Consider the following 230,686-nt stretch of genomic DNA (forward strand, 5'->3'; position numbering starts at 1 on the left):
AACCTCGCCCTCCGGATGCGGTCACTGGGTATTACGGTCGACGAAGTGGCGCGGCACCTGCGCGCGATAGGGGCGGACGGCGACGGTCCGGTATCGGCGGATGAGTGAGGTCCGGCCGCCCGGGGGATGGCGTTGTGGAGTACGGACGGCGGGTTGTGGACCCGTCGCCGGGAGGGCGGCCTTTGCGGGCCGCCCTTGCCGTTGCAGGAGGATACATGCCGGATGCTCGTTACCGGGACTTGATGCCTGGGTGGGCGCCGGAATACTTGCCGCCAGAGGTCCTGTTCTGGAGATTGTGTCGGTCTGGCCTTTGTCTGGCGCTTGTCGCGGGGATGGCTCCCGGAGCGTGTCCATTGCGGGATGCCTGCCGCGATGGGGCGGTATCGGGATTTTCGTATGGATATTCGTTGCCGGTGTGGGGCTTTTGCCGGGATTTCGGGTTGTTATCCGGCGGTTTTTGCCGGACAGGCCGCCGGAGTTTTCCGGAATAGCCGTTTGTAGGCGGTGTGGCCGCGATTTTGTCAAATAAAATCCTATCTTTGTTGACCGGAGCGCTCCGCTGCGGAGACGGCCCGGAAATCAGGAAAAATTCTGTAATCAACCAAAACAAATCGAATATGGCAACCGTAGAGACCATTTACATGGGCGGGCTTCGCACCGAAGCGACCCATGTCCAGTCGGGCACGAAGATCGTGACCGACGCACCGACCGACAACCACGGCAAAGGCGAATCGTTCTCGCCGACCGACCTGGTGTCCGCCGCGCTCGGCAGCTGCATGATGACGCTGATGGGTATCGCGGCCGATACGCACGGCATTAACGTGGACGGTACGCGCCTGAGCATAACCAAGGTGATGGCGGCCGATCCGCGCCGCATCGGCGAGATCGTTATCGACGTGCATTTCCCGTCGGCGTACGAACCCAAACAGCGCAAACTGCTCGAAAACGCCGCCGCGACCTGTCCGGTCGCCAAGACGCTGCATCCGGACTGCAAGCAGACGATCCGTTATTTTTACGCGGAATAGTGCCGGTTCGGAAGCCGGCCGGTCGGCGGCGGGCGGCGAAGTAGTGCCGTCCGTGCCGGAGGGCTGTTTCGGACAGTGCTCCTTATCTGTGGAATATGGACCGGCAGAAAGCGTCCGTGATAGCGTTTTTCGCCTGGAGGGAAGCGGGGGAGGGGGTGCGGGCTTAGGTTCGCGGTCGGCCGGTAATGTGTGAATAGGTAATATACTGTGAAATGGAGGCGGCTTGTTTTTGTACGGCAATGCCGCAGCAATGAGAATCTAACCTGAATGAAACCGATTATGATGATGAGAAAAATGGGTCTCGCGGCAATGGCGCTGCTGTTGCTGGGAGGTAATGCCCCGGCCCAAACGGGCGGGGTGCGGCAAGGCGCGGCGCAAAAAGATGCCGCGCAGCAATACGGGCCCCTGCGGCCCGGTGTTCCCCAACGGGTGGACATGCAGTGGTGGCAGGACAGCCATTACGGGCTCTTCCTGCACATGGGCCTCTACACGGTCGCCGGAGGCGAGTGGAAAGGCAAGGGGGGCTTCGGGGAATTTATCCAGTTGAACAACAAGATTCCCGTTGCCGAGATGCGCGAAGAGGCGAAACGGTTCAATCCCGTGCAGTTCGATGCGAACGAGTGGGTGGCGGCGGCCCGGCGCGCCGGGATGAAATACATCGTGATGGGGTCGAAGCACCACGAAGGTTTCGCGATGTTCGATTCGCCGTGCAACGATTTCAACGTCGTAAAGGCGACTCCCTTCGGGCGGGATATCATCGGCGAACTGGCGGCGGCCTGCCAGCGGCAGGGGATGCCTTTCGGCGTATACTACTCGCTCGGGCGCGACTGGGACGATCCCGACTGCCCGTCGAACTGGCCCCGCGAGGGCGGACGCAGCAACGACTGGGACTATCCGAACGAACGCGCCAAGGAGTTCTCGCGTTATTTCGAGCGCAAGGCGATGCCGCAGGTGCTGGAGCTGCTGCGGCAGTATCCCAACATCAGCATCCTGTGGTTCGATACGCCGGGTTACTGCTCGCCGGAACAGTCGCAGCGGATGATCGACACGATTCAGAAATACCGTCCCGGCTGCCTGATCAACGACCGTGTCGGCAACGGGCTCGGCGACTTTATCACCCCGGAGCAGACCGTCAGCGGCGGGCTCGATCCCGATCCGTGGGAATCGTGCATCACCATCGGCAGTTCGTGGGGGTACACCAAGCGCGACACCGTCTTCAAATCGCCGGAAATCGTCGCGCGGCTGCTGACCGATATCGTCTCGAAGGGCGGTAACCTGCTGCTGAATATCGGGCCGACGCCGTGGGGAACTTTCCCGGAGAAGGCGGTGGCGAACCTCGATGCGGTGGGCCGCTGGCTCGGCACCAACGGCGAGGCGGTGTACGGCACCCGTCCGTGGCGGGTTTACGGCGAGAGTTTCGTGCGCGAGAAGATCGGCGGCAAGACCGGTGCCGAGAATCCCGACGAGGTGAAGGACGAGACGGCCAAGGGCACCGAACCGGACATCCGTTTTACGAAAAAGGATAACGTACTCTATGTCTTTGCCCGGAGCTGGAAAGCGCCTGCGGTGCGCGTGCAGGATCTGCTGCTGACCCCGCATGAATCGGTGAAGCGGGTGTCGCTGCTCGGCTACAAGGGAAAAATCGACTGGAAGATGGACGGCAACGGCATAGAAATGAGCCTGCCGGGCAAGTTCCGCCCAGAGGTGCCGGTCTATGTCTACAAACTCGAATTATAGCGGGCCGGGACGTATTGTCCGCGACCCGATGCCGGGGATATGCTGTTCCGGGTATGCCGTGAATATCGGGCGAACCGATGGCGCCCTGTGTGTTGAAAACTACGACTGTGAAACCGATAAAACTGATTTGAAATGAGAAAAAATTACGCCAAAGGGGTACTCGCCGGGCTGTTCGGCCTGCTGGCCGCCGCCTGCGGGCCCCGGGGCGCGGTGGAGTACGTCCCGCAGGTCGGGAACGTGAACTATCCCGAAGCGGCCGTCTGGTTCGCCCGGGGGGGCTTTCCGCAAAGCTGGCAGGGACAGCTCGACACGATGCTCGGTCAGCTGGAGCTCGACCTCTATGTCCTCTCTCCGCGCGGGGCCAACCTCGCCGATACGGCCGCGATGAATCCCATTTACCGTGAGATATGCCGGCAGGCTGCCGCGAAGGGCGTCCGCATCGGGATGCATGTCCCGGCCGGAACCAATCCGCTGCCCGAAGGGGTGCAGCGCCAGCAGGTAATCTTCGACGGCACGGGGCGCCTCGATGCCGATGGCAAGGGGAAAATTCGGGTAGACGGCTGGGGAATCCGTAACGGGAAACCCGTCGGTGCGAAAGTTTACAAGGTCTATTCCTACCTGAGCCGTGGCGAGGGGCATTACGAGGCGGGGTCGCTCCGTGACATTACGGACCGCGCGAGCGTGCGCACACCCGATCCCGCACACCCGGAGTTGACGGAGGTGACCGTCGACGGCAATTCGTTTATCGGCGGGAGGCCGGTGCTCGCGATGGTGGCCTATGAGTACGAGTATCCCGATATGTTCGCCGGCATGCCCGCCTATTTCGGCGCGATACTCGACCGTTTCGGCGATGTCGGGCTGACCTCCGCGGCACTTGACGAATTCACCTACCTGCGTACCGTGCCGCCCTGGCAGATCGGTGAGCGTCAGTACCGCGGCCGGTACTACTCGCCCGCGATGGATTCGGCTTTCCGGGCGAAATACCGTACCGATATGGCCGGGACGATGCTCGCGATGCGCATGGTGCCCGAACGGCAGGAGCAGCAGCGCATGCAGGCCGTCAACCGCTACATGGACCTGATGCGTGAGGGGGTCGTGCGGGCGCAGGCCTCCTTCTACGACCAGGCGAAAGCGAAGTTGGGCAAGGACGCGTGGATCGGCTGGCACGACACCTACCACAACCAGCTCGGCGGCGACGAACTGTGGACCACCGGCGCGACGTGGTGGAGCACCCGGCGCGACTATCCGATGACCGACGAGTGGACGCCGCTGCCCACGCAGATCGGCATGCTGTACGCCTATCCGTCCAAGGTGCTCTACAACATGTTTTACGATCCGAACGATTATATCCTCTATGAAAAGGTGCTGACCGACCTGCGCTACGGCATCCGCACCGGCTACCACGCCATCGACGACGCACCGGTGCAGTACGGCGTGGATTTCAAGGCCCCGGACCAGATTCCGCAGGTGAACCGGCTCGTCGAGGCGGCGCGGCTGCTGAACCGTTTCGATCCCGGCAAACCCGACGCGAACGTGCTGGTGGTGTTCGGGACCGAAGCGCTCTGCAACTGGTTCCCCGACACTGCGCAGCGTACCGCTTACGACGTGCGCAAACTGGCGATCGAGGAGAAGGCTGTGGAGCTGCAGCAGGCGGGGTACCTCACCGCGCTCGTGCCGACCGACCTGATTACCGACGGGCGGTTGACCCTCTCGAGGAGCAACCGTCCAGTGCTGGACGGCCACGAGTTCGACGCGATGATCTTCCTTTATCCCGAGTATTCGCGTCCCGGGACGATGGAGCTGATGGAGCGCTATATGGCCGGCGGGGGTAAGCTGATGATCGAGGGTGAAATGAACTACGACTTCGACGGCAATTACGTGAAAGACCGTTTCGGGGCGTGGAAGAAAAAGGCCGTTGCGACGGAGTTCAGCGTCGAGGATATGCCGAAGCTCGGCGTGCTTAAGAACGTGCTCGAAGGGGCCTCGCGCAACAACGACGGCTCGATCGTGCTGACCGACTATCCTTCGTTGTGCAGCGGCGAGCCTGTGGCCTTCTCGGTGGAGGTGGGGCGCGACGTCTTCAGCGGCGAGTATACCGGTATGCTGGCCTTCCTGCCCGAGCGCGGCGAGGTGGTGAAACTGGCCTCGACCGGACTCAGGAGCCTGCGCAAGAACGGCAAGGAGCTGCTCGTGTTCGACGCTCCGGTGAAACTCTATGGCGAGGAGGGCGACGGAGGGTTCCGCCTGACGGTCGTCGATCCCGATGGTGCCAAGCCCGTGCCTGCGGTCAACCGGCTGTTCTGAATGCGGTCTGCCCAGGAATAAGCCGAGGCCGGGACCGGAATTAAACGAGAAGGGGTTGCGCATGCGCAACCCCTTCTCGTCCTTATTCGGTGTGTCCTTGCGTTGCTGTGTTTACAGGGCGGCGATCTGGGCGTCCATCCACGCTAAGCGGTTCGCGTAGTTGGTTTGCAGCGCGGCCACCGCATCGTTCCACGAAAGCTTCTCGTCGTGGTTGACGTCCGAGCGGGCGATTTCGTATTCCCACATACCCCAGTTCTGCCACGCCGCTTTCTGGATGTAGGCGGCTTCGCTGTCGATGAAGGCGGGAATCTGCTCCAGAGAGGGCCTGATCGCCTGCCAGCGCTCCCGGACGCGCTGCCGGAAGGCCGGGTCGCGGAAGAGCCGGGGGAACCACGAGTGGTTGTTCGCGCTTTCGTCCTTCAGCAGGAAACTGCGGCTGTCGATGAAGGTGGTCAGGTCGAAATCCCACACCGGGCCCGCTTTCAGCTTGCCGAGCCGGTCCTTGTTCATGTAGCAGCTGCCCGGCAGCCGCGTGTCCTGGTTGTGCGTGAGTTCCTGCACGATCCACCAGTCGATGAACGAATCGGTGTCGAGCAGTTCGGCGTATTCGCCTGCGGCGGGGAAATCCGGGGCGTAGAGCAGTGCCTCGACCGCGTTGAAGTAGTCTTTCATGTAGTTGAACTGCGCGGAGTTGAGTCCTTCTTCGTCGGGTTCCTTGAAGTTGACGGGCAGGTCGGCGAAGGCCGAACGGAACTTGTTCACTTCGTCGAAATAACGGTCCAGCTCGAGCAGGTAACCGCCCGTGATCGCATCGCCCGAGGTTGCTGCCGGATCCATTTCCGCGAGGGCCACCCGGTTTTTGTCTATCTTGATCTGCTCGGTGAGCAGGTAGTTGCCCAGGAACCGCCCGTTGAGGATTACGTCCACATAGCGGCTGTCGGGCGTCCAGTCCAGTGCCGTCGCATGCTTCGCGATCTCGAACGCGACGCGGTTGCGCAGCAGGGTTTTGTCGCTCGCATTGGCCAGCAGTGCCCACCGTTTATGTTTGTTCATGCCCATAACCGGTTGTTTCTCGGCGAGCTTGATCGCATAGGGCTTTTTGTCTTTCGCCCAGCTGTTGTTGCCGCGCCCCTTGATTTCGATCTGTCCGGAAAACTCGTCGCAGTTGTTCTCCTGCCGGTCGATGCGCATCGTACCCTGGATCCATGTCTCCTTCGAGGAGACGGGCGCGGCACCTTCGGTGGAGAGCACCAGCAGCGGCAGCCCCGAATAGGAGTGGTTGCGCACCGTGACCTTGAACTCCCGGAATTGGCCCGCGGGGGTGTAAATCCGGTAGGCGATCGCTTTGGTGAAGTCGTTGACCGTAACGCCGCTTTTTTGCTCGGTGCTGCCGACGGTCACCTTCGCGCCGTTCGTCTCAAACGATGCGGCGAGCTGGGTAAGGTCGGTCCGGTAGTAGAGGATGTCGCCCGAAAGGGTGTTCCCGGAGGCGGTGAGCGCCACCTCGGAATAGATCTGGCCGTTGTGTTCCGGGGCGAACGAGAAGGAGAGGAATTTGAGCCTGGCCGGATCTGTCTCGACGACGGGTTTGTTATCGTCCTTGTCGTCGTCCTCCTGCTCCTGGTCTTTACCGGGAGTGGGTTTGGGGGCGGGTTGCTTGACGCAGGACGGAAGGCTTGCCAGCAACAGCAGGACTGTCAGGATGAGTAGTTTTGACAGGATGGTTTTCATGGTGGGAAGGTATCGGTAGTATGACAAAAATAGATTATTTTTTGTCAATAATCAAGCTGGAAATAAGTAACATGCAGGTTAGGAATCGGCTGTTGTGCGAAGTTCCGGAGGCGTAATGAGTAATCGGGGAACGGGATTCTGGAGCACCGGATACTGGAGCACGGGGCCGTCAGGGTAGCGGACGCTTCCGGGCAGGGGAGTTGCGGGGTTATGCGGGGCAGTACAGGAACAAAAGAAAAAGGTGCCCGTCCAGCGGGCACCTTTTCCAGTGCATTACAAAATTTTCGGAAAGTCCGGATTAGTTGATCTTGCTGGTGTATTCGATCAGCTCGAGCACTTTGTTCGAGTAGCCCCATTCGTTGTCGTACCAAGAAACGACTTTCACGAAACGCGGCGAGAGCTGGATACCGGCTTTGGCGTCGAAGATCGAGGTGCGGGGATCGCCCAGGAAATCCGAAGAAACTACGGCGTCTTCGGTGTAGCCGAGGATACCTTTCAGTTCGCCTTCGGAAGCAGCCTTCATGGCGGCGCAGATCTCGTCGTAAGTGGCGTCTTTGGCCAGCGTACAGGTCAGATCGACAACCGACACGTCCAGCGTGGGGACACGCAGCGACATACCGGTCAGTTTGCCGTTCAGCGACGGAATTACCTTGCCTACGGCTTTGGCAGCGCCGGTCGACGACGGGATGATGTTGCCCGAAGCGGCACGGCCGCCGCGCCAGTCTTTCATCGACGGACCGTCGACGGTCTTCTGCGTAGCGGTGGTCGAGTGAACGGTGGTCATCAGACCTTCTACCATACCGAACTTGTCGTTCAGCACTTTGGCGATCGGGGCGAGGCAGTTGGTCGTGCAGGAAGCGTTCGAAATGATAGCCTCTCCTTTGTAGGTGTCGTTGTTTACACCCATTACGAACATCGGGGTGTCGTCCTTCGAAGGAGCCGACATCACGACGCGTTTCGCACCGGCTTTGATGTGGGCTTCGGCCTTCTCTTTGGTCAGGAACAGACCGGTAGACTCTACTACGTATTCGGCGCCGACTTCGTTCCATTTCAGGTTTGCGGGGTCTTTCTCAGCAGTTACGCGGATCGACTGACCGTTGACAACCAGATTGCCGTCTTTAACTTCGATGGTACCCTTGAACTGGCCGTGCATCGTGTCGTAACGCAGCATGTAAGCCATGTATTCTACGCTAATCAGGTCGTTGATGCCGACAACTTCAACATTGTCCTTGGCCATAGCGGCACGGAACACCAAACGGCCGATGCGGCCGAAACCGTTGATACCGATTTTAATCTTTGACATAATTGTTTGTATTAAGGTTATTTGAATTGATCTCAGAGCATGTTGCAGTCACAAAAGTACATAAAAAACAAAAACCCTGCAAAAAATAATATTAAATTTTTTTATTAAAGTGCGGGCTGCGGTGCCGTACCCGTTGGCCGGGTTATAATCAGCGGGTTGTATTTTTTTTGTACGGCCGGATTTTGCTGCTGGCGGGGGCTGTTGTTGCCGCTGTGACGGCGGGGATCGAGCGGTGGCCGCGATGGGGGAAAGAGGGGAGAAAAGAGGTATCCGGCCGTGTCGGCTGCACGGTACGTCTGCCGGTATTTCCGTTGGCATGGAAAGCGGAAACCTCCGGATCCGTTGCCGCGACTGGCTTTGCGCGGTTTTTAAGAATATTTATTTTGTATTTGATAATCAGAAAGTTGCGATTGCTTCGCGGTTTTCTTATCTTTGTTTCAGGCACCGGTTGGTGCTGCTGTGAAATTGTTTAATCCCCAAACCTATCGCTTATGAGAAGAGCTTTATGGTTAGTGGGGCTGCTGCTGTTGGCGGCGGCCTGTACCCGTGAGCCCGGCATCTCTCCGGGAGACGGAAATTCCGACCCTGCCGGAGCGTCGCGCAATCCGGTGATGTCGATGGAGCGCCTGCAGGAGCTGGCGCTCGAGCTTCCCGATGATTTTTCCGACGGCCTCTCCACACGCTCCGCGCGCAGGATGATCCGCGAAGTGGTTCCGGTGACCGATTTTATCGACGGTTCGTTGCTGGAACCTTTCGCCGCGTCTGTCGCGGCATCCGGTACCAAAGCCGCGGCCACGCGTGCCGGAGGAGTTGCCCCTGCGAATGCCTCCCCTGGCTCCCTTTCTGCCGAGGCGGATGTCGCCGCGACGCTGGGGCGTATCTATGTGGTCAATTACGAGGACGACGCGGGCTTCGCGATCCTGTCGGCCGACCGGCAACTGCCCTCGGTGCTGGGATATGCCGACAGCGGCAACATCACCGACACGATGACCAATCCCGGCATCAAACTCTTCCTGGAGCGGCTGCCCGATTTCGTGGCGACTTCGCTATTGTGGGATTCGCTGACCGATCCCGATCCTCCGGTCGATCCCGATCCGGGCGGCGGAGGCACCGACCCCGGGCCGGCGCCCGATCCCTCCGATACGACCGTGGTGTACCGCTATCATCACAACCAATTCGTATGCACGACAACTGAGGGCCCTTATGTAAAAGTTGAATGGGGGCAGGGCTATCCATTTAACAACAGAGTAACAACATTATGCCCTAATAAAATGACAGGTCGTGCACCGGCAGGGTGTACGATAACGGCTATGTTACAAATCATGTCTTCCCATTGCTATCCGACCTCTTACATTGAAATTCTTGATCTGACACGTGTAGAATTAGACTGGGCCACTTACATCTCTTATAAAAGAGGGCTTGACTTCGGCAGGGATCCTGCCGCCGAAAATAGAATAGCACGATTTACACATATGCTGGGGATTAATGCAAGTATTGACTATGGCTGTAACGGAAGCGGTGCTGCCGTGAAGAATATAAAAAAAACGTTTGAAGGTTACGGATATCATACCGACGGTGTAATGAGCTATACCTGGGATCGGGTCAGGGAAGATATTGATCATGGCCTACCGGTGTTTACGGCAGCTACTCCCCTGAGCGGAGACCGTCATGCTTGGGTAATAGACGGCTATAAATACGGTTACTATCTTACCGATGTGTTTATGGATGTGTATGATGCTAACGGTAATTTAATCAGGGGATATTATCTGGGTGTCGAGCATGAATATCACACGCTGGCCCACTGCAACTGGGGTTGGGATGGAGATGGCAACGGTTATTTCCTAAACGATTGTTACTCTCCGAGTGGTCCGATTATCCGGGATGAAGAAACGGGTAGTGCTCCGGCGAGTTCTCGTCCTTATATAAAGGATTTTGAAATTATCAAAAACGTACATCCATGAAAAGATTACTGATCGCATTACCGTTTTTGGCAGCCTTTGCAACAGCGTGTTCGGATGAGCCGATCCCTTCACCGCCACCTGCATCGGAACAATTGATAACGGAATATGACGATCCGCAAGAGATGATCTTCGGTTCATGGGCCAAAGAAATTGATCCTGTGCAACCGAATCCGTTCACTGACGCGGTGTGGGTCATCTGTTCCGGAGGATGGAATCCGTTGCATCGGGGGCAAGGCTGGATTTCCAGGTCGTCTGATCCGGAACGTTTCGACTCATTGGTGAAAGCGCATGGGGATACCCATTGGAATCGGAGCGATCCGATCAGCATTCCCTGTATGTTCCGTGTAACGGTGTCACTGCATGTGGTCTGCAATCGGGATTATGATGCTGACCATCCGACCGGCACATTGCTGGACGACATACTGACTGTCAAGTATCGGTCTGCGGACCAGATACTGGTAGACGGTGAATATGTATGGACAGGAGTGACTGACCAACAACTTCAAAAAGGATATACAGGCTATGAATTCGATGCCCCGCTAACCGAATTTAACAGAAAACGGCTCAAATTGTTGTCGATGTTGTTTACTTTCTGGCTTAACAAAGCTCCGACTGAGACGGGGGATTACGTCTTCACCTGCACCTGGATCAATGAGGACGGTAAAAAGCTGACCGCCTCGACTGATCCGTTGCGGATTCAGGGGGAACGATGACGGAGGTCATGCATGGGTTGTTGACGGCTATAAAACGGAACGTAATCCGGTCGATGTGTTTATGGATGTGTACGACAGCAACGGCAACCTGCTCCGGGGGTATTATCTGGGCATTGAAAACGAGTATCATGATTTCGTGCATTGCAACTGGGGCTGGGACGGGAACGGCTATTTCCTGCACACGTGGTTGTTTCCCAAGAGTCCGGAGATACCGGACGCGGGGACGGGGCATGCGCATGTAAGCATTCGCCCGTATACGAATGATTTGAAAATTATAAAAGGAATCTGGCGATGAGTACACGAATATTCATTTTTCTGGTTTGTTGCATGGGAATGTTCGGGTGTAAGGAGTGGTATCCTGAGCCGACCTATCCGAATTTGATAAAAGAATACGATGATCCCCAGCAGATGAAATTTTACGGCTGGAAGGGGAACGCCAAAAACCCGGCAGGGCCGGTTGCCTTGGAGGATGTGATGTGGGTCGTCGGGAGCGACCATGAAGGTCTTATTTCGCAGGTGACCAATTCCAACCGTTTCGATTCGCTGGTTGTGGCGCACGGCGACGATCATTGGAATAGATGGTTGCAGGTTGGGGGCTATATGTTCCGTTTGACGACAGGTTTGCATATCGTGTGCGACCGGGATTACGACGCCGGTCATCCGGCGGGGACGTTGCTGGACGACCTGATTTCCGTTTACTACAAGGGCCTCGACGATTTTCTGGTTCATGGCGAATATATGCTGCATTTCGTTACGGAGCAGCAGAAGAGAAATAAGTGGAGTTTTTATGAATTCGAAGAAATGCTGTCGGAGTTTAACCTGAAACGGCATAAACTGATCGGATCCTCTTTCGTTTTCAGGTTGAAAAAAGCTCCCGCAGTAACCGGGGAGTATGTGTTCACCTGCACCTGGACCAACGAGGACGGCAAAAAGCTGACCGCCTCGACCGATCCGTTGCGGATTCAGGGGGAGGAGTGATTCCGGACCGTTTGCATGCGGGACAGACCGCGCAAAAGAGAACAGACCTGCTCGTGGGGCAGGCCTGTTTGTGTCTTGTCGCTATGTCCTGTGCCGTTATGCCACCGGCTTATCGGCCGGTTTCGGAGATGTGCAACCCGCTGCAGGCTTTGGCACGTTTGGCCATTGTCGAGGCGAAAACGAATTCGTTGAGCTCCCGGTTGTCGGAATTCAGGATGTCGTGCTTGTTGCCTTCCCACCACTTCTCCCCTTTGTAGATGAAGATCACGTGTTCGCCGATCTCGAGCACCGAGTTCATGTCGTGCGTGTTGATGATCGTGGTGATGTTGTACTCCTCGGTGATCTCCTTGATCAGGTTGTCAATCACCACCGAGGTCATCGGGTCGAGGCCCGAATTGGGCTCGTCGCAGAAGAGGTATTTGGGGTTCATCACGATCGCGCGTGCGATGGCTACGCGCTTGATCATACCGCCGCTCAGCTCGGCGGGGTAGAGGTCGTTCACATCCTTGAGGTTGACCCTTTGCAGGCAAAAATTCACGCGGTCGCGTTTCTCTTTCGAGCTTTGGTTGGTGAACAGGTCGAGCGGCAGGCGCACGTTCTCTTCGACCGTGGAGGAGTCGAGCAGTGCGCCGCCCTGGAAGATCATGCCGATCTGCTGGCGGATCGCCTTGCGCTCGGTGAACGAGAGGGAGGTGTAACAGACGTCGTCGTAATAGATTTGCCCGCTGTCGATCGCGTGGAGCCCGACCAGCGATTTGAGCAGCACGGTTTTGCCCGATCCGCTCTGGCCGATGATCAGGTTCGTCTTACCGGTGGCGAACGTGGCGGAGATGTCTTTCAGCACGACCCTTCCGTCGAAGGATTTTACGATATGTTCGGCTCGGATCATCTTAAGTCAGCATGATTTGGGTGAGGATCAGGTTGAAAATCAGGATCACGATGCTGCTCACCACCACGGCTTTCGTGCTGGCGCGGCCCACTTCGAGCGAGTTGCCGTTGGCGTAGTAGCCGTAGAAGCCCGAAATGGAGGTGATGATGAAGGCGAAGACCGACGACTTGACCAGTGAATAGGTGATGTAGAACGGCTTGAAGTCGTAGCGGATGCCGGTGAGGTAGGCCTCGGGGTTGACCGCACCGGTCAGCAGCGAGATCACGTAACCGCCCGCCACGCCGATGCCCATGCTCATGATCGTCAGGAACGGGAAAAAAAAGACGGTGGCGATGATCTTGGGCAGGATCAGGTAGCTGGCCGAGTTGACGCCCATGATCTCCAGCGCGTCGATCTGTTCGGTGATGCGCATCGTGCCGATTTCGGAGGCGATGTTCGACCCCACTTTGCCGGCGAGGATCAGCGCGACGACCGTCGACGAGAACTCCAGCAGCATCGACTCGCGCGTGGCATAGCCGATCAGGTATTTCGGAATGAACGGCGACTGCAGGTTCAGCGCCATCTGGATCGTGATTACGGCGCCCATGAACACCGAGATGATCGCGACGATGCCGATCGAGTTGAGCCCGAGGCTCGCCATCTCGACCAGGATCCGCTTGCGGTAGATCGAGAACTTCTCCGGACGGGAGAAGGCCTTGCTCATCAGCATGAAGTAGCGCCCGATCAGTTCAAAAAAGTTTTTCATCCGCCTGTTGCTTTCAGGGTTTCCCGGGGTCGGCCCCCGGTTGCGGTTCTATTGTGGTCCCGGACAGGCCGCAGGACGGGGCGTCCGGTTGTTCTGTTGCTTTGTCGTTCAGTCGTGTTTTTCCGCTGCCGTTTTCCGCTGCCGTTTGCGCAAAAGCACGCTCAATTTCCGTTCCCTTTTTGTGTTCGACGGGATTCTTGCGTGGGAGTACACCCTGATCCCGGCGGGATCTTTATTTTTGCTGCGGTTCCCGGCCGGAAGCATCCGCATCGGTTCCGCTTTCTGTTTCGCGGCTGACCTTGATCTCCTCGTATTCGACGTAGTCGCCCACATCGCCGCTGACACGCTTCTGGGTCATGCGCGTCTGTTCGACGGTCACCTTGCCTTCGGGCTTCGGTTTAGCGTTGCGGGAGTGTCCGCCCCCTCCCCAGGTGTAGGTGCGGAAAAACGGGTTGCCGCCCTGTTCGAACTCCTTTTGCTTGCGGATGATCCAACGGCGCAGCAGGAGCCGCCCGAGGAGCCCCGCGAGGTAAAAGCCGACGATAAGGAAAAATATAAAGCTCAGCACGCTGTCCATAGTTTATAGGTGGTGTTCCGTTAGCGGGAAGCGGGAGGCCGCTGCGGGAGGCGTACCCGGACGGGCCACCTTCCTGCGGGCGGAGGGCACTCCCGTAGTGCTCCGCACACACTCCTGCAATTCACAAAGGTAACGGTTTTATCCGAAAACACAACGTTGCACGGGAGGACTTCCGTGTGCAGGCGGAGGAAGTTTTGGTAATAATTTTGCAGTGAACCGGATTAAACCTATATTTGTAATCCGTTAAAACGCTATGGAAAACATGGAATTGACAAAGCTGACCGCTATATCCCCGATCGACGGCCGCTACCGCGACAAGTGCGAGGTGCTGGCCGATTATTTCTCCGAATATGCGCTGATCCGCTACCGTGTGCTGGTGGAAGTGGAGTATTTCATCGCGCTGTGCGAACTGCCGCTGCCCCAGCTCGCCGGCGTGGACAAGGCCGCCATGGAGAAGCTGCGCGACGTTTACCGCGACTTCAGCGAAGCCGATGCGCTCCGGGTCAAGGAGATCGAGCAGACGACCAACCACGACGTGAAGGCGGTCGAGTACCTGATCAAAGAGAAGATGGACGGATTGGGATTGCAGCCGTTCAAGGAGTTCGTGCACTTCGGGCTCACCTCGCAGGATATCAACAACACCGCGATTCCGTACAGCCTCAAGGAGGCGACCAACGACGTTTACTATCCGCTGCTCGAGGAGCTGATCGCGAAACTCGTTTCGCTGGCCAAGGAGTGGGGCGAGATTCCGCTGCTGGCCCATACGCACGGACAGCCCGCATCGCCCACGAAACTGGGCAAGGAGATATGTGTCTTCGTGGACCGGCTCAAAAAACAGCTCGCGATGCTGCGGTCGATTCCGGCCCCGGCGAAGTTCGGCGGCGCGACCGGCAACTTCAACGCACACATGGCGGCCTATCCGCAGGTGGATTGGGTGGCGTTCGCGAACCGCTTCGTGAACGGCGTGCTGCGCCTCGACCGTTCGCAGGTGACCACCCAGATCGAGCATTACGACAATATCGCCGCGATCTTCGACGGGTTCCGGCGTATCAATACGATCCTGATCGATATGTGCCGCGACATCTGGACGTACGTGTCGATGGAGTATTTCAAACAGAAGATCAAAGCCGGCGAGGTGGGTTCGTCGGCCATGCCGCACAAGGTGAACCCGATCGACTTCGAGAATGCGGAGGGCAACCTCGGTATCGCCAACGCGATCTTCAACCACCTGTCGGGCAAACTGCCCGTATCGCGTTTGCAGCGCGATTTGACCGATTCGACCGTGCTGCGTAACGTCGGCGTGCCGATGGCGCATACCGTGGTGTCGTTCAAGTCGATCCTCAAGGGGCTGAATAAGCTGATCATCAACCTCGACAAGATCAACGAAGACCTCGAAAACAACTGGGCCGTGGTAGCCGAAGGTATCCAGACGATCCTGCGCCGCGAAAGCTATCCGAACCCTTACGAGGCGCTTAAAGCGCTGACCCGGACGAACAAGGCGATCACGCACGAGGATATCCGCAAGTTCATCGATACGCTCGATGTCTCGGAGAGCGTGAAGGAGGAGCTGCGCCGCCTCTCGCCGCAGACCTATACCGGCGTGTGCAACTATTAGCCTCCGGATATGACAAAGCGGGCGGCGGGAGCGATCCTGCCGCTTTTTTGTGCCGCAAAAGTGCTTTTCGTGCGGTCTTCAGGTGTTTTGCATGCGTCTGCTGTGCGCTGTTTATGTGCTGTTTGTCATCGCCGCTCGGTACCGGGCGAATTTTATGCACGAGGGCGGCCATCTTGGAACGGAATGTGTAAGGATTACAACCGTCTGATCTTCGGGAAGGAGGCTGCGGCGGAAAAACGATAAGCCGATGGTGAAGGAGGTGACGCCCCGGGAGTGGGGCGAATTGCTCGAAGTGTGGGAGAGCGCCGTGCGCGCCACGCACGATTTTATCAGCGAAGAGGATTTGCAGTTCTATAAAAAAGCGATTCCGGAACGTTATTTGCCGGAATTATGCGTATATTGTCTACGGAATGAGGCCGGGCGCATGCTGGGCTTTTTAGGCGTATCGGCCTCGGAGATCGAGATGCTGTTCGTCCGCGACGAAGCGCGGGGACGGGGCGTGGGCCGTGAGTTGCTGGAGTATGCGACCGGGGTATTGGGCCTGACGCGGCTCTGGGTGAACAGCCATAACGGGCAGGCCGCCGGCTTTTACCGCCGGATGGGATTCCGCGAGACCGGGCGTTGCGAGCGGGATCCGGAAGGGAAACCCTATCCGCTGTTGCGGATGGAACTGCCCGGGGGGCGGTAAACGGGCCGGAGGGCGCTGAAGTCCGGTGTGCATGGTGCGGATGCCGGAAAGCTCGGGCGTTGCCCGAAGGACGGGGCGCACCGGTTCCGGTGCCGTTGATTGTGGAATGATTTGTTTGAATCAGGATAGGAAATAATTGTCAGTAAGAAAAATTGTCTAATCGATTAAAAGTAACGAAAAGATGAAAAAGTACAAATGCGAAGTGTGCGGATACATTTACGACCCCGCCGTAGGCGATCCCGATAACGGTATCGAACCGGGTACACCGTTCGAAGATCTGCCTGAAGATTGGGTGTGCCCCGTTTGCCAGGAAGGCAAGGAGGTTTTCGAAGAGGTCTAAGAGGTTCTCGTACCGTCAAAAGAACAGGAGCGTCCCTTGCGGGGCGCTCCTGTCGTATTTGGATCAGAGCTGCGGAATGCATCACCGGTCAGGAACAAGCACGAAGCAAATGCAGGCGGGGACAGACGGCCCGATGCGTCTCTCGGGGGCCGCGATGATACGTGTTTCCGGGCTGCATGACTGTGCGTGTTCTTTATAATTGCGCATATTCTCCGGTTGGGGTATGTTCCTGTATTTACTGATATGGTTATATTAACTATATGATTATTAAATGTTTATATTATTTAAGCCCGGCGAGAGGGCGATCTCGCGGCCGTTCCAGACGAAGCGCCCGGTGAGCGTGCCGGGAAGGGTCACTTCGCCCCGGAGCCCACCGTGGCCGGAGACGGTGCTGTTCCGGCCGCCGCTGTTCCGGTTGCCGGGCTGCGTACGGCGCAGTTCGACCCGGATGTCGCCCTGCGGGTGCGGCACGACGCCGGAAATCCGGTTCAGGTGCCCCGGGTGCGGCTCGATCCTGACGCTGGCGAAACCGGGGGCGTCGGGTTCGACGCCGAGGATCGTCGCGAGGAAGTCGTAATTGGGGCTGGAGCTCCATGCGTGGCAGTCCGACCGGGTCGGTTCAGGATTCTCGGCGAAGGTGCTGAGGCCCATGTCGATCATGTCGTACCATGGTTGCAGCATCGAGCTGTAACGGTCGGCCAGCCCGGTCTTTTTCAGCGCGCGGGTCAGATAGAAACGGTAGTAGAAAGTGGCCTGCGAGATGGTCGTGTCGCTGTCGATGCGGTTGAAGACCTCCTGCTGCTGTTCCGCGGGAATCGCATCGGTGAGGATGCCCATGATGTTCGCGTGCTGGCTGAAGGTGGGACTGCCGATGTAGTCGTGCAGCATGCCGCGCTGCTCGTCCCAGCACTGTTCGTAAGTGGTGGCGGCCAACTGCCTGCCGATCGAATCGTAGCGCGCGGCACCCGCCCGGTCGCCGAAGCGGGCGAGCAGTTCGGCCCCGTCGCGCATGGCCGAGGAGAGGTTCAGCGTAATGATCGACGACCCGGCTTTTTCACCTTCGGGCGGGCAGCCGGGACGTTCGGGCACCCACCAGGCGCGTACCCAGTCGACGAAACTCCAGTGCGGCATCCGGCTGCGGAGCATACCGGTTGCGGGGTCGATCTGGCCGACGTACCATTCGAGTACGGACCGTATCCCGGGCAGGAACTGCCGCACGAACGCCTCGTCGTCGCGGTGCATCCAGTAGTCGTGCACCATGTTGATCCAGTAGAGCGAGAAGGGCGGGATGTACTGCATCTGCAGGTTCGGGTAGCGGCTGGCGGTGATTCCCTCCGGCGAGCGCGAGAGGTCGAAAGCGCGGATCGCCTGCCGCATGAGGCGGTCGTCGCCCGATACGTAGAGCGAAATGAGCGCCTGGATACGCGTGTCGCCCACGTACTGCAACTGTTCGTAGTAGGGGCAGTCGAAATAGGTTTCCATCGCGCAGAGGCGTGCTGTGCGCCAGCCCACCTCCCAGATCTTGGCCAGCCCCGGGTCGTCGCACGAGAACGAACCGCGTTCGGTGAAGGGGTATCCGGTGAAGCGGCCGTAGAGGTCCTCGATGGTGAGCGGGTCGCCGGTGGTGGTGATGTCGAGCTGGATGTAGCGGTAGGTGCGGAACCACACCGGGCGGTAGAGGCGTCCCTCGGCGCCGTCCGGGCGGACGATGTCGTAATGGGTCAGTTCGATCGTACGGCCGTCGATTTCGTTGCGGTTGCCTTTTTGTTTATGGCTGTCGAAGAGCGCTTCGCCGTAGGCGAGGCGTACCGTCGCGCCCTTGCCGCCGCTGAGGATCAGTTCCGGATAGGCATTGGTCAGGAAGGTCTGGTCGAGCAGGATCGAGCAGGTGGTGCGGGCGGGAATTTGCAGCGGGTCACAGCCCGAGATGAAGTCGCTCACCCGGGCGAGTCCTTCGCTGCGGCGGATCTGCGGGATGCGCAGCGGGGTCTCCTCCATCAGCGGAATCTGGCGCGGCACGAGCGCCCGCTGGTAACCGCCGTAGATCGAATGGCCGAACGGGATGCCTTCACCCTCGGCACGCACGGCGTGCCACGAACTGTCGTCGTAACCGGGCTGTTCCCATCCCCACGGATAGCGGCTGCCGTCGATCTGTTCGAAGAATCCGACGTAGGAAACCGGGGTCGGGGCGATCGCTTCGTTGCGGAAAACCTTCCATTCGCCCGGGGTGTTGACGGCCGATTCGGCCTCGGTGTTACCCTGCACGAGCAGGCCGCTCATGAACGATACCTGCGCCTGCGGTTTCAGCTCGCCGCCGTTCCACACCTGCACCGCAAGCGTGTTGCGGCCCGCATGCAGCAGCGGTGCGATGTCCACCGTCTCGTAATACCAGCTGCGCAGGTCGCCGCGCGCCGAACCCCAGCAGGCCGGGGTGCCGTTCACGAAGAGGCGGTAGCGGTTGTCGGCCGTGATGTTGATGACGAACGTTTCGGGCCGTGCGGCCAGGTCGAAGCTGCGCCGGAAATGGTAGACGCCGAAGTCATAGGGCGACGATTCCCCGTCGCGGGCCCAGCGGGTTTCCCATGTGGCCGTCAGCAGGCCGGAGTCGGGAGCCGCGGTGCGGACGGCGGGAAACGCGGCGATCGGCCGGGTGTTGCGTATGGCGGTTTTCGGTTCCGCCGCCCCGGCGGCGGCGATGACGGTGGAAGGCGAGGCGGCTGCACGGATTTCCGGGGAAGAGGCGCTCCAGCAGAGCAACAAGCCGAGGCAGGCAAACGGGAAGGTCGGTTTCATCGGTATGGGTCTTTTTGAGGTTTAGCGGTTTTGTCCGAGTCTGGGTTCGGGTGATTCAGGTCGTTTGGGTAGGTGCGGTAATTTGGTCGATTCGGGTTCTTCACGTCATTCAGGTACTTCGGTCGGACCGGCAGGCTCGGGCTATTCGGCTGGTGTCGGCCGCACGGATGGTTGGGGCACCCGGACGGTTGGGGAAAGGGGGCGGAAACTGAAACCTTTCCGGAGTGCGGAATGTCCCGGAAAAGGGGCGCCTGGCGGGGGGGAACGCTCTACAACCGGCGGAAACTCACCGGAAAAATCGGATGGGTTCGTTTTTTTTTGCACGGCGGCGGAATTTTTTTCGCCCTTCCGCGCGACGGCCGGAAACCCTTTCAAGCCCCGTAAATCCTAATGCCGGACCCTGTAAGCAAAGATAGCAAAATCGTTCGGAATACCGCCCCGTGAAAACAGTTTTTCGCGCTAAAAAGAGGGTAAACGGCTTATAGCCAAAATTCAGGCAGGGAATTTGATATTATCCCCTGCAAATGGGTAACTACTGATAAACGTATAGAGACTCCCAATAACTTTATTCAATATTTTAATCTTTTAAAGCTATGAAAAACTTATTCCTTGTGATGGCAGCCAGCCTGTTCGGCCTGAGCGCATCCGCCCAAGTCCTGATTACCGACGCCGAATACCTTTCGCGCCGTACGGAACGCGTCGAAGCCCGCGCTGCGCGGAATTCCGCCGACCTGAAGCGCATGGACTCGATCGTGATGTCCAAAGGCTACCGTTTCGTGCCCGACCAGTTCCAGCAGATGCCCGCCGGCGTGGCACACACCATTTACAATCCCAACTTCATGCTGACGGTAAAACCGTCGTATGTGGACATCGACCTGCCGTATATCCAGAACGCCGTTGCAGGTCCCGCCATCATCACTTCGCTCAATGCGCTGATGCCGCAGGTGCAAGGCTATGCCGCCGTGCAGAACTCCGACGGCTGGACGATTACCTTCCAGACCGATGCGATGACCGAATACACGTATACTTTCACGCTGACGATCTATTCGCTCACGCAGGAAGGCGTACTGACCGTCGCTACCGACCAGTTCAATACCGTGACCTACCAGGGTACGGTCAAAGCGCTGTTCTAAAAGTAAAACCACTACGGCGATGAAAAAAGGGATTTTGTCGGTTTTGATGCTGCTCGCGGGAACCGTGGTTTTCGCCCAGCGGCCCTCTCTGCCGGTCACTTCTGCGGAGTTCGCTCCGGGAACGGTGCGCCGGCAGGCCCGGGCCGAAGAACGGGCCGAACGCAACGCACGTTTCATAGCCCGGCAGGACAGCCTGGTGCAGTCACGCAACTTCCAGTTCCTGCCCGTCAGCGTGCTCGAGGTGCCCGGCGGAGGCGAGCAGACGATCAACAACATCTACTACTACCTCGCCGTTTTCCCCGACCATATCGAGGTGCACCTGCCTACGCTGAGGGGCTACCTGAATCCTTATGTCGAGGTACTCAATTTCGATGCGCCGCGACCGAAGGATTACAAGGCTTCGAAGACCCAGTCGGGCTGGAATATTTCGTTCAATGCGGCCGACGGGGAGGGGAATGTCTACACATTCGGCATCAACCTTTTCACGGCTACGGGCGAGGCGATCATGACGATGCTGACTCCGCGGAGTACCATCAAGTACGTGGGGTCGCTGGCGGCCAATGAGCCGCTGCTGAACACGCCGCCGTCCGGGGCGAGGTAAGCGCAGGTATTGAAACAGGGAAGGCCCTCCGCATTTGCGGAGGGCCTTTTTGTCTGGGTCCTTCCCTTTTGAACTTTTCCCTTTTTTGGAAAGGTAAGGCCATTTGCGGGTCGCTCGCTTCGGAACCGGTGACCTGCTGAAGCACTCGGTCGCGGGGGAACTGAACTAGCCAGGATCGGACAAGGAGCCGAAGACGAAACCGGAGCGATAAGCCGCATGTATGAAGAGCGAGATGCGTGACGAATCGGATCCGGTTGATGTCGATAATCTCGTGGCTCAGTGAACGCATGGTTGCCTCCCGTGCGCGGAGCGTCCGGGGGGCGGGGACTACCGGGGCAGGCGGATGCCGATGCGGGCGAGCAGGCCGTCGAGGGTGGCGTTGAGTTGCGGGCTCGCGTTGGTGTAGTAGACTGTGGCGCCGAACAGCAGCGAAATGACCAGCGTGCGTACGGCGGCGTCGAGGATGAAATTGCCCAGGTAGGGGATCAGTGCCGAGAGGCCCACCATGGCCCCTGTGAGCAGCACGATCCAGCAGTCGGTGGCGGCGAACGGTTGGATGCGGAAAAATTTCCACACGAAACCGATGCGGATCAGGTTGTAGACGATCACGGTGCTCATCGTGGCGATCGCCGCACCGTTCATGCCCAGCGACGGGATCAGCGCGGCGTTCGACGCGACGGTCATGCCCACCAGCAGCACCGAGAAGGTGAAGTCGTAGCGGTAGCGCTTGCTCGTGATGAGAATCACTCCCGTGAGGCCCGCGTACATTTCGAAGATGCGTCCCAGTCCCAGGAAAAGGAATACGTAGCGTCCGGCCGAGTAAGAGGCGGGCATCAGCGAGAAGATGTTGTCCAGGTTGATCCAAATCGCGAGGAAAAAGAAGCAGCCTACGATCAGGTTCATCAGCGACACGTCGCGGTGGATGCGCTGCATGCCGGCCATATCGCGCTCTTTCCACAGGTTCGTCACCACCGGCGTGGCTACCTTCACCATCGAGCGGTAGGGGATCAGCATCGCGCTGACCATGTACATCATGATCGCATAGATACCGCCCTGCATCAGCCCTTCCATACCTGCCAGCATCGTCTGGTCGATCACGTTGGTCAGGAACACCGACGCGCCGCCGAGGTACTGCCACAGACCGTAGATGCCTGCGATCGTGACGAGCTTTTTGGTGCGCGAGGTAATTACCGGATGCAGGTGGGATTCGCGCAGGTAGAGCGTGTAGAGCAGCAGGATCAGCATCGGGACGAAGTAGATCGCGATGTAACCGACGATGAACTGTTCGAAGTTGAGCACCCCCAGCGCATAGAGCGAAATTTCGGCGGTAATCAGCAGCCGCAGCAGCACTTCGTTGACCGCCGACGAAATGATCGTGCGCGAGAGCGCCTGCAGCCACGCGCTGTAAAAGTTATAGAAAAGGGTCGCCAGCCCGAGCGGGATCAGCAGCAGGTAATATTCCGACAACAGGGGGGACTCCTTGGCGAAGTAGTGCATCACCGGCTCGCGGAAGATCAGGAAGAGCGCCGTGAAGAGCACGAAACCGACGCTGACCCCCAGTGCCGACCAGAAGAAGAGGCCGTTGTGACGTTTGTCCGCAGTGCGGAAAAACGGGAAGAACTTGACGACCGTCGAGTTGATGCCGAGGGCCGAGAACTGCGCGTACATCACCGCCAGAGAAACGAGGATGCTGGTCAGGCCGACCTGCTCCTCGCTCAGGAAGTTCGGGAACAGCAGAATCTTGTTGACATAGCCCACCACGACTCCCACATAGGAGAGGACGGTGATCGCGATGCTGTCCCGCTTGACGATGCCCATGGCGCTTCGGTTTCGGTGTTGGTGTTCGGTTTGCGTGGCGGCCCGATCCGGGGGCTCTCGGCTGCGGCTCGGGCAGCGGTGCCGGGAGCATTCGCGTTTCGCCGCTGTGCGGTCGTGCCGCCGGGAGCCCGCTGCCGGTATGCTACATTCTTTCCGGTACGCCGATGCCCAGCAGGCGCATCGATGCGGAGAGCGTGCGGGCTACCGTCGCGGCCAGCGTCAGGCGCAGCGCCTGCTTGGCCGGGTCGCTTTCGCGGATCACCGGGAAGTCGTGGTAGTAGCTGTTGTAGCTTTTGGCCAATTCGAACGCGTAGTTCGCGATGATCGACGGGGCGAAATTATCGGCGGCGGCGGTTACCGTCGCGGGGTAGTCGGTCAGCATGCCGATCAGCGCCACCTCCTCGGGAACGAGCAGCGAGCCGTCGACCTGCCCGGCGGGGGCGATGCCCTGTGCGGCGGCTTTGCGCAGCACGGACTTGATCCGCGCGTGGGTGTATTGGATAAAGGGGCCGGTGTTGCCGTTGAAGTCGATCGACTCGCGCGGGTCGAAGAGCATCGTCTTGCGCGGATCGACCTTCAAAATAAAATATTTCAGTGCGCCGAGGCCCACCATGTGGCAGATGTCGGAGATTTCCCGTTCGCTCAGGCCGTCGAGCTTGCCCAGCTCCTGCGACATTTCGCGGGCCGTGGAGACCATCTCGCCGATCAGGTCGTCGGCGTCCACCACCGTTCCTTCACGCGATTTCATCTTGCCTTCGGGTAGTTCGACCATCCCGTACGAGAGGTGCGTGATCTGGTCGGCCCACGGGTAGCCCAGCTTGCCGAGGATCAGTTTCAGCACCTGAAAATGGTAATTCTGTTCGTTACCCACGACGTAGATCATCGCGTCGAGGCGCTCCTCCTTGAAACGTGTGAAAGCGGTGCCGAGGTCCTGGGTCATGTAGACCGACGTGCCGTCGCCCCGCAGCAGCAGTTTCTGGTCGAGGCCGTCTTCGGCCAGGTCGATCCAGACCGAGTTGTCCTCCTTGCGGAAGAAGACGCCCTTGGCGAGCCCCTCTTCGACGAGCGACTTGCCCAGCAGGTAGGTCTGCGATTCGTAGTATACCTTGTCGAAGTCGACCCCCATCGCTTCGTAGGTCTTGTCGAAACCCTCGTATACCCAGCCGTTCATCGTCTCCCACAGCTTGTAGACTTCCGGGTCTTTGGCTTCCCACTTGCGCAGCATCTCCTGGGCCTGCTGCATGATCGGGGCCTCTTTTTTCGCGTCGTCCTCGCTTATGCCTTTGGCCGTTAACTCTTTGATTTGTTGTTTGTAGGCTTTGTCGAAAGCGACGTAGTATTTGCCCACGAGGTGGTCGCCCTTCATTCCCGACGAGGCCGGGGTCTCGCCGTTACCGAACAGCTGCCAGGCCAGCATCGACTTGCAGATGTGGATGCCGCGGTCGTTGACGAGGTTCGCCTTGATCACTTTGTTGCCCGCTTCGGAGAGTATCTGCGCGACCGAGTATCCGAGCAGGTTGTTGCGGATGTGGCCTAGGTGCAGCGGCTTGTTGGTGTTGGGCGACGAATATTCGACCATCACCGTTTTGCCGGTGGGGGAGCCTTTGCCGAAATCGGCGTCGGCCACCACCTCGGCGAGCCTTTCGCCCCAGAACGCGTTGCTCAACGAGAGGTTCAGGAAGCCCTTGATGACGTTATAGCCTTTGATTTCGGGAACGTTTTTCACCAGCGCTTCGCCGATCTCCGTGGCGGTTTCTTCGGGTTTTTTGCGGCTGAGTTTCAGCAGCGGGAAGACCACGAGCGTGTAGTCGCCCTCGAATTCCTTGCGGGTTTTCTGGATCTGGACGGCGGCCGGATCGGCCGGCCCGTATAGTGCGGCGATGGTGTCGGCCGCCTGCTGTTGCAGGAAATTTTCAATGTTCATGGGTGATACGGTTGCGATTTTGTCGTCAAAGATAGCTATTTTTGCGCGGAAGCGCATCGCGTCGTACGTTTTTTGCCTGCCCGTACCGGCAAAAGGAGGCGGATGAAGCAGGCGTACGGTCCGGGCGGCCCGGATAACTCCGGGAAAACTGTAAAACATCCCGGCGCTGCCGGAAGGTATGGGTGCATATCCGCATGTAACCTGAAATTTAATATCCGAACCTGTGAAAATAGCAACGATCGACCTCGGCGAGAAGCCGCTCTTTCTGGCTCCGATGGAGGATGTGACCGACCCTTCGTTCCGCTTCATGTGCAAGCGGTACGGGGCCGATATGGTCTATACCGAGTTTATCCCCAGCGACGGGTTGATCCGCGACGCGTCGAAGGCGCTCGCCAAACTCAACATCTTCGACTACGAACGGCCGGTGGGCATCCAGCTGTACGGCCACGAGATCGAACCGATGGTCGAGGCCGCGCGCATGGCCGAAGCGGCCGGACCCGACCTGATCGACATCAATTTCGGCTGTCCGGTGCGCAAGATCGCCGGGCGCGGGGCGGGCAGCGGCATGATGCGCGACGTGCCGAAGATGGTCGAGATGACGCGCCGGATCGTCGGGGCGGTGAAACTGCCCGTGACGGTCAAGACGCGGCTGGGGTGGGACGACGATTCGAAGAATATCGTCGAGATCGCCGAGCGGTTGCAGGACGTGGGCATTGCGGCGCTGACGATCCACGGCCGCACCCGGGCGCAGATGTACCGCGGCGAGGCGGACTGGACGCTGATCGGCGAGGTGAAGCGCAATCCGCGCATGACGATTCCCGTCATCGGCAACGGCGACATCGGTTCGCCGCAACAGGCCGCCGGGGCGTTCGACCGCTACGGCGTGGACGGCGTGATGATCGGGCGGGCCACCTACGGCCGTCCGTGGATCTTTACTGAAATACGTCATTACTTGACCACAGGTCGGCTTATGCCACAGCCCTCGGTGCGCGAGCGGGTCGAGCTGGCGAAACTGCACCTGGACAAGTCGCTGGAATTCAAAGGGGAAAAGGGGGGCGTGCTGGAGATGCGCCGCCACTTGTCGTGTTATTTCAAAGGACTGCCCGATTTCAAGGCGACGCGGCTGAAGCTGGTGACGCTGTTCGATCCGGACGAAATCCGCGCGACGCTCGACTATGTGGCCGAGACGTGGGGCGACTTCGACGCGTCGGAGATCGTGCCGCAACCGCTTTCGCACAACGTGTGAGTAGCGGGCGAACCCGTGCAAGGTTCCGGCGTCGTACGTCCCGGAGCGGCAGCGAAAGAGGCGACGAAGCGATAAGGCAGAAAAAACGAGGCGGCCATGATCGGCCGCCTCGCTGCTGTTCGTATGTCCCGTACTTCGGTCGCCTTATTTAGGTTTGCCGGGCCGATGGCCGCGGCGGAGCCGCTGTACGGGGCATCGTCAGGTTGTTACAGGGAGGGCTGATCGGTGATTGTACCTTCGGTCCAAGGTTTGACACTCGGATCGAGCGTAATCTGCTTAGCATCCGAAACAAGGGTCAGGTCGTAGGTGTACTTCATGCCCGGAGCCCAGGTTCCTTTGAGTTCCACATTTTCTTTGGTCACGTCGAAAGTCTGCGCGGTTTCGCCGGTGCCGAGGGTAACAGAATAAACCACCTTGAGTTTCGCGCCCGTGAGCGCCTGCGGCATCAGCATCAGTGCGCCGTTGGTGCCCGCGATCGGATCGCTGGTCGTTTTGGCGATCGCTGCAGTGCCGTTCGTCAGGTAAGCGTAGCTTGCGGTACCGGAGACACTGCTCCATGCGCCTTCGATGGCGGTGCCTTCAGAGGCGGAGGTTGCGTAAGTATAGGTACCCGCGTTCTGGATACCGCTCAGCTCGATCGTCTTGACCACTGCGGTAAAATCGGCGTTTGCACATTTGGCCGAGAAGAGGATTTGCGAGAGCGCGTGGTTGAAATTCAGCGCCACGCTGCCGTTGTTCGAAGTTGCGTCCTGGCTGGTGCGCTGCGCCACGACCAGGTCCGCCTGGGATGCTTCTGCCGCTACCGTGTAGGTAAAGCCGGGCCAGCCTGCGCCCGTGGGAGCGACATAAGTCACATCGGTGGCAGGCGCGTAAGCGAAGAAGGAGACCTTTTTGCCCTGCGGCCAGTACTGCGGGCCGGTATAAGGCCAGCTGTAAGGGCTGCTCTCGCCGGTACGCGATACTAATTGCGATGCGATGAAAGGGGTGGGTTCATCGGTCGAAGCCGTACCCGGGAACGCGGCAGAGGTGGTGTAAGCCGTCATCTGGAAAGCTGTCAGGTTGTCGGTCTTCGTTTCCGTAGCTTTGACCGATTTACCCACGAAGGTTTTCAGTTTGATCGGGGTGTTACCGTCGCCGTTGGGGGTATCCACGACTTCGCTCTTCGAACAACCTGCCATAGCTGCTATGGCAAGAAGCATCATCATTTGTTTTTTCATAAATAAAAAGGGTTTGGTTGGTTAATGAATATTGATTAACTGGTTGGTTTTCTGGTTGTAAGTTCGCCTGTCCGCGGTGCTTCGGGGGTGGTTGTGCGGCGCCGGTATCCTATGGGGCTGCCCACTGTCGTACGGCGGCCCGGCACAGCGCGGGTGCCCAGCGGGAGCGGAACGATCTCCTCGCCCCAGTCGCCGACCCCGACATCCACACCGCCTCCGCCTTCGGGCGGGGTGTACTCGATGACGATCTGGTCGGGAACCGGCGTAGGTGCGGGCGGATCGGTCGTCGGATCGGACGGTGCGGCCTGCGCCACGACCTGCGTGACGTTGGTCTGCGCTACCTGCCGCGATGCGTCCGGTAGCGTCAGTTCGAGCGTGATCGTGACCGGTTTCGGCTCTTCCTGCAGGACGGCGGTGCCGAAGCAGGTAAAGGTGGCCGTGACCACGTTGCCTTCGGTTCGGGCGCAGTCGGCCGGGATGTACGAAGCCGCGGCCACGGGTCGCTGGCTGCCGAGCATGATCGAGCAGGGAACGCCTGCGACGGCGCCGCGGACGCGCTGCACGAACTCGCCGCCGACGACCTGCTGGCACAGGCAGTATTGCGAGACGAGCGCAGCGGGCTTGACCCGCAACGCCTGCTCGCTGCCGCGCGAGGTTTCGCCGCCCACGGACAGTTCGCCGATCGACACGCCGAACAGTTTGTCCGGACGGTTCACCACCGGAATCCCGGCGGCCGTTTCGGCGCGTGCGTCGAGCAGGCCGCCGCCCGATCCCACGTTCGCCAGGGAAGGGTCGACCGTGGTTACCGTGCGCGTGTAGGCCCGGATCGTACCGAAACTCTTCTCGCCGTCGATCAGGATCGTCTCGGAGTCGTTGTTGAACATCACTACTGCGTAACGGCCCGAAGGCAGTTCGACGGTGCCCCCGTCCGGAGCGATATTGTCGACGTAGGGAGTGCCCTCGCGGTCGAGCGGGTAGAAGATCACCCGCATGCCTTCGGGTTTGGCGCCCACGCCCTCCCAGTCGAAAGAGACGCGTACCGGGATGCCCCGGTAATCGTAGGTGAGCGTCTTGCGGCAGGCGTTGCAGCACAGGGCGGCGAGGCAGGCGGCGGTGACGGCGGCGGCGCGGAGGATATGTGGCCTGCGGATATTCATAACCGTCCCCCTTTCCCGCCGAAACGCCACAGCAGTGAGATACGGGCTTTGGTCAGCCCGGTATATCGGATGCGTTTGGTCTGTTGGTAGACATAGAGGCCGTCCCGCGGTTCGTAAGTTTTGTAACTGGAGCCGATCATGCCGGCGCCGACGGCGAATTCGACCCCGAAACTGCGGCCTACCGGAAGCTGGTAGCCGTAAGTGATTCCCGCCGACCAGAAATCCCCCTGGTAGCCGGTCTTCCGGTTTTCGAGGTCGTAGAATCCCGCGCTGCCGTACAGGCCGACGTAATGGCCGTGGAAACGCCCGGGCCCGGCGAAGCGGAACCGCACCTCGGGGCCGGCGGCGAACAGCTGGTAGTAGCGGTGGGCTCTTTCGTTCGACCACCAGGCGCACAACGCTTCGAGGCCTACCGACCAACGGTGGCCCAGGCCGAGTTCGGCTTCGAGGTTGGGGGCGAGTGCCGCCCAATATAAAAGGTTGGTTTTGATTGCCCAGCGGGCGGGCGGGGAATCCTGCCGCTGGCGACGGTCGTTTTGTCCGACCGGTGAAAGGGATGCGAAGTGAGTGGGTGTGGAAGGGGACGATGCAGAAGCCGTTGAGGGGGGGCCGGCGGTTCGGGACGGAGAGGCCGGGGGGAGCCGTTTCCGGGAGCGATGCCGGAACAGGAGGGAGCGCCGGTTGCGGGGTTGTCGTCTGCGGGGTTGCGGACCCGTGTAACGGAGGCTTTTCCTCCGCTGTGTAGATGACCTCTTTTTCGGGAGCGTCCGCGATGGCGGCGGAGAAGGCGTCCGATTGGATTCCCGCGGTCAGGACGTCCGGAACGGAATCTTTCCAGTAGATGCGCACGATGGCCCTGCGCAGCGACGGGAAAAGCGTCGATTGCAGGTAGCGGTACGACTGGCTGTCGATTAGTATCCGGAACCGGTTTTTGAGCTCTTCTTCCGACAGGCCTGTGTCGAACAGATTTGCTATCTGGTCGCGGGAAGGCAGATCCGGCATATCGGATAACCGGCGAAGGAGACCGGCCCAATCCTCGCCCTGCGGATGAATATAAATTCTGTACTGGTTCAGGTGCGGATATTTCCAGACCAAGTAACCTTTGACGGCCCGGCCCCGGTCACGCGCCAGCTGTCCGTTGTGCCAGCCGTAACCTTCCATGGAAGAGTAGGAAAAAATGCCGATCGAATCGATCCGTGATGCGCAGCAGGAGGGTCCGAGCCAGTTTCGCAGCGTATGCAATGCGCTGGAGTTGTCGCGGTAGGCGCTGTCGAGCAGCGAACGGTCGAAACGGAAACTGAGTTCGACATGCTGTACGGTGTCGGATCGGTTTCCGGAAAGGGGGGCGGGAGGAGCCGCAAGGGCGGCTTGCGGGAGAACGGTGCCCGGCAGGAGGGCGCACAGGCCGGACTGCCGGACCAGAACGGCCAGCAGCAACCATACTATATGCGCAGCTCTCCTCATATGAATATAATGTGACAAAAAGTCTACCTTACGCAATCTTCTGCTCGTATTATGCCGGTAAGCAGAAAAGAACGATGTCGAGTTGGTTGGTAGTTGTAAAGTCCTGTTTTTTGGGGTATTATGCGGCATGAATCGGGTCTCCGGAATCATCTCCGGATGGCCGGCAGGGGAGTCCCGTCCCGTTTTTGTTGTAGTAAAAATAACCTATTCGGGTCAAATAACCAAGAATAAAATACTCGTATTTCCCTGATTAGAAAGATTATATTGGTTGTTTTACGCTAACATTTATGTAATAAATTGATAGTGTTTATTTTGGATGGTATATTTCTTTGAAGATTATGCGTTAAGTGTGTCAAAAATAGGTGCCCGTCGACGGATGGACGACGGGTGTGAGGGATAATAATCTGAAAATGAGTCCCTAATGGGGGGGCTGCATTGCGGATCGTACAGGCAAATGGAAAGGGAAAGGGAAAGAAAAAAGAGAAGGAGAATAGAGAATAAGGAAAGGAAGGGCGTAAGAGTAGAAGGAAAAAGGAGCATTTCCTCAAAGGCGAGGCCGGAAAAAGAAGACGTGAGACTGCTGCCACCCATCCGGTCAAAGGCCTTAGGAACCCACCACGAGACAAGCACAGCAGCTCACGCCTAGAGCATGGCCACTAACCCAGTGCCGCCACAGCACTTACCATGCCAAGGCGTGAGCCTCAGCAGAAGCGCTGTGCCTGTTACCCGTGGTGAAAAATTTCCTAAGTTTTTGACCAGGTAACGGCCCGGCACCCTAGTGCCGGTAATAACAAAGGTAATTAAAAAAACGACATGGCAAACAAAAACAATGGTTTTTGAGACCGTACGGCGTATTGGAATGCTGCCGGCCGCGGTGTGCCGGAAGCGGTGGCGGGCAGGTAAAAATGCGGAGGAGAAGGAGTGGGGGAGAAAGAGGACAGGGGCGGGATGCACGTGGACTGGAAACGGACGAAACATGAATAGGACGTGAATCGGAAATGAACAGAAGGGGCGGGGAGTGAAGGAGAAAGGAAAGGCTGAAGGGGAGAAAAGGGAAGAACCGCATTCAGAAGGATGTATTAACTAACAAATAGGGAAAACAGGAAGAAGAGGCAGGATATAAGGGTAAAAGAGCGCCGCCGGACGCGGAAGAGAAACGGGCAACGCCTGGAAAACAGCGAAGTCCGGGCAGGCGGGGACGCGTGGAGAGAAACAACTCCGGAAATGTGCCGCAGGGGGGGATTCGTATCGAAAAATAGTGTATTTTTGTCTCCGGATACCACCACCAGCAATGAGCGAAAAGAGCAGACATAGCGTGTCGGAGGAGTGGCATGAAGCGGCAGCCGCGGATGGGTGCGTTCCAGGCACTTCGGGCACTTCCGGAGTTTCGGGCGCGTCAGGCATGGCATCGCACGGGCGGGGACACGCATCCGAAATCCCGGCTTCCGGACGGGACAATGTTTCCGGCGACGCGGAAACCCCGCGGCCGAAACGGCCGTCGTGGGTCGAACGCAATGTGGCGCAAGTGCTGTCGGGTAACATTCTCACGCGTGCCGAGGTACGTCGTATGTATCCCTACGTGCTGTTTATCGCGGTGCTGATGTTCCTCTATATCGCCAACGGCTACCACATTCAGAAACTGCACCGCCGGCACGACCGGATTTCCGAACAGATCAAAGAACTGCGCTCGCGTTCGCTCACCCTCTCGTCGATCCGGATGACCGCGACGCGCCAGAGCGAGATCATCAAGGAACTCGAGGCGCGCGGAATTCCGCTCCAGGAGTCGCTCACCCCGCCCAAAATCATCGACAAATAACCCATGGCCGAGCCACGCAAACCCGATATCAAGAAGAGCATCCTGAACCGTGTGCGGATGCTTTACATCCTCTTTTTTGCGGTGGGGGTGGCCATTGCCGGCAAAATACTATATATCCAATACGGGCCCGGCGGCGAAAGCCTGCGCAGCAAGGGCGAGCGGATCTCCTACGAACGGGTGGCCATAGAGGCCGACCGCGGAGATGTCCTCGCGTGGGACGGACGGCTGCTGGCCACCTCCGTGCCGATGTACGAAGTGCGGATGGATTTCGCGGCACAGGGGCTCGCCGATTCGGTGTTCCGCAAATATGCCGATTCGCTGGCCGGGGCGCTGGCTACCTTTTTCGGCGACAAAAGCAAGAACGCTTACCTGATCCTGCTTAACCGCGCTTACAGCAACAAGAGCAAGAATCGTTTCACGCAGATCGCTCCGCGTCGTGTAAATCACCTTGAAATCAAACAAATATCCCAATTCCCGATCCTAAGGCTCGGCCAGAACCGGGGCGGGTTTATTCCCGTGCAGATCAACAAACGACTGCTGCCCAACGGGCCGATGGCCTCGCGCACGATCGGCCGCGTCAACGAGGCGGGACGAAAATGGGGCGTCGAGGGAGCGTTCGACAGCGTGCTGCGCGGGACCGACGGCAATATGCTGATGCAGCGCATTTCGGGCAGTTTCAAGATTCCTGTGCCCGACGCGCTGAGCGTGGCGCCGGTGGACGGGATCGACGTGGTGACGACGCTCGATATCGACGTGCAGGACGTGGCCGAAAACGCGCTGCGCAAACAGTTGGAGCTGGGTGATGCCGACTGGGGTACGGCCGTGCTGATGGAGGTTTCCACCGGCGAGATACGTGCGATCACGAACCTGACGCGCAAGGGGGAGGGTAAGTTTGTCGAGGATTTCAATTATGCCGTCGGCATGAACCTCGAACCGGGTTCCACGTTTAAACTGGCGTCGCTGATGACGCTGCTCGACGATGCGGGCGCGAGCCTCGAGGAGCATTACGACACGGGCGACGGGCGGATGATGATCGGCCGGGCGCGGGTGGTCGATTCGCACGCGTGCGGAGACGTGACCCTGCGCGAGGTGTTCGAACACTCGTCGAACGTGGGTTTCGCGCTGGCCGTGAACAAATATTATAAAGAGAACCCCCGGCGTTTTGTCGATCACCTTTATAAAATGGGGCTCGGTATGCCGCTCGATTTGCAGATTCCCGGCGGGGCGGACCCGGTTATTTTCCGGCCGGGCGACGCTTCGTGGAGCGGCGTGACCCTTACGATGATGTCCTACGGGTATGCGCTGCGGCTGACGCCGCTCAAAACGCTCAGCTTTTACAACGCGGTGGCCAACGACGGCAAGATGGTGCGCCCGATGTTCGTCAAGGAGCTCAAACAGTACGGCCAGACGCTGCGCACCTTCCCGCCCGAGGTGATGGTCCCTTCGATCGGTTCGCCCAAGGTGATCGCGCAGGTGCAGGAGGCGCTGCGCGGAGTGGTGAACGACGGTACCGCGCGCGGGCTCAAGAATCCCTATTATTCGGTGGCGGGCAAGACCGGAACCGCGCAGATCGCGATGGGCCGGCACGGTTATACTGACCGTTTCGGCGGCCGGCACTACCTGGCCACGCTGGTGGGGTATTTCCCGGCCGACAAGCCCCGCTACAGTTGTATTGTCGCGATCAAGACCTACAACGGGCCGGGCCGCCGCGGCACCTATTACGGCGCATCGCTGGCCGGGCCGGTGTTCCGTGCGATTGCCGACCGCGTTTACGCCCGCAACACGTCGTGGCAGACGCCGCTGTCGGAGCGGAGCGATAAGGCGGACGGAGTTCCGGCGCTCAAAAGCGGCCGGGCCGACGAGGTGCGCCGCGTGGCGCGCCGGTTCGACGTGCCCTATACACCGGAACGGGGCGTGCAGTGGCAGTGCCTTGCGAAAGCCGATTCGACCGGAATGGAACTGGCGCCCCTCTCCGGGGAGCCGTCCGGAGCCGTGCCCCAGGTGGTCGGCATGGGGATCAAAGAGGCGATCTACCTGCTCGAGCGCGAGGGGCTGCGCGTCGCGTTCAGCGGCACGGGCTGTGTCCGGAGCCAGTCCATTCCCGCGGGCGCTCCCGCGCAGCGGGGCGCGCTGGTGGTGTTGCAGCTGGGGGCCGGGCGGCCCGAGGTGCGCCCCCGGGCCGTGAAATCCGATGCGTCCGCCGGGCCTGAGCGGTAGCGCGACCAGCCTGCCTTGTATCGCTTGTTCGTCCTGGGTCTGTCCATTTTGGATGGTTTCCCTTCCTGTGTGTATGCCCTGTGTTTTGCGTCCGGGTGAAACGGGGAGGTGGCTGCACAAAAACGGGATGGATTGCGTGTGGCTAAAATACTTGGAATCGGGTCGCTCCCGAAAACTTAACATTAACTTAACGGCGGGGCGGGGCGTCGTTCCGGGAATTTTGCCCGGAAAGCTTTATCTTTGTACACCTGCCGGAAAAACGTGCGACGGAGTGCTCTCCGGGTACGGTTTTTGACGGCTTACGGATCGATGATGAAACGGTTACTGGGACATATCGCTTTGTGGGTGTGCTGCCTGTTCGGCGCGTTGAGCCTTTCGGGGGCGGAGGTGCCGCAGCGATTGCCGCATGACAGCGGTTCCCCGCGCACTGCCGCCGAGCTGGTCTGCTCGCTGGATACGCAGGGTGCGGCGATGCGCCAGTTTATCCACGACTCGCTGCGCAGCGATAACCTGCCTGCCGCACAGGGCGTGAACGGTTCGCGTGTCCTGACACCGGTATTCAGGCTCGATCCCCGCCTCGACTTCCTGACCGGAGCGATGCCCGCCATGCTGCGGAACACCCCGGCCCCCATGTTGCAATATCGTGTGCAGGAACAGTTCTGCACCCTCTTTCGTTCATCGCTCGATGCGTCGGGGTATTACATCTTTGCCCTGCGCAAAATCATCGTTTAGCCCGCATTTGAATCGGTTTCCGGCCCCGGCATGTTCGTGCCGGCCCTGCCGCCGCTCCCTTTGAACGAGGGGAGCGCAACTAATTCTTATGTCGAATTTAACGATGATTTTAAATTATGAGCAATTACCATTTGTTGACAGATGTCCTTTATCACCAGGACGGTGTCGTAGCCCGCAAGAAAAACCCCGTTTTCCCCCTCGTTGTAGTCGCAGCCGGTATCGGTCTGTCTATTTGGAGCCTGAACGCTCCTGCACTGGAAGACAGCAAGAACCTTTCCGCATCGCTGATGCTGGTGGGCGGCGTCGTGGCGCTGCTCGGACTGATCCGGCTGGTGATGGCCTTCACCGGCAAGAAACCCGTTTACGGGCCTACCGGTGAGACGCTGACCCGCAAGGAGCTCTTTTTCGAGGCGCAGGACCGACAGGCGCTGCTGGCGGCTTTCCAGGCCGGAGACATGGAAAAAATCGAGCGGATCCCGCACGGCCACAGCTCCAATGTGCTGCTGATGATTTACACTACTCCCAGCGGTTCCTGCACACTGGCTCAGGTGCAGGAGTACGTACCGCACGAATTCGTCGCCGTGACCGATGTGGCGCGGTTTTCGCAGGCTGCCGTTAAAGAACCGCAGACAGCCGCCAAAAACGTAGCCGTTTCGGCCTGAAAACTGCGGGACCGCGGGAGGCGGCTCCTTTACCGATAACTAAGCAATAATACGAATTAAAATGGCATTGGAAGCATTGAAAACCTGCCGCCTGATCAAGAGCGAAGACCTGAACCACCACGGGACGCTCTTCGCCGGCAGGTGTGCGGAGTGGTTTGTGGAGTCGGGTTTTATCGCCGTGGCGGCGAAACTTGACCCGCGAACGGTGGTTTGTCTCAAAATTCATGGAATGGAGTTCCTGCACCCGGTGACGCTCGGCAGTGTGCTTACCTTCGAGAGCCGCATCGTTGCGACGGGACGCAGCACGATTGTCGTTTACGTCAAATCGTTCGAGAGCAAGACCCCCGATCGTATCTATTCCGACGGGTTCATCACGTTCTGCCATGTGGACGAGCATACGCACGCCTGTCCGCACGGATTGTCGGCCAGTCCCGAGACGCCCGAGGAGATCGAACTGAACCTCGCCGCCAAAGAGTTGCTGGCACGCAGGAAAAAAGCGTGATGCCGAAGAATTTATCGAATATCGGTATGGAAGAGTCTGTTTAATAATCTATTGAATAAATTTATTTTATATTATTTAGAGGATATCCGATTGAGTACGATTATCGTGTTTTAAGTTTGAATTATAAAAATTTAAGGTTAGTAAAAGTATTTCTCAGCGAGGGCCGGTGCCGTGAAGGTGCCGGCCCTTTTTGTATGCAGCGAGTGGCGATTGCCAGGCGGGGCGGTTCGTGGTTCCCGGTTCGTTGGTGGTTTGTTTTCGGTTCGTTTGCGGGGCTGCGGTCCTGTCCGTTGTATAGGGTGCGTTTGTCGTGTCGGCGGAGGTTTGTGAGGGGAAGGCGACTTGTCCCGCACGCCGTCGGGCGGGGGTAAACGGTATGGCACGGAGCATCGGAAAATCGCGGCGATTTATTCGTCACGGGGCGGTGCATTTTGCGCGGAAATGGCTACTTTTGCAGTGAAGTTCCGAGGCACCCGGGCTCTTTTTTTTGTGCAGCCGGCTTTCCACCCCCGTTTGCCAGTATGCAGGGCCGGGGTTGTGCAAAGCCTGTTCCGCATGGGGATGTCCCGGACTTCCAAATCCGAATCCGAAAGATGGCACACCTTAATCCGCTGATTTCCGACCTCGCGCTGATTCTGGGCGTGGCGGGTATCATCACACTGCTGTTCAAAAAACTGAAACAGCCGGTCGTGCTGGGCTACATCGTCGCCGGATTCCTTTGCAGCGGGAATTTCCTGCTCGAAGGGGTGTCGAACGTGGATAACGTGAATATCTGGGCCGAGATCGGCATCATCTTCCTGCTCTTTTCGCTCGGGCTCGAGTTCAGCTTCAACAAATTGATGGAGGTGGGCGGCCCCGCGCTGATGACGGCGATGGTGATCATCGCCGGGATGATGTGCACCGGCTTTATGGCCGGACGCATGCTGCACTGGACCACGACCGACAGTATTTTCCTCGGCGGCATGCTGTCCATGTCCTCGACCACGATCATCATCAAGGCGTTCGACGACCTGGGCCTGCGTAACCGCAAATTTACCGGGCAGGTGTTCGGCGTACTGATCGTCGAAGACCTGTTCGCCGTGGTGCTGCTCGTGCTGTTTTCGACCCTTTACATGCAGAAGAACGTCGAAGAGGCAGATATTGCAGGACGGTTGTTCAAACTGCTCTTTTTCCTCGTTTCGTGGTTCGTTGTGGCGATTTACCTGATCCCGTCGCTGTTGCGGCGCGTACGGCGGTTGCTCAATGCCGAGACGTTGCTGGTCATTTCGCTGGGCCTGTGCCTCGGTATGGTCGTGCTGGCCAATTCGGTCGGCTTTTCGTCGGCCCTCGGCGCGTTCGTAATGGGCTCGGTACTGGCCGGGACCTCCGAAGCCAAAGCGATCGAAAAAGTGATGGCGCCGGTCAAAGACCTCTTTGGGGCGGTTTTTTTCGTGTCGGTCGGCATGCTGGTCGAACCTCCGCTGCTGTGGCAGTATATGGGACCGATCCTGTTGCTTACCCTCGTGGTGATTGCAGGGCAGATTTTTTACGGGACGATCGGTTTCCTGATTTCGGGACAGGATTTGCGCTTGTCGCTGCAATCCTCTTTTTCGCTCGCGCAGATCGGAGAGTTCGCCTTTATTATCGCGGCGCTCGGGCTTACGCTCGGTGTGACCAGTTCGTTCCTCTATCCGGTGGCGGTGGCCGTTTCGGTGATTACCACCTTCACAACGCCTTTCGTAATTAAGCAGAGCGAGCCTGCCTACCGCTGGCTCGAGGGGCATTTGCCTCGGAGGTTCAAGATGTTTCTCGCCCGGTACAGTGCGGCGTCGCAGAGCGCCGAGAACCAGAGCGCATGGCGGCAGCTGCTCAAGCGCTCGCTGCTCAGCATATCGTTTTACAGCATCCTGCTGGGAGGGTTGGTGTGGGTGGCCGTGACCTACTATATGCCGTGGGTCGAGGAGTGGGTCCCGGGATTCTGGGGGAATATCCTCTCGACCACGACGACGATCCTGGCGATGGCGCCGCTGCTGTGGGCACTGGCGCTGAGACATTTGAACCGCAAGTTGTTCGCGGCGCTGTGGAAAGATCCGCGTTTCAACCACGGCCTGCTCGTCGGGCTGATGCTGCTGAGGTTCTTCCTTTCGGCCGCATTCGTGATGGCGGTACTTGTGCATCTTTATTCGTACCGCTGGGGGACGATCATCGGTTTCCTGCTGATCCTGCTTTCGATAGCGGTCTTCTGGAAACGGATCAAACATAATTTTCTCCATTTCGAAAGGCGTTTCTACGCGAACCTACATGCGGTTGACCGCGATAAGATCACGGTGCTGGACAAGCGCACGAAGTTCCTGCACCTGGCACGGCTTACCGTTTCGGCCGACAGCCGTTTCGTCGGCAAGAGCCTGCGGACGCTCGACCTGCGCACGCGCAGGGGCATCACCATCGTGTCGATCCAGCGCGGCAGCCGTAAGATCAACATTCCCCATTCGGACGATATCCTGCTGCCGGCCGACCGGATTGCGGTGGTGGGTACGGATGCCGAACTGAAGCGTTTTGCCGCCGAAGTGGAGGTCGAACCCGCTGCACCTACTTCCGGAGTGGACGAAGTGGTGATGCGGCAGTTTTCGGTAAGTCCTTCTTCGGTGCTGGTGGGGATGACCGTCTCGCAGTTCGTCGTGATGTGCGGCGGCGAGGGGATCGTGATCGGGATCGAACGGCAGGACGGGACTTTCGTCGAGCCGCTGGGGCTGGTCCGTTTCCGTCCCTACGACCTGGTGTGGGTGGCGGGTACCCGGGAACCCCTGCGCAAACTGCTCGGCAGCGATGCGCTTCCGGTTCGGAAGGACCCGGGAAAAGGCGCCGGTCACGGACTCCTGATGCGGATCGGCGCGCGGCTGTGGCTGTGGCTTACCGGGCGGAGCCGTTAAAGGGACGCGGTCGGAAAGTGTCAATAAGATGTCAGCTAATTGCCCGGGGCCGGACGGGACGGTATTGTGCAAAAGCCTATATTTGTATATTGCAAATTTTGTATGCGGATGTTAGATAAATTGTTGCAGGGCGTCGAGGTGCGCTCGCTCGTGGGTGACGGGACCGTCGCGGTCGGCCGCCTCGAGTTCGATTCGAGGAAGGTGGTGCCGGGTACGCTCTTTTTCGCTACGCGGGGCACGCAGGCCGACGGCCATGCCTATATTCCTGCCGCGGTCGCAGCCGGGGCGGCGGCCGTGGTGTGCGAGGAGCTGCCCGCCGAACGGCCCGCCGGGGTGACTTTCGTACAGGTGCCCGATTCGACCGTTGCGCTGGGGCAGGTCGCGTCGGCTTTTTACGGGCATCCGAGCCGCCGGTTGAAGCTGGTGGGCGTGACCGGGACGAACGGCAAAACCACTACCGCGACGCTGCTCTACCGCATGTTCCGCAGGTTGGGCTATAAAGCCGGGCTGATCTCGACCGTGGTCTACTGCGTGGACGACCGCGAGATCCCTTCTACGCATACCACTCCCGACAGCATCCGGCTCAACGCGATGATGGCCGAAATGGTCGAAGCGGGCTGCGACTACTGTTTCATGGAGGTGAGCTCGCACTCGCTGGTGCAGCACCGCACGGCGGGGCTGGCCTTCGTGGGCGGAATCTTCAGCAACATCACGCACGACCACCTCGATTACCACAAGACATTCGCCGAATATATCCGGGCCAAGAAGCTCTTTTTCGACGGACTGCCCGCCGGGGCTTTCGCGCTGACAAACGCCGACGACCGCAACGGAATGGTGATGGTGCAAAATACGAAAGCGACCGTCAAGACCTACGCGCTGCAATCGTTCGCCGACTTCCGGTGCCGCATTGTCGAGACGCTGCTGGACGGTATGCTGCTGAATCTCGACGGCAGCGAGGTGTGGGTTAAATTCCTCGGCCGCTTCAACGCCTATAACCTCACGAGCGTTTATGCGACGGCTCTGCTTTTGGACGCCCGGCGGGACGAAGTGCTGCGTATCCTCAGTGACCTGACCTCGGTGGACGGACGTTTCGAGCCGATCCATTCAAAGGAGGGGGTCACCGCGATCGTCGATTACGCCCATACGCCCGATGCGTTGCAGAACGTGATCGGCACGATCAATGAAATCCGCAAGAAGGACCAGAGATTATACGTGGTCGTGGGGTGCGGCGGTAACCGCGACGCGACCAAGCGACCCGAGATGGCCAAAATCGCCGTCGACGGCAGCGATATGGCCGTACTGACTTCCGACAATCCGCGGCTGGAGGAACCGGGGGCGATTATCGAGCAGATGAAGTCCGGGTTGGAGCCCGGTGCGCGCTACCTGGCGATTACGGACCGCCGCGAGGCGATCAAAGCGGCTGTTGCGCTGGCCCGTCCGGGCGATATTATCCTCGTGGCCGGCAAAGGACACGAAACCTACCAGGACGTCGGCGGCGTGAAGCACCACTTCGACGACCGGGAGGAGGTGCGCGCGGCGTTCGGGACGGTGTTTTGAGGGCATGACCGGCCGGTATGGCGGGGGCCCGGGCCTGGTAAGCGTGTGAAAAATGACGAGGTATAACCCGCATGAATGTATATGGGGACTTTGAGACGACATATAATCCTGTGGTTGCTGCTGGTGCCGGTAGGACTTTGCGGGCAGAAAAACACACCCGTGACGGTGACGTGTGAAAACCGTTTCGTCGGCAGGGATTGTGTTTCGGGAGATAGTATTCCGGCTGTGCTGTACCGGTTCAACCGGCGGGTGGAGCGTATTCCGGTGCTGGATACTGTCGCGGGCAGGGCGATTGTACAGTTCCGGGATATTACCAAGAACGGGAAGTATCTGGAGCCTGTGGGACCGATGATCTCGATGGAACTGTCGGACGGAGCGGTCTTATGGCAGCGTGACATTGGCTATATATTCGGTCATACGTGGATCGATGAGGAGTTGATCGTAGAAACCGATTTGCAAAAGTCACGGCGGATCGATCCGGAAACGGGTACGGACCTGTGGGAAAAGAAAATCCGCCTGTATGCGCTTCCGGACGATTGGTCGGGAGCGGAACCGAAAATTGGATTGGGATATGCCCAGATTATGGGTGCAAGGGGCGAGAAGGCTCAGGGATTCAATCTGGCGGACGGTTCGACGCTTTGGAAACGCCCGCTCAATTTCCAGTCCGGATGGAGCGCTTGTGATATGGTAAGCGATTCGGTCGTGCTGGTACAAGCGGACGGCCTGCACCTGTTCAATCTCTATACGGGCCAGGGATGGGATTACGAGGCGGTGATGAGCGCGCCGTATGATAAGCGGATCGCGTTGCAGGTGCTGGGGTTTGCCAGCAGTTCTTTTGCGACGGGAGGGGCGTACATGATCAAGGAGTTGCATTCCAATGCCATCCTGTCGGATAGTGTGCTCTACTGGGCTTCGCGTGAGGAAATTGTGGCACTCGACAGTACCGACGGGCATTTGTTGTGGAAAACCCGTTTACCGGAAAAAGCCGGAAGCCGTTCGAATATTTTTGAAACGGATACGTCGATTTTCCTGATTAACCGTGGGGTAGCCGTATTCCAAAACCGGTATGTCGAGTACGGCAGACCGTTTCTGGCTGCATACGAGAAGGCTACGGGACGGATGACGATGCTGCAGGTGGTCGACCAGCGCCGGTGCCGGATCATGGATTACGCATTCCACGAAGGCAGTGTTTTGTTGGCTTTACAGGACCGGATTGCGGTGCATGACCTGCATACGGGTGAATTGCAGCGCGAAACGCAAATCGATACGGCCGTCGTCGGGAGGATCCTGCGGGAGGATAACGAACGTTACTGCCTGTACGATTCGGTGAAGGACCGTTTTGAATTCGTTTCGGGGGGATTGGACGACTGGACGCTGAGGACTGACAAAGATAACCTGTTGAGGTGGAATGTGCTTCGTGATGAAGCCCGGATCGTGCCCGTCGATTCCTGTTGGGTTCAGCGGGACCGATATGACAACCTGCTGCTGGTCGGCTTGGGTGACAAGAGCTGCCTGATCGACGATAACGGTTGCAGATATGCGGAACTGGCTCTCCCGGCGACGAGGTTGCGGGGTACGACGATGTATTCTTATACTGAGGAGGGGTTGGCCAAAGTCGATTTGAAACCTTTGCTGGATCGTCGCTATGAGCGGCCTGCCGTGCCGCAGGAGCGGGCGGCCGGAACGGCGTTGGCACTGTATGGAAGGGGGCGGGGGGCCCTGTGCGCCTCCCCAAACGATAAAATGTAGTTATTATGTTATACCACCTGATCAAGTATCTTTCATTGCATTTCGATATTCCCGGCGCGGGCATGTTCCTCTCGCTGTCGTTCCGGGCCGCGATGGGCATTATCCTCGCGTTGGTGATCGGCATGATCTTCGGCAAACGGATCATCCGCATGCTGCAGCGCCGCCAGATCGGCGAGGAGATCCGCAACCTCGGCCTCGAAGGACAGCTCCAGAAGCGCGGCACGCCGACCATGGGCGGGATTATCATCCTCGCGTCGATCCTGATCCCGATCCTGCTGTTCGGCGACCTGACCAACATCTACGTCCTGCTGATGATCGTTTCGACCGTGTGGCTCGGGCTGATCGGTTTCCTGGACGACTATATCAAGGTGTTCCGCAAGAACAAAGAGGGGCTCAACGGTCGTTTCAAGATTATCGGACAGGTGGGCCTGGGCATTATCGTGGGCCTGGTCATGTGGCTCAGCCCGCAAGTGGTCGTCAAACAGAAGCTCGACCGTCATGCGCCGAAAGCGCAGGTCGAGTACGTGAACAACAACGGCGCGCGCGCGGCCGTCTACATGGGCCCTGCGGAGAAGACCACCAAGACGACGATCCCGTTTGTCAAAGACAACGAATTCGATTATCACTGGCTGATTCCCGGCGACAGCGACGGCTGCGACCGGGCCGGGTGGCTGGTCTATGTGCTGGTGGCGATCTTCGTCATCACGGCCGTGTCGAACGGCGCGAACCTGACCGACGGGCTCGACGGGCTCGCTTCGGGCGTCTCGGCCACGATCGTCGTGATCCTCGGCATCCTGGCGTGGCTCTCCGGTAACGTGATCTATGCCGACTACCTGAATATCATGTACATTCCTTCGAGCGGCGAGCTTATCGTTTTCGCCGCGGCATTCGCGGGGGCCCTGTTCGGTTTCCTGTGGTACAACTGCTATCCGGCGCAGGTCTTTATGGGCGACACCGGGTCGCTGGCCATCGGCGGCATCATCGCGGTTTTCGCGCTGCTGATCCGCAAGGAGCTGTTGTTGCCGCTGCTCTGCGGTATCTTCCTGGTCGAGGCGCTGTCGGTGCTGATCCAGCGGGGATGGTTCAAATACACCAAACGCAAATACGGCGAAGGGCGGCGCGTCTTCCTGATGGCGCCCATCCATCACCATTACCAGAAGAAGGGCTACTTCGAATCGAAGATCGTCGTACGCTTCTGGATCGTGCAGCTGTTGTTGGCTGCCATTACGCTCGCAACGCTTAAAATCAGATAACGATGGCTCGGATTGTAGTGCTCGGAGGGGGCGAAAGCGGCTGCGGCTCGGCCGTGCTGGCTAAGGTCAAGGGGTTCGACGTGTTCCTGTCGGACCGGGGGGCGATCGCCCCGAAATACAGGGGACAACTCGAAGAGTGGCGCGTGTCGTATGAAGAGGGACGCCATACCGAAGAGTTGATTTTCGATGCCGACGAGGTGGTCAAAAGCCCCGGCATTCCGGAGAGCGCTCCGATTGTGAAGGCGCTGCGTGAGCGCGGGATTCCGGTAGTCTCGGAGATCGAATTCGCCGGGCGCTACACGGACGGTTCGCGCACGATTTGCATCACCGGCAGCAACGGCAAGACGACCACCACTACGCTCGCCTACGAAATGCTGCGGCAGGCCGACCTGAGCGTGGGCCTTGCTGGCAACATCGGGCAGAGCTTCGCGCTGGAGGTGGCCACCGAGTATTTCGACTGGTACGTGATCGAGCTGAGCAGTTTCCAACTTGACGGCATGTACGATTTCCGGGCCGACGTGGGAGTGCTGATGAACATTACGCCCGACCACCTCGACCGCTACGACCACAAGCTGCAGAATTACGTGGACAGCAAGTTTCGCATCCTTCAGAACCAGCGAGCGACCGATAAGTTCGTCTATTGCGCGGACGATCCGCTGACGCTCGAAAACCTCGGCAGGCACGATCGGAACATGGAGGTGCTGCCCTTCGGCGTGAAATGCACGGAAGGTTGTGCGGCGAGTCTCGACGGAGACACGATCCGTGTGCGGGTGGACGGCAAGGAGCTGTCGATCGGCGTGGATGAGCTGAAGATAAAAGGGGTACACAATATTTACAACGCGATGGCCGCGTCGATCGCGGCGCTTTCGGCCGGAGTACCCCCCGAGAGCATTTGTCAGACCTTGCGCACCTTCACCGGCGTCGAACACCGGCTGGAGCCGTGCGGCGAGTACGGCGGCGTGCAGTACATTAACGACTCGAAGGCGACGAACGTCGACTCGGTGTGGTATGCGCTCGACAGCATGCGCCGTCCGACGGTGTGGATCGCCGGGGGAACGGACAAGGGCAACGATTACTCGCGGCTCTTCCCGCTCGTCGAAGGCCGGGTCAAGACATTGGTCTGCATGGGTGTGGACAATGCGAAGCTGATGCGCGAGTTCGCGGGACGCATACCGGAGATCGTCGACACGCATTCGCTTGGCGAAGCGATGGAGGCTGCGGTGCGGAGCGCCGCTCCGGGGGATACGGTGTTGTTATCTCCGGCCTGTGCGAGTTTCGACCTGTTCAAAAATTACGAGCAGCGCGGCGAACAGTTCAAAGCCTGGGTGGCGAAACATGCCGTCGGGAAAAAGGGCCGGTAAGACGTTTCGGGCCGGTTGTGCGGCGAGTCCCGGAGGCGTGCGGCTTTGAAAGGCCGGTTCACGGAGGTGCGGGATCGCGTCCTGTCCGGTAACGGCCGGGGGAGATGCACGGCGGATATGCGGTGAATGTGCAGTCCCGGCACCCGGCGATCTGCCGATAGGCCGGCGAAATGTCCGGAAGAGGCCGGAGTACAAGCATTTGGCAGGGAGCCGCAGATGCCGATGGGATGCGGGGACTTACGGTCCGGTTGCGGCGAGCGGATGGGGATCGTGATTCGGAAGGGATTTACGGAAAGCTCGTGATAAGGCAGCCGTGGATTTGCAGCCGACGCACCGGTAAACGGGCGACAGATTCTGTAGAAATAAACCGGAAGAGTATCCGTGGATGGAAGGACGAAGCGTTCACGGGAAAACCCCTGAAAAATAATTTACGAGCGAGGACAGAGACTAATGGCGGAACAACAGCAACTGCAACCGGGGCAGACCGAAGAACCGGCGGAAACGGGCTTTTTCGACCGTTTGTTCAGCGGTGACAAGCCGTTGTGGATCATCGTTATCTCACTGGCCATCATTTCGCTGCTGGTGGTCTATTCCTCGACTGCGTCGATGGCCTACAAAAATGCCGGGGGCAACACCGCACATTACTTCTTCAACCAGCTCAAATTCATCGCCATCGGCTTCGTGATCATGTGGTTCGTTCACCGGATCAACTACCAGCGCTATGTGCGCTTTACCGTGGTGCTGTTCATCCTGGCACTCGGCTTCATGCTGCTTACGTTCGTGATCGGCGTGAACCTGAACAGCGCGTCGCGCTGGATACGTATCCCGATCATCGGGATGACCTTCCAGCCTTCGGATTTTATGCGTGTGACGCTGGTGGCGCTGCTCGCGCAGCAACTCGCCAAACGCCAGAAGGTGATCGACAAGATCCCGATCCTGCCCGCACTGACTCCCGGCGGCTGGCGCAAGAACCCGCGCAAGAACCGCGACATTCTTTTCGATACGACGATTCCGCTGCTGGGACCCGTGGTCGTAGCCTGCGGCGCGATCTTCTTTTCGAACTTCTCGACCGCAGCGCTCACTTTTTTCACCTGCTGGGTGATGCTCTTCATCGGCCGGGTGCGGGTGCGGGAACTCTGGCGGCTCATTGCGCTGGTGGTCGTGGTGATGGCGGCGGCCGTGACGGTGATGTACATGTTCAACATCGGCCGTTCGCATACGTGGGTCAACCGCCTCGGATTGGGCGACGCGCTCAGTAAAACGGAACAGGTGCAGGTCCAGAACGACGAGGACAACCTGCAGGAGGAGCAGGCGCAGATCGCGATCGCCTCGGGAGGTATCACCGGCAAGGGGCCGGGTAACAGCACGCAGCGGTCGAATCTGCCGCACGCCTATTCCGATTTCGCTTACGCATTCATTGTCGAAGAGTACGGTTTGGTCGGCTCGTGTCTGATCCTGTTTTTGTACCTGTGTGTCTTTTTCAGGGGAATCGTAATCTTCCAGCGGTGCGGAACGGCGCTGCCGAGCCTGCTGGTTTTGGGCCTCAGCCTGATGATCACGTTGCAGGCGCTGATCAATATGATGGTGTCGGTGGGCTATTTTCCGGTGACCGGGCAGACGTTGCCGCTGATCAGTCTCGGAGGTTCGTCTGTGGTATTTACGAGTTTGTCGTTGGGGATTATCCTCGGCGTGAGCCGCCAGATGAAAGAGCAGTCGCTCGACCGCCCCAAAGGCGAGTCCTTGCTGGAGTAGGGGTGCGGCGAAAGGGCCGGAGAACCGCAGTCGGTACCTGGATTTGGAAAACCGTTGGTTTGTGGCGGGAAAGGCCCTGAATCGGGAAGCGGGAAAAGAGAGTGTGAAAGGGCAAAATAAACAGGGATACTTACATAGGGATATTTGAAAGATAGCCGGATGAAGAAGCGATTGATAGCTTGTTGCGGATTGGATTGCGAAAGCTGCGACGCCCGCAGGGCTACCCTCACCGATGACAATGAATTGAGGGAAACGACAGCCCGGAAGTGGAGTGAAATGAACGGTGCGCCGGAGATTACCGCAGCGACTGTAAATTGCATGGGGTGTCGTACGGAGGGGGTGAAATTTGCCTATTGCAGCGAGTATTGCGAAATCCGCAAATGCGTATATGCGAAAGGATTCGAAACCTGCGGGGATTGTAAAGAGTTGGATGGTTGTCGGATAGTCGGTGCGGTTTTGCAGCATGCTCCCGGCGCAAAGGAGAATCTTTTATCCGGACTGTATGTATAAGATCCCGGTATGTGAACTGTAAACAGGTGTGGTTATGGACAAAATAAAAATCATTCTGAGCGGCGGCGGTACGGGAGGCCATATCTACCCGGCGGTCGCGGTGGCCGAAGCGTTGCAGCGCCGGCTGGGCGACGGTGTGGAACTGCTGTTCGTCGGTGCCGAGGGTAAGATGGAGATGGAGAAGATTCCCGCATTGGGTTACCGCATCGAGGGGTTGCCCGTGGCGGGGCTGCAACGGCGGCTGACGGCCCGCAACCTGTCGTTGCCGTTCAAGGTCGCCGCGTCGCTCCGAAAGGCCCGTCGCGTGATCCGCAGCTTCGGGGCCGACGTAGTGGTCGGTTTCGGCGGCTATGCGAGCGCACCGGTGCTGTGGAGCGCCCAGCGCATGGGTATTCCGACGCTGATCCAGGAGCAGAACTCCTACGCCGGGGTGACGAACAAGCTGCTCGCATCGCGGGCTAGACGCATCTGTGTGGCTTACGAGGGGATGGAGCGTTTCTTTCCGAAGGAGCGCATCGTGATGACGGGCAATCCGTTGCGCGGACGTTTTGCCGAAGGGGCGGACCCGGCAGCACGGAAGGCCGAAGCATTGGCCTATTTCGGGCTCGAAGCGGATAAGCCGGTGGTACTGGTCGTGGGCGGCAGCCTCGGTACGCGCACGCTGAACAACATGATGAAAGCCAATGTGGAACGTATTACCGCCGAAGGACGCCTGCAGGTGATCTGGCAGACCGGTAAATTCTACGAGCGCGAGATGACCGAATTTATGCAGGGCCGTTCGTCGGAAGGTATCTGGCGCGGTGCGTTCATCGACAGGATGGACCTCGCTTATGCCGCTGCCGACGTGGTGGTCGGGCGTTCCGGGGCCGGAACGGTGTCGGAACTGTGCCTGATCGGAAAGCCGGCGATTTTCGTGCCGTCGCCCAATGTGGCCGAAGACCACCAGACCAAGAATGCGCTGGCCCTCGTGGAGAAGGGTGCGGCGCTGCTGGTGCGCGACGGCGAGGCGGTTTCGGGGCTTTTCCCGGTGGTCGATGCGTTGTTGGCCGACCCGGAGCGGATGCGGCGCATGGCCGCCAATATCCGCGTGCTGGGCATCGCGGACTCTGCCGAACGGATCGTCGACGAGATCGTGGCGGTGGTGCGGAAAAATTAAATCGGGATCCAAACGTTCGTAAATTATCCGCCGGTTATTTATCGCAGGTGTGCCGACTCTGTACGGTACGGCAGGAGGATTCCGGCAGAGGATAGGGGAAAGACGGTGCGCATACACGAGAGGTAGAGGATGGCTTCTTATCCACAATGAGTTTACTCGACTGAAGAACCTGTCGTCCGATAAGGGGGCGGTGTTGCAAAATCAATAAAACATGGAGTTTCAAAACGTATATTTTCTGGGGATCGGCGGGATCGGCATGAGTGCGCTGGCGCGCTATTTCCTCCACGAAGGCAAACGGGTGGCGGGCTACGACCGCACCGAAAGCGAACTGACCGGCCTGCTCTCGGCGGAAGGGGCCGCGGTAACCTATGATGAAGCGGTGGCGGCGATTCCCGAGCCGTTCCGGGACCGGGCATCGACGCTGGTGGTCTATACTCCGGCCGTACCGCACGACCATCCGCAGTGGGAGTGGTTCCTGGCGCAGGGTTTCGAGATCGTGAAGCGGTCGCGGATGCTGGGTGTCGTTGCACAGGGCAAATATGTAATGGCGGTGGCCGGTACCCACGGCAAAACCACCACTACGACGCTGACCGCCTGGCTGAACCACGAAGCCGGCGGGGGCGGAAGCGCTTTCCTCGGCGGTATTTCGAAGAATTTCGCTTCCAACCTGGTGCTGGGGCCGGGGCCGAGGCTGGTGGTCGAGGCCGATGAGTTCGACCGTTCGTTCCTGCAACTGTGGCCCGATGCGGCGGTGGTGACGTCGGCCGATGCCGACCACCTCGATATTTACGGTACGCACGAAGCGGTCAGGGAGGCCTTCGCGCAGTTTATTTCGCAGATCAAACCGGGCGGCGCGCTGATCCTTAAGAAGGGCGTGGAACTGGCGATCCGCAACCGGGAGATAACGGTTTACCGGTATAGTTACGATTCGCCGTGCGACTTTTATGCGAGGAATATCCGTGTTGGAAGCGACGGGCGCTATACGTTCGATCTGGTCTGTCCCGACCGGGTGCTGGCGGATTGTACGCTGGGCGTGCCGGGATGGGTTAATGTCGAGAATGCCGTGGCCGCCGCCGCCCTGCTGTGGGTGGCCGGATTCGACGAAGCAAAACTGAAAGGCGCGCTGGCGTCGTTCGGGGGCGTGAAGCGCCGTTTCGATTTTTACATCAATACGCCGCAGCGCATCTATATGGATGACTATGCGCACCATCCCAACGAACTGAAAGCCGCGATCACCTCGTTCCGGGAGATGTTTCCCGGGCGGCGGCTCACCGTGGTGTTCCAGCCGCACCTCTATACCCGTACCCGCGACTTCTGCCGCGAGTTCGCCGCCGTGTTGTCCCTGGCCGACGAGGTGCTGCTGCTGCCGATCTATCCGGCCCGTGAAGAGCCGATCGAGGGGGTTTGCTCGGAGATGTTGCTGCCGCTGATTACGGCTCCCGCGCGAGTGGTTCCCAAAAATGAACTGCTGGCACTGCTGGGCGCGGAAAATCCCGATACGATTATTACCTTTGGGGCGGGCGATATCGACCGTTTTTGCGAGCCGATCGCGGAATTGTTGGGAAAGAGATAAGTGCCCTTTCGTCCGTCGGGACTGCAGGGCTGCGGACGCTTTCCGGTATTCATGGGCTGTTGTTACCGTTACGGTCGACAGACGTTCATGTCGCACCGGCATAAGTCAATAAAGCTTTGAAAAGGATCTTCTCCATAACGCTGGGCGTGTTGTCGTGGGCGGTGATCGTAGGTTACCTGATCGCCGCGTCGCGGTATTGTCATGCGCAGCAGGAACAGACCCTTTGCCGGGGTCTCCGTGTGAAGGTGCTCGACAGTGCCGAACGGGGATTCATCACTCCGGCGATGGTGAAGAACTGGTTTGCCGCCGAGCAGAAGGAGTTTCTCCGCGAGCCGGTCGGCAAAGTCAACACGCTGGAGGTCGAAGCGTTCGTCCGCCGTCGCGGGTTCGTCAAAACGGTGCGCGCCTATACGTCGATGGACGGCATGCTGAACATCGAGCTTACCCAGCGGAAACCCGTTCTAAGGGTCAACAGCGTAAACGGTTACGATTTCTACGTGACCGACGACAATTATATCCTGCCTACGCAGCGCTACTATTCGGTCTATGTACCGGTTGTCACGGGGATGATCGTGCCGCCTTTCGGCCCGGACTTTGTGGGAAGTTTGGACGATTGGTCGAAAAAGGGCGAAAAAAAAGTGTCCGAAAATTATTTGTTTTTGGCTAATCTGATTAATTTTGTGAAATTCGTGGAGAGTGATGGCTTCTGGAGCGCTTTTTGGGTGCAGATCAATGTCCGGGACGGCGGTTCGGAAGGTCGGTATGATCCTCAGATCGAGCTGGTTCCGCGTGCTGGAGACCAGATCGTCTGTTTAGGATCGCTCGACGATTACCGCTCCAAGCTCGACAAGCTGACGAGCTTCTACCGCAACGGCCTCGCTTACGAAGGATGGGAGGCGTGCCGTTATATCAACCTGGCTTACCGCGGGCAGGTCGTCTGCTCCGATTAAGGCCCGGTTCCTCCGGAAAGAGTGCCGGGGGTCGATGCGGCTTGCGGGGTGGGGAGTACGGAATATGTTTTATTATCACAAGTGCAGGAAACTGTACGCTAAATACAGGGCTGAGAAGTGGAAAACGGAGATTATGTAGTTGCAATTGATTTGGGCACCAACACGGTGGCGACGGTAGTCGGCACGCGCGGCGAGGGCGGCAAAGTCCGCATCATTGATTGCGAAATCTCCCCCGTGCAGGGCGTCGTCCGCAGCGAGATCAAGAACGTCGAACTGGTCGCCCAGAGCATCAAACGAACCATCGAGGCGATCGAGGCCCGCCAGCAGATCACGATCCGGGAAGCCTATGCGGGCATTTCGGGACAGCACATCCGCTGCGTCAAATATCCCTATTACGTTTTTGTCGGCCGCGACGGCGAGATCCGCGAGGAGGACGTCCAGAAGCTTCACGAGAGCATGGGCAATGTGCAGGCTCCCGACGGAGAGACCATCATCCAGATCATTCCGCAGAATTATATCGTCGACGACGAGGAGACGATGAACCCCGTGGGCGCGTTCGGCAACAAGCTCGAGGCGGTGTTCAACTTCGTGCTCGGCGACAACAACGCCGTCAGCCGTGTGAAACGCGCGTTGCAAAAGGTCGAAATCCGGCAGGCAGGGCTTTTCCTCAACGCCGTCGCTTCGGCCGAGGCTGTGGCCACCGAGGACGAGAAGGAGGAGGGTGTGGCCGTGGTCGATATCGGAGGCGGTACGACCGACGTGACCGTATTCTACAAGAACAGCGTCCGCCATGTGGGCATCGTGCCGATGGGCGGCAACGCGATCAACCGCGATATCCGTTCCTACGGCATTCTCGAACGCCATGTCGAGAGCCTGAAGGTGCGTTACGGCAGCGCGATGCGCGACCAGATCAAGACCGAAATGTCGATCAAGACCCCGGGACTGAACGCACGCATGCCCAAAGAAATTTCGCTGCTGAACCTCGCGGCGATCATCGAGGCGCGGATGCTCGACATCATCGACTTCGTAATGGCCGAGATCAAGGCGTCGGGCTGCCAGCAGAAGCTCGGTGCGGGCGTCGTGCTTACCGGCGGTGCCGCGCAGATGAAAGACCTCGACCTGCTGTTTAAGAATTATACCGGGATCGACGTACGCGTCGCTACGCCCGATACGGTCATCGAGCCGGGAAGCATCGAGTCCGCATCGAATCCCGCGTTGGCTACGGCAGTGGGCCTGTTGCTGAAAGGGCTTAGCTCGGGCAGACCGGTCCGGGGCAGCCGTCCCCAGACGCGTCCGGCCCGCCAGGAGGCGCAGCCGGAGCTCGGCGGCAATTCCTACGGGGCGGCTTCGACCGAGAATCCGCAGCGCCGCACGATCAACACGCTGTACCGCGAACGCAAGGCCGCGGCCGACCGCGAACAGGAGTTTATCGATGAAGAAACTCAGGAAGAACCCGTTACAGGCAAGACCAAAAAGGGGGGCGGCCTTTTCGGACGCCTCAAACAGAAGATCGACAACATGTTCGATGTGATCGAAGATAACGAAATATAGTACACAGAGAATTATGCCGCAGCAAGAGAATATGCCCGATATCATAGAATTCGACCGTCCGAGGATCTCTCCCTCGATCATCATGGTGACCGGCGTGGGCGGCGGCGGCAGCAATGCCGTCAACCACATGTTCGACCTGGGGATAGCCGATGTGTCGTTCATGGTCTGCAATACCGACCGGCAGGCGCTTTACCGCAGTCCGGTGCCGATCAAAGTCCGGCTCGGCGAGAGCCTCACGCAGGGGCTCGGCGCGGGCAACAACCCCGAAAGGGGACGCGAGGCCGCTCTCGAAAGCCTCGACGAAATCGTCGAAATCTACAAGCGCGAAGGAACCAAGATGGTCTTCATTACGGCCGGAATGGGCGGCGGTACCGGTACGGGTGCCGCACCGGTGATCGCCAAGGCTGCCAAGGAACTGGGCATTCTGACGGTCGCCATCGTGACGCTGCCGTTCAAGACCGAGGGCCCGAAGCGGATGAAACATGCTTACGAGGGTATCGACGAGTTGCGGCAGTATGTGGATTCGCTGCTGCTGATCAACAACGAGAACATTCAGGATATTTACGGCAAGCTGACCCTTTCGGAGGCGTTCGGCAAGGCCGATGATATTTTGGCCACGGCGGCCAAGAGCATTGCCGAGGTGATTACGCGTGACAATACGGTGAACGTCGACTTCGCCGATGTGCAGACCGTGATGAAGGACAGCGGCATCGCGCTGATGGGTTCGGGCCGCGCTTCGGGCGACGACCGTGCGATGAAAGTGGCCGATGCGGCGCTCGCCTCTCCGCTGCTGAACCACAACGACATTATCGGGGCACGCAATATCCTGATCAACATAACTTCCGGTGAAGAGGAAATCACCCTCGAAGAGACTTACCTGATTACCGAATATATCCAGACGCGTTCGGGCAACAATGCCGACATCATTTGGGGCGCCGGCACAGATGAGGCGCTCGGCCAGGATATCGAGGTGACGATCATCGCCACCGGGTTCGACATCGATACGCTGCCTCAGTCGTTCGACCGCATGACCTCGTCGCCGTTGCAGGCGCGTATTGACAGTTCGGTTTTGCAGGAGGATGTGCCGGCCGGAGACGAAGTTCCCGCAGAGGAGGAGACGCCTGCCGCCGAGATACCGCGCCGCCACGGCCCCTTCGCTCCGCGGCCGAGGTGGACGCCCCCGACCGAAAATTCCGCAGCACCGCAGGGAATGAATCCGTTGCAGGATCGTCCCGGTTTCAACCGTCCCGTCCAGCCGGGAGTGCAGAAGCCGGGTGCGGGCGAGTCCCAGGCAGGCGTTCCCGGACAAAATCCGTTCGGCATGCCGGGAGGGCAAAACGCCAATGCCGCCGGAGGATCGAATCCGCTGAGCCGCCCGGCCGCAGCACCGCAGGTGATCGAGGCCAAGCGCCCGGATTCGGACGTCAATATCGACGAATTGGAGAATGTCCCCGCTTTCGTGCGACGTAACATGAAGTTCGTCAAGGATAGCTCCGACGAAGGCGGACGCGCCACCCGCGTCGTGCTCAAGGACGATGCCCCTCAAAACGACAACCCCGGGGGCGGGTCACTGTTCGATTAAAAGGGCGGGAATCTGGTTCGTAAGCGGGTTGACCCGTTGATAGCCGGACGGTCGGATGCGGTGCGGGAGAAATCCTGCGGAACCGGATCGGCGTCGTGATAGCGGCATTATCCGGACGGCAGCGGAAGGCTCGGCGCATTTCACCCGGTGATACGGGGTTCCGTAAGGGAAAGGCGAAGCTGGTGTTGCCTGCGTCGCCTGCGGAAAAAAGGCTTACAGTAACCGGGACACCAGTGTTCCGGCGCTTTTTTTAGGTTTTTTAAGGTTTGATACATTCTATTCCGGCAGTCGTGTTCCATACGCTCGCTCCGCAGGATTTTCTCCTGCTGGGGGGTGTTGCCGTGCTGCTTTGCTGTTCCGCGCTGGTCTCGGCTTCCGAAACCGCCTTTTTCTCGCTCTCTCCGCATCAGGCGGAGGGACTTCGCAACCGTCCCTCACGCAGCAACAGCGCGGCACTGAGACTGTTGGACAAGTCCGATTACCTGCTCTCGACGATCCTCATCGCCAATAACCTGGTCAATATCTGCATCGTGATCCTGTCGAACGCGCTGATCAATTCGTGGATCGATTTCGGCGGTGCCACGGGACTGGAATTTGCCGTGAAAATGGTGGTCGTTACTTTCCTGCTGCTGCTCTTCGGCGAGATCATGCCTAAAATTTTCGCCACCTATAACTCTCTGCGTGTCATCGGGCTGATGGCGGTGCCGCTCAGGTTTCTCTGTGCGCTGTTCCGTCCGGTATCGTACCTGCTGATCCGTTCGGGGAGTCTGATTAACCGCCGCATGGCGCAGAAAAAGGTCAATATCTCGATGGACGAGCTTTCGAATGCGATCGAGATGACTTCGGACCAGACCGTCGAGGAGAAGAAAATCCTTTCGGGTATCGTCGAGTTCGTCAATACGGAAGTAGGGGAGATCATGCGCTCGCGGGTCGAGGTGGTCGCGCTCGACGAAACGGAGGACTTCGCACGGGTCAAGGAGGTGATCATGCAGTCGGGCTATTCGCGTATTCCGGTTTACGAGGAAAACCTGGACAATGTGCGAGGCATTCTCTATGTAAAGGATGTGTTGCCTTATATTTCCGCCGCGGACGATTTCGGCTGGACGAACCTTTGCCGCAAGCCCTATTTCGTGCCGGAACACAAGAAGATCAACAGCCTGCTCGAGGAGTTCCAGACCCAGAAAATCCACATTGCCATCGTTGTCGACGAGTACGGTTCGACGCTCGGTTTGATCTCCCTGGAGGATATCCTCGAGGAGATCGTGGGCGAGATCACCGACGAGTCGGATATCGAGCAGCAGTTTTATACGAAGGTTGCCCCCAATACCTATATTTTCGACGGCAAGACGCACCTGAACGACCTGTTGAAAGTGTTGGAACTGGATGACGGATACCTCGACAACTTCCGTGGCGATGCCGAAACGGTAGCGGGGCTGATGCTCGAAATCCGCCGCGATTTCCTGCGGCAGGGCGAGGTGCTCTACTGCCGCAAGCTGACCCTGACGGCCGAAGCGGTCGACGGGCACCGGATCGACAAGGTGCGCGTGGCGCTCGGGGAGTAAGTATCCGGAGGGTGCCGGAGCCGAATGGGAGGGATTGGAAAGGCAAAAAGCGGCAGCAGAACAAGAACAAGAACAAGAACAAGAACAAGAACAACAAAACCATAATCAAACAGCTACTAAAACGATTAATCAAACCGTAATGAAAAAACTGATTTTAATTTTGATGGTGGCGGTCTTTGCCGGGCGGATTTCGGCAGCGGATCAGCCGTCGCAATTGACAGACCAGCAAAAAGCCATGATGACCGCATTCCATGCGGCGACACCCGAGGACATCCACACCTGGGCGCATGAATTGCTCAAGGACGAGTACCGCGGCCGCCGTTCGGGAGATGTCGGTTACGACAAGGCGGTGACTTATGTGATCGACCATTTCAAGAAATGGGGCCTCAAGCCGATGGGTGACAACGGCACATACGAGAACACCTTTGCGCAGCCCTACAACGACGTGCAGAGCGTGGGACACCTGAAAGCCTTTTACCTGTTGGGCAAAGATACCGTCGTGAAAGACTACCTGCCGCGCAAGGATTATTTCCCGACCGCTCTTTCCGGCAACGGCGACGTGACCGGCGAGCTGGTTTATGTGGGTTACGGCGTGACTGCGCCCGAACTCAAATACGACGATTACAAAGGTGTCGACGTGCGCGGCAAGATCGTCTTGTGCGAAGGAGGTTACCCCTATCAGGGCAAAAACCTCGATACGCTGAAGATGTGGAGCGAGCACCAGCGTGCCGGGGCCAAGATCGCTGCGGCGGCCGAGGCGGGTGCGGCCGGAGTGCTCTTCGTGTCGAAATATGCCAATCCTTTTCCCCGCCGTGCGGAGGACGACGTGGTGGTGGCTTTCATCAGCGAGGCTACGGCCAAGGAACTGATGGCCGGTACGGGACGTACGCTCGGCCAGTGGCGTGACCGTTTCAAAGCCTTCAAAGGTAAGCCCGTTTTCACCGGACGTACCGTGAGCGTGGCGGCCGATACCAAATTCTATCCCGACAATACGACGGCCAATGTCGTCGGCGTCATCGAAGGTACCGATCCGGTACTCAAGAACGAATACATCATTCTCGGTGCGCACCTCGACCACCTGGGTATGCTGCCGGAGATGTATCCCGGTGCGCTGGACAATGTTTCGGGTTCGGTGATTATGATGGCGGCGGCCAAGGCGCTCGCTACCTCGGGCGTGCAGATGAAGCGCAGCGTGATCGTCGTGCTGTTCGCCGCAGAGGAACTCGGCGTGCTCGGAGCCGGGCACTATCTCAAAAGCATGCCTTTCCCGAAAGATAAAATCACCTGCATGGTCAACATCGATATGCTGGGAAAGGGTAACGGCCTGATGGTGAATACGGCGACCGAATGGAAAGATCTGGTACCCTATTTTCGTGACGGATCGGAGAATTGGGCGCGCCGTCCTTTCTCGACGGTGATGAACGATTGGAGCTATGCGACGCGGATGTTCACCGACGGCAATGCGTTCCAGAATGAAAAGATCCCGACTATCGAGATGCGTGCGACCGGCGGTCCGTGGCCGCAGGCTTACCACGTGCCCGAAGATACGATCGACCAGCTCGATCCCGTTATTATGGCCGATGCCGCCCGGGCGCTCTGCATCGCGGTGATCAACATTGCGAATAAATAAGTCCCGGTCGGGCTTGGTTTAAACCTAAATAAACAAGGGAACCGCATCGATCGATGCGGTTCCCTTGTTGTTGTACGGTCCGGATTGTGCCGGGTTGCCTTTCGCCCGAGGCTGACTTGCCGCCGTTTCCGGTCTTGTGATTCTTATTGTCACCGCAAGTTTGTAAGGCCGGTGAAGTCTCAGGAGGAGGCTGCCTTTGTCGTTCAGTTATTTTTGTGGCTTATTTCTTCAGCCGGATGTCCTCGTATTCCACTTCGAGGCCTTTGCCATAGGTGGTCATCGCCTTGCGGCTCATGCCCATGCTCGAGAAACCGCCGTCGTGGAACAGGTTCTGCATTGTTACCTTACGCGTCAGGTCCGAGAAAAGCGTCAGCACGTAGCCGGCACAGTCGTCGGCCGAAGCGTTGCCTAGCGGGGAAACGCGTTCTGCGTAGTCGAGCAGGTCTTCCATGCCCAATACGCCCTTGCCGGCCGTGGTCGGGGTGGGCGACTGCGAGACGGTATTGATGCGTACGCACTTTTCACGGCCGTAGATGTAGCCGAAACTGCGTGCGATCGATTCGAGCAGAGCTTTCGCGTCAGCCATGTCGTTATAGCCGTAAAGCGTACGCTGCGCTGCGATGTAGGTCAGTGCGACGATCGAGCCCCAATCGTTGATCGCATCTTTTTTGCGTGCGACCTGAATGACTTTGTGGAACGAGATGGCCGAAATGTCGAGCGTTTTGGCGAGGTAGTCGTAATCGAGGTCGTCGTAGGTGCGTCCCTTGCGGACGTTGGGCGACATGCCTATCGAGTGGAGGATGAAATCGAACTTGCCTCCGAAATGTTCCATGGTTTGGTCGATCAGGTTCTCGAGGTCTTTTACGCTGGTCGCGTCGGCCGCGATCACCGGGGCGTTGCACGCCTTTGCCAGTTCGTCGATTGTGCCCATGCGGATCGAGACGGGAGTATTGGTCAGTACGATCTCGGCGCCCTCTTCCACGGCCCGTTGTGCCACTTTCCATGCGATCGACTGTTCGTTCAGTGCCCCGAAGACGAGGCCCTTTTTCCCTTTAAGAAGATTGTATGCCATATGTTTTTCTATAAATTGGTCGGGGCAAAGGTACTAAAATATCCCGGAAAGCAAACTCCGTGCCGCTATTCGGCTTATGCTGAAATGCTTATCCTGTTTGAGCCGGTGTGCTTTTTCCTGTCGGTACGGGGACTCCGGTGCGTTTTGGCGCGTTCTTTTTTAGTGGGATATGGTCCTGTAACTCCGCCCGGAGGAAAACCTGTGGCCGGGAAGAGAGACCGGTTGCAATGAAAATTACTGCCGCTGGAACAGGTAGGTGATCGTGCCGGACTGGCTCGCGGGAGCTGACGCGTCGACATTGAAGCGCGACAGGCGTGCGGCTTCCAGTGCACGTTCCGAGAGGCATTCCTCGCCGGAAGTGGAGCTCCGCACGCTGGCCGAGGTGACCTTGCCGTTGCGGTTGACGCTGATGGAAACGACCACCTGGCCGCTTCCCTCGCACTGGTAAGCGGGGACGTGCATGTAGGTAAACGTACGCCCGGCCAGCGAAAAAGAGATCAAGACGTTACCTGTGACGCGGACATCCTCCTGTTTTTTGCCCTGGTTGTCCTTGCTCCGCTTGCCGGCGTTGTGCGCGTCGATCATCGCCTGTTCTTCGCGCAGGCCGCGTTCGTAGGCTTCGCGCGAGGCGCGCATGCGCGCCGCCACGGCGTCGGCCTCGTCGGCGATATTGTCCGGGATCGGGCTGCCGTTCGAACTGCCCTGCGAGCCGCCCGAACCGGCCCCGCTGGTGCGTTCGTTCTGGCGGGAGGCTTCGTTGCGGGCGTCTTCGTTGGAAATGGCGTTATGCGCATTGCTCAGGTCGGCCTCCATTTGCCGGCGCTCTTCGGGTGTCAGCTCCTGTTTTTGCTCGGGAGGCGGGGGAACCATGTCCAGGTAGATCGTATGTTGGTCGGGCGGAGCGCCTCCTACGACCAGTTTGGTCGTGACGAAAATGATGCCGAGCACCAGATAAGCGATGATCATCACACAGAGTCCCACCTTGTGTTCGTAGGTCCATGTGCCCAGGTCGACCGGCTGCGGATCGAACGGCAAAACGATCCGGCCCCGCCTCGGATCGCGGGGCGCGGCGGGCTGTTGCTGTCCGGAGAAAGCTGCCTGAGTGGAGGTTGGACGGGGATCTGGATTCATCGCTTTGTTACAAAAGAGAAGCAAAATTACGATTTCTTTGAAAAAAAATAATACCTTTGCACCTAAATTATTTACAAAAATCATGTCGCAGAAACAACAGACATTGAACGGCCCCCTCTCTTTTCAGGGAAAAGGGCTACATACCGGGCTTAATGTACAGATGACTTTCCTGCCTGCCGAGGCGGGTAGCGGGATCCGGTTCCGCCGGACGGATTTGGAAGGGGCTCCCGAAGTGGAGGCCCTGGCCGATTACGTGGTCGACACCTCGAGGGGGACGACCATTGAGCGCAAAGGCGTGCGCGTGAGCACGATCGAGCATGTGATGGCCGCGCTGTGGTCGTGCGGCGTGGATAATGCGGTGGTAGAGGTCGATGCGCCCGAAACGCCGATTATGGACGGTTCGGCCCGCGAATATGCCGAGGCGATCGCCTCCGTAGGGCTTCAGGAGCAGGATGCCGACCGGGTGTACTACGACATCAACGAAAAGACGGTCTTTTCGATCGAGGACAAAGGGGTCGAAATCGCGGCCTATCCCGACGACAAGTTCACGGTCAATGTCAACATAGATTTCAATTCGAAAATTTTGGGCAACCAGTATGCCCGGCTCGACAACATCGAGAATTTTTCCTCGGGAATCGCCCCGTGCCGGACGTTCGTTTTCCTGCACGAGATCGAGCAGCTGTTGCAGCACAACCTGATCAAAGGCGGCGACCTGGACAATGCGATCGTGATCGTCGAGCGCGACATCACGCCCGAAGAGCTCGAACGCCTTTCGAAGCTCTGCAACAAGGCCGATATCAAGGTTACCAAAGGATACCTCAACAACCTCAAGCTGCGCTTCCCGAACGAATGCGCGCGCCACAAACTGCTCGACGTACTGGGCGATCTGGCGCTGATCGGGGTGCGTATCCGGGGCAGCATCGTGGCCAACAAACCGGGTCACTTCGCCAATACCGAGTTCGCGAAGCTGGTGCGCAAGAACATCAAGCGTGATTCGGTGCGGCCTTCCTACCGGTACAATCCCAATACGGAACCCGAATACGATATCAACCAGATCCGGTCGATGCTGCCGCACCGCCCTCCGTTCCTGTTGGTCGACAAAGTGATGCATGTCGATTCGGAACATGTGATCGGCATCAAGAACGTGACGATGAACGAACCGTTCTTCGTGGGACACTTTCCGCAGGAGCCGGTGATGCCGGGCGTGCTGATCATCGAAGCGATGGCCCAGTGCGGGGGAATCCTGGCGCTGCACGATATTCCCGATCCGGAGAACTATTCGACCTATTTCATGAAGATTGACGGCGTGAAGTTCCGCGGCAAGGTGGTTCCGGGCGACACGCTGCAGTTCGAACTGAGGCTGGTGGAACCGATCCGGCGCGGTATCGTGCTGATGGAAGCCAAGGCGTTCGTCGGCGACCAGCTCAAAACCGAGGCGCTGATGATGGCGCAGGTGGCCCGCAATAAAGCATAATAGCACAGAGTTACGAATACATTCATATATCCTTATCCGCAAGCATGATTAGCAAATTGGCTTACGTTTCCGGCAAGGCTCAGCTCGGAGCGAACGTTACCGTAGAACCTTTCGCCTATATTGCCGACGACGTAATCGTAGGCGACGGTTGCTGGATCGGCCCCGGGGCCGTATTGATGGACGGAGCCCGGTTGGGCAGGAACTGTCAGGTGCATACTGCCGCCGTGGTGGCCGGCATCCCGCAGGACCTCAAGTTCAAAGGCGAATATACGACAGCCGAAGTAGGGGACAATACGATGATCCGCGAGAGTGTGACGATCAGCCGGGGAACGGCGGCTAAAGGAAAGACCGTGGTAGGCAGCAATGTGTTGCTGATGGCTTATGTGCATGTGGGACACGATTGTGTGGTGGGCGACCGCTGCATCCTCGCCAATCGCGTATCGCTGGGCGGTGAGGTCGAGATCGACGACTGGGCGATTCTGGGCGGCCATTGCGCCGTGCACCAATTCTCGCGTATCGGCGCGCACGTGATGGTGAGCGGAGGCTCGCTCATCAGCAAGGATATCCCCCCGTTCGTGACGGCGGCGCACAATCCGCTTTCGTTCGTGGGCATCAATTCGATCGGCCTGCGCCGGCGCGACTTTACCAACGAGCAGATCGAGCAGATCCAGGAGATGTGCCGCATCTTGTTCCAATCGGGGTACTCCTACACGAAAGGGTGCGAGTTGGTCGAGAGAGAGATGCCGCAGGGTCCTGAGCGGGATATGATGCTGAGTTTTATCCGTAATTCGAAGCGCGGCATCATCAAACCGTACAATCCGCGCAAAAAAAACGAGGATATCGGCTAAATCCTTTCCGGGGCGGCTGGTATTGCTATGGGCTGCGTTCTTAATCTCCCGTGCGTGTACAGATATTTCTGCATGGTGGGGTCCGGAGTGGTTCGTTCGCCGGATGAAGAAGATCCAAACAGGTTATAAGCTTGTAATATTTCCGCTAATATTCCCGGCGATCGGACGTTCGCCGGGAATATTTTTGTTATTTTACCGGAAAAATTTGACTCATGTCCCCTGCTGCGAAAACCTACTACCCCTATCTGGATAAATTGCGGGTCTTTTTGACCTGTCTGGTTATCTTTCATCATACAGCTATTGCGTTCGGGGCTTCCGGCGGCTGGTACTATAAATCGCCCGACCTTTGGAGCGGCTGGAGCGAGAGACTGATGTCGCTGGTCATGGGGATCGATCAGTCCTATTTTATGGCCCTCTTTTTCTTTATTTCCGCCTGGTTGATGCCCGCATCGTACGAGCGGAAAGGAGCGATGGCATTTGTCAGGGACCGGCTGGTGCGGCTGGGTGTTCCTCTGCTGGTTTTTATCCTGGTGCTGAATCCTGCGTTGGTCGGTATCATTCGGTTCTATAAGGGAGTGCCGGTGGATTGGGTGCAGGTGTTCTTGCACAACCATTACCCGGGCCCGATGTGGTTCGTGCTGACGTTACTCGTTTTCGAATTGTTGTATGTCGTGTACCGCTCCTGTCGCAAAACCGTTCCGAAGATCTCCGCTGCAACTAAGTTGCCGTCCGTCCGGACGGTCGTCGCATTTATTGTGGTGATGGGATTGGTTGCGTTTGCTATCCGGTTGGTATGTCCGGCCGGGAAGAGCTGGTTCGGGTTGCAATTCGGATATTTCCCGTTGTATGTGGGCATGTTTTGTGCCGGTATCGTTGCCTGGCGCGACGGGTGGCTCGAACGGATGCAGGTGCGCAACGCCCTGGGTTGGTTCGGGCTGGCATGGGTCGCCATTGTCGCGTTTGTGGCGTTTTATTTCGTGAACCGTTCGTCCGGAGATTCCGATTCGGGAGGTTGGAACCGGATGGCTTTTGCTTATGCCATGTGGGAGCCGATTCTGTGTGTCGGGTTTTCGTATTTTCTGCTGGCAGCATTCAAACGCTGGGGGAATGAGGCCGACCGGTTCTTCCGGGCTTTGGCCGCCGATAGTTACATGACTTATGTGTTGCATCCGTTTTTCGTCGTGGGAGCCACATTCCTGGCCCAGTGCCGGGGAATGGGGCCGTGGGTAGGAGCGGCATTCGTCTGTGTCGCTGCGATCGTTACCGGATTCGGTGCCGCCCATCTGATCCGGCGGATTCCGGCCGTGCGGCGGTGGGGGTGGTGAGTGCGGCGCGGCTAACTGGACCCGTGCGGCGGACAAGGGATGTGAGCCGGGGCCGGAACTGTACAAGGTCGGCGAATCCATGGCGGGATCGGGGCGGTTCGCCAGGGACGGTTCGTAAGGGGCGTCCGGATAGAAACTCGCCTCAGGTTCGTAGGAACCGGAAAAAGTGGAATAAAATCGGGGCGGAGTATTGTTTTTTATGGGGAAATAGCTATATTTGCACCATATTCTACGCGATGGGATGGGGGACGGTAAGTCCCCCGTTTTGTTAACTATATGAAACCGAATCGATTATGATTGACGCTGTACGGATACGCGAAATCGCCGAGGCGCAGATGGACGGTACCGACCTCTTTGTGGTCGACGTACGCGTTGCGCCGGGGAACGGGATCGAAGTGGTCGTCGACAGCGATACGCAGGTGGGCATCGACCGTTGCGTCGCGCTGAGCCGGGCGATCGAGGCGTCGCTCGACCGCGAGCAGGAGGATTTCGAACTGACGGTCACTTCGGCCGGAATCGGGCAGCCGCTGAGAATGCTGCGCCAGTACCGCAAACTGATCGGCCGCGAGGTCGAAGTGGTGCTCAAGGAGGGCGGTAAGCTGGTGGCCACCCTGACCGATGCGACCGGTGAGGCGATTACGGTGGAGTACCAGGAGAAGGCGGTTGTCGAGGGTAAAAAGCGCAAGGAGCTCGTTACCCGCCGGCGCGAGTTGCCGCTCGCCGAGGTCAAATCGACCTGCGAACATCTTAGCTTTAAGTGAAAACATACAAATTCAGAATAAGTTACAGTTATGGACAACCTCAATCTGATAAGCACTTTTGCGGAGTTCAAAGAGCTTAAGAATATCGACAAGAGCACGATGATCGGTGTGTTGGAGGACGTGTTCCGCCACTTGTTGATCAAGACCTATGAGACCGACGAGAATTTCGACGTGATCATCAACCCCGAGAAAGGCGACCTCGAAATCTGGCGGAACCGCACGATCGTCGAGGACGGCGAGGTGGAGAATCCCAACCAGCAGATTTCGCTGACCGACGCCCGCAAGATCGACCCGACCTACGAGGTGGGCGAGGAGGTTGCCGACGAGATCAAACTGGCCGACTTCGGCCGGCGTTCGGTACTGTCGCTGCGCCAGAACCTCGCTTCGCGCATCATGGAGCTGGAGAAGGCCAACCTGTACGAAAAGTACAAGGACAAGGTGGGCGAAATTATCACCGGCGAGGTTTATCAGGTGTGGAAAAAAGAGGTGTTGATCCTCGACGACGAGGACAACGAACTGGTGATGCCCAAGGCCGAGCAGATCCCGAGCGATTTCTTCCGCAAGGGAGATACGATCAAGGCGATCGTTGCCCGCGTCGAAATGCGCAACAACTCGCCGCTGATCGTGCTTTCGCGTACGGCGCCCGAATTCCTCGAAAGGCTGTTCGAAATGGAGGTTCCCGAGATTTACGACGGGCTGATTACGATCAAGAAGATCGTGCGCATTCCCGGCGAGCGCGCGAAGGTGGCCGTCGAATCGTACGACGACCGCATCGATCCGGTCGGCGCCTGCGTCGGCATGAAGGGCTCGCGTATCTATTCGATCGTCAAAGAGCTGCGTAACGAAAATATCGACGTAGTGAATTATACGTCGAATTCGCAGTTGATGATCCAGCGCGCGCTGAACCCGGCCAAGGTGTCGTCGATCCAGCTCAACGAGGAGACCAAAACGGCTGCCGTTTACCTCAAACCGAGCGAAGTGTCACTCGCCATCGGTAAGGGCGGCCTGAACATTCGCCTGGCCAGCATGCTGACCGGTTACGACCTCGATGTGTACCGCGAAGTCGAGGAAGAAGACGTGGCACTCGACGATTTCTCGGATGAGATCGATCAGTGGATCATCGACCAGCTCAAAAGCATCGGTTGCGATACGGCTAAAAGCGTGCTCGAACTTTCCGTCGAGGAGCTGGCCAAGCGTACCGACCTCGAGGTGGAGACCGTCGACGAGGTGATGCGTATCCTCAAATCCGAGTTCGAATAGAGTCGGACGGGGAGACTTTGCAGGGCGCTGCGGATGGCGTGCCGCTCTGCAGTCTGTCGCACCGGGCGGCCGGAGACGGCGGCTGTGCCCATGGGAAATAGCGGGAAAGCCCTGTTTCCCACCGGATATGGACCCCGATAGGGGGCGGTTGTGCGGTATGGTGCGTGCAGAATTGAAAAATTTGAACTATTTTTACACAAAATATAGCTATCGAAGCCCTTATCGAATCCTTTAGTTAGTGATACCCGCGGGAATGATTCCCGGTCGGGGGCCCCGATGCCGGGAGGCGCCCGAGGCTCCGCAAAGCGTAACGCCGAAAAACAATAGCATATGCCAAATGTACGAAGACTGAGACTCCATCAGGTTGCAAGAGAGTTGAAAGTAGGACAGACCACGATTGTCGAATATCTCGAGAAGAAGGGGATTAAGGTGGAAAACGCCCCCAGTACGCTGATCGAGCCGCACGTCTATGAGGTGCTCGACAAGGAGTTCGGCGCCAACAAGGCCGAGACGGTCAACATCCGCGAGAAGATCAATCAGAAGCTCGAGGCGGTATCCCTCGGCAATCGCAAGGACGGCGCTCCGGCCGAGGATGACGCCGACTTCAAGAAAGAGGTGATCATCAAGAGCGGTGTGATCAGCGTGAAGGACGAGGTGGCTGCGATGAGCACCCCGAAAATATTGGGCAAGATAGACCTGTCGGGCAAGAAACCCGCTGCAGCGCCTGCCGAAGCGAAGAAACCTGAGCTTCCTTCGGAGAAGAGCGTCCCGGCGGTTGCACCCGCCGCAGAGCAGAAACCCGCTCCGGCCCCGGCCGTCAAAAGCGAACCGGTTTCGCAGCCTGCCGCCGCGGCGCCTAAAGCCCCGGCGGCGACATCCGTTGCCCCTTCGGCCGCTGCGCCTGTGTCAACCGCCGCACCAGAGGCAACAGCCGCTGCGCCTGCCGCTAAAGCTGCGCCCAAGGCCGTTGCGCCTGCGCCCGCATCCAAACCGGCTGCAGTTGCAAAACCTGCGGCACAGCCCGTGCCCGTTGTTTCGACCCGTACGGCCGATGCTGCGGCGCAGACCCAAACGTATGACGAGCGTGTGGCTGCCGACCAGACGAACCTGTTTCGCCCCAATTCGGAGGAGAACCGCTTGTCGGGACCGAAGGTGCTCGGCAAGATCGACGTGAACCTGCTTGAGAAAAAGGGGGACTTCGGCCGCCGCGAGAAACGCAAGCGCATTACCAAGGATAAGGTCGACCTGAACCAGAAACCGGCTCCGGGCGCACCGCGTACCGACGGCCGTTCCGCAGCGGGTGGTCCCGGTTCGGGCGGAGGCTCCGGCCGCGGATCGTTCCGTGATAACAACAAGAAGAGGGGGCCGAAGGGTGCTCCGAAACCCGCTCCGGTGCACACCGAAGTGAGTGAGGAAGAGGTACAGAAGCAGATCAAGGATACACTGGCCCGCCTGACTTCCAAAGGATCCAAATTCAAGACGGCCAAGCACCGCCGCGACAAGCGCGATGCGGTATCGGCCCGTATACAGGAGGAACAGGCACGCGAAGAACGCGAAAAGAGTATCCTGAAGGTAACCGAGTTCGTTACCGTCAGCGAGCTCGCCTCGATGATGGATGTCGGCGTTACCGACGTCATTACGGCCTGCATGAACCTCGGCCTGATGGTGTCGATCAACCAGCGTCTCGATGCAGAAGCATTGGTGGTGGTGGCCGAAGAGTTCGGCTATAAGATCGAATTCGTCACCGTCGATACGCAGGAGGCTATCGACACCGAAGAGGATAAACCTGAAGACCTGGTACCGCGTCCGCCGATCGTGACCGTGATGGGCCACGTCGACCACGGTAAGACTTCGTTGTTGGACAATATCCGCAAAACCAACGTGATCGCCGGCGAAGCCGGAGGTATTACGCAGCACATCGGCGCTTACAGCGTGAATGTAAACGGCCGCCGTATCACTTTCCTCGACACTCCGGGCCATGAAGCGTTTACTGCCATGCGTGCCCGCGGTGCGCAGGTGACCGACGTGGCGATCATTATCGTCGCGGCCGATGACAGCGTGATGCCGCAGACGGTCGAGGCGATCAATCACGCCGCCGCCGCCCAGGTGCCGATGGTTTTTGCGATCAATAAAATCGACAAGCCGGGGGCCAATACCGATAAAATCCGCGAGGAGCTTTCGGCGATGAATTACCTGGTCGAGGATTGGGGCGGTAAATACCAGTCGCAGGAGATTTCGGCTAAAAAAGGTATCAACCTCGACAAATTGCTCGAGAAGGTGTTGTTGGAAGCTGAGATGCTCGACCTGAAGGCGAATCCGAACCGTATGGCTCAGGGCGTCGTGATCGAGTCAACGCTTGACAAGGGGCGCGGTTATGTGGCGACGGTATTGGTGCAGAACGGTACGCTCCGCGTGGGCGACGTGATGCTTTCGGGTACCTATTCGGGCCGTGTGAAGGCGATGTTCAACGAGCGCGGTACGCGCATCACCGAGGCGCCGCCTTCGACGCCGGTGCTGGTGCTGGGTCTCAACGGCGCCCCGCAGGCGGGCGATACGTTCAACGTGATGGACGACGAACGTTCGGCGCGCGATATCGCCAACAAGCGCGAGCAGTTGCAGCGCATGCAGGGGCTCCGCACACAGAAACACATTACGCTCGACGAGATCGGGCGCCGTATTGCAATCGGCAACTTCAAGGAGCTGAATATCATCATCAAGGGCGATGTGGACGGTTCGATCGAAGCGTTGGCCGACTCGCTGATCAAACTCTCGAAAGAGGAGGTGCAGGTCAATGTAATCCACAAGGCGGTCGGTCCGATTTCCGAATCGGACGTACTGCTGGCTGCGGCGTCGAACGCCGTGATCGTCGGCTTCCAGGTGCGTCCGTCCACTTCGGCGCGCCGCCTGGCTGAGAAGGAGGAGATCGAAATACGTCTCTATTCGATCATCTATGATGCGATTAACGATATCAAGGACGCGATCGAAGGCATGCTCGCGCCGGTGATGAAAGAGGAGATCGTCTGCTCGGTGGAGGTGCTCGAAACCTTCAAGATTACGAAGGTGGGCACTGTGGCGGGCTGTATCGTGCGCGAAGGCAAGATTACGCGCAATACCCCGATCCGCGTGATCCGCGACGGCATTGTAGTCTATACCGGCAAGCTAGGTTCGCTCAAACGTTTCAAGGACGATGTCAAGGAGGTCGGCCCGAACCTGGAGTGCGGTTTGAACATCGACAACTACAACGACATTAAGGTAGGAGATATCATCGAAGGTTACGAACAGGTCGAAGTGGCCCGCAAGTAGCGCTTGCCTGACGCGGTTTCCCGCATCCCGCCGGGTATCTGGTTTCGTTCGGTACCGGTATCAAAAATATAAGACAGAAGCTTTCCCGACAGTTGCCGGGGAAGCTTTTTTTGTTCGAATGTATAACATTTAGGCTTTTTTTTTGTTAATTTTATTCTGCGGGGCAACAGCTCTCCTTCTCTCCTCCGCGTCTCTTACTGACCATAAATTACTAACCTGAATGAAGAGATGAGGAAAAAAACAAACAAAAGTCGTCTGATGCTGGCTTTGTGGCTGGGCATCGCGTGGCCGGCACTGGCCGGAGGCCCATTTGTCATTAACGGTAAGCTGGCGGGAGTCGAAGATGGCGCGGTAGTGAGGCTGTTCCGGCCGGACGGCAGCATGGGAGCTGCCGTGGCGGCGGATACGCTGCGCAACGGTCGTTTCATGCTGTGCGGCGAAGTGGAACAACTTGAAATGCTGTCGATCGCGGTGCAGGGCGAAGGTTTTCCGTCGATGGGACTGAATGTCTGGGTGGAGCCGGATGCGGTCGTGTCGGTCAGCGGGCGCGATAAATTGCTGGTGACCTGGAAGGTGGCAAGTAAGATACCTCAGCAGGCTGAAGCGAATCGCTATATCGATGCGAGTCGCAGCGAATACGTGCAGATGCAGCAGGCGGCGGTTGAATTTAGCGCGCTGGCCGGTGAGGCGGATCGAGCCCGGCGGAGCCGGTTGCTGAAGCGGATGGATTCCCTCCAGATGCTGATCAGGAAGGCGGAGATCGAAATTTTGCAACAGGCACCGGTTTCGGAGATATGGCTGGACAAACTCCGTAATCAGGCTGTTGCCGCACGGATTATGAAAGATTATCCGTATCGTGAGGAGGTGCTGGCCCTTTATGAAAAATTGCCGCAGCAACTGCGGGAAACTTCCCGGGGACGCTCGATACGGCTCAACCTGTTTCCGCCGCCCGTAGTGCAACCCGGTGACGAGATGGCTGACGCCGACCTGCTCGACACGCTGGGCCGGGTACACCGATTAGCGGATTATAAAGGCAAATACCTGCTGCTCGATTTCTGGAGCATCGGTTGCGGCCCTTGCAGGATGGCCATGCCGGAGATGAGACGAATGGGAGAGGTCTATCGGGATGTGCTGACGGTGATCAGCATTACCCAGGACAGGGAAACCAGTTGGAAAAAGTATTCCGCAGAGCAGGGGATCGAGGGGGTGAACCTGCGGGATCCGGAGAGCCTGACCGGACTGTCGGTTTATTACGGTGTCAAGGGGATTCCCCATTATGTCCTGATTTCGCCCGAAGGAAAAGTGATTACGTCGTGGACGGGTTACGCTCCGGGTTTGATTGAGAAAAAACTCGATGAAATACTGCCCGATTCGGTGGGCAGACCTTTTGTAATCGAGGGAAACCTGCAGGGTGTTGAAGACGGCTTGGGCATCGGCTTGGGCCGGGTTGAACCGGGAGGCATCCCTCAAATCGGACAGGATACGATCCGGGGAGGAAAATTTCGCTTCAGCGGTTTGCTGAATGGGCCGACGCACATGGTGCTGATGGGCGATCCCCGGCAGGGATTTTCATTTACACGGCTCGATTTCTGGGCCGGGCCGGGGCGGACGACCGTTGCCGGTGACGACAAGATGATCCGGTCGTGGCGTGCAGAGAGCGATCTGCCCGAACAGACCGAACAGAACCGTTATGCGGATGCCTGCCGGGATGCCGTCCACCGCCAGCAACAGTGCATGATCGAAATTAGGCAGGCCGGACGGGTCCAAACCCCGCAGACCGATTCGCTTTGGGCCGAATACCAGGCATTGCAGCGATTGGTGGACAGTGTTGAAATCGCGATCCTGCAAACGCTGCCCGAAGGCGTTACTCCTTCCGCAGTCTGGATGGATAAACTCTCGACGCAGGCAAGTAACGCCCGTTATGCAAAGGATTATCCATACCGGGATGTCGTCGTGGAGTTGTATGAGGCGTTGAGCGACAGCCAGAAAGGCTCTCCGGAAGGGATCGAGATCGGACACAGGCTCTATCCGCGAAGTCTGAAACCCGGCGATATGGCGCCGGACGGCGTGTTGGCCGATCCGTCGGGTAAATCATGCCGGCTGGCCGATTTCCGTACACCGGACAAATATATGCTACTCGATTTCTGGAGAGTGGCTTGCGCTCCTTGCCACAAATCGGTGCCGGAAATGAAAGAAGTGGTCGAGGAGTACCGCGACCGGCTGACGGTGGTGGCGGTCAACCTCGACGGAATACGAGACCAATGGCTGAAAGCAGCGGCAAAGGACGGTATAACATGGACGAACCTGAACGACCCGCAAGGTTTCGAAGGGTTGCCCTTTTATTACGATGTGTTCGCGGTCCCGACTTATGTGCTGATTTCCCCCGCCGGCAAAGTGTCCGCAATTTGGAGCGGGTATGGACCGGGACTTCTCAAAAAGAACGTCGCAGAAGCGTTCGCGAAGGCCGATGCGGCGTCCGGGCTTATGTCCGCGGAGGCGGATGTTGCCGGGAACTACGACGACATAAGCCCGGTAAAACAGGCCGGAACTTATGTGATCGAGGGGCATGTCACAGGCATTGCCGCCGGAGCCGTATTTTTTCTGATGGACCTGGATTTCGAAGGGGGCTCGTCGATCGCGCGGGATACTCTGCGTGACGGAACATTCAGGTTTACCGGATCCGTCGAGGCACCTGTTAAAATAGGATTGTCATCCCAAGCTATATCTACGATGTTGGAGTGTTGGATCGGCCCGGGTGCGACCACTGCCATTACCGGAGAAGGGCCGTTTCCTGCAGCGTGGAAGATCGAAAGCGACCTGCCTGAGCAAACCGAGTCGAACCGTTACGATGAGGTCTCCCGGGAGATGTCGTTGTTGCGGCAGCAATACCACGCCGAATTCATGTCTATTTACAATAAACTTGACCTGAGTAAGGATTCGGTACCGCCGCGCCTCTTTTCCCTGCAGACAAGCCGGGATTCCGCGGCCCGGATCGCTGCCAGCCGCGAGTTGGAGTTACTGGCCGTATCGCCGGTTTCGACCGTGTGGATGGACCGATTTGTGAGTCAAGTACAACGGGTCTCTTCTTCTACGAAATCTCAGGGGCGCGATACCGTTCTGACCCTTTATGACCGGCTCGGCGACGGTTGGAAGCAGAGCGAACCGGGCCGGTATATTGCGCTGAAACTCTTTCCGCCGAAAGCGGTCGGAATCGGCGATGAATTTGCCGACGGCGAGTTGTTCGATACTACCGGGGTTGTGCGGTACCTGGCCGATTTCCGCTCCGAGGGCAAATACATGGTACTCGATTTCTGGCATTCGGCCTGCCGGGCCTGTCTGGAGGCGATCCCCGAGATGAATGAGGTGGGAGAACAGTACAAAGACAAGTTGGTTATTGTCGGCATTACGCTCGACCGCAGTCCGGAGGTATGGAAGCGCACGCTTGCCGGGCACCGGGTCTCCTGGCCCGGATTGCGTACGGCCGAAGGCAAAGTGGGATTGGCCGCAAAATACAAGGTGAACGGGACCCCGCGTTATGTGATGATTTCGCCGGAGGGACGGGTCGTAGCCTTGTGGGGCGGATATGGGCCCGGAACTTTCCGGAAAGAGGTGGAAAAAGTATTGCAGCCGGCCGATATGCGGTGAGGCGTGTGTCCCGGAATGGAATCGTGTTATCTGACCCTGACCTGAATATAAACTAACCTAAATATTAATATACACTAACAGAAACCTTTACTGTTATGAAAAAAACACTTGTCGTTTCTATATTCGGCATCGCGGCATGCCTGCTGATGGCGTTTGTTCTTTTTGCGAAGAAAAATATAACGCCGGCACCGGTGCAGCGACCGGCTTCCGCCTGGAAACTGGAAAAATCGAAGGCATGGGTCACCGGACGCATCGCGCTCGACAGCGGCTATGCCAAATCCGTTACACTTACCGCACCTACTTTATCGCTGTCCGGCATGTTCCATACGGAGTTGGCCTATCTGAATGAGGACGACGGAACATTTATGCTGGAAACGGATATTTATGGTCCGCAAAGGGAACACCTGATTTATAGCGGCAACGGCATTCCTGTTTATCTCGAACCTGGCGATACGCTTCATGTCGAATTCGCTTCCAGCGACTTTATGAAAAACAGTGACGGCAAATTCTCTTCGGTGCGGTTCAGCGGACCGAATGCGGCGGTAAATGCCGACCTGTTGGCCTTTGCTGTATATAGGGGGAATGCAAGTTATGATCCGTTTCGCGAGGGAAAGACAGCGGAGGATTTCAGGGCCGGGACTGATGCGTTGTACAGAACCTATCGGGATCAATTGCAGGCATTCACAGTTAAGCGGCAGTGCGATCCGAAATTCTTCGACCTGGCGGATCGGGAGATTACTACTGCGAAGCAGCTGTATACCTGGTATGCGATAGAGGTCAGTGGTGGTGGCCCGCTTCCTGCCAAAGAGGCCCCCGCTCTCTTCGCAGGCAGCGAATCGTCGTTGGATGACCGGAATTTTACTTTCCTGATGCCGTACCTGTATTACCTGGATCAATTGGGGCAGGTCGATATCTGGGGGGCGGATACGGTCGGCAAACCGGAGACGGAGAAGATACAGGTTCTCCGCAACAACTTCGATACGCTCCTGGCCCGTTATCCGGCCGGATTGTCGCGCGATGCGTTGTTGCTGGTTGCGCTGCAACGGCATTACAAACACAAAGAGATCCGCGATGCTCTGTCGGACGTCTATTCCGCTACGGACCGTTATCTCCAAAGCCCGGTCATGCGCGAAGCGTGGGAGGAAATTGTCGCTCCTTACCTGGCTGCCGCCGCGCCGAAACGGAATGTGTACAAACTCGAACTGCGTCCGACCGAACAGTTTATCGCCGATCTGTTCGCACCGTACCGCAACAGCGGTAAGGTGCTGTATGTAGATATCTGGGGAGTGTGGTGCGGGCCATGTCGTCAAGAGATGCCCTATTCGGTCGAACTGCATGAAAAATTGCAGGGGCGTCCTGTCGAGTTCGTCTATCTCTGTACCTCCAGCGATAAAGGGGATTTCGACCGGGAGATCGTCAAATTGGGAATTGCCGATACCGGGAAGAATATTTGGTTGAACGAAGATGAAAGTAGGATATTGCGACACTATTTTGGAGTCAGCGGAACTCCGCACTATTGGATCATCGGCGAGAACGGCGACTTCGTGTCGGAATCCGCAACCGATCCTTCCGATCCGAAAACCTACGAAACGCTGCGGAAGCTGACGGAAAAATAGCGTCGCTTTGCGCGTGACGGTTTCGCGCGTTGGCTCGATGAGAGGAATACGAGAAACGCATCCGGTTAGGATGCGTTTCTCTTCGTGTCCGGGGGTGATTACCCGGGTATGCTTTGAAGAATCGTTGTGTCCGGTCTGGCCCGACTATTCGGTTTTTGAAAAATCGCCGATGCGTGAGACCGGTGCGATGTCCATCGGTGCGAATTCGCCGCGCTGGTACTTGAAGTAGCCCGTGATGGCGATCATCGCCGCGTTGTCCGTCGTGAATTTGAACTCGGGAAGGTAGGTATTCCAACCGCGCTTGCGTCCCTCGGCGGCTACGGCGTTCCGCAGGCCTGAATTGGCCGATACGCCGCCGGCGATCGCGATCTCGTCGATGTCGTACTGTTTCGCCGCCTTGACCAGTTTGTTCAGCAACGTGTCGATGATCGTGCTCTGGAGAGAGGCGCAGAGGTCGGCCTTGTTCTGTTCGATGAAATCCGGATTGTCACGCATCTCGTCGCGCAGGAAGTAGAGGAACGAGGTTTTGAGCCCGCTGAAGCTGTAATCGAGGCCGTCGACCGACGGTTTGGCGAATTTGAAGCGTTGCGGGGCGCCCTCTTTGGCCAGCCGGTCGATCACCGGGCCGCCGGGATAGGGCAGGCCCATCACCTTCGCGCATTTGTCGAACGCTTCGCCTGCGGCGTCGTCGATCGTCGTGCCGATGATCTCCATCTCGGCGTAGTCCTTAACCAGTACGATCTGCGAATGGCCTCCCGACACGAGCAGGCAGAGGAAAGGGAAGCGCGGGTGCGGGAGTTCCCGGTCCGGCAGGTCGATGAAATGCGAGAAGATATGTCCCTGCAGGTGGTTGATCTCCATCATCGGTACGTCGAGCGACAGGGCCAGTCCCTTGGCGAACGAGACGCCGACCAGCAGCGATCCGAGCAGGCCGGGCCCGCGCGTGAAGGCGATGCCGTCGATCTCCGAGGCCGAAATCCCCGCCTCCTTAATGGCCGTATCGATCACCGGGATGATGTTCTGCTGGTGCGCACGCGAGGCCAGTTCGGGGATTACGCCGCCGTATTTGCGGTGCACCTCCTGCGAGGCGATCACGTTCGACAGGAGCGTGGTGTTGCGGATGACGGCCGCCGACGTGTCGTCGCACGACGATTCGATGCCCAGGATTGTAATATCCATGCGGGGAATTTATTTATTGGCTATTTTTTAGTAAACTTGTGCATCCGTTCGCGCGCTGCGGGCGGCATCGGGAGTGCATGGGCAAAGTTATAAAAATATTGTTATCCTTCCTATCGGCGACCCTCCTCGCGCTGATCATTTTGCCCATCGCCTGCTCGCTGTTGCTGAACCTTCCTTCGGTGCAGGATTATGCGGGCCGCAAGCTGACCGGATGGCTCAGCGGGAAATTGCAGACCGAAGTGCATGTCGACAAACTGCGGCTGCGGCTTTTCAACCGTGTGACGCTCGACGGGCTGTATATCGAAGATTACCATCAGGATACGATGCTTTATGCCCGGCGTATCGTGGTGCCGTTGCAGAGCCTCAACCCCTTTACGGGCCGTGTCGCGCTGGGGCGTGTCGAGCTCGAGCAGCCGAAGTTCTACCTGATGCAGGACAGTACGGGGCGCACGAACCTCAAACAAATCCTGCTGAAGCTCAAGCGCGAGCGCAAAAAGGAGAAAAAAACGTTCCGGCTGACGGCTGCGGGTGTTGCGATCAGCGACATGGCTTTCAAGCACCTGAAGCTCGAGCGGCGTGACCGCGATTACGGGGTGAATTTTACCGACCTCGATGTACGCCGGTTCAACCTGCGCGTACACGACGTTTCGGTTGTGAACGACAGCGTGAACCTGGCGATCGACCACATTTCGCTCGAAGAGCGCAGCGGGTTGGTGATTGATGCCCTGTCGACACGCAATTTCAAAATTTCCGGTTCCGGGATGCGTTTCGAACGGTTGGCCCTGCGAACTCCCGACTCGCGCGTGGGCATGAACCACCTCTATTTCCGGACCGGTACGTGGAAAGGCTACAACGATTTCCTGGAGAAGGTGGATATTTCGTCGGAGATCGTCGATTCGCGCGTTAGTTTCCGCACGATCGCTTTTTTCGCCCCGACGCTGCGCAACTGGCAGACCGTTTTCGAACATGTGAACGGTACCGTCGAGGGGCCCGTGGCCGCGATGTCGGGCAACCTGACGCGCGTGGATTGCCGCGATACGCGCGTGAGCGTGCGCTTCGGCATGTACGGCGTTCCGGACATTCCCCGCACGCGCTTTACATTCGACGTGGCTTCGCTCGAAACCAACGAGGCGGACGTGGCCTTTATCCTCGGCGATATTGCCGGGCGGACGCTCCAGCCTGCCGATGCGGAGCGGTTGCGCCGGATGGGCCGCATCTCGTTTACGGGACGTTTCGACGGCCTGTTCCGCGATTTTGCGGCATCGGGGCGGCTCGGCATGGATCAGGGAAATGTCAACCTGAAATTGAATTTCAAGTCGCTGCAGGCCCGTACTGCCGGATTCAGCGGCGAGGTGCGTACCGACGGGTTCGACCTGGGTAGCCTGCTGCAAGTGCCCAAGTTGGGCCGGTTCACGCTTGCGGCCGGCGTCACCGGTTCGTACGGGGGCGGCATGCTCAAACTCAAGACGAAAGCCGACCTGCCGCGCATCTATTACAACGGTTACGATTACCACGATATCGAACTCAACGGCGAATTCGACAACCGCAGTTTCCTCGGCGCGATTCAATCCAAGGACGAAAACCTGTCGTTCGATTTCGACGGGCAGCTGGCTTTCAACGATACGGTGCCCGCCTATAATTTCGCGTTGCAGCTCTATCGGGCCGACCTGCACAGGCTGAACTTCAACAAGCGCGATTCTGTGTCGGTCGTGCGCGGCAACCTGGTGGCGGTGGGCTCTGGCTCGACACTCGACAACATGAACGGGGAGGCGACCGTCAGCCACATGGTCTATGTCAACCATCTCGATACGGTCCGTACGGGCAACATCCGTTTCGTCGCGCAGAACAATGCCGAACGCAAACAGTTGGGGATGTACTCTTCGTTTGCCGACGTCGAATTCCGCGGTCGGCTCGGCTACAAAAACCTCTTTTCGTATTTTACCAATACGCTGGTCACCTACCTGCCCTCGCTCGACGAAACTTCGCGCCGCAGGCGTGCCGAGCGTCCCGAAAAACCGCAGGCCGCCACGGTGGATAACTACTACCTGGTCAAAGTCGACGTCAAAGAGGCGAACAACGTGGCCGGTATTTTCCTGCCCGGGCTCGAACTGGCCGAAGGGACGAAGCTTTCGTTCCTGTTCAATCCGCAGAGCGATATTTTCTCGCTCACCTGTACGTCCGACTACATCGAGCGCGGCAATTTCTTCGTCTCGGACCTCAATGTCAGCAGCCGGAACCAGGGCGACTCCATTTCGCTGTACCTGCGCTCGGACGATATTTTCGTCGGCGGGGTCTATATGCCGGATTTCTCGGTGCAGGGCGGTGTGAAGGAGAACCAAATCCGCTTGGCGACCCGTTTCAACAACAAAGAGAACGGTGCCTATGCACTGATCAGTACCGTATCGACTCTCCAAAGCGATCCGCTCAGCGGCATTCCGCAGCTCAGGATACATTTCTATCCTTCTACGTTCGGTACGGATAAACAGATATGGGCGCTCGGCGCAAAGGAGATACTTTACGATTCGACCCGTATGGTGGTCGACAGTTTCATGATGGTCAGCGGCAAGCAGCGGTTGGTGATCGACGGCGTCGCGTCGCACAGCATGGCCGACACGTTGCACCTGAGGATGGATAACTTCGACCTGACGCCGCTTTCGCAGATTACCGACCGGCAGGGCTACCGCATCAGCGGGTTTACCAGCGGTTCGGCCGATATGGCTGCAGCGCTGGGCCGCGGCGTGCTCTATGCGAATATCGCCTTCGACGATATCCGGGTGAACGACATTCCGATGCGCAATACGGTTTTCCGCAGCAAATGGGATTTCAATGCGCAGCGCGCGCTGTTCGAACTGGCGGACCGGCAGCAGCAGACGCCCATCGTCCAGGGCTACTACCAGCCTTCGGAGCGTTATTACCGTGCCGACGTACAGCTCGACAGCATCGACCTGGCGCTGTTGGACCCGGTGCTCAAGGGGGCGATCCGCGACAGCCGGGGAACGGCCAATGCGGCGCTCAGGCTTTCGAATCCCGAGGGGCGCATGCGGCTCGACGGGAGGATCGTCGTCCCGTCGTTCCATACGACGGTGGGCTATACGAATGTACCCTATACGCTCGACTCGTCGGTGATCGACGTCCGGTCGAACGTGATGACGATGCAGCCCACCACGGTGCGCGACCCGCAGGGACATTCGGCCGGATTCGGGATGAGTTTCGATTTTTCGAACCTGCGCAACCTCGCCTACGACGTGCGCGTCAGGCCCGAAGGAGTGCTCGTGCTCAATACGACGCTGGCCGAGAATGACCTCTTCTACGGCAAGGTCTATGCGTCGGGTTCGGCCACCATCAGCGGGAATAAAAACGGCGTGAACATGAACATCGTCGCCTCGACGGCCGGCAATTCGCAGTTTTTCCTGCCGCTGAGCGGTGCGTCGAATATCTCGGCAGCCGATTTCATCGTCTTCGAAGACCCCGCTTCGAAGCGGCGCACGGACAGCCTGCACCGCATGAGCCGGCGTAAGCAGATCCTGCTGAACCGCAAGGCCCGGCTCCGGAATACGGTCCCCTCGCGCATGAATATCAACATGCAGCTCACGTTGCGGCCCGACCTGGAGATGCAACTGGTGATCGACCCCGCTACGGGCGATGTCCTCAAGGGGCGCGGCAACGGAAGCCTGAACCTTTCGATCAATCCGTCAAACGACCTGTTCACGATTTACGGCGATTACGATATTACCGAAGGAAGCTACAAATTCACGCTGCGCAATATCGTCGCGCGCACTTTCTCTCTTGAACCGGGGAGCAGTATCCGCTGGACGGGGGATCCGCTCGACGCGACGCTCGACATTACCGCCGCATACAAACTCAAAGCGTCGCTTTCGGGGCTGATGGCACCCGGCGACGGAGCCGGGCGCAGTGCGAGCACGTCGGTGGACTGCCTGATCAAACTGACCGACAAGCTGACCGATCCGACGATCAATTTCGATATTCAGCTGCCCAATGCCACGCCCGAGACGCAGGCGCTCGTGTCCCAGTCGATCAACACGCAGGAGGCGATGGCCACGCAGTTCCTTTGGCTGTTGGCTACGAAGAGCTTTTACAGCGAATACCAGAGTTTCGGCACGAGCCTCGCCACGGCCACCGGGGTCGATTTCCTCACCAACCAGGTCAGCAGCCTGATGTCCACCGAACGTTTCAGCCTCGTGCCGAAATATACGCCCAAAGGGGAGCTTTCGTCCGACGAGGTGGGCGGTTCGGTCTACGGCGAGTTGATCAAGGACAAACTGATCCTTGAGGCCGACGTGAACTACGATACGCAGAACAACAAGGCCAGTACGCGGCAGAACAGCGTTTCGGGCGACGCGACGCTGAGCCTGATCCTCGACCGTTCGGGCAACCTGCGCGTGCAGGCCTTTACGCGGACGATCGAGGATTTCAACCCGAACCAGGGTACGCAGGAGAGCGGTATCGGGATTTTCTACCGTGAGAACTTCAACAGTTTCAAGGATCTGGTGCAGCTATTCAAGGACCGTTTCGCGAACATCGCGCGCCGCCGGGCCGAGCGCAAGGCCGCGAAACGGCAGCGCAAGGCAGCAGAGCATGCTGTGCCGGCCGTTGTGAAAACATCCGAAGGGGAGCCGGCCGGCCGGGAGGAGACGCCCGTCCGGGCCGAAGGCGAATAAAGCCATCGGGCGGGTGTCCGTACACCGGGTCGGGTCGGCCGTACCGGCAGTATAGCTGTTTATCTGCCTGTTGTCCGGGCAGGGGTGTGCCGTGATGCGGCGGGGCAGTATAAATTGCTAACAAATCGTAAACAAAAAGCGACGTTATTTGCGAAAAAACGTATTTTTGTGCGCTGAGGCCATTCGTTCCCGTAAAGCTCGGGCGTGACGGGGGCCGCAGATGCGGAAAGAACCTTGCGGAAGGCCGCAGCGGAGGTCCTGTCCCGGCACGGATGCGGAACGGTTACCGGTAAAATTATAGTTGGCCGAGAAGTTACTGCCGCCGGGAACCCGGTTCCCTGAACCGGTGCGGGACGGTTGGCGATGAGACAATAAAAACCTGAAAACGATATGAGTATGTTATTGCAAGCGACTGAGGCGGTAGCCGAAACGACTGAAAAAGCCCAAACGATGGGGCTCGGTGAACTTTTCCTGGCCGGCGGTTGGCTGATGTGGCCGCTGCTGGCGCTGGGCGGACTGACGATCTTCATCTTCTGCGAGCGCTTCTGGGCGATCAAGCAGGCTTCGGTGATGGACGTCAACTTCATGAACCGTATCCGCGACCTGATTTACGAGGGTAAGATCGCTGCCGCCGTGCAACTGTGCCGTTCGAGCAGTACGCCCATTTCGCATATGATCGAAAAGGGTATCGAGCGGATCGGCCGTCCGCTGAGCGATGTGAATACGTCGATCGAAAACGTGGCGAACCTCGAGGTGTCGAAACTCGAGCGCGGGCTGCCGTTCCTGGCGATGATCGCCGGCGGTGCGCCGATGATCGGTTTCCTCGGTACCGTGCTTGGTATGGTACAGGCCTTTATGAACATGGCTGCGGCCAGCGGGACGGTCGATATGAGTATCCTGGCCAGCGGAATGTACGTGGCGATGGTTACGACTGTCGGCGGTCTGATGGTCGGTATCCCGGCCTATTTCGGTTACAGTTACCTGGTGGCGCGCATCGAGCGGCTCGTATTCCAGATGGAGGCCAATTCGATCGCCTTTATGGATATCCTCAACCAGCCGGTTGAGCAGTAAACCTTACGATCATGGCAATTAAAAGAGGTACGAAAGTCGATCCGTCGACCAGCGCTTCATCCATGACGGACCTGATGTTCCAGCTGCTGTTGTTCATGCTGATCTCGACGACGCTGATCAATCCCAATGCGCTGAAGCTGATGCTGCCCAAAAGCTCGAACCAGCTCAAGGAGAAGCCCTATACGACGGTGTCGATCACCAAGGACCTGAACTATTACGTCGAGATGGAACCCGTTTCGCTCGATGGCCTCGAAAGAGCGTTGCAGGCCAAGATGCAGGGGGCCGAGGATCCTACCGTATCGCTGCATTGCGACAAAAGCGTGCCGGTGGATGAAGTGGTCAAGGTGATGAATATCGCCAAGAATAACAAATACAAGCTGATTCTCGCGACCAGTCCCAATTGACGTGCGATCCCGTCCCTTGTGGCCGGGTGACGGCCGTTTTGCCGGTTCTCCGGTCGTTCGGTTCCGATGACAGGAGCTTTGTGGCAGGACCGGAACAATACGCCGGGCAGGTACCGGAGGCTCCGGCCGGGATGAAGCGGAAGCTTACCGGAAGTTCCAGCGGGGCTGAGAGCATTCCGCGTTTTTGGCTGATGAGCAGAATATGATGAACATTTAAACCCCGTAACGGTGATCTACTTTTATCAACAGGAGGAGAATCGGACGACCGGACGCGTGATCGGCGGCGTGGCCACGCTGCTCTATTTCATTGTGCTGGTGTTGTTGTTTCTGTTGGTGAAGTTCCACCAGCAGGAGGTGACTGCGGCCGAAGGCGGCCTGATGATCAACTTCGGCAATGTCGATGAGGCCGCACCGGGCGCCGATATGGCGCTCAACGACGAGATTGCCGATGCGCGCCAGCAGGAGCAGCAGACCCCGAAAGTCGAAAGCGAGGAGGAGCAGATGACGCAGGACTTCGAGGAGGCTCCCGCGATTAAAAAAGAGGCGAAAAAGAAGGTAGAGAAACCCAAAGAAGAGAAGAAAGTCACTCCGCAACCCAAGCCCAATCCGCAGCCGCCGGCCGAAAAACCGCGCGAAGTGAACCGCAAAGCGCTGTTCCCGGGCCGTACGGCGGGCAGTACCGCTGCGAGCGACGGTACCGGGAAAGGGGCAGGCAATCAGGGTAACCTAGCGGGTGCGGCGAACGGCAGTTTCGACGGATCGGGTACCGGAACCGGCGGTACGGGACCCGGCAGCGGCGCCCCGGGTACGGGGGGGCAGGCGAGTTTGTCAGGCCGCACGCTGGCATCGGCATTGCCGCGTCCCGATTACGGGGCACGCGACGAAGGACGCGTGGTGGTCGAAATTCTCGTCGACCGTAACGGTCGCGTGACTTCGGCGGCATACCGTTCGTCCGGTTCGACGACCAACAACAGTACGCTGGTCGCTGCCGCGCTACGGGCTGCGCGCAACGCCCGTTTCAATGTCGACGACAATGCCCCGCTTTCACAGCGCGGCACGATCACCTACAATTTCCGGATGCAATAGACCTGCTTTTTAATGCGAGGTCTCCTTCCTGGGGCAGAACATTCCCGGTTTTCGATTGATCCCTACATTATGAAACGTCTTTCGCTGATTCTTTTGTTGCTGTTCGCCGCATGGGGCGGTTTGCGGGCGCAGCCTGCACTGACCCTGTTGCAAAAAGGGTATGACCTCGGCTCTATTCCCGAGGATGGCGGTACGGTGAGCCGGGTTTATACGTTCCGTAACAGCGGAAATGCCCCGCTCGTGGTCGTCCGGGCCGAAACGTCGTGTACCTGCACGAAAGCCGACATTTCGAAAAAACCGGTCATGCCCGGCCAGGAGGGGACGGTTACCGTCACCTACAATCCCCGCCGTCAGCACGGTGCGTTCAACAAGGCGATCAGTATCTATACGAATGTGCCCGGTGCGCGCTATGTCGTGACGCTGCGCGGTGAAGTGACCGTGCGTTGAGCTTTCCGGGTATGCGAGGTTATGCCGTACCGTTTTCTGTTGTGTCGTGGTTTCTCCCGCTTAGGTTGTGTTTGGCGGTCTGTGCCGGACGGTGCCAGTTTCTGTGTGGCTAACCGCAGGAGTGTTCGCCAGTTCACGCGGCACCCTGCCGCGTGAGGGGAATGGATCGAAAAGCGCGGAAGCTACGGTATGGTATGAAGTCCGGTAATTTTTTGCCGGCGGGGTGTGTTGTCTACGCGTGTCGTATTTTGTGTTTTGGCGGAGCATTCCGGAACTGGACGGAATCCTGAAAAATAGTTATCTTTGAGAGGCTGCCCGCAACGGAGCGGACAGCGGATATCCGATCGTTATGAATATATTGATTGCCGGTTGCACGGTGTTGCCGATGACCGCTTCGGAGGCCGATGCACACAAATATTTCACCGGGAACATCGGTATTGCCGATGGCCGGATCGCTTTTGCCGGTGCCGATCCGCAGCAGGCGGCGGCATTCCGTGCCCGTTGCGGGACATCGCTGCGCGAGATCGACGGCCGCGGCAAGGTGGCGATGCCGGGCCTCGTCAACCTGCACAACCATGTTTCAATGAGCCTGATGCGAAGCTATGCCGACGATATGCCGCTGATGCCGTGGCTCACCGAAAAGATATGGCCGTTCGAGGCGAAGCTCGACGGGGAGGATATCTACCTCGGGGCGCGGCTCGGAATCGCCGAGATGCTGCTGGGCGGCACGACCACGTTCGTCGATATGTACTGGCATTCCGACCGGGTGGCGGATGCCGTGACCGAAACCGGGATCCGGGGTGTGGTCTGTCCGACTTTCGTCGGGGCCAGTTATGATGCGTTCGAACCCGAAGCGCTGCGCATGGCCGAAAAGTACGCTTCAGGGGGACACGACCGGGTGCAGATCATGCTCGCCCCGCATGCCCCTTATACCTGTCCGCCGGAAACGCTGAAAAAGACGCTGAAGATTGCCGAACAATACGGCCTCGGCATCCAGATCCACATCAGCGAAACGCTTGACGAACAGCAGACGATCCGCGAGCAGTACGGCAAGACGCCGGTCGAGCACCTGCGTGACGTGGGCCTGTTCGAACGGCCCGTACTGGCCGCGCACTGTGTCTATGTCAACGATTCGGACATTGAGATTATGGCCCGCTACGGGGTTTCGGTCGCTCATAATCCTCAAAGCAATATGAAACTTGCGAGCGGTATTGCGCCGGTCGTGCAGATGCTTGCCGCCGGGGTGAACGTGGGAATCGGTACCGACGGTCCTTCGTCGAACAACGACCTCGATATGTGGGAGGAGATGCGAACCGCATCGTTGTTGCAAAAGGTGGCGACCGCCGATCCTTGTTCGCTGTCGGCTTACCGGACGTTGCAGATGGCTACCGTTCACGGTGCGAAGGCGATCGGCCGGGAGGGCGAACTGGGCGTAATCGTTCCGGGTGCGCTTGCCGACCTGCTGCTCGTGGATATGGAGCGACCGCACCTTTCGCCGCGCAACGACCTGATCGCGAACCTGGCCTATTGTGGTAAGGCGTCCGATGTCGATACGGTGTTTGTCGGCGGCGAAATCGTGGTCGAAGGCGGCAGGTTGCTGACCTCAGATGTGCGTGCCCTGTGCCGCGAGGCCGGGGAGCGCGTGGCCGAGATTAAACAACGAGGATAAAAATATATAAGTAAGTTATAGTCGTATTTGTCGAAGGTACATAAACGCTTTGGACCTTTGAAGAATATGCGTGTTTATTTTATTATTCGTGAGACGGAAAATTTGAAAGGCGTGTCCGTGTGAAGTGTTTGAGGTTCCCGGACCTGTTTCCTGATTTGCTGATTTGGGTGTTAGTTTTTGTCAAGTGGTTAAAAAACAATATATTTATAAAATATTTCATGCCTGATGCAGCCAAGGGGATTATTGCAGTATCGCTTGACTGATCATCGCATGATAAGGTGTTTTATTCGATATATAGTGTGAATTTAATCACAGATAAATACTACTAACCTTAACTTTTATCACGATGAAAAAAATTCTGTTTTTTATACTGGTATTTACAAGTAATTTGTGTTTTGCCCAGATTGAAGTCCAGAAAGAGGAATTACTCGAACATCAGGGGATAGTGACTGTTAGCGGGAAAAGTGCGAATGCAATTTACGATCAGCTTAAAATATGGGCTGTGACTCAATTCCCTAATGACAGTGCTGTACAGCTAGACGATAAAGAGAACGGCAAATTGATACTTAAGGGAGAGCAAAGTTTTTCATTCAAAGCGGGGATCGGGCATGTCCCCGGACGTGTCCACTTCACACTTACGATGGAGGTGAAAGACGACCGTTATCGGTATACTTATGTGATTACCGATATAACGAGCGATATGGATAATGGGGCTTCGATGCTTCCGTCCCTGAAGCGCCATCCCAATAATGGCAGGGTTAAAACTGTTATGAATACGATAAAAGATTCTTTGAATGATTTGGTACAGAAATCTTATCGTTCATTTGATACTTCCTCGGACGCAAATTGGTAAGAGTGGGGCTGAATGGTCTGAGAAAGCCGGTACAATGACCGGCTTTCATTTTTATTAGAAGCGGAGTATACGATTATTTTTTCAGGCTGTCGAAATAGTCGTTCAGCAGGTCGCGCGCGGCGATGAACGAACTCTTTTTATCCGAAAGGACCAACTCTTCATTTTCCTTGAGATGCGCTTCGACCTGCGGGTTGCGGTAAAAGTTTTCACGCAGTGCCTCGTTGATCGTTTCGTACATCCAGTATTTGGCCTGCCGGTGGCGGTTGCGCTGGTAGTAGCCGTTCTGCTTCGTGAACTTCAGGAAGTCCTCGATGCCGTTCCAGATATCGGAGAGCCCGTTGCCTTCGGTGGCCGAGCAGGTATACACCCGCGGACGCCATCCCGAATCGGGCATCGGAAAGAGGTTCAGCGCATTGAGGAAGTGGCGCTTGGCCAGCTCTGCGCGCTGCTGGTTGCCACTGTCGCACTTGTTGATCGCGATCATGTCGGCCATCTCCATAATGCCGCGTTTGATTCCCTGCAATTCGTCCCCGGCTCCTGCGATTTGGATCAGCAGGAAGAGGTCGACCATCGAATGGACGGCCGTTTCGGACTGGCCGACACCGACCGTCTCGATGAAAATCACGTCGAACCCGGCCGCTTCGCACAGGATAATGCTTTCGCGCGTTTTGCGCGCCACGCCGCCGAGCGATCCTGCCGACGGGGAGGGGCGGATGAAGACCGACGGGTTGTGCACGAGCTGCTCCATGCGGGTCTTGTCGCCGAGGATCGAGCCGCCGCTGCGTTCCGAACTGGGGTCGATAGCCAGCACTGAGAGTTTGTGGCCCAGTGATGCGACTATTTCGCCGACCGCTTCGATAAAGGTCGATTTTCCGGCGCCCGGAACCCCCGTGATGCCGATGCGTACCGAGTTGCCGCTGTACGGCAGGCAGCGTTCGATGATCTCCTGCGCCTGCGCGTAGTGTTCGGGCAGCAGGCTCTCGACCAGTGTGATCGCCTGCGCGAGGATCGTGATGTTGCCCTCGCGGATGCCTTTGATGTAGTCGTCGGTGGAGAGCGTATGACGTTTGCGGCGCTGGAAATACGGATTTACGATCGGCGGTTGCACGACGCCTTCGTTGACTTTCAGCGCGCTGTCGTCATGCTCTTTGCAGTGGATATCTTCGTAGTGTTTCATATCGGAATGGCTTTGGACGGAACGGTATCGGGACAGCCGCCTTGATTTCGGGCGTTTTTGCCGCTTTGCTGCCGTTATTCGGAGCACTGGCAGCATAGTGCCTCCGCTGCGGGCGCTTTTGTCTGCAGACGGCGCTGTCCCGGGTTATGGAATGTTACCGAATCACCGGAGTATAGCATGTATTGGACCCGGATTTGCGGTACATTTCCCAAAGCACGAAAATACCAATTTTTATTCTGAAAACTTCGCAAACCGTCGAAAAATTGTGACCTTTGCCCCATGAACCGGAAGATTCTCGCACTGGCGATTCCCAATATTATTTCGAACATTACCGTGCCGTTGGTGGGCATGGTCGATATGGCCATCGTCGGCCACCTGGGGGTCGATTCGCTGATCGGCGCGATGGCCATCGGCGTGGCCATCTTCAACTTCATCTACTGGAATTTCGCCTTCCTGCGCATGGGAACCAGCGGGCTCGTGGCGCAGGCCTACGGTGCGCGCGATTTCCGCGAAGTGGGCTCGGTGTTCGTCCGTTCGGTAAGCGTTGCGCTTGCCGTTGCGCTGTTGCTGCTCATTGCCCGTTACGGGGTGGGGCACCTCGCTTTCCGGATGATGGACGGTACTCCGGAGACGATGCGCGAGGCGGCCGAGTATTTCTATGTGCGGCTGTGGGCCGCGCCCGCTACGCTGTCGCTCTTCGCGTTCCAGGGTTGGTTTATCGGCATGCAGAATTCGCGTTTCCCGATGTACATTTCGATCATCGTCAACCTGCTGAACGTCGCGTTCGGGTTCTGGTTCGTCTACGGCCTGCACTGGGGGATCGCGGGCGTCGCATGGGGTACGGTCGTGGCGCAGTACGGCGGCCTGGCTACCGCTTCGGCGCTGTGGCTGGTCTATTACCGCCGTTTCATCGGATATGTCGACCTTCGTACGAGTTTCAATATGCGGCCGATGCTGCGGTTTTTCCGCGTCAACCGCGATATTTTCCTGCGCACGGCCTGTATCGTCGTAGTCTATACTTTCTTTACGTCCGCATCGTCGGGTATGGGCGATGTGATGCTTGCGGTCAATGCGCTGCTGATGCAGCTCTTCACGCTCTTTTCGTACATGATGGACGGCTTCGCATTTGCGGCCGAATCGCTGATCGGGCGCTATGTCGGCGCCCGGAACCCGGCGATGGTCCGGCGCGCGTTGCACAGCCTGCTGCTGTGGAGCGGGGGTGCGGCGCTTTGCTATGTCGGGATATACGCTTTTTTCTGGCGCGATCTGTTGGGGCTTTTCACCTCGTCGGAGGCGATTCTGTCGGGAGCTTCGCATTACATACTTTGGGTGATTGCCGTGCCGCTGGTCGGTTTCGCCCCATTTTTGGTAGACGGTGCGCTGATCGGCGCGACCGCTACGCGGGTAATGCGCAATTCGGTTTTCCTTTCGATGGTGGCCTTCTTCGCCACCTATTATGCGTTGCGCGTTGCGGCGGGCAACAATGCGCTGTGGCTCGCCTTCATGGTTTTCCTCGTATTGCGGGGCGTGCTCCAGTACTTCATGACCGGGCGGCTCAGGCGGTTCTGACGGGTTTCCGTGCCGAGTTCGTTAACGGCTCCCGGAACGCCTGTGGAATCAGGGCGGTCACCGGTTTCTTAGCTTTCGCGCAGCTTGCAGGAATGTTTGCCGTGAAGGTCAGTAATCGGCTTTGCGCACGACGATCTCGTCGATGAAAAACAGGGCGTCGTCGCCCGCATAGTAGTGCCAGGCGGGGCACAGCTCCATCGCTTTGACCCGGACACGTACGTAACGCACCGGACGCGGTGCGAAATCGCAATCGAACTGCTTGATGCCGAAAAACGGTTCGCGCAGGACGGTGTTGGTTTGCCGGCCTACGGTTTGGTACCGTTTGCCGTCCGTGGAAGTGTATACCTCGACGCTTTCGGGCAGGAATGCCGATTCCCAGAGGATTTGCAGGAACGATGCGTCGACGTGGTAGACCGGTTGGACGGTGTCCAGGTCGATATAGAAATCCACCTCGGGCTGGTAGTAGCCGAGCCATTGGCTTCGGTAGATCTCCGTGCCGCGAACGCCGTCGGTGAGCAGCTGTGTGCCCTGTCCCTGCGGGTTACGGTTTTCCGCGACCGGGACGCTGGCCCGGACCGGTTTGCCGAAAGCGAGGTTGTCGACCTGTTCGACCTGTGCGCTGCGGAGCACCTGGCGCAGGTAGGAGTCCGGTTCGTTGTGCCATTCGCAGACGTTCTTCACGCCGTTCAGTTTGCAGGAGGTCACGAAATCGTGCAGTTTGTCGAGCCATTCGCGTTTGACCTGCCAGTGCCCTCCCACCTCTTCGAGGTAGCCTTCCGGGCCGTAAGGATCGGTGCGGCTCAGTTCGAGCTGGGCGAATTGCACCGGCTGGCGCGTGTAGTGTACGCGGCGCAGCAGTGTCGTGTCGCCCGCCACGGCCGCTTCGGCCCGGTCGAGGATCGCGAGGTAGCCGCGCAGTTTGTCGGGAGCGAGCCAGCTGCCGGCGAAATCGGTCGTATAGTTGAAAATCCCGAACGGCTCGCCCGATGCTTCCCGGTTTTGCCGCAGGAGGTCGATATATTCGCGGATGATGGGCCCGGCGGCACCGTAATAGCCGTTGAGGAAATCGTTCATCGTCGCGTCGAAGTCCAGCTCGGGATCCCACAGCAGTTTCGCGGCCAGATAGCCGCGCAGTTGGTGGAACTCGCTGCCCATCGGGCCGGAGCACTGCTCGAAGAAAATCTTGACGCCGTTTCGGACGAAATATTGGATGTTGGACTGCATCACGCCGAAGCCCGGCGTCGGCATTTGCAACTCCTTGAAGCTGCCGCAGTAGTCCCATACGAAAATGTTGTCGGTCAGCGCGGCCCAGGCCTCCATGTCGCGTCGGAAGTCGGCGCTGCCCGGATCGTCGGCGATAGGCATGTGACGGTCGCACTCGATGCTGCAGAACATGATGTTGACGTTCGGGGCGGGTTTGGTTTTGGGAGCTTTGCGCGAGTAGAGGTAACCCAGCGTCGAGATCGTTTTGTTGGGGAAACGTGCGGCCACTTTGTTTGCGAAACGGACGACCGACCCGGCCGGGCTCTCCTCTTCGGCATCTATTTTGGCACATTCGGGACAGGTACAGTAGCCGTAGTTGTCGTTCGCGCTGACCGACCAGTATTTCGCTTCGGGGTTCGCCGCGATCCGCCGCGAGAGTTCGTCGCAGACGATTTCGAGCACCTGCGGGTTCGACAGGCAGGGTTGCGTGGCGACCCGCCGGCCTTTGACCATCGCATAGTATTCGGGGTGCTGCGCGTAGTATTTCTCGGGAGGCAGCAGCGTGTTGAACGTGTGGACGAAAAGCCCGAATTCCGAGATGCGGCAGTCGAGTTCGTGGTTGAGTTTGTGCCAGTCGAGGTAGAGCGAATCATACGGCATCGTATAGGTGTAACGCGAGGTGATCTGCGGAATCTGTTCGTCGTCGAGCGGCACGCCGATCCTCAGCTTTGCGGTGTGCGGCACCGCGACCGGTTCGGCGGTGTATTTGCGGCAGCCGAAATACTTTTCCAGCAGTGTGTAAACGCCGTAGAGCGCCCCGTGGCGCGGGCCGCCGTAAATCGCGAGCCGCTTTCCGTCGGTGCGGATCACGAATCCGTCCTCGCCGAAGCGTGCGAGCGAGTCGTCCCGGAGGCGGTTGGTGATTCCGATCAGTATCTCCCGGTCGGTCGGCGGTGCGGTGTCGGAAACGACAGGCAGTTCGGCCCCGGAAATTTCGAACAGGTATTTTTGCAGTTCCGATGCGGCTTTCGCTTCGGTGGCCGTTGCGGCGGCGGGTTTGACGATTACATAATCGTTCAGTACGATGCTTTTCGAACAGGCGCCGAGCAGCAGCGATGCCAGCACGCCGATTAGGGAGAGTTTGGTTTTCATGGCAGGGAGAGAAGCGGATTGGATGAGAAATATAATCGGCTCCTGTTCGGATAAAACCGGTCAGGAGCGGTTGTACGATAGAATGTGCACGGCAAAAATACCAGCCCTGTCGGTTTTATGCGGTTGCATACGGCGGATGCACTTTGGCCGGGCACGATATGCGGATGCAGGGGGTACAGAACCGCGGGTACAGGTGTGTGGGTACCCGTATTCTCAATAGGTCTGCGCCGCTATTGCTCAGGTGCGGTGCAGGCGCAGAGCGGAATTTTGTCGATGCGGCGTTGGTGGCGTCCTCCTTCGAAGTCGGTGTTGAGGAAGGTTTCGACGATTTTCACGGCCGTATCGTTGTCGATAAAGCGGGCCGGCAGCGAGCAGATATTCGCATCGTTGTGTTTGCGGGCCAGCTCGGCGATTTCGGGCTCCCAACAGATGGCCGCCCGGATGCCTTGGTGTTTGTTCAACGTGATCGTGATGCCGTTCGCACTGCCGCACAGCGCGATGCCCCGGGGCAGTTCGCCCTTTTCGATCGCGTTGGCCAACGGGTGGGCATAGTCCGGATAATCGACGCTTTCGGGACTGTTCGTGCCGAAATCATACACGTCGTACCCTTTCGAGCCGAGGTAGCCGACCAGGAACTCCTTGAGTTCATATCCGGCGTGGTCGCAGGCGATGCCGAGTTTGTTGTTGTCCATATCGTTGAAGGTTTATTGAGCTTTGGGTTGGTGCGATAGCTTTTGATTGGCTCCGGAAGAGCGGAGGGGAATCGTGCGGGTGGGGAATGGAACAAAAAATGTTCCGGAGTAGGGTTTCCCGTCGCGCGTTTCCGCTTATTTGTGTCGGCGGGTGAGTTCCTCTTCGATGTCGGTAAGCGAAAGCCCCTGGTTTTCGAGCAGCACGAGCAGGTGGTAGATCAGGTCGGAAGCCTCGTACACGAGCCGTTCGTTGTTGCCGTCGATCGCTTCGATTACCGTCTCGACGGCCTCTTCGCCCACCTTCTGCGCGATCTTGTTCACGCCTTTGGTGAAGAGCTTGGTCGTGTAGGAGCCTTCCGGCATCTCCCGGTGGCGGCCCTGGATCACGCTTTGCAGCTCTTTGATGAACCCTTCGGTCTCCCGGCCGTTGAAGCAGGTTTTGCTGCCGGTGTGGCAGACCGCTCCGGCGGGAATTGCACGGATCAGCAGCGTGTCGTTGTCGCAGTCTTTGGCGATGCTTTTTACCGTGAGGAAGTGGCCGCTCGTTTCGCCCTTTGTCCAAAGGCACTGGCGGGTACGGCTGTAGAAAGTCACCTTGCCGGTGGAGACGGTTTTCTCATAGGCTTCGGCGTTCATGTAGCCGAGCATCAGCACCTGCAGGGTGTTGTCGTCCTGGATGATTGCGGGAACCATGCCCTCGCAGTTTTTCGTCGTGTCTAATTCGCTGAATTTTATCATGGTCGTTTCGGTTTGATGCGGTTGTGTGTTGCGGATGCGGTTTTGGCCGGATCCCCGTGTGCGTGTGGGAGGGCCGGTACTGTCACCCAAAGGTAATTAAAATTTCGTCAGCCTGACCGGAATACGTTGCTTTGCCAGTTCGCGTTTGAGCACGGGGATCGGGATTTCGCCGTAGTGGAAAATGCTGGCGGCCAATGCGGCGTCGGCCTTGCCGAGGGTCAGTACGTCCGCGATGTGCTGTGCGGTGCCTGCGCCGCCCGAGGCGATCACCGGGATCGACAGCATTTCCGAGAGCTGTGCGTAGGTGTCGCACGGGTAGCCGTTCTTCGTCCCGTCGTGGTCCATCGAAGTGAAGAGTATCTCGCCCGCACCGCGCTCCTCGGCCTCCTTCGCCCAAGTGAAGAGCTCGCGCTCGGTGAGGTTGCGACCGCCGTGGGTTGTCACGCGCCACTGTCCGTCCACCGTTTTCGCGTCGATCGCTACGACGACGAACTGGCTGCCGTATTTCGATGCGATTTGGCCGATCAGCTCCGGGTTGCGTACGGCGGCGCTGTTGATGCTGACCTTGTCGGCCCCGGCCCCGAGCAACCGACCGGCGTCGTCGACCGTACTGATCCCTCCGCCTACGGTGAACGGGATGTTGATATTCCCTGCGATGCGGGTCACCAGTTCTGCGAAAGTCTTGCGTCCCTCGAATGTGGCGCTGATGTCGAGGTAGACCAGTTCGTCGGCTCCCTCTTCGGCATAGCGGCGCCCGAGGGCGACAGGATCGCCCACTTCGCGCAGTTCGAGGAAATTGATGCCTTTGACGGTTTCACCGTTTTTGATATCGAGGCAGGGGATGATGCGTTTGGCTAACATGTGTATTGGCTTAGGTGGTTGCGGATTGTCGCGGGTTGTTTATCGTGCTGCTGCCCGGAGTTGGTCGAACGAGATACGTCCTTCGTAGATCGCTTTGCCGACGATGACGCTGCGCAGTCCGAGGCGGTCGAGTTCCTCGATATCGCTCCATGAACCGATGCCGCCGCTGACGGTGATGTCTATCTCCGGGAAAGCGGCCTGCAATTTCGTGTAGAGGGAAGTCGAAGGACCGCTGAGCATACCGTCCTGCGCGATGTCGGTGCAGATGACCTGTGAAAGCCCGGCGGGACGGAAGTGCTCGATCAGCTCTTCGACGCCCATGGTGGCGGCCTGCTGCCAGCCGTTGATCGAGATCAGCCCGTCGCGCGTGTCGGCGCCGAGGACCATCCGCTGCGGACCGAAGTCGGCGAGCCAGCGGGAGAACATGTCGGGCTGCGTGGCTGCGATGCTGCCGCAGATCGCGCGCTTCGCGCCGCTCGAAAAGACCGCTTCGAGCGCCTCTTTGCTCTTGATGCCGCCGCCGTACTGTACTTCGAGCGGTGTGCGCAAAACGATGCGTTCCAGTACCGCCAGGTTGACCGGATGCGACGCCTTCGCACCGTCCAGGTCGACCAGGTGCAGCCGCCGGATACCGCAGTCGGCATATCGCAGCGCCACTTCGAGCGGGTCTTTGTAATAAGAGGTTTTGCGGTCGTAATCGCCCTGCGTGAGCCGGACACACTCGCCGCCGATCATATCGATGGCCGGAATTATAGTGATCATAGCTTGGTAAGATGGATTGTTGAGGTACGGAGCATGGTTCTGGTTACAGGGTCAGGAAATTTTGCAGGATTTGAGCGCCGATCGAGGCACTCTTTTCGGGGTGGAACTGCGTGCCGTAGAAATTGTCCTTGCGGATCGCGGCGCTGAACGGCACGCCGTAAGTGGTCGTGGCGATCGTGTCGGCGTTCACCTCCGGCGCAAAGGAGTGTACGTAGTAGACGTAAGCGCCCTGGTCGATGCCGGTGAAAAGTTCTGAACGGAGATTCTCGACGCTGTTCCAGCCCATGTGCGGAATTTTCAGCCGGCCTGCCGGGCGAAGTATGGTGGCATCGGCAGGGACGTCGGCCTGCCGAGCGGAACAGGAGCCTGCATCTGAGAGAGGGGCTGCGGTGCCGGTTGCGTCCGGGAGGAGGATTCCCGCTTCAGCGAACAGCGTGTCGAATTTGCGTACGCGGTTGTCGAAGATGCCGATGCAGGCGGTATCGCCCTCTTCGCTGCTTTGGCAAAGCAACTGCACGCCGATACAGATGCCCAGCACGGGTTGGGTGAGCGAGCGGATCACCTCGACGAGGCTCCTCTCACGCAGTTTTTGCATCGCGCTCGATGCTTCGCCCACTCCCGGCAGCAGGACCCGGTCGGCGCCGCGGATTTCGTCCGGCGATGCGGTAATCCTGTATTCGGCGCCGAGTCTTCCGAGCGCATTGGCTACCGAGCAGAGGTTCCCTGTGTCGTAATCGATGACTGCTATCATAAATTGTTGTCGTTTATCTTGTTGTCAGGTGCCGGGACTTACAGTACGCCTTTGCTGCTGGGCAGTTCGAACTTGAAACTGTTGCGCGATGCGGCCATGCGCAGAGCCCGGGAGAAAGCTTTGAAAATGCCTTCGATTTTGTGGTGCTCGTTTTCGCCTTCGGCCGTGATGTGCAGGTTGCACCGGGCTGCGTCGGCGAAGCTCTTGAAGAAGTGGCGGAACATCTCGGTGGGTACGTCGCCGACCCGTTCGCGGCGGAAAACGACATTCCAGGCGAAATCGATCCGGCCGCCGAAATCGATGAGCACCGTAGCGTCGCACTCGTCCATCGGCAGGCAGTAACCGTAACGCTCGATGCCGAGTTTCGAGCCGAGCGCCGCGTACATTGCCTCGCCCAGCACGATGGCCGTGTCTTCGATCGTGTGGTGTTCGTCCACCTCCAGGTCACCCCGTACCGTTACCTCGAGCGTGAAGCCGGCGTGGTGTACGATTTGGTCGAGCATGTGGTCGAAGAATTTGAGCCCTGTATCGATATGCGAAGGCCCTCCGCCGTCCAGGTCGAGCCGTACCGAAATGTCGGTTTCGCGGGTTTTGCGGCTGATCGCTGCAGTGCGTTCCCCTGCGCGCAACAGCTGCCATATCTTGTTCCAGTCGTCGGTAATCAGCGCGCAGTAATCCGTCAGTCCGGCTTCGGCGAGCATTCGGCGCCCCTCTTCGGCCGGGCGCAGCAGGATGCCGCGCGCACCGAGGTTTTTCGCCAGTTCGATGTCGGTGACCCGGTCGCCGATTACGTACGAGGCCTTCAGGTCGTATTGCGGATTGTCCAGGTACCGGCCGAACATGCCTGTGCGCGGTTTGCGCGTGGGGGCGTTGTCGGCGGGCATCGAACGGTCGATCAGCTGTTCGTCGAAACGAATGCCTTCGCCCGCAAGGGTGGCGAGCATCAGGTTGTGCGCAGGGTGAAACGTCTCTTCGGGAAAGCTCGCGGTGCCGAGTCCGTCCTGGTTCGTGGCCATTACCAGCTCGTAACCGAGCGTGGCGATGCGGCTCATCGCGGTGATCGCGCCGGGAACGAAGCGCAGCTTTTCGAGCGAATCGACCTGGTAGTCCACCGGCGGCTCGACGATCAGCGTGCCGTCGCGGTCGATAAAGAGTACCTTCTTGGGTTGTGGCATGGGGTATTTTATTGCGGGCCGGGGCCCTTCGGTTTGACTCGGTTCCGATTCCGCCGGCGGGCGGAACGGATGGTATGCCGGGATTGCGTGCCGCCCTTGTTTGCGAGGCTGTTTATTTTCCCGGGGTGTTTTTCTTTCGCGGGCGACGTTTGCCTAAGCAATGTTTCCCGGGGAAATCCTGCAATACCTATAGGGGGGATGCACGGGGTCCGACAGGCGGTTTACAGCTGGGCCATCACCTCCAGCAGCCGCGTGTTCTCCTCGGGCGTGCCGATGGTGATGCGCAGGCAGCCCTCGCACCCTTGCATGCGCGAACGGTCGCGGACGATAATCCCTGCGGCGATCAGCCGATCGTAGACCTTGCGCGGTTCGTCGACTTTTACCAGCACGAAATTCGCGTCCGACGGGTAGAGTTTGCGCACGACTTTCATCGGTTGCAGCGTTGCGGCGACCCGTCGGCGTTCGGAGAGTATCTCGGCCACCTGCGCGGCGGGCGACCCGGCGAGCCGTTCGAGGACGGTCTGCTGTGTGGGACCGTTCACGTTGTAGGGGTACTTGACATTCGACAGCGTAGCGACGATCAGCGGGTCTGCGAAGGCCAGTCCCAGCCTTAAACCCGCCATGCCCCATGCCTTCGAGAGCGTTTGCAGTACGATCAGGTTCGGAAATTCGCCGAGGCGCGAGAGAAAGCCCGGCTCTGCGGCGAAGTCGATGTACGCTTCGTCGAGCACCACGATTCCTGCGAATTCGCGGATGATCCGTTCGATGGTCGCCGTGGGGAAGCTGTTGGCTGTCGGGTTGTTCGGGGAACAGAGCCACAGCAGGCGGGTGTTGGCATCCGTTGCGGCGAGCAGCTTGTCCGCGTCGAGCGAAAAATCCTCCTCGAGCTGTACTTCGCGGACCTCCACGTCGTTGATTTCGGCGGCCACTTTGTACATGCTGTAAGTCGGGGTGATGGCTACGGCGTTGTGCATTTTCGGTTCGCAGAATACCCTGTAAACCAAATCTATCGGTTCGTCCGAGCCGTTGCCCACGAAGATGCTTTCCACCGGGACGCCCTTGATCTGCGAAAGGCGTGCCTTGAGCGCCTTCTGGCGCGGGTCGGGGTAGCGGTTGACTCCGTTGTCGTAAGGATTTTCGTTGGCGTCGAGGGCTATGCTCAACTCGGTGCCCTGGTAATCGTCGCGCGCGGTGGAGTAGGGCGCGAGGTTGCGGATATTCTCCCGTATGAGATTGCGTATGTCCATGGTTTGTCTGTTTGTGCCGCCGGGGCGGAGTTTGTTTCAGCGGCAGTCTGTCGTCCGTTCGGGGATGGCTCGTTGCCGGTTTTACACTGTTTTGTCAGGCCCCGTTTGTTAGGCCCTGCCGCCGGGCGATTGCTGCGGTGGGCGATAACCGGGTTCCGGTCGTGGCGCCGATTTCATTCCAGTTTCCGGAGCCGGAGCGTAACCGCGTTTTTGTGCGCCCCTAGTCCTTCGGCCGCGGCCATCGTTTCGATCACGCCGCCGATTCGCTGCAACCCTGCGGGGGTGATCTCCTGAAAGGTGATCTTGCGCATGAAGCTGTCGAGGTTTACGCCGCTGCACGAACGTGCCCAACCGTACGTCGGCAGCGTGTGGTTCGTCCCCGAGGCATAGTCGCCCGCACTTTCAGGCGTGTAATTTCCGATGAAAACGCTTCCTGCGGCGGTAATCCTGCGGGCCACCTCCCACGGGTTGTCCATCGAGATGATCAGGTGCTCGGTGGCGTAGGCGTTCGCAAATTCGACCATCTCTTCGGGCGTGTCCATTACGATGATGCGGCTGTGGTCCAGTGCGCGGGATGCTATCGCCTCACGGGGCAGTTCGGCGAGTTGCCGTTCGACCTCCCGGACGACCCGTTCGGCCAGTTCACGCGACGAAGCGACCAGCATCGCCTGTGAGTCGGGGCCGTGTTCCGCCTGCGAGAGCAGGTCCGATGCGACGAAAGCGGGATCGGCCGTTTCGTCGGCCATTACCAGCACTTCGGACGGACCTGCGGGCATGTCGATCGCGGTGAACTGCGAGACCTGCTGTTTCGCTTCGGTGACGTATTGGTTGCCCGGACCGAAAATTTTGTCGGCTTTCGGAATACTTTGCGTGCCGTATGCCATCGCTGCGACCGCCTGTGCTCCGCCCGCCTTGAAGATATGCGTGACGCCGCAGAGCTGTGCGGTGTAGAGGATTGCGGGCGAGAGTTTGCCCTGTTTGTCGGGCGGCGAGCAGAGTGTAATCTGCGGACATCCGGCGATGCGGGCCGGGATGGCAAGCATCAGTACGGTCGAAAAGAGCGGGGCCGATCCGCCGGGGATATAGAGCCCGACGCTGCGGATCGGAACGGCTTTCTGCACGCAGCGCACGCCCGGCATCGTCTCCAGGTCCACGCCTTCGCCCTGCTGGGCGGCGTGGAACCGTTCGATATTGTTTTTGGCCGTGGCGATAGCCGTTTTAAGTTCCTGTGGGACGAGGCGCGAAGCCTCTTCGATTTCGTCCGCGGTGACGGCCGGCGAGGGCAGTTTTACGCCGTCGATCTCGCGGGTCAGCCTCAGTAGCGCATCGTCGCCTTCGGCACGCACTGCATCGAGGATCGCTGCCACACGCGGCCCGATCGTACTGCGCTCCATCTGCGGGCGCGCGGTCAGCGCGGCCCACTCGCGCTTTTCGGGATTGACGATAATTTGCATCAGCGGATCATCTTTTCGAGGGACAACACCAGGATATCTTCGGCGCCGATCGCTTTGAGCTGTTCGATTTTGCTCCACAGCTCGCGTTCGTTGATGACAACGTGGATCGAACTCCATCCCTCCTGCGCCAGCGGCAGGATTGTCGGGCTTTTCATGCCGGGCAGGATTTCGATCGCTTCGGCGATCTTGTCGTGCGGCAGGTTCAGCAGCACGTATTTCATGCCTTTGCTGCGCTCGACCGCTTCGAAACGGAACAACAGCTGGCCGAGCAGTTGGCGCTTTTCTTCGTCGAGATTCGGCGTGGCGATCAGGACGGCTTCCGAGAAAAGCACCTTTTCCACCTCTTTCAGGCCGTTGGTCACCAGTGTGCCGCCCGAGCTGACGATATCGAAAATGGCGTCCGCCATACCCACCGACGGTGCGATTTCGACCGAACCGGCGATTTCGTGGATTTCGGCCGAAATACCCTTTTCGGTGAAGAAGCGCGAGAGAATCGCCGGGTAAGAGGTGGCTACCCGCTTGCCGTTGAAGTATTCCAGTCCGGGATAGGTTTCGGTCTTGGGGACGGCCAGCGAGATACGGCATTTGCCGAAACCGAGCTTGTGCGTCAGTGTGACATTGAAATTTTTCTCCTCGACTTCGTTGAGGCCGACGATTCCCAGGTCGGCTACGCCCATGGCGACGGCCTGCGGAATGTCGTCGTCGCGCAGGTAGAGCACCTCGATCGGGAAGTCCTCGCTTTTGGCCAGCAGCTTGCGCTTGCTGTCCTCGATGGAAATTCCTGCCTCTTTGAGCAGGGCGATGCTCTCTTCGTTGAGCCGGCCTTTGGCCTGAATGGCGATTCTGATCATATTGCTATTGACTTTTATGGTTTTTTCTTCGTTTTAGCTCTCGCTACCGTGCCGCGGATGCAGGTTGCCGTTTCCGGCTGCACTCCGCTGCGGGGGACTTTACCCCGGCACGCGGGACCTGTTAAATAAAAATGAGGCTCGCCCTGACAGGTAAGCCTCATGTGGTATCGTAATCTGTTCCGGTGGACACAAACACTCCCGCAGCCTACCTGTGAAGGCAAGGATGATGATGGGCGTGGATGTGATGGGTCGTGAACATAACCGTTTCAAAATGAATACAGGGCAAAGATAATTTAAAAATGTTAAAAAACAATGCGCCGTGTGTTATTTTTAGGGGACGGAACATCATTATTTGCATGCAGCGATAAGTTGGGGCAGAATTGATGAAACACAGGTTGTTAGTGTTATGATGAAATAAAGGGACTTTCGTAAGTATAAAATTGCCTGATTCAATATTTTATTTTAAATTTATACTATAAACGATCAAATGTGTCATTAATAATCATGGACTTATGAAAAAAATACTTTTGCTGACGGTGGTATCCGTGCTGTCTTTACACGCTTTCCCGCAAAACAGACTGGTGAAGTATCAGGGCGAGGTTTCTGTCGGATATGCTTTCGGCATCGGAAAAATAGACAGTAATAAAGCGAGTCTGCAAATCGTCAATGGGGTAAGGATCGGAAAATATTTTGCGGTCGGGCTTGGTCTGGGTTGGGATTGCAGAGGCGAATATGCGTGGGGCTTGTCTACTTTCGGCAATCTGAAAGGCTATCTGCTCGTGTCTGAAAAAATGAGTTTGTTCCTTTCAACGGACGTCGGTGGGGGTTGGGGAAAGGCCAATCGCGGTGAAATAAACGGGGTCATCGTTTCTCCCGCTCTCGGCGTCAGTTTGAAAGTATCTCCCCAAAGTGCGATTAACGTCTCGTTGGCCTACACCCACCAGGCGTTTGGCAAATACAGGTTTGGCGCTTATGGCAACTACGATGCATTAGGTATTAAAGTCGGTTTCCAATTTTAAGCGGTAAAAAATTTCCAAAGCCAGGCATTGGGATGCGTCTTTACTAAATCTATATATTTTCGAACTGAGCAGACCACTGCAACCCAACCAACGAAAAGCTACCTTATTTCGATGGATTCCGTGCGCCGGATCGAGGACAGTATAATTGGTCCGGAGCCGAGCGGGGAATATTGCGTCGATCATTATAACTATTTCGGTCCTGAAACCACGACCAAGGGCCCGTTCATTACAACTCGGTGGGGACAATTATGGCTGTTCAATCAATATCATGCAAGTGCGATATATGGACCGACCATAGCCGTGGTGCAGTTAATGGCTTATTACAATTGGCCGCTTCCCATGCAGAACTATGAATCGCAATCCATCACGGTTTTCAACTGGCCGGAAGACCGGGGATATGTTTTCGGTCCTATCCTGCAAATGTATCCGGAAGCGGTCGAACGGGTTTCACGGGCATGTCATAAAGTGGTTAATTTTTTACTTGAAAATGAGGGTGAGAGTTATGGAGTGACTGTCGAAGCGATAAAAAACACTTATGGAGAGTACGGATATATCGCCGATAAAATGGAATCTTACTCATCTTCATTGATCAGAACAGATCTGGACAAGGCGCGACCGGTACTGATGAGCGGCTACAGTTCAACCAACTGGTGGGACGGAGACATGGGGGCAAGTGGTTGGATCGTCGATGGATATAAAGATACTTATTCCTCATATCAACTCGTTAGGACGTGGTATGATGCTTAAAATGAGGTGATTGATATGGAGTATTTTCCTGTTGTGCCGACTTCTACGAAATTACTTCATATCAATTGGGGATGGGACGGCAGAGGTGACGGATATTTCTTAGATGGTTTGTTCGCTCCCATGCAGGGGGATTCATACGATTTTCCGACTTTGGGAACAACGGACGATCACCATTATCGGTATACAGTTAAGCAACTGGTGAATTACCGGCGTCAACACGACCCGAAATAAGGTGTGTGAAATTGAGACCTTGAAATAATGAGAACGGTTGTCTTGTCAAAAAAAGCAGCGGATTCCGCTGCTTTTTTTGTCCGGATTAACATCTACAGTGTTTGATTTTAAAGGTTATTCCGTTTTGATGTATCCCACGCCGGGAACGGCGCGTGCGGTTCGGTCTGGTACCAGTAGGCTACCGAGGAGATGTGGTCGTTCAGCTTGCGGTATTTGTTTTCCGCACTGCGCCACCAGCCGAGCGCCTGGATGGTCACTTTCAGATCTTTCCCGAACGTAATCGGGTCAAGCACGTGCCAGCGGTAGAGGCTCCAGCGGTTGGGAAGGCTGTCGGCCTCGTGCGCGGGAAGCGTGGTACCCGAATAGAGCCCCGAATAGCTTTGCGGGAACCCGTAGCTTCCGAGGAAGTAATCTTCCGTGCCGGTGCCGCAGATGGTCGGGAACTCCCGGTCGCCGTCGATGAAGAACTTGATCTCGCCTTCGCCGAACCAGTTGTTGTCGGTTTGCTGGGTCCAGGCCAGGAAGGTGCCTGCGTATTTGCCCCGGCCCTGTACCCCGTCGAGGATCACATACGGGTTCTGGGTGCGGGTGTCGGCCTGTCGCCACTGGGCGTGGAAATAGGCCGTGTTGCGCGGGATTTTGCCCAGTGAGTAGGTAATCTGGTAAGCCAGCAGCCGGAGTTCTTTGTCGCTTTGGTTCGTGAAGGTGATTTTCGCATGGTGCCGGAAGGGCATCGGCCAAAAGCAGTTCAGCGAATTGGCCGGGTTGACCGCCACCATCTGCGAATTGACCGGGGCGAAACGTTCGTGGCCTACGGCGAAAAAGTCGGGTGCCGGAACCTCCACCGAGGGGGCTTGCTCGCCGTCCCAGTAAAAACGAAGTACGTGGTCGCGGCTCAGCCCCTCCACCATCCAGATGTGGCGGATCGTACCGGGGCCGTCGGCATCCATCAGCGTGACCGTTTCACCCGCCTGCACGGCGATAAAAGGTCTCACTTTCCAGCCTTGGCCGAGACTATCGGCGGCGCGTGCGTTCGTGGCGCGGCTGTCGAGTGTCGAGTCGGGGTGGGCCCTGCCGCCTTGGCCCGGTTCGCCGGTCGGGTTTTCGGGCGTGATCGAGCGGGTTCGGCTGCCGTCGAGCAGCGGCAGGGTTTCCGGTCCGGGATAGACGGGTCCGGGGCCTCCGCAGCCAGTCAGGAGTGCGCCGGCCAATACGGACAGCAACAGACGTCTGCGGGAGAGTACAGATCGTTGATTCATCATGCGGGAAGTTAATCGGGTTTGGTTGTATGTGATTAGAATGAAAACTGCCAAGGAGCCGCAGCGTTTACGGCGGGAGGGTTTGCGGAGCTAATACCTGACAGTGGCCGGATCGGGGCGACGTGCCTTTATCGCGCTGTTTCGGGTGTGGTCGCGGTGTAATGCAGCAGCAGCGAACCCCGTTTCTGCGGAATTTGCAGCATCAGCCCGTCGAGCAGTTGGCGGCCGTCCATGCGCAGTGTCAGTCCGGTATTGTCGTTGTAAACGTCGTAGGCCGCAGCCGGGTCTATGCCCGAAAGCCGTACCGTAATGCGGTCGGAAACCGCTTCGGGCCGGCGGAATGCGACCACGATGCCCGAGTTGTCCGAAGGACGGTGCATCTGGTAAGCGAGCCAGATACTGTCGCTTTGCGTGTCGATGATGCCGGTGAGCGGGTAATAGTCCTCATAATAATAGGGACGGTATTTCTTGAAGTTCGCAATTGCGCGCTGGATGTCGGCTACTTTGAGTTTGCGCGTGGAGAGGTCCCAGGTGGCGACCACCGCTGCGCCGAGGCTCGAACGGGTCGAGTAGTCGTCGGTCTCCCACATTCCGGTGCCGTGCTGCGGCAGGAAAAAGTTGAGCCCGTAGGTGTGGCTCTGGTAGCCGGTCACCTCGCCGTACGGGTAGTCGGTGCGCCACAACGGCGCGCTGCGCGAAAGGGTTTCGAGGTCGATGCGCCGTCCCCCGGCCGCGCAGTTGTCGATCAACAGCCGCGGGAAGCGTGACAGCAGGTAGTCCCAGTAGGTGTACAGTCCTTCGATGTGGCGGATCTCCGTCATGCCGATCCGGTCGGGTTGCTCGTTGTCTTCCCAAAACGGCTTGGGCGGATGGTTGAAGTCCTGCCGGTAGATGTCGATCCCTTCCCGCTCGATCATGTCGCCGACGTGCGTGCAGAGCCATTCCAATGCCTCGGGATTGCCTAGATCCAGCAGTGCCGAGTTGCGCCGGGGGGTATGCAGCAACCACGGCTGGTGTTCCCGCGCGAGCCATGATCCGCGGCTGACGCGTTCGGGTTCGAACCAGAGCAGGAAACGGGCGCCGAGCCGGTGCGCTTCGTCCGAAAGCGGCCGTAGGCCGTTCGGGAAGCGTGTCGTGTCGGGCGTCCACGTGCCGACGCAGTCGCACCAGTCGTAGACCGGGGCCCCGCTGTCGGTGTACCAGCCCGCATCTAACCAGAATACCTCCGGCACGAGGTTGAACTGCTTGTGCCGCCGTGCCATCGCGATAGCCATCTCTTCGGTCAGGCAGCCGTTTTCGGTGCAGGGCTCGGGGCCGGGCAGCGCGAACCCTGAAGCGTAGGGGTATTCGGCGAATTTGCCGTCGAGCTGGCGGCTGTGGTGTGCGAGCAGGAAACGGCGGAATTTGTTTTGCCCGGTCATCAGGTTGTCGCCGTTCCAGAACATCAGGCTCACCAACGGCGTGCGGATGCGTTCGCCCGGTTTCAGGTAGAGGTGGAACCGTTCCATCCCGGTCTGCAGGGTCAGGGCGCTCCTCGTTCCCGGTGCCGTGACATTGCCCGAACGTACGGCCTGCCGGTTGGCGATGGGTGCGGAAGTGCCGCCGGTCAGCGCAGCCTGCCAACCGCCGCTCCAGCCGATGGCGGCCATGACGCCCTGCCGTCCGTTAGGAGCGATCAGGTTGAACATCGGAAAAGCCGTGCAGTCCGACGAGCGGCCTCCCTGCGGCGCTAAGCGGATCGTGCTGTCGGCGGGAAGCTCGCGTTGCGATACCATGAAATCGGCGCGTGAACCGACGCTGCCCCGCGCACTCAACAGCGAGAAGGTGCCGGGCGTGCGGTTCGTGAAAGTCAGGTCGGCCACGTCGTTCCGTTCGAGGATCGGCGTATCGGTTTGCGAGGTATTGGTAAAGTGCAGGACCCATTCGACGGCGTGGAAATCTTTGAATCCGGTTACGTCGCATTCCACTTTCAGCCCGGTGGCCGGGTCGGTGTAAATATGGCGCTCGCGTACGGTCTGCGGATCGGGGCTTGCGATCTTTTCTTTTTCATATTGCCAGCGCGTGAGGAATTCCGACGAGGGAATGCCGTTGTAGACGAACGAGAAAGGCGGTTGTTTGCCTTTGGCAAAACGTGCGGCGATCCACTCCGCGACATCGGGCGTGCCGTCGAGCCGGACGGTAGTCTGTGCGTGCGAAACGAGCGGGCAAAGCAGGAGGGCGAGTACCAGCATCCGTATCGGGAACGGCATAGTTGCTTTGTGTGTGGACAATTCGGTCCGGCAAGGCCGGATTCCGGAACAGGTTCGGTCCGGCAAGACCGGACACTGCAGGAGCAATGAAAGCGTGCGGGAGAGTTGCATGGAACGGTTCGGTTTAGGTTCGTAGAAACGGTCCGGCACTTCGTAGCGCCGGACCGTTGTAAAGATAGCGAAAATTATCCGATTCCGTATACGCAGCAGATGCCTTCGACGGTAAAGCCGTGTAGTTGTAACGTTTTTCCGGCGGCAGTGACGGTCAGTCGGTGGAATGTCTCCAGGGCCGGGAATCCTGTCCCGGAGGGATTTGTACGGGTGGTTTCCGGGTGAATTTCGGTGATGCGGATGTCATGCAGCAGGCTCAGGCCGCTTATCCGTACCCATTTATATACGGCCTCTTTTGCACACCAGACCAGTGCGGGGAAAAGAGCTTCGGGAAGGGCGCACGGTTGTAGCGCCTGTTCCTGCGGGGAGATGAAGCGCCGCGCCGCGCGGGAGAAATCCGAGTCGGCAGGCTCGATGTCCACCGCGCAAGGCTGCGCAGAGAGAATGACCGCCGCGTAGCCGTGCGAATGGCTGACGCCGATGTGGCGCAGCGGGGCGAACTCTCCCGTTTGCAGCGGGTCGCCGAACCGGGTGTGTTCGAATGGAATGTTGTCGGATCGAGCGTTTTTGTGCAGGCCGGTGTCGGGCCGTATGCAATTTTGCCGGTGCGGGAGCCCTCCCGGTATGTCCGCCGGAGTATTCTGGCCGGATGACGGGAAAACTAATACGGGGCCTCCTTCCGGATCGTGCGCCGCGTGTGCTTCGGGCAGCAGCGCGTGCAACAGCGCATGCCAGGCCAGATATTCGAGCCGGCGGCGGGGGGCGGCGAATGCGGCGGCCTCCTGCTGTTCTGCGACGGTGCAGAGCGATGCGAGCGGGGTTTCCTCTTCGTCGATCCGCCAAAGGGCCAAGATCGTGCCTCCGGGTAGCGGTAGTTTCAGGTGAACGGGCATGGATTCCGGTGAAATTGAGTCCCGGCGCATTCATTCTACGCGGGCCGTGATGAATCGTTTAACAAAGATAGGAATATTTCCGGCAAAGCAACGGCGATCCTGCCGGCGGGAGATGCCGATTAGGTTCTTTGTTCCGGAAATGAAGGTGTCGAAAGGCTTTGAGGTAGAAAAAATACGGGTAAAACGAACGTCTTCCCTTTATATGCGAATGTAATACTTTTTTTGACACGAAAAAAAACATTTGTAATAATTTTTATACCAACAATTTAACCTGTGTCATTGTTCCGCTGCCGGAGTCGTTTCGTCCTGGGACGATCGATGTATGTTTTTAATGTTCGTTTTATGCGCGTAAAATTTTTCTGACGGCATGAAATTCAACGAAAGAGACGGGTGGCGCATGGGACCGTGGGGAAGAAAACGGGCGGACGGCTTTCCGATAAGTAGCGCGATTGCGCGGGAATGAAAACATATCGGAATGAGGCTAAGACGATGGATGTTGGTAGCGGCGGTCTTTGTACCGCTGAGCTTATCGGCCGGACAGGACGCTGATCTGGCGTGCGATCACGGTAGGCAGGAAACCCCTGCGGCGGAAGATACCTGCCGGGTCGTTTTCCGGTTTTCCCCGAAGAAACTGATGTTCCAGGCTCCGTTCCGGGGAAACGAGACGGGAATCGCCCGCCTGACGGAAATGATCCGGCAGCACCGGGATTCGATAGAGGCGGACCGCGCTAAAATCAGGGTTGAGGGATATTGTCCTTCGTACGGGAGCGTGGAGGCGAACCTGGCCGCTGCAAAAAACCGGAGCAATCAGGTTAAATCCTATTTCATTACACACGAGCGGTTGCGGGAAGAGCATTTCCGCACGTTCAATTCGGCGCGGGCATGGAACGGGCAGCACGATGTGGTCGTGGTGGCCTATTGCATGACCGGAGACCGTGCGGCGGATAAGCGGACAGCCGGAGCGCCGGGCCGGGAAGGGAGTATCTCCTCTGGAATGGGTGCTGCAAGGGTTGGTGATGATGATACTGGTGGCAGTACCGCCGGTTCTGTCTCTCCGGCTGTTTCGTTACCGGACGGCCCGGAATCCGGGGGACCGCCCGATACTCCTGACGATGCTCCCGGATCGGGGAATTTGTCTCCGGGAGCGGTTGCCGCCGCGGATCGTCCGGTGCGGGAAACGGCTCCCGCGCCGTCCTTCCGGATGGCCGTCAAGACCAACCTCGCGGTGTGGGCCGCAACGGTGGCCAACCTGGGGGTCGAGTTCGGTTTCGGCAGGCATTATTCGGTCGATGTGCCGGTTATTTACTCCCCGTACACCGTGCGGCGGGTATACCGGATGAACCTGTTTGCCGTGCAACCCGAGTTCCGTTACTGGCTCGACCGTCCGTTCCGGGGCCATTTTTTCGGGTTCCACCTGCACAGCGGCGGATTCAACATCGCGGTCGATGCCCGGACCCGCTATCAGGATTGTCGGCCCTTCTGGGGTGCGGGGATCAGCTACGGTTATGTCGTGCCGCTGAACCGCTGCTGGGGCGCGGAATTCACCCTCGGCGCCGGTTTCGTCAATGTGAAATACGACCAGTTTTACAACATCCCGAACGGCGCGCGGTACGGGCACGGCCTGACCCATACCTACTGGGGCGTAACGCGTGCCGGGATTACGCTGCTGTACCGTTTCGGGTTTAAAAAGGAGGACCGATGATGAAAATATATGCCCGTCTTGCCGCTGCCGTACTGATCGCCTGTTTTTCAGCGGGTCTTTCTGCCTGTAATTCGTTCCACGAATGGCCCGAAGGCGGAGGCGACGATCCCACGCTGATCCGGACCACGCTCCGGCTGCATGTCGACTGTACTCCGTTTGCGGAGGGTGCCGGGCAGGCGGCCGAATCCTCCGGCGACTATCAATTGCGCTGGACGGTCGACCTGTTTGCCGATGGGGGAGGTTCCCAAAGCGGGAGGGTCGCCCGGGAGGTGGTGACCAGTGCCGGGACGCCCGGCGGCGAAACCACCTTCGAAGTGCCGTTCGATCTGCATGCCGGTAAATACCGGGTCTGCGTCTGGGGCGATTATGTCCGGAAGGGGGCAACCGCCGATGTATATTACAATACGGCCGATTTGAGCGCGGTAACGGTGATTTTTCCCTATACGGGCAGCACCGATGCCAGAGATGCCTTTTCGGGTTGTGCGGAGATCGACCTGACACCGTACCGTGACCGTTATTTCGCCGAAGTGGACGCCGATGTGACGTTGCAGCGCGCTTGCGGCAAATTCAGGATACGGACCAACGACCTGGCCGAACTGGCAGCCCGCCGCCGGACTTTACAGGAGAGTCCCGGGCCGCGCGTCCGGCCTGCAAATCCGGATGGGATCCGGACCGGAGGCGAATCGAAAGCCGGATCCGATGCCGCCGGGATTATCCCGCCTGTTCCGGTGACGGTTCGGGTCTCATATTCGAGCTATTTTCCGTGCGGCTATAATGTAACCACCGGATATGCGACTGGCGGGGATTTCCGGACCGATGTGGCTTTTACCGGGGCTGTTTCGGAATTGGGCGCGACCTCGGCGGTGCTGGCCTTCGACTATGTGTTCATCTGCACCGAATCCACCGTGGTCTATGCCGATATAGAGGCATATGACGCTGCCGGAGGCCTCATTTCTCGAAACACCGGGATCCGCGTTCCCCTCGAGCGTGGTAAACTCACGACCGTTGAGGGGGCATTCCTGACCCAAAGTTACGACAACGGCGATATCGGTATCGACGACCGTTTCGACGGGGAGATCGTCGTGACGCTGCCGAACTGACCCTGCGACGGGACAAATTGCATTTCAATCTTTCCGGTATTATAAAACCCCAAAACAAATTCGCTATGAAAAACTTATTACTTGTGCTCACGGGTGCGCTCCTGTTGCTGATGGGGGGCTGTACCAAAGACCCTGCGACGGGCTCCGGCCAGGGAGAAGTCACCGTTAACCTGACGGCGTCTCTTCCTACGGCGATCCAGAGCTATTCGACCAAAGCGTCCAATCAGGGCGGGATCAACAATGTGACTGACAAAACCCTGCGCTACATTCTCGAGGTGTACGATGAAAGCGGTAATTTTATCATGCGCAAGACCGTTTTCAAGGCTCCCGGCGCTTTTACCGATCCGGCTTCGTTCTCGCTGACCCTGCTGGCCCAAAAATACAAGTTCGCCTTCTGGGCCGATTTCGTGGCTTCGGAAGCCGATGCCGATCTTTATTACAGCACCCTCTCCGCGACCGATCACGGCCTGCAGGCGGTAGCGCTGAAAACCGCCCCTTATGCGATTAACGATGAGGCCCGGGACGCTTATACGGCGACCCTGGATGCGGACCTCTCCTCTTCGTCGCTGAACCGGACCGTAACGCTCAAACGGCCGTTCGGCAAAATCCGCCTGCTGGCTACCGACCTGGCTGCAGCGGCGTCGCAGGGGTACACGCCCACACAGACGAGCATTGCCTATACGGTCGAGCTGCCCACTACGTTTAATGCCCTGACGGGGGCGGCGCAGGCCTCTCCGACGGCCCTGCCTTCGGCAACGGCGGCGATCCTGGATGAGGACGTTACGGGCGGCAAAGTGATTGCGCTGGACTATGTTTTCGCCGGGGTGAAGCCGACGGTCAGCCTGACCTTCTCGGCTTCCGGTACAGGAGGGACGACCGAGCGGGCGATCGAAACGATTCCGGTCGAGGCCAATAAGCTGACGACTGTCAAAGGTGCGCTGTTTACCCGCGGAGCGAACCTGTCTGTGTCGGTCAGCGACGAATTCAACGAGCCGGGAAACGAAATGGAACTGACCGAGGTGAACTCCATCGACGAAGTGGCTACGGCCCTCAGCGGCGGCGATCAGATGCTGGTGGTGAAGGATGAGGTGCAGGAAAGCAAGTCCATCGATTTTTCGGCCGCCTCCACCCCGTATCAGGGAACGGAGACGGTGGCCGTGACGCTGAATGCGGTGGCCTCAGGGGCCGCGGTCACTTTCCAGGCTACGGCTGATGCTCCCAAAAACCTGGCGATTACGATGCCCGAAGGACATTCCGTGACGCTCAATATGCCCAATACGACCGTAACCCTCAACGGTAGGCATTACAGCTCCGTAGATGCGATTACGGCCACCAGCACGCTGATCGTGCCGCGTGACGTTACGGTTGAAAACCTGACCCTGCGCCAGGGCAACGTTAAAATCTACGGTGTCGTGGACAATGTGACCAAGGTCGGGGGCTATGCGGATAAGCTCATCCGCTGCGTGGCTTCGCAGGCCGATCTCGACCGCGCCCTGGCCGACGACAAGAGCGGGTACGATTATTTGCTGATCGAACAGCCCGTTTCGGGACTCGATGCCAAGGGAGCCACCCTCGCCGCACCTTTGGAAATTGCGGCCAATGCCGAGTTGAGCAACCTGACGATCGATGCGCCTGCCGGTAACGGCATCACCCTCGCGGCCGACAATATCAATGTCGTGCTGGACGGGGTAACGGTTCGCCAGAACGAGGCCGATGTCAATGCCGCGCGGAATTGCGCGATCCTGGCCGCCGGTTATAATAATCTGACCCTGCTGGTGAAGAATTCGGACCTGATCGTTCCGAAAGCCAACCAGAGGGGGGTCAATATCCACGGTGCGAAGGACGCTGCGAGTGTTTGCCGCGTGACGCTGGACAATACCCACATAGGCCCGCAGCCGCGAAGCGGCGATCCGGGCAACGTCGCTTACACCCCGGAGCAAAATACGGCGTTTAAGAAAATGTCCGACTCGCGCGGTATCGGCATCGGTGCCCATGCCGGCAATATCATCGTTCGACTGCAGAATAAATCGGTTGTCGAAGGCGTATTTTACGTTTTCAACGCCACGCAGCACAGCGATAAATTCGAAGTGTACGTGGACGACTCGCGCCTGGACGGACGCTGTGCGTTCAACCTGTGGAGCGACGGGGGGAGCGTTATCAACGTGACGAACGGCTCCGAGCTGATCGGGCGTAATCCGTTCCCGGGCCCGACCGAGATATTCGCGACTATCGTGGTCTGCGAGAAGGACGGCAACTGGGCCGGTGCCGCAAATCACGTGATCACGGTGAAGGATTCGAGGATTTACAGCTACAATGATCCGGAGACCGACACCAATATCCAGTATGCGGCACAGTTGCGTTCGCCCCGTAAAAATGTCCTGAATCTGCGCGGTACCACCGCGATTTACGACCAGAGTGCGACGAAACGCTTGCCTTATGCTGTCCAGGTGCAGAATTGGATCAATGAGGTGAACGTGGAACCGTCCGTTGTCATGTACGGCAACGATCAGGCGACGATCGTTTCGCCGGCCGACTGACACGGTTTCGCGTCCCGGGCTGCCTTCGGGAGCATACGGGCGTAAACTTCAACTGACGGTTACTGTAGTTTCGATAATAGTCCGATAGAATCGCTTCAATGGTTACCGTCCGTTTATGGAACAGGGACCGGATTTCCGAAGGGAATCCGGTCCCTGCTTTTTCAGATCAATCTGCGGGATTTGCTTTTTGAGGAGAATCCTGTTCAAGTCAATATTCGTTCCAGCTTTTGATCTGGATCTCGTCCGGGGCGAGGCGGCAGAAAGCCGTGATGAAGGCGCTTGCGAGCCGGGCGTTCGTGATCAGCGGGATGTTGAAGTCGATCGCGCTGCGCCGGATCGTGTAGTCGTTGTTCAGCTCGTCTTTCGAGAGGTTCTTCGGGATGTTCACCACCAGGTCGATCTTCTTCTCCTTGATGTAGTCGAGCGTGTTGGGCTGCTCGTTCTGGTCGGGCCAGTGCAGTACCGTCGCATGCACGCCGTTCAGTTCGAGGAAGGCCGCCGTACCTTTCGTCGCAAAGATGTTGTAACCTTTTTGTTGCAGGGCCTTCGCCGCCGAGAGCATGTCCATCTTCGAGCGCGAGTCGCCGGTCGAGAGCAGGATGTTCTTTTTCGGGATCGCATAGCCCACCGAGATCATGCTCTTGAGGATCGCCTCGTGGAAATCCTCGCCGATGCAGCCCACTTCGCCGGTCGAGGCCATCTCGACGCCGAGTACCGGGTCGGCCTTTTGCAGTCGCGAGAACGAGAACTGCGGCGCCTTGATGCCGACATAGTCCAATTCGAAGGCCGATTTGTGCGGGACTTCGGGATCGACTCCCAGCATCACCTTCGTCGCGATGTCGATGAAGTTTACTTTCAGCACCTTCGAGACGAACGGGAAACTGCGCGAGGCGCGCAGGTTGCACTCGATCACCTTGATCTCGTTGTCCTTGGCCATCAGCTGCATGTTGAACGGGCCGGAGATGTTGAGCATCCGCGCCACCTCGCGGCTGATCTTCTTGATGCGGCGCATCGTCTCGACATACATCTTTTGCGGCGGGAAGACCATCGTCGCGTCGCCCGAGTGGACACCCGCGAACTCGACGTGCTCCGAGATGGCGTAGATCAGCACTTCGCCGTCTTTGGCCACTGCGTCGATCTCGACCTCTTTCGCGTGTTCGATGAATTCGGTCACTACCACCGGATACTGTTTCGATACGCTGGTGGCCAGCGTCAGGAAATGTTCCAGTTCGGAGCGGTTCGAGACAACGTTCATCGCGGCGCCCGAGAGGACGTACGACGGCCGGATCAGCACCGGGAAACCCACTTCGTCGACGAATTTATAGATGTCGTCCATCGTCGTCAGCTCCCTCCAGCGCGGCTGGTCGACGCCGATCTTGTCGAGCATCGACGAAAACTTGTGGCGGTCTTCGGCGTTGTCGATGTTTTCGGCCGAGGTGCCGAGGATCGGCACATGTTCGTTGTGCAGCCGCATCGCGAGGTTGTTCGGGATCTGGCCGCCGGTCGAGACGACCACCCCTTTGGGTTCCTCGAGGTCGGTGATGTCGAGCACGCGCTCCAGGGTCAGCTCGTCGAAGTAGAGCCGGTCGCAGACGTCGTAGTCGGTCGAGACCGTTTCGGGATTGTAGTTGATCATCACCGAGCGGTAACCCTGTTCGCGGATCGTCTTCAGCGCACTGACGCTGCACCAGTCGAATTCCACGGAGCTGCCGATGCGGTAGGCTCCCGAACCCAGTACGATCACCGAGCGGTGGTCGTGTGCGAAATCTATATCGTTCGAAGTTCCGTTGTAGGTGACGTAGAGGTAGTTGGTCTGGGCCGGGTATTCGGCTCCCAGCGTGTCGATCTGCTTGACGACCGGGGTGATGCCGCGCTCCTTGCGGTGGCGGCGGACCTTCAGCATATCGGCCTCGATCTCGTCGGACTTGCTGTGGCTGACCGTACGGGCCAGCTGGAAGTCCGAGAAACCGCGCTGTTTCGCTTCGCGGATCAGTTCATCGGGCACGTCGGCGATACCGTTGTGCTTTTCGAGCTCGCCCTCGATGCAGATGATGTTTTCGAGCTTCTCGAGGAACCATTTGTCGATTCGGGTCAGCTCGTGGATGCGTTCGATCGTGTAGCCCTGTTTGAGCGCGTGGGCGATCACGAAGATGCGTTTGTCGGTGGGATGCGTGAGCGCCTCGTCGATGTCGATGCCGGCGAACGCCTTGTTCGCGACGAACCCGTGCATGCCCTGTCCGATCATGCGCAGCCCTTTCTGGATCACCTCTTCGAAGCAGCGCCCGATGGCCATCACCTCGCCGACCGATTTCATGCTGGAGCCCAACTCGCGCGAGACGCCTTTGAACTTGCCGAGATCCCAGCGCGGAATCTTGCAGACGATGTAGTCGAGAGCCGGTTCGAAGCAGGCGGTCGTACTCTTCGTGACGGCGTTTTTCAGTTCGTGCAGCCCGTAGCCGAGCCCCAGTTTCGCGGCGACGAAGGCGAGCGGGTAACCGGTGGCCTTCGACGCGAGTGCCGACGAGCGGCTCAGGCGCGCGTTCACTTCGATCACGCGGTAATCTTCCGAGTCGGGGTCGAGTGCGTACTGAACGTTGCACTCGCCGACGATCCCGATGTGGCGGATGATCTTGATCGCCAGTTTTCTCAGTTTATGGTATTCGGCGTTCGAAAGGGTCTGCGACGGGGCTACGACGATGCTCTCGCCGGTGTGGATGCCCAGCGGGTCGAAGTTTTCCATGTTGCAGACGGTGATGCAGTTGTCGTAGCGGTCCCGCACTACCTCGTATTCCACCTCTTTCCACCCTTTGAGCGATTTCTCGACCAGGATCTGCGGCGAGTAGGTGAACGCCTTGCTGGCGAGCGTATCGAGCTCCTCGTCGTTGTCGCAGAAGCCTGATCCGAGGCCGCCGAGGGTATAGGCCGCCCGGATGATGACCGGGTAGCCCAACTCGTGCGCGACGCGTTTCGCTTCGGCGACGGTCGTCACGGCTTCGCTTTTGATCGTCTTGACATCGATCTGGTCGAGCTTGTGCACGAACTTCTCGCGGTCTTCGGTGTCGATAATTGCCTGCACGGGCGTTCCCAGGACCTGCACGCCGTATTTTTCGAGCACGCCGCTCTGGTAGAGTTTGACGCCGCAGTTCAGCGCCGTTTGGCCGCCGAATGCGAGCAGGATGCCCTGCGGCCGCTCCCTGGCGATCACCTGCTCGACGAATTCGGGCGTAACGGGTAGGAAGTAGACTTTGTCGGCGATGTTCTCCGAGGTCTGGATCGTCGCGATGTTGGGGTTGATCAGCACCGTGTAGACGCCCTCTTCCTTGAGGGCCTTGAGCGCCTGCGAGCCCGAATAGTCGAACTCGCCGGCCTCGCCGATCTTCAGGGCGCCCGAACCGAGCAGGATGACTTTTTCTATTTTGTTTTGCATAATTCTTGATTTTAAGGCTTTCTCAATCTGGTAATTCCGTTCAGGTGTTGCGCCCGGTTCGCCGGGCCCGCACACGGCCCGGCGAACCGGGCTTACCGTTTTGAGCCGGCGTGATCCCGGATGTTGCGAATGAAGTCGTCGAACAGGAATTCAGTGTCTACCGGGCCGCCCGAGGCCTCCGGGTGGAACTGCACCGAGAAGAAGGGAAGGCGTTTGTGCCGGATGCCTTCGCTCGTACCGTCGTTCAGGTTGACGAAGTAAGGTTCCCAGTCGGGGCCCAGCGTGTCGGTGTTGACCGCGAAGCCGTGATTCTGCGACGTGATGACCGCTTTGTTCGTGCCGACCATCAGCGCGGGCTGGTTGTGGCTGCGGTGGCCGTACTTGAGTTTGAAAGTGGTCGCGCCGGCGGCGATCGAAAGCAGCTGGTTGCCGAGGCAGATGCCGAAGATCGGCTTACCGAGGGCCATCGCCTTTTTGATGTTCGAGATCGTGGCGGTGCATTGCTGCGGGTCGCCGGGACCGTTGGAGAGCATCACCCCGTCGTAATCGAGGGCGGTGAAATCATAGTCCCACGGCACGCGGATCACCGTGGCGCCGCGCGAAAGCAGGCAGCGGATGATGTTGTACTTGCAGCCGCAGTCGACCAGCACGATCTTCATCGGGCCGTCGCCGTAGGTTTCGACCTGCGGCGTACTCACTTCGGCGGCGAGGTTGCGCAGGTTCGGATCGTCGAATGCGGCCGGTTCCGCGCTTCCTTCGACGACGATCTTGCCCAGCATGACTCCCCGTTCGCGGATGATCTTCGTGAGTTGGCGCGTGTCGATCCCCCAGACGGCGGGAACGCCGTTTTCGCGCAGCCATTCTCCGAGGCTTTCGCCCGCATTCCAGTGGCTGTATTCGAACGAGTAGTCCGAAATGACCAACCCCTTAACATGAATACGGTCTGACTCGAAAAACTTGAGCAGACCGTATTCACTTTCTTTTTGGGGAACGCCGTAATTACCAACGAGCGGATAGGTGGAGACCAGGATTTGACCGCTGTAGGATGGATCGGTGAGACTTTCGGGATAGCCTGTCATGGCTGTGTTGAAAACGACTTCACCGGTAGTGGCCGTTTCGGCCCCGAAAGAGTAACCGGTGAAAGTTGTCCCGTCTTCCAGAATGAGACGGGCGGATTTTTTGTCAGACATTCTTTATCAGTAAGTTAAGTATTTATACCACTTGCTGAAACTGTCTTCTTCTCAGAATAGTTTCTGAAATGCAAAGGTACGCAGTGGTTTTTTGTTTTGCAAATCGCACGGGAATTTTTCTCAAAAATCGTTCCGTATCCCGAGGAACTGCGTGGATGGATCGCCGTCGTGTACGGGAGAATGCGCATACAAAATCGTGTAAAAAGTAATGGTACGGGTGTCTGATTTGCGGACAGTTTCGATGATTGCCGCACCGGGGATCTGAATGCCGGTATTCAACCTGTGGAGATTCTGGAGGTGCGGTAGTTTTCCCGGGTTTTGTTACATTTGTGTCGTATATGCTCTCCGTCCGTCAATCGGTGCGGTATGATCCGGGGCATGTTCGCATAATCGATGATAAAAATGTTGACCAAAGCCGAAATACAGACGATCCGCTCGCTCGGGGACAAAAAAGGGCGGAACGCAGCGGGATTGTTCGTCGCCGAAGGGCCCAAACTGGTGACGGAACTGGTTGCGGGTATGGGAATGGCTGCACCGCTCCGCGTGCGGCGGGTGCTGTGTACCGTAGCGGGAGCGGAGTATTTTGGCAAGGCTGTACGCGCTCTTCGGGGAGGCCATGCTGTCGGCGGCCCGGGCGATGTTTTGGGAGAAAGTTCTGGTATCGTCCGGTCGCAAAACAGTGGCATGCAGAGCCCGGGAGGTTGGCACGGCGGTCCGGAGGTGATTTCACACAAGGAGATGGAGCGGATCAGCTCCCTGAAAACGCCGTCGGATATGCTGGCGCTCGTGGAAATTCCCCGGCACGGTTTGTCGGTAAGGGGACTTTCCGGGGAGCTCTCGCTCGCATTGGACGGAGTGCAGGATCCCGGCAATATGGGGACGATCCTGCGCCTGGCCGATTGGTTCGGTATGCGTGACGTGATCTGCTCGGAGACGACGGCTGACTGCTTTAACCCGAAGGTGGTGCAGGCCACGATGGGAGCGATCGCGAGGGTGCGCGTGCATTATGTGCCGCTGGCGCGATGGCTCGGGGAGGTGCGTGCTGCGGGTATTCCGGTGTACGGAACCTTTCTGGACGGCGAACCGATTTACGATGCCGCCCTCTCTCCCGGCGGTGTGATTGTGATGGGCAGCGAAGGGCAGGGCGTTTCACCGGAGGTAGCGGAACTCGTTTCGCGGCGGCTGTTTATTCCTCCGTTTCCGGTAGGTGAACCCACGTCCGAATCGCTCAATGTCGCTACGGCCACGGCCATCGTCTGCTCGGAGTTCCGGCGCAGGGGTTAGCGTTGGGCTTTGACAGTGGAAATCTGTTTTTCCATCGTCTTCGCAAGAAGTGCGACAAGACCTGCCAAACCTTATCAGCCGTCGGCAATCCGACGCCAGAGATGTAAGTCGACGGCGAGATCGGTCGAAGATATACGCAAGAATGTCGCTGTTGCCATGGATTGGACAGATAAAATATTCATAAATTTAATCCAACCAACGGGTGATTTTTTTACATTTGTGAAATGTAGGCTATGTCCTGCGGGTTGCTTTTGCGGACATTCGGATTTGCCGTCCTTCTTGTGTTCCGTCAGGGAAAATGCAGGACGCCCCCGGCTTATGGACGGGTGATTTTCGCGAGGTCTTTCTCCTTTATTATTAATTTGTGTGCGGCCCGGCGGGCCGCCGGATTATTAACGCTGCTTGTCGATGAAAATGATATCGTGGCTTCTGTCTCTTTCGATGATTTGCCCTACGCTTTGGGGAGCGCCTGAATCATCCCCTTTGCCTGCTGATTTAACGGCCGTCCCGTTCGGTCAGGTAACGGTCCGGGACCGCCTTTGGGCGCCCTGGCGTGAACGGATGGATCGGGTTACCTTACCCCATTGTCTGGTGAAAACCGAACCGGCGGTCGAAAATCTGCGCCGCACCGCCCATTTCCTCTCCGGCGTGCCCGACCGGATGCCCGTTCGCAGCCTTTTTCTGGTTTCCGACCTCTATAAAGTGATGGAAGCCGCGGCTTATTCCTTACAGGTCACCCCCGATCCGCTTCTGGAAGCCCGGATGGATTCGATTATCGGCTGGATCGCCGGGGCTCAGCGGTCCGACGGCTATATGTACGAGGCGCATGTTTGCGGGATTCCCGATACCGCCGAGATGGGCAGCCGTCCCTACGAACGTCTCATCTCCAGCCACGAGCTTTATAACATGGGGCATCTCTACGAGGCGGCGGTAGCTTACAGCCGAGCGACAGGAAAGGATCGTCTGTTGGCTGTAGCCGAAAAACATGCGCGTCACGTCAACCGCGCTTTTTTCGAGGGAGATCCGAATTATAACGGCGGTCGGCCCATCAACCATATTTCGGGCCATCCCGAGATCGAACTCGCCTTGTGTAAATTATTCGGGCAGACCCGCGATTCGCTTTATTTGCGGATGGCGCAGCGTTTCGTCGCGATCCGCGGAACCGATCCTCCCGCCCATTTCACTGGCGATTTGAGCAAGAGCCAGGAACATATCCCCTTGCGGGAGCAGTACGAGCCGGTGGGCCATGCCGTTTGCGCCGCCTATATCTATTCGGGGATGGCCGACGTGGACGCTTTGTGCGGGACGCAGCATTACCGCGTACCGTTGGATTCGATCTGGGAGAACCTGGTTCGCACGCGCATCGCTCTGACCGGCGGCCTTGGAGCCGTCCGTGGGTTGGAGGGTTTCGGTCCGCCTTACAGCCTGCCTAACAAAAATTCTTATAACGAGACTTGTGCGTCGGTCGCCAATGTGCTGTTCAATGACCGCATGTTCCGTTCCCGGCATGATGGACGCTATTTCGACGTGCTCGAATGTGCTTTGTTCAACGGTGCTTTGGCGGGGATCAACTTGGCCGGGGATCGATTCTTTTATGTCAATCCGTTGGAGGCGGACGGATTGCAGCCTTTTAACCTCGGACAGAAAGGGCGTTCCTCCTGGTTCGGTTGCGCTTGCTGCCCGCCAAACATCGCCCGCCTGCTGATGCAGGTTCCCGGCTTGATGTATTACCATACCGGACGTGATATTTATTTGACCTTGTACGGGAGCAGTTCGACCGAAGTTCCGTTGGCAGATGGGACGGTAGCCGTGGAGCAGACCTCGGACTATCCATTCTCTGGCGAGTCTACAATCGTATTGACCCCTGCGAACCCGATGACTTTCGCCTTGCGTTTGCGTATCCCCACCTGGGCTCGCGGCGGCGAGTTTTTGCCTGGCGGCCTTTATACCTATGCCGATGCTGCGTCCGGGCGCTGGACCGTCAAGGTCAACGGTAAACCGGTTGATGTTCCCTTGGAAGAGGGCTTTGCCGTGATCGACCGCCGTTGGCGGCCCGGCGACCGGGTGGAACTGTCGTTGCCGATGCAGCCCCGTTATGTGCAGGCCCGTCCGGAAGTCAAGGCGGATGTCGATCGCGTGGCCGTGGTCTGCGGTCCGTTGGTCTATTGCGCCGAGGAGCCCGATAACGGTTTGGTGCAGCGTTATTATCTGTCCGAACTTCCGGCTTTGCGACGGAGCCTCATCGAGGAGGGTTTATTGAAAGGGCTTCCCGCCGTCGACCTCACGGCTTCCCGCCTTGACACGACGGTCCGCTTGCCTTTGCGGCTGATCCCTTATTATGCTTGGGATAACCGGGGCGATCTCTCCATGGCCGTTTGGTTGCCCCGTACCGGGGCGTTGGCTCAGGAGTCCCTGCCCCGCACCGAGAAGAACAAGGTTTGGTTAAAGGAGGTTCGTTTCACCTGTAACGACGACCAGCCCTTCCGGGATGCTATTTTCGACGGTATGACCCCCGAGCGTTCCCACCACCAGGGTTATCCCTGTTGGACTAGCCGGGGGTGTGAGGGACAGTTCCAGCAGGTCGAGTTCCTCTTTACCCGTCCCCGTTCTTTGGCCGGTCTGTCTGTCTATTGGATCAGCGATGCCCGGACGACGACTTTGTTGCCCGACAGCTGGAGCCTGGAATATCTGCTCGACGGGCGGTGGTTGCCTTTTCCTCGTTATGTGACTGACCTCTATGGCCTGGAGGTCGACCAGTTTAACGACGTGCGTCCCGCCGGGGAGTTGGTCTGCGAGGGGCTGCGGATGCAGATCGAGCCACGTTCCGGGCATAGTGTCGGTATGGCCGAAGTCCGGATTGATTTTGTACCCTGATGAATATTAATTTCTGTTAGATTGCTTTAATCCGGATATTCAATACCTTGCTGAAAGTGAAAACGGACAAAGGCTGACAGCTGAATATACGACCTGCGATGAAAGGAAGGTCTTGATAAAGCAAACGATGCGTTATGAAAAGGCGACCCAAATCAACCGCATCAAATGGCATTATTGGATAAACGGTGAATTCCATTCCGTCCAGAATATGGATATGAGGTTGTTCTTTCCTCAAGAATCGGATTCATATCTGCAGTGGGCTGGATTTGAGATCGTCCACAAGTTTGGAAGTTTTGAAGAAGAGGTGTTTAACGAAAGTTCGGAGAAACAGATATACGTTTTAGCCTTACAATAATTAAATCCCGCAACGCCCCGGAAGGGGAACTGCGGGATTGTTTTTTACCGGGAACAGGGCCCGTTCGCATGTTTATCACCTGCTTCCGGAGTGGTTTCCTGACGGAAATGGCGTTGCTGTCCGCGGCGCCCCGGGCCGGCTCTGATGTGAATTCAATGCGATTGCTGGAGTTCGACCCTATTGATGCGCCGGGGTGTTACGACCTGCTGCCGCCTGGAATCCGGCTTTGAGCGATTCGATCGTCTCTTTCACGCTGGTGATTTTCTTGGAAAGGTAAGCGTTGGCCCCTGCGAAAGCATAGCCTCGTGAGAGGTTGCCTTTGGCTGCGTTGTACAGCGCGAGGATGATGCAATAGGGGCTTTTGGTGTAGTCGCAGGTTTTGATGCAGTGGAACGGACAGCGTTTGGGACGCGTAAGGCCGGCCTTGACTTTCCTCAGGAATTCGCCGCCGATCGCCCGGCCCGGCATGCCCACGGGACTCGCGATGATCTCGATATCCTCTTTGCTCGATTCGATATAGGTTTTTTTGAACGTCTCCGAAGCATCGCATTCGGTGGTGGTGACGAAGATGCTACCCATCTGTACCCCGGCGGCGCCGAGCGACATGATGCGGTAGATATCCTCGCCGGTATAGAGTCCTCCCGCCGCAATCACCGGTATCGGGTGGGCGTGCTGTGCGGCAAAACGGTCCGCAGTGGCCACCACCTCCGGGATCAGGCGCTCGAGCGAGAAATTGTCGTCTTCGATCTGGGTATTTTTATATCCGAGGTGTCCCCCGGCTTTCGGCCCTTCGACGACGATCGCGTCGGGCAGGTAGTTGTAGTTGGTTTTCCACTTCTCGCAGATGATATGTGCGGCGCGCGCCGACGAGACGATCGGCACGAGCTTGGTCAAGCTTTTCTCCCCGAGGTACGAGGGCAGGTCGAGCGGCAGTCCTGCGCCGGAGAAGATGATGTCGGCTTTTTCCTCTATGGCTGTGCGTACCATGTCGGCGAAGTTGCTTAGCGCCACCATGATGTTGACGCCGATTACGCCGCTGGTCTTGGCTCGGGCCTTGCGGATCTCCTCGCGCAGGCCCATGATCGAGTTGGTGCGGTAGTCGTTCGAAAATTTGGGATAGATCAGTCCGATGCCGGCGCAGGAAATTACGCCTACGCCGCCTTCGTTGGCGACGGCCGAGGCGAGGCCCGAGAGCGAGATGCCCACGCCCATGCCCCCCTGGATGATCGGGAGCGTGATTTTCAGATCGCCTATTTGAATGCTTTTCATTTGGTTGTGCGGGTATTCATTTGCGGAAATATGCGGTTCATGTACAGGGAAAAAACCGTCCCCCGCCACCTCCGCAGGGTGGCAAGCGAACGTTTCCGGGCGTGTCGGCAGTTTCATGTCGAATAAATAACATACAAATATAGAGCGATAATATGGATGCGCAATCCGTTTTTTTACGATTCTACAACGCCTAAAATGAAAAAAAACCGGGACATCGTAATTACTGTCCTGGTTTTTATTTGGTTACAGATGTTTTGCGAGTTTTGCAGCCCGGTTTTTTTTACGGTTAATCGAGCTTTTTAATGCTTCCCGCCGAAGAGGTATCCAGCGAGGTGATTTTCGGATCGCCTTTGTAGCGGATACCCGCTGCGCTGGAGGCTTGGGCCGAGAGGGTCTGGACGTCGCCCACCGTAATTCTCGAGGTGGAAGAGGCTTTGAGCGTCGCTTTGTCGATAGTGTAATTCTCGCCGTGGAAACCGCTCGCGCTGCTGGTGGTTACGGTAACCTCGCCGACTTTGCCGCTGATGGTCAGTTCGGCACTGCTGCCAAGGTTGAACACGCCCTGCGCGCCGTTGTGGACGATCTCCCCGTCGGCGCTGCTGGTCAGGTCTGCACGCAGCAGGGGCGTGGTGATCGTTGCATCGATTTCGCCGCTGCTTTTGGCATCGATGACTACCCGTTCGCTGGCCGTCAGTTCGAGGTCGTCGATCTTGCCGCTGCTAGAGAGGTCTATTACGACCGAAGCCGCCGTAAACGGGGTCATCGCCTTGATCTCCGCATTGGAAGAGGCCTTCAGGCTTTTCAGGTTTTTAAGGTAGATTTTCGCTTTCAGGTCGTCCTGTTTTTTCGACAGGAAGTTACCGGTGAGTCCCAGCGTAACCACGCCATTGCCGTCGATATTGAAGATCAGCTTTTTTTCGAGTTCAGCGGGAATTTCGATACTGGCCGAAGTCTTGTCCGACTGGTAGATTTCGACATCGAAATTATTGCCGGCGGCGATGCCGGTTATGTTCTGTCCTTCGAAACGGGTCTGGCGTGTCATCTGTGTCTGTGCGGAAGCTGCGGCCGTGCTGAAAAGTGCGGCGGTGAGCAGCGGGAAGAATAATGTCTTTTTCATGAGATGCTCTGGTTTGACGTTTAATTCGGTACTTGTAGTTTTCACTTCAAATGTATGCAAAATTTCCTTTCAAAAGCTATGCCGCTGCCGGATCGTGTCACGGCGGATCCGTTTACCGGCCCACGGCGGAGGCTTTCGAGGTATTCCCGGTTGGGCTGCACTGTCCGGTTCGTTGTTCCCTGAGCATTTGCAGCGATAAATTTATTCTTCTTTGCGAATCTTTGCCGAAGAGGAGGTCGATACCTGCCGCGTTTTCGGGTCGCCTTTGTAGTAGATGGCCGAAGAGCTGCTTGCGGTGGCTTTGAGATCCTGAACGACACCTACGGTAATCCGCGACGAAGAGGAGCTGCCCAGCGTCGCGCTGCCGATGTTGTACCCGGCGCCGCGGAAAGACGCTGAACTGCTGGTGATGATGTTCGCGCTGCCCACTTCTCCGCTGATGTCGATCCGCGAACTGCTGCTCTGGCCGAAAGTGGCGCTCTTGCCGTGGTGTGTGAGCGAGGCGGATGAGCTGCTGCTCAGCGTACAGTCGAGATCTTGGGCTGCTATCTCGGCGTTCGTAAGTCGTCCGCTGCTGCTGAGGGCGAGCCGGACCCGGCCGGTGGCGTTGAGCTTCAGGTTTTCGATGCGTCCGCTGCTGCTGATGCCGAGCTCCGCCGAATTGCCGGTGAGCGGCGTCATCGGGCGGATGCGGGCACTCGACGAGGCTTTGAGGACGCGGAGGCCCGTGATGTAGATTTTGGCCTTCATTTGTGCGCCATTACTTCGGAGGCTGCGCATGATTTCGTTCAATACGTTGTTCTTTTTTTTCCATGAATAATCCAAGCCGAGGGTAACCACACCCTGGCCGTCTATCTGGAAGATCAGGAATTCCTGCAATTCGGCGGGAATCTCGACGATTGCCCGCGTCGTGTCGGACTGGTAAACCTCGACATTGAATGAACTGCCGGCTACGACACCGGTGATGTTGCGGCCTTCGAACCGGGTTTGGCGGACCATCGGGGTCTCCGCATGCAGGGCCACGCAGCCTGCAGCGAGGAGCACGCTTAACAGAAATTTTTTCATAGCGGTATTCGTAATGGTAATTTTAAGTGTTTGTACGGTAAATGTATGTAAATTTAAAATACTATGCAATACATAATAGTTGTTTTTTGAAAAAACGAACGGTTTCCTCCCGTTCCGCCGGAACAGTTTTGTAATATATTCAAGGGCATGGCGGAGCGATTTCCCGGAAGTTTATTATCTTTGTAAGATGGTATCAAAGCGAAAGTCAGATGAGTGAAGCCAAAATAAAAGTCGGTATTACCCAAGGCGACATCAATGGGATAGGTTATGAGGTGATTATCAAATCACTGCTCGATCCGAGGATGTGCGAGTTGTGCACGCCGGTGGTTTACGGTTCGGCGAAAGCCGCCGGATTTTACCGGCGCCAGGTGGAGGATGCCGAGAATTTCAACTTCAATATTATTGGGAAAGCGTCGGAGGCTAATCCCAGACGGGTTAACCTGATCGACTGCACACCGGGCGAGTTGCGCATCGAGCCGGGACAACTGACCGCCGAAGCGGGGAAGGCCTCGATCGCCGCGCTGAAGGCCGCCGCCGCCGATTTGAAGGCGGGGGCGATCGATGTGGTGGTGACCGCGCCGATCAGCAAGGAAAATGTGCATGAGGCCGGATTCGATTTTACGGGTCACACCGAATTCTTCGCCGCACAGTTCGGCGGCGAGCCGTTGATGATGATGTGCAGCGACCTGCTGAAAGTGGGATTGGTAACGATCCATATCCCGCTCGAAGAGGTGAGTCGTTCGGTGACCGAGGAGAAGATACTGGCCTCGCTGCGCGGCCTGCGCAGTAGCCTGATCCGAGACTTTTCGGTGCGCGAACCCCGGATCGCGGTGCTCGCCCTCAATCCCCATGCGGGTGATGGCGGAGTGATCGGAACCGAAGAGCGGGAGATCATCACGCCTGCGATCCGCACCGCATTTTCGGAAGGTATCCTGGCATTCGGACCATTTCCTGCCGACGGCTTTTTCGCTTCGGGAGGATATGCCAGGTACGATGCCGTGCTGGCGATGTATCACGACCAGGGGCTGGCCCCGTTCAAGGCGCTGTCGCCCGACGGCGTGAACTTTACGGCCGGGCTGCCCGTCGTCCGGACGAGCCCCGCGCACGGGGTGGGTTTCGATATCGCCGGGCAGGACAAAGCCGACGAGCAGGCGATGCGCAATGCGATCTACATGGCGATAGACGTCCTGCGCAGCCGGAAGGTGTATGAAGAGATTTCGGCCGATCCGCTGCAGAAGTTCAAGCGTGAGGGAGGTGCCGACGTGTCGGTGGCCGACCTGCCCCAGACCGAGGCGGCCGATTAGGACATTGGGCCGGATGTAACGGTAAATACCGGGCATCGGACTCAAACCGGGAGGGCCGGAAGTACGGGACGCTTGCCCCGGCATCCGGGTTACAGTATGCGAAAAATCAATAAAAGTCTGGCGGGGGTTCCATCTCGTAACGTGGAAACCCGCGAGCAAAACCGATAAAATAAAAACAGATGATTAAAGTAACTTTCCCTGACGGCGGCATTCGTGAGTACGCCGAAGGAACGACGGCTATGCAGATAGCCGAGAGCATCAGCCCCCGCCTGGCACAGGAGGTATTGGCCGCAACGGTGAACGGCAAGGTAAGCGACCTGAACATGCCGATCACGGCAGATGCTCAGATTAAACTGCACAAATGGGATGACGACGAAGGCAAGCATGCCTTCTGGCATTCGTCGTCGCACCTGTTGGCCGAGGCGCTCGAGGCGCTCTATCCGGGCATCAAGTTCGGCATCGGCCCCAGCATCGAGAACGGGTTCTATTACGACGTCGATTCTCCGGTGCCCATTACCGAGGCGGACCTGCCCAAGATCGAGAAGAAAATGGAGGAGCTCGCCCGGAGTAAGGAGACCATTACCCGCCGCGAAGTGTCGAAGGCCGAGGCACTCGACACTTACACGAAAAAGGGCGACGAATATAAAGTGGAACTGATCAGCGCCCTCGAGGACGGTACGATCAGCTTCTACACGAACGGTAATTTTACCGACCTGTGCCGCGGGCCGCACCTGCCTCACACGGGCTTCATCAAGGCGATCAAGCTGACCTCGATCGCCGGCGCCTATTGGCGCGGCGACGAGCACAACAAGATGCTGACCCGTATCTACGGCATCACCTTCCCGAAAAAGTCGATGCTCGACGAGTACCTGGCGATGCTGGAGGAGGCCAAGAAACGCGACCACCGCAAACTGGGCAAGGAGCTCGAGCTGTTTTGTTTCTCGCCGCGGGTCGGGGCCGGACTGCCGCTGTGGCTGCCCAAAGGCGCTGCGCTGCGCGACAGGCTGGAGCACTTCCTGCGCAATGTGCAGAAGCAGTACGGTTACCAGCAGGTCATCACGCCGCATATCGGGATGAAGGACCTATACGTCACTTCGGGCCACTATGCCAAGTACGGCAAGGATTCGTTCCAGCCGATCCATACGCCGGACGACAGCGAGGAGTTCCTGCTCAAGCCGATGAACTGTCCGCACCACTGCGAGATTTACCGTTGGAAGCCGCGCTCGTACAAGGACCTGCCGCTGCGTTTCGCAGAATTCGGCACGGTGTATCGTTACGAGCAGAGCGGCGAGCTGCACGGGCTGACGCGCGTGAGGGGCTTCACGCAGGACGATGCGCACATCTTCTGCCGTCCCGACCAGCTCAAGGATGAATTCATGAAGGTGATCGACATTGTGCTCTATATCTTCAAGACGCTGAGCTTCGACCAGTTCACCGCGCAGATTTCGCTGCGCGACCCGAACAACAAGGAGAAGTACATCGGTTCGGACGAAAACTGGCACAAGGCCGAGTCCGCGATCATCGAGGCGGCGGCGGAAAAAGGGCTTCCGACGGTGGTCGAACTGGGCGAAGCTGCCTTTTATGGCCCGAAACTTGATTTTATGGTCAAGGACGCCATCGGCCGCAAGTGGCAGCTCGGTACGATCCAGGTGGACTACAACCTGCCGGAGCGTTTCGACCTGACCTACAAAGGCTCGGATGACAAACAGCACCGCCCGATCATGATCCACCGTGCGCCGTTCGGCTCGATGGAGCGGTTCGTAGCCGTGCTTTTGGAGCATACCGGCGGTAAATTCCCGCTGTGGTTGTCGCCCGAACAGGTGGTCGTGCTGCCGATCAGCGAAAAATTCAACGAATATGCGCAAAATGTTTCGGATTTTCTAAATAATTGCGATATTCGCGCTCAGGTGGACGACCGTAATGAGAAGATTGGCCGTAAGATACGCGACAACGAACTCAAAAGGATCCCGTTCCTGCTGATTGTCGGAGAAAAGGAACAGCAGGAGGGGCAGGTCTCCGTACGCGTACAGGGCGAGGGCGACAAGGGTTCGATGAGCCAGCAGGAGTTCGCCGCACTGGTGACCGAAAGCGTGAAAAAAGAGGTGGAAGCCTTGAACAAATAGAAAGTTTCAGCGTGTTTAGTGTTTAATTAATCAAGGAGGACAAAGCTATAGCTATTCCAGTAAGAAAACCACAGTCAAGGCCTGGTTTCCGCGGCAGGATGCCGGAAAAAGAGGCAGCACACAAGATCAATAATTTGATTACCGCCCAGCAGGTGCGTGTCGTCGGCGACAACATTCAGGTGCCGACCGTCGTATCGCTGAAGGAGGCATTGGCGATGGCCGATGAGCAGGGGCTTGATTTGGTTGAAATTTCACCGAAGGCCGATCCCCCCGTTTGCCGGATCGTCGACTATTCGAAGTTCCTTTACCAACAGAAGAAAAAAGCCAAGGAGCTGAAAGCCAAAGCTGTGAAGGTTGTGATCAAAGAGATTCGTTTCGGCCCCAATACCGATGACCACGATTACAATTTCAAGCTGAAGCATGCCGAGAATTTCCTCAAGGACGGGGATAAGGTGAAAGCTTATGTCTTTTTCCGCGGCCGCCAGATCGTTTTCAAGGATCAGGGAGAAATCCTGCTGCTGCGTTTTGCCACCGACCTCGAAGAGTGGGGTAAGGTGGAGCAGATGCCCAAGCTGGAGGGCAAGCGGATGATCATGATCCTCGCGCCGAAACCGAAAAAATAGTTCTGTGCCGTTGTCTGCGGCGGAGCGCTTGAAAACCGTAATGTCTTCGATGTCCACCAGGAGTATCCCGGTGCAGTGAATTGTCGTAGGGATGCGGACATCCGGTGCTGCGTCGGGAATCCGGATGCTTTCGGAGCATCGGGGTAGCGACGGACCGGTATACGATAAAAGATGCCCACCTCCGAAACGAGGTGGGCGTTTGTGTATCCGGGTAACGGGGCATGTGTCCGGGCGGCCCGGATTTGGATTTTACCGGAATCTTGTTCATCTTTACGCTACGGCTTTTTGCGATTACCGGTTTGTTTACTGAGCTGCACCGGTCGTGTTTCACGGACTCAAAGTATGTAAATTTAGGAAAACGATGAATCGGAAAAGAATATGGTGCGCGGCGGCCGTGCTGGCTGTGCTTTGCGTTCCTGTCCGGGCGCAGGATTGGCAGAGCGCCTTGAAAAGCGTGGCTTCGAATGTTGCGGATAAAGCAACGGGCGGGGCGCTGACACAATTGGCACTGGTTGCTACGTGGAACTATATGCAGCCGGGGGTAAAACTCGAGAGCGACAATGCCGTGGCCGACTTGGCCGCATCTGCGACGACCGCGTCGTTACAGTCCAAATTGGCCGGTATCTATGAGAAGGCGGGGATTAAAAGCGGTTCCTGTTCGGTGACCTTCAGCAAGGACAGCACGTTTTCGCTGGTAATCGGTTCGCGCACCCTCAAAGGTACTTATGCGTTCGAATCGGCGACGCACGGCATCACGCTCACTTTTTCGGGAAGCGGTGAGCTTCGCAAATTCGGTGCGATGCACGGTTTCGCCTACCTGAACGGGACGGACCTGCAGTTGCTCTTTTCGGCCGCTAAAGCGCTTTCGCTCGTACAGCAGGTCGGGGAGAAGGCCGCTTCTCTGAACTCTTCGCTGGCGACGGTGAACAGCCTCGCATCGAAAATCGACAACCTCTATCTCGGCTTCGAGTTTGCCAAATAAAGCGGGTTATTTCGCTGTAAGATTTTATTCCGGCCGGTCCGGACCCGTTTTGCAAGGTATTTCGGGTGCGGTTCGTCGGGGAGATTTCGTCGCATATAGGGCGGTTTTAACGGAGTTGTTCGTATGAATGTTGAAGAGTTCAGGGAATATTGCCTTTCGTTCAGGGGTGTTCGTGAGAAAATGCCGTTTCCGAATGTTGCCGATCGGTATAGCCGGGATGTGCTCTGTTTTTATGTCGGGGACAAATGGTTTTGTTTCGTGAATGTCGCGGTTTTCGATTTTTGCTGTATCAAATGCGACCCCGACCGGTCGGGAGAGTTGCAGGCTCGCTACATGGGGATCCGTCCCGGTTGGCACATGAACAAAAAATATTGGATCAGCGTCTATTTCGAGCAGGATGTCCCGGACAGCCTGATCCGCGAATTGGTGAAGGCTTCGTATGACCTTGTGGCCGGCAGCCTGACGAAAAAAGAGCGAGAAGAGCTGGATTCGCTTTAGCCGGTTGCCGTTGCGTGGGAAACGGATTATCCTTTGTTGAAGTGGATCGAGCCGTGATGTATACGTGGTTTATATGGAAAAAGGCACCTTTCGCTGGAAGGATGCCTTTTTGTATTGGTGTCCGGTCCGTCGGGAGCATATTCCTGTGGGCCGGTTCGTTGTCGTTTTTCTATTTGTTTTTCTTCTCTTTCTTTTTTACCTTCTTCGTTTTCCTCTTTTTTTCTTTTTCCTCGCGTTTTTCCGTGTCGCTGAGTAGCTTATTTTCCGCTTTGGTCTGCAATTTGGCTAAACGTTCCCTGCCTTTTTTGCAACCGGTTCCGTCTGTGCAGCCTCCGCATTTTTTGCAACCCATAACTTGCAGGTGAACGTTAGAATGCGTTGATCGTCTCACGGATGCGGCAAAGGCGCGTAAGCAATCCTTCGAAGCGGTCGAGCGGCAGCATGTTCGCACCGTCGCTTTTCGCTTCGGCCGGGTTCGGATGCGTCTCGATAAAGAGTCCGTCGGTACCTACGGCCACCGATGCACGTGCGATCGTTTCGATCATCGAGGGCAGTCCCCCGGTGACTCCGCTGGTCGTGTTGGGTTGCTGCAGCGAGTGGGTGATGTCCATCACCACCGGGTACCCGAGCGCCTGCATCGTGGGGATGCTGCGCATATCGACGATCAGGTCGTGGTAACCGAAAGTCGTGCCGCGATCGGTAAGCAGGATGTTCGGGTTGCCTGCGTCGTGCACTTTGCCGGCCGCAAAAGCCATCGCTTCGGGGGCAAGGAACTGTCCTTTCTTGATGTTGACCACCTTCCCCGTCTTCGCGGCGGCTACCAACAGGTCGGTCTGGCGGCAGAGGAATGCCGGGATTTGCAGTACGTCGGCGTACTGCGCCGCTATCGCCGCCTCTTCCGGGTTGTGGATGTCGGTTACGGTCGGTACGCCGAATTCGCGGCGCACTTTGTCCAGCAGTTTCAGCGCTTTCTCGTCGCCGATGCCGCAGAACGAGTCGAGGCGCGAGCGGTTCGCTTTGCGGTACGAAGCTTTGAAGATGTAGGGGATCTTCAGTGCGTCGGTCACGGCACAGGCCTTTTCGGCCACGCGCATCATCACCTCTTCGTTTTCGACCACGCAGGGGCCGGCCATCACGAAGAACATCCCGCTGCCAAGATGCTTCAGGTTGGGAATATGGTTCAGGATCGGGTTCATCGTATTTCGGATTAAGGGTTTAAAGTCGGGTCGGGTGTATGGTTCGATTGCAGATCAGGGGATAAAACCGGACTGCGTTTGTCGTTATAGGTCGGTTCGTGGCGGGAAATTTTGTTTTAGCCGGGAATTTCCGTTTGTAAGGCTTTCGTTTTTATCGGATCGCAGGCTATTCGCCGGGCCCGGCGGTGAAGACGGACACGACCGGACTGCCGGAATGGGCGTTAGTATTTTCCTTTCCATAATGTTGTGATCCGTTGGGCCAGTTCACGCTCCTTCGGGTTGTCGGCCGGTTGGTAAAAGCGATGCCCGACGAGTCCTTCGGGCATGAACTCCTGTTCGGCGAAATTCCCTTCGAAATCGTGTGCATACTTGTAGTTGTCGCCGTATCCGAGGTTTTTCATCAGTTTGGTCGGCGCATTGCGGATGTGCAGCGGTACGGGACGGTCGGTGGTATCGTGGTTGACCATTCCGAGCGCCGCGTTGATCGCCATATAGGCCGAATTGCTTTTGGGACTCGTCGCCAGGTAGATCGTCGCTTCGGCCAGCGGAATGCGCGCCTCGGGCATGCCGATTTTGTGTACGGTGTCGAAGCAGGCGTTCGCCAGCAGCAGTCCGTTCGGATTGGCCAGCCCGATGTCTTCGGCGGCGAGGATCACCAGGCGCCGGGCGATGAACTTCGGGTCTTCGCCTCCGGCGAGCATCCGCGCGAGGTAATAGATTGCGGCGTTCGGGTCGCTGCCGCGCACCGACTTGATGAAAGCCGAGATTACGTCGTAGTGCTGTTCGCCGTTCTTGTCGTAGAGCGCGATGTTTTGTTGCAGGCAGTCGGTGACGTTCTTGTCGCTGATGATGATCTTTCCGTCGGTAGCGTTGCTGAGGATGTCGAGGATGTTGAGCAGCTTGCGCGCGTCGCCCCCGCTGAAGCGGAACAGCGCTTCTGTCTCGACTACCTCGACCCCCCGTTCGCGCAGGGTCGGGTCGGTTGTGACCGCCCGTTCGAGCAGCAGTTGCAGGTCGGCCTCCTCCATCGCTTTGAGCACATAGACCTGGCAACGCGAAAGCAGCGGCGAGATCACCTCGAACGACGGGTTTTCCGTCGTCGCGCCGATCAGCGTGACGACACCCTGTTCGACGGCGCCGAGCAGCGAATCCTGCTGCGATTTGTTGAACCGGTGGATCTCGTCGATGAACAGGAACGGCGAAGGGGTATTGAAAAACTGGCTCTTGCGCGCCTGTTCGATCACTTCGCGCACCTCTTTGACGCCCGAGGTGACGGCCGACAGGGTAAAGAGTTTGCGCTCGAGTGCCGTGGCGACGAGTTTGGCAAGCGTGGTTTTGCCTACGCCCGGCGGTCCCCAGAGGATGAACGAGGGAACGTTGCCGGTCTCGATGAACTTGCGGAATACGCCCTGCGGACCCACCAGGTGCTCCTGCCCGATGTATTCGTCCAAGGTGCGGGGGCGTAATCTTTCTGCCAACGGAATGTTGCTCTGCATAAAATTTTATTTACCTTTACAAAGATAGGAAACTTTTGGTTAATCCGCCGGTCTCCCTCTCTTGCCCGAACGATCGGGCGGGATGAAAAATTGTTTGCCGGAAGGCCGGTTTGGCCCTGTTTTTGTTCTTTCGCGAGAGAGGCCGAAGCAGGCCGTAGCAATACCACTGTGAAACGAATCGGACTACTTTCAGATACACACGGTACTTTCGATGCCCCGTTACGCAAATTCCTGGCCGAAGTCGATGAAATCTGGCACGCCGGGGATTTCGGGAACATCGAAACGGCCGATGCGATTGCCGCGTTCAAGCCCTTGCGCGGGGTTTACGGCAATATCGACGGAGGAGCCCTGCGGGTGGTCTATCCGCAGTGGCAGCAGTTCGACTGCGAGCAGGTGCCGGTGCTGATCACACATATCGGAGGCTATCCCGGACACTATCAAAGCGGGGTAGAGACACGCCTGAGGGCTCTCCGGCCGAAGATTTTCATCAGTGGACATTCACACATTTTGAAAGTGATTTACGACAAGAAACTCGACCTGTTGCACCTCAATCCGGGGGCTGCGGGGCTGAGTGGTTTCCACCAGGTTAGGACCGCCCTGCGCTTTACCGTCGACGGGGAGCGCATCGAGGAGCTCGAGGTGGGGGAATGGAAGCGAAATATGGGTTTATACTAAATAGGAGGCGGGCGGCGTTATCTTCCCGAAAGATAAAATGAGGAATAATGTCATGCAATTGAAGCAAACAAACACCCTGAGGTCCGTGTTCGAACAGGGCTATGCCGAGACGCGCCACTTCGGGGCACAGGGCCTTACGCTTGACTACCTGTTTCTGGCTATCCTGAAGCAGGAGGGAGGGCATGCTTCGTATCTGCTCCGGAAATTGCTGAAGGAGTGGGAAATCTATCAGATAAAGATCCGGATCGAAAACGACCTTAAACGGGCGCAGGCCGACGCCGTGTCGATGAATCCGGTTTTGCTGCCGTCGGTGAAGGAATCCGAAGGATCCATCCTGATCCGCCTGGCCGAAGAGACCGATGATCCGAGGCATAACTTGCTCAATACGGCCCACCTGCTGATGGCTATCGTCAAGGACCGCAGTTCGATCTGCGGGCAGGTGCTGGCGATGTACAACGTCAACAGCGAGACTCTTTCGGAGTTCGTGCGCGAGCTACCCCCCAACGAAGATTATTACGAGGACATGAAGATCCTCGACGAGATGAGTGCCGACCGGGAGGCTGAGCACTATTTTACACAATTTAAGCCCCGCCCGCAGGCGGAGACCGAAAGCGAACCGGCAATGCCAGTGCGCAAAGAGCGCAAGTCGCCGTCGTCCGACCCTTTGATTCGTTTTGGGGTGGACCTGACGCTTGCGGCCCGGGAAGGGCGTCTCGATCCGGTGATCGGCCGGGATGAAGAGATAGAGCGGCTCGTGCAGATTCTGGGCCGCCGCAAGAAGAACAATCCCGTACTGATCGGCGAACCGGGCGTAGGCAAATCTGCGATCGTCGAAGGGCTCGCCCTCAGGATCGTGGATAACGACGTGCCCGTTGCATTGCGCGATAAACGGGTTTTTGCCCTGGACGTGGCGTCGCTGGTAGCCGGAACGAAGTACCGCGGCGAATTCGAGGAGCGGATCAACACGCTGTTGGGCGAATTGCGCAAAACCAACAACGTGATCCTGTTCATCGACGAGATTCATACGATCGTCGGTGCGGGCAGCACGCAGGGCTCGCTCGACACGGCGAATATCCTGAAACCGGTACTTGCCCGGGGCGAGTTGCAGTGCATCGGAGCGACGACGCTGCGCGAATTCCGGGAGAATATCGAAACCGACGGAGCGCTCGAACGCCGTTTCCAGAAGATTATGGTCGAGCAGCCGTCGCCCGAACAGACGCTCGCTGTGCTGCACAATATCAAACGCCAGTACGAGGAGCATCACGGGGTGCGCTATACCGATGCGGCGCTGACCGCCTGCGTCGAGTTGACGCAACGCTATGTGGCCGACCGTTTCTTCCCCGACAAGGCTATCGACGTGATGGACGAGGCCGGGAGCCGCGCGCATGTGAAGAAGATCGGTGATGCTATGCCTGCCGGTGCGATACAGCTCGAGGAGCGGATCGAAAAATTGGTGCGGGATAAGAAAAAAGCGATGCAGTCGCGTGACTATGAGCATGCTTCTGTATTACGCGGCAGCGAGTTGGAACTCCGCTCGCGGTTACGCGCCATGCTTTCGGCCTGGACTACGGAGATGTCGGCTTCCGCAGTGGTGATCGACGAACAGCAGATCAGTGAAGTGGTAGCCTCGATGACCGGCATTCCGCTTGCGCGCATGTCGCAGGGCGAACAGCAGCGGCTCAAGGATCTTTACGGTTATTTTTCATCGGTCGTGGTAGGCCAGGACGAGGCCGTGCGCAAGGTGACGCGTGCGATCCAACGCAGCAGGGTCGGACTCAAGGATCCGAACCGGCCCATCGGCGTATTTATGTTCGTCGGTCCGACGGGTGTGGGTAAGACCCATATGGCCAAAGAGTTGGCGATGCATCTTTTCGACAGTGAAGAAGCGCTGGTGCGGGTCGATATGAGCGAATACAGCGAGAAGCATAATGTGAGCCGGCTGATCGGCTCCCCTCCGGGTTATGTCGGATACGGCGAAGGCGGCCAGTTGACCGAGAAGGTGCGGCGGCGTCCTTACTGTGTGGTGCTGTTCGACGAGATCGAAAAGGCGCATCCGGACGTATTCAACCTGATGCTTCAGGTTTTTGACGAGGGACAGCTCACCGACGGGTTGGGCCGCAGGGTAGATTTCCGCAATACGATTATTATCATGACCTCGAACGTGGGTTCGCGTGAGGTGCAGCAGCGCGGTGCAGCCGTCGGCTATGCAGCCGCGCGCAGCGCGGTTGCCGAGGAGTTGAACCGCGAATCGGTTTACCGGAAAAGCCTGGAACGTCAGTTCGCTCCGGAGTTTATCAACAGGATCGATGATGTGGTGGTCTTTAATTCGCTGGGAGAAGCCGATATCTGCAAGATCGTCGACCTGGAACTGGGCCGCCTGTCGAAACGGGTGCAGTCGTTGGGTTATTCGATCCGTGCGACGGAGGAGGTTAAACGCCATCTGGTGAGTATCGGTTATGAGCCGCGTTACGGCGTGCGCTCGCTCAAGAGGACGATCCTCGATTATGTCGAGGAGCCGCTGGCCGAGCTGATCGTAGAAGGCGGTGTGCAGAGCGGAGAGACGATTTGTGTGACTTGCCGCGACGGCAAGGTTGAGCTGACTGTGGAACGAGGTGTGCCCGAGAAGCAAGCATTCGTATCCTGATTCGTGTGTAGAACCTATTATTGTTTCCTATCCCATACCGGGAGTAGCTACCCGGGACATTTCTATTCAAAAAATTATAGAAAATGAAAATGAACGAAGGGCGCCGAAAGGTGCCCTTCAATCGTATCATCTGTTTGTGATAGCTGTAAGTGCCTGCAGGATACTGTCGATGCTGAGCGGGTTTGCAAGTATTGCCGAAAAATTCTTTTGTGCGGTTTGCGGTGGATAACAGGACCGTTTGTGTAACCGCTCTTTTGCTTGTATCCGGGCTCAGGAGTAGAGTTCGAGCAGTCCTTCGGGCAGGTCGAATTCGATCGATTGCCGTTCCTGGTCGATGTCGGCGATAAACTCTTCGACGGCCGGAATCAGCACTTCGCGACTGCCGATCCGGACCCGGAACAGCGGATTCTCCCCGTCGATAAACTCTTCGATCCGGTCTGCGGAACAGCCGGACCGCTGTTCGTCACTGCCGGTTTCGGAATGTTTAAGCCCGGGTTCGGACGCAGGTTTGGACTCGGGTGACGATGAGGAGGGGGGCGGATTGCTAACGGGCGTATCCGGATTTTCTCCGGTCAACCTGACGGTGTAGCCCACAAGGTCTTCCAGGTAAATTAGCCCGTCGCCCTCGTCATCCTCTTCGTCCGGTCCGGGGCTCAGGTAGAGTTCGAGCCCGATCAGTTCGGCCGCGCGCCGTTCGGTATCGATGTCCCCGAAGGCGACCACCGCTCCGCTACGGCCGCGCCGCTGGAAACGGTCGCAAAAAAGAGGAACCGCCAATTTGTCGATGACGACAAACAACGGTTCGCTCGGATTGAAATCCTGAGGGAAGGAGTCGTATAAATTCAGGGTAAGTTCGCCGTTTTGTCCGAACGTTTTGGATACCCGTGCTACGGCTTTTGCATTCTCCTCAAGCATAACGGTATGTGCTGCGGAAGCGGGCTAAGCCTCGGCTGCGGGAGCCTCCTCGGCAGGCGCGGCAGCCTCTTCGGTTGCGTCCTCGCCCTGTGCGGCCTCTTCGGCAGCAGCAGCTGCGGCAGCGGCTGCCTCTTCAGCACGTTTGGCCTCGAGGGCTTTCGCACGTTCTTCCTTGATCTTCTTCTCTTCTTCGAGGCGGGCCTTCATGGCAGCCTCTTTGTCACCGCTGATTTTGCTGGCCTTGGCCGCGATTTTGCCGGCCTTCTGCTCGATCCATTTGTCGAACTTGGCCTCGGCGGCTTCGGCGGTAAATGCGCCTTTGCTTACGCCGCCCAGCAGGTGTTTCTTGTACATGACACCCTTGTATGAAAGGATCGAACGGCAGGTGTCGGTGGGTTGAGCGCCTTTTTGCAACCACTCCAGGGCTTTCTCGAAGCTCAGGTCGATTGTAGCAGGATTCGTGTTCGGATTGTAGGTTCCGATCTTTTCGATAAATTTACCATCACGTGGCGCCCTGCTGTCTGCAACGACGATATGATAGAAGGCATAGCCCTTCTTACCATGGCGTGCAAGTCTGATTTTTACAGGCATTTCTCTAAGTTTTATTAAGTTAAAAGGCGTCGGTAACCGAACCGACGAGGTGCAAAAGTACTCTTTTTTCGGAAGATTACAAAACTTTCCCCTTGTTTTTTATCCGTTCGATCATTTCGTCGAGCAGGCGGAGCTGATCGTTTTGCAGCCGTAATTGTTCGTTTTGCAGCCGGATGTGCGTACGCAGCAAGCCGATCAGTTCCCGGTGGGCCTGTAAGAGCGAGTTGTCGTTTTCGGCCGATGCGGCTCCCTCATGGGTCCTGTTCGCCGGACGGTCGACCGTTTCGGCTTTGGCCGGCTCTTCCCGTTGGGCCGGTTCCTCTTTCCCGGGTGCGTCTGAGCCCGTTTTCTCCGACCGGGACAGGAACATCTCACCCTCTCCGGTCAGCAGCCAATAGAGGTTAATCGAAGGATAACGTGCAATTATTTTTGATATTTTATCGGAACCGAGCGCTCCGGTCATGTTGGAGATATTTCCGCGGTTCAGTTGGCACTCTCGTTCGAATTCCCTGACGGACAGCTTGAAAATGACGCAGACGGCCTTTATGCGGTTTTTTAGTTCCATGTGCTTAGGGGAATCCATATTTTTGACGTAAACATTTGGACGTGTCAAAAATAAATGTCAACTTTGTCTGCATATCTTATTGAGAAGCATCGTATTACTGCAACAAATATAATCCAATTATTATGAAAAAACGAATAGAACGCAAAGAAGAGCGCATCGAAGCTATTCGTGCGGCGGCCACCCGCTGCCGGGGTGTTTATTCGGCTGTAGCACGCGAACAGGGATGGGGGCGTGCCTACGTATGCAGCGTTATGGCAGGTCGTAACAGCAGTGAGAATGTCCTGAAAGCGCTCGAAGAGAAATTAAATCTGGATACCGGTGCAACTTCTGCCCCGCAATCGTAATCTATTATAATAAAGTTTGGCCCTTTCGGGGAAGCCGGCGGGTCAGGAGTGGATAATCGAATGAAACAACAGTTTTTGTCGGCTGTTTATTGCGAATTCCTCTTTTTTGTCTACTTTTATAATGGCTCCCCCCCTACTAACCACAGACACCAAACTATTCATACACCATGTTGCCTTTGTACCTCTATATCGTTGCGGGGTTTCTGCTTGCGGTCACTGTAGGAAGGATGCTGATTCCGAAAATTATCCTGATTTCCAAGAAGAAACGTATCCTGGACATGCCCAATGCCCGCAAAGTGCATTCGTCTCAGATTCCACGGCTGGGCGGTGTGGCGTTTTTTCCTGCCATTATGATGGCTTACTGGTTCGTGCGCGGGCTTTTCTGGCAGTTCAACACCTTCGACGCAGTGGTGCCGTTCGAGGATTTCCTCTTTTTCACTACGGGACTGATGCTGATTTGTATTGTCGGCATTACCGACGATATTTCCGGACTTTCGTACAAGTGCAAGTTCGTTTTCCAGGTGGTCGGGGCTCTGCTGCTCGTACTTCCGTATTGTTACATCGATAATCTGCAGGGCTTGTTCGGGCTGTATGCGATACCGGCATGGGCCGGGGTGCCGTTTACGCTGCTGCTGCTCGTCGCGTTGGTCAATGCCGCGAACCTGATCGACGGAGTGGACGGGCTGTGTTCCGGCTTGGGCGTACTGATCTTTTCGGTGCTGAGCCTGCTGAACCTGTTGGCCGGCAATGCCCATTTGGCCCTGTTGGGGGCGTGTGCGGTAGGTGCGACGCTCGTCTTTTTCATGTATAATGTGTTCGGCCGCAAGCTGAAAATTTTCATGGGAGACAGCGGTTCGCTGATCCTGGGTTATATCGCCGCCTTCCTGTGCCTGCAATTGGTGGTCGGCGCGCAACACGGGCATACCGTGCCGCATTTGACGCTGATTTCGCTGATGGGAGTGGTTTTCGTCCCGATGGCCGATATGACGCGGGTGTTCGCGCAGCGGATTCTCTCCGGTAAGTCCCCGTTTACTCCCGACAAACGGCATATTCACCATAAATTCCTCCAACTGGGGTATACGCATTTGCAATGTACGCTGATGATCGTGCTGATCCAGGCCGTATACATCGTCGGTAATTTCCTGCTGGCCGACCGGGTGAACATCAATGTGGCGCTGCTGATCAATATCGTGGCGATGGTCGTGCTGGTGCTTTCTTTGAATGCCCGCATCCGCCGCCGCGAGCGCCGGTGGCTGTAACGCCGTCTCTTTTATGCGGCCTGACGGAGAGCGGGGATGCTCCGGGTGTTTCTTTGTGCGGGGCGTTTCCTGGCAGGGGCTCTGCCTGCGAGCGGGATGGGCAATAAGGCCGTAGGCATGTCTGTCCATCTCCGGAATAGTATACTATTCCTGTTGTATAGCTATATTCCCGGGCGATTTCTTCTGACACTGTTGTCGGTTTACGGTCGAAAAACCGTATCTTTGGCCTCCCGGCGCAAATGCCGGGATTTTTTCGTATGCGACTTTTGCGAACTTTGCGGGGCTGGCTGCCCCAATACCGTGAGAACCTTTCGCTGGCCGTTCCCGTCATGCTTTCGCAGGTCGGGCAGGTGGTCGTGCAGCTGTTCGATAACGCGATGGTGGGGCGTCTCGGTGCACTGCCGCTTGCGGCCGTATCGTTCGGCGGGGCGGTGTTCGTGATTTTCCTCTTTTGGGGAACAGGATTGTCGATGGGGCTGACTCCGCTTGTCGGGGAGATGTACGCCCGGCGCGATTACCGGTCGTCGGCCCGGCTGCTTCAGAATGCGCTGACGCTTTACGGCGGGGTCGGTATTGTCCTGTTCGCGATCCTGTGGGTGCTGGGCGATTTTCTCGGCTCGATGGGCCAGTCGCCCGAAGTGGCAGAACTGGCACGCCCTTATTACGGCTATTTGGCGTGGTCGGTCGTTCCGTTTATGCTCTTTGCCGCATTTAAGCAGTTTCTCGAGGGAATCGGCAACACGATTACCGGAATGGTGGTCGTGCTGACGGCCAACGGGGTGAACATCTTGTTTAATTACCTGCTGATTTACGGTCATTGGGGATTCCCGGAGATGGGGGCCGCCGGGGCCGGACTGGCCACCCTCATCTCGCGTATCTGCATGCCGCTTTTTACGCTCGGTTATTTCCTCTCCGTACCTTCGCTGCGGCGTTATTTCCTGTTCTTTGCCTGGATTGCACAGGGATGGCGGACGACACGCAGGCTGCTTGCGGTCGGCTTGCCGATCTCGATGCAAATGGTGCTCGAAGTGTCGGCTTTCGCACTCACGCTGATTATGATGGGATGGATCGGGACCGTGCCGCTGGCAGCACATCAGGTGGTGCTGTCGCTGTCCAATATCGTCTATATGGTCGTGGTCGGAATTTCGGCGGCCACGACGATCATGGTGAGCCACCGCTACGGTGCGGGCGATTACCGGGGGATGCGCCGGGCCGCACTGGCTTCCTGGCACTTGGGAATCGTTGCGAATTTGCTCACGATGGCCTGTTTCGTCGCGTTCCGCCGCTTTTTGCCGGAACTCTTTACTTCGGACCGGGCGGTCATCGGGGTGGCTGCTCAACTGTTTTTGATGGCCGCGCTATACCAGATTCCCGACGGATTGCAGACGATCGCCCTCGGTGTACTACGCGGAATGCAGGATGTGCGCATCACGATGTACTACGCTTTTGTCTCGTATATCGTCATCAACCTGCCGGTAGGTTACTTCTGTGCTTTTATACTGGGGTGGGGTGCACCCGGGCTTTGGGTCGGCTTCATCGTCGGGCTCTGTATCGCGGCCTTCCTGCTGATCCGCCGCTACCGGCGGCTGTACCGGCGACTGACATTGGACTGATCTCGGGTTATCGACTGTTTCCTGATAGGATATCGACAGGAAACTAACAGGATTCCGTTGACTTTTTAACAAGATGCAGACAGATATGCGGCTGTTTTCAGATGATTCCCACCGTCGCGGGTTATAAACAGATTGATATGAGTTATGAATATATAATCGACATGTTGCCAACATGCGACTAACAAAAAATGCACAACTTGCCCGGTTGTGCATTTTTTGTCGAAATGTATTTAGACTCGCTTTGTGTCGTTTTGTCCCGAGGCGTCGCGGTGTCTTGTTGTTTCGCTCTGTCCTCTGTCCGGGAGCGGGGCAAACCCGGATGGTGTCGGATCCTTACTTGTTCAGCGATTCGATCTCCTGGCAGAGACGGCCGAAAATTTCGTCGATCGTGCCGAGACCGTTTACGGCGCGGTGTTTGCCCTGCGGCTTGTAGTGGTCGGCGACCACGGCGGTTTGCGCTTTGTAGACGTCGATCCGGTCGCGGATCACCCCTTCGTTACTGTCGTCGGCACGGCCGCTCTCCTTGCCGCGCAGCAGCAGGCGTTTGACCAGTTCCTCGTCGGGCACCTCGAGCGAAAGCATGACGCTTACCGGCGTACCGTTCTTCTCCATGATCTCGTCGAAGGCTTTGGCCTGCACGGTCGTGCGCGGGAAGCCGTCGAAGATGTTGCCTTTGGCGTCTTTGTGTTTCGCCACATAGTCGGCGATGATGTCGATCACCAGGCCGTCGGGGGCCAGCTGTCCCTTCTCGATGTAGCTCTGTACGCTGCGGCCCAGCTCGGTGCCTTTGCGAATCTGTTCGCGGATGACTTCGCCGGTGGAAATGTGGTTGAATCCGTATTTTTCGATGAGTTTCTCGGCCTGGGTTCCTTTTCCCGCACCCGGAGGGCCGAACAATACGAGGTTGAACATGGCGGTAAGTAGTTTTTAAACAATTTTATTAATGCAAAGCTAAGACTTTTTTTTGCCGAAACAAAAGAACCCGTACCTTTGTATAAATATTTAACTTTTTCCGGATTATGGCTGAAAAAAAACACACTCCGATCGCTTCGCTGGGCCAATTTGCCTTCGTAGACCGCCTCTGCGCGCCGTTCGCGCCGTTGAACCCCTCGACGGTGAAAGGCTGCGGAGACGATGCTGCGGTGATCGATGCCGGGGATAAATATATGCTCTTCACGACCGACCTGTTGTTGGAAGGGGTGCAGTTCGACCTGACCTATTTCCCGTTGCAGCACCTCGGCTACAAAGCCGTGGTTGCGGGAATTTCCGATATCCTGGCGATGAACGGAACTCCGCGGCAGGTGACGCTGGCGCTCGGCATCTCGTCGCGCTTTTCGGTCGAAACGGTGGAGCAGTTGTATGAGGGTGTCCGCTATGCGTGCAGGGATTACAAGGTCGACCTTGCGGGCGGCGACATGTCGGCATCGGTCAACGGGCTCACGATCGCCGTCTCTGCGGTCGGCGAAGTTGCGAAAGACAAGATCGTTTACCGCAGCGGTGCGCAGGTCAACGACCTGATTTGCGTAACGGGGGCGCTCGGCGGAGCCTACATGGGCTTGCACCTGCTCGAACGCGAGAAGCGTGCGCTGGACGGGCACCCGAATCCGCATCCGAAATTCGAAGGGTACGAGTATTTGCTCGGACGGCAGTTGCGTCCGTCCGCCCGGCTCGACATCATCGAAGAGCTGGCGAAGATCGACCTGGTACCGACATCGATGATCGATATCACCGACGGTTTGGCTTCGGAGGTCCTGCACCTGTGCAAAGATTCCGATAAGGGGGCGCGCATCTACTTGAACCGGTTGCCGATCGCACAGCAGACCAACAAAATGGCCGAAGAACTGCATAGCGATCCGGTCGTAGCGGCGCTCAACGGCGGTGATGATTTCGAATTGCTGTTTACGGTGCCGTTGGCGCGGCAGGAAGATATTTTTGCACTGGGGATCGACGTGATCGGTCACATTACCGCGGCAGGGAGCGGCGTCGCTTTGGTGACGCCCGACGACCAGCTGATTCCTGTGCAGGCTCCGGGGTGGGTTGTCCGCGGCGATGAGCCGGCCTCCGGTGAGGACGAAAGCCCGGCGGATGCGCAATAGAATTGGATGCTGACGGGCCGGACAGGTTCCGGTTTATCCGGTATCCGGGTACTTGGCCATTCGAATATGCCTGGGTTTTGACATTTGATTTAGATTCAGTATCTCCTCTTAGCCTGTAGGTGATATCTTCCTTTGACATACTGCGATGCAAAAGAGAACGTGAGTGTCCGGGGGCGGGAGTATTTCCCTCAGAGGTTTAGATTTGCTGCACCTGGACTTCCTTCCGGTCGATGTAGTTCGGATAGCGGAAGGCCGGAACGCCGAGCGCCATTACGGCATGGATACGGCCCTCTATCCCCAGCGTCCGGGCGAGACTCTTCGGATCCTGTTGCAGGGCCGAGAGCACGAATCCCATATATACCTGGCTGATACCGAGGCTTTCGGCCATCAGTGAGCCGTTCTGGTAGGCGAGGTTCGCGTCGGCGGCGCCGAAACGGTGCGAGGCGGGCGTATGGATAAAAATCAGTGCTGTGGCGTGGCGCAGGATCGGGTCGTTGCCGGCGAGATGGTTGCGTTTGAGCCGTTCGAAGACCGGCACATAGCGGTAAAGGCCCGGCAACAGCGGTTTCAGTACCGGTTTGAGCAGCGGGTTTTGGAGCTTGGCCCGGACCTTGTCGAAGGTGCGGATGGTAAAATCGCTTACTTCCAGTAGCTTTTTCGGATCGGTAACCACTGTGAACGATACCGACTGCGAGTTGCTCGCAGTGGGGGCCCGGTGTGCCGCTTCGAGAATCAGGCCGAGTTTTTCGGGCGGAACGGGCTTGGACGTGATCGCGCGGTTCGACCGGCGCGCTTTGCACAACAGCAGGACCTGTTCGGGTGTGGGCAGTTGTCCGTAATCGATTTTGTGTACTTTGCCGGCGGGGAAGTCTCCGTGTTCGACCGATCCGGTCGGGCAGGCCGCGACGCAGTGGCCGCAGACGATACAGGTTTCGGGATTGACGATCCGGATCTCGAATCTGTTTTTAGAAGAGGAGGCAGGAGTGTTTTCTTGGTCGTTGCCGGCGGGTGTTCCGGTCGTCCGGGATTCGGTATTCCCATCGGGTTTCTGTTGCGTGAAGATGCCGGACGGGCAGACCCGGACGCATTTGCCGCAGCGGATGCAGGTGGCGGTGTCGATCGCTAAAGTGATTTCCATGGTTGTCGTATGTTGGCCCTCTATTCCGGGCTTGGTTTTGCCGGGGAAGTTGTCCCGGTCAGGCCGTTCGTGAGTTTCGTTTCGGTCCGGTGCCCGGTCTCCTTTAGGCAAACTCGGTGTTATCCGGGTACTGTGCCGGGATATTCATGTTGGTCTTGGCTTGTTGTATGTCGTATTTTTTTGCAATTTGTTTTGGTACATCGCTCCGGAAAATTCAAATCAGTCCGAAATGCCGCAGTGCATTGGCGATACCGTCGTAGTCGACGGCGTCCGTCACGTAATCCGCGGCCTGTTTCACTTGGTCCGAGGCATTGCCCATCGCGATGCCGATTCCCGTATGGCACAGCATCGGAATGTCGTTGCCGCCGTCTCCGAACGACATCGTTTCGCTGAGCGGAATGTCGTACCGGGCCAGGATTTTGTCGATGCCGGTGCTTTTGTTGTTGCCGCGAATATTGACATCGGCGAAAGCGGGGTTCCAGCGGCTCGAACCGCAGTGCGTGAAGACCGTGCGCATCAGTTCAGTCTCTTCTTCGGGGCCGACGTAGATATTTACCTGGAGCACCTCTTCGCGGGCGACCTCGTGCAGGTCCCGCACGGGAGGCGGATCGAGCCCGACCATGCGCGCCACATCGGCCACCTTGGGGTTGACCAGGTTGATGTATACCTGTTCCGGGGTCATAAAGGCGCACGGGAAAAGCGGCCCTGCGTCCAGCCGCCGGTTCACCGCTTCGAGGTCTTCATGCGGGATCGGATTGCTGAAGATCACCTCGCCCTGCGCGTCGATGCACCAGGCTCCGTTGAGCGTAACGTAGCCGTCGAAGCGCAACTCTCCCAGGTTGTTGATCTGGTAGAAGGGACGTCCGGTCGCGATAAATACCTTGGTGCCGCGGCTGTGGAGCGTCTCGATGGCACGTGCGGCCGACGAGGGAATCCCGTGTGTTTGAAAACTGACGAGCGTGCCGTCGATGTCGAAAAAGATCGCTTTTATATTTTTGGGCTCCATAATTACAGTTCCAATCAGCCGGTTAACATGCAAAAATCGGGCTGAAAATGACGGTTATTCCGGTTGGGTCTTTTTTACCGGGATGTCGTAGCTTCGGCCTTCGACCACCGCTTCGGTCTCCGCGAAAAGTTCGCGGGCCTCTTCGACCAATCCGGATGCATCCTTGTACCGGGATGAAAAATGCCCGATCAACAGTCTTCTCGCCCCGGCGGCAAGTGCCGCTTTGGCGGCTTGCGATGCCGTGGAGTGGCCCGTTTCACGCGCCATGGTTTTGTCCTGTTCGGCGAATGTCGCTTCGTGGTAGAGCAGGTCGACGCCCGTCACGAGCCGGGCTGCCTTGGCCGAGTAGAGCGTATCGCTCAGGTAAGCATAACTGCGCCCTTCATAGGGAGTGTAGGTCAGTTGTTGGTTCGGGATCGTCGTGCCGTCGCCGAGCGGGATATCTTCACCGCGTTTGGCTGCCACGCATTGGGCGACATTCAGCCCGTAGCGTCCGATCGCCTCTTTGAGCAGGTTCAGCGGCGGGGTCTTTTCCCGGAAAAGGAATCCGGCGGCGGGAATCTTATGCCGCAGCGGGACAGACCACACTTCGAGCACCTTGTTTTCATACAGCAGTTCGTGTTCGCGCGTGCGCACCTCGTGCCACTGTACTTGGTAGGGGAGTGCCGCATCGAAATAGTGCAAATGGTTCGCCAGTATCTCGTCGAACGGACGCGGGGCGTAGACTTTCAGCGGCGTACGCCGTCCCATCAGTCCCATCGTCGAAATCAGCCCGAAAAGTCCGAAAACATGGTCTCCGTGCAGGTGCGTGATGAATACGGCGTTTAGTTTCAGCGGGTTGATCCCGGCCGAACGCAACTGTTTCTGGGTACCCTCACCGCAATCGACCAAAAAAAACTGCTCATGCACGTTCAGTGCATGAGCAGAGGGATTACGCTTCGGAGTCGGGGATGCCGAACTGCTACCCAATATGGTAACCCGAAACGTCATAGGAAGTTGACATTATTTACTCCTCGGTTTCTGCGGAAGCCTCTTCAGCTTTGGCGCTCTTTTTGGCGGCAGCTTTTTTCGGCTTTTCGGCGGCGGCCTCCATCTGGGCTTTCAGCTCGGCCAGGCCGGAGATATCACCCAGGGTGGTCTTTTCAACCGATGCGTTGAGCTTCTTGACAGAGTCTTTGGTGGCGTCGTCCGAACGTTTCTTCTCGGCGCGTTCGGCCTGTACCTCGGCGCGTTTGATCTCCTCGTTGAGGCGAGAGTGCGACAGGATGATGCGCTTGGTGGCCTTCGAGAACTCTACGACCTTGAATTCGAGCGTCTCGCCCGCTTTGGCGGTCGTGCCGTCCTCTTTGGCGAGCTGTTTGGCCGGAGCGAAGCCTTCGACGTTGTCGCCCAGTGAAACCACGGCGCCCTTGTCGTTGAGCTCGGTGATCGTTCCTGTGTGGATCGAATCCACGGCGAACTGCTGTTCGAATGCGTTCCAGGGGTTCTCTTCGAGCTGCTTGTGGCCGAGGCTCAGGCGGCGGTTGTCTTTGTCGATTTCCAGGACAACGACTTCGATGTCGGCACCGATTTGCGTGAATTCGGAAGGATGTTTCACCTTCTTGGTCCAGCTCAGGTCGGAGATGTGGATCAGGCCGTCGATACCCTCTTCGATCTCTACGAATACGCCGAAGTTGGTGAAGTTGCGCACTTTGGCGGTGTGGCGTGAGCCTACGGCGTATTTGGTCTCGATATCAGCCCAGGGGTCCGGGGTGAGTTGTTTGAGGCCGAGCGACATTTTGCGCTCGTCGCGGTCGAGGGTCAGCACAACGGCTTCCACCTCGTCGCCCACCTTCATGAACTCCTGTGCCGAACGCAGGTGCTGGCTCCAGGACATTTCCGATACATGGATCAGGCCCTCTACGCCCGGAGCGATCTCTACGAACGCGCCGTAATCGGCCATAACCACTACGCGGCCTTTCACCTTGTCGCCCACCTTCAGGTTGGCGTCCAGTGCATCCCACGGGTGAGCCGAAAGCTGTTTCAGGCCCAGTGCGATACGTTTTTTCGCATCGTCGAAGTCGAGGATTACGACGTTGAGCTTCTGGTCGAGCTGGACGATCTCTTCGGGATGGTTCACACGGCCCCAGCTCAGGTCGGTGATGTGGATCAGGCCGTCTACGCCGCCCAGGTCGATGAATACGCCGTAAGAGGTGATGTTCTTGACGGTACCTTCGAGGATCTGGCCTTTTTCGAGCTTTGACATGATCTCCTTCTTCTGTGCTTCGAGCTCGGCTTCGATCAGCGCCTTGTGCGATACGACCACGTTGCGGAACTCCTGGTTGATCTTCACGACCTTGAACTCCATGGTCTTGTCTACGTAAATATCGTAGTCGCGGATCGGTTTCACGTCGATCTGCGAGCCGGGCAGGAACGCCTCGATGCCGAATACGTCGACGATCATACCGCCCTTGGTGCGGCACTTGATGTAACCCTTGATAACCTCGTCTTTCTCCAGAGCCTCGTTGACACGATCCCACGAGCGGAGCTGACGGGCTTTTTTATGTGAGAGGACCAGCTGGCCTTTTTTGTCCTCGGCGCTCTCCACGTATACTTCCACCTTCTCGCCTACGGCCAGTTCGGGGTTGTAGCGGAATTCGCTCACGGGGATGATGCCTTCGGACTTGTAACCGATGTTTACGACCACCTCGCGTTTGTTGAGGCTGATCACGGTGCCTTCGACCACTTCGCCTACCTGTACTTTGGAAAGGGTCTGGTCGTACTTGGCCTCGATCTCTTCCTTGGGTGCGTTGTAGACGCCCAGGTCGTTTTCGTAAGCGTTCCAGTCGAACGTGTCGAGGTTTACCGGAGCCACAACGGCCTTCTGTTCCTGTTGATTGTCAGTTTTTGTTGTCATTTGTTTGTTGAAAGGTTTTGTAAATTAAAGAGTTGGACATTATTTATAGAACCTTTCGCATGGACCGCACCGAAATTCCCGCCGAGGGATTTCCGGGGGCGCTCCACCGAAGGTGGCACAAAGGTAGTGTTTTTTCTGCAAAACAAGTATGCCGGAGTGAAAATGAAGCTGATTTTTCGGGGATTCAGCGGATTTTGTTATCTTTATCTGGTTTTAATCCGGTGGCGGATGCGGCGCAGCCGCGGGTGTGCCCGATCTTCCGATTGTAAATCGTTGACCATTACCATCTAAACTACTACTATGGATACTATTGGTGTCATGCGGGTTCTTTTGCGTGTGTCGTTGATCGCGGTCGCGTCATGCGTGTTGTTTCCCGGTTGCCGGAACACGCCGCCTCCGGCCGCCTGCGGGCCGGTGCCTTCGCAAAGGCAGCAGCAGTGGCAGGCCCTCGAGCGTTATGCGTTCCTGCATTTCAATATGAATACCTTTACCGGCCGTGAGTGGGGGCTCGGGGGCGAAGATCCCGCGCAGTTCGATCCCACGGCGCTCGACTGCCGCCAGTGGATCCGGACGCTCAAGGCCGCCGGTTTCAAAGGAGCGATCCTCACGGCTAAGCACCACGACGGTTTCTGCCTGTGGCCTTCTGCTTATACCGGGCATTCGGTGAAAAACTCTCCGTACAAGGACGGACAGGGCGATATCGTCCGGGAGTTCGCCGACGCCTGCCGGGCCGAAGGGATGAAGATGGGGCTCTACCTGTCGCCGTGGGACCGGAATCGTGCGGATTACGGCAAACCCGAATATATCGAATATTACCGCAACCAGCTCCGGGAGTTGCTGACCGGTTACGGCGACGTGTTCGAAGTGTGGTTCGACGGGGCCAATGGCGGGGACGGCTGGTACGGCGGCGCCAACGAAACGCGCACGATCGACCGCAATACCTACTACGATTGGCCGGGGACGTGGCAGGTCGTCCGGGAATTGCAGCCCGGTGCGGTGATGTTTTCGGACGGCGGCCCGGACGTGCGCTGGGTCGGCAATGAAAAAGGCTTTGCCGGCGAAACGAACTGGTCGCTGCTCAAGAGGGCCGACTTTGCACCGGGGGCGGCCGACCGCGAGGCGCTCAACGCCGGGCAGGAAGACGGGACCCATTGGCTTCCGGCCGAGGTTGACGTGTCGATCCGCCCGGGGTGGTATTACCACGAGGCCGAGGATTCGTTGGTCAGGACCGTGCCGCAACTGCTCGATATCTATTATGCGTCGGTAGGGCGCAATGCCTCGATGCTGTTGAATGTTCCGCCCGATAAGACCGGCCGCATTCCTGCCGTTGATTCCCTCCGGCTGATGGAGTTCGCCCGGGCGCTGGCAGCCGAATTTTCCAAGGATCTGGCGGCAGATGCGCGGGTTTCGGCATCGAATGTGCGTGGACACAGCGGCAAGTATGGCGCGATGCGGGTGACCGACGGAGATACGGCGACTTACTGGGCTACCGATGACGATGTACGTAACGCGTCGCTGACTGTTATGTTCGACCAGCCGACTGTTTTCAACCGGCTGTTGGTACAGGAGTACATTCCGTTGGGTCAGCGGGTGCGGAAGTTCAGGGTCGAAGCGCTGACTGCCGACGGATGGCGGACGCTTGCCGAAGAGACGACCATCGGTTACAAACGCATTCTGCGCCTGCCGACCGTGACGGCCAAAGAGGTGCGGCTGACCGTCGAAGAAGCGAAGGCCTGCCCGCTGATTTCGAATCTGCAACTGTTCTGCGCGCCGGATGTTCCGGCGAGCTCCGGCGGTACCGTTGCGGCTCTTCCCGCCGCCGTTCCCTCGGCGAATGCGGTATTGTGACCCTTTCCCGGATACGTCGTCAGCCGTGCATTTGCGCGGCTGGCGACCGTTATAAGGGTAACGGCTGCGGAGGGGCACGGTCGCTTCGGCCTGGAGTCGAGTTTATTTGCGGCCCGGACGGCGGCTCCTGGGAATTTGCAAAAAAGAGATAATGACCTGTAAAACCGATAAAAAGATAAAACAAAACAGTTGTACCGGACGTTTCTTTTTACGAACCTTGCATAACGGATTACATTTAATAGTTTATGAACGATACGATTAAAATATACTGTGAGAATACTGCGAGCGAACTGCATGTAAATCCCGGGACTTCGATGGCCCAGGTGATCGCGATGCTCGCCATCAGGAATCCAAATCCCTTCCTGGCGGGATATGTGAATAACCGCCTCAAGGAGCTCTATTACAAAATTTACAGCCCCGTTTCGCTGCGGTTCGTGGACATTACCCATTTCGAAGGGATGCGGGTCTATCAGCGAACGCTCTTTTTCGTACTGCAAAAGGCGGTTTCCGACCTTTTCCCGGGACAGAAGCTGCACATCAAACACTCGGTCGCCAAAGGATTTTATTGCGAGATCGAAGGGATGGAAGATATTACCCCCGATCAGCTCCGGGCGATCGACGAACGGATGCGCGAACTGGTGGCGCAGGATATTCCGATTATCCGGCAGCGGCTGCTCTCCGCGGAGGCCGTGCAGTTGTATACGAAACTGGGCATGGAGGACAAGGTTGCGCTGTTGGAGACGCGTCCGCACCTCTACGTGACGCTCTATACGATGGCCGACCTGTCAGGCTATTTCTACGGTGCGCTGGCCCCGACGACGGGCTATGTGCCGCTTTTCGGGCTGCATAAATATTATAAAGGCATTCACCTTTCGGTACCGTGCCGCACCAACCCTTCGAGGCTGGAGAACATGGTGCCGCAGCACAAGATGTTCGACGTATTCAGCGAATATACGCGTTGGGTCGATGTGCTCGGAGTGGCGACGATCGGTGTGTTGAATACGCGGATTCTGGAAGGGGGCGGCGGCGACCTGATCAAGATTGCCGAGGCTTTCCACGAAAAGAAGCTGGCCAGCATCGCCGACCAGATCGCTGCGGCGCACGAAACCGGCGGCGGCCGGATCGTGCTGATTTCCGGCCCGTCGTCGAGCGGCAAAACCACGTTCGCCAAACGGCTCGGGATTCAGCTGCGGATACTGGGGCTGCATCCGGTACTGGTATCGTTGGACGACTATTTCGTCGACCGGGAGCATACGCCGCTGGATGAGAAAGGCGAGTACGACTACGAGGCCCTCGAGGCGATCGATATCGAGTTGTTCAACCGGCACCTCGCCCAGTTGCTCGACGGACAGGAGGTCGAAATTCCGCGTTACGATTTCATTACCGGTAAACGTGTTTTCGCCGGTAACCGCCTGCAGGTGGACGACCGTTCGGTGCTGATTATCGAAGGTATCCACGGTTTGAACCCCGGCCTGACGCCGCATATCGATAACAAGCTGAAGTTTAAGATCTACGTGTCGGCCTTTACTTCCATCTCCATGGACAACATGAACCGTATCGCAACGACCGACAACAGGCTGATCCGCCGTATCGTGCGCGATTACCGTACACGCGGCAACGATGCGACCGCGACGTTGCGCCGTTGGGAGAGCGTGCGCCGGGGCGAAGACCTGCATATTTTCCCGAACCAGGAGCAGGCCGACGTGATGTTCAACTCCTCGCTGTTTTATGAGATCGCCGTGCTGAAGAGTTTTGTCGAGCCGCTGTTGCACGAGGTCCCCGATACGATGCCCGAATACGGGGAGGCGCGCCGGTTGCTCAAGTACCTCGACCAGTTCACCCCGCTGGACGGCAGTGAAATTCCGCCCACTTCGATCCTGCGCGAATTTATCGGCGGCAGCAGTTTTACCTATTAGCGTATCCGGTGGCTTCCCGGATATTGAGTATTTGGGCGATACCGGTAGTAATGTATGATGCTGGAATGTCACAGGGATGGGCCGCCGTTTCTCTTTTAATGTTCTTGGTATCCGGAGTTTCGGAATTAAGTTCTTACTTGGGGCCGCGATATGCCGTTGGGGAGCCGGTTTCTGATGCAACGTGATGTCAGCGACAGTTTCTGATTCTGATTGAGGACGTAACGGTCTTGCTTAGTTGTTGAGGTCGCTTGAACAGGGACGGACTCCGAAAGGGCGACAGAGGATGCCGGAAGTCCGGGCGGGAGAGCGGTGCGGGGCTGTGATTCAATGTTTATAACTTCTCCTGGGCCGCTTTGTTTCACCGAGAAAGTTTTGTAGCTTTGTGTCGCTTCCTGACAGGGGAAACCTCGCCCACAGAGCGGTGGCGCAGTGATTATGCGATGAGGCGGAAAGCCCGGAGTGCATGGGGAAAGCATCCCGGAAGAGGCTCTCGTCATAGTTAGCTAAGCGGAATTGCGCAGAGGTGCGGGTAACAGAAAACAAATCACAATTGATAATATGTCACAGGATAAATTTGTTGAGCGCCATATCGGCATAGGAGAGCAGGAACTCTCGCAGATGCTCGGGGTGATCGGAGTGAAAAGTGTCGAAGAGTTGATTTCGCAGGTCGTTCCGGCGACGATCCGTCTCAAAAAACCGCTCGATCTGCCGGCTGAAGGCATGAGCGAGTATGAATTTGCAAACCACATCCGTGAGATCGGCCGCAAGAATAAAATCTACCGCAGCCTGATCGGTATGGGGTATTACGGCACGGCTTCGCCGGCTGTAATCCTGCGCAACGTGTTCGAGAACCCGTCGTGGTACACCTCTTACACTCCTTATCAGGCCGAGATTTCGCAGGGCCGTCTCGAAGCGCTGCTCAATTTCCAGACTGCGGTGATCAGCCTGACCGGCATGGAGGTGAGTAACTGCTCGCTGCTGGACGAAGCGACGGCTGCCGCGGAGGCGATGCTGATGATGTTTTCGCTCCGTTCCCGTGAGGCGGTCAAGGAGGGACGCAACGTGTTGTTCGTCGACGAGAATATTTTCCCGCAGACGCTCGACCTGCTGCTCACACGCAGCGAACCGTTCGGGATCGAAATCGTCAGCGACCGGTTCGACAATTACAACTTTACGGGCCGCGAGTTCGGCGCGATCGTGCAATATCCTGCGGCTAACGGCGAGGTGCGCGATTACGAGGACTTTACCGCCGCCGCTCACAGCCGCGGCGCATTGGTAACCGTGGCGGCAGACATCCTGAGCCTCGCGCTGCTCAAGGCGCCGGGCGAGTGGGGCGCGGATATCGTGGTCGGTTCGACGCAGCGTTTCGGGATCCCGATGGGTTTCGGCGGTCCGCAGGCCGGTTATCTGGCGACCAAAGACGCCTACAAACGTAATATGCCGGGCCGCATCATCGGCGTGTCGGTGGACCGTCTCGGCAACAAGGCGCTGCGAATGGCGCTCCAGATGCGCGAGCAGCACATCAAGCGCGAACGTGCGACGTCGAATATCTGTACGGCACAGGCGCTGCTGGCGACGATGGCCGGATTCTTTGCCGTGTATCACGGCGCCGAGGGTATCCGCCGCATTGCGCTGAATGCGCATGCACATGCCGTCGCGGTAGCTGAAGGATTGGAGAAACTGGGCTATGAATTGGCGACCAGGAGTATTTTCGATACGATCGAAGTGAAGGCTGATGCAGGCAAAATCCGTCCGCTGGCACTGGCACAGAAGATTAACTTTTTCTATGTTGACGACAATCGCATCCGCATCAGTTTCGACGAGGTGTCCGATCTCGACGAGGCGAACAAAGTGCTGTCGATCTTCGCCCAGGCAGCCGGCAGGAAATTCGCGCCGCTGAAAAAGATCGACGAGCAGAGCCATGTGACCAAGAGCCTGCAGCGTACCTCTGAATACCTGACTGAACCGGTCTTTAAGAAATACCGGAACGAGACCGACCTGATGCGTTACATCAAAAAGCTGGAACATCGTGATATTTCGCTGGCCGACAGTATGATATCATTGGGTTCGTGCACGATGAAGCTGAATCCGGCCGTGACGATGATGCCGCTGAGCCTTGCCGAGTTCGCGAATATCCATCCGTTCGTTCCGGCCGATCAGGTCGAGGGTTACATGGAGCTGATCGCTGGTTTGTCGAAAGACCTGGCGGTTATCACCGGTTTTGCAGGCACCTCGTTGCAGCCCAATTCGGGTGCATCGGGCGAGTATACCGGCCTTATGGTTATCCGTGCTTACCACCAGAGCCGGGGGCAGGGACACCGCAACATCGCGCTGATCCCGGCCTCTGCACACGGCACTAACCCGGCTTCGGCCGCGATGGCGGGCATGCGTACCGTGACGGTGGCTTGCGACGAACGGGGCAATATCGATGTGGAAGACCTCAAAGCGAAAGCCGAGGCGAACGCCAGCGAACTCGCGTGCATCATGGTGACCTATCCTTCGACGCACGGCGTGTTCGAGAGCCGGATCCGCGAGATCGTTGAAATCGTGCACGACAACGGCGGACAGGTTTATATGGACGGAGCCAACATGAATGCGCAGGTAGGGCTGACCAACCCGGGTTATATCGGTGCGGATGTCTGTCACCTGAACCTGCATAAAACCTTTGCGATTCCCCACGGTGGCGGCGGTCCGGGCGTCGGCCCGATCTGCGTAGCCGCACACTTGGTGGAGTTCCTGCCGGGCCACGCGATCGTGAAAACAGGCGGCGACAATGGGATCACGTCGGTGGCGGCAGCCCCGTTCGGCAGCGCGTCAATTCTGCCGATTACCTACGGTTATATCAAAATGCTGGGCGCGAACGGGTTGCGTCGTGTCACTGAAATGGCGATCGTCAATGCGAACTATATGGCATCAGCTTTGAAGGGTGAGTACGATGTGGTGTATACCGGCGAAACAGGCCGCGTGGGGCACGAGATGATCCTCGATCTGCGGCATTTCCGGAAAGAATACGCCGGCGTGGAGTGTGCCGACATTGCACGGAGGTTGATGGACTACGGGTTCCATGCTCCGACGCTGTCGTTCCCGGTACATGAGACGCTGATGGTGGAACCGACCGAGAGCGAACCGAAAGCCGAGCTCGACCGCTTTATGGAGGCGTTGGTACAGATCAAGCGCGAATGCGAGGAGATCCGCGACGGAAAGGCCGATGCGGAAGATAATGTTGTGAAAATGGCGCCGCACACGGCAGCCGAAGCGGCAGCCGATGTTTGGCTCCACGGCTACGGCCGCGAAAAGGCGGTCTATCCGCTGAAATGGATCCGCGAAAGCAAGTTTTTCCCTTATGTGTCGAAGATCGACGGCGGGTATGGAGACCGCAACCTGCAATGCACCTGCGGTGTATTGTATGAAGAATAGGGATTTGTGACTGTCGTACCTGCCGGAACTTTCTGCGGGAGAGGGGCGTTTGCGCGGATTATATGTATATTTATTTTAAACAAGCATAGAACAGATGAAAATCGGAGAAAAAGAGAAAACGTTTGTGGCGCTCAGCTATGAACTGACGGTCAACGGCGAGCTCGTTGAGAAAGTAACGGCCGAGAGTCCGCTGCAATTCGTATATGGTGCAGGATTCCTGTTGCCCAAATTCGAGGCGCACCTCAAAGGATTAAGCAAGGGCGATGAGTTCGCTTTCCATCTCGATACCGACGATGCCTATGGCCCGGTGATCGGCGAAGCGGTGGTAGACCTGCCCAAAGAGGTGTTCATGGTCGACGGCAAGGTTGAAGACGGCCTGCTCGAGATAGGCAACCAGCTTCCGATGAGTGACAACCAGGGTAACCGTTTGGTAGGCGTAGTCAAAGACGTGAAAGATGACGTCGTGACGATGGATTTCAATCATCCGATGGCAGGCAAGTCACTCGATTTCAAGGGGCAGGTCGTAGAAGTGCGCGAAGCAACTCCGGAAGACCTCGGCCCGATGAATGCCGGTTGCGGTTGCGGCGATGGCTGCGGCGACGGTTGTGAAGATGGCTGCGGCGATAAGGAGCACAAAGGCGGTTGCAGCTGCGGCTGCCACTAGGCCTGAGCATTAGGGGTATTCGTGAAGCGGGGGATATAGAGGTCTCCCGCTTTACTGTTTTCACGGGTAATGTTTCTGAATGTTTTGAGGCAGGAAGCCTGTCCGTTCATCAACCGGTCGGATTGATCAGTCGGTCGATAATTCAATCGGTAAATCAGGTTAACCAGATTCGGAGGCATGTTACTTATCCCTCCCGTCAGGAGGGTGAAAACAACGGAGGCGGCCTCATTGGCCGCCTCCGTCATATTGAAAATTGATTAAATTGGCTTTAATCAGTCAGTTGAGATGGATAATCATTGATTAAGCGAGGAATGCGAGCAGCACGCCGGCTGCTACGGCGCTGCCGATCACACCGGCCACGTTCGGGCCCATCGCATGCATCAGCAGGTAGTTCGTCTTGTCATACTTCAATCCCATTTCCTGCGATACGCGTGCGGCGGCAGGTACGGCCGATACGCCGGCGTTGCCGATCAGCGGGTTGATTTTCGCATCCTTGGGCAGGAACAGGTTGAAGAACTTCACGAACAGCACGCCGCAGGACGAAGCCACGAAGAACGCGCAGGCGCCCATGATGAAAATGTAGAGCGATTTGGGCGTCAGGAACGTGGTGGCCTGTGTCGATGCACCGACGGTGAAACCCAGCAGGATCGTCACGATGTCGGTCATCGAACCGCTCGCGGTGTTGGCCAGACGCTTCGTCACGCCGCACTCTTTGAGCAGGTTGCCGAAGAAGAGAGTACCCAGCAGCGGAATTGCCGACGGAACGACGAAGGTCGTCAGCAACAAACCGATGATCGGGAAGAGAATCTTCTCGGTAGTCGATACCTGGCGGGGCGGTTTCATGTGGATCAGGCGCTCCTTTTTGGTGGTGAACAGGCGCATCACGGGCGGTTGGATTACCGGGACGAGGGCCATGTAAGAGTATGCCGAGATCGAGATGGCGCCGAGCAGGTCGGGTGCCAGCTTACTGGTCAGGAAGATCGCGGTCGGGCCGTCGGCGCCGCCGATGATACCGATGGCACCGGCTTCGGCGGCGGTGAAGCCCAACGCGAGCGCCCCCATGTAAGTGGCGAAAATACCGATTTGTGCGGCGGCGCCGACCAGCATCAGCTTCGGATTCGAAATCAGTGCCGAGAAGTCGGTCATGGCGCCGATGCCGAGGAAGATCAAAGGCGGGTATATACCTTTAATAACGCCGAAATAGAGGTAATTCAGTACGGAACCGTCTTCGTAGATGCCGATTTCCATACCGGGAGAGAATGGGATGTTACCCACCAGGATACCGAATCCGATCGGGACGAGCAGCATCGGCTCAAAGTTTCTGCTGATGGCCAGGTAGAGGAAAAACAGACCTACGCCGATCATGATCAGGTGTCCTGACGTGACATTGGCAAACCCGGTGTTTGCGATGATCTGATGCAGGTTATCCCCCAAAAATGCGAGGAATCCTTTGCTTGCGGTGGTTACTTCTGCCAACATAAGCCTATCCGATCGTTAAAAGTGTGTCGCCCTCCAGCACTGAGTCGCCTTTGTTCACCTTCAGTTCGACAATGATACCGTCCCGGTCTGCGTCGATGTTGTTTTCCATCTTCATCGCTTCGAGTACCAGCAGGTGCTGGCCGGCTTTCACCTGGTCGCCTTCGCGTACTTTCAGGTCGACGATAACTCCCGGCAGCGGGCTCTTCACAGCCGTACCGGCGCTCTTCTTCGCGGCAGCCTTGGCCGTCGAAATCACCTCTGCGGTCGTGGCGGCGGAGCTCGTCGACGGAGTGGGTTTGGTGATCTTGCTGACCTTCGAAGCTTTACCTTCGATCTCCACTTCGTACTGCGTGCCGTTCACGGTTACGTCCGCGATGTTGTCCTCCACGCTGTTGATGGAAACCTCGTATTCGTTTCCGTGTATCTTGAATTTATATTCCTTCATTTTGTAGTTAAGTTTTTCTGATTAGAACTGTTACACACAGGCTTATTTGCGAAGCGGCTGCGAGAGGCCGTAAATCTTAGAGCTCCACGGCGAGTAAGCTTTGGCCACGCGGTTGATCGTCAATACGTGCGACTCAATGTCGTGCATTTCATCCTGGTACATTTTCAGCGCCATGCCGATCGCTGCGATTTCAGCTCCCACGATCGCTCCTTCATTCTTGATCTTCACGGGAGGTGCAACTGTGGCGGTACCCGAGGCTTTCTGCTTGTTGCGCTTTGCGATATGGATCATGAGTTTGCCGAGAGCCCAGAAAGCGAGGTAGAGCAGGATCAGCGCGGAGAATACCACGGCTACCGCAGTCACCGTCATGCTGATGCCGTGAGGGTCTGCCAGACGCATCTTCTCATGTTTGGGCATGGGTGGATTGGTGATGTTCGTTGCGAAAGGCGTAGTGCTGGTCAGCTTAGTGAACAGGATTTGGCCGGGAGCATCGTCTGCGGGGATGCGTCCGATCGAGATGTCGGCCTGCTGGTCGGCGAGGTTGTAGGTCACCTTGTCGATCGTGTCGCGTCCGTTCGCATCGAGGAAAGAAAGTGTAACGAGCTGGTCCGGGAGCGGCCGGTCGACCGAATCGGGGACATACCCCGGAAGCGTGGCCGGGTCGGCTGTTTCGCCGGTCAGCGTGAAGTTTGTGTGGAACGTGCCCTTGGTTTCGGAACCTTCACAGAAAAATACGGTGTAGGAACCGGGATCGAGCCACGTGCGGGCGTCGCCTTTGGGAATCCTGTACGAATAGCTTTTGCCGCCCGTTTCGAGCACGAGGTAGCAACTGGAGAGATTCACTTTCGAGTATCCCGAGTTGCACAGCTCGATCCACGAGACACGGTGGCCGTAGGCATCCTGGTAGTTGTTGCGGTTTTTGATTAACAACTCGTTGATAACTACGTCCTTGGCGCCCTGGGCGAAAGAGGCAGGAGCTGCACCCAGCAGCAAAAGCATTCCCGTCAATAAAAGTCTCTTCATCTTTACAACGGAATATTTGAGTGCTTCTTGGCAGGGTTTGACAATTTTTTGGTCGAGAGCGACTGCAGCGCGCGGATGACGCGGAAGCGCGTGTTGCGCGGTTCGATCACGTCGTCGATATAGCCGTACTGTGCAGCGACGTACGGATTTGCGAATTTATCGCGGTAGTCGGCTTCTTTTTCGGCGATGAACTCGGCTTTCTTCGAGTCGTCCTCGATGGCGGCGATCTCCTTTGACGAGAGCACCTCGATAGCGCCTTTGGGACCCATCACGGCGATTTCGCCGGTCGGCCACGCGTAGTTGATGTCGCCGCGCAGGTGCTTCGAGCTCATCACGCAGTAAGCGCCGCCGTAAGCCTTGCGCAGGATTACGGTCACCTTGGGCACGGTCGCTTCGCCGTAAGCGAACAGCAGTTTCGCACCGTGGATGATGATGCCGCCGTATTCCTGGCCTGTGCCGGGCAGGAAGCCGGGAACGTCCACGAGGGTCACGATAGGAATGTTGAACGCATCGCAAAAGCGCACGAAACGGGCCGCTTTGCGCGAGGCGTTAATGTCGAGCACGCCGGCCATGTATTTGGGTTGGTTCGCGATGATGCCGACGCTCTGGCCGTTGAAACGGGCGAAACCGGTGACGATGTTCTGCGCGAACAATTTCTGGCATTCGAAGAAGTCACGGTTGTCGACGATCGCTCGGATGACTTCCAATACGTCGTACGGCTTATTCGGGTTGTCGGGGATGATCTCGTTGAGCGTATCCTCCAGTCGGTCGATCGCGTCGTTGCAGGCCATCATCGGGGCCTCTTCGAGGTTGTTCGACGGCAGGTAGCTCAGCAGCTTGCGCAGCGTCTTGATGCCGTCTTCCTCGTTATCGACGACGAAGTGGGCCACGCCGCTTTTGGCCGCGTGCACCGAAGCGCCGCCGAGTTGCTCCTGGTTGACCTCTTCGCCCGTCACGGTCTTTACGACTTTCGGTCCGGTCACGAACATGTAGCTGGTGCCCTGGTTCATCATAATGAAGTCGGTCAGCGCGGGCGAATATACGGCGCCGCCGGCGCAGGGGCCGAAAATGGCCGAAATCTGCGGAATCACGCCCGAGGCGAGGATGTTGCGCTGGAAGATCTCGGTGTAGCCCGAAAGGCTGTTGACACCCTCCTGGATACGCGCTCCGCCCGAGTCGTTGATGCCGATCAGCGGCGCGCCGTTTTTCATTGCCATGTCCATGACCTTGCAGATTTTGGCTGCGAAGGTTTCGGAAAGCGAACCGCCGAAGACGGTGAAGTCCTGCGAGAAGACATATACCAGACGGCCGTCGATCGTGCCGTAACCGGTTACCACGCCGTCGCCGAAGTAGCTCTCCTTATCGATGCCGAAGTTCGTGCAGCGGTGTTTGACGAACATGTCGAACTCCTCGAACGAACCTTCGTCGAGAAGCATTTCGATACGCTCGCGGGCGGTCAGTTTGCCTTTTTTATGTTGTGAGTCGATTCTTTTCTGTCCCCCTCCCATTTTCGCCTGTTCGCGGAAGGAGATCAGTTCGTTGATTTTATCCTGATTACTGCTCATTGTGTTGATCGGAATATACGGTTAGTGGAGGATTATTTGCCGCACTTGCAGCCGCCGTTCTTGTCTTCGCAAAGTTCGACCAGTACGCTGCCTGTCGATTTGGGGTGCAGGAACGCGATGCTCAGCCCTTCGGCGCCGCCGCGGGGAGCTTTGTCGATCAGCTGGATGCCTTCGGCTTCGCATTCGGCCAGTGTGTTTTCAAGCCCTTCGACGGCAAACGCCACATGCTGGATCCCTTCGCCCTTCTTTTCGATGAATTTTGCGATCGGGCCGTCTTCGGCGGTCGATTCGAGCAGTTCGATCTTCGTCTGGCCGATTTTCAGAAATGCGGTGCGTACTTTCTGGGCAGGCACTTCTTCGATGTTGTAGCATTTGGTGCCGAGCAGTTTTTCCCAGAACGGAATGGCCGTGTCGAGGCTTTTGACTGCAATCCCCAGGTGTTCGATGTGTGATGGTTTCATGATACAAACGTTTTAGTAGTTATTTTATGTGTGTTGTCGTCAATTTGTTGATAATGAGCATTTAAGCTATCTTTGCTCGCATATCTTACAAAATTAAAGGTAATTCCGGACTTTTCAGCGTAATTTTTAATTTTTTATATAAAAAAAGCACGCTTTCACACCATATACGCCCGGTTTGCAGACAAAAAGGCTACCGCTGAGCGGATAATCCTGCCGGAGCCGGGAATCTGGGGTTCCGCCGGCCGTGGTGATGTACAGCGTGTCGAGGTTTTCACCGCCGAACGCACAGGAGGCCGCATTGGGGCACGGGACGAAAATCCGGTGCAGCAATTCGCCTGAATGCGGGTTCCAGCAACCTACGCCGTAACCGCCCCAGAGCGCGATCCAGAGGTTGCCGCACCTGTCGATGGTCATGCCGTCCGGAAAGCCCATCTCTTCGGGGATTTGCACCGCTATCCCTTCGTAAGCGATCGCCCCCGTGGAGTCGTCGTAGCGGTAGCGTGACACACGGCGGGTGGGCGTGTCGACGTAATACATCGTCCTGCGGTCGGCGCTCCAGACAATGCCGTTGGAAATCGTTACGCTGCCCAGTTTGACGGACGGGATAAGGGGGGCTGAGGCACGCAGGATGCCGTTCGGTACTGCCGGTTCGGGGGGATTCTGTGTAGTTGTCCCCGAGGCAGGTTCTCTGGTCTGTCCGGTGGCGTACCGTGCTGTCGGTCCGGAAGTGTTTTGTCCGGCCGGGCCGGAGAGGTCCCGTGTGCCGGCCGGTATTCCGGTCGGGTCGAGGCAGTAGAGTGTTCCGGCTCCCGGTGTCCCGGCAAAAGCCATCGTGCCGAGCCAGAGCCGTCCCGCCGGGTCGCATTTGCCGTCGTTGGTGCGGACGCTGCCGTTCCGGTCGTCGATCCGGGCGAGCACTTTGCGGGTATCGCTGTTCAGGTCGATACGTTCGACACGGTTCTGCACAGCGACGATTACCGTACTGTCCGTTTCGGGTACGACCGTAGAGACCATCCGGTCGAAGGTCCACCGGCGGGTTACCGAGGGGACGGTCATTACGGTCCGGAGCGTATCGGAGCCGGCCGGCTTTGTCCTGGACATCAACTCGCCTGTATCGCAGGAAACCTTGCCGAAGGCGGTCGGAACATATTCGTGCAGGGTTTTGCCTTCTATATCGACCCACAGCAACGATCGTCGCCCGGGGTGCCAAATGGCACCTTCGCCCGTGCTGGCAGCGGCCCGGAACAGCAATTGCGCGGTGTCTGCCGGAACGGTGGTTGCCGGAGGGCCTGCGGGGGTGTGTACGCCGGGAGTCTCCCGGTACATGGCTTCGGGCGAAGTTTTGCCGGGCCGGACGGTTGTCTCCGGTGTTTTGGCGACGGCAAAGGAAGGCGTAAGTGTGAAAACGGTCCAGCTCAGCGTAATGGCGACTGCGGCCGGGGAGGGGATAGTGCGGCGCATCGGGTGGGACAGTTGCGGTGTAGTCATGGTTCGGATTTTAGGTTTTGGGAACCGGTACGGACAAATTTAACAAAATCGTGCGGAAAATCCGGCAGAGCGTCCGGCAGAACGCTTCTTAAAACGTCCGGGAAACCGGTAAAAATGTCCGGTACGGTATTCGGCTGAAAGTGGTGAGGAACCCGGTGGAAACAACCGGAAACCGTGTTGCCGGCACCGTGCACCGGCCCCGGATTTGCAACTTTTGGCCTGTCCGGGCGTTTTATTGGTAAAACATGGTTATATTTGTTTGTTCCGCGGCGTGCGGTGTCGTGCTGCGGGCTTCGCACGAAAACGGTTTTGCACGATGAAGAGATGTTTTTGGATGTTGCTGGTGGCTCTGTTCTGCCTGCCTGCGCTTCGGGCCCAAAATCTGGTGATCGGTGCGCGCGTGGCCGACCTGAAGGTGTCGGAGTATGTCGTCGGGCAGCAACCGGACGACAACCGGCCGGTATTGGTCGAATTTTTCTTTTCGGCCAGCGAGCCCAGCCGGAAACGTATTCCGGTACTCGATGATCTGGCCCGCCGTCAAGCGGGCAAAGTGAGCGTAGTGCTGCTCTCCCGTGAAGGGGCCGACAAAATAGTACCGCTGTTCGAAGGAACGAATTATGCCTTTGCCGTGGCTTTGGACGACGAGGGCAAGACGTTCGATGCCTATGGCGTGAAGTTCGTCCCGTTCAGCGTTTTGCTCGATGCCAAAGGGCGTGTGTTGTGGTTCGGCAATTCGTCGCGGCTAACCTCGCAGGATTTGGACGGTTTATTGGCCAAATAGAAGGCAGACCGTTCGGGAGACACGATTCCGTAACGGATTCTGAAAGATCGGGATTTTTGGATTTGCAGGGGGTGAAGATAACCTTTATCTTTGCCCCGATTTAAAACAATGGAAGTTTTGTAATCCTCATCGGAGGGCCTGATAAAAGTGCCGGATAAGATGACTGGGTAAAACCAATCAGCTTGTCCGGTTTTTTATGGCCTTCGCGGAGAGGAGGAAAAATGAACATGCGTATGATGGAGAGAGATGCTATCGATTGGGGTACTGCGGATATTCGGATCCTGTTCAGAAAATTTTTCGTCCCGACATTGCTGGGAATGCTCAGCATGTCGGCAGTCACCGCCATTGACGGTATTTTCGTGGGACATGGCGTGGGAAGCGACGGGATAGCCGCAGTCAATATCTGTATTCCGTTGCTGATGATCTTTACAGGTATCGGACTGATGGCGGGCGTAGGGAGTTCGGTCGTCGCTTCGATACATCTGGCCCGGGGCAAGGTGAAGGCCGCGCGGCTGAATGTCACGCAGGCACTGCTGTTCGTAACGGTCGTGACGCTGGTTCCGTCGGTGTTCGTGATGAGCTTTCCCCGTCAAACGGCTTATCTGCTCGGAGCATCCGAACATTTGCTGCCGATGGTTAGGGACTATTTGGTGTGGTTTGTTCCTTCGCTGACCTTTCAGATGTGGATAGCCGTTTCGCTGTTCGTGATCCGGTTGGATGGCGCCCCGAAGTTCGCGATGTGGTGCAGTATCGTATCCGCACTCATCAATGTCGTGTTGGACTGGCTGTTCATCTTTCCGCTGGGCTGGGGTGTGATGGGCGCCGCTTTCGCCACCTCGGTCAGTATCGTGACCGGCGGGGTGATGGCTCTTTCCTATCTGTTGTTTTTTGCCCGCCATCTGCGATTGCACCCGGTGAAACGGAGCAGGAAGAGCCTGAGGCTCTCGCTGCGCAATATCGGCTACCAATGCCGGATCGGTTCTTCGGCTCTGCTCGGCGAAGCGACGCTGGCGACGTTGATGTTTGTCGGTAACCAGGTATTTATGCGTTACCTGGGGGACGACGGGGTTGGCGCGTTCGGGATCGGATGCTACTACATACCTTTCGTGTTTATGGTCGGCAATGCCGTTGCACAATCGGCCCAGCCTATCATCAGCTACAATTTCGGGACGGGGAACCTGAACCGGGTGGCACGCACCGGGAAAGTCGCGCTCATAACCGCGATGGGCTGTGGCGTTACGGTGATGGCGGTATTTGCGGGAGCTCCTGACCTGCTGGTCGGTTTGTTTCTTGATCCGGATACTGTTGCAGCCCGTATCGCTATCGCGGGATTTCCTTATTTCGCTACGGGATTTGTCTTTTTTATCACGAACCTGGCCTGCATCGGGTATTATCAGAGTCTCGAACAGGTAAGGCCCGCTACGGTGTTCGCTTTGCTGCGCGGTTTCGTGCTGCTTATCCCGAGTTTTATCTTGTTGCCGGTATGGTTAGGCGTAGCCGGTATCTGGCTGGCGATGCCACTTTCCGAAATGTTTACGACGGTTGTGATTCTCGGCTTTTATTTCTCCCGGCGGATTAAATTAAAACGATTGTAAATTACATGAAGGTTGTTGGACCGGAAATTATTAGTTGGGAAACCGGGATGGAACACAACCTTGGTTCGGAGTCGAAAGGAGGGTTTTGCATTTGGGAACGGGCATATTCATTCTCCGTGCAATGGAACTGAAATATACGGGCCTGAAATATAAAAAGGCTGCACTTTTCTTAGTGCAGCCTTTCGCATGAAAAGAAGTGGTGGTGGGACGGTCTATCCGACCGCTTTGAGTTTGCGGAACTTGTCCGTTTCGATTTTTCCTTTGGCATAGGCGAGCGTCACGCGGAAATTCTTGCGCGTACGCTGGCTCGGCAGTTCGAACATGCTGTCCATCATGATGCTTTCGCAGATCGAGCGCAATCCGCGCGCGCCGAGTTTGTACTCGGTCGCTTTATCGACGATATAATCCAGTACTGCGGGCTCGAAGGTGAGTTTGATACCGTCGAGCTTGAACAGTTCGACGTACTGTTTGATAATCGAGTTTTTCGGCTCGGTGAGGATACGCCGCAGTGCATCGCGGTCGAGCGGTTCGAGGTAGGTCAGCACCGGCATGCGGCCGATCAGTTCGGGAATCAGGCCGAACGACTTGAGGTCCTGCGGCAGGATGTACTGCATCAGGTTCTGCTTGTCGACCCGCTCCCGCTGCAATTGGCCGTAGCCGACCGCCTGCGTGTTGAGGCGTTGTGCGATCTTTTTTTCGATGCCGTCGAAAGCGCCGCCGCAAATAAAGAGTATATTGGCCGTGTTGACCTGGATGAATTTCTGGTCGGGGTGCTTGCGTCCCCCCTGGGGCGGTACGTTGACGACCGTTCCTTCGAGGATTTTGAGCAGCGCCTGCTGCACGCCCTCGCCCGACACGTCGCGCGTGATCGAAGGGTTGTCGCCTTTGCGGGCGATCTTGTCGATCTCGTCGATGAAGACGATGCCCCTTTCCGCCAGCGCTACGTCGTAGTCGGCTACCTGGAGCAGCCGCGAAAGGATGCTTTCGACGTCTTCGCCGACATAACCGGCCTCGGTGAGCACAGTTGCATCGACGATCGTAAACGGTACGTTCAGCAGCTTCGCGATCGTGCGGGCCAACAGCGTTTTACCCGTACCGGTCTGTCCGACCATCACGATGTTCGACTTGTCGATGTCGATATCACGGTCCGTACCCTGTGCGTGCATCAGCCGTTTGTAATGGTTGTAGACCGCCACCGACATATAGCGTTTCGCGGCGTCCTGCCCGATCACGTACTGGTCGAGGAATGCCTTGATTTCGGCCGGTTTGAGCAGTTCGTCCATCTCGATCTGCGGTGCGCTCTGTTCCTGTATCCGTTCGCTCTCGGCGAGCATGTCGTACCCGCGTTCGATGCACTGGTCGCAGATCTGCGCCCCGTTGCTGCCGGTAAACAATACCCCCACCTCGCTGCGCGGCTGTCCGCAGAACGAGCAGTGGTCTTCGTGGGGGCGGTTATGATTTTCGTCGTTTGCCATGGTGTCTGTTTGGGTTTGCTGTCCGGCGCATCGCGGAGAATAACGCCGGAAAAGCAGGGAAATGTGTTTGCTCGCTGTTATTTACCCCGTTTGACGAGCACTTCGTCGATCAGGCCGTACTCTTTCGCTTCGGGTGCTGTCATCCAGTAGTCGCGGTCGGCATCTTTCTCGATCTTTTTGATGTCGACGCCGGAGTGTGAAGCGAGGATCTCATAAAGTTCCTGTTTCGTGCGCAGAATCTGCTTGGCCGTGATCTCGATGTCGGAAGCCTGCCCCTCGACGCCGCCCAACGGCTGGTGGATCATTACGCGCGAGTGGGGGAGGGCCGAGCGTTTGCCCGCGGTGCCTGCGGTCAGCAGTACGGCTCCCATGCTGGCGGCCAGCCCGGTGCAAATCGTCGCTACGTCGGAGCTGATCAGCTGCATCGTATCGTAGATGCCCAGACCGGCGGTAACCGATCCGCCGGGGGAGTTGATATAGATCTGGATGTCTTTTTCCGGTTCGGTCGATTCGAGGAAGAGCATCTGTGCCTGGATGATGTTTGCCGCGTCGTCGTAAATGGGCACGCCCAGGAAGATGATGCGGTCCATCATCAGCCGTGAGAAAACGTCCATCGTCGCGACGTTCAACTGGCGCTCCTCGATGATTGTCGGCGAGATGTACTCGTTGCTGATCGACCGGAAGTTGTGCAGTTTCAAACTGCTGATTCCGGCGTGCCGGAGCGCGTATTTCTCAAATTCATTCTTATTCATGGTTCCTTTGTTTTAGGATGCCGTTAGTCTTTGGGTACGACAGTGCAAATCATGCTCCAAAGGGGCCGACTGCCCGGTCGGTCGTGTCCCGGAGCCAAATTAACGCAGCAGCTCGACCTCTGAAACGATCGGACGATGGTCGGACAACGTTACCGGCAATATCTGCGAACGTTGCAGTTTCCAGGCCGAAGCGGGATAGCCCCACAGGTAATCGATCTGCATGCGCGGTGCATCGGCCGGATGAGTCGGGCCTGCCGGGCACAGTTTCGCCCAGGAACCGAACGTCCCGATCTCCGGCGAGCCGGGCAGCGAGTTGAAATCCCCTCCCACGATGACCGGATAGCGCTCGGCGCTCAGTCGTTCGGCCACCGTGCGGCATTGCTGCATGCGGGTCTGCGGGGTGGTAAAATCAATGTGCGTGCAGGCGAAGACGATCGTATCTGCATCGCCGAGCTCCACTTCGGCCAGCAGCAATGCACGGGCCTCTTCATTCCCGTCCGCTTTGGGAAGCATGGTCTTTTCCGTGCGGATACAGGGCCGTGAGCTCAGGATGCCAATGCCGTAAAAACCTCCGGTAAGCGGAATTGTCTTGCCGTAAAGCGGGAACATGCCGGTGAGCTGTCCCAGCTCGGTGATGAAATCCCTGCCGTGCTGGCGCGCGGAGACATACTCGCGGCGCGTTTTGCAGTCGACCTCCTGCAGTGCGACGAAATCCGGGTTTTGTTCCCGGATCAGCGCTGCGATCTCCTCGAGCGATGCGCCGTTGCCGTACTGGATGTTGTAGGTCATCACCCGCACGGCCGCCGGTTCGCGGCTTTGTGCCGGAGCCGCGCCTAACAGCATGCCCCACAGGAGCATTCCGGATATAAACCAACCGTTTCGCATGGTTCTGTCTTTTGAGTCTTTGCCCTTGCGGAATCCGCGACGGTGCGGAATGTAAGCAACACCGCCCGAACCCCGTTCGGGAGAATACTGAAGGGCCGCAGGAGGGTTTCCTGCGGCCCTCGTTCGGTTGCCAAAGTTAGGCCTGCTGCGGTCGCGGCGTTTATACGGTTTCCGACCGGGCAGCGGCGAGAAACCCTTACTGGGCTTTCTCGGCCAGTTTGGCGAACTCTTCGGGCGTCACGGTCGTGTCGGTGACGGTAATCTGCGGTACGACCGCGTCGATTACTTTGCGTTCGAAGAGCTTTTCGTATACCTTGCGGCTCTCCTCCTTGTTTTCGAGGATGCTTTTGGCGTAGTTGGCCAGCATGTCGTCGGCCACCTGGTTCATGCCGTAATAGGCGAACTGCTGCATGGCAAGCGCTTTGGCCTCCTGGGTCGCCTCTTCGGGCGTTACCTCGAGCTTCAGTTCGTTTACATAATGCTTCTGGATCAGGTTCCATTTCATCATTTCGAGGAACTTGTCGAAATCCTTTTCGATCTCTTCCAGCGAGAACTTACCCTCGTTGATCGTGAAAAGCCAGCGTTTGAGGAAGGCGTCGGGCAGTGCGAGGTTCGCCTTGTCGAGCAGCATCCGGCGGATGTCGAGCGTAAAGAGGAAATCGGATTCGCGGCTCAGGTCGCGGCTGATCTGGGAGTCGATGTACTGTGCGAACTCATCTGCGTTCTTCACGTTGCCTTCCGGGAAGGCCATCTTGAAAAACTCGTCGTTCAGTTCCGGCTCGGTGAAGCGGCGGATTTTGGTGATCGTCAGCGTGAATTTCGGATTGATTCCCTCCAGTTCATCCTCTTTGACCTGCAGGATCGCGGCGCGCTGTGCCGGGGTGGGATAGAGTTCGTTTACGTTCACCTCCATCGTGTCGCCGACCTTCTTACCGAGGAACGGTTTGCGTGCCGCATCGCTCATGCCGATCAACCCTACATAGGCCTCTTCGATCTTCATTTCGGGCTGGTCGAGGGTGACGTTCAGCGCATCTTCCTTCTCGACCGTATCTACGTCGACCAATTTGCCGAAACGGCGCGTGAAGTTGCTGCGGTAGCCTTCGCGCATCTTGTCTTCGATGGCGATCGTGTATTTCTTTACCTTATCTTTTTTGCTCAGCGGAATGTTGATCTCGGGAGCGAGTCCGACCTCGAATGCGAATTCGTATTCGGTCGAATTCTCGAAATCGAGCGGTTGCTGTTTCTCGCTGGGGATCATGTCGCCTACCAAGGTCAGCTTCTCTTTCTCGATATAGTCGAAGCAGCCGTTCGAAGCGGCGCGGTAAGCCTCTTCGGCCACGACGCCCTTGCGGTACATCTTGTTGATGATGCTCATGGGCACCATGCCCGGGCGGAATCCCGGCACGTTGGCCTTGCGCTTGTAAGTGCGCAGCGCCTTGTCCACGGCTTCGTTGTAGTCGGCTTCGGCCACCGTCGCCTTGAGCAGGGTGGTTCCGTCTTCCAGATTCTCTCTTACGATGTTCATGCTAACAGTCTGTTATTTTAGAGTTTTTGTGCCGGAGTAAAAAACCGCCTGTGTAACGAGGCGGTTTGCCAGTGCGGATAAAGGGACTCGAACCCCCACGCCATAAAGGCACCAGATCCTAAGTCTGGCGCGGCTACCAATTACGCCATATCCGCCTTAGAGCCCAGCAAAGATAGCGCTTTTTTATCAGGGTGCAAACAATCCCCGCTAATTTTATAGCAGTGAAGCGGATAGCATTTCCGGCCCCGCAGGACCTTACGGGGCAGCTCGACGGCGGGCCTCTGTCTTTAAAACGCTATTTCTCGAAGTAATATTTTACGAGGATATCGTCGATGCGCATCACCGAGTCGCGGCTCAGGTTGATCCGTTCGAAACAGACCTTCCCGCCGGGCGACCGGTAGGTGAGCAACTGCGGCAGGTAAAGCTGCAGCGTGTCTTCGGGAATCGAATCGGTCGGCTGGTAGCCTATGGCGGAGAGCTGCCGTTCGAGGATGGTGCCGAGGGATTCGCGCAGCAGCACCCGGTTCGAGCCGTCGTACAGGAAAAGCGAATCGGCGGTGCTCTCCCAATGCGGCGTCGGCTTGTCTTCCGAATACCAGTGGCGCATTTCGTACAACCGTGAATAACCTTTCAGGTCGATCCCCTCGGTGAGGGGTTCCCACCACAGGTAAAAACTTTCCGCCTTATCGTCGTCGCGGTACGATTTATCCTGCCGGTTAGCCGGCCGGCCGCTTTGCGACCACCGTTCGATGTCGCGGGGCGTCAGTCCGGGAATGTAGGTGAACAGGGCCAGTATGACGATCGCGGTGAGCGTTACGTAAAGGTAGCGTCCTGTCCTGCGCGAAAGGAAAAGTCCCATGCAGGCGGTCATAATCAATCCGCAGGCGATCAGGTAGACGCGGTTCTCCGTTAGCCCGTAGTCGCTCCAGCGGCAGCCGACGCCGACCCAGAACATCGCCAGCGCGGGCAGCGAGATCAGGCTGAACCGATTATAGAACCAGTCGTAATAGCGTTTGTTCAGCAGGGTCTGGCCGGCTTGGGCTGCTACGGCGATCAGCGTGAAACCGAAGACGAGGTAGGCGATACCCCCGCGGGGCAGCGACCAGGTGGCGACGATTTTCGCAAAATAAAGGTAAAGCAGTACCGTATATGCCAGTACGGCGGGCGAAAGCACCCAGTTGAGCAGCGTGTCGAGCAGCTTCGAGGATTCCGGTTCGGCCGGTTCCGACTTGCGGTTGAACGTGAGGAAAACCAAAGGCCACAGTACGATAAAGAACAGGAGCGCCGCATCTGCGCAAAAATCGGACGTAATCCCTTTGAAAATGCCAAAAATGTAAACGATAGAGAAGAAGATCGCCAGCAACAGCAGATAGGCGACGCCGGTGAGAAACAGGGCCGATATCCCGTCCCACACGTAACGCAGCAGGTCTTCGGTAAATCTCCGGTTGTCTTTGTGCCAACCGCACAGCAGGCCGGCGAGCAGTCCGATAATGATCGTGACGTAATAGGCGGGATTTTCGATCCATTCGCCCATGTCGGCCCATCGGAACGGGATGACGGCCAGCCCCGACAGGTAATAGAGCGCGCGCAGCCAGCCTTTTGCGAACCATTTGTTGCAGAGAAAAGTCAGCAGCAGTACGATCGGTCCGGCCAGCAGTTGTTCGCCGCTATAGGGAAAAACGTGGTGTTGGGCCAGCACTCCGATGACGAACAGGTACGCCGCAATGGCCATTTCGACCGGAGCACGGCGCAGCGTGACGAGATTTTCGGCGAGGAAAGTCCGTATTTTCGCTTGGATTTTCATGGGGCGTAGGGTTTATGCTGTTGCAGTGCCTCGACAGGTTCAGTTATATTTAAGGATTTATCGGGACAAACCTTTGTCCCGGTGCGGTGTGCGCTATCGCTCGAATTCGAGCGCGCGGCCGTGCAGTGTGCCGCTGAGTTCTCCGTTTTCGTACGCGACGCCGCCGTTGACGATCGTATGCGTGACGCTGTGTGAAAATTCGGTTCCTTCGAACGGTGACCAGCCGCATTTCGAACGGACGTTGTCGCGCGAGACGGTCCACGGCTTGTCCGGGTCGACGATTACGATGTCGGCGAAATAACCTTCGCGCAGGAAGCCGCGCCGGTGTACGGCAAAACGGATCGCCGGGGCGTGGCACATTTTCTCCACCACTTTTTCGACCGGAAATGTTCCTTCCCGGCTCATTTCGAGCATCGCTATCAGCGAATGCTGCACCAACGGGCCGCCTGACGGGGCGCTCCAGTACGGTTGCAGCTTCTCTTCGAGCGTGTGCGGGGCATGGTCGGTCGCCACCACGTCTACTTTCCCGCTGAGGATGCCTGCCCGTAATGCGGCCCGGTCTGCGGCGCTTTTGACCGCCGGATTCCATTTGATCAGGTTGCCTTTGGCCGCGTAGTCGGCATCGGTGAACCAGAGATGGTGTACGCACACTTCGTTGGTGATCTTTTTTTCCGCGAGCGGCCGGTCGTCGAAAAGCGACAGTTCGTGCGCGGTGCTCAGGTGCAGGATGTGCAGGTCGGCCCCGTAGCGGTCGGCCAGTTCGACGGCCTTGGCGCTGGAGCGGTAGCATGCCTCGGCGCTGCGGATCGACGGGTGCAGCGCGGCGGTGGCCCGGTCGCCGTACTCTTCCCGGAAACGCTGGATGTTGGCCCGGATCGTGCCTTCGTCTTCGCAATGGGTCGCGATCAGCACCGGAGACTCTGCGAAAAGGGCCGCCAGCGCCGCGTCTTTGTCGACCAGCAGGTTGCCGGTGGAAGATCCCATAAAAACTTTTACGCCGCAGACGCGGCGGGGGGCGAGGCGGCGGATTACGCCGATGTTGTCGTTTGTGGCGCCGAGGTAGAACGAATAGTTGGCCGGGGATACTTCTGCTGCACGGGCGAATTTCTCTTCCAGGCGTTCGAGCGTAACGGCGGGCGGATTCGTATTGGGCATCTCCATGTAAGAGGTGACGCCGCCGCAGACCGCTGCCGCCGACTCGCTGCGGATGTCGGCTTTGTAGGTCATGCCCGGCTCGCGGAAATGCACCTGGTCGTCGATCACGCCCGGCAACACCAATTTACCGCTGGCGTCGATCACGCGGGTCGGGATGCCGGCGGCAGTGCCTGCTTCCGCCCTCGCTGCAGTTCCGACTTCTGTCCCAGCTCCGATTTCTGCTTGTGCGCCGGGGTAGCGGCCCGCGCCGATACGGGCGATGCGGTCGCCTTCGATGACGATATATCCGTTGAAACGGCGCCCCTCGTTGACGAGTGTGCCGTTGTCGATGACGATCCGGTTCATAGTCTCTTCGGAAAGGTTATGCGTGAGGTTTATGCGTTTGTCCGCGGGGTGATTTTGCGGAAACGCAGTCCCAGTACGCCGAAAAGTGCTTCGCGGAAGATGCCTTTGCTCATTTTGGATGCGCCGAAGGTGCGCTCGGTGAAGATGATCGGCACCTCCGTGACTTTGAACTTCAGTTTCCACGCCGTATATTTCATTTCGACCTGGAAGCCGTAGCCCTTCATCTTGATCTTATCGAGGTCGATCGAGCGCAGCAGGTTCGACGAATAGCAGACGAACCCGGCTGTCGCGTCGCGCACGGGCATTCCCGTCACGAGCCGCACGTAGGCCGATGCGTAATAGGAGAGCAGCACCCGCTTCATCGGCCAGTTCACCACATTGACGCCGGTAATGTAGCGCGAACCGATTACCAGGTCGGCTCCCTCTTGAGCGGCATTGAGCAGCCGCACCAGGTCGTCGGGATTGTGCGAGAAATCGCAGTCCATCTCGAAAATGTAGTCGTATCCGTGTTTGAGCGCCCATTGGAATCCGGTCAGGTAGGCCGTTCCCAATCCCAGTTTGCCCTGACGTTCGATCAGGTGCAGTTGCCCGGGATACTCCTGTTGTTTTTCCTTCACGACCGAAGCCGTGCCGTCCGGCGAGCCGTCGTCGATGACCAGCAGGTCGAATTTTTCGGACAGCGAAAAGACTTTGTCGATCATCGGACGGATGTTGTCCAACTCGTTATAGGTGGGAATGATTACCAGGTTCTTCATCGGGGCCAACGTTTTAAACGGTCGCAACCTTTCCTTCGCCCTTGCCGCCCGATCGGTCCCGGTGCAGCGGTAAGGGACAAACAAAGTATTGGACACAAGTCAGTGTTAAAACAAAATTAGTATTTTTGGCTGAAATATCTCCTTTTTACCCGATTATTCCGAAAAAATGCCGACAGAACTCTCGCTTGTACTCTCCCCCAAACAGGCCGCCGACCCGGTTTTGCACACAACGCTGGTGGCGCAGCGCCTGCGTATCGATCCTGCGCGGATCGCTTTGCTGCGTATCGTGCGCCGTTCGATCGACGCACGCGGCCGCAGCGTGCGGGTAAACCTCGGTTTCGAGGTTTATGTGGACGGTGAGCAGCGTCCGCCCGAAATCCGGTTCGACTATCCGGATGTGAACCACCGTACACCGGTGGTCGTGGTGGGGTCGGGCCCGGCGGGGCTTTTCGCGGCGTTGCGGCTGATCGAACTGGGCCTCAAACCGATCGTGCTGGAGCGGGGCCGCGACGTGTCGGCGCGCAAGCGCGACATCGCGCAGATCAACCGCAACGGCGCGGTCGATCCCGATTCCAATTACGCATTCGGCGAAGGCGGTGCGGGTACCTATTCCGACGGCAAACTCTTCACCCGTTCCAAAAAGCGCGGCGACTACCGCCGTGCGCTCGAGGTGTTCCGTTTCCACGGCGCCGACGAGTCGATCCTGTACGATGCGCATCCGCACATCGGTACCGACCGCCTGCCGCGGATCATCGCTGCGATGCGCCGGAGTATTGCCGATGCCGGTGGCGAGGTGTTGTTCGGTGCGAAAGTGACCGGCGTGCAGATCAAAGACGACCGTATCTGCGGCGTGTGGCTCGGCGATACGCTGGTCGAGGGAGCGGCCGTTATTCTGGCTGCGGGCCATTCTGCGCGCGATATTTACGAAATACTCGACCGCGACGGCGTGCGGCTCGAAGCCAAAGCGTTTGCGATGGGGGTGCGGGCCGAGCACCCGCAGCGACTGATCGATTCGGTCCAGTATCACATGCCCGAGCGGGGCGAATACCTGCCGGCGGCGGCCTATTCGCTCGTGGCGCAGGTGGGCGGACGCGGGGTCTATTCGTTTTGTATGTGTCCCGGCGGGTTTATCGTTCCGGCGATGACACGCTCCGGCGAGTCGGTAGTCAACGGGATGTCCCCGTCGGGTCGTAACAGCGTTTACGCCAACTCCGGCATCGTGACGGAAATCCGGCCGGAGGATTTCGCACACCTGCGCGCCGCACACGGGGAGTTGGCCGGGTTGCGTTTCCAGCAGCAGCTCGAGGAGCTGGCTTATGCCCAGGTCGGCGACCGGCAGGTGGCACCGGGCCAGCGGTTGGCCGATTTCGTGCGCGGGACGGCGTCGAAAACGCTGCCGAAGTGTTCCTATGTACCGGGTGTGGCTCCGACCGAGGTACACCGGTGGCTCCCCCCGTTTATTTCCGGGGCGCTTCGCGGAGGTTTTGCCGCGTTCGACCGTAAAATGCGTGGCTTCCTGACCAACGAGGCATTGGTGGTGGGTGTCGAATCGCGGACCTCTTCGCCCGTGAGGGTGCCGCGCGATCCCGATACGCTGATGCATCCCCGGGTGCAGGGGCTTTTCCCGTCCGGCGAGGGAGCCAGTTATGCGGGAGGCATTATCTCGGCGGCGATGGACGGCGAGCGGTGTGCCGAACGGGTGGCGGAATATGTGAAGTAAAAATGGTTGGCAGGGAAAACAGCCCGGATATATCCGGCTCGGTCGGATAAGGATTCGGCTGAGCCGTTCGCTTTTTGATGCGTTAGCCCTTACAGCCGGCGGCAATGCCAAGGAGGATGTCAGGGAGAAGGGGGGGAGTGTTGAGGCAGTAAATAATAAGTGCTAAACGGATGTCCGATTGCGCTTTCGGCAGCCGGACTCGGTAAAAAAGAACGAAGGGTGAGTGTATGGACGGTACTCCTTTCGAAAGCGGCCTGTAAAAATGGAAAGGATAGGATTATGGAACGGATAGAATCGGAACGATTGTACTTGAGACCCTTCGGGCACGGAGATGCAGAAGCGGTATGGGCTTACCGTTCGTTGGCGGAGGTTGCGCGCTACCAGTACTGGGAACCCTATACGCCGGAGGATGCCCGCAGTTTTATCGAACGGTATGCCGGGCAGGTGCCGGGCGAGAATCAGACGTGGACGGGGCTGGGGTGGTGCTGAAAGCTACCGGCGCGGTGATCGGGGATTGTGCGTTTTATCTGGACGGAGATCGGGCCGAGATAGGCTGCAATATTTCCCCGGCCTATCAACGCCGGGGGCTGGCGCGCGAGGCGTTGCAGACGCTCGTCGCTTATTGTGCCGAGGTGTATAAAGTGGCCCTGATCCGGGGAATTACGGATTCCCGCAACCTCTCTTCGATCCGGTTGCAGGAGTCTCTGGGAATGGTGCGGGACCGGACTTTCGAAAACCGGATCCAATGCAAGGGGGAAACCTGCACCGAATATCGGTTCGAGGGAGATTGCCGCGCTATTTTTTCTCCGGAACGAACAACCATTTGAGCAACTGGAACAGGATCAGCAGTGAGGCGACCACCAGCAGGAAGTGCCCGTAGCGGCTCGTGCCGTAAGGCTGTTCGAATGCGATCATCAGGATCGATCCGACGAACATGCCCAGTACGATCAGCGTATAGGCGACTCTTCGGCTGGCCTGCCGCACGGTCCGTACGAAAAGGTCGTCGTCGGCCAGGTGAATGTCGTGTTTGATCTTCCCTTCCTTGAGCTTGTAAAGGATTTCGCTCATGTCGTTGGGAAAGTTGCGGATGAAATTCATATAACCGGTCAACGTATCATAAAGTTGCGCGGCTACTTTGCGCGGCGAGTATTTGACCTTGACCACCTCTTTGGCGTAAGGCAGGATCACCGGCGTGAGCGACAGGTCCGGAGCCAGCGTGCCGGCGAACTTTTCGAGCGTGGCGAGTGCTTTGATCAGCATGAAGATGCCGGATGGGATCTGCAATTGGTATTTGACGATCACGTCGACGCATTTTTGCATCGTGCCCGCGAAATTCATCAGCTCGAGCGGAATGCCCGCATACTGCATCATCAGCTGGTGGATTTCGAATTTCATCTCCTCTTCGTGTTCGAAGAATTTTTTACCGCACAATACCAGCAGGGCGCGCGACATCAGGTCGCTGTCGCGGCGCGCGAAGCCGATCGCAAAGTCCGCGAGGAAGTTCATGTCGCGCGGCGTGAGCGCTCCGACCATGCCGAAGTCGATGAATGCGACCACGTTGCCCGGCAGGATGAAGATGTTGCCCGGGTGCGGATCGGCGTGGAAAAAGCCGTGGCGCAGGATCATCGTCAGCAGCGCGTTGGCCCCGTTCACGGCGATCTGGTGTGTGTCGAGCCCGGCATCGCGCAGGGCTTGCGGGGTGTCGGGCGTGATGCCTTCCACCTTCTCCATCACGATCAGTTTCTTGGAGCTGTATTTCGTGTAGACGGCCGGGATATGCACGGTCGGGTCGTCTTTGAACATCATTGCGAAACGCAGGATGTTCGACGCTTCGAACGTGTAGTCCAGCTCTTTGACGATCGTTTCCGAAAATTCGTCGATCAGTCCGACGATGTTGATCGCGGCCAGTTCCGGATAGCTTTTCGCGAACTTGCGCGCGATAAACTTCATCAGGTAGATATCGAGCTTGATTTTGTTCTCGATGAAGGGCCGCTGGATTTTGAGCACGACCTCTTCGCCGCTGCGCAGCCGTCCCTGGTAGACCTGACCGATCGATGCGGCGGCCAGTGGGGTGGTGTCGAATTCGGCGAACACTTCGTCGATCGGCGCGTTCATCTCTTTTTCGATCAGTCCCAGCGCAGTGTTGTTGTCGAACGGTTCGGCCCGCGATTGCAGTTTCTTGAGCTCCACGCGGAAGCGTTCCGAAACCATGTCGGGACGGTCGGCCAGAATCTGTCCGAATTTCACGAAGGTCGGCCCCAGCTCCTCGATGGTCATCCGTAGTCGCTCGGGGGTGGTGTAGACGTGTTTGTGTACCTCCCCTTTGTTTTTGCGGCGGCGCCGTTTGCCGAGGCGGGAGTGGGCGAAGAGTTCGCTGAAAGAGTGTTTGGCCAGCACCCACACGATCTGCGAGGCGCGTACCATTTTCAGGTAGGAGATATAGATATTGACGATGTGCATGGTCGTGTCGGGTTACGGGTGTTGTTTGAGTGCTGCGGTCAGCTCCCGCAGCGTTTCGTTCAGTTCTTCGATCCGGCTGGCCAGGGTGCCGTCCGGATCGGAACCGCTTCTGGATTGCGCGGCGAAAATTTCGCGCAGGAAGAGTTCGTCCTTGAGCGATTCGGCCAACGAGACGAGCCCTGCGGCGATTCTTTCGCCGTTTTCGGGGCTGCTGTCCGTTTTTTCGGAAAGGAAGGCCGACACCTTTTCGATGAACAGCTCGCGCTGTGTGAGCCCTGCCGCCAGGGCCAGCCGCAGCAGGTTCGTGTAAATGTCTTTCATTGCGCGCAATAAGGTTGTTTGTGCAAGTATAATTCTTTTTTTGCAAAAGTACGCCGCGAAGGTTGATTCTTTGCCTGGGATATGCCGTTACCGTATCTCTCCGGCCTGCTTTTCAAGCAAAAACGGGGCCAGCCGGTCGGCGATCCGAGGTAGCCGGTACAGCCCGGCGGGGATATGCCTGGTATAATGCGTCTAAACCGTTTTGCGATAATTATTTGCACGGGTAGTTCTGGAAAATCGTGACGGTTGTATGTGCCGGAGGTAAGTCGGTGAAAAGAAGTGTCGGAACAGGTGACGGACGTCCCGATTTTTTGCTTACTTTCGTTAAAACTTCTTTTATGTCAAGGATTAACCTCTTTATGTTGTATCTGGCCGGAAGCCTTTTGTTCGGTTCCGGTTCTGCATGGGCGCAGGATCCGGCTCCCCTTCCCGAGAAGGAGGTGGTGGTAGTCGATTTGTTTGCACGAAACCGTACCGTTCCCGCGGTATATGTGGAGGCGGTGCGCCAACAGGTATTGTCCGCTTTTGCCGACCGCGGCCGCCATCGCATCGTTGACGGGGAAGCCCCGGGCATGTTGGCCGGTCCTCCGGCCGGATGGGGATTCGTGGACCCGGCGACGGTAGCTTCCGTCCAGAGCGAATTTCTTCAAAACCGGATGCAGACCATGCAGGATGCGGGAGCCCGTTATGTGGTGACGGGAGCCATTGCCGACTATAAGTTCGAGCACGTCTCGCTGCCGGCCGATTCCAAAAAAACGCCCCGTCCCGGATTCCGGGCCACTTTCCAGGTGATCCTTTCCGCCTATGACCTCAAGCTGGGCGTTCCCGTTCCCGATCAGGTCTACCAGCTCCGGGGCGATGCTCCGGTAGCGGAAGACGCCGACCGGAAAGCGCTCTCGACACTGTACGGCCAGCTCGAATATTACATCGACCGGAATTTTAAATTCGAAACGGCTATCCTGCAGCTGGCGCCGGCCGATCCGCGCAAGGGCGTGCAGGAGCTCTATATCCATAGCGGAACTTATATGGGTGTCAAACCGGGCGACCTGTTCATGGTGTATGAAGAGATACCTGTCGGCGGAGTGATTACCCGGCAGAAGGTGGGCAAGTTACGTGTGAACGACGTGGGTAATCCCACTGTCGCCAAATGCAAGATTACCAAAGGCAACGACGAGATTGCCGACGCATTCCTCGCTGGCCGCGGCCTGATCTGCGTGAGCGACAGCAAAGCTCTTTTTTACTGATTGTACCGATGATTTGAGTTGTACCGATGCGCGTGCCCCGGACGCTGCAATGTGTTTTGTGGGGAAACCGTTTGTCCGTCCGGAAGTTTTTACCTGCCTTGGAGTTGATCGATCGGAGACTGTCTCTTGGATCGGGAGGTCTGGGCAGAGCCGCGTACCTTCGGTGTCATCGGAGAATATCCGTGACCTTCGTGACCGCCCGATCATAGAATTCGTTCGGACCCGGGACGTCGGTAGGTTATAATCAGATGCCGATCCCGTTCCCGTCAAAGGAGACGTATATCCATATAAAAAGGAAGGTGCTTGCAATTTCGCACCTTCCTTTTTTACTTTCCGAGAAACGTTCCGGAACCCTCCGGACGCAGTCTCTTATATTTCCAGTCCTTTCGCGCCGTTACGAAAACGGGGTCACCGATACGTAGGACTTGTTGTCACGTTTCTTGCGGAACGTCACTACGCCGTCGATCAGCGCAAAGAGCGTGTGGTCCTTGCCGATGCCGACATTGTCGCCCGGGTTGTGCACCGTACCGCGCTGGCGGACGAGGATGTTGCCCGCTTTGGCAACCTGACCGCCGAAGAGTTTTACCCCCAGTCGCTTACTTTCCGATTCGCGACCGTTCTTGGAACTACCGACTCCTTTCTTATGTGCCATTTCTCTTCGTTTTTAGTCGTTAAGCATTGATTTCGTCAATCTGGATCTGGGTCAGGTACTGGCGGTGGCCGTTCTGAACCTGGTATCCTTTTCTACGCCTTTTCTTAAACACGATCACTTTGTCGTCGCGAAGGTGTTTGAGAATCGTTGCCGTAACTGTGGCCCCTTTAACTACAGGTGAGCCTACATTAACCTGCCCGTCATTGTCTGTTAGCAGTACCCGATCCAAGCTCAAAGAGGAACCTTCATCCCCCTGAAGACGGTGAACATAGAGCTTGCGACCTTTCTCAACTTTGAATTGTTGACCTGCGATTTCTACGATTGCGTACATTAAATAAAATTATTTTTTGCACAAATTGGACTGCAAAGTTAGCAAACATTTTTCCCAAAACAAATTTCCTTCGGTTTTTATTTCCGTTTCGAGAGAACTTTCGCGGAACGATGTTTGCTCGGGATAGGGGCGTTCCTGCATGCTCTTCAGTCCCGGAAACGGCGGGAGCGGTCCGCCGAAAATTTTATTAACTCGGAATAATGTAGTACCTTTATACGAAAATCAGCATCATGTACATTTACAATACTTCGTTCATGGTCGAGGCCCCGGTGCACGACCGCTGGCTGGCATTGGTCAGGGACAAATATATCCCTTTCCTGAAAAAAGAGGGCTTCGACCGCATTACGTTGAGCCGCATCCTCTCCCCGGAGACTGCCGGGCAACTTACTTACTCGCTGCAGGTGCGCGTGGCGGAAATTCCGGACTATCAGCGCTTGGACGGGGAGTTGTTCGCCGAATACGAAACGATCGCGAGCGGCCTTTTCGACGGACAGGTGCTCCATTTCGCCACGCTGATGAAGGTGATCGAAGAGTAGTGACCGGGCTTTGGCGCAGTAGCTCCGGTTTAACCCACTTGAATAGAATTATGTATAAAAAAGCAACACTTTTTACATTACTGATCCTGTTTTGCTCGGTGCAACTTTTGGGTGCCGATTTCACCAGCCGTATCGACCTGCTCAAAGGCGAAAAATGGTGGGGCGTCTTTATCGCCGGCGGACGTCCGATGCCGTTCGACGCGCCGTTTCAAAAGATCGACCTTTCGCAGGGACGCGGCCAGAAGACACCTTTCATGGTCTCGAGCCGCGGCCGCTACGTCTGGAGCGCCGAACCGTTCAGCATCACGTATACCGGCGACAGCTTCTTGATCGAATCGTCGGCCGGGGAGGTCAAAGCCGTTTCGGCCGGCCGGACGCTGCGCGAGGCCTACCTGGTTTGCTGCCATAAGAATTTCCCGCCCGGGGGGAACGCTCCTTCCCCGGAACTGATGACCGCTCCGGTTTACGACCCGTTCCTCGAATTGGGTTTTGAGGCTACCGAAACGGCCCTTTGCGATTATGCCGATCAGATTCTGAAAGCGGGCTATCCTGCCGGGACGCTGGTCGTGCCTGCCGGATGGCAGTCGTCGATCGGTAGCAACGAACCGAGCATGCACCTTTTCGGCGATTTTGCCGGCATGGTGCGCGCATTGCATGACAAGGGGTTCCGGGTGATGCTCACCGTTACGCCGTTTGTCAGCGGCGACGGGCCGATTTTTCGCCGGTACCGGGGCGAACAGATGTTCGTTTCGCGTCCCGATTCGACGGTCGCGATGGCCGAGTGGGACGGAGGATACAGCGCTTTTTACGACCTGACCCGTCCCGAGGTGTACGAATTGATTAAAGGACGTTTGGACGCGTTGCGCAGCAATTACGGGATCGACGGGTTCCTGTTCGATTGCGGCGGTGCGATGCCCTACCTGAAATATGCGCAGGGCGGTGCGGCAGCGTATCTTTCTCGCTGGAGCGAACTGAGCGACGGGTGCGATTTTTGCCAGTATACCGTCAGCCGCGGTACCAGCGGCTTGGTTTCGTACGTGCATAACCTGCGGTTGGACCACGATTTCGATTGGGATTTCCTGCGCCGGGCCGCCTCGGACATGGTGTCGGCCAACCTGCTGGGCTATCCCTATACGGTAGTAAGCCCGCGGGTTTCGAAGCTGGCCGACCTGGACCGGGTCGATCCGAAGGTTTTCCTGCGCTACCTGCAGCTTTCATCGGTGATGCCGGTAATGAACATCGCCTTCGCCCCGTGGAACATCACCGACCCCGCCGTGGCTGCCTCGTGCAAGGCGATCGTCAACGACCGTGCGCGGCTGGGGGCTTACTACGAACAGCTGGTCAGCGAGTCGAAGCGGACGGCCGAGCCGGTGCTGCGCCATCTCGAGTACGAGTTCCCGCGCAACGGATTCACCGACTGCGACGACCAGTTCATGCTGGGGTCGCGCTTTTTGATCGCGCCGCTGCTCGACGGCAAGAACAGCCGCATGGTACGGTTTCCACGGGGTATTTGGGTCGATGCTTCCGGCAAGCGCTATCGCGGGCCTTTGGTGACGACCGTAACCGCATCGAACGACCATGTACTCTATTTCGAGTCGGAGAAAAACGGCGATACGAAAAAACAGGGCAATTAATATTGGAGTCAATACGTTATTACATACAAAACCGGAGACCATGCTGACACGCGAGCAAACCGAATTTTTCCTGGTAAAGGCATACAATGCGGCGCTTCGTGCAGGTGCGCGCATTCTTGATATTTACAACGACGGGGTGGATATCGAAGTGAACCTCAAGAGCGACCGGACACCGATCACACTGGCCGACTGCGAATCCCATACGCTGATCAAAAGCTACCTGGGGCCTACCCATATCCCGCTGCTGAGCGAAGAGGGGCGCGACCTGCTCTACGAGGAGCGGCGCAACTGGGATCTCTTCTGGATGGTCGATCCGCTCGACGGGACCAAGGAGTTCATCAAAGGTAACGGCGAGTTTACGGTCAATATCGCACTGATGTACAACAACCGCCCCGAGATAGGGGTGATCTACGTTCCCTATATACATAAAATGTACTTTGCGATCCGGGGGGTGGGTTCTTTCCGCAAGACGGAGGTGCTGCCCGATCCGGAGTCGGAAAAGAGTCTTGCCGAGATTCTCGAAGGACGCGAGCCGCTGCCGTTGGTAGAGGCGGCCAACGAGCCGATCCGCATTGCCGTGAGCCGCTCGCACAATACCGACGAGACGTTCGAGCATATCTCGCGCATCAAGCAGCGTTATCCGTCGGCTGTCGTGATCCAGCAGGGCAGCTCTTACAAGTTCTGCCTGCTGGCCGAAGCGGTCGTCGATGTTTATGTCCGTACGTCTCCTACCAGCGAATGGGATACTGCCGCAGGCGAGGTCATCCTGCTCGAATCGGGCGGCCGGGTCGAGAATATTACGGGCGGCCGGCTCGATTATAACAAAGAGACCCTCCGAAATCCCCATTTTATCTGCAAGAACCGCTTTTGGCGGGATTGATCCGGGGTTGCTGCGGTTTGCCGGAACGGATCTGCGGAAGGATAGCCGAAGAACGGACCTGTCCGCGGGAACCACCTCTGCGGGAGGGTTGCGTCGTCGTGGGACTTCCTGTTTGCTTCGCTCGCTGAACACCGGAGAATTTCACAATAAGGTAAACTGATCCGCCGCAAAGTTTCGTATCTTTGCGGCGTTATACAATTAGATATCAAACAAAAATTATGGACACAAAGAAACGAGTGGCGCTCGTCGCGCACGACAACATGAAGCGCGACTTGGCCGAATGGGTGGACTGGAACTGGGAGAAGTTGTTGCAGCACCACCTGATCTGTACCGGAACGACCGGCAAGATGGTCGCCCGGACGCTTATGGACCGGCGCGGCAACGAGCATGGCCGGTTCGACATTACGCTTCTCAAGTCGGGTCCGCTGGGCGGAGACCAGCAGCTGGGTGCCATGATTGCCGAAGGCGGCGTCGAAGCGCTGATTTTTTTCTGGGACCCGATGCAGGCACAACCGCACGATGTGGATGTGAAGGCATTGCTGCGTCTGGCTACGCTTTACAACGTGCCGACGGCGATCAACCGTTCCTCGGCAGACTTCCTGATCTCGTCGCCCCTGTTCGGCGGCGATTACGTTCCTGTTGTAAAGGATTACAAGGGCTACGTGGAACGCACGTTGAGCGGTCTCGAACAAAAGTAACGTGCCTACCGGCCTGTAAAAGAAGCGACGCCTCACAAGAGCGCGTCGTTATTTTTTGTCCCCTTCGGATCTGTGTATTTCAGACCGGGAGCTCTCGGGGAAAGGTTTTTCTTGGAGCTGTATGGCCATGTATTGTGGCCCGGTTTGAGGTACTGTTGTGTACTGTTCGATGTGGTGTCCTCCCGTATGCAGTACTGTGTTGTGCTGGGTTTTCCGGTTTGTTTTCCGGACATGCGATCGGGTGCCGGGGATATGTCGGCAGGTTATAACTGGGATGCGTTGCTCGGAACGGAAGCGGGTCGGTTACGCCGGGCTGCAGCGGCTTCGGCTCGCAGGGCCGGGTTGTTCGAGGCATCTGCCGCATCGAGGAACAGGTCGCGTTCGGGCCAATCTTTTACCTTGTCGAGCGCGGTGCGGATCATGGCGTCGATCTTGCGCGGGAAGCGCGAACCGGACCAGGAACTGGTGTTGGTGACGAAGACCCAGGTGTATCCGTTGCTTTGCCGTTTGAGCATTGCGCTCGATCCGGCGAGCGTTCCGGTGCGTGACCAGTCGTCGTGCTCGGTCGTGCGCATCCATCCGATCGGATATTTACGCTTGTCTTTTTCGGTCATGTAGGCGATAGTCGAGGCTTTCAGGATATCGGGCTTCGAGTCGTCGGGGTCGATTGCGGTGATGAACTTCATCAGTTCGGTGGGGGAGGCGACCCATCCGCCCGCACTGCCGAGCACCTGCAGGTTACATCCGCCGTAGCTGCGCGGTACCGTCCGTCCGCTGCCGTCGTAGCATTCGACCGGTTCGGCGTCCGACGGTTCGTAATAATGCACTTCGTTCGGGAAATGTTTGTCGGGCTCCGAATAACCGATGTGCATATCGAAGCATCCGATCGGAATCAGGATGCTGTCGCGGATGAACGTTTCATAGGGCATGCCGCTCACTTTTTCGATCACTTTGCCCAGTACCACGTAACCGAGGTTCGAATAGGCATTTCCTTCCCCGGGCCGGAAGCGGAGCCGTGTCGATACGGCGAAACGCACCATATCGTCGGCCGAAAGCGGCAGCGGGGTTTGCATGCTCTGTGCGACGGACGGGGTACAGAAGAGCGGGTCGCCGGCGCGGATCGAATAACCGCCTTGGTGGCGCAGCAGGTGTTCGACGGTGATTTCGCGGATGCGGGGATCTTTGATGTCGAGGAAGGCCGAATCGTTGAGGATGCCTTTTTCGCCGAATACAGGCTGGTCGAGCGAAAGTTTTTTCTCTTCCCAGAGTTTCATGATACCCGTGGCGGTAATCAGTTTAGAGAGCGAGGCGATCCGGAAAATGTTGCTTACGTTTACCGGAGTGCCTTTGGCGCTGTCTGCAATACCGAAACCTTTGCTGTATAGTAGTTTGCCGTTTTTCATAATGGCCAGCGAGGCGCCTTTGATCTCCCATTGCGCCATAAAGCGTTCGATGGTGCGTTCCATCTTTTTGGTCTCTTCCAGGTCCGACAGCGAGTCGTCGATCACATGATTGATCCCGGGAATCGCTTCGGGAATGATCGTGTTGATCGCCCGGCTGAACGGGTTTCCCTCGTTGGTGTGGTGCTTGAGGTAGTAGCCGCGGCTGATGGTCGTGATGCAGAGCGCCACGCAGAGCAGCAGGTAGATATATTTAAAGCGTTTCGGCTTCATGGGCGTCGGTTGTTTGGCTCGACCGGTCCAGTTTCTCGAGCAGCGTGCGGAAGCGCGATCCCTTCTGGGTCAGCGATCCCACCAGCCCTGCGCAAAGCAGCAGGTATCCGGCATAGGTGACGGCATTGCCGGCCGGATCGTGGTTGACCGACAGTACGGTGCCCCGTTCGTCGGGGTCGTATGAGGACTGGTAGAGGCGGAACCCGCCGGAGCGGGCGATATTGTTCATATAGATGCGTACGTTGCGCGAAGAGTTCCCTTCGTGGATCGTGACGTCGCTTTCGTAAGAGGAGGGTGTGTTGGAACCGGGATAGCGCACCAGCCGGAAGTCGCGCAACGTAACGCGGAACGGCAGTTCGTGCACCGACCCGTCTGCGGCAAAAAGCCGGTCCGAGCTCTGGCCCGTGCGGATGTGCATCATGCCTTCGTATCCCCACAGGTGGGTGATGGCCGCACCGCCGAGAATTACGGCGAACCCGTAGTGCAACAACAGTAATCCCCATTGCTTCCGGCGCCACAGGCCGTAACGGTGCGATACGAGCACGAAGTTGGCGATCAGCAGTCCATACAGGACGAAAAACCACCAGGCATGGTAGACCACGCCCCGGGCTGCTTCCGTGCCGAGCCCCGCTTCGAGGAAAGTCGCCGCTGCCATCGCTGCTGCCAGCAACAGCAGCAACACCGCGGTGGCCCGCCAGGTGGAAAGCATCTCTTTGATTTCCTGCAATAAGGACATGGACAAGGTACTGTATTGTTACAAATATAACGATTTTGTTCCGGATTGCGTTTGCCGGGAGCGGGAAGTTTCCGACAATTTGCCCACAATTCCAGTATAAAATATTAGGTTACGGCGCCGTTTCCGGGAACTACTGTCCGGGGAATGTCGGGTATGCCGGAGGATTTGCCGGTTGCCGCATTCCGCGTGCGTCCCGTCCGTTTTTCATCCGTTCGCTGGCCTGTTTTCCGGCAGCGCTGCCGGACGTTAAAAAAGTAACGGCATACGGCAGTTTGCAGAACTTTGAACATTTCAGGCATAAAAGTTTTGCCCCGTCGTAAAAAGTGATAAATTTGTAAACGTCCGGCCTCAGGGCCGCGTTTAACTTAAAACTATCACCCCTAATTTAAATCCATGAGCAACGTCAAATTCTACCTGGGAGAGGATATTCCCTTGGAACTGCACAAAGTGCGGATGGTTCAGAAACTATATCTCGTGCCGATCGAACGCCGTTTGGAGGCGATCAAGGATGCCGGCTTCAATACGTTCCGCCTCAGTACGAAAGATGTCTACCTCGACATGCTTACCGACAGCGGCACCAATGCGATGAGCGATAACCAGATCTCCGCGATGCTGCGTGCCGACGACGCCTATGCCGGTTCTCAAAGTTTTGAGCGCCTGCAGGAGGCAGTCGAGGAGGTGCTGGGCAAGAAATATCTGCTTCCGGTGCACCAGGGCCGTGCGGCCGAGAACGTGATCAGCCGCACTTTTATCAAACCGGGCAACGTGATCCCGATGAACTACCACTTTACCACCGCATTGGCGCACATTCTCGAAAACGGCGGTAAGGTGGCCGAACTGCTTCACGACGAGGCGTTGATCCTCCATTCCGAAAACCCGTTCAAAGGCAATATGGATATCGCGAAGCTCGAAGCCTGCATCCAGGAGAACGGCGTGGAGAACATTCCGTTTATCCGCATGGAGGCCTCGACGAACCTGATCGGCGGGCAGCCTTTCTCGATCAGCAACCTGATGGACGTGCGCCGCGTGGCCGACAAATACGGTATTATGCTCGTGCTCGACGCCAGTTTGCTGGGTGAAAACGCCTACCTGGTTAAGCAGCGTGAGGAGCAGTGGAAAGAGAATTCGATGGCCGACATCATCAAGATGATGACCGGTCTGGCCGATCTGGTCTATTTCTCGGCCCGCAAGCTCAGTTCGTCGCGCGGCGGCGGCATCTGCACGAACCGCAGGGATCTTTACTCCAAGATGGAGGCACTGATTCCGCTTTACGAAGGTTTCCTTACTTACGGCGGTATCTCGGTCCGCGAGATCGAGGCGATGACCGTCGGCCTGCGTGAGACGCTCGACGAAACTATGATCAGCCAGAGCCCCAATTTTATCAAATATCTGGTAGAAACGCTCGATAAACACGGCGTTCCGGTGGTCACCCCTCCGGGTGTGCTCGGTGCGCATGTCGATGCGATGAGCTTCTGTTCGCATATTCCACAGACCGAATATCCTGCGGGTGCCCTCGCGGCTGCATTGTACCTGATTTCGGGTATCCGCGGCATGGAGCGCGGAACGGTGTCGAGCGTGCGCGACGAAAACGGCGACGAAATCCTGGCCGATGTCGAGCTGCTGCGTCTGGCCGTACCGCGTCGCGTTTTCACGCTGTCGCAGATCAAGTATGTCGTCGACCGGGTGGTATGGCTCTATGAGAACCGCGAGATGATCGGCGGCCTGCGTTTCGTGTACGAACCGCCCGTGCTGCGTTTCTTTATGGGTGGACTCGAACCGACGAGCGACTGGCCCGAAAAACTGATGCTTAAGTTCCGCAAGGACTTCGGCGACAGCTTGTAGCTTTTCGCGGCTGCAGTCCGAACGTAGTGAACGTCCGGCGGTCGCACCGGTTTTTATCGAGTAAGAAAAGAGCTCCGGATTATCCGGAGCTCTTTTGCATTATTTGGGTTCTCCCGGGACTCTTCGTTGTGCGGGATATCCCTGTCGGTTTTTCCTGTCAGAGCGAACGGATGAAATTTTCCACCGAGGAGGTCGACGGGCCGATCCGGGTGAAAAGCTTTTCCTTTCCAGGCAGTTCGTGCAGTCCGGACGGTAACGGAAACTCTTTCCCCAGCGCTGTGCGGATGACTTCGCCGAATTTGGCTCCGTGGGCCGTCGAGAGCCAGAAACCTTCGATTCCGAACTCGCAGGCGGCCTTATATCCCACGGCACTGTGCGGATCGGAAAGGTAGCCGTAGCGGTCGTACAACTCCCGGATCGTTTCTAGGATCGTTTGGTCGTCGCATGAATATCCCCCGATACGAGCGGTCACGGCGCTGAAGTCGTTGCCGAATAGGTCGACGATGCGTTCGAAGTTGCTCGGATTGCCGACGTCCATTGCGTTGGCGACCGTGCGTACCGACGGCTGCGGTTCGAAACGGCCGCTCCGGAGATATTTCGGGACGGTGTCGTTCGCGTTGGCTGCGGCGATAAAACGTCTCACGGGCAACCCCATCTTTGCAGCGAGCAGTCCTGCGGCGAGGTTTCCGTAATTGCCGCTCGGAACGACGATTCCGGGACGCTTCCCGCCGGTGGCTTTCACCCATTGCGCCCAACCGTGGAAGTAGTAAAACGACTGGGGAATCCAGCGCAGGATATTGATCGAATTGGCCGAGGTCACCCGCTTCTCCCGCCGGAAATCCGCATCCGAGAAAATATCCTTGACGATCCGCTGGCAGTCGTCGAATGTTCCCTTCACTTTCAGCGGGAAAATGTTGCCTCCCAACGTAGTCATCTGGCTCTCCTGCAGGCCGCTGACCTGTCCGTCCGGATACAGGATGACCACTTTGACCCCTTCGATGCCGTAGAAGCCGTTCGCTACCGCACTGCCCGTGTCGCCGGATGTCGCGGTCAGGATGATTGTTTCCCCTGCCGTCCGGTTCAGTGCCCGCAGTGCATGTCCCATAAAACCGGCCCCGATATCTTTGAATGCGAAGGTCGGCCCGTGGAATAGTTCGAGCGTGTATTTGTCCTTTCCCACCTGTTTCAGCGGGACGGGAAACCGGCAGGCTCCCGCAGCAATAGCGTCCGTTCGGGTTTCGGGGAGTTCGTCCCCGAAAAAAAGCCTGGTCAGGTAGCGGGACAGTTCGGAGAACGAGCACTCCGAAAGTTCGCGTACCTTTTCCAGGTCGGCGTGCGGTATGACGGCCGGCATGAACAGGCCGCCGTCCGGGGCCAGGCCGCGGAAAGCGGCCTCTTGCAGCGAGAAAAGCGCAGCGTGGTTTCTGGTGCTGTAATATTGCATGTTCGTAATTGTTTTGTCGGTTTTGTACGGTTATTCCATCACTCTGGCGCCTACCGAAGGGATGTGTGAAACATACAGGTCGTTGGCGATCCGCAGGGCGGTGAAATGCTTTTTCATGGCCTTGCCGACCTGCTGTGCCTTTTCTATCGAATCGCTCAGGGCGAAGACCGACGGCCCGCTCCCGGAGATGTTCACGCACAGCGCACCCGCGGCCAGACAGGCCGATTTCAGGTCGTCGTAACCGGGGATAAATCCCTTGCGGTAGGGTTCGGCGACTACGTCGCGCATGGAGCGGCCGATCAGCGGGAGGTCTCCGGTCATGATGCCGGCCACCAGCCCCCCGACATTTCCCCATTGGGTCACGGCCTCGCGCATGGGAATTTCCTTGCGAAGGACGTCGCGGGCCGCTTTGGTACTGACGACGATATGCGGATGGATGACCGAGAAGCAGAATGAATCGGGAACCGGCAGCCTCACCATGTCCAGCGGCTGGTAACCGCGGATCAGCACGATTCCGCCCATGACGGCCGGGGCGGAGTTGTCCGCATGTGCAGTTCCGCTGATCAGTTTTTCACCTTCCATTGCGAAAGGGACCAGCTCCGGAAGGGGGAAAGGGCGTCCGTACAGTTCGTTCAGGCCGAAAACGGCTGCTGCGGAACTGGCGGCGCTGGAGCCGATCCCGCTGCCCGGGCGTATTTTTTTCTCGACGACGATTTCCAGGCAGGCCTTTTTGCCGGCGGCAGCCATAAAAGCCCGTACAGCCGGGGTGATGACGTTTTTTTCGATGTCTTCGGGGAGTTCGGCTGCGCTTGCGTTGCGGATCGTAAGACCGTCCCCTTCGGATATGGCGATGCGCAGCACGTCTCCGATGCCATCCAGGGCCATGCCCATGACATCGAACCCGCACCCGAGATTAGCGGACGAAGCCGGGGCGAAAACCCGGATCGTTTTGTTGATTGGTTTCATTGGTTCGAGAATTTAAGGATATGGTTATTCGGGCGCGAAGGGGAGAGGGGTTCCGCTGGTTTTTGAGATGGGGCGGCCGTCGGTGAAGACGCTTCCGCCGGTCCTGCTCAGAGCAGGACTGTACATACATCATATGTAATTGGAAATAACTACTCTATCGACCCCGGAACGGGGTAGTGGTAGCTGTAGCGGCGGTCAGGGTAATAGCATAGTAGGCCTTGCGGCCGCAACCACCCTGCAGAGAGAAATATGTATCGAATGCGCTACTGAACATGATAACGACAATTTTACAAGAAAAAACCTTACAATCCAAATAAAATCACGGTTTTTTATGCAAAAAAAGCTCCCTCGCGGCGGAGGGAGCTTGTGGGGGTAAATAAATGGATGACTGCTTTTGCCTGAATATCTTGTAGGTGAAAGCTTGTAAACGTAAGGCTACAACAGTATCCTGGCAGAAGAGTCCTGCAACGTATTATTTCGCGTAGCTGATCGAGCGGGTTTCGCGGATCACGGTGATTTTCACCTGTCCCGGGTAGGTCATCTCGTCCTGAATCTTTTTGGCGATATCGTGCGAAAGCAGGTCGGCGTCCTGATCCGAGATCTTCTCGCTGCCGACGATTACGCGCAGCTCGCGTCCCGCCTGGATAGCATAGGTCTTCATCACGCCGGGGTAGCTCATAGCCATGTCTTCCATCTCCTTGAGTCGTTTGATGTAGGACTCGACCACTTCGCGGCGTGCTCCCGGGCGGGCGCCCGAAATCGCATCGCACACCTGTACGATCGGTGCGATCAGGTTGTTCATCTCGACCTCGTCGTGGTGTGCGCCGATGGCGTTGACCACTTCGGGTTTCTCCTTGTATTTCTCGGCCAGCCGCATGCCGATGATTGCGTGCGGCAGTTCCGGCTCGTCGTCGGGCACTTTGCCGATGTCGTGCAGGAGACCGGCGCGGCGCGCCAGTTTCACGTTGAGGCCCAGTTCGGCCGCCATGATGCCGCACAGGTTAGCTGTCTCGCGCGAGTGTTGCAGCAGGTTTTGGCCGTAGGACGAGCGGTATTTCATCTTGCCGATCAGGCGGATCATGTCGGGGTGCAGCCCGTGTATCCCGAGGTCGATGGTCGTGCGTTTGCCTACCTCGATGATCTCCTCTTCGATCTGTTTTTCTACTTTGGTTACCACCTCTTCGATGCGGGCCGGGTGGATACGGCCGTCGGTCACCAGTTGGTGCAGCGCCAGCCGTGCGATCTCGCGCCGCACCGGATCGAAGCCCGAGAGGATGATCGCTTCGGGGGTGTCGTCGACGATAATCTCGACGCCCGTGGCTGCCTCCAGCGCGCGGATGTTGCGTCCTTCACGGCCGATGATACGGCCCTTGACTTCGTCCGAGTCGATGTTGAACACCGTTACCGAATTTTCGATCGCCGCTTCGGTGGCGACGCGCTGGATCGTCTGTACGACGATCTTCTTCGCTTCCTTGCCGGCCGTCATCTTGGCCTCTTCCATCACTTCGTTCACATAGGCGAGCGCTTCGGTTTTGGCTTCGGCCTTCATATTTTCGATCAGGATATTTTTCGCATCCTCGCTGCTCAGGCCGCTGATCTGCTCGAGCCGTACGTTCTGCTCCTTGATTTTGCGGTCGATCTCCTCTTTCTTGCGGTCGATCCCCTGCAGTTGGGTTTCGAGTTGGCCGCGCAGGGTCTCCTGCTCTTTGATCTTCTTGTTCAGCTCTTCCTGCTGTTGGTGCAGGGTGCTTTCGAGTTGCTTGGCGCGCTGTTCGCTCTGCGCTATCTTCTGGTTGCGCTCGTTGACGACACGATCGTGTTCGCTTTTGAGCTGGATGAATTTTTCTTTTGCCTGAAGGATACGTTCCTTCTTGATCATCTCACCTTCGGCTTCCGCCTCCTTCAATATCGCGCTTTTGCGGGCCATGGCCTTCGAGATAATGAAATATGACGATACGCCGGTGATGACGATGAGGGCAATCAATACGATGATAAGTATGCTCATGTCCGTTGGTCGTTAAATAAAAGTATATAAGTGGGTTAAGGTTGCAATAAAAAATACCCGCACGGGTTTTCCCTTCTTTCTGTTTGACGAAGCTCCTATCTCGTCATGTGTGGGGCTGCCGTTACTCGCAAACGTCCAACGTCCCCGCGGAGCGGGAAACCTCCCGAAGGAGGGTAAGGCCTGTTTTTGAATTACTGAGCTTGACCCCAATTTTTAAAGTGTTGAGTTTCGCAAAGCTAAAAAGGAATCCGTGCGGGCTTGTTCCTGGTCTATGTAAAGAACGTAGGTGTTACTGTTTGATGTCGTTCAGGTAACTATCAATTTCCCGGCCAATCTCGTCGAGCGCGTCTATTTGGTCGCTCATTGCCCGGTCCATTTCGAGGTTCACTTTGTTAACCGCCACCTGCATGGCTGCCATCGCGAGGTAATCCTCCGGTTCGGCCACAAAGCTGCCTTTGTAGGCAGAGATCAGTTCGTTGATCTCCCGTGCAGCCCGGCGATATTTCTCTTCGTCGTCCTGAGGCACAGTCATCGCGTACTCTTTGCCTGCTATTTTGACCGTTATGCGCCTTGTCCGGGACATCGTGCGTTTATAGTGCTTTTTTACCTGTTCATCAGGGCAATGCAGTTGTCTATCTCACGGATGAGACGGTTGACGCGCAGCCTTGCCGCTCGGTTGTCGGCTTTGGAACCCGCAAAGGCGCGTGCTGTTTCGAGCGTTTGCACCTGTTTTTCCAAAGCGAGGATTTTCTCTTCGGCATTCCGTTTCTGGAGAGCGGTGCGGTCGCGCTCGGCCACGAGTTTCTTCAGTTCGGCGCGCAGCATCCGGTTATCGGCCAATAATTTGCCGACCTTCTCCTTCAGCGAGGCTATGACTGCTTTGCTTTCCACGGGCGGATGTTCAAAGTTTAAAATTCCCCATTCAAAAGTAACAAATTATTACGAATATTCCAATGCCCCGTGCCGGAGTTCGGTCGGGTGGTTAGTCGTTTGTTCTGATTATTAGTGATTTGGCGATGCAGTTGGTGCGTAAAAAATTGTCGCCGCTTTTGGCCGCCGGGCCTCCGGGCCAGCGGCAGGATTTTTACGGTTTCGGGATACCGTAAAGGTCGTAGTCATCCGCTCGGGTGATCCTGACATCGAGGAACTGTCCAGCGGAGAGAGTCCTGTCGCCGGTATTTTCTCGGACGGATTTCCCTGTTTCGGAGGCTGAGATCAGTATTTCGGTATCGACTTCGGGCGAATCGTACTGCGTGCGGCCGATCCAGTAGTCGCCTTCGCGGCGGTCGAGGATCACCCGCTCGGTACGGCCTACCCGACGGAGGTTGTTTTCGCGCGAAATTTCGTTTTGCAGCTCCATGATCCGGTCGGCCCGCTGCTGTTTGACCTCTTCGGGTACGTCGTCCTGCAGTTTGGTCGCCGAATAGGTGCCCTCCTCCTCGCTGTACGGAAAGACGCCGAGCCGCTCGAAACGTATGTCGCGGACGAATTGCAGCAACTCTTCGAAATCCTGTTCGCTTTCTCCCGGATAACCCGTCAGCAGCGTCGTGCGCAGCGCGATGCCGGGCACCTCGCGGCGCATTTTTTCCACCAGCGCATAGGTTTCTGCTTTGTCCAACCCGCGCCGCATGCTTTTGAGCTGGCTGTCGCTGATGTGCTGGAACGGAATATCCAGGTATTTGCAGATTTTCGGCTCATCGCGCATTGCGCCGATCACGTCATCGGGGAATTGGGCCGGATAGGCATAGTGAAGCCTGAGCCATTCGATTCCGTCGATGTGGCAAAGCCTGCGCAGCAGGTCGCCGAGCCTGCGTTCACCGTAAAGGTCCAACCCGTAATAGGTCGTGTCCTGTGCGATGACGATCAGCTCTTTTACTCCGCTGTGGGCCAATCCCTCCGCTTCGGCGACGAGCTGTTCCATCGGCACCGAGACGTGTCGGCCCCGGATCAGCGGGATCGCGCAGTACCCGCACCCCCAGTTGCAGCCCTCTGATATTTTGAGATAGGCGTAATGGTGCGGTGTGGTCAGGTGGCGTTCTCCGGTCAGTTCGTCGCGGTAGCGTCCTCCGACCGCTTCGACGATGTCGGCGAGGTTGTTCACCCCGAAATAACGGTCTACTTCCGGAATTTCCTGCTCCAGTTCCTTCTTGTAGCGTTCGGCCAGGCAGCCCATTACGAACAGGTGGTCGATCTCTCCGGTGCTTTTGGCGTTCGCGAAGCCGAGGATCGTATTCACCGACTCCTCTTTGGCGTCGCCGATGAAACCGCATGTGTTGACGACGACGATTTTTGCATCGGTCGTGTTCGAGTCGAACTTGATTTCGAAATTATTGCGGCGTAACTGCGCCATCAGGTGCTCCGAGTCGACGATATTTTTCGAGCAGCCGAGCGTGACTACGTTGATGATCTTTTTTTTCATACGAGAGGATCCGAAGGAACTTTGCCTGCACATGTTTTATTGTGCGGTGTTATTGTTATTTGAAAGGTGGCGTTTTTTATTTCTTATCTTAGGTTTCGATTTTTGCCGGGCAGGCGAGTTCGTCTCATAAATCTTAGCCAAACCCCGCATGGGATAAGTAATGTCGAACCAAACTTCGGTTAATCCGGTTCTGCGGGCATCGTCTTCCCGCAGGACTATTCTGTCGCAGGGAGTGCCGTCTTCCCTGTGAATTAACTCTTGGGATTCGATGCCTTGTATTTTGAGTATTGAGTATAAAAAGGCATATTCATCGGATACATTGACTACGATGAAAGGAACTTCTGCACTACCATTACCCAGCCAGTGCATGGCCGAAAGGCAAGTGAAAAACCGTGCGTAATAGGAGTCGAGCTCTTTGGAGGATTTGGTGCCGAGTTTTTGTGCCAGATTGGCCGCCAATATCAGGATATGGGGAGATGCGGGAGCCTGTTCGAGGGTCTTTTCGCATAGGTCGAAAGCGTCCTCTGTTTTGCCTTGTTGGAGTAGTTGGTTGATTTTTATTTCGGTAACTGGCATGTGGCCGTAGCTGTCGCGGTATGCATATCCGTAATAGAGGATCATTAGGTTGTTGACATCTTCGTGAAATACCGAGTCCGATTCGTTGATGACTTTGAACTTGTCTGTGAGGTACTGGAACAGGCTGTCGTTTTGCGCAGCGATTCCCCAGACTCTCATGTCCAACGTACTGTCTTGTGCATATGGGAATTTGGCTCGTTGTTCCAGCGTATATGCCATTCGCAGGGAGTCGTCGTGGGGCATCGGTGCCGGATCGTCCAAAACTGGGTTTTGTACTGCGGGCTGATCCTTGTGCTGAATTGTTTGGGCACAACAGAGCAGTGGGGACAGCCAAACGCAAATCGAAATAATGAATTTCATGACTCAGAAATTAGTTGAAAGCTCAGGTGAAGGCTAGTTTGGGTGCGGACGCACCTATTGCTGCCGGTAGATGGCTTTGCCGCTGCGTTCAGCGTTCCATTTTCCGTCGGCCTGTCCCACCGTGAGCGTGCCGTCGCTGGCGGCGCTCCATCGGTGGCCGTCGGAAGTTTTCCGGCGGTTCAGCAGGTAGGATTCCCGGCTGCCGGGCAGGAAGAGTTCCGACTGGAGCGAATCTTTTCCGAAAACCAGGTAGGCGGCCAGCGTGGCGTTCGGATCGGTTGCCGATACCAACCGGGTGCCCGCTTCGAAAATCCGGATGCACTTTTTCTGCACTTGCGACCATTGGTAACCGGCTGAGCCGATACAGCCGTGTTCGTCGCGGTCGCTGCCGGGCATTTGTTGTGCCGCAGCTGCTGTTTCTGCGGGAGTGCCTGCGGTAGCCGGGGTATCACCCGTTGAACCGGCGGTATTCGTCGCGGCAATAGGGGTTGAATCGGTATTTTGTGCGGCATTCTTTTGTTGTTGCGGACCGCATCCCGCCAGCAGCAATCCGAGGCAGAGCGAGGTTGCTATCCAAGGAAGGCGTGTCGTTTTATGCATGTCGTGTGGCTTTTTATGTGTTTGATAATGTGCTTTTACGGCGTCTGCAATATTTATATCAGTCCCGGCGTTTGCGGTCCGGCGGAAAACCTGTTTCTCGGATTTTGCGACGGGTGCTTCTTGTACGGTTACGATGAGCCGGTGGCGGCAGTTATAATTTTTCCAACGATCTGCGCACGAGCAGGCGGTGGAACGGACGGACGAAAAAGAAGTATGCTTTTCCCAGTGCGCGGTTGTATTTGACGATCGTAGTCACCGTAATACGTTGGCTTCCGCCGTTTTTAGGCGCGCATAGCAGCGAAACGGCGAACCAAAGATGCTTGTCGTTCATCCCGATTACGATTTCCCGGTCCGATCGGCACAGTATGCGGTTTGCGACCTGTTTTTCCAGGCTGCCGGTTTCGAGCCCGAACGGCTTGACCAGTATGTTCCGGAGTTTCATCAGCGCTCCGGCCAGTGGGGAAGGGTGGGTGAAAATAGCCTGCATCAGTTCCTCCGGTGTGGTTTCATCCCGGCCGGACACCTCTTTGCTGTAAGCGTCCGTATAGTTTGCCGGCAGGTATTGTGCCAGCAGCGATTTGTCCGGTACTGCTGAATTTTCGGTAACCATCTTTTGATCTTTTCCCCTTTTGTTTGGCCGGCTTTTGTCACCTGGGTTTTGCCTGGCGGCCGTTTGCCGTCTGCATTTTGGCGAACCTGCGAGACCTGTTGTTTGTCATACCCTAATTGTTTATCCCGGGCATTATGAGTGTCGCCAGTGTTACGGAACCAGTATTGCAGTTACTGCGGATGCTACGGTTGCCGCGAGAATCAGGAGTATTGCGGGTGTTGCAGATGCGGTGTGCCTGTGCGCTTATGTGTTTGTGCGCGGTTTACCCGTATGTGGTGTGTTTGTGTTTGCGTGTTCGGGGCCTGTGGGGTCTATCCGAAAAGGCTGTCCACGAATTCTTTGCGGTCGAATACCTGCAACTGGTCGATTCCTTCTCCCACGCCGATGTAGCGTACCGGGATTTTGAATTGGTCGCTGATGCCGATCACCACGCCGCCTTTGGCCGTGCCGTCGAGCTTCGTGATCGCGAGCGAAGTCACTTGTGTCGCCTGCGTGAATTGTTTTGCCTGTTCGAAAGCATTCTGGCCCGTCGATCCGTCGAGCACCAGCATCACGTCGTGCGGTGCATCGGGAATCACTTTGGCCATGACGTTGCGGATCTTCGTCAATTCGTTCATCAGGCCGATCTTGTTGTGCAGACGCCCTGCCGTGTCGATCAGTACCACGTCGGCGTCGTTCGCGACAGCCGAACGGAGCGTGTCGAAGGCTACCGAAGCGGGATCGGAGCCCATCTCCTGGCGGATCATCGGGACGCCCGCGCGTTCAGCCCAGACGCCGAGTTGGTCGATCGCTGCGGCGCGGAATGTATCGGCCGCGCCGATGTATACTTTCTTGCCCGCTTTTTTCAGTTGTGCGGCCAACTTACCGATCGTCGTGGTCTTGCCCACGCCGTTGACGCCGACGACCATCACTACGAACGGCTGCCCGTTCCGCTTCTCGAACGACAGTGCGCCTTCTGCGTCGCGGTTCTCCTCCAGCATCGCGGTAATCTCTTCGCGCAGGATCGCGTTCAGCTCGGCGGTATTCATGTATTTGTCCGCGGCTACGCGCTGTTCGATGCGTTCGATGATCCGCACGGTCGTATCGACGCCCACGTCCGAGGAGATCAGTATCTCTTCCAGGTTATCGAGCACCTCCTCGTCGACCTTCGACTTGCCGGCCACGGCACGCGCGAGTTTCGAGAAGACGCCTTCCTTGGTCTTTTCCAGGCCCTTGTCGAGGTCGGCCTTGTTCTCTTTCTTCGAGAAAATATTGAATAGTCCCATCGTGATTTTTATACTTGTTTGAATTTACCGCCGGAAGCAGGTTGCGGGCCGCCGGGTTGGTTCCGGTCGTAGGTTTCGGTTTCCGCTGTGCACATTCCGGCAGGTCGGTTTACCTGCCCTGGCCTATTTCCAACTCGGGTTCATGTTCTCGGATTGCCCCCGGTAACGGTTTGCTGCCACAGGGCCCTCAAAAATACAAAAAGCTCCTTAAATATTAAGGAGCTTTTTGTATTAAGATGCGGTTTCGCCTATTTTTTCGCGAAGAAATCCTTAACCTGTTCGTTGGGAACGATCTCGGCCTTGAATGCGTAAGCGCCGGTCTTTTCGGATTTAACCATCTTAATACACTTGGTAAACGCTTTACCAGTGCCGGTTTTGAGTGTTGCGACTACTTTCTTTGCCATGATTCAACCTTATTTGATTTCGCGGTGAACGGTTACTCGTTTCAGGATCGGGTTGTACTTCTTGCGTTCCATCCTGTCGGGGGTGTTCTTTTTGTTCTTGGTGGTGATGTAGCGCGACATGCCCGGCATCCCGCTCTCTTTCTGTTCGATGCACTCGAGGATCACCTGCACCCTGTTACCTTTTTTTGCCATGATGTTTCGGGATTGTTAATTAATACACTTTCCGGGGTGCGGCAGCTTCCCTCAGGGCTACTGACAGACCTTTTTTGTTAATGGTTTTCATGCCGGCGGCACTGACCTTCAGCGTAATCCATCTGCCTTCCTCTTCGCTCCAGAAGCGTTTGGTTTTCAGGTTGGGATTGAAACGCCTTTTGGTCTTCTTGTTCGAGTGGGAGACGTTGTTGCCGACCTGCGCCACCTTACCCGTGATTTCACAAATTTTCATACGACAATGCGTTTTTAATGTAGTTACTCCAAAAGGAGCGACAAATTTAGCGAAAATTATCGTTAATCACAACTTTTTACCGCTGAAACTGCCTCTAACCTGCAATTTGTTTCTGCCGAAGCGCCTTCAGGTCGTCGGCCGAATCCGAGATCAGCAGCAGCTTGTCGCCTGCCGTCAGGTGGGTGTTGCCGCTGGGGACGAAGAATCTGCCTTGTCGTTTGACCATGACGACCAGCGTATTGTCAGGCAGGTCGATCTCCATGAGCCGGTCTCCGCCGGTGAGCATCGCGGGGGTGACGTCCAGTTCGAGCATCGTCGATTTGATCTCGTCGGGCAGTTCGATACCGAACTCTTTTTTCTTCTTTGTGACGACCTTGCCCAGGCCGAGCAGCAGCGCCGAATAGTTGACCGTCGTGCCCTGGATCAGCAGCGAAAGGATCGTGATGAAGAAGACGATATTGAAGATCAGGTGCGCATGGTCGATGCCCGCCAGCAGCGGATAGGTGGCGAAAATGATCGGCACGGCTCCGCGCAGCCCGACCCACGAAACGTAGATTTTGGCCTTGCCGCTCATCTTGCGGAACGGCAGCAGGCAGAGCCAGACGCTGAGGGGGCGTGTCAGCAGGATCATCGCACCGCCTACGAGTAGGCCGATCCCGGCTACCGGTAACAGCTCCTTCGGGTTGACGAGCAGTCCCAGCGCCAGGAACATAATCAGCTGGAACAACCACGCGAAGCCGTCGAAGAAGGTGACTATGCTCTTTTTGTGCAGCATCTTGCGGTTGCCGATCACCAGTCCGGCCAGGTAGACGGCTAGGTAGCCGTTTCCTTTACACAGGTCGGTGAAGGCAAAGATGAAAAAGACGCAGGCCACCAGCAGGATCGGGTACAGTGCCTCGTTATCGATATTCAGCCGGTTGATCACATGCAGCGCGAGCCGTCCGAGCAGGTAACCCGCCACCGCACCTACGGCGAATTGCTGGAGCAGCATCAGCGCCGCCTGCGAAAAGCTCATATCGCCCGACTGGATGATCTGGATCAGCAGGATCGTCAGCATGTAGGCCATCGGGTCGTTACTCCCGCTCTCGAGTTCGAGCAGCGGGCGCAGGTTCTCTTTCAGGCGCAGGCCGCGCGAGCGCAGGATCGAAAAGACCGATGCAGAATCGGTCGAGGACATCACCGAGGCCAGCAGCAGCGATTCGGTGAACGTGAGGCTCGGGACGCCGGTCAGTATGCCCGAGATGCAGTAGATCAGTCCGCCGGTGAGCAGTGCGGTGAGCATGACGCCCAGCGTGGCGAGGATGATACCGGGCACCGCGACCGGTTTGATTTCGGAATATTTGGTATCCATGCCGCCCGAAAACAGGATGATGCTGAGGGCGATCATGCCGATGAATTGTGCGGCCGACGGGCTGTTGAACTGGATCCCGAGGCCGTCGCTGCCGAAAAACATGCCTACCCCGAGGAACAGCAGTAGCATCGGGACGCCGAATTTATATCCGGCTTTTCCGGCTATAATGCTGATAAAGAGTAGTATAGAACCTACCATTAGGATGTTTCCGGTGTCGAGGGTCATATTTGCGTCGGTTTTCGGATGGATATACGGGCGTACGGTCCCGGGAGGTCCCCTTATCGGTACCTGACTGGTGTCTGCACCTGTACTTACGAGGAAATCCCTTTGCTTAATTGAATTAAGGAAAAAGCGGGGAGGCGGACCGGTTCCTGCAAATATAAGCAAAAATCGTGTTTTTTTCGGAACGTGTTATCCGAAAGGACACTATGCGGGATAAAACGGACGAAACGTCAGATGTTGTCGCTGAGGGGCGGCTCTCCGAAACCCAGCAGTTGCAGCCGCAGCAGGTTGATGCAGTTCGACGAGGAGCGTTCGATGTTCTGGGCGCGTACCGATCCGAATACCAGGCAGTGGGAGTGTACCCCTTCCGGCGTGGCGACGGCCATCCAGACCGTCCCGACGGGTTTACCGGGCGTGCCGCCCGTGGGACCCGCGATGCCGGTCGTGGAGATGCCGTATGTGGCGCCTGTCGCGCGGCGCACCCCTTCCGCCATCTGTTCGGCGACGCTCCGGCTCACGGCGCCGTATCGGTTCAGGCTGTCGGGATCGACCCCCAGCAGCGCGGTTTTCACCTCGTTCGAATAGGCCACTACGCCTCCCAGGAAGTAGTCCGAGGCTCCGGGCATCGCGGTGAAACGGTGTGCGATGTTGCCTCCCGTGCAGGATTCGGCCGTAGCGAGCGTCTCGCCCCGGCTGCGCAGCAGCGATCCGGTCACCGATTCGAGTGTGTCGTCGCCGTATCCGACCAGGTAGTGCGGAATGAGGCCGGTCAGCCGGTCGAATTGCCGGCCGATCTCGCTGCGGGCCTTCTCCGGATCGGTTTCGTAGGCCGAAAGCCGCAGCCGGATGCAGAGCGCGCTGGGCAGGTAAGCCAGGCGCAGGTTCGCGGGCAGCGCCGCTTCCCACGGCGCGATCCGCTCGGCGAGGATCGATTCGGCCAGTCCGAAGGTGATCGCGGTGCGGTGAACGTTCGCATGCAGCGAGAAGTGCGTTCGCAGGCGCGGCAGTACTTCGTCCGTGACCAGCGCTTTCATTTCGAACGGTACGCCGGGCATTGACACCAATATTTTCCTGCCGCGCTCGAACCACATTCCCGGGGCCGTACCGTTGCGGTTCGGCAGTACCGTACAGCCGTCCGGCACGAGCGCCTGCCCCCGGTTCAGTTCGTTGAATGCGATTCCGCGTACGGCCAGTTGCCGCCGGACCGTTTCATACACCTGTTCATCGCGGACCAGCCTCATACCGAACAGCTCCGCGAGCGTATGTTTGGTGATGTCGTCCCGGGTAGGGCCGAGTCCCCCGGTGACCAGCACGATGCTTACCCGTGCGAGCGCTTCGTTCACGGCCCGCGCGATCTGGTCCGCATCGTCCTGTACCGAGGTGATCTGCGTTACTTTGATTCCGTCTTCGCCGAGCGTGCGGCCCAGCCATGCCGAATTGGTGTCGACGACCTGTCCGATCAGCAGTTCGTCGCCGATGGTGATAATTTCTGCCTGCATAGTAGCTTTGAATGAGTCCCTTGTGTGAATATATCGTGTTCCCGGTTAAGTTAATGCCGTATGGAACCCGTCGGCCGTTTATCAAAAAACGGCGCCAATGCGCCGTCTCTGTAACTTTTATAGGGTGTTGCGTGTGTCGGGGCTTTCGGCCGCTTTGGCTTCGCGTGCCGCGTGTTCCTTGCGGACAGCCTCTTCCTTGAGGCGCTTGCAAATGCGTTTGGCAAAGCCGGGCCCGTTGTAGATGAAGCCGGTGTAAACTTCGATCAGGCTCGCGCCCGCCTCGAGCATCGCCACGGCATCGTCCTCGGTCATGATTCCGCCCACCCCGATGATCGGGAAGCGTCCTTCGGTCTTTTTATGGATGTAACGTACCATTTCGAGCGAACGATCGGTCAGCGGGCCGCCGCTCAGTCCTCCGTTGCCGATCTCGGCCACGAGGTCCGACGGGGTCAGCAGCCCTTGGCGGCTGGTGGTCGTGTTCGTCGCCACGATACCGTCCAACCCGTTTTCGACCAGCACTTCGATCATTTCGTCGATCTGTTCGTCGCTCAGGTCGGGCGAAATTTTCAGCAGGATCGGGCGGTAGTGGTTCTGTCCGCGGCGAAAGTCGATCAGCCCTTCGAGCAGTTTTTTGAGGTGTTCCTTGTTTTGCAGGCACGAGAGGTTCGCTACGTTCGGGCAGCTCACGTTGATGACGAAGTAGTTGACGTATTCGTACAGGCTGCGGAACAGGCGCAGGTAGTCGGCCGGGGCTTTTTCGTTCGGGGTCAGCGTGTTTTTGCCGAGGTTCCCGCCCAGCACGACCGGATGCCGCCGGTGGTAGAAGCGGTTGCGGCGGTGCAGTCGGTGCACGGCGCTCGCCACGCCCTGGTTGTTGAAACCCATGCGGTTGATCAGCGCGTGGTCCATCGGCAGCCGGAACAGCCTCGGTTTCGGGTTTCCGGGCTGCGCGAGCGGCGTGATCGTGCCGACCTCGACGAACCCGAAGCCCAGCGATGCCATCTCTTCATACACCTCGGCGTCTTTGTCGAAGCCTGCGGCCAGTCCCACCGGATTCGGGAAACGGATGCCGAACACCTCGCGCACGAGCGACGGGTGTCGTGTCGTGTAGAACATCCGCAGCAGCAGGCGTCCGCCGGGAATATAGTGCAGGACGCGCATCGCCGCCATAATCAGGTGGTGGATCGTTTCGGGAGGGAGCTGGAACAGCAGCGGGCGGATCAGTTGCTTATACATGGTCGGATGATGTGAAATCTTTGGCAAAGATATATAAATGTGTGAGAATATCCTATTCGGGCCCCTTTCAGCGCGGTTTTGATTTCGAAAAGTGTGCCGCAGCCGCAAAATTTGATTATCTTAGCGTTCGGCAAATGGACGGTAGCCGGTTCCCGCCCCGAAAGGGGTGGTCCGGTTCCGGTTTTTTCAAACCTAAAACGACGACTTTTAACCATGACAGGAAGGGAACGGGCCCTGGGGGCCTTTAACCGCACCGGATACGATCGTATCCCGGTCAAACACGAGGGTACGCCCGAGGTGAACCAGATGATTATGGACCATTTCGGGCTGACGAATATGGAACAGCTGCTCCGCGTGGTGGGCGACGATTTCCGCTATGTGGAACTGCCTTACACGGGGCCGGAGCTGCGCACTTTTCCCGACGGCAGCATGGAGGGTTACTGGGGCGAGCGTTACAAATACGCGCAGTTCGAAGGGGGTAAGTACCTCGAGCCCTCTTACCTGCCCTTTGCCGGGATCGACAAGCTCGAAGAGCTCGACCGCTCTCATTTTCCGTCGTCCGACTGGTTCGACTACTCGACCGTCCGCACGCAGTGCGAACAGATCCGCGATGCGGGCTACGCCGTCTGCTTCGGAACGGCCGGGGATATGGATTTCATCAACAGCATCGCCCGGGCGCGGGGCACCGAGCAGGTGCTGATAGACCTGATTACCGACAACGAGGTCTACCTCGATATTATGCAGGCCCGCTTCCGTTTTTACTACGAGATGCACGAGCGGGTATTGCAGGCGGCCGGCGGACTGGTCGATTTCACCCATATCGGCGAGGACCTCGGCACCCAGATCGCGCAGATCATCGATTTCGACACTTTTGACAAGCACTTCGCGCCGAAGCTGAAGGCCTATTTCTCGATGGTGCACGGTTACGGCGCCCGCACGATGATGCACATGTGCGGTTGCGTGCGCGCGTTCCTGCCGCGGCTGATCGAATTGGGGCTCGACGTGTACGATGTGGTGCAGCCGACCGTTCCGCAGATGGATATCGAAGTGCTGCAAAAGGATTTCGGCGACAAGATCAATTTCTGCGGCAGCGTCTGCGTCCAGAGTACGCTCGCGTTCGGCACGGTAGACGATGTGGTGCGCGAAGTGGAACGGCGCAAACGGCTTTTTCCCGAAGGAGGCCTGTTTCTCGGTCCGTCGCATGCGATCCAGGTGGGTACGCCGCTCGAAAACATCCTTGCGATGTACCGGACGGCGGGCAGCCTCACCGAAGAGGTGGACGACTCGATCCTGGCGATCAGCGAGGGGCGCGATGCGACCACCATCAACATGTCCAAATTGTTCTGATCTGTCCTGCCCGGAGGAATGTAAAATTCCTCACCGGTAAATCTGCTGTAATAGAAATCCCCGGCGTTGCGGCGTACGGGGATTTTTGTATTGGGAATGACCGGCTGTGTCGGGATGTTGTGATGCCTGCCTGGGGTGGATGCCGATCCTGGACCGGATTAAAAATATTCGGTGCGGTAGGGGTAGTTGTTGCGCAGCTCTTCGAACCGTTCGGGGTGTTGTTTCAGGTAGGTCGTTTCAGCTTCGATATCGAAATAACGCGGCAGGCTCCGTTGCAAACCGTCCCATGTGACCGACCGGTCCGGTACGGTAGGGGTGACCTGCGGCGGATACCACTCTGTCAGCGGTAATCCGTAAAGCTCGCTCACCGACCGGACGACGGCGGCCGTTCCGGCGGCCTTGCCCTGCACCGAATAGCCTGCGATGTGCGGTGTGGCGCAAAAAGCCCTCGCCAACAGTTCTCGGTCGATTCCCGGTTCGTGGTTCCAGGTGTCGATGGCGGCGTACGTAATATGTCCTTTACGCAGCGCGTCGAGCAGCGGGCCGTCCTGCATCACCGGCCCGCGCGAACAGTTGATGAAAGCCGAACCGGGGCGCATCCGGGCGAAGAACTCCCCGGAGGCCATTCCTGCCGTTTTATCCGGGCCTTCGGTCGTGAACGGGACGTGCAGCGTAACGATATCGCTCAGGGATAACAGTTCGTCCAGTGTCAGGAAACCTAAACCCGGGGTGAGGCGCATCCTCGGCGGGTCGCAGCACACGACGCGAAAACCGAGCAACCGTCCGTACTCTTCGACCAGCGAACCCACGTGCCCTACGCCGACTATTCCCAGTGTCCGTTCAGATGGCTGCCAGCCCGGTTCCGCTCCGAGGCGGCACAGTACGGCCATGATGTATTGCAGTACCCCGCGCGCATTGCATCCGGCCGCCGTGGTGACGCGGATGCCGCGACTGCGGCAGTAGTCCGTGTCGATGTGGTCGAAGCCGATAGTGGCGGTGGCGATCAGCCTTATGCGCGAACCTTCGAGCAGGGCGCGGTCGCAGCGGGTGCGGGTGCGGGTAATCAGCACCTCGGCCCCGCGCACATCGTTGGCCGTGATGGCGCTTCCTTTCAGGTAACGCACTTCGGCGTACGGTTCGAGCACCCCTTCCAGGAAAGGGATGTCGCGGTCGGCTATGATCAGCGGTTTGGTTTGCATGTTTTGTCGGGTTTTGGCCGGGAGCGGGCGGCGGTTGAGCGGAACGTCCCGTTACCGCAAAGTTAGCAATAACTTTCGCACGTTGTTATCCGGCGGCAATTCCGCTTCGTCTCATTGTCTTGTCTCCCAATATCTAAGACCAATAAAAACCACCGCCGCGGACCGAAAGTCTGCGGCGGTGGCCACCCAACTTAATGTATTGATTATGAAAAACGGACTCCCGGCCTCTGTTCTCCCAACGATACCCGGAATCTGCCTATATAACGCAACCCCCTCGGGCGATATTGTGACGGAACGGGCTATAAAATCGCCCCGGAGGGCGTTTGGGACGGTAACCTGTTGAAATCCACGGCCAGGGGTGCGGAAAAAATCGCATATCGGCAACTTTTCTTATCTTTAACCCGGAATTTGACCCGGGAAGCTTGATCGGGACTTTATCCGCAACCGGTGGAGAAAGAGTGCCGGGTGTATTGCTGCACCCGTGGCATCTATTGCCGGGAGTTCGGATAAAGAACGCGGGTATGGCATGGACGGGGAGGTGGAATGCGGCATTTTGAACTCATTCTGCCGTTCCGGGAGATTTCCCTGCGCGCGATGTACGGACCGGAGTGTCCGTGAGTTTTCCGTGCGGGAAAAGGCGCGCGGCCATGTCCTGTAAAACCGATACAAGAAAATAAAAACAGATAACATAACCGAATCGATATATGGAAAAAAATGTGGCTGCGGATTTCGATCCGAATGCTCCGGGCATCAACAACGGTTGTTATTTCGGACTGCCTTTCACGCCGGAAGAGGCTCAGCTCGTGCTGCTGCCCGTACCGTGGGAGGTCACGGCGTCGTATGGCGGCGGGACGGCTTCCGCACCCGATGCGATCCTCGATGCGTCGATGCAGGTAGACCTTTATGATATACACTATCCCGGCGGATGGGAGCGCGGGATCGGCACCCTCGAGATGGACGATACCCTTCAGCCGCGCAGCGCGCGGCTGCGGCAGGAGGCGCTGCGCGTGATGTCGCACCTGGAGGGCGGCGGCAGTCCCGAGTCCGAACTGATGCAGCGCCGCCTGCGGCGCATCAACGAAGCGTCGGCGGAGCTGAACGACTATGTTTACGGCGAGGCGAAACGATGGCTCGATGCGGGGAAAAAAGTGGGGGTCGTGGGCGGAGACCACAGCGTGCCGCTCGGGCTAATCCGGGCGGTGGCCGGGCGGTATCCCGGCGTCGGCATCCTGCATGTCGATGCGCATGCCGACCTGCGCGAAGCTTACGAGGGCTTCACTTATTCGCATGCGTCGATCATGTACAATGCGCTGCACGAGGCCCCGGGCGTCGGGGCGTTGGTGCAGGTGGGCATACGCGATTTTTGCGACGAGGAGCTGGAGGTGGCCCGTGCCGACGAAAGGGTGGTGCAGTTCACCGACTACGAGTTGGCGGCGGCGCAGTTCGAAGGTGAGACGTGGCGCACGGTATGCGACCGGATCGTTGCAGCGCTGCCGCGGCAGGTTTATGTCAGCTTCGATATCGACGGGCTGAGCCCGGACAACTGTCCGCATACCGGCACGCCGGTACCGGGCGGTCTGTCGTTCCGCGAGGCGGTTTACCTGCTCGCAGCCGTGGTGGAGTCGGGACGCGAGATCGTCGGCTTCGACCTGTGCGAAGTGGGGCCGTCGCGCGACGGCGAATGGGATGCGAACGTCGGGGCACGGGTCTTGTACAAATTGTGTAACCTGACCCTCAAATCCTGCTAATACTTATAGTAAATATATGGCCCATAACGTAAGTTTTGCCACGCGGCGTAAAATTTTCAACTTCTCGGAACGCTACTATTGGTTTATGCACAGCCCGTGGGCGGGCGGCGTGATGCTGGTGGTATTCATGGTGCTGGCCCTCGTGCTGGGCAACCTGCCCGCGACCAAAGGGTGGTACTACGGCATCCTGCAGAGTCATTTCACGATCGGCTTCGACGGATTCGCCCTGTCGAAGAGCATCGAGCACTGGATCAACGACGGGCTGATGGTGATCTTCTTTTTCTATGTCGGACTGGAGATCAAGCGTGAAATTATCGCCGGCGAACTGTCGAGTCCCCGCCAGGCGGCGATGCCCATCGCGGCGGCCGTCGGCGGAATGTTGTTTCCGGCAGCCATTTACCTGGTCTTCAATCACGGTAACGACTATGCGTCGGGGTGGGGTATTCCGATGGCCACCGATATCGCATTTGCCATCGGTGTGCTGTCGCTGTTGGGCAACCGGGTGCCGTTGTCGCTGAAAGTCTTCCTGACGGCCCTGGCGATCGTCGACGACCTCGGGGCGATTCTGGTGATCGCGCTGTTCTATTCCACCGAGATCGATTTTACGTTGCTGATCGCGGCGGGAGCCGTATTCGGGTTGCTGATCCTGCTCAACCGGATGCATGTCTATGCGATGAAATTCTACCTTATTCCGAGTATCGTACTCTGGATACTGTTCCTCTATTCGGGCGTGCATGCGACCATCGCCGGCGTGTTGATCGCGCTGACCATTCCGGCCGTTCCGCGCTATTCGAAACCCTATTTCATCCGCAAAACGCGCCACTTCATCAACGAGTTCCGCCGGCAGGACCGTGCCGGAGTCGAGGTGCTTTGCAATCCGCGGCAGCTCAAAACACTGCTGACGAAGCGGAAAGTGACTGCCGGGACGATCAGTCCCGCCCAGCGGCTCGAACATTCGCTGCACCATACGGTGGCGTTTTTTATCATGCCGGTTTTCGCGCTGGCCAACGCCGGGGTCGAGTTCGCCGGAGCCGAAGACCTGCATATCCTGTACAGTTCGCAGGGCCTCGGCATCATTCTCGGGCTCGTGGTCGGAAAACCGTTGGGCATCATGCTGATGAGTTATCTGGTCTACCGCCTCGGCCTGGGCAGCCTGCCGCACGGTGTGAGCTGGAAGGCCCTGGCGGGCGTGGCCTGTTTGGCCGGTATCGGGTTTACGATGTCGATTTTCATCGATAACCTGGCTTACGATAATCCGGTTTACGTCTCCTCGGGCAAGATTGCGATCCTCGCGGCTTCGACGCTGGCGGCCGTGGTCGGCCTGGTGGGCTTGCAGCTGGCCCTGCGGCGTACCCGTACGGTGGTTCAGGGGCCGGGCAGCGTTTATGCCGCTGAAAATAATTCGTAAAAAATGTTCGGGATTCGCTTAATTTGCTTATGTTTGCACTTGTGACGCCGGGCGGTGGGGAATGCGCTGCACGGTTTTTGTTCCGCTCAATTCATATTCATTAACAATAATTTGCAGTAAAAGATGAAAAAAATTGCTATTCTGGGTGCGGTTGCAGCTGTTGTGTTCAGCTCCTGCGGCACCGGTGCCGGAAGCCTCAAGACCGAACAGGATTCGCTGGCTTATGCCGTAGGCCTCGACTTCGGTAATTATGTCAAAGGGGTGGACAGCACGCTGGACGTGAACGTCATTGCAGCCGGCATTAAGGCCGTTCTTGCCAACGATACCACGACGATGACCCGCGAGGCGGCTTACAACTTCATGCGCGACTACTTCATGGTGCGTAAGCCCAAAAAGGAAAAAGAGGCCAGCGAGAAGTTCCTGCAGGACGCAGAGAAGAACAACGCCAACGCCAAGAAAACGGCATCGGGCCTGATCTATGAGATCGTGACCCCGGGCGACGAAGCCGCCAAACCCAAAGCGATCGACACGGTTCGCGTCGTTTACGAGGGCAAGCTTAAGACCGGCAAGGTATTCGATTCTTCTAAGGAGCGTAATGATACCGTTAAATTCGCAGTCAATCAGGTGATCCCGGGTTGGACCGAAGGTATCCAGCTCGTAGGCAAGGGCGGTGAGATCAACATGTGGATTCCGTCGGAACTCGCTTACGGTGAACGCGGTGCCGGTCAGGCCATCGGCCCGAACGAGGCGCTCCAGTTCAACGTCAAGGTGATCGACGTGATCCCCGGCGATTCGACCAAAGCTAAGAAATAATTGCGGCTCCAACGACCGGAGCGGAGATGAATTTCCGGGGCGGTCCGCGTGACGCGTAATTCATTCGGGCGGGAAGACTGTTAAAGTCTTCCCGCCTTGTTTTATTGCGTTTTTTTATTTGCAGGCATGGCGGTCAGCGTGGCTGGGCTATGGTATGTCGCGGCACAACACGGCACGCACATATCGCATGCGCGGTACTGCATGGCATTGCGATGTGTGGATGCGGGAGTGGTTTATTTGACGATAATCGTCGAGATGACCTCGAGTCCGGAAAGTCGGTTGATCTCTTCCTTGAGGACGGCGCGGCGCATGAAGACTTCGTTGCGTGCCACAGAGGAGCTGATGTAGACGAAAAGCCGGCCGTTTTTGACTTCCATACGCGTCGTGTAAGAGGCGATCACGGATCCTACCAACAGCGGCCAGCGGTCGGGTATCTTCGCCTCGGCGATCTTCCGGGCGATTGTCGGCGTGGATTTGAACAGTTCGTCCAACGCCTCTCCTATACGTATGGGTTCTTTGCGTCTCATGGTCGGTTCGTTTGCTGCAGGGGTATTCCTGCAAGCGCCGGTCGGGGGGATGCCGGTTTATCTGTCTGTCTGTCTGTCTGTCTGTCTGTCTGTGATCGTGTTAGCCGGCGATGATTTTTTTATCCGAGCCGACGCCCGCTTCCCGGCTGCGATTCTTAGGGTATTGTAATCAGAAATAGGGTATTGTCTAAATCTTGTAAGGAGGACTCCTAGTGCCCCTGAAAGGTCTGTCGCCCTGTTCAACAAAGTCAGCCGGTCATTCGGGCCTCCGGTCGATTAAGGCTCCTGTCCCGTTGAGGACAGTTCCGGTTGCGGTGCGGCGACGGTGCCGTCGGCGACACTGAAAAGCGTATAGTCGCAGCGGTTGCCGCTCAGGATGCCTTCGAGCCGCACCTTGTTGCAGTCGGTGATGAAAATCTGTCCGAAGCGTTCGTCCGAAACGATGCCGATCAACTGTTCGACCCGCTGCATGTCGAGCTTGTCGAAGATGTCGTCCAACAGCAGGATGGGACGGTGGCCGCAGTGTGCGGCGACGATGTCGTACTGCGCGAGTTTCAGCGCGACGAGGAAAGATTTTTGTTGTCCCTGCGAACCGTATTTGCGCAGCGGATAGCCGCCGATACTCATGCGGATGTCGTCACGGTGCACGCCGCCGGTAGTGAACTGGTTCACGAGGTCTTTCGTCCGCGTGAGGCGCAGCAGTTCGTCCATCGGCGTCTCGTTCAGTTCGGAGCGGTAGGTCAGCTCCACCTGCTCACGGTCTTCGGAGAGCTTCAGGTAAGCCTGTGCCGCCAACGGGGCCAGCTCTTCGATCAGCTCCCTGCGCCGTTTGTGGAGCGCGGTGCCGAGCGCGGCGAGCTGCATGTCGAACACTTCGAGTATTTCGTTGAAATTCGCAGAGCCCTGGTTCTTGAGCAATTTGTTGCGTTCGGCCAGGATGTGGTTGTACCGGATCAGTGCCGAGAGGTAGTCGCGGTCGAGTTGCGAGATGAGGCTGTTGAGGTAGCGCCGCCGCTCCTCGCCCGATTCGTTGATCAGCGCCGTGTCCGACGGGGCGATCATGACGATGGGCAGCAGTCCGATGTGGTCCGAGAGTTTTTCGTACTCTTTGCCGCCGCGGCTCAGTTTTTTCGCGTTGCCTCGTTGGTAGGTGCAGACGATAGTCTCGTTGCGGCCGGTCGGAGTGCTGTAAATGCCGTTGACGACGAACCCTTCGTCGCCGTGGCGCACGCACTGAGAGTCCGAGAGGCCGAAAGCGCTTTTGCACATCGACAGGTAGTGGATGGCGTCCAGCAGGTTCGTTTTGCCCGTGCCGTTGTCCCCCACGAAACAGTTGATGCGCGGCGAAAAATCGAGCTGCGCCTCGCGGATGTTTTTGAAATTGAGCAGGGAAAGTCGGTTCAGGTGCATCTTTCAGGAAAAGCTTTCGGGGACGGGGTGCCGCCTGTTTTTCTTTCACAAAGAAATGAAAATATCTCCGGAAACTGTTTTAAATTGATGAAAAAAGGTTACTTTTGCAAAATCCAATCAGTTTCCAAATTTAATTTTCAACAGATTATGGCAGACAAGAAGGCACAGGAAAGCCTCGATCCCGAAGTTAAGATCCAGTCGGCGATCGGCAACACCGAGAACTTTATCATGCGCAACGGACGCAAACTGCTCATCGCGCTGATCGTGGTCTTTGTGATTGTCGGAGGCTTCTACGGCTATAAATATTTCGTTGCCGGCCCGCGCGCCGAAAAGGCAGCCTCGATGATGTTCATGGCTGAGCAGCACTTCGTTGCGGACTCGTTCAACCTCGCGCTGAACGGCGACGGCAATTTCGACGGCTTTTTGAAGGTGATCGACAAATACGGTTCGACGCCCCAGGGGAACCTCGCCCAGCATTATGCCGGTATCTGCTACCTGCAGTTGGGCCAGTACGAGGAGGCTTTGGCGCACCTGAAGAAATACAGCGCCCCGAAAGGAGTCCCCGGTGCGTTGCTCGAAGCGCAGAACTACGGCCTGCAGGGCGATGCATGCGTACAGCTGCAAAATTACAAAGAGGCCGCTTCGATGTACCAGAAGGCCATCGGTGCGAGCGACAACGGGCTGACCGCGCCTTATTACCTGAAGAAGATCGGTCTGGTGTACGAGAAGCTGGGCGACAATGCTAAGGCGCTCGAGGCCTACAAGACGATCAGCGGGTCGTATGCCGGCAGTATGGAGGCACGCGACATCCAGAAATATATCGGCCGTCTCGAACAGCTTTAACTGCGGGGCGCGCTGCAAGGCAGCCGGGGCGACCGGGACGCGTCTCATCGAGGATGCGAACCGTTGAGAGTGCAGCATAACAGACCAATGAAGGTTGCCTTCCCCGGACGGCAACCTTTTTCAACCTCAAAAGATACAAACGATTATGGCAACCATTCATAAAAACCTTTCGGTGATCGAAGGCGCGCTGCCTTCTGCATCCGGCATGAAATTCGGTATCGTGGTATCGGAGTGGAACACGCAGGTCACTGCGGCCCTGCTCGACGGCGCGATGCGGACGCTCGTTGCGGCCGGGTGCGCCGAATCCGATATTACGGTCAAACGCGTACCGGGTACGGTCGAGCTGACCCTCGGCGCACAGTTCTTTGCCGAATATACCGATGTCGATGCGGTGATCGCACTGGGTTGCGTTGTCCAGGGGGAGACGCGCCATTTCGATTACGTGTGCCAAAGCGTAACGCAGGGGGTGACGGACGTGATGCTGACGTGGAATATGCCGGTGGCGTTCGGCGTACTGACGACCGACGATATGCAGCAGGCGCTCGACCGGGCCGGCGGAAAATACGGGAATAAGGGCGACGAAGCGGCAGTAGCTGCGATCCGGATGGCGGCCCTGCAGCTCGAAATGGAACAGGAAGATCCTGACCCGGGCCGGGAACGCGAGGGGGAGCGTGATCGTAGCCGTCGCAATCAGAACAATGTGAACTGAGCGCTGCTGGCTTCGGATGGGCAGGATGTTGCGAGGATAAATTGTACCGGCCTGTTAGGCTTGTAACTTGATAAGCACGGGAGGGCCCCTATCCGTCGGATAGGGGCCCTCCCGTGCTGTTTTTACGCTTATTCTATTGTTTGTGGACGGGGCGCTGCGTCCATCTTCGCGGTTCCGGACGGGTGTTTTTGCGTTGTCCGGTATTATGCCGGCAGAGTATGTTTTGCAGAATGTCCGGTTTTTTAACCTGTTTATTGTTTATCGGATAGAACCGATCAGCCGGCCGGCCATCAGGTTGAAATACCGTTTGCCGGCATAGCCGTCGATGCTGACGAGGCCCTGCACCGAGGCGGTGAACGCTTCGTCGCAGTGCCCGAGCATTGCGCGGGTGAGGGGCTCTTCGCGCATGGGGACATCCTCTTTGCGGCAGGCCCCGAAGATCAGTCGCCGCATCACGCTGTCCGTCGCGCCGCAGGCCAGCGGAGAGGTCAGTACCTCGCGGCCGAAAACAACGAACAGCGGTTCATCCCCGACATTGGTCAGTACGCCGTCGAAGTTTTCGACGACGGCCGCTTCGCATCCCGCCCGCTCGGCGACCGAAAGACCGTAGCCTGCGATTTGTTGAGAAACGGTCGTCGGATATCCCATGTACAGGTATTCGCACGGGAAGATCGAGAGAGTCAACCTTTTGTGCCAGAGGGTGTAACCGGAGTAGTAAAGCGGGGCGGCGGTGTCCAGCATCCAGCATGGCGAAGGTTCGCCGTCGAGTCCCTGCGGGCAGAGGAGCAGCCTGAGGCTGTTGCCCAGTCTGGGACAGCGGTTTTCGGAGAGAAGTTCCCCGATGCATGCCTGTAGCGTTTCGGTATCCGGTGCGGGGCACGGCCGGTCGGGGTAGACGGCGGCGAAAGCCTGGCGCACGATTTCGAGGTGCATTTCCGGATGGAGTGCGCGGTGAGCGGTCGTATGGATGATCTGGTACAGCGCGGGCATCGATGTGAGCGCTTCGGGACGGATACCCGCTGTGTCGGGTGTCGTCAGCTCTCCGTTGTAGCAGATGCGGGCAGCCATAGCGAGGGTTATTTGGTCAGGTTGTCCCAGAAAACCGAGAAAAACGACGGGTTCATCAGCAGCGGGAAGAGGAAGCCGAACAGCGCACCGAACAGGTGTGCGAAGTGGTTGATCCGGTCGCCCTGGTGCCGTCCCATGTAGGACGAGTAGCCGATGTAGAGTAGTCCGAAAATGATGCCGGGAATTGGAATGACGCCCAACAGGTAGATTTTGCTCCACGGGTTGAAGAAGATCGATGCGAAAACGACGGCCGAAACGGCTCCCGATGCGCCGATGGATGCGTAGCGCGGGTTGTTGCGGTAGCGGATCAGGTCGTAAACCGAAGCGGCGACCATGCCGCCGAAATAGAGCAGCAGGTACCATAGGTCGCCGTTGGAAACCAGCCCGATCTGCTGGTATGCACCGAAAAAACGTTCGATGAACTGTCCGAACGACAGCAGTACGAACATGTTCACGGCCAGGTGGACATAATCGCCGTGTACGAAGCCGTGCGTGATCACCCGCCACCACTGGCGGTCGTGGACGACCCGGTACGGGACGAGCGAGAGTCGGTCGAACAGCGTCCGGTTGCGCAGTGCGGCGATCGAGACGATGACGGTGAGGAAGATGATGATATAGGTCATGGCGTTGGTTCTGTTTTATGTGCGGCACGGTTCGTTCCGCCCTGGGGTGGCGTCCTGCTGCCGGAACGGGAAATTCGCCTGAAATCTGTTTGCCGGCCGTTTGTCCGTCGGGTTGGATGTTGCAACTGCCCTTTCGAACAAATCTCGGGCCTGATAGTACGGGGGAGTCGGTTAAAGGATCAGGATTTTCAACAGCAACTCCTTGAGCAGTTCGCCGTCGTCGGCCTGTCCCGTGTTCATCCCTTTGCTTTTGAGGTCGTATTCGCGCAACAGCCCGAGGATCATGAATACTTTGTTATTGGGGTAGGCCGAAGCGGCCTGCGTGTACTCTTTGAGAAAAAAAGCGTTGGGCAGTTTGAGCATCCGTGCGAGCTCCATCTCCGAGGGCATCGGGGTTCCTTTGCGCCGCGAGAGCCAGCGTTGGTAGTTGACGATGAAGATGCGCTGGAAATGCGTGAACAGCGCGCTGAGCGTCAATAGCAGCGGGTTGTCTTTCGGGTTGCGCGCGAAGTGGTCGGCGATCTGCATCGCCTTGGCCATGTTCTTTTCGGACAGGGATTTCGTGAGCTCGAAATTGTTGAAATCCTTGCTGATCCCGATGTTCGCTTCGATCTGCTCGGCGGTGACGGTCCTGGTACCCTGTGGCAGGTAGGTGAGCAGCTTGCCCAGTTCGTTGGTCATCTTCGCGATGTCCGCACCGAGGTGGTCGGTCAGCATCGCGGCGGCCTTCGCGTCGAGCGTGAAACCTTTGCTGCGCGCATATTCGGAAATCCATGCCGGGAGCTCGTAATCGCGCGGCCGCACGCTCTCGAAGACGATACCTTTGGCCTCGATATGCTTGTAAAGTTGCCAGCGCTTGTCCATGTTTTTCTCCTTGTGGCACAGTACGAGGATCGTCGTTGCGGCAGGCGCCTGCGTGTAGAGCGAAAGCTTTTCCAGGCCGCGCAGCTGCTGCGCTTCCCGGACGATCACGACCTGGTAGGCGCCCATCATCGGCATCTGGCGGCAGAGGTTGATTACGGCGCCTGCTTCGCTCTCCTTGCCGTAGACGACTACCTGCCCGAAAGCCCGTTCGGCTTCGGTGAGGATACTTCCGGCGAGCAGGCCGGTCAGCGAGTCTATAAAGTAAGGTTCGTCGCCCATCAGCAGGTACACCGGTGCGAACTGCCGCGCCGCAATCTGCTTGCAGAGCGCGGCGTGCATATCGACGGAGTCGCGGAACGAACGTTTGCCGGATTTGGCCATAGCTGTACGTTTTGCGGAAAGGTTGCCGCTTGGCGGCCTGTATCGGCGTGCCGTCGGCGATTGCCCCGGTCGGGTTATCGGGCCGTTCCGTGCGCTGTACCTTATACCCTGTATAGTCCCGGTAACAGCCCGCACAAAGATAACAAAATTTATGCTGGGCCGTTACCGGGTCTGAAGTTGGCGCGATCGATTTTCCGGGCTTGCTGCCGGCCTGGCCCGTATCGGGTTTTACTGGGCTTGGTGCTGCGGGCGCAGCAGGTCGCCCACGACCTTGACCGGAGAGAAAATGGTGACGGGCACTTCCACGAAAACGGTGTTCCAGTGCGCCATCGAACCGTTCCACAGTCCCGGCAGCTCCTGGGCGAGCAGTTCGCGGCCGCTTTTCGACTTTTGGCTGATGAAGCCGGTCGACGGATCGACATATTTGCGCAGGTCAAAGTGTTCGCCCCGGTAATTTTTCGTGCCGCACACGACATCCACCGGGTTGAAATGCGTTGCGGCGTTCATCAGCTGGCGCTGGCCCGGGGCGATTTGCGACGACTCGGCGATTTGCAGCGACTGACTCCCGTCGGGTGCGGTCACCCAGAACGGGCCGCCGCCCGGTTCGCCTTCGTTGCGCACCATACCGCAGACCCGGATGGGCCGGTCGAGCAGCTTATAAAGCAGGTCGGCCCGCTGCAACAGGCTTAACCGTTCGAAATCGCGCGGCAGCCGCTGTCCGAGGCGCTCCTCGGTGAAGCGTGCGATCTCGCCGATCAGCACTTTGTCGTTGAGTCCGTTGTAGAGGCTGCGCAGGTAGGAGTGGCAGCGTTGCTGCAAGGCGAGCATCACTCCGCCGATTACCTTCTTGTAGGTGACGGTATCGGTTTTCAGCCTGTCGGGCGCCACGTTGTCGATGTTTTTGATGAAGATGACGTCGGCATCGATCTCGTTGAGGTTTTCGAGCAGCGCGCCGTGTCCCGCCGGACGGAACAGCAACGAACCGTCTTCCTCGCGGAACGGTTCCCCGCCGGGTGTGGCGGCGATCGTATCGGTGGACGGTTTCTGCTGTGAGTAGCTGATCTCGTACCGGACGCCGTAGCGCTTTTCGAAGGCAGGGAGCACCTGCCCGACGCGCGCCTTGAAAGCGTTGAGATGTTCGGGCGAAACGGTAAAATGGACGTTCACCTTCCCGTCGCGGTCGGCGGCGTAGAGCGCCCCTTCGCTGAGGTGTTCCTCGAGCGCGGTGCGGTTCCCGTCGCCGTAGCGGTGAAACAGGATGAGCGCTTTGGGCAGGCTGCCGTAACCGAGCCCTTCCCGAGCGACGATTCCGCGGATGATTTTTTCGGGGGCCGTCTCGCCGCCGAGCCTGCTGCGCAGTTCTTCCGCGAAGGCGAACTTGTCGAGGTTCGCGAGGAGCTCTTCCGTGGCGGGATTCGAAACCCCGCTTTCCAGGTATTCGAACAGCGCTTTGAACATCCGCGTGGCTGCACCCGAGGCCGGGACGAATTTTACGATGCGCTTGCCCTGTGAGAACTCGTCGTAGCGCTTGGCGTATTCGGCCACCTGCCGTTCGTCGAGGGTCCGGATGCCGTCGTCCGCAACAGCGGGCCGGTCGATATTCAGGTAGGGAAAGCCGCTGCCGAAGTAGGACATCTGCCGTTCGACCTGTTCGGGGGTGAGCCCGTGCGCGCTGATCTGCGCCAAATCTTTGTCTGTAAACATATTTAATATTTTTTGGAGTGCATACGGAATAAAAACAACTAAAGTTAAGAAAAAATCGCCGGACAGCCAGCGGTTTTTGCCGAAAAGTGAATGTCCACGATGATTTGCGGGGGCCGGACGGTTTGCGGTACAGAATCATGCGCAGCTTCGGATCAGGGAAGGGCGGGATGTGAAGCTGCCGGGGAAAGAGGACTATTGGGAAAAGAGGACTATTGGGATAGGAAATAAGACGAGGAACGCCGGTGCGGGCCGGAATGGGAAACAGGATGGATTTGCGGCCGGATCCCGGAGAATGGGCTTTATAATACCAATTGTCATACAAATTGGCTACATTTGTATCACGGTTCGCGGTACGGTCCGTGCGACGGACACCGTCCGCCGTATTGCGGGACGGGAGACAAGCGGCGTTACAACTCGGATGACGAATGGAAAACAGCAAAACCAACATATCCCTCAGGGCATTGAACAGTTTCGGGGTCGAGGCCTCGGCGGCACGGTATGCCGAATTTTCGGACGCGGAGCAGCTCCGGGCGTTTTTTGTGCGCCAACGGGAGACCGGTGAACCGTGGTATGTGCTCAGCGGCGGCAACAATGTGCTTTTTACCCGGGACTATCCCGGTACGATCCTGCACCCTGTAGCGCGGGGTGTCACACGGCTTTCCGCAGGGGCGGACAAGGTGCTGGTACGTGCCGAAGCCGGTGTGGAGTGGGATGATTTCGTGGCATGGGCCGTCGGGTGCGGTTACGGCGGAGTGGAGAACCTCTCGCTGATTCCGGGTTATGTGGGCGCCGCGCCGGTGCAGAATATCGGGGCGTACGGCGCCGAGGTGAAGGATGTGATCCGCGAGGTGGAGCTCTACCGTCCGGATCTCGACCGGGTGGAGGTGCTTGCCGGTGAAGCGTGCGCTTTCGGTTACCGGGACAGCGTGTTCAAGCGTGAATTGCGCGGCCGTGCGATCATCCTTTCGGTGACTTTCGCACTGGACCTGAATCCCGTGTTCCGGCTCGGTTACGGCGACCTGAATGCGAAGGTCGCGGAGGCTGGCGGCCCGACGTTGCAGCGCGTGCGCGATGCGGTGGTCGGGATTCGCCGCAGTAAACTTCCCGATCCGCAGGAACTGGGCAACGCCGGCAGCTTTTTCAAAAATCCCGTGGTGCCGCGCGAGTTTGCGCTGCGTCTGCGCGAACGCTGTCCCGACATGCCTTTTTACGACGTGGATGCGGAGCGTGTGAAGCTCGCAGCGGGTTGGCTGATCGACCGTGCGGGCTGGAAAGGAAAACGCGAGGGATGTGTCGGGATGCACCAGCGGCAGGCACTGGTCCTGGTCAATTACGGCGGGGCGTCCGGCAGCGAGGTGCTCGCTCTGGCTCGCCGTGTGCAGCAGGAGGTCCGGGAACGTTTCGGCGTGGATATCGAAATGGAAGTCAATGTATTATAAAGGCCGGTTGTTGTAATAAAGTTCGATATGGAGACTTTGCTGGGTAAATTCGAAAATTATGTGGCCGAGCATAACATCTGCTCGCACGGGGATCGCATCCTGCTGGCTGTCAGCGGCGGTGTCGATTCGATGGTGATGTTGTCGCTGTTCGCCCAGTCGGGTTACAGGATCGGCGTAGCGCACTGCAATTTCCAGTTGCGGGGCCCCGAGGCCGAAGAGGACGAACAGTTGGTGGCGGAGTGTGCCGAAAAGCTCGGTGTACCGCACTACAACATCCGCTTCGATACGCTCCGGGAGATGGAGCGTACCGGGGAATCGGTGCAGATGGCTGCGCGGAGGTTGCGCTACGACTGGTTCGACAGCCTCTGCGACGAACACGGTTATACGCACATCGCCATTGCCCACCACGGAGACGATTCGGTGGAGACTTTTTTCATCAACCTGTTGCGCGGCACCGGGCTGCGCGGACTGACCGGAATCAGTGTGACCAACGGGCGGCTGATCCGGCCGCTGCTCTTCTCCACGCGCAAGGAGATTTTAGACTATGCGCTGCAAAAGAAGATTCCTTTCCGCGAGGATTCGTCGAACGCTTCGACCAAATACCTGCGCAACAAAATTCGGCTGGGCATCGTCCCCCGTATCAAGGAAATTTCGCCGCAGTTCACCGAAACGATGACTTCGAATGTCGAACGGCTGACCGCCGCACAGGGGTTTATCGACCGTGGTATGGCGCTGCTGCGCCAGCAGGTGGTGCTCAGCCGGGGCGATGTCCATACGATCGAGGTAGACCGGATCGATCCGATGCTGCCCGTCCAGTTCGTCGTGTACGAATTGCTCCGGGGCTTCCATTTCAACCCGGAGGTAATCAACCAGCTCTACCACAGTTTTGAAAACGAAGGACAGAGCACCGGCAAGCATTTTTATTCGCGCGATTATGCGGCCTATATCGACCGCCGCAGGATTATCGTCATGCCGATCCCTGCGGACGATACGTGCGAACTGGAGGCCGACGCGCAGACGCGGCGACTTAGTTGCGGCGGCAATATCATTCGGTTCGAACGCCTCGAGGTCGACGACCTCGATACGTTGCAGCAGCCCGATAACGTGGCCCTGATCGACGAATCCAAACTGCGGTATCCGCTCCGGGTGCGCCGCTGGCGGGATGGCGACAGTTTCGTGCCGTTCGGGATGTCGGGGCACAAAAAGGTGAGCGATTTCCTGGTCGACAGCAAGGTGTCGTTACCCGACAAACGGCGGCAGTTCGTCGTCGTATCCGACGGAGAGATCGTTTGGATCGTCGGCCGCAGGGTGGACGAGCGCTTCCGGGTCGGTTCCGCTACCGAAAATGTTTTGCGGCTCACTGCCGAGATAGATCCGGCGTAGCGGGGGATGCGCCTGCGGTGGTTCCGTATCCGCGAGACGACCGCAGGATTAGCCCCGGACGGTTCATGGATGTGCCGTGTGCGATCCGGGCCGGATTGTTGCCTGCAGGTGTGCGGGAGAAGCTCCGGCGAGCCGATTGTTGACAATTTGGCGGGGCGGCGGTTTGGCGCTCTGCCGATTTTTTATAAATTTGTACGGTGTTTATCGGTGCTGAATACCTTTGCAGCTCTTTGCGTCCGGCGAACGGCAGAATTACCGGACCGGTTCCGGAGGCCCGTTGCCGAAAGGAATGCGGAAGTGCGGGGCCGGAGCGTCGCAACCTGTAACGGGGAACCGGGAGCCTGAAGTTTGGAACCCGAACGGAATCCGGAATCCGAATCTGAAGCAGCGGAAATATAATAGGCTGTTAAACAGTGTTCTGGCTGCAATTGAAGGAGGGTGTTGTGTGCATTCCATAGTTCGTTGCGCCGCTGCCCTTACTTGTACTTCGTATAATTGTAAATTCGGGTGAGGTTTTGCAACCCGTGGAGGAACGAATTAACTATCCAAATAACTAACTTAAAGCGAAACTAAAGCAGATGAAAGACGTAACGACGTTGGCCGCGGACAATATCCGGATACTGGCGGCCTCAATGGTAGAGAAATCGAAGTCGGGCCATCCCGGAGGAGCGATGGGCGGTGCCGACTTTATCAACATCCTCTATACCGAGTTCCTGAAATACAATCCCGACGATCCCACCTATCCGCTGCGCGACCGTTTCTTCCTCGATCCGGGCCACATGTCGCCGATGCTCTATTCGGTGTTGGCGCTGGCCGGCTATTTTACGCTCGACGAGCTCAAGGATTTCCGCCAGTGGGGCAGCCCGACCCCGGGTCATCCCGAGCGTGACCTGAAACGGGCTATCGAGAATACTTCGGGTCCGCTGGGACAGGGCCATGCGATGGCTCTCGGTGCGGCGATCGCAGAACGTTTCATGGTTGAGCGTTTCGGCGAATGGATGGCGCACAAGACTTTCGCATTCATCTCCGACGGCGGCATCCAGGAGGAGGTATCCCAGGGCGTGGGCCGTATCGCCGGCCACCTCGGACTGCACAACTTTATCATGTTCTACGATTCGAACAACATCCAGCTTTCGACGAAGGTGGACGAGGTGTCGACCGAGGACATCGTGGCCAAATACGAGGCGTGGGGTTGGAACGTGATCAGCATCGACGGCAACGACGGCGGTGAGATTCGCATGGCGCTGACCCGTGCCGTGAACGAAACCGAGAAACCGACGCTGATCGTCGGCCATACGGTAATGGGCAAGGGCGCACTCGGCAAAGAGGGCGAGAGCTTCGAGAACAAAGTTTCGACACACGGCCAGCCGCTGACGGCTGCCGGGGCCGACATCGCCAAAACGGTGGCTAACCTGGGCGGCGATCCCGAAAATCCTTTCGTGATTTTCGACGACGTGAAAAAACTCTATGCCGAGCGGGCTGCCGAATTGCGTAAATGGGTGGCGCTGCGCCGCGAAGAGGAGAAGAGTTGGGCCGCTGCCAACGGCGAACTGGCCGAAAAACTCGACCAGTTCCTTTCCGGCAAACTGCCTGCGATCGATTACCTCGGCATCAAGTGCGGTGAAAACGTCGCTACGCGCGCCGCTTCGGCTGCTGTGCTGGGCGTGCTGGCCGAAAAGGTCGAGAACATGATCGTCGCTTCGGCCGACCTGAGCAACTCGGACAAAACCGACGGCTTCCTGAAAAAGACCCGTGCCATTTCCAAGGAGGATATGGGCGGCCGCTTCCTGCAGCCGGGCGTGTGCGAATTTACGATGGCCTGCATCATGAACGGTATGGCCCTGCACGGCGGAATCATTCCGGCCTGCGGTACCTTCTTCGTCTTCTCGGACTATATGAAGCCTGCACTGCGCCTTTCGGCGCTGATGCGCCTGCCGGTGAAGTTCATCTGGACACACGATTCGTTCCGCGTAGGCGAGGACGGTCCGACGCACCAGCCGGTGGAACACGAGGCTCAGTTGCGCCTGATGGAACAACTGCGCAACCACGAGGGCGAACGCTCGGTGGTGGTGCTGCGTCCGGCCGATGCCCGTGAGACGGTAGCCGCATGGAAGATCGCCATGGAGGAGCAGCGCCCGACGGCGCTGGTGCTGTCGCGTCAGAATATCAAGGACCTGCCGACGCTCGGCGGCAGCCGTGCCGAAGAGGCGATGCAGGTTGTCAAAGGTGCCTATATCGTGATGGATTGCGAAGGTAAACCCGATGTGATCCTGCTGGCAAGCGGCTCCGAGGTGGCTACGTTGGTGGACGGCGCAGAGAAGCTGAAAGCCGACGGTGTGAAGGTGCGTGTGGTTTCGGTTCCGTCGGAAGGCCTGTTCCGCGACCAGAGCGCCGAGTACCAGCAGAGCGTACTGCCCGCCGGTGTGCCCAAATTCGGCCTCACTTCGGGCCTGCCCGTAACGTTGGCCGGGTTGGTCGGCTGCGACGGCGAGGTGTTCGGTCTCGACCACTTCGGTTATTCGGCTCCCGCCGGTGTGTTGGACGGTAAATTCGGTTTCTCGGGCGAAAATGTCTACAACCGGGTCAAAGCGATGCTGAAAAAGTGACCGTTGTGGAAGGTGTCTTGTAAATTTTGCGTGCACCCAACTTAGAATTGCTTATATGATCGAAGGGATCCGCCACAAAAAAGGGCGGATCCCTTTTTATGTACAGATGTTGTCGTTTCGGATGCTTGGTAGGCGTTTGTCGCGGTAACCCGTCGCGCTGAAAGGCGCAGAGGGAAGGATGCCGCGGGTGGGGGCGGGTGCATTGGGGTGAAAGAGAAGAAAGCGGGAAAGGGTCGTAGAACAGAGGAAAAGAGGGGCGGGAGAGGATTGATAGGGGAAGCGGAAAAATCAAATCCGGACTTCGATCGGAAGTCCGGACGGGATCGGAGGGACCGGGAAACCGGTTGTTTTTGGTGTCGGATCGTCAGAGCAGGTCTACGACCTTTTCGAGCTGGATGCCGCGCGAACCCTTGATCAGAATGAAACGGTCGCGCAGGGGATGTTCGGCGAGATAGGCACGCAGCGCTTCCGTGTCTGCGAAGGGCCGGTAACCCGGCGTGTTGGCTCCCGCGAGAGCGAAACGGTCGCCTACTAGGTAGGCTTCGCTGATCTGTAACCGGTGCATCAGTTCGATCATGCGCGCGTGTTCCGCTGCGGCGTATTCGCCCAGTTCGCGCATGTCGCCCAGGATGACGGCTTTGGGTTGAGCGGAGACCGTGGCGGCGAAATTTTCCAGCGCGGCCTGCATGCTCGACGGATTTGCATTGTATGCGTCGAGGATCAGGGTGTTGTGCGCCGTCACTTGCTTTTGCGAGCGGTTGTTGTCCGGCGTGTAATCGGCGATCGCTGCGGCGGCCCCTTCCGGGGCGACGGCGAAGTAGGCGGCCATCGCCAGTGCGGCGGCGATGTTGTTCAGGTTGTAGTCGCCGACCAGCTTGCTGTGGATCGTGAGTCCTTCCCAACGGACGCCGATCATTTCACCGTCGTCATCGCGTGTCAGGCCGGAAGCGTTGTACGGGATGGCGTATAGGTTCGGGCGCTCGGCGACCATTTCACTCAGGACGGCATCGTCGCTCAGGTAGAATGCCGTGCCGCTGTTCGCGGCCAGGTAGTCGAGCAGTTCGCCTTTGCCTTTGCGGACGCCTTCCGGTCCGCCGAAACCTTCGAGGTGGGAACGTCCGATGTTCGTAATCAACCCGAAATCGGGGCGGGCGATCGCGCAGAGCTTTTCGATCTCGTGCCGGTGGTTCGCTCCCATTTCGACCACGGCGAAATCGGTTTCTGGCGTCATCGACAGCAGTGTCAGCGGAACCCCGATGTGGTTGTTCAGGTTGCCCTGGGTGACGGTCGTTTCGTATTTCTGCGACAGCGTACGGCCGACCAACTCCTTGGTCGTGGTCTTGCCGTTGCTGCCGGTGATCGCGAGAATCATCACGCCCAGTTCGCTCCTGTGGTAGGCGGCCAACTCCTGCAATGCCTCCAGCGTGTCGGGGACGAGGATGTAACGGCTGTCTCGCCGGGACTCTTCTTCCGTGCACTCTTCGCAGGTGCATCCTGCTTCGTGGGGTGATCCGTGTCCGCAATCGCACCCGGAACTTTCGTGTTTGTCGCCGCAGTCGCAGGTATGGGCTTCATCGTCGTGGCCGCAAGAGCACGGAGCCTCCTCGACCAGCGGGATTACTTTCGGATCGTCTACCACGACGGCAACCGCGCCGCTTTCCAGAGCTGCGGCGGCATACCGGTTTCCGTCGAAATGCTCGCCGTGCAGTGCGAAGAAGATCGAACCCGGTTCGATCCGGCGGCTGTCGGTCGAAATGTGCGGGTGCAGCAAGAATAGTTCGTATAGTTCGTGCAGCGTGTCGTTTTTCATGTCAGATGAATTTGTCTCCGATCTTGTATTTGACGTCGTCGATGAATTTCTTGATGTTCTGCTCGTTGCTCTTCGGACAGATCATCAGCACGTCGTCGGTGTCGACCACGATGTACTCCTCGAGCCCTTCGATAACGGTCAGTTTACCCTCTTTGTTCTTGACAATACATCCTTTGGTGTCGTAGAACAGGCACGGAGCGCTCTCCACATTGCCTTCGGGGTCCTTGGCCGAGTGTTGGTAGAGCGAACCCCAGGTGCCGATATCGGACCATCCGAAGTCGCTGCACCGTACATAAACGTTGCGCGCCTTCTCCATCACGCCGAAGTCGATCGAAATGCTGCGGCATGCGGGATAGATGTCGTCGATGGCCTGCTGTTCGGCCGGGGTGCCGTATTTGCCTTCTGCCGAAGCGAATAGTTGTTGCAGTTCGGGCAGGAATTCGTTCAGGTTCTCCATGATCGTGCCGACCTTCCAGATGAAGATGCCTGAATTCCAGAAAAATTCACCGCTTTCGATGAAGATTTTGGCCATCTCGAGATTCGGTTTTTCGGTGAAGGTCTTGACCTTGCGGATAGCCGGGCGGCCGTCGACCGGTACCGGGTCGATCTGGATATAACCGTATCCGGTGTCGGGGCGGCTGGGCTGGATGCCTATGGTCATCATCGCATGTTGCCGTTCGGTGAATTCGGCGCTTTCGGATATTACTTTGCGGAACTCCTCTTCGTTGAGGATCAGGTGGTCGGCGGGGGTGACGATCATCGTTGCGTCGGGATTGACGCTTCGGAGCCGCCATGCGGCGTAGGCGATGCAGGGGGCCGTATTGCGCCCGACCGGTTCGCAGAGTACCTGATGCGCTTTCAGCTCGGGCAGGTGTTCGAGTACCAGCGGTTTGTAGATGCTGTTGGTCGCTACGAGGAAGTTCTCCGGCGGGATGATCTTGGCGAAGCGTTCGTAAGTATGGCGGATGAAACTTTTGCCGGTACCGAGGATATCGAGGAACTGTTTGGGCTGCGAGCGGCGGCTGATCGGCCAGAAACGGCTGCCGATGCCTCCCGCCATGATAATGCAGTAGCGGTTTTGATCCATGTCGCGGGGATAAAAGTGGTTTTATTCTACAATGATACCTCTTTTTTTCGGGATACGCAAGCATTTGGGGCAGGGGCGGAAGAACCATCTGCCCGAATTTTTATAATTTTGCCGGGGAACGGCCCCGGCGTGCACAAACGCCGGAACGGGACGGTCTGCGCGGAAAATCGGGCGCTTGCCGTCCGACCGGTGTGAAACGCTTAAATGATTCGCTATGAAAATCAAACTGTTTACATTTCCCAATATCCTGACCCTGTGTAATCTGCTCTGCGGAGCCGGGGCGACGGTGGCGGCGCTGCGCTACGGCGACCTGTTCTGGCCGTTGGTGCTGATCGTGACGGCCGCCGTGTTCGACTTCCTCGACGGCTTTGCCGCACGGCTGCTGAAAAGTTACTCGCCGCTGGGTAAGGAACTCGATTCGCTGGCCGACTGCATCAGTTTCGGAATGGCACCTGCCGCCGTATTGCTGAACGTGTATTATGCCGCGGGGGGCGAGGGGCTGTGGGGGTATTCCGTGTTCGTGCTAGCGGCTTTCTCTGCGCTCCGGCTGGCGAAATTCAATATCGACGAAAACCAGACGACGCAGTTCATCGGCCTGCCTTCGCCCGCTTCAGCCCTGCTGGTCGCCGCTTCGGGATACCTGGTCGGAACGGGACAGTATGCCGTTGGTCCGTGGTTCGCGGTGGGCCTGGCCGCCGTGCTGAGCTACCTGCTGGTGTGCAACGTGCCGATGTTCGCGCTTAAATTCAAACATTATGGATTCCGCGGCAACGAGGTGCGCTATATCTTTGCGGTATGCGCCCTGCTGTCGCTGGCAATCTGGCATATCGTGGCCATTCCTTTCATCATCGTCGCCTATGTCGCCGTGTCGCTGGCGGTGCGTGCCGCCTGTTTTCGCAAGTCGTAATAAATTGCTACCTTTGCCGTTATTTTAAGGTAAGTTCAGGGCGGATGATCTCTCCGGGAAACAGATACAGGCTTATGCGTGCGGCGTTCGGAACGCTTTTTGCCCTGTGGGGTGTGGCGGCGCTGGCCCAGCAGCCCGGATTCTCGAACCGCAACAATGCGCTCGGGACGGGCTACAACGAGCAGAACCAGATTCAGTACGGCGCCCCGAGCGGGACGATCGACAACAATGCTCCCCAGCAGAAGGCCGACAGTACGAAAAAACCGAAAATCCGCAAACCGCTGGAGTCCTATTTCTTCGACGATTCGACGCGGGCGCGTTCCATTTTCGTCTGGCATCCGGATTTAAAGTACAACGAGGTGAAACAGTCCACGATAGATACCCTGATCGACGGCTTTCAGACCGATTACCCGTATCAGCGCTTGCGGGGCGGAATCGGTTCGGCCTATTTGGGCAACCTGGGCGGTGCGTCGATCCCGTTGGATGCTGCGCTGAGGCCCGATTACCGCAACTTCAGTTTCGCGCAAATCCTCGACGCTTACCTCGTAACCCCCGATCGGGCTAATTTCTACAACACCAAAAAGCCGTTCACCCACCTGTCCTATTTTTTCGGCGGTCAGAAAAAACGCCTCGAAGAGTCGCTTTGGGCCACCCATGCGCAGCAGATATCGCCCTCTACGGGCATGAACATCGACTACAAGAGCCGCGGTACGCGCGGGACCTACACGAACCAGGGCGCCCGTGACAAAAACCTTTCGCTGGGCTTTTCGCACACCGGCAAGAAATACTCGATCCATGCGGGCTATATTTACAACATGGCCAGCCTCAAGGAGAACGGCGGTATTCTGCGGGACGGGGACATTACCGATACCGTGTTCGACATGCCGGAGGTGATCGACGTCTATTTGACCGATGCCAAGAACGAGTACAAGAACAATGTCTTCTACCTGACCCAGTCGTACGGTATGCCCCTCAGGCGCCTCAGCGACGAGGATTTTTCGATTGCCGAGCGGTCGTCGGTTTTCATCGGCCATTCGTTCCTGTACAGCCGTTTCTGGCGCAAGTACACCGATACGAAGAGCGGGATGGCGAAAGGCGAGGACGTGAAGCCCTACTACGAGCATTGGTACATTAATCCGACGGCTTCGCGCGACTCGACCTTCGAGAGTCTGCTTTCAAACAAGGTGTTCGTGCAGTTGCAGCCGTGGGACCGCAACGGCGTGGTGGGCGTCATCAATGCCGGGATCGGCTACGACGTACACCATTATTACCAGTTCGCGATGCAGGACTACCTGTTCAAAAACAAGGGACATAACGAAAACAGCACCTACATTTACGGTTCGGTAGAAGGTAAGGTGCGCAAATATTTCAGTTGGCGGGCCGATGCCCAGTACCATCCTTTCGGTTACCGCAGCCAGGATATGAACATCGGCGGAGATATTTCGCTGAGTATTTTTCCCAAAGGACACCCCGTTACCCTCAGTGGCAGTATCCGTCTCGACAGGCGGACGCCGGGCTACTGGATGGATAACTATTTCTCTAACCACTTTGCGTGGTCGAACTCTTTTGAAAAAGAGACTGAGACCCGTTTTTCTGTTACTTTCTCCGCTCCGCACATCGGGGTGGAGCTGGGCGCGGATCAGAGTATCACGACGAATAAGATCTATTTCGGCGCGGATACGCTTCCCGCCCAGCACAATGGAAGTGTCAGCGTGACGGGTCTGTATGCTAAAAAGGATTTCCGCATCGGCGGACTTCACTTAAATCACAGGGTATTGCTCCAGTTTAGCAGTGCTCAGGAGGTTGTGCCTGTGCCTCTGGCAAGCGTCTATCTCAGTTATTTCTACGAATTCAATGTTGTCAAGGGGGTCTTGCGGCTCCAGATAGGCCTCGACGGCCGTTACAACACGAAGTACGCCGGGTTCGGTTACAATCCTGCCATCGGGCAGTTCTATAACCGGCGCGAGTACGTTGAGGACAAGGACAAGAATAAGAAATTACTGGAGGTGGGAGGCTATCCGTTTATCGACCTTTTCGCTGCGGCGAAATGGAAACGGATGCGGATTTTTGTCAAGATGCAGCACCTTAACGATGACCTGATCGGCGGCCGGAATTATTTTTCGGTGGCCCATTATCCGCTGACCAAGCGGTTTCTTAAGGTGGGTTTCTCCTGGAGCTTCTACGACTAGACTGTGGGCAGGTCAGCAGCCCGCAAAATTTAGCGTATGCTGAAAAAAACAAGCATGGCGGCCCTTGGGGTCGTCGCAAGTTCTTTTTTAAGTCTTTTTGTAAGTTGCAACCGTTCCCCGGAAACGACCGTGCGCCAGCGAGGCGAACTGGTCGTGGCGATGGATGCCGAGATGCCGGGGTACTTCGTACTGGGTGGCGAAAGTTATGGCTACCAATACGATCTGTTCAAGGCCTATGCCGATTACCTGGGCGTCAGGCTGCGGATTGTGGACGGAAACCGGCGGGGCGGCCGGATGGCTCCGGAGCAGGATGCGGCGGATATCGTTACGACCCTTGCGACCCGTGTCTACGATGACCGGGCCGGTGAAGCCGTACCGATCTACAACTCCTCGTATGTGCTGCTCGGCAGCAGGACGAAAGCTGCCGAGGCCCGCAAAGCCCAGAATTTCGACCTGATCCCGTTCCTGAAAGGGAACCGGTTGCTGGTCTCTTCGGGATTGCAGGGGACACCGCTGTACGAGTCGCTGCTCGATTCGCTTTCCGGGTCGAACATCTACGTCTCGTCGCGTAACAGCTTCGATATGATGGAGCTGATCCGCAGCGGAAAGTACGATTTCCTGATCTGCGAAATGAGTGAGGCGCAGTTGGGTAGCGCGTTGGTCCGGGGGGTCGAGCAGGTGTATACCTTCGACGAACCGCTCGCGATGAGCGCGGTGATCTCCTCGCAGGAGCAGCGCGAGGATTTCAAGGCGTGGCTGTCGCATTTCCGCGGCAGCGAGGAGTACGCGATGCTCAACGACCTCTATTTCGAGCGCGGCATCGTGGGCCGGGTGATGGGCCAGGGCCTGACCGCCAAGAATGCGGGCGGCATCTCGTCGTACGACGACCTGTTCCGCGACATGTGCGAGAAGGAGGGCTATGACTGGCGCCTGATTTCGGCGATCGCTTACAGCGAATCGCGCTTCAATCCTTACGTGGTGTCGCGCAAAGGGGCCAAAGGCCTGATGCAGGTGATGCCCCGCGTAGCGCGCCAGTTCGGTGTGCAGGGCGATTTGATGGACCCTGAAAACAACGTGCTGCTGGCACTCAAGGTGCTGGGCAAGATCGAGAAATCGCTCGACTTCGCCCCGGGTACGTCGTCCGCCGACCGGATGAAGATCGTGCTCGCCTGCTACAACGCCGGGCTCGGCCATGTGCTCGATGCGCGGAGCCTCGCCCGCAAGTACGGGGCGAATCCCGACTCCTGGAGCGATGTCTCGACCTACCTGAGCCTGAAATCCGATCCCGAAGTGGTCAAGGACGATGCCGTGAAATGCGGCAGGTTCAACAGCTCGCAGACGCTCGCTTTCGTGAACAAGGTCTTTTCGAAGTACACGACCTATTGCAACAACATCAGCCGGTAAGCTCTCCGGCGGCTGTCCGGTTCGCGGTGTCCGTTTTCGCCTTTCCCCTTTTGCATCAGGGCTACGATTCCTGTTTTCCGGGGAAACGATGCACGAACCCGTCCCTGATTTTCGGACAAAGCCATAAACAAAAGGCTCCTCATTCGAGGAGCCTTTTTTCGTGCCTGTATGAGAGGGGACCGGGTGCAGGGGATATACGCTTCCGGGTGGAAGCCGCCTGTCCTTGCACCGGCCGGAGTTCGTTACTGCTGCTTCAGCGCGGCGTGCGCAGCGGCCAGGCGTGCGATAGGCACGCGGTACGGTGAGCAGGAGACGTAGTTGAGCCCGGCATAGTGGCAGAACTCTACCGATGTCGGCTCGCCGCCGTGTTCGCCGCAGATACCGCATTTGAGCTGAGGTTTCACACTGCGGCCTTTGAATACCGCTTCGCGAACGAGTTGGCCGACACCGTTCACGTCGATGATCTGGAACGGGTCGTACTTGAGAATACCCTTTTCGAGGTAGATCGGCAGGAACTTCGCCACGTCGTCGCGCGAATAACCGAAGGTCATCTGCGTAAGGTCGTTGGTGCCGAACGAGAAGAAGTCGGCCACTTCGGCGATCTGGTTCGCGGTGACGGCTGCGCGCGGAATCTCGATCATCGTACCCACGGCGTAGTCGATAATCATGTTGTGTTCGGCGAACACCTCCTGCGCCACAGCGTCGATCACGGCTTTCTGTGCGCGCAGCTCGCGGTGCGTACCTACCAGCGGAACCATAATCTCGACGTGTACGTCGATACCTTTTTTCTTGATGTTCAGGGCAGCCTCAATGATGGCGCGGGTCTGCATCTCGGTGATTTCGGGATAGGTGTTGCCCAGGCGGCAGCCACGGTGACCC

The 230,686-nt window shown here is 57.5% G+C and carries 185 protein-coding genes, 1 tRNA gene and 1 pseudogene (2 of these 187 cut by a window edge); 97 read left to right on the plus strand and 90 right to left on the minus strand.

Annotated elements, in window-relative coordinates; genetic code table 11:
* The 4 genes from NQ495_RS09970 to NQ495_RS09985 all read left to right on the plus strand — a co-directional run.
* Positions 1-108, plus strand: the 3' end of a protein-coding gene (locus NQ495_RS09970; RefSeq protein ID WP_009133105.1) for a GntR family transcriptional regulator. It extends 294 nt beyond the left edge of the window; the window shows 108 of its 402 coding nt (coding positions 295-402); its start codon lies beyond the left edge, outside the window; its stop codon occupies positions 106-108.
* Positions 109-617: 509 nt separating this feature from the next.
* On the plus strand, positions 618-1,025 hold the full coding sequence (locus NQ495_RS09975; RefSeq protein WP_009133106.1) for an OsmC family protein: 408 nt from the start codon (positions 618-620) through the stop codon (positions 1,023-1,025).
* A gap of 279 nt (positions 1,026-1,304) precedes the next feature.
* The gene (locus tag NQ495_RS09980) at positions 1,305-2,762 is read left to right on the plus strand and encodes an alpha-L-fucosidase (RefSeq protein WP_161988858.1); all 1,458 of its coding nucleotides are present in this window, start codon (positions 1,305-1,307) and stop codon (positions 2,760-2,762) included.
* A gap of 132 nt (positions 2,763-2,894) precedes the next feature.
* Positions 2,895-5,066: a hypothetical protein gene (locus NQ495_RS09985; protein ID WP_009133108.1), complete on the plus strand. Its 2,172-nt coding sequence runs from the start codon at positions 2,895-2,897 to the stop codon at positions 5,064-5,066.
* 111 nt (positions 5,067-5,177) lie between these two features.
* On the opposite strand, the gene NQ495_RS09990 is transcribed toward NQ495_RS09985, so the two are convergent.
* Both NQ495_RS09990 and gap read right to left on the minus strand, forming a co-directional pair.
* Positions 5,178-6,797: a CotH kinase family protein gene (locus NQ495_RS09990; protein WP_009133109.1), complete on the minus strand. Its 1,620-nt coding sequence runs from the start codon at positions 6,795-6,797 to the stop codon at positions 5,178-5,180.
* A gap of 298 nt (positions 6,798-7,095) precedes the next feature.
* Positions 7,096-8,100: a type I glyceraldehyde-3-phosphate dehydrogenase gene (gene gap, locus NQ495_RS09995; RefSeq protein ID WP_009133110.1), complete on the minus strand. Its 1,005-nt coding sequence runs from the start codon at positions 8,098-8,100 to the stop codon at positions 7,096-7,098.
* A gap of 491 nt (positions 8,101-8,591) precedes the next feature.
* Between gap and NQ495_RS10000 the strand changes: the two genes are divergently transcribed.
* Genes NQ495_RS10000 through NQ495_RS10015 form a run of 4 tightly spaced genes read left to right on the plus strand, consistent with a single transcriptional unit; the run spans position 8,592 to position 11,752 of the window.
* The gene (locus NQ495_RS10000; protein ID WP_009133111.1) at positions 8,592-10,061 is read left to right on the plus strand and encodes a C10 family peptidase; all 1,470 of its coding nucleotides are present in this window, start codon (positions 8,592-8,594) and stop codon (positions 10,059-10,061) included.
* Positions 10,058-10,774 carry a hypothetical protein gene (locus NQ495_RS10005; protein ID WP_009133112.1) on the plus strand — a complete coding sequence of 239 codons (717 nt, stop codon included), beginning with the start codon at positions 10,058-10,060 and terminating at the stop codon, positions 10,772-10,774. Before NQ495_RS10000 ends, NQ495_RS10005 begins: the two co-directional genes overlap by 4 nt.
* Positions 10,746-11,069 carry a C10 family peptidase gene (locus NQ495_RS10010; protein WP_232208904.1) on the plus strand — a complete coding sequence of 108 codons (324 nt, stop codon included), beginning with the start codon at positions 10,746-10,748 and terminating at the stop codon, positions 11,067-11,069. Before NQ495_RS10005 ends, NQ495_RS10010 begins: the two co-directional genes overlap by 29 nt.
* Positions 11,066-11,752 carry a hypothetical protein gene (locus NQ495_RS10015; protein ID WP_009133114.1) on the plus strand — a complete coding sequence of 229 codons (687 nt, stop codon included), beginning with the start codon at positions 11,066-11,068 and terminating at the stop codon, positions 11,750-11,752. The genes NQ495_RS10010 and NQ495_RS10015 overlap by 4 nt, the downstream gene beginning before the upstream one ends.
* Positions 11,753-11,861: 109 nt before the next feature.
* Here NQ495_RS10015 and NQ495_RS10020 read toward each other — a convergent pair whose 3' ends face one another.
* From NQ495_RS10020 to NQ495_RS10030, 3 genes are all read right to left on the minus strand, one after another.
* Complete coding sequence (locus NQ495_RS10020; protein ID WP_009133115.1) at positions 11,862-12,641, minus strand: ABC transporter ATP-binding protein; 780 nt, start codon at positions 12,639-12,641, stop codon at positions 11,862-11,864.
* Position 12,642: 1 nt separating this feature from the next.
* Entirely contained in the window at positions 12,643-13,386 is a 744-nt protein-coding gene (locus NQ495_RS10025; RefSeq protein ID WP_009133116.1) for an MlaE family ABC transporter permease, read from the minus strand.
* 232 nt (positions 13,387-13,618) lie between these two features.
* Complete coding sequence (locus NQ495_RS10030) at positions 13,619-13,963, minus strand: DUF4834 family protein (RefSeq protein ID WP_009133117.1); 345 nt, start codon at positions 13,961-13,963, stop codon at positions 13,619-13,621.
* Between the two features lie 262 nt (positions 13,964-14,225).
* On the opposite strand from NQ495_RS10030, the gene purB reads away from it, so the two are divergent.
* The 3 genes from purB (at position 14,226) to rd (ending at position 16,606) form a co-directional block, all read left to right on the plus strand.
* Positions 14,226-15,578 (plus strand): adenylosuccinate lyase, encoded by a 1,353-nt coding sequence (gene purB / locus NQ495_RS10035; protein ID WP_040294305.1) that lies wholly within the window; start codon positions 14,226-14,228, stop codon positions 15,576-15,578.
* Between the two features lie 247 nt (positions 15,579-15,825).
* Positions 15,826-16,266, plus strand: a complete 441-nt coding sequence (locus tag NQ495_RS10040) for a GNAT family N-acetyltransferase (protein ID WP_009133119.1) — start codon at positions 15,826-15,828, stop codon at positions 16,264-16,266.
* Between the two features lie 181 nt (positions 16,267-16,447).
* Complete coding sequence (gene rd, locus NQ495_RS10045) at positions 16,448-16,606, plus strand: rubredoxin (protein ID WP_009133120.1); 159 nt, start codon at positions 16,448-16,450, stop codon at positions 16,604-16,606.
* Positions 16,607-16,873: 267 nt separating this feature from the next.
* On the opposite strand, the gene NQ495_RS10050 is transcribed toward rd, so the two are convergent.
* Entirely contained in the window at positions 16,874-19,399 is a 2,526-nt protein-coding gene (locus tag NQ495_RS10050) for an alpha-L-rhamnosidase-related protein (protein WP_009133121.1), read from the minus strand.
* Between the two features lie 593 nt (positions 19,400-19,992).
* On the opposite strand from NQ495_RS10050, the gene NQ495_RS10055 reads away from it, so the two are divergent.
* On the plus strand, positions 19,993-20,532 hold the full coding sequence (locus NQ495_RS10055; RefSeq protein WP_009133122.1) for a DUF4251 domain-containing protein: 540 nt from the start codon (positions 19,993-19,995) through the stop codon (positions 20,530-20,532).
* A 19-nt stretch (positions 20,533-20,551) separates the two neighbouring features.
* Complete coding sequence (locus NQ495_RS10060) at positions 20,552-21,133, plus strand: DUF4251 domain-containing protein (protein WP_009133123.1); 582 nt, start codon at positions 20,552-20,554, stop codon at positions 21,131-21,133.
* Between the two features lie 327 nt (positions 21,134-21,460).
* Here the strand turns inward: NQ495_RS10060 and NQ495_RS10065 are convergent, their stop codons facing one another.
* Complete coding sequence (locus NQ495_RS10065) at positions 21,461-22,951, minus strand: lipopolysaccharide biosynthesis protein (RefSeq protein WP_009133124.1); 1,491 nt, start codon at positions 22,949-22,951, stop codon at positions 21,461-21,463.
* Between the two features lie 142 nt (positions 22,952-23,093).
* Complete coding sequence (gene argS, locus NQ495_RS10070) at positions 23,094-24,875, minus strand: arginine--tRNA ligase (RefSeq protein ID WP_040294309.1); 1,782 nt, start codon at positions 24,873-24,875, stop codon at positions 23,094-23,096.
* A gap of 223 nt (positions 24,876-25,098) precedes the next feature.
* On the opposite strand from argS, the gene dusB reads away from it, so the two are divergent.
* Complete coding sequence (dusB, locus tag NQ495_RS10075; RefSeq protein WP_009133126.1) at positions 25,099-26,121, plus strand: tRNA dihydrouridine synthase DusB; 1,023 nt, start codon at positions 25,099-25,101, stop codon at positions 26,119-26,121.
* 206 nt (positions 26,122-26,327) lie between these two features.
* Here dusB and NQ495_RS10080 read toward each other — a convergent pair whose 3' ends face one another.
* The 3 genes from NQ495_RS10080 to NQ495_RS10090 are packed head-to-tail and all read right to left on the minus strand — an operon-like array spanning position 26,328 to position 29,163.
* Positions 26,328-27,338 carry a fimbrillin family protein gene (locus NQ495_RS10080; protein ID WP_009133127.1) on the minus strand — a complete coding sequence of 337 codons (1,011 nt, stop codon included), beginning with the start codon at positions 27,336-27,338 and terminating at the stop codon, positions 26,328-26,330.
* Between the two features lie 35 nt (positions 27,339-27,373).
* Complete coding sequence (locus NQ495_RS10085) at positions 27,374-28,495, minus strand: DUF5119 domain-containing protein (RefSeq protein WP_009133128.1); 1,122 nt, start codon at positions 28,493-28,495, stop codon at positions 27,374-27,376.
* Complete coding sequence (locus NQ495_RS10090; RefSeq protein WP_326929428.1) at positions 28,492-29,163, minus strand: DUF3575 domain-containing protein; 672 nt, start codon at positions 29,161-29,163, stop codon at positions 28,492-28,494. Before NQ495_RS10090 ends, NQ495_RS10085 begins: the two co-directional genes overlap by 4 nt.
* 568 nt (positions 29,164-29,731) lie before the next feature.
* Between NQ495_RS10090 and NQ495_RS10095 the strand changes: the two genes are divergently transcribed.
* From NQ495_RS10095 to NQ495_RS10190, 20 genes are all read left to right on the plus strand, one after another.
* The gene (locus NQ495_RS10095) at positions 29,732-29,974 is read left to right on the plus strand and encodes a hypothetical protein (protein WP_083818306.1); all 243 of its coding nucleotides are present in this window, start codon (positions 29,732-29,734) and stop codon (positions 29,972-29,974) included.
* A gap of 1,276 nt (positions 29,975-31,250) precedes the next feature.
* On the plus strand, positions 31,251-31,775 hold the full coding sequence (locus NQ495_RS10100) for an FtsL-like putative cell division protein (RefSeq protein WP_009133131.1): 525 nt from the start codon (positions 31,251-31,253) through the stop codon (positions 31,773-31,775).
* Positions 31,776-31,778: 3 nt separating this feature from the next.
* Positions 31,779-33,992 carry a penicillin-binding protein gene (locus NQ495_RS10105; protein ID WP_009133132.1) on the plus strand — a complete coding sequence of 738 codons (2,214 nt, stop codon included), beginning with the start codon at positions 31,779-31,781 and terminating at the stop codon, positions 33,990-33,992.
* Positions 33,993-34,301: 309 nt separating this feature from the next.
* Positions 34,302-34,724 (plus strand): hypothetical protein, encoded by a 423-nt coding sequence (locus tag NQ495_RS10110; protein WP_009133133.1) that lies wholly within the window; start codon positions 34,302-34,304, stop codon positions 34,722-34,724.
* 116 nt (positions 34,725-34,840) lie between these two features.
* Positions 34,841-35,386, plus strand: coding sequence for a hypothetical protein (locus NQ495_RS10115; protein ID WP_009133134.1), 546 nt, complete (start codon positions 34,841-34,843; stop codon positions 35,384-35,386).
* A gap of 61 nt (positions 35,387-35,447) precedes the next feature.
* Positions 35,448-35,888: an acyl-CoA thioesterase gene (locus NQ495_RS10120; protein WP_009133135.1), complete on the plus strand. Its 441-nt coding sequence runs from the start codon at positions 35,448-35,450 to the stop codon at positions 35,886-35,888.
* Positions 35,889-36,481: 593 nt separating this feature from the next.
* Positions 36,482-38,797, plus strand: coding sequence for a cation:proton antiporter domain-containing protein (locus tag NQ495_RS10125; protein ID WP_009133136.1), 2,316 nt, complete (start codon positions 36,482-36,484; stop codon positions 38,795-38,797).
* A gap of 102 nt (positions 38,798-38,899) precedes the next feature.
* Positions 38,900-40,354 carry a UDP-N-acetylmuramoyl-L-alanyl-D-glutamate--2,6-diaminopimelate ligase gene (locus tag NQ495_RS10130; protein WP_040294127.1) on the plus strand — a complete coding sequence of 485 codons (1,455 nt, stop codon included), beginning with the start codon at positions 38,900-38,902 and terminating at the stop codon, positions 40,352-40,354.
* 90 nt (positions 40,355-40,444) lie between these two features.
* Complete coding sequence (locus NQ495_RS10135) at positions 40,445-42,103, plus strand: outer membrane protein assembly factor BamB family protein (protein WP_187118312.1); 1,659 nt, start codon at positions 40,445-40,447, stop codon at positions 42,101-42,103.
* A 5-nt stretch (positions 42,104-42,108) separates the two neighbouring features.
* Positions 42,109-43,356 carry a phospho-N-acetylmuramoyl-pentapeptide-transferase gene (mraY, locus tag NQ495_RS10140; protein ID WP_009133139.1) on the plus strand — a complete coding sequence of 416 codons (1,248 nt, stop codon included), beginning with the start codon at positions 42,109-42,111 and terminating at the stop codon, positions 43,354-43,356.
* 2 nt (positions 43,357-43,358) lie between these two features.
* Positions 43,359-44,717 (plus strand): UDP-N-acetylmuramoyl-L-alanine--D-glutamate ligase, encoded by a 1,359-nt coding sequence (murD, locus tag NQ495_RS10145; protein ID WP_009133140.1) that lies wholly within the window; start codon positions 43,359-43,361, stop codon positions 44,715-44,717.
* Positions 44,718-45,167: 450 nt separating this feature from the next.
* Positions 45,168-46,469: an FtsW/RodA/SpoVE family cell cycle protein gene (locus tag NQ495_RS10150; protein ID WP_009133141.1), complete on the plus strand. Its 1,302-nt coding sequence runs from the start codon at positions 45,168-45,170 to the stop codon at positions 46,467-46,469.
* 159 nt (positions 46,470-46,628) lie between these two features.
* Positions 46,629-46,979 carry a DUF3795 domain-containing protein gene (locus NQ495_RS10155; RefSeq protein WP_009133142.1) on the plus strand — a complete coding sequence of 117 codons (351 nt, stop codon included), beginning with the start codon at positions 46,629-46,631 and terminating at the stop codon, positions 46,977-46,979.
* A gap of 34 nt (positions 46,980-47,013) precedes the next feature.
* Positions 47,014-48,135 carry an undecaprenyldiphospho-muramoylpentapeptide beta-N-acetylglucosaminyltransferase gene (gene murG / locus NQ495_RS10160; RefSeq protein ID WP_009133143.1) on the plus strand — a complete coding sequence of 374 codons (1,122 nt, stop codon included), beginning with the start codon at positions 47,014-47,016 and terminating at the stop codon, positions 48,133-48,135.
* A 211-nt stretch (positions 48,136-48,346) separates the two neighbouring features.
* Entirely contained in the window at positions 48,347-49,708 is a 1,362-nt protein-coding gene (gene murC, locus NQ495_RS10165; RefSeq protein ID WP_009133144.1) for a UDP-N-acetylmuramate--L-alanine ligase, read from the plus strand.
* A gap of 116 nt (positions 49,709-49,824) precedes the next feature.
* Positions 49,825-50,658, plus strand: a complete 834-nt coding sequence (locus tag NQ495_RS10170; RefSeq protein ID WP_009133145.1) for a cell division protein FtsQ/DivIB — start codon at positions 49,825-49,827, stop codon at positions 50,656-50,658.
* Positions 50,659-50,775: 117 nt separating this feature from the next.
* A complete protein-coding gene (gene ftsA, locus NQ495_RS10175) occupies positions 50,776-52,209 on the plus strand; it encodes a cell division protein FtsA (RefSeq protein WP_009133146.1) in 1,434 nt (477 codons plus the stop codon).
* 13 nt (positions 52,210-52,222) lie between these two features.
* Positions 52,223-53,791 (plus strand): cell division protein FtsZ, encoded by a 1,569-nt coding sequence (gene ftsZ, locus NQ495_RS10180; RefSeq protein WP_009133147.1) that lies wholly within the window; start codon positions 52,223-52,225, stop codon positions 53,789-53,791.
* A 266-nt stretch (positions 53,792-54,057) separates the two neighbouring features.
* Positions 54,058-55,353 carry a gliding motility-associated protein GldE gene (gene gldE / locus NQ495_RS10185; RefSeq protein ID WP_118060813.1) on the plus strand — a complete coding sequence of 432 codons (1,296 nt, stop codon included), beginning with the start codon at positions 54,058-54,060 and terminating at the stop codon, positions 55,351-55,353.
* Between the two features lie 139 nt (positions 55,354-55,492).
* Positions 55,493-56,983 (plus strand): M28 family peptidase, encoded by a 1,491-nt coding sequence (locus tag NQ495_RS10190; RefSeq protein ID WP_009133149.1) that lies wholly within the window; start codon positions 55,493-55,495, stop codon positions 56,981-56,983.
* Between the two features lie 220 nt (positions 56,984-57,203).
* Here the strand turns inward: NQ495_RS10190 and NQ495_RS10195 are convergent, their stop codons facing one another.
* Both NQ495_RS10195 and NQ495_RS10200 read right to left on the minus strand, forming a co-directional pair.
* Positions 57,204-58,055 (minus strand): enoyl-ACP reductase FabI, encoded by an 852-nt coding sequence (locus tag NQ495_RS10195; RefSeq protein ID WP_009133150.1) that lies wholly within the window; start codon positions 58,053-58,055, stop codon positions 57,204-57,206.
* Positions 58,056-58,289: 234 nt separating this feature from the next.
* The gene (locus NQ495_RS10200) at positions 58,290-59,186 is read right to left on the minus strand and encodes an energy transducer TonB family protein (RefSeq protein ID WP_161988861.1); all 897 of its coding nucleotides are present in this window, start codon (positions 59,184-59,186) and stop codon (positions 58,290-58,292) included.
* 82 nt (positions 59,187-59,268) lie between these two features.
* Here NQ495_RS10200 and NQ495_RS10205 point away from each other — a divergent pair, with 82 nt between their 5' ends.
* From NQ495_RS10205 to NQ495_RS10240, 8 genes are all read left to right on the plus strand, one after another.
* Complete coding sequence (locus tag NQ495_RS10205; protein WP_009133152.1) at positions 59,269-60,660, plus strand: bifunctional UDP-3-O-[3-hydroxymyristoyl] N-acetylglucosamine deacetylase/3-hydroxyacyl-ACP dehydratase; 1,392 nt, start codon at positions 59,269-59,271, stop codon at positions 60,658-60,660.
* A gap of 44 nt (positions 60,661-60,704) precedes the next feature.
* Positions 60,705-61,508 (plus strand): acyl-ACP--UDP-N-acetylglucosamine O-acyltransferase, encoded by an 804-nt coding sequence (gene lpxA / locus NQ495_RS10210; protein WP_009133153.1) that lies wholly within the window; start codon positions 60,705-60,707, stop codon positions 61,506-61,508.
* Positions 61,509-61,720: 212 nt separating this feature from the next.
* Complete coding sequence (locus tag NQ495_RS10215) at positions 61,721-62,833, plus strand: acyltransferase family protein (RefSeq protein WP_009133154.1); 1,113 nt, start codon at positions 61,721-61,723, stop codon at positions 62,831-62,833.
* Positions 62,834-63,126: 293 nt separating this feature from the next.
* On the plus strand, positions 63,127-63,594 hold the full coding sequence (rimP, locus tag NQ495_RS10220; RefSeq protein WP_009133155.1) for a ribosome assembly cofactor RimP: 468 nt from the start codon (positions 63,127-63,129) through the stop codon (positions 63,592-63,594).
* A 30-nt stretch (positions 63,595-63,624) separates the two neighbouring features.
* A complete protein-coding gene (gene nusA / locus NQ495_RS10225; RefSeq protein WP_009133156.1) occupies positions 63,625-64,854 on the plus strand; it encodes a transcription termination factor NusA in 1,230 nt (409 codons plus the stop codon).
* A gap of 330 nt (positions 64,855-65,184) precedes the next feature.
* Complete coding sequence (gene infB, locus NQ495_RS10230) at positions 65,185-68,157, plus strand: translation initiation factor IF-2 (protein ID WP_009133157.1); 2,973 nt, start codon at positions 65,185-65,187, stop codon at positions 68,155-68,157.
* A gap of 228 nt (positions 68,158-68,385) precedes the next feature.
* Positions 68,386-71,802 (plus strand): thioredoxin-like domain-containing protein, encoded by a 3,417-nt coding sequence (locus tag NQ495_RS10235; protein ID WP_050807938.1) that lies wholly within the window; start codon positions 68,386-68,388, stop codon positions 71,800-71,802.
* Between the two features lie 95 nt (positions 71,803-71,897).
* Positions 71,898-73,418 (plus strand): TlpA family protein disulfide reductase, encoded by a 1,521-nt coding sequence (locus tag NQ495_RS10240; protein WP_009133159.1) that lies wholly within the window; start codon positions 71,898-71,900, stop codon positions 73,416-73,418.
* 144 nt (positions 73,419-73,562) lie between these two features.
* On the opposite strand, the gene tsaD is transcribed toward NQ495_RS10240, so the two are convergent.
* Positions 73,563-74,597 (minus strand): tRNA (adenosine(37)-N6)-threonylcarbamoyltransferase complex transferase subunit TsaD, encoded by a 1,035-nt coding sequence (gene tsaD, locus NQ495_RS10245; protein ID WP_009133160.1) that lies wholly within the window; start codon positions 74,595-74,597, stop codon positions 73,563-73,565.
* 98 nt (positions 74,598-74,695) lie between these two features.
* Between tsaD and NQ495_RS10250 the strand changes: the two genes are divergently transcribed.
* From NQ495_RS10250 to NQ495_RS10280, 7 genes are all read left to right on the plus strand, one after another.
* Positions 74,696-79,276, plus strand: a complete 4,581-nt coding sequence (locus NQ495_RS10250; protein ID WP_259801195.1) for a translocation/assembly module TamB domain-containing protein — start codon at positions 74,696-74,698, stop codon at positions 79,274-79,276.
* A 390-nt stretch (positions 79,277-79,666) separates the two neighbouring features.
* Positions 79,667-80,347 (plus strand): MotA/TolQ/ExbB proton channel family protein, encoded by a 681-nt coding sequence (locus NQ495_RS10255; protein WP_009133162.1) that lies wholly within the window; start codon positions 79,667-79,669, stop codon positions 80,345-80,347.
* A gap of 11 nt (positions 80,348-80,358) precedes the next feature.
* Positions 80,359-80,751 (plus strand): ExbD/TolR family protein, encoded by a 393-nt coding sequence (locus NQ495_RS10260; protein WP_009133163.1) that lies wholly within the window; start codon positions 80,359-80,361, stop codon positions 80,749-80,751.
* Between the two features lie 228 nt (positions 80,752-80,979).
* Positions 80,980-81,837 carry a TonB family protein gene (locus NQ495_RS10265; protein WP_009133164.1) on the plus strand — a complete coding sequence of 286 codons (858 nt, stop codon included), beginning with the start codon at positions 80,980-80,982 and terminating at the stop codon, positions 81,835-81,837.
* Between the two features lie 69 nt (positions 81,838-81,906).
* Positions 81,907-82,284: a DUF1573 domain-containing protein gene (locus tag NQ495_RS10270; RefSeq protein WP_009133165.1), complete on the plus strand. Its 378-nt coding sequence runs from the start codon at positions 81,907-81,909 to the stop codon at positions 82,282-82,284.
* A gap of 349 nt (positions 82,285-82,633) precedes the next feature.
* A complete protein-coding gene (locus NQ495_RS10275; RefSeq protein WP_040294129.1) occupies positions 82,634-83,953 on the plus strand; it encodes an amidohydrolase in 1,320 nt (439 codons plus the stop codon).
* 346 nt (positions 83,954-84,299) lie between these two features.
* Positions 84,300-84,806 (plus strand): DUF4468 domain-containing protein, encoded by a 507-nt coding sequence (locus NQ495_RS10280; protein ID WP_009133167.1) that lies wholly within the window; start codon positions 84,300-84,302, stop codon positions 84,804-84,806.
* Positions 84,807-84,879: 73 nt separating this feature from the next.
* On the opposite strand, the gene meaB is transcribed toward NQ495_RS10280, so the two are convergent.
* Positions 84,880-85,983 (minus strand): methylmalonyl Co-A mutase-associated GTPase MeaB, encoded by a 1,104-nt coding sequence (gene meaB / locus NQ495_RS10285; RefSeq protein WP_009133168.1) that lies wholly within the window; start codon positions 85,981-85,983, stop codon positions 84,880-84,882.
* Between the two features lie 279 nt (positions 85,984-86,262).
* Here meaB and NQ495_RS10290 point away from each other — a divergent pair, with 279 nt between their 5' ends.
* Complete coding sequence (locus NQ495_RS10290; RefSeq protein WP_009133169.1) at positions 86,263-87,552, plus strand: MATE family efflux transporter; 1,290 nt, start codon at positions 86,263-86,265, stop codon at positions 87,550-87,552.
* A gap of 108 nt (positions 87,553-87,660) precedes the next feature.
* Here NQ495_RS10290 and NQ495_RS10295 read toward each other — a convergent pair whose 3' ends face one another.
* From NQ495_RS10295 to hisG, 10 genes are all read right to left on the minus strand, one after another.
* The gene (locus NQ495_RS10295; protein ID WP_009133170.1) at positions 87,661-89,907 is read right to left on the minus strand and encodes a DUF4838 domain-containing protein; all 2,247 of its coding nucleotides are present in this window, start codon (positions 89,905-89,907) and stop codon (positions 87,661-87,663) included.
* Between the two features lie 230 nt (positions 89,908-90,137).
* Positions 90,138-90,599, minus strand: a complete 462-nt coding sequence (gene rpiB / locus NQ495_RS10300; RefSeq protein ID WP_009133171.1) for a ribose 5-phosphate isomerase B — start codon at positions 90,597-90,599, stop codon at positions 90,138-90,140.
* Between the two features lie 135 nt (positions 90,600-90,734).
* Positions 90,735-91,337: a bifunctional phosphoribosyl-AMP cyclohydrolase/phosphoribosyl-ATP diphosphatase HisIE gene (hisIE, locus tag NQ495_RS10305; protein ID WP_009133172.1), complete on the minus strand. Its 603-nt coding sequence runs from the start codon at positions 91,335-91,337 to the stop codon at positions 90,735-90,737.
* 96 nt (positions 91,338-91,433) lie between these two features.
* Positions 91,434-92,198, minus strand: a complete 765-nt coding sequence (gene hisF, locus NQ495_RS10310) for an imidazole glycerol phosphate synthase subunit HisF (protein ID WP_009133173.1) — start codon at positions 92,196-92,198, stop codon at positions 91,434-91,436.
* A gap of 39 nt (positions 92,199-92,237) precedes the next feature.
* On the minus strand, positions 92,238-92,960 hold the full coding sequence (gene hisA, locus NQ495_RS10315) for a 1-(5-phosphoribosyl)-5-[(5-phosphoribosylamino)methylideneamino]imidazole-4-carboxamide isomerase (protein WP_009133174.1): 723 nt from the start codon (positions 92,958-92,960) through the stop codon (positions 92,238-92,240).
* Between the two features lie 43 nt (positions 92,961-93,003).
* Positions 93,004-93,711 (minus strand): imidazole glycerol phosphate synthase subunit HisH, encoded by a 708-nt coding sequence (locus NQ495_RS10320; protein WP_009133175.1) that lies wholly within the window; start codon positions 93,709-93,711, stop codon positions 93,004-93,006.
* A 38-nt stretch (positions 93,712-93,749) separates the two neighbouring features.
* The gene (gene hisB / locus NQ495_RS10325) at positions 93,750-94,886 is read right to left on the minus strand and encodes a bifunctional histidinol-phosphatase/imidazoleglycerol-phosphate dehydratase HisB (protein ID WP_009133176.1); all 1,137 of its coding nucleotides are present in this window, start codon (positions 94,884-94,886) and stop codon (positions 93,750-93,752) included.
* A 221-nt stretch (positions 94,887-95,107) separates the two neighbouring features.
* Entirely contained in the window at positions 95,108-96,133 is a 1,026-nt protein-coding gene (gene hisC, locus NQ495_RS10330) for a histidinol-phosphate transaminase (protein ID WP_009133177.1), read from the minus strand.
* Between the two features lie 173 nt (positions 96,134-96,306).
* Complete coding sequence (gene hisD, locus NQ495_RS10335; RefSeq protein ID WP_009133178.1) at positions 96,307-97,587, minus strand: histidinol dehydrogenase; 1,281 nt, start codon at positions 97,585-97,587, stop codon at positions 96,307-96,309.
* Positions 97,587-98,438: an ATP phosphoribosyltransferase gene (gene hisG, locus NQ495_RS10340; RefSeq protein WP_009133179.1), complete on the minus strand. Its 852-nt coding sequence runs from the start codon at positions 98,436-98,438 to the stop codon at positions 97,587-97,589. The genes hisD and hisG overlap by 1 nt, the downstream gene beginning before the upstream one ends.
* 512 nt (positions 98,439-98,950) lie before the next feature.
* On the opposite strand from hisG, the gene NQ495_RS10345 reads away from it, so the two are divergent.
* Positions 98,951-99,457, plus strand: a complete 507-nt coding sequence (locus NQ495_RS10345; RefSeq protein WP_009133180.1) for a hypothetical protein — start codon at positions 98,951-98,953, stop codon at positions 99,455-99,457.
* A gap of 111 nt (positions 99,458-99,568) precedes the next feature.
* Positions 99,569-100,204 carry a cysteine peptidase family C39 domain-containing protein gene (locus NQ495_RS10350; RefSeq protein ID WP_009133181.1) on the plus strand — a complete coding sequence of 212 codons (636 nt, stop codon included), beginning with the start codon at positions 99,569-99,571 and terminating at the stop codon, positions 100,202-100,204.
* Positions 100,205-100,542: 338 nt separating this feature from the next.
* On the opposite strand, the gene NQ495_RS10355 is transcribed toward NQ495_RS10350, so the two are convergent.
* From NQ495_RS10355 to NQ495_RS10365, 3 genes are all read right to left on the minus strand, one after another.
* Positions 100,543-101,697 (minus strand): glycoside hydrolase family 172 protein, encoded by a 1,155-nt coding sequence (locus tag NQ495_RS10355; RefSeq protein WP_009133182.1) that lies wholly within the window; start codon positions 101,695-101,697, stop codon positions 100,543-100,545.
* A 125-nt stretch (positions 101,698-101,822) separates the two neighbouring features.
* Positions 101,823-103,943 (minus strand): glycoside hydrolase family 36 protein, encoded by a 2,121-nt coding sequence (locus NQ495_RS10360; RefSeq protein WP_040294130.1) that lies wholly within the window; start codon positions 103,941-103,943, stop codon positions 101,823-101,825.
* Positions 103,944-104,128: 185 nt separating this feature from the next.
* On the minus strand, positions 104,129-104,947 hold the full coding sequence (locus NQ495_RS10365; protein ID WP_009133184.1) for a 4'-phosphopantetheinyl transferase family protein: 819 nt from the start codon (positions 104,945-104,947) through the stop codon (positions 104,129-104,131).
* A 475-nt stretch (positions 104,948-105,422) separates the two neighbouring features.
* Here NQ495_RS10365 and NQ495_RS10370 point away from each other — a divergent pair, with 475 nt between their 5' ends.
* The 3 genes from NQ495_RS10370 to NQ495_RS10380 all read left to right on the plus strand — a co-directional run bounded on the left by NQ495_RS10370 (position 105,423) and on the right by NQ495_RS10380 (position 110,286).
* A complete protein-coding gene (locus NQ495_RS10370; protein WP_009133185.1) occupies positions 105,423-106,649 on the plus strand; it encodes a DUF3575 domain-containing protein in 1,227 nt (408 codons plus the stop codon).
* Positions 106,646-107,749 carry a DUF6562 domain-containing protein gene (locus NQ495_RS10375; RefSeq protein WP_009133186.1) on the plus strand — a complete coding sequence of 368 codons (1,104 nt, stop codon included), beginning with the start codon at positions 106,646-106,648 and terminating at the stop codon, positions 107,747-107,749. The genes NQ495_RS10370 and NQ495_RS10375 overlap by 4 nt, the downstream gene beginning before the upstream one ends.
* A gap of 65 nt (positions 107,750-107,814) precedes the next feature.
* Positions 107,815-110,286: a DUF6562 domain-containing protein gene (locus tag NQ495_RS10380; protein WP_009133187.1), complete on the plus strand. Its 2,472-nt coding sequence runs from the start codon at positions 107,815-107,817 to the stop codon at positions 110,284-110,286.
* A 208-nt stretch (positions 110,287-110,494) separates the two neighbouring features.
* Here NQ495_RS10380 and carB read toward each other — a convergent pair whose 3' ends face one another.
* A complete protein-coding gene (gene carB / locus NQ495_RS10385) occupies positions 110,495-113,713 on the minus strand; it encodes a carbamoyl-phosphate synthase (glutamine-hydrolyzing) large subunit (RefSeq protein ID WP_009133188.1) in 3,219 nt (1,072 codons plus the stop codon).
* Between the two features lie 92 nt (positions 113,714-113,805).
* Entirely contained in the window at positions 113,806-114,903 is a 1,098-nt protein-coding gene (gene carA / locus NQ495_RS10390) for a glutamine-hydrolyzing carbamoyl-phosphate synthase small subunit (protein ID WP_009133189.1), read from the minus strand.
* Positions 114,904-115,305: 402 nt separating this feature from the next.
* Between carA and NQ495_RS10395 the strand changes: the two genes are divergently transcribed.
* The 3 genes and pseudogenes from NQ495_RS10395 to NQ495_RS10405 all read left to right on the plus strand — a co-directional run.
* Positions 115,306-116,187 (plus strand): TrmH family RNA methyltransferase, encoded by an 882-nt coding sequence (locus NQ495_RS10395; RefSeq protein WP_009133190.1) that lies wholly within the window; start codon positions 115,306-115,308, stop codon positions 116,185-116,187.
* Between the two features lie 561 nt (positions 116,188-116,748).
* On the plus strand, positions 116,749-119,061 hold the full coding sequence (locus tag NQ495_RS10400; RefSeq protein WP_040294132.1) for a glycoside hydrolase family 127 protein: 2,313 nt from the start codon (positions 116,749-116,751) through the stop codon (positions 119,059-119,061).
* 10 nt (positions 119,062-119,071) lie between these two features.
* Positions 119,072-119,416, plus strand: a pseudogene (locus NQ495_RS10405) (class I SAM-dependent methyltransferase); the annotation flags it as partial.
* Positions 119,417-119,593: 177 nt separating this feature from the next.
* Here the strand turns inward: NQ495_RS10405 and NQ495_RS10410 are convergent.
* The 3 genes from NQ495_RS10410 to NQ495_RS10420 all read right to left on the minus strand — a co-directional run bounded on the left by NQ495_RS10410 (position 119,594) and on the right by NQ495_RS10420 (position 122,867).
* Positions 119,594-120,685 (minus strand): NAD(P)H-dependent flavin oxidoreductase, encoded by a 1,092-nt coding sequence (locus tag NQ495_RS10410; protein WP_040294327.1) that lies wholly within the window; start codon positions 120,683-120,685, stop codon positions 119,594-119,596.
* A gap of 286 nt (positions 120,686-120,971) precedes the next feature.
* The gene (locus NQ495_RS10415) at positions 120,972-121,802 is read right to left on the minus strand and encodes a GIN domain-containing protein (RefSeq protein WP_009133195.1); all 831 of its coding nucleotides are present in this window, start codon (positions 121,800-121,802) and stop codon (positions 120,972-120,974) included.
* Positions 121,803-122,003: 201 nt separating this feature from the next.
* The gene (locus NQ495_RS10420; protein ID WP_009133196.1) at positions 122,004-122,867 is read right to left on the minus strand and encodes a GIN domain-containing protein; all 864 of its coding nucleotides are present in this window, start codon (positions 122,865-122,867) and stop codon (positions 122,004-122,006) included.
* A 209-nt stretch (positions 122,868-123,076) separates the two neighbouring features.
* Between NQ495_RS10420 and pdxA the strand changes: the two genes are divergently transcribed.
* The 5 genes from pdxA to NQ495_RS10445 all read left to right on the plus strand — a co-directional run bounded on the left by pdxA (position 123,077) and on the right by NQ495_RS10445 (position 128,397).
* Positions 123,077-124,171, plus strand: a complete 1,095-nt coding sequence (gene pdxA, locus NQ495_RS10425; protein WP_009133197.1) for a 4-hydroxythreonine-4-phosphate dehydrogenase PdxA — start codon at positions 123,077-123,079, stop codon at positions 124,169-124,171.
* Between the two features lie 179 nt (positions 124,172-124,350).
* Complete coding sequence (gene thrS / locus NQ495_RS10430) at positions 124,351-126,294, plus strand: threonine--tRNA ligase (RefSeq protein WP_009133198.1); 1,944 nt, start codon at positions 124,351-124,353, stop codon at positions 126,292-126,294.
* 98 nt (positions 126,295-126,392) lie between these two features.
* Positions 126,393-126,917, plus strand: a complete 525-nt coding sequence (gene infC, locus NQ495_RS10435; RefSeq protein ID WP_009133199.1) for a translation initiation factor IF-3 — start codon at positions 126,393-126,395, stop codon at positions 126,915-126,917.
* A gap of 361 nt (positions 126,918-127,278) precedes the next feature.
* Positions 127,279-127,899 carry a DUF4923 family protein gene (locus NQ495_RS10440; RefSeq protein WP_009133200.1) on the plus strand — a complete coding sequence of 207 codons (621 nt, stop codon included), beginning with the start codon at positions 127,279-127,281 and terminating at the stop codon, positions 127,897-127,899.
* 123 nt (positions 127,900-128,022) lie between these two features.
* The gene (locus NQ495_RS10445; protein WP_009133201.1) at positions 128,023-128,397 is read left to right on the plus strand and encodes an MmcQ/YjbR family DNA-binding protein; all 375 of its coding nucleotides are present in this window, start codon (positions 128,023-128,025) and stop codon (positions 128,395-128,397) included.
* A 169-nt stretch (positions 128,398-128,566) separates the two neighbouring features.
* Here the strand turns inward: NQ495_RS10445 and NQ495_RS10450 are convergent, their stop codons facing one another.
* From NQ495_RS10450 to NQ495_RS10460, 3 genes are all read right to left on the minus strand, one after another.
* A complete protein-coding gene (locus NQ495_RS10450; RefSeq protein ID WP_009133202.1) occupies positions 128,567-128,749 on the minus strand; it encodes a hypothetical protein in 183 nt (60 codons plus the stop codon).
* A gap of 16 nt (positions 128,750-128,765) precedes the next feature.
* The gene (gene kdsA, locus NQ495_RS10455) at positions 128,766-129,593 is read right to left on the minus strand and encodes a 3-deoxy-8-phosphooctulonate synthase (RefSeq protein ID WP_009133203.1); all 828 of its coding nucleotides are present in this window, start codon (positions 129,591-129,593) and stop codon (positions 128,766-128,768) included.
* Positions 129,594-129,814: 221 nt separating this feature from the next.
* Complete coding sequence (locus NQ495_RS10460) at positions 129,815-131,089, minus strand: replication-associated recombination protein A (protein ID WP_009133204.1); 1,275 nt, start codon at positions 131,087-131,089, stop codon at positions 129,815-129,817.
* A 168-nt stretch (positions 131,090-131,257) separates the two neighbouring features.
* Between NQ495_RS10460 and NQ495_RS10465 the strand changes: the two genes are divergently transcribed.
* Together NQ495_RS10465 and NQ495_RS10470 are read left to right on the plus strand one after the other, a co-directional pair.
* The gene (locus NQ495_RS10465) at positions 131,258-131,764 is read left to right on the plus strand and encodes a metallophosphoesterase family protein (protein WP_009133205.1); all 507 of its coding nucleotides are present in this window, start codon (positions 131,258-131,260) and stop codon (positions 131,762-131,764) included.
* A 52-nt stretch (positions 131,765-131,816) separates the two neighbouring features.
* Positions 131,817-134,408 (plus strand): ATP-dependent Clp protease ATP-binding subunit, encoded by a 2,592-nt coding sequence (locus NQ495_RS10470; RefSeq protein ID WP_009133206.1) that lies wholly within the window; start codon positions 131,817-131,819, stop codon positions 134,406-134,408.
* A gap of 270 nt (positions 134,409-134,678) precedes the next feature.
* Here the strand turns inward: NQ495_RS10470 and NQ495_RS10475 are convergent, their stop codons facing one another.
* The 3 genes from NQ495_RS10475 to NQ495_RS10485 all read right to left on the minus strand — a co-directional run bounded on the left by NQ495_RS10475 (position 134,679) and on the right by NQ495_RS10485 (position 136,479).
* The gene (locus NQ495_RS10475) at positions 134,679-135,323 is read right to left on the minus strand and encodes a ribosome maturation factor RimM (RefSeq protein ID WP_009133207.1); all 645 of its coding nucleotides are present in this window, start codon (positions 135,321-135,323) and stop codon (positions 134,679-134,681) included.
* Positions 135,324-135,347: 24 nt separating this feature from the next.
* The gene (locus tag NQ495_RS10480; protein ID WP_009133208.1) at positions 135,348-135,914 is read right to left on the minus strand and encodes a 30S ribosomal protein S16; all 567 of its coding nucleotides are present in this window, start codon (positions 135,912-135,914) and stop codon (positions 135,348-135,350) included.
* A gap of 76 nt (positions 135,915-135,990) precedes the next feature.
* Positions 135,991-136,479 carry a hypothetical protein gene (locus NQ495_RS10485; protein WP_040294133.1) on the minus strand — a complete coding sequence of 163 codons (489 nt, stop codon included), beginning with the start codon at positions 136,477-136,479 and terminating at the stop codon, positions 135,991-135,993.
* Positions 136,480-136,601: 122 nt separating this feature from the next.
* Here NQ495_RS10485 and NQ495_RS10490 point away from each other — a divergent pair, with 122 nt between their 5' ends.
* The 3 genes from NQ495_RS10490 (at position 136,602) to NQ495_RS10500 (ending at position 139,695) form a co-directional block, all read left to right on the plus strand.
* Positions 136,602-136,823, plus strand: a complete 222-nt coding sequence (locus NQ495_RS10490) for a hypothetical protein (protein ID WP_009133210.1) — start codon at positions 136,602-136,604, stop codon at positions 136,821-136,823.
* A 167-nt stretch (positions 136,824-136,990) separates the two neighbouring features.
* Entirely contained in the window at positions 136,991-138,082 is a 1,092-nt protein-coding gene (locus NQ495_RS10495) for a glycosyltransferase family 4 protein (RefSeq protein ID WP_009133211.1), read from the plus strand.
* Positions 138,083-138,339: 257 nt separating this feature from the next.
* Entirely contained in the window at positions 138,340-139,695 is a 1,356-nt protein-coding gene (locus NQ495_RS10500) for an MATE family efflux transporter (RefSeq protein ID WP_118061440.1), read from the plus strand.
* A 333-nt stretch (positions 139,696-140,028) separates the two neighbouring features.
* Here NQ495_RS10500 and NQ495_RS10505 read toward each other — a convergent pair whose 3' ends face one another.
* Positions 140,029-140,607, minus strand: a complete 579-nt coding sequence (locus NQ495_RS10505; RefSeq protein WP_009133213.1) for an adenylate kinase — start codon at positions 140,605-140,607, stop codon at positions 140,029-140,031.
* 107 nt (positions 140,608-140,714) lie between these two features.
* Between NQ495_RS10505 and thiL the strand changes: the two genes are divergently transcribed.
* Complete coding sequence (thiL, locus tag NQ495_RS10510) at positions 140,715-141,791, plus strand: thiamine-phosphate kinase (protein ID WP_009133214.1); 1,077 nt, start codon at positions 140,715-140,717, stop codon at positions 141,789-141,791.
* A 196-nt stretch (positions 141,792-141,987) separates the two neighbouring features.
* On the opposite strand, the gene NQ495_RS10515 is transcribed toward thiL, so the two are convergent.
* The 4 genes from NQ495_RS10515 to rpsA form a co-directional block, all read right to left on the minus strand.
* Positions 141,988-142,929 (minus strand): nitroreductase family protein, encoded by a 942-nt coding sequence (locus NQ495_RS10515; RefSeq protein WP_009133215.1) that lies wholly within the window; start codon positions 142,927-142,929, stop codon positions 141,988-141,990.
* A 214-nt stretch (positions 142,930-143,143) separates the two neighbouring features.
* Positions 143,144-143,935 carry a Cof-type HAD-IIB family hydrolase gene (locus NQ495_RS10520; RefSeq protein WP_009133216.1) on the minus strand — a complete coding sequence of 264 codons (792 nt, stop codon included), beginning with the start codon at positions 143,933-143,935 and terminating at the stop codon, positions 143,144-143,146.
* A 54-nt stretch (positions 143,936-143,989) separates the two neighbouring features.
* Positions 143,990-144,925: a ribonuclease Z gene (locus NQ495_RS10525; protein ID WP_009133217.1), complete on the minus strand. Its 936-nt coding sequence runs from the start codon at positions 144,923-144,925 to the stop codon at positions 143,990-143,992.
* Positions 144,926-144,941: 16 nt separating this feature from the next.
* Positions 144,942-146,831 (minus strand): 30S ribosomal protein S1, encoded by a 1,890-nt coding sequence (gene rpsA, locus NQ495_RS10530; protein WP_009133218.1) that lies wholly within the window; start codon positions 146,829-146,831, stop codon positions 144,942-144,944.
* Positions 146,832-146,890: 59 nt separating this feature from the next.
* On the opposite strand from rpsA, the gene NQ495_RS10535 reads away from it, so the two are divergent.
* The 5 genes from NQ495_RS10535 to NQ495_RS10555 all read left to right on the plus strand — a co-directional run bounded on the left by NQ495_RS10535 (position 146,891) and on the right by NQ495_RS10555 (position 154,676).
* The gene (locus NQ495_RS10535) at positions 146,891-147,100 is read left to right on the plus strand and encodes a hypothetical protein (protein WP_147513017.1); all 210 of its coding nucleotides are present in this window, start codon (positions 146,891-146,893) and stop codon (positions 147,098-147,100) included.
* Positions 147,101-147,131: 31 nt separating this feature from the next.
* Complete coding sequence (locus NQ495_RS10540; protein WP_009133219.1) at positions 147,132-148,679, plus strand: alpha-L-fucosidase; 1,548 nt, start codon at positions 147,132-147,134, stop codon at positions 148,677-148,679.
* 245 nt (positions 148,680-148,924) lie between these two features.
* Entirely contained in the window at positions 148,925-150,595 is a 1,671-nt protein-coding gene (locus tag NQ495_RS10545; protein ID WP_009133220.1) for a nucleoside kinase, read from the plus strand.
* A 558-nt stretch (positions 150,596-151,153) separates the two neighbouring features.
* Complete coding sequence (gcvP, locus tag NQ495_RS10550) at positions 151,154-154,012, plus strand: aminomethyl-transferring glycine dehydrogenase (protein ID WP_009133221.1); 2,859 nt, start codon at positions 151,154-151,156, stop codon at positions 154,010-154,012.
* 94 nt (positions 154,013-154,106) lie between these two features.
* Positions 154,107-154,676 carry an FKBP-type peptidyl-prolyl cis-trans isomerase gene (locus NQ495_RS10555; protein ID WP_009133222.1) on the plus strand — a complete coding sequence of 190 codons (570 nt, stop codon included), beginning with the start codon at positions 154,107-154,109 and terminating at the stop codon, positions 154,674-154,676.
* A 300-nt stretch (positions 154,677-154,976) separates the two neighbouring features.
* Here NQ495_RS10555 and NQ495_RS10560 read toward each other — a convergent pair whose 3' ends face one another.
* The 6 genes from NQ495_RS10560 to NQ495_RS10585 all read right to left on the minus strand — a co-directional run bounded on the left by NQ495_RS10560 (position 154,977) and on the right by NQ495_RS10585 (position 161,137).
* The gene (locus tag NQ495_RS10560; RefSeq protein WP_009133224.1) at positions 154,977-156,155 is read right to left on the minus strand and encodes a sodium ion-translocating decarboxylase subunit beta; all 1,179 of its coding nucleotides are present in this window, start codon (positions 156,153-156,155) and stop codon (positions 154,977-154,979) included.
* 4 nt (positions 156,156-156,159) lie between these two features.
* Complete coding sequence (locus tag NQ495_RS10565; RefSeq protein WP_009133225.1) at positions 156,160-156,600, minus strand: biotin/lipoyl-containing protein; 441 nt, start codon at positions 156,598-156,600, stop codon at positions 156,160-156,162.
* 42 nt (positions 156,601-156,642) lie between these two features.
* Positions 156,643-157,623 (minus strand): OadG family transporter subunit, encoded by a 981-nt coding sequence (locus NQ495_RS10570; RefSeq protein ID WP_009133226.1) that lies wholly within the window; start codon positions 157,621-157,623, stop codon positions 156,643-156,645.
* A 2-nt stretch (positions 157,624-157,625) separates the two neighbouring features.
* Entirely contained in the window at positions 157,626-159,188 is a 1,563-nt protein-coding gene (locus NQ495_RS10575) for an acyl-CoA carboxylase subunit beta (RefSeq protein ID WP_009133227.1), read from the minus strand.
* 32 nt (positions 159,189-159,220) lie between these two features.
* Entirely contained in the window at positions 159,221-159,649 is a 429-nt protein-coding gene (mce, locus tag NQ495_RS10580) for a methylmalonyl-CoA epimerase (protein WP_009133228.1), read from the minus strand.
* 126 nt (positions 159,650-159,775) lie between these two features.
* Entirely contained in the window at positions 159,776-161,137 is a 1,362-nt protein-coding gene (locus tag NQ495_RS10585; RefSeq protein WP_009133229.1) for an SMP-30/gluconolactonase/LRE family protein, read from the minus strand.
* A gap of 316 nt (positions 161,138-161,453) precedes the next feature.
* Between NQ495_RS10585 and NQ495_RS10590 the strand changes: the two genes are divergently transcribed.
* Complete coding sequence (locus NQ495_RS10590; RefSeq protein WP_009133230.1) at positions 161,454-161,918, plus strand: TlpA family protein disulfide reductase; 465 nt, start codon at positions 161,454-161,456, stop codon at positions 161,916-161,918.
* A 236-nt stretch (positions 161,919-162,154) separates the two neighbouring features.
* A complete protein-coding gene (locus NQ495_RS10595) occupies positions 162,155-163,513 on the plus strand; it encodes an MATE family efflux transporter (RefSeq protein ID WP_040294335.1) in 1,359 nt (452 codons plus the stop codon).
* 212 nt (positions 163,514-163,725) lie between these two features.
* On the opposite strand, the gene clpX is transcribed toward NQ495_RS10595, so the two are convergent.
* From clpX to NQ495_RS10635, 8 genes are all read right to left on the minus strand, one after another.
* Positions 163,726-164,988 (minus strand): ATP-dependent Clp protease ATP-binding subunit ClpX, encoded by a 1,263-nt coding sequence (clpX, locus tag NQ495_RS10600; RefSeq protein ID WP_009133233.1) that lies wholly within the window; start codon positions 164,986-164,988, stop codon positions 163,726-163,728.
* Between the two features lie 77 nt (positions 164,989-165,065).
* On the minus strand, positions 165,066-165,740 hold the full coding sequence (clpP, locus tag NQ495_RS10605; protein ID WP_009133234.1) for an ATP-dependent Clp endopeptidase proteolytic subunit ClpP: 675 nt from the start codon (positions 165,738-165,740) through the stop codon (positions 165,066-165,068).
* Between the two features lie 99 nt (positions 165,741-165,839).
* Positions 165,840-166,625, minus strand: a complete 786-nt coding sequence (locus tag NQ495_RS10610; protein WP_009133235.1) for an endonuclease/exonuclease/phosphatase family protein — start codon at positions 166,623-166,625, stop codon at positions 165,840-165,842.
* Between the two features lie 196 nt (positions 166,626-166,821).
* Complete coding sequence (gene tig, locus NQ495_RS10615) at positions 166,822-168,150, minus strand: trigger factor (protein WP_009133236.1); 1,329 nt, start codon at positions 168,148-168,150, stop codon at positions 166,822-166,824.
* A gap of 72 nt (positions 168,151-168,222) precedes the next feature.
* A tRNA-Leu gene (locus NQ495_RS10620) sits at positions 168,223-168,305 on the minus strand.
* Between the two features lie 140 nt (positions 168,306-168,445).
* The gene (locus NQ495_RS10625; protein ID WP_009133237.1) at positions 168,446-169,954 is read right to left on the minus strand and encodes a DUF4153 domain-containing protein; all 1,509 of its coding nucleotides are present in this window, start codon (positions 169,952-169,954) and stop codon (positions 168,446-168,448) included.
* A 93-nt stretch (positions 169,955-170,047) separates the two neighbouring features.
* On the minus strand, positions 170,048-171,454 hold the full coding sequence (locus NQ495_RS10630; RefSeq protein ID WP_009133238.1) for a dihydroorotase: 1,407 nt from the start codon (positions 171,452-171,454) through the stop codon (positions 170,048-170,050).
* Positions 171,455-171,483: 29 nt separating this feature from the next.
* Positions 171,484-172,209: a polyprenol monophosphomannose synthase gene (locus NQ495_RS10635; protein WP_009133239.1), complete on the minus strand. Its 726-nt coding sequence runs from the start codon at positions 172,207-172,209 to the stop codon at positions 171,484-171,486.
* Between the two features lie 166 nt (positions 172,210-172,375).
* Between NQ495_RS10635 and NQ495_RS10640 the strand changes: the two genes are divergently transcribed.
* The 3 genes from NQ495_RS10640 to NQ495_RS10650 all read left to right on the plus strand — a co-directional run bounded on the left by NQ495_RS10640 (position 172,376) and on the right by NQ495_RS10650 (position 174,756).
* Positions 172,376-173,929 carry an NAD(P)/FAD-dependent oxidoreductase gene (locus tag NQ495_RS10640; protein WP_009133240.1) on the plus strand — a complete coding sequence of 518 codons (1,554 nt, stop codon included), beginning with the start codon at positions 172,376-172,378 and terminating at the stop codon, positions 173,927-173,929.
* A gap of 279 nt (positions 173,930-174,208) precedes the next feature.
* Complete coding sequence (locus NQ495_RS10645) at positions 174,209-174,418, plus strand: GNAT family N-acetyltransferase (protein ID WP_009133241.1); 210 nt, start codon at positions 174,209-174,211, stop codon at positions 174,416-174,418.
* Positions 174,409-174,756, plus strand: coding sequence for a GNAT family N-acetyltransferase (locus NQ495_RS10650; RefSeq protein ID WP_050807943.1), 348 nt, complete (start codon positions 174,409-174,411; stop codon positions 174,754-174,756). Before NQ495_RS10645 ends, NQ495_RS10650 begins: the two co-directional genes overlap by 10 nt.
* Here NQ495_RS10650 and NQ495_RS10655 read toward each other — a convergent pair.
* Both NQ495_RS10655 and NQ495_RS10660 read right to left on the minus strand, forming a co-directional pair.
* Positions 174,725-176,389: an ABC1 kinase family protein gene (locus tag NQ495_RS10655; RefSeq protein ID WP_009133242.1), complete on the minus strand. Its 1,665-nt coding sequence runs from the start codon at positions 176,387-176,389 to the stop codon at positions 174,725-174,727. The two genes, NQ495_RS10650 and NQ495_RS10655, sit on opposite strands and share 32 nt — an antisense overlap.
* A 12-nt stretch (positions 176,390-176,401) precedes the next feature.
* Complete coding sequence (locus NQ495_RS10660) at positions 176,402-176,710, minus strand: hypothetical protein (protein WP_009133243.1); 309 nt, start codon at positions 176,708-176,710, stop codon at positions 176,402-176,404.
* Between the two features lie 338 nt (positions 176,711-177,048).
* Here NQ495_RS10660 and NQ495_RS10665 point away from each other — a divergent pair, with 338 nt between their 5' ends.
* Entirely contained in the window at positions 177,049-177,954 is a 906-nt protein-coding gene (locus tag NQ495_RS10665) for a hypothetical protein (protein WP_009133244.1), read from the plus strand.
* Positions 177,955-178,348: 394 nt separating this feature from the next.
* Here NQ495_RS10665 and rpmA read toward each other — a convergent pair whose 3' ends face one another.
* Both rpmA and rplU read right to left on the minus strand, forming a co-directional pair.
* Positions 178,349-178,606 (minus strand): 50S ribosomal protein L27, encoded by a 258-nt coding sequence (rpmA, locus tag NQ495_RS10670; protein ID WP_009133245.1) that lies wholly within the window; start codon positions 178,604-178,606, stop codon positions 178,349-178,351.
* 19 nt (positions 178,607-178,625) lie between these two features.
* Entirely contained in the window at positions 178,626-178,937 is a 312-nt protein-coding gene (gene rplU / locus NQ495_RS10675; protein WP_009133246.1) for a 50S ribosomal protein L21, read from the minus strand.
* Between the two features lie 230 nt (positions 178,938-179,167).
* On the opposite strand from rplU, the gene NQ495_RS10680 reads away from it, so the two are divergent.
* The 4 genes from NQ495_RS10680 (at position 179,168) to NQ495_RS10695 (ending at position 182,685) form a co-directional block, all read left to right on the plus strand.
* A complete protein-coding gene (locus NQ495_RS10680) occupies positions 179,168-179,473 on the plus strand; it encodes a DUF4286 family protein (RefSeq protein WP_009133247.1) in 306 nt (101 codons plus the stop codon).
* Between the two features lie 50 nt (positions 179,474-179,523).
* On the plus strand, positions 179,524-181,107 hold the full coding sequence (locus NQ495_RS10685) for a glycoside hydrolase family 31 protein (protein WP_009133248.1): 1,584 nt from the start codon (positions 179,524-179,526) through the stop codon (positions 181,105-181,107).
* 40 nt (positions 181,108-181,147) lie between these two features.
* A complete protein-coding gene (gene cysQ / locus NQ495_RS10690) occupies positions 181,148-181,987 on the plus strand; it encodes a 3'(2'),5'-bisphosphate nucleotidase CysQ (RefSeq protein ID WP_009133249.1) in 840 nt (279 codons plus the stop codon).
* Between the two features lie 218 nt (positions 181,988-182,205).
* Positions 182,206-182,685, plus strand: coding sequence for a methylglyoxal synthase (locus NQ495_RS10695; protein ID WP_009133250.1), 480 nt, complete (start codon positions 182,206-182,208; stop codon positions 182,683-182,685).
* Between the two features lie 263 nt (positions 182,686-182,948).
* Here the strand turns inward: NQ495_RS10695 and NQ495_RS10700 are convergent, their stop codons facing one another.
* On the minus strand, positions 182,949-184,358 hold the full coding sequence (locus tag NQ495_RS10700; protein ID WP_009133251.1) for a serine hydrolase domain-containing protein: 1,410 nt from the start codon (positions 184,356-184,358) through the stop codon (positions 182,949-182,951).
* Complete coding sequence (locus tag NQ495_RS10705) at positions 184,339-185,094, minus strand: cytochrome c biogenesis protein ResB (protein ID WP_009133252.1); 756 nt, start codon at positions 185,092-185,094, stop codon at positions 184,339-184,341. Before NQ495_RS10705 ends, NQ495_RS10700 begins: the two co-directional genes overlap by 20 nt.
* 393 nt (positions 185,095-185,487) lie before the next feature.
* Here NQ495_RS10705 and NQ495_RS10710 point away from each other — a divergent pair, with 393 nt between their 5' ends.
* On the plus strand, positions 185,488-186,936 hold the full coding sequence (locus tag NQ495_RS10710; protein ID WP_009133254.1) for a tryptophanase: 1,449 nt from the start codon (positions 185,488-185,490) through the stop codon (positions 186,934-186,936).
* A gap of 157 nt (positions 186,937-187,093) precedes the next feature.
* On the opposite strand, the gene thrC is transcribed toward NQ495_RS10710, so the two are convergent.
* The 16 genes from thrC to NQ495_RS10790 form a co-directional block, all read right to left on the minus strand.
* Complete coding sequence (gene thrC / locus NQ495_RS10715; RefSeq protein ID WP_009133255.1) at positions 187,094-188,380, minus strand: threonine synthase; 1,287 nt, start codon at positions 188,378-188,380, stop codon at positions 187,094-187,096.
* A 30-nt stretch (positions 188,381-188,410) separates the two neighbouring features.
* On the minus strand, positions 188,411-189,346 hold the full coding sequence (locus NQ495_RS10720; protein WP_009133256.1) for a homoserine kinase: 936 nt from the start codon (positions 189,344-189,346) through the stop codon (positions 188,411-188,413).
* A 472-nt stretch (positions 189,347-189,818) separates the two neighbouring features.
* A complete protein-coding gene (rny, locus tag NQ495_RS10725) occupies positions 189,819-191,351 on the minus strand; it encodes a ribonuclease Y (protein ID WP_009133258.1) in 1,533 nt (510 codons plus the stop codon).
* Between the two features lie 289 nt (positions 191,352-191,640).
* A complete protein-coding gene (locus NQ495_RS10730; protein ID WP_009133259.1) occupies positions 191,641-191,934 on the minus strand; it encodes a cell division protein ZapA in 294 nt (97 codons plus the stop codon).
* A 20-nt stretch (positions 191,935-191,954) separates the two neighbouring features.
* The gene (locus NQ495_RS10735; RefSeq protein ID WP_009133260.1) at positions 191,955-192,242 is read right to left on the minus strand and encodes a hypothetical protein; all 288 of its coding nucleotides are present in this window, start codon (positions 192,240-192,242) and stop codon (positions 191,955-191,957) included.
* 193 nt (positions 192,243-192,435) lie between these two features.
* Positions 192,436-193,770, minus strand: a complete 1,335-nt coding sequence (rimO, locus tag NQ495_RS10740; protein ID WP_040294137.1) for a 30S ribosomal protein S12 methylthiotransferase RimO — start codon at positions 193,768-193,770, stop codon at positions 192,436-192,438.
* A 36-nt stretch (positions 193,771-193,806) separates the two neighbouring features.
* The gene (locus NQ495_RS10745) at positions 193,807-194,706 is read right to left on the minus strand and encodes a DUF4919 domain-containing protein (protein WP_009133262.1); all 900 of its coding nucleotides are present in this window, start codon (positions 194,704-194,706) and stop codon (positions 193,807-193,809) included.
* 54 nt (positions 194,707-194,760) lie between these two features.
* Entirely contained in the window at positions 194,761-195,306 is a 546-nt protein-coding gene (locus NQ495_RS10750) for a hypothetical protein (protein ID WP_009133263.1), read from the minus strand.
* A 151-nt stretch (positions 195,307-195,457) separates the two neighbouring features.
* A complete protein-coding gene (locus NQ495_RS10755; protein ID WP_009133264.1) occupies positions 195,458-195,916 on the minus strand; it encodes a DUF2867 domain-containing protein in 459 nt (152 codons plus the stop codon).
* Between the two features lie 311 nt (positions 195,917-196,227).
* Positions 196,228-197,181, minus strand: a complete 954-nt coding sequence (gene ftsY, locus NQ495_RS10760) for a signal recognition particle-docking protein FtsY (RefSeq protein ID WP_009133265.1) — start codon at positions 197,179-197,181, stop codon at positions 196,228-196,230.
* A gap of 248 nt (positions 197,182-197,429) precedes the next feature.
* Positions 197,430-197,585 (minus strand): DUF4295 domain-containing protein, encoded by a 156-nt coding sequence (locus NQ495_RS10765; RefSeq protein WP_009133266.1) that lies wholly within the window; start codon positions 197,583-197,585, stop codon positions 197,430-197,432.
* A gap of 9 nt (positions 197,586-197,594) precedes the next feature.
* Complete coding sequence (gene rpmG, locus NQ495_RS10770) at positions 197,595-197,777, minus strand: 50S ribosomal protein L33 (RefSeq protein WP_009133267.1); 183 nt, start codon at positions 197,775-197,777, stop codon at positions 197,595-197,597.
* A gap of 19 nt (positions 197,778-197,796) precedes the next feature.
* On the minus strand, positions 197,797-198,030 hold the full coding sequence (gene rpmB / locus NQ495_RS10775; protein WP_009133268.1) for a 50S ribosomal protein L28: 234 nt from the start codon (positions 198,028-198,030) through the stop codon (positions 197,797-197,799).
* Between the two features lie 94 nt (positions 198,031-198,124).
* Positions 198,125-199,606 (minus strand): potassium/proton antiporter, encoded by a 1,482-nt coding sequence (locus tag NQ495_RS10780; RefSeq protein WP_009133269.1) that lies wholly within the window; start codon positions 199,604-199,606, stop codon positions 198,125-198,127.
* 227 nt (positions 199,607-199,833) lie between these two features.
* Positions 199,834-201,102: a competence/damage-inducible protein A gene (locus NQ495_RS10785; RefSeq protein WP_009133270.1), complete on the minus strand. Its 1,269-nt coding sequence runs from the start codon at positions 201,100-201,102 to the stop codon at positions 199,834-199,836.
* Positions 201,103-201,219: 117 nt separating this feature from the next.
* On the minus strand, positions 201,220-202,338 hold the full coding sequence (locus NQ495_RS10790) for a quinone-dependent dihydroorotate dehydrogenase (protein ID WP_009133271.1): 1,119 nt from the start codon (positions 202,336-202,338) through the stop codon (positions 201,220-201,222).
* A 213-nt stretch (positions 202,339-202,551) separates the two neighbouring features.
* Between NQ495_RS10790 and NQ495_RS10795 the strand changes: the two genes are divergently transcribed.
* On the plus strand, positions 202,552-203,685 hold the full coding sequence (locus tag NQ495_RS10795) for a uroporphyrinogen decarboxylase family protein (protein WP_009133272.1): 1,134 nt from the start codon (positions 202,552-202,554) through the stop codon (positions 203,683-203,685).
* Positions 203,686-203,843: 158 nt separating this feature from the next.
* Here the strand turns inward: NQ495_RS10795 and NQ495_RS10800 are convergent, their stop codons facing one another.
* Complete coding sequence (locus NQ495_RS10800) at positions 203,844-204,884, minus strand: 4-phosphoerythronate dehydrogenase (RefSeq protein WP_009133273.1); 1,041 nt, start codon at positions 204,882-204,884, stop codon at positions 203,844-203,846.
* Between the two features lie 704 nt (positions 204,885-205,588).
* Here NQ495_RS10800 and NQ495_RS10805 point away from each other — a divergent pair.
* The 3 genes from NQ495_RS10805 to NQ495_RS10815 all read left to right on the plus strand — a co-directional run bounded on the left by NQ495_RS10805 (position 205,589) and on the right by NQ495_RS10815 (position 208,853).
* A complete protein-coding gene (locus tag NQ495_RS10805; RefSeq protein WP_009133274.1) occupies positions 205,589-206,632 on the plus strand; it encodes an agmatinase family protein in 1,044 nt (347 codons plus the stop codon).
* A gap of 16 nt (positions 206,633-206,648) precedes the next feature.
* Positions 206,649-208,040 carry a Na+/H+ antiporter NhaA gene (nhaA, locus tag NQ495_RS10810; protein WP_009133275.1) on the plus strand — a complete coding sequence of 464 codons (1,392 nt, stop codon included), beginning with the start codon at positions 206,649-206,651 and terminating at the stop codon, positions 208,038-208,040.
* 123 nt (positions 208,041-208,163) lie between these two features.
* Positions 208,164-208,853, plus strand: a complete 690-nt coding sequence (locus tag NQ495_RS10815) for an FKBP-type peptidyl-prolyl cis-trans isomerase (protein ID WP_009133276.1) — start codon at positions 208,164-208,166, stop codon at positions 208,851-208,853.
* Between the two features lie 233 nt (positions 208,854-209,086).
* On the opposite strand, the gene NQ495_RS10820 is transcribed toward NQ495_RS10815, so the two are convergent.
* Together NQ495_RS10820 and recF are read right to left on the minus strand one after the other, a co-directional pair.
* On the minus strand, positions 209,087-209,380 hold the full coding sequence (locus NQ495_RS10820; RefSeq protein WP_009133277.1) for a DUF721 domain-containing protein: 294 nt from the start codon (positions 209,378-209,380) through the stop codon (positions 209,087-209,089).
* Between the two features lie 276 nt (positions 209,381-209,656).
* Entirely contained in the window at positions 209,657-210,790 is a 1,134-nt protein-coding gene (gene recF, locus NQ495_RS10825; protein WP_009133278.1) for a DNA replication/repair protein RecF, read from the minus strand.
* 147 nt (positions 210,791-210,937) lie between these two features.
* Between recF and NQ495_RS10830 the strand changes: the two genes are divergently transcribed.
* Together NQ495_RS10830 and ribH are read left to right on the plus strand one after the other, a co-directional pair.
* Positions 210,938-211,633: a tetratricopeptide repeat protein gene (locus NQ495_RS10830; protein WP_040294342.1), complete on the plus strand. Its 696-nt coding sequence runs from the start codon at positions 210,938-210,940 to the stop codon at positions 211,631-211,633.
* A gap of 145 nt (positions 211,634-211,778) precedes the next feature.
* Complete coding sequence (gene ribH / locus NQ495_RS10835) at positions 211,779-212,342, plus strand: 6,7-dimethyl-8-ribityllumazine synthase (protein ID WP_009133280.1); 564 nt, start codon at positions 211,779-211,781, stop codon at positions 212,340-212,342.
* A 258-nt stretch (positions 212,343-212,600) separates the two neighbouring features.
* On the opposite strand, the gene NQ495_RS10840 is transcribed toward ribH, so the two are convergent.
* From NQ495_RS10840 to NQ495_RS10855, 4 genes are all read right to left on the minus strand, one after another.
* Entirely contained in the window at positions 212,601-213,410 is an 810-nt protein-coding gene (locus NQ495_RS10840) for an aminotransferase class IV (protein ID WP_009133281.1), read from the minus strand.
* 8 nt (positions 213,411-213,418) lie between these two features.
* Entirely contained in the window at positions 213,419-214,033 is a 615-nt protein-coding gene (locus NQ495_RS10845; RefSeq protein WP_009133282.1) for a rhomboid family intramembrane serine protease, read from the minus strand.
* Between the two features lie 171 nt (positions 214,034-214,204).
* Positions 214,205-215,278: a DNA polymerase III subunit delta gene (gene holA, locus NQ495_RS10850; RefSeq protein WP_009133283.1), complete on the minus strand. Its 1,074-nt coding sequence runs from the start codon at positions 215,276-215,278 to the stop codon at positions 214,205-214,207.
* Between the two features lie 228 nt (positions 215,279-215,506).
* A complete protein-coding gene (locus tag NQ495_RS10855; protein ID WP_009133284.1) occupies positions 215,507-216,982 on the minus strand; it encodes a DUF4301 family protein in 1,476 nt (491 codons plus the stop codon).
* A gap of 425 nt (positions 216,983-217,407) precedes the next feature.
* Here NQ495_RS10855 and murB point away from each other — a divergent pair, with 425 nt between their 5' ends.
* The 3 genes from murB (at position 217,408) to NQ495_RS10870 (ending at position 222,410) form a co-directional block, all read left to right on the plus strand.
* On the plus strand, positions 217,408-218,421 hold the full coding sequence (murB, locus tag NQ495_RS10860; RefSeq protein ID WP_009133285.1) for a UDP-N-acetylmuramate dehydrogenase: 1,014 nt from the start codon (positions 217,408-217,410) through the stop codon (positions 218,419-218,421).
* A 27-nt stretch (positions 218,422-218,448) separates the two neighbouring features.
* Positions 218,449-219,804, plus strand: a complete 1,356-nt coding sequence (gene tilS, locus NQ495_RS10865) for a tRNA lysidine(34) synthetase TilS (protein ID WP_009133286.1) — start codon at positions 218,449-218,451, stop codon at positions 219,802-219,804.
* A 578-nt stretch (positions 219,805-220,382) separates the two neighbouring features.
* A complete protein-coding gene (locus NQ495_RS10870; RefSeq protein WP_009133287.1) occupies positions 220,383-222,410 on the plus strand; it encodes a transketolase family protein in 2,028 nt (675 codons plus the stop codon).
* Positions 222,411-222,774: 364 nt separating this feature from the next.
* Here NQ495_RS10870 and NQ495_RS10875 read toward each other — a convergent pair whose 3' ends face one another.
* Together NQ495_RS10875 and NQ495_RS10880 are read right to left on the minus strand one after the other, a co-directional pair.
* Positions 222,775-224,220 (minus strand): UDP-N-acetylmuramoyl-tripeptide--D-alanyl-D-alanine ligase, encoded by a 1,446-nt coding sequence (locus tag NQ495_RS10875; protein WP_009133288.1) that lies wholly within the window; start codon positions 224,218-224,220, stop codon positions 222,775-222,777.
* 1 nt (position 224,221) lies between these two features.
* Complete coding sequence (locus tag NQ495_RS10880; protein ID WP_009133289.1) at positions 224,222-225,307, minus strand: mannose-1-phosphate guanylyltransferase; 1,086 nt, start codon at positions 225,305-225,307, stop codon at positions 224,222-224,224.
* Positions 225,308-225,521: 214 nt separating this feature from the next.
* Between NQ495_RS10880 and pssA the strand changes: the two genes are divergently transcribed.
* From pssA to NQ495_RS10895, 3 genes are all read left to right on the plus strand, one after another.
* The gene (gene pssA / locus NQ495_RS10885) at positions 225,522-226,214 is read left to right on the plus strand and encodes a CDP-diacylglycerol--serine O-phosphatidyltransferase (RefSeq protein WP_009133290.1); all 693 of its coding nucleotides are present in this window, start codon (positions 225,522-225,524) and stop codon (positions 226,212-226,214) included.
* A 74-nt stretch (positions 226,215-226,288) separates the two neighbouring features.
* Positions 226,289-228,403 carry a putative porin gene (locus tag NQ495_RS10890; protein ID WP_009133291.1) on the plus strand — a complete coding sequence of 705 codons (2,115 nt, stop codon included), beginning with the start codon at positions 226,289-226,291 and terminating at the stop codon, positions 228,401-228,403.
* A gap of 36 nt (positions 228,404-228,439) precedes the next feature.
* Positions 228,440-229,807, plus strand: a complete 1,368-nt coding sequence (locus tag NQ495_RS10895) for a transglycosylase SLT domain-containing protein (RefSeq protein WP_009133292.1) — start codon at positions 228,440-228,442, stop codon at positions 229,805-229,807.
* Positions 229,808-230,049: 242 nt separating this feature from the next.
* Here the strand turns inward: NQ495_RS10895 and ppdK are convergent, their stop codons facing one another.
* On the minus strand, positions 230,050-230,686 hold the 3' portion of the coding sequence (gene ppdK, locus NQ495_RS10900; protein ID WP_009133294.1) for a pyruvate, phosphate dikinase. It continues 2,090 nt past the right edge of the window; only the last 637 of its 2,727 coding nucleotides appear in the window; its start codon lies off the right edge, out of view; its stop codon occupies positions 230,050-230,052.

It is taken from the genome of Alistipes indistinctus YIT 12060, assembly GCF_025144995.1.
Lineage (GTDB): Bacteria > Bacteroidota > Bacteroidia > Bacteroidales > Rikenellaceae > Alistipes_A > Alistipes_A indistinctus.

Coding starts and splice junctions, on each gene's coding strand:
- NQ495_RS09975 (WP_009133106.1), top strand. CDS start 618: ATGGCAACCGTAGAGACCATTTACATGGGCGGGCTTCGCACCGAAGCG.
- NQ495_RS09980 (WP_161988858.1), top strand. CDS start 1,305: ATGATGATGAGAAAAATGGGTCTCGCGGCAATGGCGCTGCTGTTGCTG.
- NQ495_RS09985 (WP_009133108.1), top strand. CDS start 2,895: ATGAGAAAAAATTACGCCAAAGGGGTACTCGCCGGGCTGTTCGGCCTG.
- NQ495_RS09990 (WP_009133109.1), bottom strand. CDS start 6,797: ATGAAAACCATCCTGTCAAAACTACTCATCCTGACAGTCCTGCTGTTG.
- gap (WP_009133110.1), bottom strand. CDS start 8,100: ATGTCAAAGATTAAAATCGGTATCAACGGTTTCGGCCGCATCGGCCGT.
- NQ495_RS10000 (WP_009133111.1), top strand. CDS start 8,592: ATGAGAAGAGCTTTATGGTTAGTGGGGCTGCTGCTGTTGGCGGCGGCC.
- NQ495_RS10005 (WP_009133112.1), top strand. CDS start 10,058: ATGAAAAGATTACTGATCGCATTACCGTTTTTGGCAGCCTTTGCAACA.
- NQ495_RS10015 (WP_009133114.1), top strand. CDS start 11,066: ATGAGTACACGAATATTCATTTTTCTGGTTTGTTGCATGGGAATGTTC.
- NQ495_RS10020 (WP_009133115.1), bottom strand. CDS start 12,641: ATGATCCGAGCCGAACATATCGTAAAATCCTTCGACGGAAGGGTCGTG.
- NQ495_RS10025 (WP_009133116.1), bottom strand. CDS start 13,386: ATGAAAAACTTTTTTGAACTGATCGGGCGCTACTTCATGCTGATGAGC.
- NQ495_RS10030 (WP_009133117.1), bottom strand. CDS start 13,963: ATGGACAGCGTGCTGAGCTTTATATTTTTCCTTATCGTCGGCTTTTAC.
- purB (WP_040294305.1), top strand. CDS start 14,226: ATGGAATTGACAAAGCTGACCGCTATATCCCCGATCGACGGCCGCTAC.
- NQ495_RS10040 (WP_009133119.1), top strand. CDS start 15,826: ATGGTGAAGGAGGTGACGCCCCGGGAGTGGGGCGAATTGCTCGAAGTG.
- rd (WP_009133120.1), top strand. CDS start 16,448: ATGAAAAAGTACAAATGCGAAGTGTGCGGATACATTTACGACCCCGCC.
- NQ495_RS10050 (WP_009133121.1), bottom strand. CDS start 19,399: ATGAAACCGACCTTCCCGTTTGCCTGCCTCGGCTTGTTGCTCTGCTGG.
- NQ495_RS10055 (WP_009133122.1), top strand. CDS start 19,993: ATGAAAAACTTATTCCTTGTGATGGCAGCCAGCCTGTTCGGCCTGAGC.
- NQ495_RS10060 (WP_009133123.1), top strand. CDS start 20,552: ATGAAAAAAGGGATTTTGTCGGTTTTGATGCTGCTCGCGGGAACCGTG.
- NQ495_RS10065 (WP_009133124.1), bottom strand. CDS start 22,951: ATGGGCATCGTCAAGCGGGACAGCATCGCGATCACCGTCCTCTCCTAT.
- argS (WP_040294309.1), bottom strand. CDS start 24,875: ATGAACATTGAAAATTTCCTGCAACAGCAGGCGGCCGACACCATCGCC.
- NQ495_RS10080 (WP_009133127.1), bottom strand. CDS start 27,338: ATGAAAAAACAAATGATGATGCTTCTTGCCATAGCAGCTATGGCAGGT.
- NQ495_RS10085 (WP_009133128.1), bottom strand. CDS start 28,495: ATGAATATCCGCAGGCCACATATCCTCCGCGCCGCCGCCGTCACCGCC.
- NQ495_RS10095 (WP_083818306.1), top strand. CDS start 29,732: ATGCAATGCGCTGGAGTTGTCGCGGTAGGCGCTGTCGAGCAGCGAACG.
- NQ495_RS10100 (WP_009133131.1), top strand. CDS start 31,251: ATGAGCGAAAAGAGCAGACATAGCGTGTCGGAGGAGTGGCATGAAGCG.
- NQ495_RS10105 (WP_009133132.1), top strand. CDS start 31,779: ATGGCCGAGCCACGCAAACCCGATATCAAGAAGAGCATCCTGAACCGT.
- NQ495_RS10110 (WP_009133133.1), top strand. CDS start 34,302: ATGATGAAACGGTTACTGGGACATATCGCTTTGTGGGTGTGCTGCCTG.
- NQ495_RS10115 (WP_009133134.1), top strand. CDS start 34,841: ATGAGCAATTACCATTTGTTGACAGATGTCCTTTATCACCAGGACGGT.
- NQ495_RS10120 (WP_009133135.1), top strand. CDS start 35,448: ATGGCATTGGAAGCATTGAAAACCTGCCGCCTGATCAAGAGCGAAGAC.
- NQ495_RS10125 (WP_009133136.1), top strand. CDS start 36,482: ATGGCACACCTTAATCCGCTGATTTCCGACCTCGCGCTGATTCTGGGC.
- NQ495_RS10130 (WP_040294127.1), top strand. CDS start 38,900: ATGCGGATGTTAGATAAATTGTTGCAGGGCGTCGAGGTGCGCTCGCTC.
- mraY (WP_009133139.1), top strand. CDS start 42,109: ATGTTATACCACCTGATCAAGTATCTTTCATTGCATTTCGATATTCCC.
- murD (WP_009133140.1), top strand. CDS start 43,359: ATGGCTCGGATTGTAGTGCTCGGAGGGGGCGAAAGCGGCTGCGGCTCG.
- NQ495_RS10150 (WP_009133141.1), top strand. CDS start 45,168: ATGGCGGAACAACAGCAACTGCAACCGGGGCAGACCGAAGAACCGGCG.
- NQ495_RS10155 (WP_009133142.1), top strand. CDS start 46,629: ATGAAGAAGCGATTGATAGCTTGTTGCGGATTGGATTGCGAAAGCTGC.
- murG (WP_009133143.1), top strand. CDS start 47,014: ATGGACAAAATAAAAATCATTCTGAGCGGCGGCGGTACGGGAGGCCAT.
- murC (WP_009133144.1), top strand. CDS start 48,347: ATGGAGTTTCAAAACGTATATTTTCTGGGGATCGGCGGGATCGGCATG.
- ftsZ (WP_009133147.1), top strand. CDS start 52,223: ATGCCGCAGCAAGAGAATATGCCCGATATCATAGAATTCGACCGTCCG.
- NQ495_RS10190 (WP_009133149.1), top strand. CDS start 55,493: ATGAAAAAACTGATTTTAATTTTGATGGTGGCGGTCTTTGCCGGGCGG.
- NQ495_RS10195 (WP_009133150.1), bottom strand. CDS start 58,055: ATGGCATACAATCTTCTTAAAGGGAAAAAGGGCCTCGTCTTCGGGGCA.
- NQ495_RS10200 (WP_161988861.1), bottom strand. CDS start 59,186: ATGAATCCAGATCCCCGTCCAACCTCCACTCAGGCAGCTTTCTCCGGA.
- NQ495_RS10205 (WP_009133152.1), top strand. CDS start 59,269: ATGTCGCAGAAACAACAGACATTGAACGGCCCCCTCTCTTTTCAGGGA.
- lpxA (WP_009133153.1), top strand. CDS start 60,705: ATGATTAGCAAATTGGCTTACGTTTCCGGCAAGGCTCAGCTCGGAGCG.
- NQ495_RS10215 (WP_009133154.1), top strand. CDS start 61,721: ATGTCCCCTGCTGCGAAAACCTACTACCCCTATCTGGATAAATTGCGG.
- rimP (WP_009133155.1), top strand. CDS start 63,127: ATGATTGACGCTGTACGGATACGCGAAATCGCCGAGGCGCAGATGGAC.
- nusA (WP_009133156.1), top strand. CDS start 63,625: ATGGACAACCTCAATCTGATAAGCACTTTTGCGGAGTTCAAAGAGCTT.
- infB (WP_009133157.1), top strand. CDS start 65,185: ATGCCAAATGTACGAAGACTGAGACTCCATCAGGTTGCAAGAGAGTTG.
- NQ495_RS10235 (WP_050807938.1), top strand. CDS start 68,386: ATGAGGAAAAAAACAAACAAAAGTCGTCTGATGCTGGCTTTGTGGCTG.
- NQ495_RS10240 (WP_009133159.1), top strand. CDS start 71,898: ATGAAAAAAACACTTGTCGTTTCTATATTCGGCATCGCGGCATGCCTG.
- tsaD (WP_009133160.1), bottom strand. CDS start 74,597: ATGGATATTACAATCCTGGGCATCGAATCGTCGTGCGACGACACGTCG.
- NQ495_RS10255 (WP_009133162.1), top strand. CDS start 79,667: ATGAGTATGTTATTGCAAGCGACTGAGGCGGTAGCCGAAACGACTGAA.
- NQ495_RS10260 (WP_009133163.1), top strand. CDS start 80,359: ATGGCAATTAAAAGAGGTACGAAAGTCGATCCGTCGACCAGCGCTTCA.
- NQ495_RS10270 (WP_009133165.1), top strand. CDS start 81,907: ATGAAACGTCTTTCGCTGATTCTTTTGTTGCTGTTCGCCGCATGGGGC.
- NQ495_RS10275 (WP_040294129.1), top strand. CDS start 82,634: ATGAATATATTGATTGCCGGTTGCACGGTGTTGCCGATGACCGCTTCG.
- NQ495_RS10280 (WP_009133167.1), top strand. CDS start 84,300: ATGAAAAAAATTCTGTTTTTTATACTGGTATTTACAAGTAATTTGTGT.
- meaB (WP_009133168.1), bottom strand. CDS start 85,983: ATGAAACACTACGAAGATATCCACTGCAAAGAGCATGACGACAGCGCG.
- NQ495_RS10290 (WP_009133169.1), top strand. CDS start 86,263: ATGAACCGGAAGATTCTCGCACTGGCGATTCCCAATATTATTTCGAAC.
- NQ495_RS10295 (WP_009133170.1), bottom strand. CDS start 89,907: ATGAAAACCAAACTCTCCCTAATCGGCGTGCTGGCATCGCTGCTGCTC.
- rpiB (WP_009133171.1), bottom strand. CDS start 90,599: ATGGACAACAACAAACTCGGCATCGCCTGCGACCACGCCGGATATGAA.
- hisIE (WP_009133172.1), bottom strand. CDS start 91,337: ATGATAAAATTCAGCGAATTAGACACGACGAAAAACTGCGAGGGCATG.
- hisF (WP_009133173.1), bottom strand. CDS start 92,198: ATGTTAGCCAAACGCATCATCCCCTGCCTCGATATCAAAAACGGTGAA.
- hisA (WP_009133174.1), bottom strand. CDS start 92,960: ATGATCACTATAATTCCGGCCATCGATATGATCGGCGGCGAGTGTGTC.
- NQ495_RS10320 (WP_009133175.1), bottom strand. CDS start 93,711: ATGATAGCAGTCATCGATTACGACACAGGGAACCTCTGCTCGGTAGCC.
- hisB (WP_009133176.1), bottom strand. CDS start 94,886: ATGCCACAACCCAAGAAGGTACTCTTTATCGACCGCGACGGCACGCTG.
- hisC (WP_009133177.1), bottom strand. CDS start 96,133: ATGGACATACGCAATCTCATACGGGAGAATATCCGCAACCTCGCGCCC.
- hisD (WP_009133178.1), bottom strand. CDS start 97,587: ATGCAAATTATCGTCAATCCCGAAAAGCGCGAGTGGGCCGCGCTGACC.
- hisG (WP_009133179.1), bottom strand. CDS start 98,438: ATGATCAGAATCGCCATTCAGGCCAAAGGCCGGCTCAACGAAGAGAGC.
- NQ495_RS10345 (WP_009133180.1), top strand. CDS start 98,951: ATGAAAAAAATACTTTTGCTGACGGTGGTATCCGTGCTGTCTTTACAC.
- NQ495_RS10350 (WP_009133181.1), top strand. CDS start 99,569: ATGGATTCCGTGCGCCGGATCGAGGACAGTATAATTGGTCCGGAGCCG.
- NQ495_RS10355 (WP_009133182.1), bottom strand. CDS start 101,697: ATGATGAATCAACGATCTGTACTCTCCCGCAGACGTCTGTTGCTGTCC.
- NQ495_RS10360 (WP_040294130.1), bottom strand. CDS start 103,943: ATGCCGTTCCCGATACGGATGCTGGTACTCGCCCTCCTGCTTTGCCCG.
- NQ495_RS10365 (WP_009133184.1), bottom strand. CDS start 104,947: ATGCCCGTTCACCTGAAACTACCGCTACCCGGAGGCACGATCTTGGCC.
- NQ495_RS10370 (WP_009133185.1), top strand. CDS start 105,423: ATGAGGCTAAGACGATGGATGTTGGTAGCGGCGGTCTTTGTACCGCTG.
- NQ495_RS10375 (WP_009133186.1), top strand. CDS start 106,646: ATGATGAAAATATATGCCCGTCTTGCCGCTGCCGTACTGATCGCCTGT.
- NQ495_RS10380 (WP_009133187.1), top strand. CDS start 107,815: ATGAAAAACTTATTACTTGTGCTCACGGGTGCGCTCCTGTTGCTGATG.
- carB (WP_009133188.1), bottom strand. CDS start 113,713: ATGCAAAACAAAATAGAAAAAGTCATCCTGCTCGGTTCGGGCGCCCTG.
- carA (WP_009133189.1), bottom strand. CDS start 114,903: ATGTCTGACAAAAAATCCGCCCGTCTCATTCTGGAAGACGGGACAACT.
- NQ495_RS10395 (WP_009133190.1), top strand. CDS start 115,306: ATGTTGACCAAAGCCGAAATACAGACGATCCGCTCGCTCGGGGACAAA.
- NQ495_RS10400 (WP_040294132.1), top strand. CDS start 116,749: ATGGATCGGGTTACCTTACCCCATTGTCTGGTGAAAACCGAACCGGCG.
- NQ495_RS10410 (WP_040294327.1), bottom strand. CDS start 120,685: ATGAAAAGCATTCAAATAGGCGATCTGAAAATCACGCTCCCGATCATC.
- NQ495_RS10415 (WP_009133195.1), bottom strand. CDS start 121,802: ATGAAAAAGACATTATTCTTCCCGCTGCTCACCGCCGCACTTTTCAGC.
- NQ495_RS10420 (WP_009133196.1), bottom strand. CDS start 122,867: ATGAAAAAATTTCTGTTAAGCGTGCTCCTCGCTGCAGGCTGCGTGGCC.
- pdxA (WP_009133197.1), top strand. CDS start 123,077: ATGAGTGAAGCCAAAATAAAAGTCGGTATTACCCAAGGCGACATCAAT.
- thrS (WP_009133198.1), top strand. CDS start 124,351: ATGATTAAAGTAACTTTCCCTGACGGCGGCATTCGTGAGTACGCCGAA.
- infC (WP_009133199.1), top strand. CDS start 126,393: ATGCCGGAAAAAGAGGCAGCACACAAGATCAATAATTTGATTACCGCC.
- NQ495_RS10440 (WP_009133200.1), top strand. CDS start 127,279: ATGAATCGGAAAAGAATATGGTGCGCGGCGGCCGTGCTGGCTGTGCTT.
- NQ495_RS10445 (WP_009133201.1), top strand. CDS start 128,023: ATGAATGTTGAAGAGTTCAGGGAATATTGCCTTTCGTTCAGGGGTGTT.
- NQ495_RS10450 (WP_009133202.1), bottom strand. CDS start 128,749: ATGGGTTGCAAAAAATGCGGAGGCTGCACAGACGGAACCGGTTGCAAA.
- kdsA (WP_009133203.1), bottom strand. CDS start 129,593: ATGAACCCGATCCTGAACCATATTCCCAACCTGAAGCATCTTGGCAGC.
- NQ495_RS10460 (WP_009133204.1), bottom strand. CDS start 131,089: ATGCAGAGCAACATTCCGTTGGCAGAAAGATTACGCCCCCGCACCTTG.
- NQ495_RS10470 (WP_009133206.1), top strand. CDS start 131,817: ATGCAATTGAAGCAAACAAACACCCTGAGGTCCGTGTTCGAACAGGGC.
- NQ495_RS10475 (WP_009133207.1), bottom strand. CDS start 135,323: ATGCTTGAGGAGAATGCAAAAGCCGTAGCACGGGTATCCAAAACGTTC.
- NQ495_RS10480 (WP_009133208.1), bottom strand. CDS start 135,914: ATGCCTGTAAAAATCAGACTTGCACGCCATGGTAAGAAGGGCTATGCC.
- NQ495_RS10485 (WP_040294133.1), bottom strand. CDS start 136,479: ATGGAACTAAAAAACCGCATAAAGGCCGTCTGCGTCATTTTCAAGCTG.
- NQ495_RS10490 (WP_009133210.1), top strand. CDS start 136,602: ATGAAAAAACGAATAGAACGCAAAGAAGAGCGCATCGAAGCTATTCGT.
- NQ495_RS10495 (WP_009133211.1), top strand. CDS start 136,991: ATGTTGCCTTTGTACCTCTATATCGTTGCGGGGTTTCTGCTTGCGGTC.
- NQ495_RS10500 (WP_118061440.1), top strand. CDS start 138,340: ATGCGACTTTTGCGAACTTTGCGGGGCTGGCTGCCCCAATACCGTGAG.
- NQ495_RS10505 (WP_009133213.1), bottom strand. CDS start 140,607: ATGTTCAACCTCGTATTGTTCGGCCCTCCGGGTGCGGGAAAAGGAACC.
- thiL (WP_009133214.1), top strand. CDS start 140,715: ATGGCTGAAAAAAAACACACTCCGATCGCTTCGCTGGGCCAATTTGCC.
- NQ495_RS10515 (WP_009133215.1), bottom strand. CDS start 142,929: ATGGAAATCACTTTAGCGATCGACACCGCCACCTGCATCCGCTGCGGC.
- NQ495_RS10520 (WP_009133216.1), bottom strand. CDS start 143,935: ATGGAGCCCAAAAATATAAAAGCGATCTTTTTCGACATCGACGGCACG.
- NQ495_RS10525 (WP_009133217.1), bottom strand. CDS start 144,925: ATGACGTTTCGGGTTACCATATTGGGTAGCAGTTCGGCATCCCCGACT.
- rpsA (WP_009133218.1), bottom strand. CDS start 146,831: ATGACAACAAAAACTGACAATCAACAGGAACAGAAGGCCGTTGTGGCT.
- NQ495_RS10535 (WP_147513017.1), top strand. CDS start 146,891: ATGGACCGCACCGAAATTCCCGCCGAGGGATTTCCGGGGGCGCTCCAC.
- NQ495_RS10540 (WP_009133219.1), top strand. CDS start 147,132: ATGGATACTATTGGTGTCATGCGGGTTCTTTTGCGTGTGTCGTTGATC.
- NQ495_RS10545 (WP_009133220.1), top strand. CDS start 148,925: ATGAACGATACGATTAAAATATACTGTGAGAATACTGCGAGCGAACTG.
- gcvP (WP_009133221.1), top strand. CDS start 151,154: ATGTCACAGGATAAATTTGTTGAGCGCCATATCGGCATAGGAGAGCAG.
- NQ495_RS10555 (WP_009133222.1), top strand. CDS start 154,107: ATGAAAATCGGAGAAAAAGAGAAAACGTTTGTGGCGCTCAGCTATGAA.
- NQ495_RS10560 (WP_009133224.1), bottom strand. CDS start 156,155: ATGTTGGCAGAAGTAACCACCGCAAGCAAAGGATTCCTCGCATTTTTG.
- NQ495_RS10565 (WP_009133225.1), bottom strand. CDS start 156,600: ATGAAGGAATATAAATTCAAGATACACGGAAACGAATACGAGGTTTCC.
- NQ495_RS10570 (WP_009133226.1), bottom strand. CDS start 157,623: ATGAAGAGACTTTTATTGACGGGAATGCTTTTGCTGCTGGGTGCAGCT.
- NQ495_RS10575 (WP_009133227.1), bottom strand. CDS start 159,188: ATGAGCAGTAATCAGGATAAAATCAACGAACTGATCTCCTTCCGCGAA.
- mce (WP_009133228.1), bottom strand. CDS start 159,649: ATGAAACCATCACACATCGAACACCTGGGGATTGCAGTCAAAAGCCTC.
- NQ495_RS10585 (WP_009133229.1), bottom strand. CDS start 161,137: ATGACTACACCGCAACTGTCCCACCCGATGCGCCGCACTATCCCCTCC.
- NQ495_RS10590 (WP_009133230.1), top strand. CDS start 161,454: ATGAAGAGATGTTTTTGGATGTTGCTGGTGGCTCTGTTCTGCCTGCCT.
- NQ495_RS10595 (WP_040294335.1), top strand. CDS start 162,155: ATGGAGAGAGATGCTATCGATTGGGGTACTGCGGATATTCGGATCCTG.
- clpX (WP_009133233.1), bottom strand. CDS start 164,988: ATGGCAAACGACGAAAATCATAACCGCCCCCACGAAGACCACTGCTCG.
- clpP (WP_009133234.1), bottom strand. CDS start 165,740: ATGAATAAGAATGAATTTGAGAAATACGCGCTCCGGCACGCCGGAATC.
- NQ495_RS10610 (WP_009133235.1), bottom strand. CDS start 166,625: ATGCGAAACGGTTGGTTTATATCCGGAATGCTCCTGTGGGGCATGCTG.
- tig (WP_009133236.1), bottom strand. CDS start 168,150: ATGAACATCGTAAGAGAGAATCTGGAAGACGGAACCACCCTGCTCAAG.
- NQ495_RS10625 (WP_009133237.1), bottom strand. CDS start 169,954: ATGAAAATCCAAGCGAAAATACGGACTTTCCTCGCCGAAAATCTCGTC.
- NQ495_RS10630 (WP_009133238.1), bottom strand. CDS start 171,454: ATGAACCGGATCGTCATCGACAACGGCACACTCGTCAACGAGGGGCGC.
- NQ495_RS10635 (WP_009133239.1), bottom strand. CDS start 172,209: ATGAAGAACCTGGTAATCATTCCCACCTATAACGAGTTGGACAACATC.
- NQ495_RS10640 (WP_009133240.1), top strand. CDS start 172,376: ATGCCGACAGAACTCTCGCTTGTACTCTCCCCCAAACAGGCCGCCGAC.
- NQ495_RS10645 (WP_009133241.1), top strand. CDS start 174,209: ATGGAACGGATAGAATCGGAACGATTGTACTTGAGACCCTTCGGGCAC.
- NQ495_RS10655 (WP_009133242.1), bottom strand. CDS start 176,389: ATGCACATCGTCAATATCTATATCTCCTACCTGAAAATGGTACGCGCC.
- NQ495_RS10660 (WP_009133243.1), bottom strand. CDS start 176,710: ATGAAAGACATTTACACGAACCTGCTGCGGCTGGCCCTGGCGGCAGGG.
- NQ495_RS10665 (WP_009133244.1), top strand. CDS start 177,049: ATGTCAAGGATTAACCTCTTTATGTTGTATCTGGCCGGAAGCCTTTTG.
- rpmA (WP_009133245.1), bottom strand. CDS start 178,606: ATGGCACATAAGAAAGGAGTCGGTAGTTCCAAGAACGGTCGCGAATCG.
- rplU (WP_009133246.1), bottom strand. CDS start 178,937: ATGTACGCAATCGTAGAAATCGCAGGTCAACAATTCAAAGTTGAGAAA.
- NQ495_RS10680 (WP_009133247.1), top strand. CDS start 179,168: ATGTACATTTACAATACTTCGTTCATGGTCGAGGCCCCGGTGCACGAC.
- NQ495_RS10685 (WP_009133248.1), top strand. CDS start 179,524: ATGTATAAAAAAGCAACACTTTTTACATTACTGATCCTGTTTTGCTCG.
- cysQ (WP_009133249.1), top strand. CDS start 181,148: ATGCTGACACGCGAGCAAACCGAATTTTTCCTGGTAAAGGCATACAAT.
- NQ495_RS10695 (WP_009133250.1), top strand. CDS start 182,206: ATGGACACAAAGAAACGAGTGGCGCTCGTCGCGCACGACAACATGAAG.
- NQ495_RS10700 (WP_009133251.1), bottom strand. CDS start 184,358: ATGAAGCCGAAACGCTTTAAATATATCTACCTGCTGCTCTGCGTGGCG.
- NQ495_RS10705 (WP_009133252.1), bottom strand. CDS start 185,094: ATGTCCTTATTGCAGGAAATCAAAGAGATGCTTTCCACCTGGCGGGCC.
- NQ495_RS10710 (WP_009133254.1), top strand. CDS start 185,488: ATGAGCAACGTCAAATTCTACCTGGGAGAGGATATTCCCTTGGAACTG.
- thrC (WP_009133255.1), bottom strand. CDS start 188,380: ATGCAATATTACAGCACCAGAAACCACGCTGCGCTTTTCTCGCTGCAA.
- NQ495_RS10720 (WP_009133256.1), bottom strand. CDS start 189,346: ATGAAACCAATCAACAAAACGATCCGGGTTTTCGCCCCGGCTTCGTCC.
- rny (WP_009133258.1), bottom strand. CDS start 191,351: ATGAGCATACTTATCATCGTATTGATTGCCCTCATCGTCATCACCGGC.
- NQ495_RS10730 (WP_009133259.1), bottom strand. CDS start 191,934: ATGTCCCGGACAAGGCGCATAACGGTCAAAATAGCAGGCAAAGAGTAC.
- rimO (WP_040294137.1), bottom strand. CDS start 193,770: ATGAAAAAAAAGATCATCAACGTAGTCACGCTCGGCTGCTCGAAAAAT.
- NQ495_RS10745 (WP_009133262.1), bottom strand. CDS start 194,706: ATGAAATTCATTATTTCGATTTGCGTTTGGCTGTCCCCACTGCTCTGT.
- NQ495_RS10750 (WP_009133263.1), bottom strand. CDS start 195,306: ATGCATAAAACGACACGCCTTCCTTGGATAGCAACCTCGCTCTGCCTC.
- NQ495_RS10755 (WP_009133264.1), bottom strand. CDS start 195,916: ATGGTTACCGAAAATTCAGCAGTACCGGACAAATCGCTGCTGGCACAA.
- ftsY (WP_009133265.1), bottom strand. CDS start 197,181: ATGGGACTATTCAATATTTTCTCGAAGAAAGAGAACAAGGCCGACCTC.
- NQ495_RS10765 (WP_009133266.1), bottom strand. CDS start 197,585: ATGGCAAAGAAAGTAGTCGCAACACTCAAAACCGGCACTGGTAAAGCG.
- rpmG (WP_009133267.1), bottom strand. CDS start 197,777: ATGGCAAAAAAAGGTAACAGGGTGCAGGTGATCCTCGAGTGCATCGAA.
- rpmB (WP_009133268.1), bottom strand. CDS start 198,030: ATGAAAATTTGTGAAATCACGGGTAAGGTGGCGCAGGTCGGCAACAAC.
- NQ495_RS10780 (WP_009133269.1), bottom strand. CDS start 199,606: ATGACCCTCGACACCGGAAACATCCTAATGGTAGGTTCTATACTACTC.
- NQ495_RS10785 (WP_009133270.1), bottom strand. CDS start 201,102: ATGCAGGCAGAAATTATCACCATCGGCGACGAACTGCTGATCGGACAG.
- NQ495_RS10790 (WP_009133271.1), bottom strand. CDS start 202,338: ATGTATAAGCAACTGATCCGCCCGCTGCTGTTCCAGCTCCCTCCCGAA.
- NQ495_RS10795 (WP_009133272.1), top strand. CDS start 202,552: ATGACAGGAAGGGAACGGGCCCTGGGGGCCTTTAACCGCACCGGATAC.
- NQ495_RS10800 (WP_009133273.1), bottom strand. CDS start 204,884: ATGCAAACCAAACCGCTGATCATAGCCGACCGCGACATCCCTTTCCTG.
- NQ495_RS10805 (WP_009133274.1), top strand. CDS start 205,589: ATGGAAAAAAATGTGGCTGCGGATTTCGATCCGAATGCTCCGGGCATC.
- nhaA (WP_009133275.1), top strand. CDS start 206,649: ATGGCCCATAACGTAAGTTTTGCCACGCGGCGTAAAATTTTCAACTTC.
- NQ495_RS10815 (WP_009133276.1), top strand. CDS start 208,164: ATGAAAAAAATTGCTATTCTGGGTGCGGTTGCAGCTGTTGTGTTCAGC.
- NQ495_RS10820 (WP_009133277.1), bottom strand. CDS start 209,380: ATGAGACGCAAAGAACCCATACGTATAGGAGAGGCGTTGGACGAACTG.
- recF (WP_009133278.1), bottom strand. CDS start 210,790: ATGCACCTGAACCGACTTTCCCTGCTCAATTTCAAAAACATCCGCGAG.
- NQ495_RS10830 (WP_040294342.1), top strand. CDS start 210,938: ATGGCAGACAAGAAGGCACAGGAAAGCCTCGATCCCGAAGTTAAGATC.
- ribH (WP_009133280.1), top strand. CDS start 211,779: ATGGCAACCATTCATAAAAACCTTTCGGTGATCGAAGGCGCGCTGCCT.
- NQ495_RS10840 (WP_009133281.1), bottom strand. CDS start 213,410: ATGGCTGCCCGCATCTGCTACAACGGAGAGCTGACGACACCCGACACA.
- NQ495_RS10845 (WP_009133282.1), bottom strand. CDS start 214,033: ATGACCTATATCATCATCTTCCTCACCGTCATCGTCTCGATCGCCGCA.
- holA (WP_009133283.1), bottom strand. CDS start 215,278: ATGGCCAAATCCGGCAAACGTTCGTTCCGCGACTCCGTCGATATGCAC.
- NQ495_RS10855 (WP_009133284.1), bottom strand. CDS start 216,982: ATGTTTACAGACAAAGATTTGGCGCAGATCAGCGCGCACGGGCTCACC.
- murB (WP_009133285.1), top strand. CDS start 217,408: ATGGAAAACAGCAAAACCAACATATCCCTCAGGGCATTGAACAGTTTC.
- tilS (WP_009133286.1), top strand. CDS start 218,449: ATGGAGACTTTGCTGGGTAAATTCGAAAATTATGTGGCCGAGCATAAC.
- NQ495_RS10870 (WP_009133287.1), top strand. CDS start 220,383: ATGAAAGACGTAACGACGTTGGCCGCGGACAATATCCGGATACTGGCG.
- NQ495_RS10875 (WP_009133288.1), bottom strand. CDS start 224,220: ATGAAAAACGACACGCTGCACGAACTATACGAACTATTCTTGCTGCAC.
- NQ495_RS10880 (WP_009133289.1), bottom strand. CDS start 225,307: ATGGATCAAAACCGCTACTGCATTATCATGGCGGGAGGCATCGGCAGC.
- pssA (WP_009133290.1), top strand. CDS start 225,522: ATGAAAATCAAACTGTTTACATTTCCCAATATCCTGACCCTGTGTAAT.
- NQ495_RS10890 (WP_009133291.1), top strand. CDS start 226,289: ATGCGTGCGGCGTTCGGAACGCTTTTTGCCCTGTGGGGTGTGGCGGCG.
- NQ495_RS10895 (WP_009133292.1), top strand. CDS start 228,440: ATGCTGAAAAAAACAAGCATGGCGGCCCTTGGGGTCGTCGCAAGTTCT.